The sequence below is a fragment of the uncultured Marivita sp. genome (assembly GCF_947488135.1).
Classification (GTDB): Bacteria; Pseudomonadota; Alphaproteobacteria; order Rhodobacterales; family Rhodobacteraceae; genus Marivita.
The window spans coordinates 783,521-1,014,206 of the sequence record NZ_CANKYW010000001.1; the positions used below are offsets into that span (position 1 = coordinate 783,521).

Sequence of the window (230,686 nt, forward strand, 5' to 3'; positions counted from 1 at the left end):
GGGGTTGCAAGTTCCAATGGCCGTGGCTGAGCGGATCAAGACCTTCCACGGAGGCGTCGTGGCCACCGGTATGGACGACCGCGACATGATCGAGATCGGCGGCGATACGGGCGACTGGCATCACGACCGGCGCTCGGTCAGCCGGGCCGAGCTGATCGGGATCATGCGCCCGCGCGTCGAGGAAATCCTCGAAGAGGTGCGCGCACGGCTCGACGCGGCCGGGTTCGAGCATCTGCCAAGCCAGCAGATCGTGCTGACGGGCGGGGCCAGCCAGATTCCAGGCCTGGATGGTTTGGCCACGAAGATCCTCGGGCAGCAGGTGCGCTTGGGTCGTCCCATGCGTGTCCACGGTCTGCCTCAAGCGGCGACCGGTCCGGGCTTTGCAAGTGCGGTCGGTTTGTGCCTTTTCGCCGCGCATCCACAGGACGAATGGTGGGATTTCGAGATCCCGGTGGATCGCTATCCGGCGCGGTCGCTCAAGCGGGCGGTCAAGTGGTTCCGGGACAATTGGTGACGCTGGAGGCCCGTTGGCCTCCGACGGCGCAATTCTTCCGCGATTGATGATGTCCAACGATGAAAAAGGCCGCCAACCGGCGGCCTTTTCACAATCATTCCACGATCAGTTCTGATCGGAGGTCACGGCTTGATGTAAGTGTATCCCTGCATTTGCAGATGCGACAGCTCTGCCACGCCGCTTGGCACGATGTCCTCTTCGAACACGTCGAAAAGATCGTTCTCGTAGGAAATCTCGCGACCTTGAAGCGTGTTGTTGCAGACATGGATCGCCACGTTCTGCCCTTTCAGTTCAAGAACCTGCCCTTGCAGCATCTGGTTCGTCTTGGCCGCTGCCAGAACACCCAACCCATCGCCGTGCAGGACCAGCTTGATGTCCATGTTCTCGGCGCCGACGGCGTTGATGTGGTTCTGCATGTTGCGCAGAGCGCCGCGGTAGGCGCGGTCGTCCTCTCCGCCGGAGTAGTTGATGTGGTACACGACCTTCTGCTTGCCATAGCGCTCTTGTGCTTCGGCGTCGGTGGTTGTCGCCGCGACGCCCAGAATGGCGATGGCGCAGGCCAGTACCAGTGATGTCAGATATTTCATGCTGTCCTCCCGTTTTCGTTGCCGGATCGCACGTGCGACCCGTATCCCAGCTTTGCACAGGAGGGGATGGGAAGCACCTCGGGTGAACCACGGGTTGGTCCGGAAATCATCCCCGGGAGATGCCTAGGGAACGATCGTCAACTGGCCAGCGCCACCAGTTGGGTAGAGGATCGCGCGTCGAACTTCTTGAGAAGATTGGCGCGGTGAAACTCCACCGTTTTGGGGCTGATTTCGAGACGCTGCGCGATCTCTTTCGAAGAATAACCTTGCGTGATGTAGTCGAGGATCTGACGTTCTCGCTTCGTCAGACTGGGCAGGTCCTTGTCCGGGGTCTGGTCGGACGAGCCCGACCGGAGCATCTGGTTTGACCGATCTCGAGTAAACCGAAACGCCAGCGCGGTCGCGGCGCCGAGCCCTGCCGCGATCACGAGGATAAGCGGCACCAGTCCGATCACTCGTTGCCACAAGGTGGGTTGTTCGACTCGCAGCGCGAAAGCGCGTTTGAGATCGATGGCGGCATTATAGGCGACGGGCGACGACCAATAATTGCGCAATCTCATGTCCTGGGCGACCGGGTTGTCCTTTGCGCTCAGAAGGGCGATCGCCACGGCGTCCCGCAGGCGTGGATCCACATTTGCAAGTGCCGCGAAGGGCCATTCCGGGTAAAGCCGGGTGCTGATCATGTCGGGATGCGCGTATGTGACGTTGGTGTTGAGATAGACGAAGTCATCCTTGGCATAGCTGCCCTCGGAAATCGCGCGCTCCATCAGCCCGCTGCGGATGATCCCGATATCGGCCTGTCCCGTGGCAACGCGCTTGATGACGCCATCCATCGGAAACCCGACGAAAACCAAGGCCTCGGTGTCTGTGAACAAATTGATCTGGGCATTGTCGAATTCGCGCCAGGCCAACTGAAAGCCACCGAACGCCATCTTGTCGATCGCGACCACAGTCTTGCCGCGCGCATCGACAAGTTCTTCGATGCCCGACCCCGCGCGCGCGATGATGAGGCTGCCGAATTCGGCGGAATAGGTGCCGTCGCTGCGTTGGAGATTGCGGGTCGCAATCACGCTCATGGCGTGATCTTGCGCAAGATCGACATAGTGCCCCGGGTTGGTGAGCACGAAATCAATCTGTCCGCTCGCGATCTGCGACGAGGCGGAGGCCAGTGTCATGGGAACAAGATCGAATTCATGGCTTGGTACCGTCGCATCGAGGTATCGTTTGAGCCCGTGCCACCGGACCAACGCATCCTCGTATCCAAGGTAGGCGAGCACACCGATGCGCGCCTGGGACACAGGCGTTTGCGCTTCGCTCTGACCCGGGCACAGCCCGGCCAGGCACACGGCGGTCATGAGTGCCCTGAACATCGTCTCCTCCTGACGTGATCATAGTCGGAGCGGTATCGCGCGCGCAATCACACACTGATGTCAGGGCGGGCGAGGTTTCGCGTTTTCGCCCGGGAATCAATCCGCGACATCGCAACTGCCGCTGGAGGTTTTCGGGGGATCATGCTATGATTTAAAAAAAATAAAGGCGGGCTCGAGCAGGCACCGATCCAGACAAAATTTCCAGAGCCGCTTCGGGCGGTATCTCTTCGATTGCCTAGTGGTTGGATGAGCTTTGGCCGCTATATATCGACAACTTGGCGAAATTCCGCGATCTTCGATAGGAAACAGGCCATATTTGGGGGCAAAACCGTGTTTTTTGCGTGACCTTCGCGCATCTGGACGATAATACTGCCACTGATAGGTGCAGAAAAAGCTCCGAATGGAGCGAAACTAGCAGGCGGATAGAGACATGACATTGAACCTTTCGGTGCCCGGACAAGACGAATTGAAACCCCGCATCACCGTGTTCGGTGTCGGCGGCGCTGGCGGCAACGCCGTGAACAACATGATCGACAAATCCCTTGAGGGTGTCGACTTCGTGGTTGCGAACACGGACGCGCAAGCCCTTCAGCAAAGCCGGTCGACCAGCCGGATCCAGCTTGGGGTGAAAGTCACCGAAGGTTTGGGTGCAGGCGCCCGCGCAACCGTCGGTGCCGCTGCTGCGGAAGAAAGCATCGAACAGATCGTCGATCACCTTGCGGGCGCGCATATGTGCTTCATCACCGCCGGGATGGGCGGCGGCACCGGAACGGGTGCTGCTCCGATCATCGCGCAAGCCGCACGTGAGCTTGGTGTTCTCACCGTTGGCGTCGTGACCAAGCCCTTCCAGTTCGAGGGCAACAAGCGGATGAAGCAGGCCGAGGATGGGGTCGACGCGCTTCAGAAGGTCGTCGATACGCTGATCATCATTCCGAACCAAAACCTGTTCCGGCTCGCCAACGAAAAGACAACCTTCACCGAAGCGTTCAGCATGGCGGATGACGTGCTGTACCAGGGTGTGAAAGGTGTGACCGACCTGATGGTGCGTCCGGGCCTCATCAACCTCGACTTTGCCGATGTCCGCGCCGTGATGGACGAGATGGGCAAGGCGATGATGGGCACCGGCGAGGCCGAGGGCGAAGACCGCGCCATTCAGGCCGCCGAGAAGGCCATCGCGAACCCGCTGCTGGACGAAATCAGCCTGCGCGGCGCGAAGGGCGTTCTCATCAACATCACCGGCGGTCACGACCTCACGCTGTTCGAGCTCGACGAGGCGGCCAACCGTATCCGCGAGGAAGTGGACACGGATGCCAACATCATCGTCGGCTCCACTCTGGATGACAACATGCAGGGCATGATGCGCGTCAGCGTTGTCGCCACCGGCATCGACGCCGTCGATGTGCACACCGACATTCCGGTGCCGCGCCGGTCGCTCGCCACGCCGCTGACCCAGACGACCCGTGTGGAAGAGGCGCAGCAGGCCGAAAAAGAACAGCCGATGCCCGAGCCGGTCGCGGCCCGTGTCGCCGAAGAGCCGTCGCTGTTCGGAAAGATGGAGACAGAGCGCGAAGCTGCCGAAGAGCAGATGGAAACGATCTTCGAAGAAGACGACACCCAGCACGAAGCGGTTGATGAAGACGGCCTTCCGGCGCCCGCCTATCGTCCGCAGGTGGCCGAATTCAATCCGCGCGATGACAGCATCGAGGCCGACCCGGAGCAATTCGTCGCTCCGCGCGCACCGGCACCGGGCACGCCAAGCGCAGAAGCCTTGGCCCGTCTGCAAGCCGCCGCATCGCGCGCGCGTCCTGCCGCTGGCACGCGTCCGAGCGCACCCGCCGAAGCGGAGCCCGCCGATGCGGAACGTCCGCGTTTCGGGATCAATTCGCTCATCAATCGCATGACGGGTCATGGCCAGCATCCGGAGACACCGGTGCGCCGCACGGCCCCGCCGCCGGTGCAATCCGGTGCCGCCGCACCCGCGCGCGCACCGTCGCCGGAAGCGGACGAAGACCAGGAGCGCATCGAAATCCCTGCGTTCCTGCGCCGCCAAGCCAACTGATTCCGCGAGAAATCGCGCGTCAAACGCCCCCGGAAACGGGGGCGTTTTTCTTTTGGAACAATGGCTTGCAGGGCTTGGCAAGAAACCGCCGATGGTCTCAGGGCCTCTGTTTCAGGCCGTTACAATCTTTGATTTGAGGCTGGATAGGTCAGAGCGTATCACCCATCCCAAAGCGCAGTGCTTCTGAAGGCGCGCGTAACGGATCGAGGATCACTTGCAGACGACCGTACAATCGACAGTTCGTTTTTCGGGCGTGGGCCTGCACACCGGTCGTCCGGTGCGCCTCTCCGTGTGCCCGGCCCCTGCCGATCATGGCATCGTGTTCGAGCGGACCGACATCCGGTTGGGCAACGCGCGGATCCCGGCGCGCTATGATTTCGCGGAACAATCGCCGCTGTGCACGCTGATCGTGAACGATGCGGGTGTGTCCGTCTCCACGATCGAGCATGTCATGGCGGCTCTGGCCGGATGCGGTGTGCATAACGCGCTTGTCAAGGTCGATGGACCCGAGGTCCCCGTGATGGATGGCAGCGCCGCGCCGTTTGTGCGGGCCATCCTGGCAGCGGGGGTCAAGCGCCTTGCGGCTCCGATCCGCGTGATCGAGGTGCTGAGCACGGTCGAAGTGCACACGGCACAGGGTTGGGCGCGACTAGGGCCGGGCACTGGTCTGACGATGGATTTCCACATCGATTTCTCGGACGCCGCCATCGGTCGTCAGAGCAAGTCGCTCGATCTCGCCAACGGCACTTTCGTGCGTGAATTGTGTGACAGCCGGACCTTCTGCCGCGCGGCGGATGTGGAAGCGATGCGCGCCGTGGGCAAAGCGCTTGGCGGGACGATGGACAACGCCGTTGTCGTCGATGGCGACACGGTGCTGACCCCTGGCGGTTTGCGCCACGAGGACGAAGCCGTGCGCCACAAGATGCTTGACGCCTTGGGCGATCTGGCTCTGGCGGGGGCGCCGTTGCTGGGGCACTACGAAGGCCACAAGGCAGGGCACACGCTGACCAACATGCTCCTCCACGCGCTTTTTGCGACACCGGATGGCTTCCGCGTGCGGGAATGCCCGGCGGCACTGGCCGCGCGTCTGCCCGGCACCGGCGTCGAGATGCACGAGATTCCCGCCGTTGCATAAGTCCCGTTTTTGGGTGAATGAATGGACCGGACCCTGGTGTCCGACCTGCGGTAAATCGCATGTGAGTCTAAAGGCGTTTTGCCTCGGGATTTAATGTGCTAGGACCGAATGCAGACAAGTGGCACATATAGCCACGGCGGTGAATCGAAGGTGACGGGCATGGCAGCGGGCAGATACGCAAGAGCTGTGATCGGAGCGGGGCTCTTGGTAGTGACGCTGAGCGCGTGCGGCAGTGGCGAACGCCCGGGGTTCGGTCCCGGCGGTGTGCCGATCGAGAATTTCACCGCAGAACAGATCTACGAGCGCGGTGAATTCGAACTGGACCGCAGCGATCCCGAAGATGCCGCTTTCTATTTTTCCGAAGTCGAACGTCTCTATCCCTATTCCGAATGGGCCAAGCGCGCTGTCATCATGCAGGCCTACGCCTATCATCAGAACAAGGATTACGAGAACAGCCGTGGTGCCGCGCAGCGCTATATCGATTTCTACCCGACGGACGAAGACGCTGCCTACGCGCAATACCTTCTCGCGCTCAGCTACTATGACCAGATCGAGGAAGTGGGCCGCGACCAGGGGCTGACCTTCCAGGCCCTGCAAGCCTTGCGCACCGTGATCGAACGCTATCCGGACAGCGAATATGCGCGGTCCGCGGTTCTGAAGTTCGACCTGGCCTTCGATCATCTGGCCGCGAAAGAGATGGAGATTGGGCGCTACTACCTGCGCCGGGATCACTACGCTGCGGCGATCAACCGCTTCCGTTCGGTCGTTGAGGATTTCCAGACCACCACGCATACTGCCGAAGCGCTACACCGCCTGGTCGAGGCGTATCTGTCGCTTGGCCTGACCGATGAGGCGCAGACCGCGGGGGCCATCCTTGGTTACAATTACCAGTCGACCGATTGGTACGAGGACAGCTTCAAACTGCTGAGGGGCCGGGGCCTTGAGTTGAAGGCAACCGGAGACAATTGGCTGCGGCAGGTGTACCGCCAGATGGTCCGCGGTCAGTGGCTTTGATCGGGGGGCGGTGCGTGTAATCACGCACCCGGTTGCACAGAATGCTGCGTGCGCTTGAAATACGGGACATGTTGATCATCGACCGGCTGGAGCTCGAATTCCAGCCGGGTTTGAACGTGTTGACCGGCGAAACCGGCGCAGGCAAATCCATCCTCCTCGACTCCTTGGGCTTCGTCCTTGGCTGGCGCGGCCGGGCAGAGCTGGTCCGCAGCGGGGCAGAGCAGGGCGAAGTGACGGCAGTCTTCGATCTGCCAAAAGAGCATCCCGCGCATGATGTTTTGGCCGAGGCCGGGTTTGAGGATGCGGATGAATTGATCTTGCGACGCGTGAACACGGCGGATGGCCGCAAGACCGGTTGGGTCAATGACCGCCGCGTCACCGGCGAGATGCTGCGGGCCCTGTCCGACACATTGGTCGAGCTGCACGGACAGCACGACGATCGCGGATTGCTGAACCCCAAGGGGCACCGCGCTTTGCTGGATCAGTTCGCCGGGCACGATGCACTGTTGGCCGAGGTAAAGTCGGCGTGGACCACCCTGTCGAAAGCGCGCAAGGCATTGACCGAGGCCGAAAAGGCCTATGCCGCCGCGCAGGCCGAAGAGGAATTCCTGCGCCACGCGGTTGATGAGTTGGACAAGCTGTCACCAGCGCCGGGCGAGGATGCCGATCTCGACGCGCGGAGACGGATGATGCAAGCCTCTGAACGCATCCGCGAGGACATCGCGCGTGCGGCGCAGGTGATGGGGCAGGACGGGGCCGAAGGCGCGATGGCGGATGCGCTGCGGTGGCTCGAAGGCGTCAGCGACGCGGCAGATGGACAACTGGACGAACCCCTGGCCGCCCTTGCCCGTGCAATGGCTGAATTGGACGATGCGGCGCGGGGCGTGTCGTCCTGCCTCGATGCTTTGGACTTCGATCCGCACGAACTGGACGCAACCGAAGAACGGCTTTTCGCCTTGCGCGCTTTAGCGCGAAAACACGCTGTCGCGCCGGATGACCTGCCCGGATTGGCGGACAACCTGCGCGATCGCCTCACGGCGCTGGATCAGGGGGCCGACCGATTGACTCGATTGCAAACAGAGTTGGACGAGGCAGAGCGCGCGTACGATGTTGCCGCCGCCGCCCTGCGTGACAGCCGTCACGCAGCGGCGAAACGGCTCGACCGCGCGGTCTGCGATGAGCTTGCGCCGCTCAAGATGGAGCGGGCGGTCTTCATCACCGACGTGTCAGAGACCTCCGCAGGTCCCGAGGGCAGCGACGCGGTGGCTTTCACCGTCGCGACAAACCCGGGTGCACCTGCCGGTCCGATCGGCAAGATCGCGTCCGGCGGTGAGTTGAGCCGCTTCCTTCTGGCGCTGAAGGTGTGCCTGTCGGAACAACGTGACGCGGGCCTGACGATGATCTTCGACGAGATCGATCGGGGCGTCGGAGGCGCGACCGCCGACGCCGTTGGCCGCCGCCTTTCCGCGTTGGCGGACGGTGGTCAGGTACTGGTGGTCACTCACTCACCACAGGTCGCTGCCTTGGGGGCACATCACTGGCGGGTGGAAAAACGGGTGGCCGATGACCAGACCACATCGACCGTGGTGCCGTTGGACACCCTCGCGCGCGAAGGGGAAATCGCGCGCATGCTCTCCGGTGACACGATCACGGACGAGGCCCGCGCGGCGGCACGGGCGCTCTTGGCTGGTTAAAGGCGGTTCGAAACGGGGGAGGTGTGTCCTGACGCCGACCTTTGCAGAGTTTATCATCGCAGGGGTGGACACGACAGGCGCATTGGATAAGCCTCGAAAACAAGAAGGTTTTTGGCGCAGTGCGCCCTTCCCGAAAGGACCGCTTGGCATGGCGCCAGCGTTGCGTGGTCAGATCAGCGACATGAAGCGGCAGTTCGCGCGCGGCTGGGATCTGCTGCGCCACAAGGGACCGTCGCAGTTCCAGTTCTGGCTGATCGCGCTTCTGATCGGCATTGCGGCTGGCTTGGCGGCGACCTTGTTCCGCCTCGCGATTTCGGCCCTGCAAACCACGGTCTATGGCACCCCAAGCGTGACCACGATCCACAGCTATGCCGAAACCCTGCCGTGGTGGATGCTTCTGGCCATACCGACCCTTGGCGGTTTGGTGGTTGGCATCATCGTCCACTACTTCACACCGGATGGGCGCGTCCGGTCCGTGGCCGACGTGATCGAGGGCGCCGCGCTGAACGATGGCCGGGTCGAAAAGAAGGCCGGGATCGCGTCGGCGATCTGTTCCTGGATCACGCTCTCAACGGGGGGAAGCACTGGGCGGGAAGGTCCGGTGGTTCACATCGCGGCAATGATCTCGTCCTGGGTGTCGAACACCATCCGCGCCGATGGCATCACCGGGCGCGATCTGTTGGGATGCGCGGTCGCCGCGGCCGTTTCGGCAAGCTTCAACGCCCCGATCGCCGGGGCGCTTTTCGCGCTCGAAGTGATCCTGAGGCATTTTGCCGTCCATGCCTTCGCCCCAATCGTGGTGGCGAGTGCGGCGGGCACAGTCATCAACCGCTTGGTGTTCGGAGATGTGACCGAGTTCAAACTGCCCGGCACAACCACGGTGGAGTTCTACCTCGAACTGCCCGCTTTCTTCATCTTGGGCCTCGTCTGCGGCCTTGTCGCCGTGTCGATGATGCGAGCGGTCTTCTTGGCGGACGATGTCGGGTCCCGGTTCCAACGCAAGCTTGGCCTGCCACATCTGTTGCGCCCGGCGGTGGCGGGGGTGATGCTTGGCGCACTGGCGATCTGGTTCCCGCACATCATTGGGGTCGGGTACGAGACCACGTCGCGGGCGCTCACCGGGGCGCTGCTCTGGCACGAGGCGATCGTGTTCGCCATGCTCAAGGTCGTCGCCGTCGCGATCACGATGGGAGGCCGGATGGGCGGCGGGGTGTTTTCACCGTCGCTGATGCTGGGCGCGCTGACGGGCCTGGCTTTCGGGCTGATCGCCACGGGTCTCTTCCCGGACCAATCCGGCACGGCCACGCTCTACGCGCTGGCTGGAATGGGCGCGGTCGCGGCAGCCGTACTGGGCGCACCGATTTCGACCACGCTGATCGTGTTCGAACTCACCGGGGACTGGCAGACGGGTCTTGCCGTGATGGTGTCCGTCTCCATGTCCACCGCGGTTTCCGCGCGCCTCGTAGATCGGTCGTTCTTCCTCACCCAGCTTGAGCGGCGCAACGTGCATTTGGCTGCCGGGCCGCAGGCCTATCTTCTGGCGATGTTCCGTGTTCAGGGCGTGATGCGCAAACCGACTGATGCAAACGCCGCCGACGAAGAGGCGTGCCTCGCGATGATCGAGCAGGGGCTTTACGTGCAGGTACAGGCGACGCTGGAAACCGCGCTTCCGCTCTTCGACAAGTCAGGCGTGGCGTTCCTGCCGGTGGTCCGGCTTGAGGGAGAAGACAACGCGCCCGTGTTGCAGGGCGCGCTGTTTCATGTCGATGCGCTCAAGGCCTATAACCGCGCCTTGGCGGCCACGGCTGAGGAAGAGCACAGCTAGCTGACAGGTCAGACCTGTTCGACCTGCACGCCGTCCTGAACGTAGAAGGCAAGGTGGTCCTTGATCTCGGACACTTCGTCTTTCGGGTTTTCATAGCTCCAGACCGCGTTCTTGTAGGTCATGCTTTTGGACATGATGTCGAAATAGGTGGCGGTTCCCTTGTGCGGGCAGGTCGTGCTGTGATCCGACGCATCCAGAAACGCCATCGCGATATCGCCACGGGGGAAATAGATCACGAAGGGCATGTCGCCTTCCGTCAGTTCGAGCGCATTGCTGCTCTCGCCGATCACCGCCCCCCCTGCGCGGACAACCCAGGTTCCTTCTGCCGGTCTGATCGTAATGTGTTTCTGCATGATCCATCCCTTTTGAGTGCGGTGTACCGGCGTTCCCGGGTCAATGTAAATGATCTTGGTCAGATCGGCGCGCAGGCCTGCGCCAGCCAGGTCGAGACGTCGCCATCGACCAAAGGTCCGATCCGTGCCAGCACATCGGCGTGGTAGGCATTGAGCCACTCTCGCTCCGCGGCGGTCAGCAAGCCGGTTTCCACCAGACGTGTGTCGATCGGTGCGTAGGTCAACGTTTCGAAGTGCAGCATCTCGGGCACGGTTTGCTCTGGCAGGGCGGGGGCCTCCTCCACGACGACGAGGTTCTCGATCCGAATGCCGAACGCCCCTTCCTTGTAGAAGCCCGGTTCGTTCGACAGGATCATTCCGGGCATGAACGGCACCGTGCCCGTGCGCGCAAGGCGCTGTGGTCCTTCATGCACGCTGAGATAGGATCCCACACCGTGTCCGGTGCCATGGCCGTAATCCAGACCATGCTCCCAGAGTGAGACACGCGCCAGCGCATCCAGATCGCGCCCGGCCAGCCCCTTGGGCCAGCGCAGCCGCGAGATCGCGATCATGCCCTTGAGCACCAGCGTGAAGGCGCGTTTTTCTTCCTCGCCCGCCGGGCCGATTGCAATGGTGCGGGTGATATCCGTTGTCCCGTCGACATATTGTCCGCCGCTGTCCACAAGCAAAAGCCCGTGCTCGACCTTTCGATTGGTCTTCTCGGTCACCCGGTAATGCACGATGGCCCCGTTCGGCCCCGCCCCGGAGATCGTGTCGAAACTGATGTTACGCAGCGCGTTGGTCGCGGCGCGTTCCGATTCGAGGTGCCTGACCACGTCGATCTCGGTCAGGCTGCCTACGGGTTGCCGATCCAGCCAGCACAGGAACCGCGCCATTGCCGCACCGTCGCGCAAATGCGCGGCGCGGGCACCGTCAAGCTCGGCTTGGGTCTTGCAGGCTTTGGGAAGCGCGCAGGGATCCTGCGCTTCGATCACCTCGGTCCCCGCCTCGCGCAATGTGTCCGCGACGATCACCGGGCAACTTGCCGGGTCGATCCGCACCGGACCTTCGATGGAGGCAAGAACGGGCAAAAACGCATCGACCGGCGCGATCCTGACCTTCGGCCCAAGGTGGTCGCCCAGATTGGCCAGCTTGGCCTCGTCCACGAAAAACGTGACCTCACCCTCCGCGTGCAACAGCGCGAACCCGTGTACAAACGGCACGCGCGGCAGGTCGTTGCCGCGGATGTTCAGCAGCCAGCAGATGCTGTCGGGCAAGGTGAGCACCGCGCAGGACGCCGGTGCAAGGGTCTCGGCCAACCGCGCGATCTTGGCATCATGTGTCTCGCCGGTCAGCTCGACAGGCTGCACGAAAGCGAGTGTGGCAGGCGGCGGGGGCTGGTCCTCCCAGATGCGATCCACAAGATTGGCCGAGCGCCGGAATTCGATGTTGCCCGGAGCGGGTTCGAGCTCTCGCACCTGCGACACCGTGTGCAGCCACGGATCGAACCCGATCACCGCGTCCGCATCGGCGTTCCGCGCGACCCACTCCGTCAGCGACACCTCTGGCCAGTCCACCGGCATGAACGCCTCGGCCACCTGCGCGCGCACCTGCACGCGGTACCGGCCATCGACAAAGACCCCGGCCTTGTCGTGCAAGGCGACACAGAACCCCGCCGACCCGGTGAACCCTGTCAGCCAGGCAAGACGGCTGTCACGCGCGGGCACATATTCGCCTTGGTGTGCGTCGGCCCGGGGGATGATGAACCCGTCCAGCTTTTCCCGTTTCAGCTCCTCGCGCAGTGCGGCAAGCCGGGGCGGGCCCTGTTCGGGGGACGAGGTCTCGGTGAAGCTTTGGAACATGGACGCATCTCTCTGAATTTTCTGTCAACCAAACCGGAAAGTTGAACCATGGCAAGCCCCCGTCGAACACGGCTTTGGGGCGCTTCCCGTGTTTCTTCTCTTTCCAATTACGCACAAAACGCGGCCCGCAGGGCCGCGTCTGTCGGACCGGCGCAGCCGGTCCGATCCGCCCGGTCAGCTCGCGCGCTTGATGCCCATGAACCGGGCGCGCGCCCGGGGATCGCTGTCGAACAGTGACGCCAACTGTTCCGTCATCGCTCCGGCCAGCTGTTCCACATCCGTGATCGTCACAGCGCGTTCGTAGTAACGGGTCACGTCATGGCCGATGCCGATGGCCAGCAATTCGACCTGACGGCGACGCTCGACCATGGCGATCACATCGCGGAGGTGCTTTTCAAGGTAGTTCGCCGGGTTCACCGACAATGTGCTGTCGTCCACCGGCGCACCGTCGGAAATCACCATGAGGATCTTGCGCGCCTCGGAGCGGTGCAGCATCCGCCGATGCGCCCATTCCAGTGCCTCGCCGTCGATGTTCTCCTTGAGCAACCCTTCCTTCATCATCAGGCCAAGGTTCGACCGCGTCCGACGCCAAGGCGCATCGGCGCTTTTGTAGATGATGTGGCGCAGGTCGTTCAGGCGGCCGGGTTGCTGTTCTCGCCCCTCGTTCAGCCACTTTTCACGGGCCTGTCCGCCTTTCCAAGCGCGCGTGGTGAAGCCAAGAATCTCCACCTTGACCGAACACCGCTCCAGCGTGCGCGCAAGAACATCGGCGCAGATCGCGGCAATGGAAATGGGTCGCCCGCGCATGGAGCCGGAATTGTCGAGCAGGAGCGTCACCACCGTGTCGCGGAACTCGGTGTCTTTTTCGACCTTGAAGGACAGCGGCGTCGTCGGGTTGGCCACCACGCGCGCAAGGCGTCCCGCGTCAAGGATGCCTTCCTCCAGATCGAACTCCCACGACCGGTTCTGTTGTGCCTGAAGGCGACGTTGCAGCTTGTTGGCCAGACGGCTGACGGCGCCTTTCAACGGCTCAAGCTGTTGATCCAGATAGGCACGCAGGCGTTCCAGCTCGACCGGCTCGGCCAGTTCTTCGGCCAGGATTTCCTCATCATGGGTCGAATCGAACACCTTGTAATCGGGATCGGCTTCCGAGATCGGGGCAGGGGGCGGCGGTTCGAGCGGCGCTTCGCCGTCGGGCATCTCGGCCTCGTCGCTCAGTTCCTGATCGGCCATCTCGTCCATCGAGACCTGCGCCTGGCTCGGGTCCTGCGTCTCGTCCTGGCTCGACTCGGGGCTGGCCTCGGTGTCCTGCTCCTGATCGTCGTCCTGGCCGGTGCTGTCGGGTTCCTGCTCGTCGTCGCTGCCTTCTTCGGCCTGATCCTGCGCTTCGTCGTCCACCTCGTCCGGGTCGTCGCCCAACTGGTCGCCATAGCCAAGATCGGTGATCACCGCGCGGGTGAACCTGGCGAATGCGGCCTGATCGTTGAGCACGTCTTGCAGGTTTTCCAGCGTGCCACCCGCCTGGTTCTCGATGAAGCCCCGCCATAGGTCCATGACGTTCTGGGCACCCTCCGGCAGCTCGCGCCCCGTCGCGAGATGGCGCACGAGATAGCCCGCCGCCGCTGGCAATGGCGCATCGGAGGCGTCGGTGATCTGGTCGTAGCCTCGGCGCATGGCGTCATTGCCGATCTTGGCGTCGATATTCCCGGCGGTGCCGGGCATGTCCCGCGCGCCCATCGCCTCGCAGCGCGCGGTTTCCATGGTTTCGTACAGCTCTCGGGCCAGATCGCCCTGCGGCGCATAGCGCGCGTGCGTTCCGGCATCGTGGTAGCGGCGATACATCGCCATCGCATCCGCTGTCCCGCGCGCCAGAAGCACCTCGTCGCGGGTCAACCGCCGGCTGATCTGCGGCAGCCGCATCGCGTCGCCGGAAATACCGGCGGGGTCCACTGAATAGCTGACCGTCAGATCCGGGTCGCGGGCCATGACCTTGGTCGCTTCTGCCAGGGCTTTCTTGAACGGATCGGCGGGGTTGTCGGTCGGTTTGCTCATGCGGCCAATCTATCGTTTCCACAGCGCGGGACAATCGCGAAAGCGCCGAAAGGTGGCCCGACGGAAAAAATTGAAACCAACTCCCCGACCCCGCGTTTTCTCTCATGACGGGGCCACGTCACGGAAACAGCAATGGAGGCGAAAATGACACCGAAGGTGATCACATCGACGGCGCTGTCCCTGATCGTGGCGATGGGCGCAACGACAGCAACAGCGCAGACCCAGTCTTCCGACACCAACGCGTCGGATCAGACGATGACGGAGAAGATCGAGGCAGCGGATGCGCCAGACACCGCAGAAACTGACCCGATGAATGAACGGGAACGCAGCAGCACGCAAATGGCGCAGTCGCAGGATCAGACGCAGGGCGCTGCGATCCTAGACTTGCAATCCCTGAGCCACGACATTTACGAGCGCGGCTACCGGCAAGGTTACATCCGTGGCGTGCAGGAAGCGCGTCAGGACTTCGCCATGCAGATGAGATATATGGCGAAACGCGACCAGTTGATGGAAAACTATCAGGATTGGGAAATGACCCAATCGGTTGGGTCAAATTCCGATGAGGCCCAGAACGATCAGACTGACATGATGAACAGTGGCAGCGCGACCGAGAACCAGCAGACCGCTGGGGCTGCGGGCAATTCCGAAGCGTCGAGCTCGGACATTGAAACCAACATGCGCAGCAACATGATGCGCGCCCGGCCCGGTGGGTCCATCGTCATTCTGCCCGCCGGTATCTCGCCCGAACGATTTATCGAAAACCTCGTCGACAGCCGTCGCGAGGCGCTCGGGGAAAATTCAGAAAACTGATTGGGCTTTGATCCGATTTGACCAAGACGCGGCTCAATTGGGCCGCGTTTTCGCATCTGCAACAACGTAACTAGACAATTGAGCCGTTAGCGCAGGTCCCGAGTTTCCGGATGGCGTGTTGCGAAGTCCTGGCATGTTTGGTTAAGCCGCTCGAAGATGTCCCGGCTTTGTGCGTCGCCATTGTAGATATAGCTTTCCATCAGACGCGCCATCAACGGACGCTGAGCGGCGATGTAGGTTTCGACCTCGGACTCCGTGCCGGCCAATCTCAGCGCCACCTCCCGAAAGGCCTCGGCCGCGCGAAGATCACTTGGGTCGAAGTCGAGATACGGTGAGACCTTGGCATAATCCGTATATCTGAACCAGAACGCCGCACATTGTGCTGCGGGGTAGATTGCGTCTTGCGCCGTGGCGACAGACCCCGCGCTCAGGAATGCCGCAAGGACCGCCGCATGTCCGCCGCGTTGCGCAGCGGACATCATCGCCGTCTGCTGCGCGCGATTACCCAATACTCAACGATGCCGCGCTTTCGGGCAGTTCTTCGTCAAAGCAGCGCTGATAGAATTCCGCCACGGTCTGCCGCTCCAGCTCATCGCATTTGTTGAGGAACGACACACGGAAGGCGTAGCCTACATCGCGGAAAATTTCGGCGTTTTGCGCCCAGGCGATCACGGTCCGGGGGCTCATCACTGTGGAGAGATCGCCCGACATGAACGCCGTCCGCGTGAGGTCCGCCACCGTCACCATCTGACGAACGGTCTTGCGGCCTTTCTCGGTATTGTAATGCGGCGCTTTGGACAGAACGATCGAGGTCTCTGCATCGATCGACAGATAGTTCAGCGTCGCCACAAGCGACCAACGGTCCATCTGGCCCTGATTGATCTGCTGCGTGCCGTGATAGAGGCCCGTCGTATCGCCGAGACCCACGGTGTTGGCCGTGGCGAAAATGCGGAAATACTTGTGCGGGGTGATGACTTCGTTCTGGTCAAGCAGCGTCAGCTTGCCGTCGGTTTCCAGAACCCGTTGAATCACGAACATCACGTCGGCGCGGCCCGCGTCGTATTCGTCGAACACGATGGCTGTCGGGTTGCGCAGCGCCCAAGGCAGGATGCCTTCCTGGAATTGCGTCACCTGCTTGCCGTCCACCAGCTTGATCGCGTCCTTGCCGATCAGGTCGATCCGGCTGATGTGGCTGTCGAGGTTGACGCGCACGCAGGGCCAGTTCAGCCGCGCGGCGATCTGCTCGATATGGGTCGATTTACCCGTGCCGTGATAGCCCTGGATCATCACACGGCGGTTGTTGCGGAAGCCCGCGAGAATCGCCAGCGTCGTATCCGGGTCGAACTTGTAGGTGCTGTCGATGTCCGGCACGCGGTCGGTCCGCTCCGGAAAACCGTGGACAATCATGTCCGTATCAATGCCAAACACCTCGCGCGCGGAAATTTCTTCTGTCGGTTTGGCGTTGATGTCGATCGTCCCGTCGGCCATGTTGCGGACATCCTTCTCAGCTTGGGGGTTTGCGCTCGTTTCGTGCAACATAATGGCGGGAGGGGCAAGGGAAAGGGCACGGAAATCCTGTGATGACGCCGCAAGAAGAGGTGGAACACCTGATTGCCCGTGTGGCGATGGGGGACCGCGCAGCCTTTACCAGCCTGTATGACAGGACCTCCGCGAAACTTTTTGGCGTCTGCCTGCGTGTGTTGAATGATCGCGCAGAAGCCGAGGAGGTTTTGCAGGAGGTATTCGTGACGGTGTGGAACAAGGCGGACAGCTACAAGGTGAACGGGTATTCCCCGATGACCTGGCTGATCACGATCACCCGCAACCGCGCGGTGGATCGGCGCCGCGTGCTCAAGCGCCCTCCGGCGCCGATCGAAACCGCCGACCTGATGCCCGACAGCAAACCAGGCCCTGAAGCCTCGGCCGTGGCTGCCTCCGATGCGCGTCACATTCGCGCGTGCATGGACGAGTTGCCCCGCGCCCGGGCACATCTGGTGCGCCGGGCATATCTGGATGGTGACAGCTATGCCGACCTGGCCGAAGCGACCGGAGTCAACCTGAACACGATACGGACATGGCTGCGTCGTAGCCTGATCGCCTTGCGTGAGTGTTTGAGCCGATGACGGATCTGACCACACCACCCCGCGGCCCGGAAGACGACGATCCGCGCGCCCTGGCGGCGGAATACGCGCTGGGCCTTCTCACCGAGGAAGAGCGCACGGCGTTCGAGGCGCGCATGGACGCGGAGCCCGACCTTCGAGCCGAGGTCGCGTCGTGGCAGGAGCATTTTGCCACTCTCGTCATTGACGATATCGAAGAGGTCGCACCCTCCGCCCAATTGAAGACCCGGTTGGACGCGAAACTCTTTTCCTCGCGCGAACCGTCCTTCTGGCAACAAATCTGGCCCTATGGCCTTGGCGGGATCGCGGCGGCGCTGGTGCTTTGGGCGGCGATCACCTTCGGTGTCGTCACTCCGGAAGAGGACGCGCTTCGGGCCGATCTGGTGGCCGAGCTTGCCCCCACGCCCGATGGTGATGGGTTGAGCCTGCGTGCGGAAGTCGACACGACACTTGGCGCGGTTCAGGTGATCCGCGCGACCGGCGCGCCGCCAGAGGGGCGGGTGTTCGAGCTTTGGCTGATCGCGGGCGACGCGGCCCCGGTGTCGCTGGGGCTTCTGGACGAGGACGCAAGCACGATCATTGACCTGCCGGAAAACCTTCTCGCACTTCTGCCCGGTGCATTATTGGCGATTTCCGACGAACCGCCGGGTGGGTCCCCGACGGGGGCGCCGACAGGTGCCGTCCGTGCAGCGGGTCCGCTCACGTCGACGTGATGAACCTGTGACCGGCTGATCTGAAACTTCGGGAATGTGGCCCCCGTGTCTTCGTTCGACCCGCTTGGAACCCCAGCGGGAAAACTGGAGGACGACATGACATTCAAGACCCTGATCACCACCACCCTTGCTGCCACGACCCTTGCCGGCGCTGCTCTCGCCGAAAGCCACGCGGGCACCGACAATCCGATGGTCGGGGGTGCGGCCATGTTCCCGGACAGAACCATCGTTGAAAACGCGGTGAACTCTGCCGATCACACCACCCTCGTCGCGGCGGTTCAGGCCGCCGATCTCGTGGATACGCTCAACAGCGAGGGGCCGTTCACCGTGTTCGCGCCCACGAACGCTGCCTTCGCGATGATTTCCGAGGACTCGCTGACTGCCCTGTTGCAGCCCGAAGCGAAGGCACAGCTTGCGCAAATTCTCACCTGTCACGTGGTGGCGGCCAATGCCATGTCCGACGCCATCGCGGGCATGATCGCCGATGACGGCGGTACGCATCCGGTCCAGACCGTCGGCGGCTGCACGCTTCAGGCCAAGATGGACGGATCGACCATCACGCTCACCGATGAAAACGGGCGCGAGGCCAATGTGACGATCGCCGATGTGCGTCAATCGAACGGTGTGATCCATGTGATCGACCGCGTGCTTTTGCCGGCTCAGTAAGCCCTCGACCCCCATCTCGGGGCGCAGGAGATCGCGCAAAAGTGTGTGCCCCGGCCTTGCGTGCGCGCAGGTCGGGGCACCATCTTTCAGGTAATTTAAGGAGGACATCATGTTGAGACGACATTTCCTGCAATCCGCAGCCGCCGTTTTAGGCTTTGGCGCGATGACGAAAACCGCAGGCGCGGCTGAAGGCACGTTCGAAGTGACCCGCAGCGAGGCCGAATGGAAAGCCATGCTCACGCCACTGGAATATCGCGTCATGCGAGAAGAGGGCACGGAACGCGCGTTCACCTCGCCACTCAACGACGAAAAGCGCGCGGGCATGTTCCACTGCAAGGGATGCGATCTGCCGCTTTATGCGTCCGAGCACAAATACGACAGCGGCACCGGCTGGCCGAGTTTCTGGCAGGCGCAAGCCAATGCCATCGAAACCAAGCCGGACCGCTCACTGTTCATCACCCGCACGGAATGCCACTGCCGCCGCTGCGGCAGCCACCTTGGCCATATTTTCGATGACGGTCCCCAGCCGACCGGCAAACGGCATTGCATCAACGGGGTAAGCCTGACCTTTCAAGCTGCGTGACGGGCGCGGGATTTTCGAAAATCCCGCGTAAACTCTTGCAAGAGTTTACCGCCTCACACGCCGCGCGCGCCCAATCCCAGTTGCATCAGGGTCGTTCGCACCGGTTTGAGCGTATAAAGCGCGTCCAGCCCCTTCGCGCGCATGTCACGCAACGGTTGGGCGCTGAGCATGGATGTCCGGTTCAAAAGCGTGATCCCCGCAACGCGCGCCCGGATGTCCGCGATCCGCTTTTGATGGTAGGCGTCCAACATGGCGCGGTTGCCAAGTTCCGTGCCTGACTGCCGCGCGAGATCGCGCAGGACGCTCAGGTCCTTGAGGCTCATGTTCAAACCCTGTGCCCCGATGGGCGGCACCACATGCGCCGCTTCAGCGACCAGCGCGATCCGTTCGCCACTCAGACGGTCTGCATGTTGGCTGATGATCGGCCAGATCGTCCGGCGTGACGCCAGCGTCAGTGGACCGAAGAGGCTACAGGAGCGCGTGGTCATCGCCGCCTCGAATTCCTCTGGACCGAGCGCCATCAGGGCTTCGGCCTTTGGCCCTTCTTCCATCCAGACAATGGCCGAAGAGGGACGGCCGTCCAGATCGGGCAAAGGCACAAATGTAAACGGCCCGCCGGTGCGGTGGATCTCGGTCGACACGTTGTCATGCGGGATCGGTTGCGTGACAGCAAAGGCCAAGGCCTTTTGTCCGAACCGCGTGGTCTGCACGTCGATACCGGCGGCGCGCCGCATGGGAGAGTTCCGTCCGTCAGCCGCGATCACCAGCTTGCAGCGCACCTTCGTGCCGTCGCTCAGCCCGACGCGCGCCTCGGCTTCGCGTGTGAAAAGCGACGTGGTCCCGATCCCTGCGCGGAACGCCACGGTGTCGAGGCCGTCGAGATGCGCGACGAATTCGCGGCGCAACAGCCAGTTCGGCAAGTTCCATCCGAAGGGCAAATCCGAGATGTCGGAGGCGTTGAATTCTTTGGTGACCCGCGCTTTCGGGACCTCGCCACCCGCATCGACGATCCGCATCACCTGAAGTGGCATGGCGTGAGCCTGCAAACGCGACCACAGGCCGATTTCGTCCAGAAACGCCTGCGCCGGTTGCAGGAAGGCCGTGGTGCGCAGGTCGGCCCCTTCTGCCTCGCGGTCGGTGACGGGCGGCGCGGGATCGAGGCACAAAACGGTGTAGCCTACCGCACCAAAAGCGGCCGCTGCGGCGAGACCGGCGATCCCGCCGCCCGAGACTACGATGTCGTATTCCATGCCAATCCCTTCGATCCCTTACGCTCTGCCCACATTAACGTGGCGCGTCGAAAACAGCGATGCGTCAGTGCGCCCGCATCATTTGCCGACGGTGATCAGGATCAGTGTCACCATCACGACAGGAACCATCGCCAGCGCAATCATGCTCAACGCCACGATGCCCCATTTCATCACCGCAAGAACAACGAGGGTGAACAGCGCGACCAGCAGATAATAGATCGTATCGGACGATCCTTCCTTCAGATCGCGCGCCACCCAGCCGATCACCGGAATGGAATAGAAGGGGTTGCGGCGGCATGACGGCAGCGGTTCGGAAACAGACATTTGAGACCTCTTTTTAATCTATCTGTCACTTAGGAACCCGGCAGCGATCTGAAACTGCCAAATTGCCGCAATGCAGAAGATTTAAGCTCAGGTGAGCCGGGCGAGGAATGCCGTGAGGTCAGAGGTATGGTGGTGGATATGCTCTGCCTCGATCGCGTCGGGGGCCACGTGGACCGTGCGCATACCCATCGCATGCGGTGCAGCCAGGTTGCGCGGGTCGTCTTCGAACATGGCTGCCGATCTGGTGTCGACCCCGTCACGCCCGAACACGCGCTCGAAGGCGCTGCGCTCGGGCTTCGGGTGGTAGTCGGCATGTTCCACGCCGTAGACCGCATCGAATATCCCGTTGAGCCCGCGCGCCCGCAGCACGTTCTCTGCATAGGGGGCCGAGCCGTTGGTGTAGACGATCTTGCGTCCGGGAAGGTTCTTGATCAGCGAGGCGAGATAGGGATCTGCGGACAGAACGGTGAAGTCGATATCGTGCACGTCGTGCAGATAGGGCGTCGGGTCCACGTCATGCTCGCGCATCAATCCCGCCAGCGTGGTGCCGTAGGTCTTCCAATAATCGACCCGAAGGGCGTTGGCGCGGTCCCGGTCCACACCGACAGCGTCCATAACGAACTTTGTCATCCGCACCTCGATCTGGTCGAACAGCCGAACGGCGGGCGAATAAAGGGTGTTGTCGAGATCGAACACCCAGTGACGCACATGAGAGAAAGCGGACTTGACCATGCCGCCGAACTTAGGCGGCCGCGAGGGGCGCGGCAATGGCTCAACTTGCGTCTTTTGGCAGACCGGCGCTATCGTGCGGAAACTTGAACAAGGACCGCGCGGTATGAAAGATGTGAAGCCTCCTCAGAAGGACGCGTATTCCTCCATCCTAGAAGCCATCGATGTCGGCATCTATCGACCGGGCGACCGGCTGGTGGAGAGCGATCTGGCCGAACGGTTCGGCATGTCGCGCACCCCGATCCGGGAAGCGTTGCAACGGCTCGAAACGCAATCGCTGCTCACGCGTGATGGGCGGTCGCTCATCGTGGCCTCTCTCGATCACAACCAGATGGCCGAGCTTTATGTCGTGCGCACCGAACTCGAAGGTCTGGCCGCGCGTCTTGCGGCGCGCCATGCGACCGAGGAAGAGGTGCAGGTTCTACAGGACATGGTCCACGACGACCGTGCGCTTCTGGATGATCCATCCGCATTGGCGCGCGCCAATCGTCGGTTTCACAAGCAGATCCACCTCGCATCCCACAACCGGTTTCTGGTTCAGCAACTCGACCTCGTGCATCGCTCGATGGCGCTCATGGCGACGACATCACTGGCCGCTCAGGGGCGGGGAGAGATCGCGTTGGCCGAGCATCAGGCCATCGTGGACGCGATCACCCAACGCGACGAGGACGCCGCCTACAAGGCGCTGCGCGACCACATCTCGGTGGCTTTCGTGACGCGGCTCAAGCTCGACTCCCTGTCCAAGGACTGAACAGCGTCACCGCCGCGTCGTGTGGATGTCGCCGCCGGGCACGTCCGGCGCGGCGATGCCGTGCTGGGTCTTGTCCCAGTAGAACGGTTTGAAGATCAGTTCGGACCACGCCTTGTAGACGGCGAACACCCCCATCGGGAAGTAAAGGAACATCATCGGGACCCATTGCATCAGCTGTTCGTGCTGCGTGCGTCCCACCGCTACAAAGCCGATGAGCAGCGAAATCAGCTCTGTCAAAAGAAAGAGGGCCAGAAGGCCCCCTGTCCATGCCGCCGGAAACATCTCCATGAACGGCGTCGAGAATCCGAATAAGACCAGCCAGAAAGACCAAAGCGCGGGCGCGAGCGTGAATTGCAGGATCGTCGTCAGAAAGAAGAACTGGAACCCGAGGAATTTGCGAAGCCCCAGATCGCGCAGGAGCCTGAAGGGCCGTTTCATATGCACCAGATAGGTGACGATGTACCCCTTGAGCCATCTTGACCGCTGCTTGATCCAGGAAATGAACCTGTGGTTCGCCTCTTCTCGGGTGACGGTCGGGATCAGGATGGTCCTGTAGCCGAAGCGCGACAGCCTGATCCCGAGATCCGCATCTTCGGTCACGTTATGGGCATCCCAACCGCCGACCTGTTGCAATGCGCTGCGTTTGAGATAGACCGTCGTGCCGCCCAAGGGGATCGGCAGACCCAGACGTGCGGCACCGGCCAGAACGATCCGGAACCAGGTCGCGTATTCGATGGTGAAACACCGCGAGATCCAGTTCGATCGCGTGTTGTAGAAATCGAGGATTCCCTGCACGCAGGCGACATCGTCGGGCGCCAGGTGAAACGCTTCGACCACGCGTTCGATCTGGTCGGTCGCGGGCGCATCCTCGGCATCGAGGATCCCGACGATATCGCCGCGGGTGTGACCCAGCGCATAGTTCAAGGCGCGGGGTTTGGTTTTCAGCTCTGCGTCGGGCACGACCACGACGCGCATCCATGCAGGGAGGGACAGGTCCCCGATCATATTGCGGGTCAGGTTGTCCTTTTCCTCAAGCACCAGAACCACATCGAGCAGCGATTTCGGATAGGTGAGGCGCGACAGGCGCTGCACCAGACTGTTGGCTATGCTTGCCTCGTTGAACAGCGGCACGATCAAGCTCACCACCGGTTTTTCGGCCAAGGGCACGTGAACCGGTTTGTCGGGTGGCTTCTTGTACCCGGCAAAGAAAACCGCGATCTTAAAGGTGACACAAGCCAGCAGGTTCGCCACAGCGACGAGGGTAATTCCCGCAAAAAACACGTTGGGAAAGAAAAATATGAGGGCAAGGCTGACCCCGAAGAACAGTGATGCGAGAATCCCGCGCCTCCAGGTCAGCTTGTTGATGTCGCGGCAGCTGTAATCGTCTGCCACAAGTGTTTCCGCCCGCTCGGCCAGGTAATCGCTGTGCTGGGCCATGATGACGGTGATCAGATCGTCTTCGGACGCTTCGGCAAACAGGACCGGCCCGATCTGGTGTTCGAGCATATCGCGCAATTGCGTCCGATCGCGGTTCGGTGTGACGCCGATCAGGGTCGCTTCGCCCACCATCCCCCAAGGGTAAACGCGGTGTTCGAGGCAGAATTTCGGTGGGAGGAGGTGCGCCAGCCTCTCGTCCGGCGGGTTGGTTTCAGGTTTGAGCCGTCGTCGACTGATCGCGAGGTTGCGCGCCTCGCGCAAGACGCTGTCTGAAAGCCGTTCGGACGCAATGGGCTGTGTGCGTGCCGATGGCGCCAGAACGAAGGGCGAGTCGGTCGCATCTTTGATTGAAAAGGACATCGTACCCCCGGTTCTGGCCGGGGGTCAGCTAATCGCGTGTCGGTTAACTTGCGGTTAACGCGGCCTAAACCTTTTCCGTTTTGTGCGCCGCCATCGAGTTCGCGAAGCGTTCGAACAGGTAAAAGCTGTCCTGCGGACCGGGGCTCGCCTCGGGGTGCTGCTGGACCGAGAATACAGGGCGATCCGCCATGCGGATCCCGCAATTCGATCCGTCGAACAGCGACACATGGGTTTCAAGCACACCCGTGGGAAGGCTCTGGCTGTCCACGGCAAAACCGTGGTTCATTGAGGTGATCTCGACCTTGCCGGTCTCGGTGTCCTTGACCGGGTGGTTCGCACCGTGATGGCCGTGGTTCATCTTGACGGTCTTCGCCCCAAGCGCGAGCGCCAGCATCTGATGGCCGAGGCAGATGCCGAACATCGGCAGGTCGGTGTCCTTGAGAATTGTCCGGATCATCGGCACGGCATATTCGCCGGTTGCCGCAGGATCGCCGGGTCCGTTGGATAGGAAGACCCCATCGGGATTATGCGCCAACACTTCTTCCGCGGTCGCCGTCGCGGGCAGAACGGTCACATCGCACCCGGCACTGGCAAGACAGCGCAGGATGTTCCGCTTTGCACCGTAGTCGATGGCCACGACCTTGTGCTTGGCATCGGTCTGGCGAACGTAGCCCTCGGGCCAGGCCCACCGCATCTCGTCCCAGCGATAGGATTGCGCGCAGGTGACGTTCTTGGCAAGGTCGAGCCCCTCCAGGCCGGGGAACGCGCGTGCCTTCTCGACCAATGCGGCAATGTCGAACGTGCCTTCGGGATTGTGCTCCAACGCGACATGCGGTGCGCCGAGCTGCCGGATGGCGCGGGTCAGCCGCCGCGTATCCACGCCGCCGATCGCAATCCGCCCACGCGCCGAGAGCCAGTCACCAAGCTCTTGCACCGCGCGCCAATTGGAGCTTTGCGTCGGCATCCATTTCACCACCATACCTTCGGCCACCGGATCGGCGGTTTCGTCGTCATCCGGGTTCACGCCGACATTGCCGATATGGGGAAAGGTGAAGGTCACGATCTGCCCGGCATAGGACGGATCGGTCATGATCTCCTGGTAGCCTGTCATGGCGGTGTTGAAGCACAGCTCGGCCACGGAGGTGCCGACAGCGCCAAAGCCCTGACCGTAAAAGATCGTCCCATCCGCAAGGGCAAGGCAGGCGGTCGGGGTGTCGTTGGTAAGCTGGGCCATGGCGCGACTCCGCAGGGGGTTAAATCTCCGGGAAACTACGGGTGCGGTGCCCTGCGGTCAAGGGAGGGTCGAAATTGTGATTAATAGCCTTTTCAATGACTTAGCCGAAATCACGCAGACTTGCGTCGAAACGGCTCCTCGCTTACTGTGCCCGCTCGTTCAACCATGGGATAGGAATTCATGGACCTTCGTACCCGGCTCAACACGTCGATCAAACAGGCGATGCGCGACAAGGACAGCGCGCGGCTGTCGACCCTTCGCCTGATCAATGCTGCGATCAAGGACCGCGATATTGCGGCGCGCGGCGAGGGCAACGAAGATGGGGTCGGAGACGACGAAGTTCTTGCGATCCTTGGGAAAATGGTCAAGCAACGCAGGGACACCGCCAAAACCTACGAAGAGGGTGGGCGGCTCGATCTGGCCGAACGCGAGCTCGCCGAGATCGAGGTGATCGAGGAATTCCTGCCGCGCAAGCTGTCGGATGACGAGGTTGCCAGCGCCGTGGATGCCGCCGTTGCCGAGACCGGAGCATCCTCGATCCGGGACATGGGCCGCGTCATGGGCGCGCTCAAGGCGAAATATACCGGCCAGATGGATTTCGGCGCAGTCGGCCCGATGGTCAAAGACCGTCTGTCCAACATCTGATTTTGCCGAAATAAGCGACCGTTTCTGTCAACGGAAACGGCGCGATGCGTCAACGCATCGTGGGCCCGACCGTCTCTAGACCGAAATCGCGCCTGATCTCTGCAAGAGTGGCATCGTCTGTGACCTTGAAACGCTGCACGAACCGCGTCTTGTACCCAATCCGCCCACGGCGCGCGCCGAAGTTTCCCCCGTGGTTTAGCATGTAAAGCACCGATGGTCGCGACAATGGTGCCAAGGGCTGACCGGCCAGTGCGGCGAGATAGGGAAACATCCGGTGCTCGTGCTGTGTCATCTCTGCGATGAAGGCCGTCGAGGCGGGTTCCGACGGATCATGATACACCGCCGCACAACTGCCGCAGAGTTTCCAGAACGGCTTGCGCATGGGGGCAGACCAACTGCGCGTGTCCGCCACTCCGATGTCGCCGGCACTGACGTCCATCACGTAGCCTGACTGCACCAGGTAGCCGCCCGGCTCCTGCCGCTCCAGCATCTCTCCCACCGCGCCCTGTCGCAGAAGGTCGTCCGCATCGAAGGACATCACGTAGCCCGGAGACGAGGTCAGATCGGGCAACGCCTTGCTCAACTGCCGCAGCTTGCGCCATTTGTCGTTGCCCGGGGTCGGGTCGGTGAAGGGCAGGTAGGTGATGCGCGGATCGTCGGGCAGATCAGGGCGCACCTGGCAGCAGATCGCGGCGGTCCAATCGGATCGGTCCTGCGCAAGAAAACCGTCAAGCGTGCTCCGCAACCGGGCCACCACCGCGTCCCAGTCACCAACGTGGTCCGGGCCAACGAGGGGCAGCAGGAAGGTCACTTGCTTGGGCGTCGCTTTCCGCACCGCAGCCCCGCGCAACGCCAACGCGGCGCGTTCTGACGGGACCATCTCAGAGGTTGGGTCTATCTTGCCAAGAAGCTGTGTCCGCAGCAGATGACGCGCGCGGATGTGTTTCGGGACGGCGGGAACCTGTGCCATGACGCCTCGGATCAGGGGGTGGCGATGCGCCGAACCTTTTCACTCAGCTCTGCGTACAGCTCTTTGCGTTCGTCTTCGCTCAGAAACGCGCCAATCTCAACCTCTCTTCCCGCACCGGAGAGCGTCACGTAATGCGGAACCGGGCCACCCTTGTGGTGCATGTTGACCTGCGTCCAGTAAGGGTTGCAGTGCCATTCCTGCGGCGCGCCCTTGAAGCTCTGCCGCGTCAGGTGCAAATCGTCGGGCGTCAGGGTCAGCACCTCGATGATCTGCAAATCCCGCTCGTTCCGGCGTAGCGCGTACCACATCGCACCAAGCGCCAGCAGCATGAACGGCAGGATGCCCCAGAGCAGCACTGTGCCGATCAGGCCGTAAAGCGGGATCGTGGACAGGGCGAAAATGCCAAGAATTGTCGCCGCAAACCCATGCGCGGGCAGCGATTGATGCGGCCAGAGGCGGAGTTCAGAGGTGTCTCCCGAGGTGTCGGTCCAAGTGTACGGCATCGTGGTTCAGTACCCCGTCAAAAGCATATCGCAGGCGCGGATGATGTCGTCCCGCTGATTGGCGGCAGAGCCGATATGTGTCTCCAGCTGCGGTAGTGTCAGGGTCGCAACTTGCAAAAGGTTCAAACGCAGTGACAGATCACCCAGCACGATACGCGGTGCAAGCCTGTCTATTGGCGTATCCGACCAATCCTCCGGCACCAAGCGAGCCACAACTCGAGTGGTGGCATCGGCGAGCAAGTCAGATTGGAGAACCAAGACATGGCTGCCGCTGTCAGCGCGGAAAACGTCAAACTGCTTCGCCATGTCTTACCACTGACGATATTTGGCGAGGGGCAGGCCTTCTTCTTCAACCCGTCGATTATATGCCTCGAACGCAGCCTTGTTCTCTTCCTTCCAGCGTTCGGCTTCCGCGCGGCGTACGTCTTCCTCAATTCCAGCTTCGGCCGCGCGTGAGATATTCACGCCAACGGCCTTCGCGCGGGCGATCAGGTCGGCATCGAGGCTGAGGCTGGTGGATTTGCGTGGCATGGGGCGTTCTCCTTTGCAGAAGATATACCGCAGAACCTACCCGCAAACAACGGTAGGTTCGATAGCAAAAGGCCCCGGCGTTTCCACCAGGGCCCTTGGTTCAGAAAACTCTTAGCTTAGTGCGCGTGGGTCTTTTCCCAGTCTTCCCGCTTCGGAAGCTGCTCGAACGTGTGTTCGGGCGGCGGGGAGGGCAGGGTCCATTCCAGCGTGTCCGCATATTCGTTCCACGGGTTCTTCGCGGTCTCGGCACGGCCCTTGGCAAGGCTCCATGCGATCACGCCGATGAAGAACAGGAACGAGGCGAAGGACAGGAACGCGCCCCAGCTCGAGATGTAGTTCCAGAAGGCAAAGGCTTCCGGATAATCGATGTAGCGACGGGGCATGCCCTGACGGCCCAGGAAGTGCTGCGGGAAGAACGTCAGGTTCGCACCGATGAAGAACGTCCAGAAGTGCAGCTTACCGGCCCATTCCGGGTACATCTTGCCGGTCATCTTCGGGAAATAGAAGTAGATGCCCGCGAAGATACCGAAGACGGCACCGAGGCTCATCACGTAGTGGAAGTGCGCAACCACATAGTAAGTGTCATGGTAGGCACGGTCCACGGCAGCCTGCGACAGGACGATGCCCGTCACACCACCCACGGTGAAGAGGAACAGGAAGCCGAACGCCCAGAGCATCGGCGTCTTGAACTCGATCGAGCCGCCCCACATGGTCGCGATCCACGAGAAGATCTTGACCCCTGTCGGAACCGCGATGACCATCGTCGCCAGCATGAAGTAGGACTGCTGGGTCAGCGACATGCCCACCGTGTACATGTGGTGCGCCCACACGACAAAGCCCAGTGCACCGATCGCGATGATCGCCCAGACCATCGGCAGGTAGCCGAAGACCGGCTTGCGGCTGAACGTGGCGACCACGTGGCTGATGATGCCGAAGGCCGGCAGGATCACGATGTAGACCTCGGGGTGACCGAAGAACCACAGGATGTGCTGGTAGAGAACCGGGTCGCCACCGCCTGCGGGATCGAAGAAGGTCGTCCCGAAGTTCCGGTCAGTGAGCAACATGGTGATCGCACCCGCCAGAACCGGCAGCGCCAGAAGGATCAGCCAGGCTGTGACGAAGATCGACCAGGCAAACAGCGGCACCTTGAAGAGCGTCATGCCAGGCGCGCGCATGTTCAGGAAGGTGGTGATCACGTTGATCGCACCCAGGATCGACGAGGCACCGGAAACGTGCACCGCGAAGATCGCGAGATCCATCGACATGCCGCCTTCATTGGTCGACAGCGGTGGATAGAGCACCCAACCCACACCCGAACCCAACTGACCGTTGCCGCCCGGTGCAAAGACCGAACAGATCGCCAGCGTCGTCCCGGCGACGAACAGCCAGAAGGACAGGTTGTTCAGACGCGGGAACGCCATGTCCGGCGCGCCGATCTGCAACGGCATGAAATAGTTGCCGAAACCGCCGAAAAGCGCCGGAATCACCACGAAGAACATCATCAGGATGCCGTGTCCGGTGATCAGAACGTTCCAAAGGTGTCCGTTCGGTGTACATTCGCCGACCGCTGCTGCGGTCAGGCGGGCGCCTTCCATACACATGTACTGAACCCCGGGGTTCATGAGCTCCATGCGCATGTAAACGGTAAAGGCCACCGAGATGAAGCCCGCGATACCGGCGGCGATCAGGTACAGAATCCCGATATCCTTGTGGTTCGTGGACATGAACCAGCGGGTGAAAAACCCGCGCTGGTCTTCATGCTCGTGGCCGTGAATGGCGGCGTCTGCCATATCTGCCTCCTGATGGTTCCCAATAAAAAAGCGCAAGGAATCTCCGTGCGCCATTTTTTCCATAGTCGTTTTAGAATGTGAGACCGGCGGCGGCAACGGATGTATTTGACGCAGATCAAACTTTATTGTCGCACTTTGATCTTGATGCGATGACCGCTTCTCAACGCATACCCTTAATAAATATACAATTTGTTCGAGATCGGGCGTTTTTGCCCGGTTTGCAGCCTCAAGAGCGACACGCCGCCGCGCTTGGAGCGTCGAAAACCACGTCAAAGCTCTGCTTCAACGCCACGTCCACATCGTCCATCGTCACCGGAAGACCAAGGTCGACGAGGGATGTCACACCATATTGCGTGATCCCGCAGGGCACGATGCCGTCGAAATGGCTCAGGTCTGGCTCCACATTGATGGAAATGCCATGAAAGCTCACCCATTTCCGCAAACGGATGCCGATGGCGGCGATCTTGTCTTCCGCGATTTTACCATCCGGTAAAAGTTTCTTGTCCGGCCGCTCGATCCAGACTCCGACGCGCCCGTCGCGGATATGCCCGGTCAGACCGAATTCGCCCAGTGTCGCGATCACCCAGCGTTCGAGATCCTGCACGAAACACCGCACATCCCGGCCACGCTTGCCGACATCGAGCATGACATAGACGACACGTTGGCCCGGTCCGTGATACGTGTACTGCCCCCCTCGCTTGGTGTCGTAGACCGGGAAGCGGTCCGGGTCCTTCAAATCCTCGATCCGCGCGCTGGTCCCGGCGGTGTAGAGCGGGGGATGCTCGAGCAACCAGATCAGCTCATCCGCAGAGCCATCCGCAATGGCCGAAGCCCGCGCCTCCATCACAGCGACCGCGTCATCGTAGTCGGTCAGGCCGTCCGAAATGATCCATTCGACACGTGTCGACATCACAGATTCCTTGACTCGCGAAACATTCTTTTCAGAATGGACGCAACTTTTATTCGAATTCCACTTGCACTGAACATTTTTTGAAAGGCTCCGCAATGATACCCCGCATATCCCTCAGCGCCATTCTCTCTCTTAGTCTTATCGCATCGCCTCTTCCGGCCATGGCCAACGACGCCTTGATCGGCGGGATCATTGGCGGCGTCATCGGTGGTGCGATCAGCAACAGCAACAAACGCGCGGCACCAAAGCGGACCTACACCAAGGCCGCCAAGCCGCGCTCGCCGGGAATCAGCAGCGCGCAACGCGAAGCGAACAGACAGACGCAAACGGCGTTGAATTACTTCGGGTTCAACTCAGGGACACCGGACGGGGTGCTGGGCCGTAACTCGCGGGCGGCGATCTCTGCCTACCAGGCCCATCTCGGATATTCGCCAACCGGGCAATTGACCAGCTTCGAACGCGATTTCCTGATTTCGTCGTTCCACCGGGCTCAGGCGGGGGGTGTGAACACGTCCCAGTTGATTGCAAGCAACCCGCAAGGGGTGCGCGGCTTGCTGGTCATGTATCGCGACGAACAGATGAACGGTACCGGAGGCAGTGCGACCTCGGCCATTGGCGGGCATTACGGTCTGCCGTCCATCGTCGCGGCGGCGGTGAACGAAGTGGCGAAAAGCTCCGACCCTTCTGCGGAACAGTTGGTCCAGCGGCATGGCTTCATTCAACTGGCGGATATCAACGGCGACGGTCAGACCGACTACATCATCGATACCTCGGTGACCGGCTCGGCCTTCTGGTGCAACGCGCAATCCTGCATGGTTCGCGTCTTCGCATCGACGCCCAATGGCTACGAACGCAACGACTTTCAGGCGTTCAACGTCACCCCGGCGATGTTCTCATGCGTTCGCGGCACCTGTTCCAAGACCAACGATGGCTCACAGCTCGCAACGGCAAAGCTGATCCCGCAAGCGGTTCAGCCCGATCTGCCCCAGACCCAACTGGCAGCGGTCGCAGAGCCCTCCACACCCGCCACCCCGGTCCCGTCTGCGCAGCCGGTGGTGAGCGGCGTCACGCAACCTTCTGCGCCCGCAATGTCCGGCCAATTGCCGTCCTTCATGGGAGGACAGAAAGCGGCGCAACCGTCCCTGGCATCGTTCTGCAACAAGGTGAGCCTCCTCACCAGTTCGAACGGTGGTTTCGTGACCGAGGCGTCGATGTCGGACGCCAACTTCGCGCTGGCCGAGCAGATGTGCCTGACTCGCACCTACGCGATGGCGCAAGGCGAGGACCTGATGGCCAAGGTGCAGGGCGCAACGCCTGAGCAGATCACCGAACAGTGCCGGAGCTTCGGGCCGTTCCTCAAGGATCATGTCATGGCGGTTTCGTTGAAATCCCGTGATGAGGTGCTTCAAGGGATTTCCTCGTTCATCCTGTCGAGCGGTATGGCACCGCAACAGCTTGCAGGCACGGCCAAGGTTTGCCTGTCGGTCGGATATCGCGTGGACGACATGGATGTCGCAATGGGCTCGGCCCTGCTTCTGACATCGCTTGGCGAAGCCGGGTATTCCGAACTTCTGGGCCATCACCTCAGCCAAGGCATCGGCGCCGCCGAGCGTTCGGACATGGCTCTGGAGTGGTACGAAACGGCTTTGGCGGAATTTACGGATACCGGCACCTCGGTCTTCGCACCCGGTCAGCCCGATCGCATGGCGCTCTTGCAGAAAGCGGCTTTCATGCTGAACGGCCAGTCCGATCTCGTGTCGGAGGATCCCAAGCCGCAACCGGCCGCGCTTCCTCTGTTGAACGTCGACTAACGACACTGTCCCCGAAGGTCCGGTCGCATCATCGTATTGCGATTCGAGCCTTCGGGATGTGTCGACGCGAAACCCGGCCTTCTACAAAGGCTGGGACACGGTAATCGGATACCGGAAAGCGCCTGACATGTGCTCACTTGGCCCGCGATCTGCGGACGTGACGGTTTGTCGAAATTTGCCCTTGCCCCCGATTGCGACCTTCGCTAATGAGCCGCCTACCAAGTCAAGACAGTGCGGTCGTGGCGGAATTGGTAGACGCGCAGCGTTGAGGTCGCTGTGGGGTAACTCCCGTGGAAGTTCGAGTCTTCTCGACCGCACCATTTTCCTGAAATTTAGGTAATGCGTGCGACTGCTTTAGGCGCACGAAAAAACGCGCCCGAGATGGGCGCGCTCTGTTTGAAATATGCGGAAATCAGTCCGCCGCGGAAAGTTGAAATTCCTCCGGTTCAGCGGCGTGCATGTTTGCATGCTCCAGCGCGCCAGCCTTCAGCAGGATGTCATGCACCAACAACACTTTCATGCCGTGGGCAAGATCGTCACGTGCGTGGACAGCCAGTATCTTCTCGCGATCGTCGGCTTGGATCGCAGGCATGTCGAAATCCGTCACGTAATCGTCGATCACCTCCGAGAGAGGCGACGCGCTCACAACGATAGGCAGGGTGATCGCGACGATCATGGGAAAGGCGTACTTGGCAAAAAAGCGGGTCATATCCTCGGTTTCCGTTGGCAGCTGTTCACGAGGACAACGCGAAAGACCGCCAGAGGTTCCGGAACGATGACCGCTGGTCACACAACGCTTGGTAATGGGGTGGCGCTGGAGCGCAACCTGTAGCGCGCCGCGCCGATGCTGCGATCAGGGCAAGGTGCCCAGCCAGAGCCACGTGGTCAGCACGGAAAGCGCGCTTGCCAACAGCACCGAGGACGCCGCCACGCGCCGGGCGCGCCCGTAGATATTGGCGAAGACATAGCAGTTCACCCCCGGCGCCATGGCGGCCGTGATCACTGCGCTGCGGAAGGCACTGTCCTCCAGCGCGAAGGCAGACCCGAGGCTCCAGGTGATTGCCGGATGCAGCAGGAGGCTCACCGCGCAGACGAAGAGGATGATCCGCATGTCGCCCTCGGGCCGGTAGCGGTAGAGCACGCCGCCCATCGCGAACAACGCGGCGGGCAGGGCGGTGCGCACCATCATGTCCAATGCGTCGGTGAACGGACCGGGCAGGGAGATGTTCAGCAGGTTGAACGCCGCCCCGAGCGCGATCCCGATCACCAGCGCATTGCGGAACATCGCCTTGGCGACGATCAGCGGCACATCGCGGTTCGGTTGTCTGGTTTCGCGGGCACGCACGAATTCCATCACGGTGATCCCGAGCCCGTAGCAGAACGGCGAATGAAACGCGATGATCGCGTAGTTTGCGGACAGCGCGTCAAGCCCGAAGGCGCGTTCCGTGATCGCAAGGCCCAGCAGGACGGAATTGGCAAAGAGGCAGGTGAACCCGATGACGACCGCATCCTGCCAGTCGCGTTTGAACAAAAAGCGCGCGCCGAACAGGCCGACGATGAAGCAGGTCAACGATCCGCTGTAAAAACTGATCAGCAGCGGCACTGAGAAGCTGTCGCCGATGTCCAACGTCCAGATCGCACGGAAGAGCAGGCAGGGGATCGCCACGTTCTGCGTGAAGGTCATCAGCCCGTCGATCGAACTTTCGCTCAGAAGCCCGCGCCAGGCGACGGCATAGCCGAACCCGACCACCAGAAAGACCGGGAGAATGATGTCGAGAAGCGCCTGCATGTCAGCGCGCCATGCGTACGGTTCGACCGTCGTATCGTACGGTCGGCGTCACCCCAGCGGCTGCGTGATCACCATGCCGTCAAAGGCCGGGGTGATATGGTCGGGCGTTTCGGCATCGACAGCGGCGTAGTCGAGGTCGATATGCATGTTCGTCAGAACCCCGCGCCGTGGCTTCGCACGCTCCATCCATTCCAGCGACTTGGCCAGATGCGCGTGGGTCGGATGCGGGTCACGCCGCAACGCGTCGAGGATCCAGACATCGAGACCCTGGAGATGATCGTTCCAGACATCCTCGGAAATGCTGGCGACGTCCGGCAGATAGACAAGATCGCCGATCCGAAACCCAAGCGCGTCGATGCTGCCGTGGTTCACCTTGAAGGGCGTCAGCGACACGCGGCCTCCGGCTCCGTTGACATGCACCGGACCGTCGATCGTGTTCATGTCGAGGATCGGCGGATAGGGGCTGTCGGAGGGTTGCACGAAGGCATAGCCGAACCGCGAGAAGAGGTCGTTCTGCGTGTCGCCATCGGCCCAGACGGCCAAGCGCTTGCGCATGTTGAACACGATCATCCGCAGATCGTCGAGCCCGTGCACGTGATCCGCGTGGCTGTGGGTGTAGACCACCGCATCAAGCTCTCCGACACCGGCGCCGAGCAGCTGCGCGCGCATGTCGGGGCTGGTGTCGATCAGCACGCGGGTGATCCCGCCATCGGTTTCCCGCTCGACCAGCAGGGAACAGCGGCGGCGCACGTTCTTGGGGTTCTCCGGATCACACGCGCCCCAATTGCCGCCAAGGCGCGGAACCCCACCGGACGAGCCGCAGCCAAGGATGGTGAAGCGCATCTCGCCCATCACGCGGCCGCCTCGTATTGCGCGGCCTTCCAGAACAGCCGTTCGAAATTCGCCTCGGTCTGCGCGGCGAAATCGGCGTAATCCATGCCGAATACATCAGCCCCGACGCGGGCGGTGTGTGCCGTATAGGCCGGCTCATTCCGCTTGCCGCGATGCGGGGGCGGGGCAAGGTAGGGGCTGTCGGTTTCCACCAGAATGCGGTCCACGGGTGCCGCTGCGAAGATGTCCCGCAATTCCTGGCTTTTGGGGAAGGCAGCGATGCCGGACATCGAGAGGTAGAAGCCCAGTTCCAGCGCCGCACGGGCCAGGTCGGCGGACGAAGAAAAGCAATGCATCACGCAGGTATAGGGCTTCGTCTTGAACCCTTCGGTGAGGATGCGCGCCATGTCGTCATCGGCGGCGCGCGCATGGATGATCAGCGGCAGCCCGGTTTCCTGCGCCGCCTCGATATGCACGCGGAGCGAGGCTTTCTGAATGTCGGCGCTTTCGGCGGTGTAATGGTAGTCCAGTCCCGACTCTCCGATGCCCACGAATTTCGGATGCTGCGCCAGCGCGACGAGGTCATCGACCGTGGCCAGCGGCTCATCGGCGGCGCTCATCGGATGGGTGCCCGCGGCATAGAACACCGGCTCATGCGCCTCGGCAATCGCCCGCACCTGCGGCTCAAGCCGCAGTTTGGTGCAGATCGTCACCATGCGACGCACACCGGCCTCCAGCGCGCGCGCGATCACGTCGGCGCGTTCGTCGTCGAAATCCGGGAAGTCCAGATGGCAATGGCTGTCGGTGATCTGTGGTGTAGACATGAGGGTGGTATCGGGGATGCGACCGGGGGCGTCAAGACGTGGCTTGCGGGCGCATCACGAGCGCGGACAGCCAGCCTGCAACGCCAGAAAACTCGACAGCAAGAGCGATCCCGCCTCCACGTTGACCGCCCGCCCGTGGCGCAGCCGTTCGCCCTGATCCTGCGCCAGTTGCGCCCATTGGCGCGCGGCTTTGGGCGACGGGCAGAGCCGCTGAAAGGTCTCAGCTTCCTGTGATGCAGCCTGCGGATCGGGCGGATGGCCGGTGGCCCCGGTCCGGGCAAGACGGGTCAGCGCCCGGTCGAACAGACCCATCAGCAGGTCAAGCCGCTCTTCCTTGCCGCGCCCTGCCGCGCTTTCGGACAGGGCGATGGCGTGAGGGCGGCTGAGATCGGGCAGGGTGGAGAGCAGTTTCACGAGATCAGAATAGAGCTTCAGCCCGTCCTGCTGCATCAGCCGCACGGCCTCACCAACCGATCCGCCGGACAGCGCGGCGAGCGCCGCCGGGTCGGTTACGCTCTGGTCGATCCCGGTGGCCGCAAGCGCCTGCGCCATATCCGCCGTTCCGAGAGGGGAAAGCCGCAATTCGCGGCAGCGCGACCTAATCGTCGGCAACAGCCGCGAGGGCTGGTGGCTGACCAAAAGCAGCGTCGTGCGTTCGGGCGGTTCTTCCAGCAGCTTGAGGATCGCGTTGGCGGCGTTCACGTTCATGTCGTCGGCGGCATCGACGATCACAACGCGCCGCCCGCCATCCACGGCGGAGAGCGAAAAGAAAGTCTTGAGCCGCCGCACCTCGTCCACGGTGATCTGCGCCTTCAGACGCTTTGCCTTTTCGTCATAGGGACGGCGCAGCGCGAACAGGCCCGGCTCCGACCCGGCCATGATCCGGTGCGAGACCGGGTGATCGGGCGCGATATGCAGATCCGTTGGTGGCGGCGGCGCACCGAAAAGGCCGTCGTCTTGCGCAGGCGGTGTCGCCAGCAGGAACCGCGCGATCCTCCAGGCCAGGGTGGCCTTGCCGACGCCGCGCGGGCCTGTGATCAGCCAGCCGTGATGCAGCCGGTCCGATCCGTAGACTTGCAGGAAATCCGCTTGCGCTGCGTCCTGACCGAACAGCGTGACGGTCTCGCGCGGATGCGGCGCGCCGTCGATGCGGTCGGGTTCTGGATGTGTGGCTTCACTCATGGCATGTGCGGGCTTACCGCAGCCCACACGTCGCCTGCAACGGTCTCTGCGTCCCGCGCGCCGTCGATCACGCGGAAGCGGTCGGCATATTCCGTGGCCAAGGCCAGGAACCCGGACCGCATCGCCTCTTGCAGCGACGCGCCGAAATCCTCGAACCGTTCTTCGACCGTGTTGCGCGCCTTGGCGCGACTGAGACCGGTTTCCGGGTCCATGTCGATCAGCAGGGTCAGGTCCGGCTCCACCCCGATCATCAGATCGTGCAACGCGTCCACCTTGGCCCGCAGGTTGCCCCGCGACAACCCCTGATACATGCGCGTGCTGTCGGCAAAGCGGTCGCAGATCACCACCTTGCCCGCGTCCAGCGCCGGCTGGATCGTGCGTTCCAGATGGTCGCGCCGGGCGGCGGTAAAGAGCAGGATCTCGGTCTCTGCCGACCAGCGGTCCGGATCACCCTGCAACACCAGCGCGCGAATTTCCTCTGCCCCCGGACTGCCGCCGGGTTCGCGGGTGTGGACCACGTCATGCCCTGCGGTGCGTACCCGGTCCGCGAGCATTTTCGCCTGTGTGGATTTTCCCGATCCGTCGATCCCCTCGAAGCTGAGAAACAGCCCGGATCGGCTCACATCGTTTCCTCGGCGGGGGTCTGCAAGCGGCCCAGCAGCACCTGCGACACGCTCATCATGCGTGCCACGAACCCGCTGGCCGGAACGGCGCTTGCCGCGTAAAGCGGGATGCGGTGCTCGGGCAGGCCCTCAGGGCTGATGATCAGCTCGGCCAGTTGGCGCCCCTCGGCGATCGGTGCCTCGATCGGCCCGGTATAGACGACCTCGGCAGTCACGGACGTGCCCGGGGTGTTCGGCAAGAGCAGCGTCACGTCTTCCTTGGCCATCAACCCGACCGACGCGCTCGCCCCCATCCAGACATCGGCCTCGGCAATCACCGCACCCGCCCGTGTCACGGTGCGTTCGGCGAATTGGCGAAAGGCCCAGTTGACGATGGCTTCGGATTCCTGCGCGCGCGCCTGTGCCGTATCGAGACCGGTGATGGTAAAGATCACCCGCCGGTCGCCCTGCTTGGCCGACCCGACCAGCCCATACCCGGCTTCCTGCGTGTGCCCGGTCTTGAGCCCGTCAGCGCCGATCCCCAGCGTCAACAGCGGGTTGCGGTTGAACCGGTTGGAGGACTCCGCTTCGTCGAACAGAAATTCCTCTTCGGCGAACATCGGGTAGAATTCCGGGAAATCTTCGATGATGCGCTGCGCAAGCAATGTGAGATCGCGCATCGACATGACATGCCCGTCCGCGGGCCAGCCGCTGGAATTCTTGAAAACGGAATTGGTCATCCCCATCTGCTGCGCGCGCTGGGTCATCATGCGGGCAAACCCAGCTTCGGTGCCATCGGGTGACAACGCCTCGGCCAGAACGACGCAGGCATCATTGCCGGACAGAACGATGATGCCGCGGATCAGGTCTTCCACGGATACCCGTTCTCCCTGCCGCAAAAACAGGGTCGATCCGCCAAAGGAATTGGCATGGGCCGACACCGGCAACTCTTCCTCAAGGCGCAAACGCCCGTCGCGCACGGCCTCGAACGCGATATAAAGCGTCATCAGTTTGGACATCGACGCAGGCGGCAGCGGTGTGTCGGCGTTCTTGGCCAGCAACACGGTGCCGGTTGTCTCGTCCAGCACGAAAGCGGCGCTCGCCTGCGTGTCGAACGCGGCCAAGGGGCTGGTCGACATCAGCAGCGCGGCGGCACCGGCGGCGATGAAACTGCGATATGTTCGGATCATGGCAGCTCTCCTGTGATACCCGGGAAGGCGCGCGATCAGTTGGTCACGGCGTAGGCGTCGGTAAAGCCCGATGCCTTGATCTTGGCAAGCAACGCGCTGCGCTCTGAGCGGGACTGTGCCGGTCCCACCAGCACGCGCCAGAACGTCTTTCCGCTCGAGCTTTGCTCCAGAACCGTCGGCACCATACCCGCCTGGCGCATGGCGGTCGCGGTGTTGTTGGCGTTCTGTTCGATGCTGAAAATGCCGATCTGGATGAAGGGCTTGTCCAGTGGCGACGCCGCAGGCCGGGGCGGGGCGGCCGGGGCCGCCGCCGCAGGTGCCGCCTCGATCGCGGCCGAAGCGCTTTCGGCGATCGGGTCGAGCGTCGTCTCGGCCACGTCGGTCGGCGCGCCCAGCGTGGCGTCGCCCACCGGGGCGTCCTGAATCGGGGCTGCCGAGGCGTCGTCCGGCACCTCCTCGCGCCGCAGGGCGACCACGTTCAATTGTGTCGGCGCGCCGGCCAGCACACCAAGCGCCGCCGCCGCGTCGGACGAGATCTGCAACCGCGGTCCGGGCGTTTCGCGCTCCTTGCGGAAAAGAGCGCCGATGACAAAATTGCCGTTCGCCTCGTTTCGGATGATCACCCGCTCCGGGTCCGACACATCCGGATGCGCCGCCCAGACCCCGCCAAGCGACGGGCGTCCGTCCCACAGACCGGGTTCGGACACCTGGAACACTTCGGGGGCTTCGACATCCCGTTCCACCAACCGCGTCGACCGCGTGCCCTCTGCCGCCGCGCCCTCTTGCGCCGGGGCCGCACCGCCCCCCTGAAGAAATGCCGGAACAGTGCCGTCCTCACATCCGGCCAGGGCCAGAATGCCGGCACCGCAGATCGTCGTGATCCGGGCGCTGCGCCAAAGCGGAGATTTCGGGACCGTGATGTTCATTGCCTGCTCGCCTTCTGCTATGCCAATCCGAGCGCAATTTGGGACTGACCGCCCAGCGCCGCTTTTGTTTTGCCGAAAGCTTACAGTCTTCATCGCGCCAAGAAAAGTCTGACGGTGCGGTTGTACAGATTTTCCCCAACCCCGCTTTCAGAATCGCAATCGGGCGGCTATGTCACCTGCCACCGGAGGTTTGGCAGAGTGGTCGAATGCGGCGGTCTTGAAAACCGTTGGGCGTGAGAGCGTCCCCAGGGTTCGAATCCCTGAGCCTCCGCCACCTTATCGAAATGGCACGAGACGCTGGATCGGACCGGCTTTCGACAATGAAGCCTCGGAACAGGCTGCGTGTCCGCAACATTTCCAAACACCGGCTTGCCTAGGCGATTCCAACGCATCCCTAGACGGGCGCGTCGTTCGTCTTAGCTTTCCGCAATGCACAAAGGATCACGCAGGACGGGGCTTGGAAAATGAAAATTGCGATCATCGGGTCGGGGATCACCGGGCTGTCCTGTGCGCGGCGATTGATCGAGGCGGGGATGGCGCCCGTCGTGTTCGACAAGGGCCGTGGCCTTGGCGGCCGCGTGGCGACGCGTCGTGCGGAGGGCAGGTTTCAGTTTGATCACGGGGCGCAGATGATCCCGTGTGAGACGCGCGGCTTTCGCACGCTCCTGGACGAGGCGATGTCTGAAGGCTGCGTCGCTCAATGGGACACCGACGCGGGCGAGCGGCACTATGTGGGCACGCCCGGCATGACCGGACTGGCGAAGTTCCTGGCGACAGGCGTCGATCTGCATCAGGCAACCGAAATCACCGCGCTGACGCAGCATGCCGATGGGTGGGAGCTCGAGGCGAGTGCGCCGCTTAGCCGGTTCGACCGCGTCGTTTGCACCGCGCCCGCACCGCAAACCACCAAGCTCGTCGGGCCCGCTCTGACGCAACCGCTCAACGGCGTGACATACGATCCCAGCCTGACCCTGATGGTCGCTCTCAAGCGGGACGCCAACGCGCCCGACACACAGTCCAACCCCACCGATGCCTTCGCCTGGGTGGCGCGTGACAGCGCCAAACCCGGCCGACCGACGCAGAACTGCTGGGTCGTGCAAGCCAATGCCGATTGGAGCGCGGCCCATCTCGAGCGTACCAAGGACGAGATCGCGACGCTGATGCTCGACCTTTTCCTGTCGCATTACGGGCTCGCGCCCACCGATGTGGCCTATGCCACCGCGCATCGCTGGCGCTATGCCTTTGTGTCTCGGCAGCTGGGACAGCCCTTCGTCACCTCGCGCGACGGCACGCTTCATGCGGGTGGCGACTGGTGTCTCGGACCGCGGGTCGAGCACGCGTGGCAAAGCGGCACCGCCATCGCCGATGACATCCTGGCCACTGCATGAGGCTGGACGATCCCCGCATCAAGCGGTTGGTCACGCTGATCACCGCCGCAGTGACGCCGCCGCCCGGCAAGGGCCGGATCGCGCTGGCGCTGGTCATGGGCACCATCTGCCACATGATCTTCGCCATCGCCGTCCTGTCGATGATGACCGCCATGTTCTTCGGAATGAGCGAAAGCTTCGGCACCGTCCCGTGGCCCTGGGCGGCGCTCGCCAACGCGGTGCTGATCCTGCAATTCCCGCTGCTGCACTCCTTCCTGCTCTCGAAACCGGGGATGCAGATTGTGGCCCGCCTGATCCCCGGCCCACACGGCGGCACGCTCTCGACCACCACTTACGCCATCATCGCATCGCTGCAACTGGCGGCACTTTTCCTTTTGTGGACGCCCAGCGGCATCATCTGGTACCGCGCCGACGGCTGGGCGTTGGTCGCCATCTGCGTCGCCTATGCCGCGACCTGGCTCTTGCTCATAAAGGCCAGCTTCGACGCCGGGGCCGAGGTGCAATCCGGCGCGCTGGGCTGGATGTCGCTCTTGGGCAAGATCAAACCGGTCTTCCCCGATATGCCGACCCGTGGCCTCTTTCGCCACATCCGCCAGCCGATCTATGTGGCCTTTGCGCTGACGCTCTGGGCCGTTCCCGTCTGGACACCGGATCAACTGGCGCTGGCGGTCAGCTATACCGCCTATTGCCTGCTGGCCCCGCGCCTGAAGGAACGACGCTTTGAACAGCGCTATGGCGCCGCATTCGATCGCTATCGGGATCGCGTGCCCTATGTCCTGCCCAAACTCACGTCCAAGGAGCGCAAGAATGGCGCAAACCCAGCGGAATAACCTGGCGATCTACGATGACGTCGCCGCGCATTGGTGGTCAGATGACATCCGCTGGGTGCGCACGCTCAGAAACATGGTGCCGGGTCGCTTGAGCTGGTTCGACACGCACATTGACTGGCACGGCAAGGAGGTGCTCGACCTCGGTTGCGCCGGGGGCTTCATGGCCGAGGCCCTTGATGATCGGGGCGCAAATGTCACCGGTATCGACCCCGCGAAAGACGCCATCGCCGCCGCCCGTCAACACGCAGAGGCCGCGGGCCGGACCATCGCCTATGATGTCGGCGTGGGCGAGGCGCTGCCCTACACGGATCAAAGCTTCGACGCGGTGGTCTGCGTCGATGTGCTGGAGCACGTTCAGGATCTCCCGCAGGTGATCGATGAGGTGTCCCGCGTCTTGCGCTCCGGCGGCATGTTCCTCTTCGACACGATCAACCGCAACCCGATCTCGCGCCTCGCCACGATCACGATGGCCGAGAACGTGCTCAAACTGCTGCCCAAGGGCACACATGACCCCGAGATGTTCATCAAACCGGCAGAGTTGCGCGCGCAGCTCGACCGCGCGGGGTTCACAATCGGCAAGATGACCGGCCTCGGCCCGCGCGGCCTGAACGCCAAGGGCGATTTCACCTTCGGACGGGTGCCTGGCACCATGATCATCTACATGGGCACCGCCCGCAAACCCGACCAACAAGGAGACTGACATGACGACACTCGCCCTGCTCTCGACCGCGCTCCTCTTCGGCGGCATGGTCCTTTATTCCTTCGGTTTCGCGGCGTTCCTGTTCACCGCGCTCCCGGCCGAGACCGCTGGCCCGACCATCCGCCGCGCCTTCCCACATTTCTATCTCTTCGTCATCGCCGGGGCAGGGCTGTCGGCCGTGTTCCTCGCGCTCTCCGATCCGCTGGGCGCGGCGATCATGGCCGCCATCGCGCTGACGACGATCCCGACCCGGCAACGGCTCATGCCCGCGATCAACGCCGCCACGGATGCGGGCAACAAGCGCCGCTTCGCCATGCTGCACGGCCTGTCGGTTGTGATCACTTTGATCCACATTGTCGCCGCGGCTTACGTGCTGCACCGCTTTATCGGTTGACTTGCCGGGCGTTAGGCCCCATGTCCTCCTCATCGCCGCGCAGCCGCGTGAGCTTGCCGCGCCCGTCATCTTGGGCGCACCGGCGATGAGCAATTCAGTTCCCCATCACGCAGGGTCCCTGACGCAGAACCAGACGGTGCGGGGCGCTCTCGTGATGTCTTAAGGTCCTGCGACACCCTCGTTGCCGCGATGATGCGGCAGAACTCCCTCCGTGCGCGAGATCGCGTGCGGACGCAAAGGATACCTTTTGTCTGATTTTGATACGCTGGGCCTCAAGCCCATTCTCCTCGCCGCTCTCAAGGAGGCCGGCCTCACCACACCCACCCCGATTCAGGACCAGGCGATCCCGCTTGCGATGGCGGGCCATGACATCCTGGGCCTTGCCCAGACTGGCACCGGCAAGACGATGGCCTTCGGCCTGCCGCTGGTCAGCCACCTGATGGACATGCCCGAACGACCCGCCGCGAAAACAGCGAAATCGCTGATCCTCGCGCCAACCCGCGAACTGGTCAACCAGATCGCCGAAGCGTTGCGCACGCTCACGAAAAAGACCCACCTCAAGGTGAACGTCGTCGTCGGTGGCCAGTCCATCAACAAGCAGATCCACCACCTGCTCAAGGGCACCGACATCCTCGTCGCCACGCCCGGTCGCCTCATCGACCTGATGGACCGCAAGGCCGTCGACCTACGCACCGTCAAGCACCTCGTGCTGGACGAAGCCGACCAGATGCTCGACATGGGCTTCATCCACGCCCTGCGCCGGATCGCGCCGAAACTGGGCACCCCGCGCCAGACCATGCTGTTCTCGGCCACCATGCCGAAACAGATGGAAGACCTGAGCAAGGCTTACCTCACCGACCCGAAAAAGGTGCAGGTCTCGCCTCCGGGCAAAGCCGCCGACAAGGTCACGCAATCGGTGCATCACCTGTCCAGCAAGGGCGAGAAACCGGCCAAGCTGCGCGAAATCCTGTCGCGTGACATGGATGCCCTTACGCTGGTCTTCTCGCGCACCAAACATGGCGCGGAAAAGCTGATGAAGGGCCTCGTGGCGGACGGCTATAACGCCGCGTCGATCCACGGCAACAAGAGCCAGGGCCAACGCGACCGCGCCATCAAGGCGTTCCGCGATGGCACGATCAAGGTGCTGGTGGCAACCGACGTGGCCGCCCGCGGCATCGACATTCCGGGCGTGGCTTACGTGGTCAACTACGATCTGCCCGACGTGCCGGACAACTACGTCCACCGCATCGGCCGCACGGCCCGCGCCGGTCGCGAAGGCGAAGCCATCGCCTTCTGCGCCCCGGACGATGCCGACCTGCTGCGCCAGATCGAAAAGCTGATGAAGATCGAGGTGCCCGTCGCCAGCGGCACCGCGCCGAAAGACCCGGTCGCCCGCAAACCCCAGACACGCGGTCAGGGACGCGGCGGCAAGGGCGGCCAAGGCCGACCCGCCGGTGCCACGGCAAAACCCAACGGCAACCGCCGCCGCCGCAACAGATCGCGCAAGGCCGCCTGATCTGACATAACCCCGGCTTCTTTGGGCTCCAAGTACCTCGGGGGGTGTGGGGGGCAGCGCCCCCCACCCGGTCGGAGCGGCCCCGCCGCTCCGAAACCCGAAACGCACAAACGCAAATTACCCCAGCGTCACCTCTCCCTCCCGCCGCGCATCCGCCTATGTTAGGTTGAATTAGCCGACGGAATGGAGCGCATGATGCAACTCAGGATCAACGGAACGCTGCACGAGGTCGATGTCGAAGACGACATGCCGCTCCTCTGGGTCCTGCGCGACGAGTTGGGGCTGACCGGCACCAAGTTCGGCTGCGGCATCGCGCAATGTGGCGCCTGTACCGTGCATCTCGATGGCGTCGCCGTGCGCTCCTGCCAGACATGGGCCGTCGACGCCGAAGGCGCGGACATCCGCACCATCGAAGGTCTCGGCACACCCGAGGCGCTGCACGCCGTGCAAGCCGCCTGGCTCACCGAACAGGTCGCGCAATGCGGCTACTGCCAGTCCGGGCAGATGATGCAGGCGGCGTCCCTGCTGGCCGAAAATCCCCGCCCGACGGATCAAGAGATCGACGACGCCATGTCGGGCAACCTGTGTCGCTGCGGCACCTATCCACGCATCCGCGCCGCCGTCAAACGCGCCGCCAACATGATGCAGGAGGGCTGAGCATGGGACGCGCCAGAACCATCGCCCGCCGCACGTTCCTGATCGGCTCTGCCGCCGTCGTCGGCGGCGTTGCCTTCGGCGTCTACACCGTGCGCAAACCGCATGAGAATCCGCTTACAGCTAATGCCGGAGAGGCGGTGCTGACGCCCTACGTCAAGATCACGCAGGACGGCATCACCCTCATCACGCCGCGCGCGGATTCGGGGCAGGGGGTCTACCACGTACAAGCCGCCCTCATCGCCGAGGAGCTGGATGTCGATCTCGATCAGATCACCCCCGATCCCGGACCGCCCAGCCCGGCCTATTGGAACACCGCCCTCGCCGCCGAAGCCGCCGATTTCATGGTCCCCGCCGCAGGAATGATGCACGACCTCGCCGAAGGCGCGGTGAACAGCGTGATGAAGGTGATGGGTCTTCAGATTACCGGCGGCTCGACCACCGTGCCGGACCAGTACGAAAAGCTGCGCCGCGCCGGGGCCTCGGCCCGCGAGACGATCAAGGCGCTCGTGGCCGACCGCGAAGGCGTGGCCATCGACGACCTGACCACCCGCGCCGGAGCCGTAATTTTACCGGATGGTCAAGAAATCCCGTATACCGCCCTCGCCGCCGATCTGGCGGACCGCGATGTGGTGCAGGACGTGCCGCTGCGCGCGCCGGATCAATGGCGCTATATCGGCAAGCCGATGCAGCGGATCGACATGCTCGCCAAAAGCACCGGCACGCAAGGCTACGGCATCGACGCCAGCGTGGACGGCATGGTGCACGCCACCGTGCTGATGAACCCCGCGCAGGGCGGCGGCATGGCCGATTACGACGCGTCCGAAGCCCTCGCCATGCGCGGCGTGCAGGCGGTCGTGCCGATCACCGGCGGGCTGGGCATCGTCGCCGACAACACCTGGCGGGCGTTCCGCGCCGCGCAGGCGATCGACGTGACGTGGGAAGACCCCGCATATCCTCTCGAACAAGCGGATCATTGGGCCGCGCTCGAGGCGTCCTTCACACCCGACGCGCAAGACAGCCAGAAGGGCGACGATGGCGATGTCGAGACCGCGCTGGGCGATGGCGACATCCTCACCGCCGAATACCGCGCGCCCTATCTGGCCCACGCGCCGCTCGAGCCGATCAACGCCATTGTCCGCGTCGATGACGACCGCGCCGAGGTCTGGACCGGCACGCAAATCCCGCGCTTTATCCAGGCCAATGTCAGCCGCATCACCGGAATCCCCGCCGATAATGTCACCGTCCACGTCCTGATGATGGGCGGCAGCTTCGGCCACCGGCTCGAGGACGAGGTGGTGAAACAGGCGACCGAGATCGCGATGCAGATGAAGGGCACGCCGGTCAAGCTGACGCTGTCGCGCGAAGAGGACATGCTGCACGATTTCCCGCGCCAGATCGCGATGGCACGCATGCGCGGCAAAGTGGCGAACGGTCGGGTCGAAGCGCTCGACCTCGGCATCGCCATGCCCTCGGTCATGGCCTCGCAGCTCAGCCGCCAGAACCAATCCGCCCCGGGTCCCGACAGCCAGATCGTCGCGGGCGCTTGGGAACAGCCCTTCGCCATCCCGCACCAGCGTGTCACTGGCTACCGCGCGCCCGAATTGGCCCCGATCAGCTCATGGCGTTCGGTCGGCGCGTCCTCCAACGGCTTTTTCTACAATGCCGCACTGGACGAATTGATCGCCGCCGCCGGGGCCGACCCACTGGAAGAACGCCTGCGCCTGTGCAGCGACCCGCTTGCGCGGCAAGTGTTGGAGGCCGTAGCCGAGATGTCCAACTGGTCCGGCACCGGCGGCCTTGCGAACGGATCGAAGACCGGGCGCGGCGTGGCGCTGACCAAATCCTTCGGCGTCCACTGCGCGCAGGTGATCGAGGTCACGGACACCGACAACGGGATCCGCATCGACACCGTCTGGGTCGCCGCCGAGGTGGGCCGCGTTGTCGATCCGGTGAATTTCGAAAACCTCGTGCAGGGCGGCGTGATCTACGGCCTCGGTCACGCGATGAACAGCGAGATCACCTATGCCGGTGGCGTGGCCGAGCAATCGAATTTCGACACCAACCCCGGCATGCGCCTGCACCAATGCCCCACGATCCATGTGCGCGGTCTGGAAAACGGCGACCGCGTGCTGGGAATCGGCGAACCCCCGGTGCCGCCAGCGGCTCCCGCATTGGCCGGTGCCATCTGGGCGGTGACGGGCACGCGGCTGCGCGAGATGCCGTTCAGCAAGAGCGTCGATTTCGTCTGATCCCCGCAAACCGAGCGGGGGGCGCCCATCGCGTTTGCCGAAAGTTGCACTGTAAGACATGCTTACGAATGAGGTTAATTTATTTGCCTTTTCGTTACCTGCGCTGACCGTTATTCTTTGACCATCAACAGGATCGAAGAAAGGCGGGCTCTCAGATGCCAGAGCGAGACCACTTGACTGTAACGGTGCAACGCGGAGGCCCGGATACGCCGCAAAGGCCGCAGACATTCGAGGTTCCGGCCTATGACAACCAGACCGTTCTCGACGTGGTGTCCTGGATCCAGCAGAACACCGACCCGACCCTGACCTACCGCTTCGCCTGCCGCGTCGGCATGTGCGGAAGCTGCGCGATGATGGTCAACGGCGTGCCGCGCTGGACCTGCCGCACCCATGTCAGCAAGGTCGTGAAGGGCGGTGCCATCGAGGTCGGTCCCCTGCGCAACCTGCCGGTCATCAAGGATCTGGCCGCCGACATGGACCCGTTCTTCGACAAATGGGTCGCCGCCGAAGGCATGCACCACCCGACCCGCACCCGCGAAGATGAAATCGAGGCGATTGATCCCGTCGCATCTGACCGGCAAGAGGCGAATGCCGGGATCGAATGCATCAATTGCTCGGTCTGCTATTCGGCCTGTGACACGGTGGCGGGCAATCCCGACTACCTTGGTCCGGCGGCCCTGCAACGGGCCTGGACGCTTTACAACGACGCCAAGGATGCCGACCGGGACGCGATCCTCGATGCGGTCTCCGGCAAGGGCGGATGCCATTCCTGTCATTCGATGGGGTCCTGCACCGCCTATTGCCCGAACGAGTTGGACCCCCTGTCGGCCATCGCGGGGCTGAAGCGCGCTACCACCAAGCGGTTCTTCGGAGGGCGCAAGGGATGAGCGAATTCCAGCTCTACATGGCGCAACGCCTCAGCGCGCTGGTGATGGCACCCTTCGTGATCGTCCATATCGGCGTGATGATCTACGCAATCCAGGGCGGGCTCACGGCGGCAGAGATCCTCGGCCGCACCCAAGGCTCGGTCTTCTGGTTGGCCTTCTACGTCATGTTCGTCATCGCCGTATCGATCCACGCAACCATCGGCCTGCGCACGATCCTCGGCGAATGGGTGGGGCTGCGCGGTGGCCTGCGCGACGGGCTGTCGGCGGTGATCGGGCTGGGATTGTTCCTGCTCGGCGCACAGGCGGTCTGGGCGGTGACGGCATGAGGGTCGATCGCGCGCATCCGCTTTGGCTGGCCTATATCCTGCACCGGCTGTCGGGGATTGGCCTCGCGCTTTTCCTTCCGCTGCATTTCTGGGTGTTGTCCTACGCCCTGAACGACGCCGCGCGGCTGGATGCTTTCCTGACCCTGACCGAGATGCCGCTGGTCAAACTGGCCGAGTTCGGTCTTGTCTTCCTGCTCGCCGTGCATTTCTTCGGCGGGCTGCGGCTCTTGGCGCTGGAATGGCTGCCGTGGAGCGCGCCGCAAAAGACATGGGCGGCGGCGGCGGTGGCCGGGTCGTTCCTTGTCTCGACAACCTTCCTCTTGCAGGCGATTTGATATGTTCAGCGTAAAAGACATCGACCCGCACGACACGGATATCCTGATCCTCGGCACCGGCGGCGCGGGCATGTTCGCCGCCCTTCACGCCCTGCAAACGGCACCTGAGGGCACCAAGGTGACGATCGCCGTCAAGGGCCTGATCGGCAAATGCGGCTGCACGCGGATGGTGCAGGGCGGCTATAACGTGGCACTCGGCGGCGGCGATTCCGTCGAACGGCACTTCATGGACACGATCGAGGGCGGCAAGTGGTTGCCCAATCAGGACATGGCCTGGCGGCTCTGCGAACAGGCCGTGGTGCGTATCCGCGAGTTGGAAAACGAGATCGGTTGCTTCTTCGACCGCAACCCGGACGGATCCCTGCACCAGAAGGCGTTTGCCGGTCAGACGGCGGATCGCACGGTGCACAAGGGCGACCTCACCGGCATCGAGATTATCAACCGCCTGATGGAGCAGGTGCTGTCCCGCAATGTGGAGAAATTGCAGGAACACCGCGCCATCGGGCTGATCCCGACGAAGGACGGCACCGCGCTCTCGGGTGTGCTGATGATCGACATGCGCACAGGCAAGTTCCGCTTCGTACGCGCCAAGACCGTGCTGATGGGCACGGGTGGCGGTCCGACCATGTACAAGTACCACACGCCCAGTGGCGACAAGACGATGGACGGGCTGGCGATGGCCCTGCGCGCCGGTCTGCCGCTGCGCGACATGGAGATGGTGCAGTTCCATCCCACCGGGCTGCTTGCGGGCGATCACACTCGGATGACCGGCACGGTGCTCGAGGAAGGTCTGCGCGGCGCGGGCGGGCAGCTTGTGAACCACGCGGGCCAGCGCTTCATGTTCGACTACGACGCCAAGGGCGAACGCGCCACGCGCGACGTGGTCAGCCGCGGCATCTATGCCGAGATGCGCAAGAACAACAATCCCGAGCAGGAGGGCGTGTTCATCTCGATGGCCCATCTCGGCCCCGACAACGTGCGCGAGAAGTTCAAGGGCATGGTCAAACGCTGCGCCGACAGCGGGTTCGATCTGGCCGCGGGCAAGGTCGAGGTGGTCCCCACCGCGCATTACTTCATGGGCGGCGTCGTTGTCGATATGGACACGCGCACCGCGATGGAGGGGCTTTATGTCGCCGGAGAGGACGCGGGCGGCGCGCATGGGTCGAACCGGCTGGGCGGCAATGGTGTCGCCAATTCCACCGTCTATGGCGGCATCGCGGGCGACGTGATGGGTGCCGATGTGCGCGGCTTCGGCCTGCGCGAACCGGACATGGACGTGATGGAGGCCGAGCTTGCCCGCGCCTGCCATCCCTTTACGCGCGAGCCTGGCCTCGTGCTGCCGCTGCGCAAGGAGTTGCAGAACGCGATGTGGGACGAGGTGGGCGTGATGCGCACCGAAACCGGCCTTACCAGAGGGTTAACGCGCATCGCCAAGGTCTCGGAATCGTTGATGGAAACCGGATTGTCAGCTGACAATCTGGCGTTCAATCTGACATGGCATGACTGGCTCAACCTGCGGTCGCTCTGCGATATTTCCGAGGTCATCACCAAGGCAGCCCTTGCCCGAGACAACTCCCGCGGCGCCCATTACCGCGAGGATTTCCCAGACCCGGGCGCGATGGAGGATAGCTATTTCACCGTCGCGCAGCAAAAGGGCGATACGGTCGAGGTCAGCCGCGAGGATGTGCAGTTCACCATCGTGCGGCCGGGAGAGACGGTGCTGCCCGAGGGCGAGCCGGAGACATTGGTGGCGGCGCAATGACGAGAGTCTTTGTCTTACTTCAAAGAAACAAGGTACATCGTTTGGTGCCGGACAGCCCGCGACCGCAGGTGGGGGTGAAGCCCCCGCCCGGGGGGGCGGTCGGGGGCTGTCCGGCTTACGCCGGACGAGGCAATGCCCAAACGGGAGTTTCAACATGATCCCCATATCCCTCATCCAATCCACCGCCGAAACCTTGATGGACAAGGCGGCCATCGATATCCCCGACGATTACCTCACCGGCCTCAAACGCGCCGCCGAAACCGAAGACGGGGATCTCTCGTCCTTCGTCCTCAAGGCCATGCTCGACAATTACGAGGCCGCCAAGGAGGACCGCCGGGCGATGTGCGGCGACACCGGTGTGCCGCGCTGGTTCGTCAAGATGGGCAACGAGGCCAGCGTCGAAGGCGGCATGTGCGCGCTTGAGACGGCGCTAAGACGCGCCACCGCCACCGCCACCAACGGCGTGCCCCTGCGCCCCAACCGGGTGCATCCGCTCTGGCGCACCGATCACAACAACAATGTCGGCATCGGCGCGCCCGAGATCGAATACGGGTTCGAGCCCGAGGGCGACTGGATCGACCTCATCACCGTGCACAAGGGCGGGCTCTTCGGCACCGATTACCGCATGTTGTTCCCGTCAGATGGCATCCAGGGGATCAAACGGTTCTACCTCGACAGCCTGATGGCCTTCGGCAAGCGCGGTCTGGCCTGCCAACCGGCAATCATCGGTATCGGGCTGGGCGGCTCCAAGGACATCTGCATGACGCTGGGCAAACGCGCCTCGGTGCTGCGCACCGTGGGCAGCCGCAATTCCGATCCGCGCATCGCCGAGATGGAGGAAGAGTTCAAGGAACTCGGCAACTCCATCGGCATGGGCGCGATGGGCTTTGTCGGCAAGAATATGGTGGTGCAGTGCAACATCGAGGTGGGGTACTGCCACACCGGCGGAATGCCGATGTCGGTGCATGCCTTCTGCCTCTCCTCCCGCCGCGCCGTGGCCCGGCTCTGGCCCGATGGCCGCGTCGAATACCGCACCGATCCCGACTGGTTCACGCCGTATCAACGCCGGGAAACCGTGGACTGGGAACCCATGCACGAGGCGGCGGAATGAGCGATGGCCCCCTCAGCGGCATTCGCATTCTCGACCTGACGCATGTTCTAGCGGGTCCCTATGCGACCGGTCAGCTTGCCCTCATGGGCGCGGACGTGATCCGGGTGGAACGTCCCGACAGCGACGATTTCGTGCGACGACACGGTGGCACTGAGGCGATGAAGGATGCAGGGTTCGGCGCATCCTTCCTCAGCCAGAACAGCGGCAAAAAGTCGGTTGTTCTTGATCTCAAGGACGAAAGTGATCACGAGATGTTTCTCCGTCTTGCCGAGACAGCCGATGTCTTGGTCGAGAATTTCCGTCCCGGTGTAGTCGATCGTCTGGGTGTAGGGTTCGATGCCATACGCTCAAAGCGAACCGACATCATCTATGCCAGCCTGAGCGGATACGGCCCAACCGGCCCGCTGTCGGACCGCCCGGCCTACGATCACATCCTGCAAGGCATGTCCGGCCTAATGGCAATGACTGGCGACACTGGCAGCGGCCCGATGCGCGTTGGTTTGCCCATTGTCGATTACGTTGCCGGTCAAGCGCTGGTTGCGGCAATCCTGGGGGCGCTGTTGAACCGGGCGCGCAAACCGGGCGAAGCGCAACGGCTGACCGTTTCCATGCTGGATGCGATGACGGCCTTCATGGGGGCCTATGCGATCCACCACGAAACGACCGGCCAGTTGCGCGGGTTGGAGGGCAATCGTGCCTTTGCCGATACGCCGTTTTCCGGCCGCTTCGAGACAGCCGATGGCGCGCTGGTGGTCACCGCGAATACTCCGGCTCAGGCAGCACGTCTTTGCGCCGCGCTGGACCGGCCGGATCTGGCCAAAGACACGGACGCCTCGAACGTGGCCGACGCGCTGCGCAGGGTTTTCCCCACGGCTACCGCAGAGGTTTGGGAGGACAGGTTGTCCGCAGCAAACGTGCCCGCAGCCCGCGTCCGCACCCTTGCCGAGGCGCTGTCGCATCCGCAGATGGCAGACAGCCCGGCATGGTTGCGATTGGACGTGCCGGAACTCGACATGACCGTTCGCGCACCGTCTTTGCCATTCAATGCGCCTTGGAGCCCAAAAACGTTGCTGCCAGTGCCCGCGCTGGGTGCGCACACCGCCGAGGTTCTGGCCACGTTAGCTTTGGAGACCAAACCATGAGCCCCCGTGAAATCCGCCTCTCCACCACGCCGACCGATGAGGACATCGCAAAGCTGCGGCTGGGCGACATCGTCTACCTCGACGGGCTGATGTATACGGCCCGCGAGGGCGTCTATATGCGCGCGCTGGAGGAGAAGGCGAACATTCCGATGGAGCTGCCGTCGCAAAGTGCGGCCAACTTCCACTGTTCGCCCGCCGCCCGCATCAATGCCGATGGCAGTTTCGACATGGGGGCGGTGACGGCCACGGCCTCGTTCCGCTTTGCCAAGTGGCTGCCGGAATGGATGGAAAAGACCGGCGCACGGCTCATCATCGGCAAGGGCGGCATGACCTCGAAGGATTACAAGAGCTACTTCGTTCCTAACGGTGCCATTTACCTCTCGACGGTCGGCTACGGCACCGGCGCGCTTCTGGGGCGGGGGGTCGAGAATGTGGAGGCGGTGCACTGGAACGAGGAACTGGGCCTTGCCCAAGCCATGTGGGTCATCAAATGCAATAAGATGGGGCCGTTCATCGTGGCCTCTGACCTCAACGGTGATTGCCTCTTCGAGCGCGAGAACGCCAAGATCGCGCAGAATATCGAACGTGTCTACGAAGGCACGAAACCCGCCGTCCTGAAACGCTACGGCGAAAGCGACGACCGTTCCGACGAGGTGATATGACGACCAATCCTTTCGCGCCCGACGCGAAGCGCCCGCCCGTGACCGAGGGCGTGTTTTCGCGCGAAGAGGTGGCGCTGGCCAACCGCAACTCCGGTGCCTTGCTGGAAACACTGGACTTGGACATCACGCCCACCGGCACGCATTACCTGCTCAACCATTTCGACGTTCCGATGCTGTCCGGGGCCGATCATGTGTTGCGCTTTGAAGGCGCGTTCGATGCGCCCTACAGCCTCACGATGGACGAGATCCGCGCGCTGCCAGAGGTCACGCGCCCGGTGACGCTGGAATGTGCGGGCAACGGGCGGATCGGGGTCAGCCCGCGCTGTTTCTCGATGCCTTGGGCTTACGAGGCGGTGGGCACGTCCGAATGGACCGGCACGCCGCTTGCGCCCTTGCTGGAGCGCGCAAAGCCGCAAGCGGGGGTGCAGGATTTCGCATTCCTCGGCGCAGATTACGGCTTCGACAAGGGACAGCCGCACTACTTCGGTCGGTCGCTGACGCCGCGCCAAGTCGCGGATCTCGACGTGATGCTGGTCTGGGGGATGAACGGACAACCGCTCTTGCCACAGCACGGCGCGCCGCTTCGGATCATCGTGCCGGGCTGGTACGGAATGGCGTCGGTCAAATGGCTCACGACAGTAGAGGCGCTGACGGAACGATATCAGGGCTTCCAGCAGGTGCAGACCTACCGCTTTCGCACCGACGAGAACGATCCCGGCACGCCGATCACCACGATCCGGGTCAAGTCGCTGATGATGCCGCCCGGCGTGCCCGATTGGGTGACGCGACAACGCTGGATGCAGGCGGGACGGAAGACGCTACGCGGTCGCGCGTGGTCCGGTGGTGGGGTGCCGATCAAACGGGTGGAGGTGCTGTTGAACGGCGAGTGGCAGGAGGCGGAATTGACAGGCCGGGCAGACACTTACGCATGGACCGGCTGGCAGGTCGATTGGGACGCCACACCGGGGGTCCACGAACTTGCCTGCCGTGCGACGGATGCCGAAGGCAACACGCAACCGCTCGACGCGCCGTTCGACATGGCGGGCTTCGCCAACAACGCGGTGCACCGCGTCACCGTGCACGTGGCGGAGGCATGATGCGCGGGGCGGATGCGGTGATGCGCACGCTGGCGGCGCATGGGGTCACAGACATCTTTGCGCTCTCGGGCAACCAGATCATGCCGCTTTTCGATGCGAGCCTCGACGCTGGGCTGCGGCTCTACCATACGCGGCACGAGGCGGCGGCGGTCTATATGGCCGAGGGCTATGCGCAGATCACCGGCAGTGTCGGTGTCGCGCTGGTGACGGCGGGCGCGGGGCTGGGTAACGCGCTTGGCCCGCTCCTGACCGCGCGGGCGTCGGATACGCCGATGCTTCTGTTGAGCGGCGACAGCCCGGTGGCGCGCGACGGGCAGGGGGCGTTTCAAGAGATGGATCAGGTTGGACTGACCCGATCTCTGACCAAGTGGTCGGTGCGCGTGACCCGCGCGGAGGACCTTTGCGGAACCATCGACAAGGCCGTGCGTATGGCGCTTTCGGGACGGCCGGGGCCGGTGCATGTGTCCTTGCCGGCGGACGTTCTGCTGGCTGAAACGGATGCTGTCGGTTTGACGCAGATCCCGGATGCGGCCGCGCCGGAGGTCAGCGCCCTGCGCCAGTGGATCGACGCGGCGGAGAGGCCGGTTCTTGTCCTCGGCCCCGCGCTGAACGCGACGCGCCAGCCGGGTCTGGCGGACAGGCTGGAGCAGGCGACCGGAGCGCCGGTGATCGTGATGGAAAGCCCGAGGGGGATGAAGGACCCGTCGCTGGGCGCGATAGCGGCGGTGTTCGCAGAGGCGGATCGCGTGGTGCTCCTGGGCAAGCCGCTGGACTTCACGCTGGGCTTTGGTGCTGCGGCACCGGAGGCCGGTTGGGCCGTGGTCAACGCCGATCCGGGTGAGCTGACACGCGCGCGTCTGAACGTCGGGGATCGCGTGGCATGGACGATCGAGGCCGATGCGGTCGCTGTGGCAGAGGCGCTGTGCAAGGGATCTGCTGCGGAGCGGGATCGCGATTGGACGGGCCGCGTCCATGATGCTTGCGCGCGTCGGGTGGAGCGGAGAGACGAGAAAACCGCGATCACATCCAACGGGTTATGCGCGGCGGTTCAAGCGGCACTTGAGGAGGTCGCATCCCCCGTTCTCATTTGCGATGGCGGAGAGTTCGGGCAATGGGCGCAGGCGGGCGTGTCCGCCCCGCGACGGATCATCAACGGTGTCTCGGGCGCGATCGGCGGTGGGCTGTGTTACGCGATGGCGGCGCGGGCGGCGGACCCACTGGCGACGGTGGTCGCGCTCATGGGGGACGGGACGGTCGGGTTCCACTTTGCCGAATTCGAAACCGCCGTCCGGGAAAACCTGCCCTTCGTCGCGGTGATCGGGAACGACCAGCGTTGGAACGCGGAGCATCAGATCCAGCTGCGCGACTTCGGCGCGGACCGCACGCATGGCTGCGACCTGAGCGGCGCGCGTTATGACGAGGCGGTGACGGCGCTGGGCGGGTTCGGCGTGTTGGTGACAGAGGCGAAAGACCTGCCTGATGCGCTGCGCCGCGCCATCGCGTCCGGCAAGCCCGCTTGCGTCAACGTCATGATCGAGGGCCAGCCCGCGCCGGTCGTGACCTGACGCGTCAGATGCCGTGAATGGCCATCACGGCGAGGGTCGCCGGGCGGTGCAGCAGCGCGTTGTGATGCGCTTCGAGCTTGGGGAAGTCCGACAGATCGACCCCCGCCTTGGCCAACCAGCGCGGCACGAGGAACAGGTAGGCGTCGCAGTGTGTATAGGTGTCGCCAAGCGCCCACGGCCCTTTGAGGTAGTGGTCCTCGATGACTTGCGCACAATCGGCCAAGTTCGCGGCGACCTTGTCTTTCATCGCGGCCTGCGCCTCGGCGCTGTCGGCCCAGCGGGCGCCGCGCAGCAGATGCGCAAAAGCAACGTGGACGGTCGCACAGAGATAGGCGTTCAGCGCATCTGCTTCGGCGCGGGCGAAGGGCGTGTCGGGCAACATTTCGGCCTGCGGGTGTGTGGCGGCGACGTAGTTCAGGATGGCCGGGTTTTCGGTGATGACCCCCTCGGGTGTTTTCAGCGCCGGAACGCGGCCCTTGGGATTGACCGCGAGATAGGCCGGTTCGTGATTGGCCCCGTGCGCGATGGGAACCTCGTGGACGGCATACTCCGCGCCCACTTCTTCGAGCAGGAGATGGGACGCCAAGGCAGACGAGCCTTTCGCATAGTAGAGTGTCAGCACAAGTGGTCCTCCGGTCAGGTGCGCCAGGTCAAAGCGCCGCGCGGATCAGGATGCCCAGCCCCAAAAGCAGGGACAGCCCGATCAGCAGGCGTCTGAAGATGTTGTCCGAGATCCGACGAAACACCGCAATGCCGATCTGCGCTGCCAGAAGCGACGTGGGCAGCGCGATTAGGAAGGCGGTGACGGTGGTCGACGTATAGGCCCCACGCCACCAGAGCATCACGGTCGTGGTAAACAGAACGCTGACGTTGAAGGGTTGCAGCACCGCGCGGGTTTCGGCCTTGGGCCAGGGGCGCATGGAGCACCAGATCACCGGCAGCGCGCCCGAGAGCGACGCCATCCCGCCCAGCACCCCGCCGGTCAATCCAACCATCGAATCGAGCACCGGGGTGCGGCGTTCGAATTTGGGCAGGTTCGCGCGGAAGCTGAAAAACCCGCCGTATACGATCAACAGCCCCCCGATCAACAGCTTGAGCGTGTCCGAGTCGATGAAAGTCAGCAGAGAAATCCCCACCGGAACGCCAAGCAATCCGGGGATGATGAACCGCATCAGGCGCGGGACATTGCGGGTCAGCGCCTCGCGCACGACCCATAATCCCTGAAGCCCGGTGACCACCGACATCAGCGACACGACCGCGACGGCACTGATTGGATCGAGCGCCACGAGGAAGAACCCAAGCGCGAAAAGTGCGGTGCCGGTGCCTGCGAGGCCGTTCACGAACCCTCCGGCGAAGGCCCCCAGAGTGATGAAGAGAATCGCTTCGGTGGTCATGGAGCCTCGGTCTTGGGGGTATCCTTGGGGGGTGCGTGGTCTTCGACGGCGCGCAAGAGGGCCGCGTGGATTTCCTCGATCACGCGCAGTTTGGGATGCTCCTTGCGGTAGGCCAGTCCAAGCACCCGCGACGGCGCGCCGTCAAGCGCCACGTGGTTCAGCGGAATGGCATAGGCACTGGTCACACAAGAGCGCGGCACGATGGAGACGCCGAGGTTGGAATGCACCATGCTCGAGATCGCTTCGAGATTGCCAAGCTCCATCGCCTCGCTCACCCGGATGTTGTTTTCCTGAATCCAGGTTTCGATCAAGGTGCCCACCACAGCGTCGCGATTGAAGCGAATAAAAGGTTGCGTTTCCAGTATCTTGACGGGATCACTTTCAGTGACTTCCGAACCCGTGATCAGGTGCAGCGGCTCGGTTGCGATTTCGAGAAACGCCATGCCGAGGGGCATCAGGACGGGCTTCGTGATGATTGCCACATCGTAGTTGCCCCGATCCAGCCCGGACAAAAGCGCGGCGGTGAGCGCAGGGGTGATCCGCACGCGCAGATCGGGGAACCGCGCGCGCAGGATCGACATGGAGAGTGGTGCGAGACCGATGAGCGTCGTTGGCACCGCGCCCAGGACGACATCGCCAGTCAGCCCGTCATCGCCCAGAACCGACGGAACGAGATTGTCATAGTCCATCACCAGCTTGCGCGCGCGGGCGACAACGGCCCGACCGAGCGGCGTGAGTTCGGGGGTGCGGTGGCTGCGATCGAAAAGCGGGATACCAAGGTCGGTCTCCAGCGTGCGCATCTGCTGGCTGACGGCGGCATGGGTGATGAACACCGCATCCGCAGCCGCGCTGAAGGTCTTGTGATCCGCGACCGCGACCAGTGTTTTGAGCAATCTGATAGACATTCGGGGGTTTATGTTGGTTTTGCTTACAGAACTTGTAATTTTTTATTTCTTCGTCAAAGCTCTACTTAAGGTTAACGTAAGTCAAGAGCCCTCGGGAGGGGTGAAATTCAAAACGGGAGGACAGTATGAAACTTCGGACACTCGGTTCGGCGATTGCGGTTGGTGTGGGTGTGATGGCCGGGGCCGCGATGGCGGAATACCCAGAACGCCCCATCAACATGATCATTCCTTACGGCGCGGGCGGGGCGACGGACATCTCCGCACGCACCATCGCAGAGCCTCTGGGCACGGCGGTCGGTCAGGCCCTTGTTATGGCCAACGTCACCGGTGCAGGCGGCGCGACTGGATCGGTGGCGGTGCAGAACGCCAAGCCAGACGGTTACACGATGCTGTTTGCACGGGTCGGATCGCATTCCGTGAACCCGGCGATGAAAGCGACCTTGCCCTACACGCTGGATGATTTCCGCTTCGTGACCGTCTACGAGATCAACCCCGTGGCCTGCGCCGTGCGCCCGGACAGCGGGATCGAGTCGATGGACGATCTGATCGCCAAGGTGAACGAGGGTGGAGTCAGCTATTCGTCCTCGGGTGTCGGATCATTGCTGCACCTTGCCGGTGCGATGGTGCTCAAGGAATTCGGAGTGGAAAACCCGCTCGAGCAGGCAACGCATATTCCGCAGAAGGGCGGCGGTGAAGCTGCAACCGCGGTTCTGAACGGAACGGCGACGTTCATCTGCACGAACTCCTCGGCGCTGGCCAATTTCGTGGCAAACAACCAGCTCAAGCCGCTCATGGTGACGACGCAGGACCCGGTCGAAGGCTTCGACGTGCCGACCGCGAACGATCTGGGCAAGCCGCGCCTGAACCAGCTTGTCGGCTGGACCGGCATCGCAGGGCCCGACGGGCTTCCCGATGATGTCGCGGCCATATGGGGTGAGTGGATGGCGACCGCCACGCAGGACGCCAAGTTCCGCGAGACGATGGAATCCGTGGGCTCGGTCATCACTTTGATGAGCCCGGACGAGGCCAACGCCTTCATCGAAGAGCAGTACAACACGTTCAAGGCTCTGGTGGACGAACTGGGGATGCGGGTCGAGGGGTGATCGCTGATCCCTTGATCTGAGCCTGACTTGCGCCGGGGCCCTTGGGTCTCGGCGTTTCCACCTGCGGAGCGTCCCTGTCCATGTCTGAGAAATCCTTGCACCTGCGCCTCGGGATCATCGTATCCCTGTTCGCGCTTTTCCTTGTTTTCTACGCCATTCCTTCCTTCGTGTTCGCCCCGTCGAACGTGCGCAACATCATCCTGTCACCGGTGTTCTGGCCCTACGTTCTGGCCGGTTTGACCGGGACCATCGGTCTTGGCTTGGTGTTCAACGCGCTTACCTCGGCACCGGACACTCCGTTCGACGATGAAGAAAGCGTGCATCCCGAAGGCAGCGCGCCCTGGATGCGGCTGGCCGCGTTGGCGGTCATCATGGTGCTGGTCATGTTCGGCTTACCGCGCCTTGGCATGGTCTGGACCGCGATGCTGGCCTTTGCGGCCTGCGCGTTCCTGTTCCGCACCCGCCATCCGATCGTCGCTGTGATCTGCGCGGTGGTGGTGCCGCTCTTGCTCTACGCCTTCTTCGCGCATGTCGCGGGTGTGGCGATCCCGCAGGGCAACTTCGTGAGGCTGCCATGAGCCTGTTGGACAGCCTTGCCGCGGGCTTTGCGCTTGTCGGGAATTTCGAAGCGTTTTTCATGCTGTTCTGCGGTCTGGTGATCGGCGTCGTGGCGGGCGCGATCCCGGGCCTGTCGGCCACGATGGCGGTGGCGCTGACGCTGCCGTTCACCTTTGCGATGACGCCGATCAACGCGATCCTGCTGTTGCTTGGGGTCTACAAGGGCGGCATCTTCGGCGGCTCGATCCCGGCAATTCTCATCAAGACGCCCGGAACACCCGCGTCGTCGGCGACGATCCTCGACGGGCACCCGATGGCCGAGCGGGGTGAGGCGGGCAGGGCGCTGGGCATGGCGCTTTATGCGTCCTGCACGGCGGATGCGGTGTCGAACCTTGCGCTGATCCTCTTTGCCGGATGGCTTGCGTCCTTTGCGCTCAACTTCGGGCCGCCCGAGTTCTTTGCGCTGATCCTGTTCTCGCTCACCATCATCGCGGGCGTGTCGGGCGAAAGCCTGCTGCGCGGCGCGTTGTCGGCTTTGGCCGGGCTGCTGCTGGCGACGGTAGGGCTTGATCTGGTCTACGGGACCAACCGCTTTACCTTCGGCGATCCGAACATGATGGGCGGGCTGAATTTCATCGCTGTTCTGATCGGTCTCTTCGCTATCCCCGAGATCATCGCGATGGCGTGGAACCCGGTCGCGCATCTGGGGCGCACGCGGGCCTTGGGCAAATCGCGCTGCACCTTTGCCGACTACGCGCGCAGCTTCAAAAGCATCATCCGGGGCAGCATGATCGGCGTGTTCCTGGGCTCCATCCCCGGGATCGGGGCGGCGCCTGCGGCCTTCCTCAGCTATTCCGAAGCGCGGCGCACGTCGAAGAACAAGGCGAATTTCGGCAAGGGCGAGATCGAGGGCGTCGCGGCATCCGAGGCGGGCAACAACGGCGTGGCGGGCGCCACGCTCATCCCGCTGCTGGCGCTGGGCGTGCCGGGGGACGTGATCACGGCCATCATCATCGGGGCCTTCATGGTGCATGGGCTGCAACCCGGTCCGATGATGTTTATCCTCAACGTGGATATCATCTACGGCCTCTTTATCGGCCTGATCGTGAGTTCGGTGTTCCTGCTCGTCGTCGGATCGGTGGCGATCCGGGGGTTCCGCTTCGTAGCGGATGTGCCCAAGCGGATCCTGATGCCGGGGGTTCTGATCCTGTGCATCTATGGTGTGTTCGCGGTGAACAACAACATCTTCGACGTGGGTGTGATGTTCGTCATGGGGTGGCTCGGCTACATCATGATGCGCAACCGCATCCCGGCGGCGCCATTCCTGATTGCCTTCATCCTTGGCCCGCTGCTGGAGGACAATTTCCGCCAGTCGATGCTGATGTCGGGCAGTGATCCAAGCATCCTCTTCCGGGGGCCGATCACCTGGTTCTTCTGGTTCCTGACTTGCCTGACCGTGTTCGCCATCACCCGCAGCACGCTGCGCAAGAAGGTGCCGCTCAGTTGAGATCTTCGAGGAGACGCCCGTGACGGCGCGTCTCTTCGATGACCTGACCGAAGGTGGTCAGCCCGCGCGCCTCGAGCATCGGCAGCATCCTGACCAGCACCTCGGCGGTGGCACGCGCATCCCCCAAGGCCGTGTGGCGCAGATCGTTCGGGATGGTGACGTTCAACCGCTCGCACAGCGCGTCCAGCGTGTGACGTTCGCTGGCCCCGAACAGCACGGCGGACAAGAGGACCGTATCGAGGATAGGGTGATCCCAAGTGACGCCGGTGTCCTTCGCCTGACGGTGCAGAAACGCCATGTCGAAGGGCGCGTTATGCGCGACGATCACCGCATCGCGGGAAAAGTCGTGGAACCGTTTTGCGACCACGCGGATGTCCGGCTTCCCGCGCACCATCGCATCCGTGACCTTGTGCACCTTGGTCGAGGCGGGCGGGATCGGGCGACCGGGATCGACGAGTTGGTTGATGACCTCGCCCTCGATGATGCGCCCGTTCAGAACGCGAACGGCGCCAAGCTGCACCACATCGTCCTTGTGCGGCAGAAGCCCGGTGGTTTCGGTGTCGAAGACCGAAAAGCAGAGCGAGCGTATCGGGCGGTCGAGGATGTGCATCTCGGCCGCGCCCCGATGCTGGTCCAGCAGGTCGAAATCATAGACAAGCGGTCGCGACGCGTCGGGTGAGATATCGAGCGTCTGGCTGTCGATGATCATCAGGTAGCCGCCGCCCTCCATCGGTTTCAGCTTGGTGTCGAAGCTCTGCGTGCCGTCATGGGATTGCGCGGTGAAGCTGACATCCTTGCCCGTCCGGCCAAGCTTGCTTACCGCCGCGCCAAGGCTTTTGGCGTCGAAATATTCGGTGATCGACGCGTTGAGCCGTGCGACGCCCAACTGGGCCAGCACCTCGGCGGCCTGTCCGTCGTAAAGCACGATCTGCCCCGTGGGGCCGACAAGGATCGTGGCCACCGGGATCTCGGTCAGAAGCGCGGTCAGGCGTGCCTTTTCTGCAGACAGGCGCGCGGTTTCGCTGGCAATCGCCTGTGCCGTGCTGACGGCGGTTTCGTTGAGTTGCCGCGTCACCGCCGACGCAGCGGGGGCCAGATCGCCAAGATACCGCGCCGCGGTCATGTCCAGCTCACCCGCGACCCCGGCATGGGCGCGCGAGCGCATCTGCGAGGCCAGCCGTTCGATGGGTTTGGCGACGTTTTCGTCAAAGAGCAGCCAGACCCCGGCGGTCAGCGCAAGGATCAGGAACGCGGCGAGGATCGCGGCGAAGGTGAAGCCGTTGGCCGCCGTGGTCTCGAGCGCGCGACCGTAGCCGAACCACAGCGCGAGGCCGACCGAGGCCAGACCGCCGAGGCCCAGCAGAACGAAAAACAGGAAGATGCGGGTGCGCAGGCTGAGGCTCGAAAACATCGCGTCACCCCCGGTCACAGACGCCGCTGACGATGGGATCGTCTGCGGTGGTGTCGCGCCATACCGGATCGCCGCCATCGCCGAAGGCAGGATCGGCCCTCTGGCCGGTCCGGCAGTTCACCATAAGCTCGACCGACTGAACGGTGCCCCAGCGACGGAAGAAATAGACGTCGGCCATGAAGAGGTTTTCGTCCTCGGAGTTGCTGCGCACATTGCCGGTATCCAGCGCGATGAAACGGTCGGTGTAGGGCGCGAGATAGGTCCACGGGCGATAGAAGGCGGTGCTGTCGGCGGTCTGCACCACCTGAAGACCCTCGGGCAGCGCCTCGGCCGTGCGGTCGAACCAGCTGTATTCGCTGCTGATCGTCACGGCCAGCATTGCCGCACCCGCCGCCACGGGGATGAGCCATTTGGGCACCCGACCGCCTGCCGCGCGCGAGACAAGCATCATCACACCGGCCCCGGCCACACCGGCCACGATCACCGCGATCAGTTCCAGAAACATCCAACGTCCTCCCAAACGATGCGGGTCAGCTTAACATGCCGCGCCCGTGTCCCACTGCCGATTGCAGCGACTTTATCACCACAAACGCATCCCGTAGATGACTTCGCTCAAAGTCCGACAGCGATGTCGGGCTCAGGAAGTTGTCCGGCACAACGCCCGCGCGGACCTGTTCGGCCTGATGCTCCAGCCGGGTCTCGGCGATGAGGTCATAGGCATCGCGCAGATCCTGTCCACCGGATTGGCTGAGCACGCCCGCCGCGATCGCCGCTTCGATCCGCGCCGCCGTGTTCACCGCGGTCAGCTTGCCCCGCAACGCGTAGATGCGGCCAAGGTCCACCACCGGCACCACGCCGTTGTGCTTGAGGTCGATCATGTTCTTGTGCTCGCCCGACCGGATCGTGGCGAAGCCGCGCAAGAGGCCCAGGGGCGGCGTGTGCTTGAGCGAGTTCGACACCATATGCGCGACGAAGATCGAATTGGCCGATGCGCGGCGCAGGGTTTCGGCCTGCAAATCCTCGAACAAAGCCTTCGTGCCGCCGATGGGGCGCAGGTCGAACATGACGCTGGCCAGCATCTGCGCCTCGGGCGACGGTGTCTTGATCCAGCCCGCGAAATAGTCGCGCCAGACGCGTACGGGCTGGCGCCATCGCGGGTTCGTGGCCATCATGTCGCCCGGGCAATAGACATAGCCGCAGGTATCCAGACCGTCGCAGACGAACCGGGCCAAGGCTTCGAAATAGGGCATGTCGGCGTCGGTCACGCTGTCGTCTAGGAAGAGGCAATTGTCCTGATCGCTGACGCCGGTCTGTTCCTGCCGCCCCTGGCTGCCGCAGGCGAGCCACAGATACGGCACCGGCGGTGCGCCAAGCTGCGCTTCGGCAAGGGCGAGAAGGCGGCGCGTCGCGGTGTCGGCGACGTCGGTGATGAGACGGGTGATGACCTCGTGCCGATTGCCGCCCGCCACGAGTTGCGCCAGCAGTTGCGGGATGCGGTGGGTGACTTTCGCCATCGCCTCGGCGCTGTCGGAATGCGCGATCTCGGACACCAGCTCGGCCGAGCTGACCGCCTGGAACCGCGTCAGATCGGTTTGCGTGACGATGCCCACAAGCTTGTCCGCCTGGCACACGGGGATATGCCCGATGCGGCGCTCCATCATCATGTGCAGAACGTCCGACCCGATGGCCGACGGGGGCAGGGTGACGGGATCGGGCGTCATCACGCGGGCGATGGGCGTGTCGAAGGGCAGGCCGTCCCCCACCACCTTGCCGGACAGATCGCGGATCGTGGCGATGCCCCGCAGCGCGTCGCCCTCGGCCACGCAGATCGACGACACATGCGCATCGCGCATCAGCCGTGCGGCGGTCTGAACATCGGTTTCGGGCGGGCAGGTCAGCGGCGATGTCGCCATCAGCGCCTCGACCCGGGTTGTGGCAAGGCTTGCCTTGTTCGGTTTTTCCATCCGGCTGCGGTTGAAAAAGCGCCGGAAGGCGGGGTCTTCGTTCATCGCCTGATGAAAGCGCGCAGCCGGAAGCAGCAGCAAGGTGCTGTCGGTTACGGCGCGGGCCGATGTCAGGCTGGCCCCGTCGCGCAAGAGACCCCGTTCCCCGAAGGAATTGCGCGGCCCCAGAAGCGAGATCGGAACATCGTGTTCGTCGCGGATCTCGACGTCGCCGGTGTAGACCACATACAGACCCGCAAGCGTGCTGCCGAGTTGATATACCTTGGCCCCCGCAGCGAAATCCTGCACGTCGATGGTTTCGATCAGCGTTTGCAGGGCGGCGGGTTCCATCGCGTCATAGGGATGGATCGCCGACAGGAACTGCGCAATCGACTGGGGATCAAGCGTCATTTCAGGGGTCCGTTCATCCAAGTAAAAAGTCCCGCCCCGGACAACCGGCGCGGGACCGCAGTGTCAGGTTGCGCCGCCGAAGCGACGCCTCCCGGTAGCTTAGTGGTCCTGAGCCGCGCCTGCACCCCGGGGGACGCGTACGCTTTCGACCAGCTCTTCGATTTCCTGCGGGATCGGCGATGTCATCTTCGACACGGTGAAGGCCACCGCGAAGTTGATGAGCGCGCCCACCGCGCCAAAGCTTGTCGACTGAACCGTGCCCAGAAGCGGGTTGGCATCGGTAAAGCTGTTGGTGTCGGGGATGAAGAACCAGCCCTTGTGCAGGAAGATGTAGATCAGCGTCACGATCAGACCGGAAAGCATCCCGGCCACGGCACCCTTGTTGTTCACCTTCGTGAAGATGCCCATCATCAGTGCCGGGAAGATCGACGCCGCCGCGAGACCAAAGGCCAAGGCCACGGTTTGCGCCGCAAAGCCCGGAGGGTTGAGACCCAGATAGGTCGCCACAGCGATTGCCACCGCCATCGCGATCCGCGCCGACAGAAGTTCGCCCTTCTCCGAGATGTTCGGGTTCAGCTGACCCTTGATCAGGTCGTGGCTCACTGCCGAAGAGATCGCGAGCAGAAGGCCCGCCGCCGTGGACAGGGCCGCCGCAAGGCCGCCTGCCGCCACGAGACCGATCACCCAACCGGGAAGGTTGGCAATCTCGGGGTTGGCCAGAACCAGGATGTCGCGGTTGAAGTTGGTCAGCTCGTTGCCTTCCCAGCCATTCGCCGCCGCGCGTTCCTGCATCGCCGGGTTCGCATCGTTGTAGTACTGGATGCGGCCGTCGCCGTTCTTGTCTTCCCAGCCCAGAAGGCCGGTCTGCTGCCACGTCGCCATCCAGTCATATGCCGGATCGGTTTCGATCTGCTCGACCGATACGGCCTCGCCGCCCGTGCCGTTGGGCCAGAACTGTTCGGTGATGTTGAGACGCGCCATCGCACCAACAGCCGGAGCCGTGAGGTAGAGCAGCGCGATGAAGACCAGCGCCCAGCCAGCGGACCAACGGGCGTCAGCCACGCGCGGCACGGTGAAGAAGCGCATGATCACGTGCGGCAGACCCGCCGTACCGATCATCAGCGACAGGGTGAAGAGCACCATGTTGAACGTGTCGCCGTGGTGGGCCGTGTACTCGTTAAAGCCAAGCTCGGCCACGATCTGGTCGAGCTTCGCCAGCAGCGGCTCACCGGATTCGACATTGCCGAAGAGACCCAGACCCGGGATCGGGTTGCCGGTCAGCTGGAGCGAGATGAAGACGGCCGGGATGGTGTAGGCCATGATCAGCACGACATATTGCGCCACCTGCGTGTAGGTCACGCCCTTCATGCCGCCGAACACCGCGTAGGCAAAGACCACACAGGCGCCGATCAGAAGACCTGCCGTGTTGCTGACTTCCAGGAAGCGGCCAAAGGCCACGCCCACGCCGGTCATCTGGCCGATGACGTAGGTGAGCGACGCCACCAGAAGGCTGATCACTGCGACCATGCGGGCGGTCGGGCTGTAGAACCGGTCGCCAATGAACTCGGAGACGGTGTATTTGCCGAACTTGCGCAGGTAGGGCGCCAGCAGCAGCGCCAGCAGCACGTAGCCACCGGTCCAGCCCATCAGGTAGGTGGAGTTGTCATAGCCGGTAAAGGCAATGAGACCCGCCATCGAGATGAAGCTTGCCGCCGACATCCAGTCGGCAGCGGTCGCCATGCCGTTGGTGACGGGGTGGATGCCGCGACCGGCGGCGTAGAATTCCGACGTGGAGCCCGCGCGGGCCCAGATCGCGATGCCGATATAGAGCGCGAAAGACGCGCCCACGAACAGCAGGTTGATGGTAAACTGATCCATGGCGCTTATTCCTCCTCGACGCCGTATTCACGGTCGAGCTTGTTCATCCGCCAGGCGTAGAAGAAGATCAGCGCCAGAAAGACGAGGATCGACCCCTGTTGGGCGAACCAGAACCCGATATCGGTGCCACCGACCTCGATGCCGGACAGCATGGGGCGCAGCAGGATGCCGAACCCGAATGAACAGATCGCCCAGATCACCAGGCTGATCAGAATGATGCGCACATTGGCCGACCAGTAGCCCGCATCGGACTTCTGACCAGCCTGCGCTGTTTGTGTGTGGTCCGCCATGGCGGCTCCTCCTCTTCCTCCGTTGGACGTGCCCCGGTCCGGGGGCACGAATTCCGTGTGGCGCGGCACCAGGGCCGCGATAGGCCACCGCTCAGGCGGTGGCGCGTCGAACGATGCCGCCGAGCGTTTCGGCGATCTCGTCAATGGCGCCCATCGCATCGACGCGGGCAAGCGCGCCCTGTGTGTCGTAGAATGCGATCAGCGGGGCTGTCTGGGCATGATATGCATCAAGCCGGGCTGCGACCGTTTCCGCGTTGTCATCCGCGCGGCGTTTGAAATCAGTGCCTTGGCACTTGTCGCATTGGCCTTTGGTCGTAGGCGCCTTGAACGTGTCGTGATAGCCTTCGCCGCAGGTGCCGCAAGTGAACCGGCCCGAAATCCGCTCCACCATCGCCGCATCGTCGACATCGAGGCTGATCGCCGCGTCGATCTTCTGGCCGGATTCGGCCAGCAGCGTATCGAGCGCCTCCGCCTGCACCGTGGTGCGCGGGAACCCGTCGAGGATCACGCCGCGCGCGCAATCGGGGTCGGCCAGCCGGTCGCGCAGGATCGCGATGACGATGTCGTCGCTGACCAGCTCACCGGCTTCCATGACCGCCTTGGCGGCATTGCCCGCATCGGTGCCTGCCGCCACGGCGGCGCGCAGCAGGTCGCCGGTGCTCAGTTGGACAAGGCCGAACTGCTCTTCCAGCATCCGGGCCTGCGTGCCTTTGCCGGCCCCCGGGGGGCCAAGCAGGATCAGGACAGGGGCGGTGGTGGGTGTCGTGCTTCCGTCCATCGTCATCACCCCTTGTTCATCCGGTTTTCGATGAGGTCATCGACGACGGAGGGGTCAGCGAGTGTGGATGTGTCGCCCAATGCGCCGTAGTCGTTTTCGGCGATCTTGCGCAGGATGCGGCGCATGATCTTGCCGGAGCGGGTTTTCGGCAGGCCAGGCGCCCATTGGATGAGGTCCGGCGACGCGATTGGGCCGATCTCGGTGCGGACCCAGGTGCGCAGCTCCTTGGTGAGCTCGTCGCTGGGCTCCACCCCGTTCATCAGGGTGACGTAGCAATAGATGCCCTGACCCTTGATGGCGTGCGGGTAGCCCACCACGGCGGCCTCGGCCACTTTGGCGTGCGCGACCAGCGCCGATTCCACCTCGGCCGTGCCCATGCGGTGGCCCGACACATTGATCACATCGTCCACACGGCCGGTGATCCAGTAATCCCCGTCGGCGTCGCGCTTGCAGCCGTCGCCCGAGAAGTAATAGCCCTTGTAGTCCGAGAAATAGGTCTTCTCGAACCGCTCGTGATCGCCCCAGACGGTGCGCATCTGTCCCGGCCAGCTGTCCTTGAGCGCCAGCACGCCCTCGGTCGGGGAGCTGTGGATCTCCTCGCCCGATTGCGGGTCGAGCACCACGGGCTGCACCCCGAAGAACGGCTTCATCGCAGCCCCCGGTTTGGTGGCATGCGCGCCCGGCAGCGGGGTCAGCAGGTGCCCGCCGGTTTCCGTCTGCCACCATGTATCGACGATCGGGCAGCGGCCCCCGCCCACCACGTCGTTGTACCAGTTCCACGCCTCGGGGTTGATCGGTTCGCCCACCGTGCCGAGGATTCGCAGGGAGCTTAGATCGCATTTCGTTACGAACTCGTTACCCTGGCCCATCAAGGCGCGGATGGCCGTCGGTGCGGTGTAGAACTGGTTAACGGAATGTTTCTCGCAGACCTGCCAGAAGCGCGACGCGTCCGGATAGGTCGGCACACCTTCAAACATCACGGTGGTCGCGCCATTGGCCAGCGGCCCGTAGACGATATAGCTGTGGCCGGTGACCCAGCCGACATCGGCGGTGCACCAGTAAACGTCGCCTTCATGATAATCGAAGGTAATTTCGTGGGTCAGGGCGGCGTAAACCAAATATCCACCACTTGAGTGCACAACCCCCTTGGGCTGACCGGTCGAGCCTGATGTGTAGAGGATGAAAAGGGGGTCTTCGGCATTCATTTCGGCAGGGGCGGAATAGTCATCCGCTTCCAGCGCCATCTCGTTGTAGTCGTAATCGCGGTCGGCGATCCAGGTGGTCTGGCCGCCGGTGCGCTTCACGACAAGGCATTTCACCGTGTCCTTGCAGTGCAGCAGGGCGGCATCGGCATTGGACTTGAGCGGCGTCTTGCGCCCGCCGCGCGGGGCTTCATCGGCGGTGATGACGACCTTGGCGTCGGACCCGTTGATGCGGGCGGACAGCGCGTCGGGCGAGAAGCCCGCGAAGACGATGGAGTGGATCGCCCCGATGCGGGCGCAGGCCAGCATGGCATAGGCGGCTTCGGGGATCATCGGCAGGTAGATCACCACGCGGTCGCCTTTGCGCACGCCCAGCGTTTCCAAGATATTGGCCATCTTGCAGACGCTGCGGTGCAGGTCGTTGTAGGTGATGTGCTTGGCCGGCTCGTTCGGATCGTCCGGCTCGAAGATGATCGCGGTCTGGTCGCCGCGCGTCTCAAGGTGCCGGTCGACGCAGTTCGCCGCCACGTTCAGCGTGCCATCGGCGAACCAGTTGATCTTGACCCGTCCGAGGGTGAAATCGACATCCTTCACCTGCGTCGGCGCCTTCATCCAGTCCAGACGCTCCGCAGCCTCCGCCCAGAACCCCTCCGGATCGGACACCGACCGCGCATACATCTCCTCGTAACGCGACGCATCGACATGGGCTTTCGCAACCAAATCCGCCGAAGGCGGGTACACAGCTGTGCCGTCATTGGTGGTGGTTTGATCGTTCATGGTGTTTGTCTCCCCTCACGCCACCCGATCCTCCTCGGGCGTTTCAGACTGCGATCACAGACGTGTTATCGCGACTTGGCGTGATCATACGCGAAGCTGAAAACAAATAAATAACTGAATAAAAAACAGTGAGTTAGTTGTAAATATTTTTCAAAGCGCAACGAAAATACGTAAATAAATTTACCCTACGTTACGTAACGTCCTCAAAAACAAGGCAAGTTCAAGGCACCGCTTTTGCCACCGTTTGCGGTAACCGCGGCAGGCGGACGCAGGTCATGCGGCCCCGCTCCGGGTGTGACATATTGATCCGGTATGCCGTTGTATGCCGTTTTGGTGCCCGCAATTTGGGCGGCGCGCATGTTTTGACGCCAAAAACCGTGCACTGAGTCGTTAGCGCTCACGAGACCGGGCTTGGTTGCCCCACCGCACATGGCATAGACTGAACCGAACCCGAAGGAGCGCCCCTCGCCATGTCCCACCAAAGCCCCCTGGACCGCCGGATCGCCGTAGGACGCGGTGATGCCCCCGCCGATCTCGTGTTGCGCGGGGCACAGGTGCTGGATCTCGTCACCGGCGACCTGCTGACCGGTGACGTCGCCATCTGCGACGGGGTGATCGCGGGCACGTGCGGGACGTATGACGGGGCCGAGGTTCGGGACATGACGGGCCTGATCCTCGTGCCCGGCTTCATCGACACCCATCTGCATATCGAAAGTTCGCTGGTCACGCCGTTCGAATTCGACCGCTGCGTCGCGCCGCACGGGATCACCACCGCCACCTGCGACCCGCACGAGATCGCCAACGTGATCGGCGCGGCGGGCATCCGGTACTTTCAGAAGGCAAGCGCGCACACGTTGATGGACATCCGCGTGCAATTGTCGTCCTGCGTGCCGTCGACGCACATGGAAACCGCCGGGGCCGAATTGCTGGCCGCCGATCTGGCCGCGCTGCGGGGGCACCCTTCGGGCATCGGGTTGGCGGAGTTCATGAACTATCCCGGTGTGATCCATCGCGATCCTCAGGTGATGGAGAAACTGCACCTCTTCGAGGGCGGCCATATCGACGGTCATTGTCCGCAGCTTCGGGGCATGGACCTCAACGCGTATGTCGCGGCGGGCATTTCCACGGAGCACGAGGCGACGACGGCGGAGGAGGCGCGCGAGAAGTTGCAGAAGGGAATGCGCGTACTGATCCGGGAAGGGTCGGTGTCGAAAGACCTGCACGCGCTGCAACCGCTGCTGACGGAACGCACGTCGCCGTATATGTGCTTGTGCACCGATGACCGAAACCCGCTCGATATCGCCGAGGAGGGGCATCTGGATCACATGATCCGCACGCTGATTTCGCTTGGCACACCGCCACTGGCCGCCTATCGCGCGGCGTCGCTGTCGGGGGCCGAGGCGTTCGGGCTGAAGGATCGGGGCCTCATCGCGCCGGGCAAGCGCGCCGATATCGTGGCGGTCGGATCGCTGGAGGCGTGTGACGTGCGCGCCGTGTTCTGCGCAGGGGTAGAAGCGACCGCAGAGAATTTTACCAAGCGATCAAAAATCGCGCCCGTGGGCAGAGGTTCGGTGCACGCGCCACATCTCACGCCCGAGGATTTCCGCGCCAAAGCCAACCGGGCCGAGACGGATGTGATCGGCATTGTCGAGGGCAAGATCATCACCGAACACCTGCACGAAGAGATCCCGGTCGAGGATGGCGACAAGCGCCCCGATCCCGCGCGCGATCTGGTCCGTATCGCGGTGGTCGAACGACATGGGCTGAACGGCAACATCGCGACGGGCTTCGTGCGCGGCTTCGGGTTGCAGCGGGGGGCCATCGCCTCGACCGTGTGCCACGACCACCACAACATCGCCTGCGTGGGGGTCGATTACGCCGACATGGCGCTGGCCGCGAACCGGCTGTCCGAGATCGAGGGCGGCTTCGTCGTGGCCGCCGGGGGCAAAGTGCTGGCGGAATTGGCGCTGCCGGTGGCCGGGCTGATGAGCCTTGAGCCGTTCGAGGAGGTGCATGACCGGTTGGTCGATCTACGCGCGGCCGCAAAGGGGCTGGGGGTGACGCTGAATGAGCCGTTCCTGCAACTGGCGTTTCTCGCCTTGCCGGTCATCCCGGCGCTCAAGATCACGGATCGGGGCATGGTCGATGTGACCAAGTTCGAGATCATTCCTTGAGTTACAGGATCGGCCCGAGACGCTTGCGTTTCGGGCATGTGCCCGCCCGCCCCAAGGCGGGCGCATTCGCGCCCACCCGGTCGGGCGCATGCCCTGTGTTGGCGCGCAGTTGAAGGTGACTACCTCCCAGCCGCCTCAAGCAACTCCTTGACCAGCGGGTTCGGATAGCGGCGGTCGAGCGTGACCGCGTAGAACAACTCGTGCAGGTCCAGCATCGCCGCCTGTACCAGCTCGCCGCGCGCCAGTTCGTCCTGCACCACGATGGGCGGCACCACGGCAAGCCCGGTTCCGCGCAGGGCCAGAAGGCGGATCATCGCCATGTCATCGACCTCGGCGGCGATGATCGGTTTGGCCTGAACGCGCGACAGCAGCGTGTCGAAGGCGTTGCGGATCTGGGTGTCGCGGGTGGGCAGGATCAGGGGTTGTTCCGCCACCAGCGCCTCGAACGGGCGGTTGCCCTGTACGCGGTCCGGGGTCCCGAACAAGCCCACGGTCTGGTCCGCGAGCTTTTGCGTCAGGTACGGGCTGATCGCGTCGCGCGCGGGGGGCGTGTTGGTCAGCACCACGTCGAGATTGAGCGCATCGAGCGCGGCATAAAGTTCCGCCGCGCTGCCCGAGCGCAGGATCACCTCGACATCCGGGCGGCCCAGTACCGGCTCAAGGAAGGTGATCTGAAAGTTGCGCGACAGGGTGGAGAGCGCGCCGACGCGGAGCGCGCGGGCCGGGCGGGCGGTTTCGCGCAGCGTGTCGAGCAGTTCTTCCCCGGCGGCAAAGATCGTGTCGGCATGATCCAGCGCGATGCGCCCCGCCTCGGTCAGATGCAGCGCGCGGCCCCGCCGTTCGAACAGGGCCTGGCCGATCCGTTCTTCCAACTGCTTGATCTGAGACGACAAAGCCGATTGCGACAGGTTCAGCCGCTCGGCCGCGCGGGTCAGGTTTCCGTCATGCGCGACGGCCCAGAAATATCGCAGGTGGTGATAATTCAAGTCCGACATTCGTTCTGTTTAATCGAACGATTATGCTCAAACAATGTATTTTTATTCACCAAAGCTGCGCGCTAGGTCCCCACGCAAGATCACCACCTGTTTGGAGACCGCATCATGATCACGAGTTTGCCGCTTCTGGCCCCGGCCATTTTTGCCCTCATCGGCCTCGTCTACATGCGTGGCGACATGGCGCGCGGATCGGGGCTGCTGCGTCTAGGCGAATATGCCGGGCTTGCGGCGATGGTCGTGTCGCTGGGGGCGCTGGGGCTTTTGATCCGTGACGGATCGGCCACCAGCCCGCTGATCGGTGCCGCCGAGATGGGGTTCGCCGCGCGCATCGACGCGGTGAGTGTGACGATGCTGATGCTCGTCAGCTTTATCGGCTGGGTCGTGATGCGCTTTGCGGTCACCTACACCGACGGCGAAGCCAACCAGACGCGGTTTCTGGGCTGGCTGAGCCTTGGCCTCGCGTCGGTTCTCCTGCTGGTGACCGCGGGCAACCTAATCCAGTTGATCCTCGGCTGGGGCGCGGTGGGGCTGTGCGTCAACCGGCTCTTGCTGACTTACCCGGAACGGGCGGCGGCGCAGCGGGCGGCGCGGAAGAAAGCGCTGTGCTCGGCGGCCTCGGATGCAGGGCTGATCCTTGGCGCCTTCGCGCTGGCCGTAGCGTATGGCACCGCAGATATCGCGACGATCATCGAAGCGGCACGTGCGGGCGAAGGCGGCGGGGCAGCGCTGTTCGCGGCTGGCCTGCTGGCGATTTCGGCGCTGTTCAAATCGGCGCAGGTGCCGACGCATGGCTGGCTGACCGAGGTGATGGAGGCACCGACGCCGGTATCGGCCCTGCTGCACGCAGGTGTGGTGAACGCGGGGGGTTTCCTTCTCATTCGCTTCGCGGACGTGTTGTTGCTGGCCCCCGGTGTGTTGTCGGTGCTGGTGATGGTCGGCGGGTTTTCGGCCATCTTCGGCGGGTTGGTGATGCTCACGCAGCCGTCGGTCAAGACGTCGCTCGCGTGGTCCACCGTGGCGCAGATGGGGTTCATGATCCTGCAATGCGGGCTTGCGTTGTTCCCGCTGGCGCTGCTGCACATCGTGGCGCATTCGCTTTACAAGGCGCACGCGTTCCTTGCCTCTGGTGGTGCCGTGGCACAAGTGGCGTCGATCCGGCGGCCCGGCCCGGTGGCGATCCCGAACGGCAAGGCGGTGCTCAAGGCCTTCGCGCTTGCACTGGCGATCTACGGAACCATCGGGCTGTTGCTGGGCATCGACGGGAAGTCGGCTCAGGCCATCGCGCTGGGTGCGGTGCTGGTGATGGGGGTGGCCTATCTCTTGGCGCAAGGTCTGGCGGATCACGCGCCAGAGGTTCTGACCCGGCGCATGGCGGTCTATTCGGTGGCCACCACGCTGAGCTATTTCGCGCTGCAATCCATCGCCATTTGGCTGACCACCGGTGCCTTACCCGCGACCCCGGCCCCCGGACCGCTGCAATGGGCGCTCATGGTGCTGACCATCCTCAGCTTCGGCACCGTGGCGCTGGCACAGGCGACCTTCCCCAACTGGGCGACCCATCCGGCGGCCCAGGGCCTTCGGGTGCATCTTTCGAACGGCTTTTACCTCAACGCGGTGTTTGACCGGCTGACAGGCGGCTGGGCCGCGCGGTCGCGGTGATGGACAGGACAGGAGATCAGGACATGCTGACAATGGTTGAACGGTTCTCTGGCCCCGCGCTCGAGATCATGGCGGGTGCCAAGAACGCCGCCGCGCATATCCCGCCGCTCTGGTCGCTTGAGGCGACGGTGGCGGTGAACCCCTATGTCGGGCAGGCGGGCGAGCCGTTGCAGATGGCTGCCGCCCGTTTGGCGCGGGTGGCGGGTGTGCGGACCGTGCCGGAGCGCGCGCATTTCAAGGCGAAGTTCGACGCTGGGGATCTAAGCGTGGCGGACCTTGAGGCAGGGCTGGCCGATGTGCCAGACCTGACGGCGACGGTCGAAGACCTGATCGCGGCGATGGATCGCGAGCCGCTCGCGCGGCAGACGCTGCCGACGCTGGCCGATCTGGCCGAAGAGGTGTCGGACATCAACTGGCCCGATTTCGTGGCCGAACGGATCGGTCATTGGGCGGGCGGACATTACGACACCGGGCAGGCGCTTTGGCCTGCGCCCAAGACACGGGCGTGGCTGTCGTGGCGGTCCTTTGCGCAGCGCGATCTGACACCCGAGATCTTCGGCCTGACCGGGTTTGCGAGCCGCGTTGCAGGAATGTCCATGTCGGCACGCGGTGCGCTGACCAAATGCGCCGAGGAGATGGGGATCACGGCGGATGCCTGCGAAAGCTATTTCCACACGCTCTTGATGCGCTTGGGCGGCTGGGCGCAGCTTGCCTCGGGCGAGGCGTTTCGTGCGAACCTCAAGGGCGAGGGCAACAACGACATCACCGATCTTCTGACGGCGAAGCTGGTGTTCGAGGCGGCGCTGTTGGCGCGCTATAAGGACAAGATCGGCGCGCGGTGGAAAGAGGTGCTCGAGGCGCACGCAAAGCCCATCGTGCCGAGTGAGGACGATCTGATCGACGCGGCCCTTCAGGCGGCGGCGGATCACGCTGCGGCACGCGCGCTGGACGAGACTTTGGCGCAGCCGGGGTCGGCCAAGCACGATGCGCCGAACGTGCAGGCCGCGTTCTGCATCGACGTGCGCTCCGAAGTGTTCCGCCGTGCGCTGGAAGCCTCTGGCGACGGGATCGAGACCATCGGCTTTGCCGGGTTCTTCGGCATCGCAGCGGCGCATCATGGCTTTGCCTCCGACGTGGAGGAAACGCGAGGTCCGGTGCTGATCAATCCGGGCGCCACATCCGCGGCCACCGATCCGCAGGACAGCGACATGCTGACCCGCGTCGCCAAACGGGTGACGCGGGCTTGGGGCCGGTTCCGGCTGGCGGCGGTGTCCAGCTTTGCCTTCGTCGAGGCGACGGGACCGCTTTACCTGGGCAAGCTGGTACGGGATTCACTGGCGCAAAGACATCCGAGCCTTGGCAATGATCCGGTGCCCGCCTTGTCTGACAACCTGTCGGTCGCGGATCGGGTGGGGATGGCGGCGGCGATCCTGTCGGGCATGTCGCTCAAGCATGGTTTCGGAAAAGTCGTTCTGCTCGCCGGTCACGGCGCGGGTGTGGTCAACAATCCGCATGCCAGCGCGCTGCAATGCGGCGCGTGTGGTGGGCATGCGGGCGATGTCAACGCACGGCTCGCGGCCAACCTGCTGAACGATCCAGAGGTGCGTGTGGGGCTTGTGGACAAGGGGATCGAGGTGCCTGCGGAGACCGTGTTCCTTGCCGGTCTGCACGACACGGTCACGGATGAGGTAAAGCTCTACGAGGACGACCTGCCCGCCGGGCATACGCAGGCGGCCACGATTGCGTCGCTCAAGCAGGCGTTGAAGCTGGCGGCAAAGGCGACGCGGAGCGAACGGTCGGCGCGCCTGCCACGCGCGACGGATGCGGCGGCGATGATCGAACGCGCCCGGGACTGGTCGGAAACCCGGCCCGAATGGGGGTTGGCCGGCTGTTCCGCCTTTATCGCGGCCCCCCGGTCACGGACAGCGGGGCGGAGCCTGAGCGGGCGGTCCTTCCTGCACACCTATGACTGGCGGCAGGACAGCAATTTCCAGGTGTTGGAGTTGATCCTGACCGCACCCGTGGTCGTGGCAAGCTGGATCAGCCTTCAGTATTACGGGTCCTCCGTTGCGCCGGATGCGTTCGGCGCGGGCAACAAGCTCTTGCACAACGTCACCGGCGGGATCGGCGTGGTTGAGGGCAATGGCGGCGTGCTGCGCGGCGGATTGCCGTGGCAGTCGGTGCATGACGGGGAAAAGTTCATGCATGATCCCCTGCGCCTGTCCGTTGCGGTGGAAGCCCCGCGCGAGGCGATCAGTGAGATCCTGAAACGGCACGAGGGTGTGGCGGCGTTGTTCGACAACGGCTGGCTGAAGCTTTTTGCGATGGATGATGAGGGCCGGTTGGGCTGGCGCTATACGGGAAAGGGCGATTGGGTCTCGCTTCGCGGGGGCGAAGCTGCGGCGCAGATCGCGGCCGAGTGACGATTTAGGAGCGAGGTTTTGCCCGGTGGGAAGCACCGGGCAGCGCCGACCCGCCCCCACGGGGCGGCGCTTTCAGCACCACCCCTCGGGCCGTCGCTGCCCTTATCTCTCTGATCAGCCTTCTTCGATCTCCACCTCAACCCCGAGCCCGCGCAGCACGTCCCAATAATTGGGGAACGTCTTGGACACGCAGTAGGGGTCTTCGATCCGCACGCCCTCGACCTTCATCGCGGCGAGGGCAAAGCACATGGCGATGCGGTGATCGGCATGGCTGTCGATGAGGCCGGTGCTGACGTGATCGGTCAGGGCGGGGTCTGCGTGGACGATGAGGTCATCGCCCTCGACCGTCGCCAGACCGGGGCGCACCTGTTCCAGCCCTTTATGCACCGCGTCGATCCTGTCGCATTCCTTGACGCGGAGGTTCTCGATCCCGGTGAAGCGCACGGGTGTCTCGTTGAACGCGGCCAGAACCGCCAGCGTCGGGATGGCGTCCTGCATTTGCGATCCGTCGATCTCGGCCGGCATGTGCGGGAAGGCGGCGATCATGTCATGGGCCTTGGCGTCGGGCTGGTTCATGTCGCCGGGGGCGGTGCCGATGTCGATGGCGCCACCGGTCAGCGCCTCGGCGGCCCAGAGATAGGTCGCGGCGCTGGCATCGGGTTCGACGTGATAATTGGTAGCGGTGTAGCCGCCGGGAGCCACGATGATCTGGTTTTCGGACGGGAACGACACCGACGCGCCGAAGGCGCGCATCACGGCGGCGGTGATGTGCAGGTATCCCACAGCGCCGATCTTGCCGCCGCCTATGGTGATGCGGGTCTCGCCGTCGCCCATCGCGGCGAGCATCATGATGGCCGAGATATACTGGCTCGACAGCTTGCCACTGACCTCGATCTTGCCGCTTTGGAACGTGCCGGTGCCCTTGACGGTCACGGGCGGGCAGCCTGTCTCGGACGTTGCCTGCACACCCATCGCCTGCAACGTGTCCAACAGGGGTGCGATGGGGCGCTTCTGCATGTGTTCGTCCCCGGTCACGATTGTGGTTCCGGGCGCGAGAGCCACAGCAGCGGTCAGGAAGCGGGTCGCCGTGCCTGCATTGCCGAGGAAAAGCGGTTCCCTGGCGGCGTGCAGCGTCCCTGAGCCGGTGACTTCGACCGTGGTTTCGTCCACCTCGGTGATGCCCACAGCCATCGCGCGCAGGGCTTCCATCATGTAATGCGTGTCGTCGCTGCGTAGGATGCCGGTGAGACGGCTGGTGCCGCGTGCCAGACCGGCCACCAGCAACGCCCGGTTCGTCACGGATTTAGAGCCGGGCAAAGTCACCCTGCCCACCAGAGGTTGGCTCACGGGGGTGATGCGGGCGATGGGCAGCGGCATGGCGGGTCCTCCGGTCGGGCGGTCAGATGCGGGTTTACGGGTTTTGCCGCGCGTCGCAATCCGAAACTCCGGTCAGCGGGGGCTCAGCCGAAGTCACGCTGCAAAGAACTCATTGACACACCAAATATTTCTATTATTCACGAATTATGGAAATAAGAATCGCCTCACAACTCTCGACCCTCGGCCATCCGCAACGGCTGGCCATCTTCCGGATGCTGATGCGCCGGATGCCCGATCATGTGCCAGCCGGGGAAATCTCGACCGCGCTGGATATCAAGCCGTCCACGCTGTCGGCCTATCTGTCGAACCTGCTGGATGCCGGATTGCTGAGCCAGACGCGGGTGGGGACATCTCTTCGTTACAGTGTGAACGTATCGAACGTGCAGGGGATGCTGGATTTTCTCCTGCTGGATTGTTGTCGTGGCAGGCCGGATATGTGCAGCCCGCTTGCCACCGCTTTTGCACAAGGAAAGCGTGATATGCCATTGGACAGGTTCAAGGTACTTTTCATCTGTACTGGTAATTCCGCACGGTCGATTTTCGCCGAGACGATCCTTCGGGATATGGCGGGCGATCGCTTCGAGGTCTACTCGGCTGGCACCAGACCGTATTCGGAATTGAACCCGTTGGCCGTGGAGGTGCTGCGCCAGAAGGGGCACGACGTGTCGGCGTTGCGGGCGAAGAACGTGCAGGAATTCATGCAACCGGACGCGCCGGTGTTCGATTTCGTCTTCACGGTGTGCGACCAGGCCGCCAACGAGGAGTGCCCGGCATGGTCCGGTCAGCCAGTGAGCGCGCATTGGGGCATGTCTGACCCGGTCAAGGCGACGGGGTCCGACGCGGAGCGCAGCCTGGCATTCCACGCCGCCTACGGTGCGCTGCGCAATAGGATCAGCGTGTTCACCGCGCTTCCGATGGCGACGCTCGACCGGATTTCGCTGCAAAAGGCCGTCGATACCATCGGACAGATGACAGAGGACCAAAACGCATGACCACTTACGCACTCAACGGGCTTGGCCGCATCGGCAAGCTGGCGCTGAAACCTTTGTTGGAGCGGGGCGCCAAGATCGCGTGGATCAACGACGCGGTGGGCGACCCGGCGATGCACGCGCATCTGTTCGAGTTCGACACGGTGCATGGCCGTTGGGATGCCGACTTCGCGCATGACGCGGACAGCATCACGGTTGACGGGGTGCGGTTGCCGTTTATCGGCACTTCGGAACTGTCGAAATTGCCGATGGACGGTGTGGATGTCGTGATCGACTGCACCGGCGTTTTCAAATCGGAGGCGAAGATCGCGCCCTATTTTCAAATGGGAGCGAAGAAAGTCGTGGTTTCGGCCCCGGTCAAGGAAGGGCCGACGGCGAATATCGTCTACGGGGTGAACGATGGCATTTACGATCCTGAGAAACATGACATCGTGACGGCAGCCAGTTGCACCACCAATTGCCTCGCCCCGGTTGTGAAGGTGTTGCACGAGGCCATCGGGATAAGCCACGGATCAATCACCACAATCCATGATGTGACGAACACACAAACCATCGTGGACCGCCCGGCCAAGGACCTGCGCCGCGCCCGGTCGGCGCTCAATTCGCTGATCCCGACGACCACAGGCAGCGCCACGGCAATCACCCTGATCTATCCCGAACTGAAGGGGCGCTTGAACGGCCACGCGGTGCGGGTACCGCTGCTCAACGCATCGCTGACCGATTGCGTGTTCGAGATGAACCGCGCCACGACCGTGGAAGAGGTCAACGCGCTGTTCAAGGCGGCGGCGGAGGGGCCTTTGAAGGGCATCCTCGGCTATGAAGAACGGCCTTTGGTGTCCACCGATTATACAAACGACACGCGGTCGAGCATTGTCGATGCGCCCTCCACGATGGTCGTCAACGGCACGCAGGTGAAGGTCTATGCCTGGTACGACAACGAGATGGGCTATGCGCACCGCTTGGTGGATGTGGCGCTGATGGTCGGGGAACGGTTGTGAGCAAACCCGAGGGTCTGTCCGCCTATATCGCCGTGACGGCCGCGTATTGGGCGTTCATGCTGACCGATGGCGCGCTGCGGATGTTGGTGCTGCTCCATTTTCACACGCTGGGATTTTCGCCGGTGCAACTGGCCTATCTCTTCGTGCTGTACGAGGTCGCGGGCATGGTGACGAATCTCAGCGCAGGCTGGATCGCGGCGCGGTTCGGGTTGACGGCGACGCTTTATGCGGGGCTTGGGTTGCAGGTGGTGGCCTTGCTGGCGCTGGCGCAACTGGATCCGACATGGGCCATTGCCAGTTCGGTTGCCTTTGTCATGTGCGTGCAGGGCGCGTCGGGGGTGGCGAAGGATTTGGCCAAGATGTCGTCGAAATCGGCGGTGAAGCTGTTGGCCCCGACCGAGGGCGGCGGGCTATTCCGCTGGGTCGCCGTTCTGACCGGGTCGAAAAACGCGGTGAAGGGTGTGGGCTTCCTGCTGGGCGCGGCTTTGCTCGCGACGCTGGGATTTGTCGCGGCGGTCTATGCGATGGCGGCGGTGCTCGCAGTGATCCTGCTGGCGATCGTGGTCTTCATGCCGTCTGGCCTGCCCAAGGGGCGCAAGGGCGCGAAATTCTCCGAGGTGTTCTCCAAATCCGCCAACGTGAACTGGCTGTCGGCGGCGCGGGTGTTCCTCTTCGGGGCGCGCGACGTGTGGTTCGTCGTGGGCATCCCGATCTATTTCTACGCCGTGCTGTCGGACGGCACGACCGAGGGCAACCGCGCGGCATTCTTCCTGATCGGGACGTTCATGGCGGTGTGGATCATCCTCTACGGGATCGTGCAGGCGAACACGCCACGGTTTTTGCAAGCGGCGACGCGTACCGAGGGTGCGTTGATCGCGGATGCAAGAAAATGGGCGCTGCTGCTGCTGGCGGTGCCGGTCGCTTTGACCGTCGCGGCGGTCCTGTCGCCTGAACCACAAGCTTGGCTGACCGTGACGCTGGTCGTCGGACTGCTCGTCTTCGGGGCGGTCTTCGCGGTCAACTCGGCGCTGCATTCCTACCTGATCCTGGCGTTCACACAGAATGAACGCGTGACGATGGATGTGGGGTTCTACTACATGGCCAACGCGGGCGGGCGGCTCTTGGGCACCGTTTTGTCGGGGCTCAGCTACCAGATCGGTGGTCTGCCGCTCGTCTTGGGCACGGCATCGGTGATGGTGGCGCTGTCGGCGCTGGCGGCGGGGCGGTTGCGCGCGGATGGCGTGGCGCAGGCTGTCTAGGCAGCCTCTCTCGACATGAGGGACAAAGACAGGCACATCTTTCGCTGACACCAGACGACAGGAGTGCCCATGACCGCCTTTGCCTTTGCCACCGTAGACATGATCCGATTTGGACGGGGAGAGGCGGCGCAGGCCGTGCCCGCGCTGGCAGCGCTGGGCCGATCGGCATTGCTCGTCACCGGCGCGACGCCGGGGCGAGTGGCGTGGCTGCAAGAGGCGTTGGAGGCGCAGGGCGTCTCGGTGACGATGTTCCCGGCCGCCAAGGAGCCCGATGTGGCTTTGATCGAAGCAGGCGTCGCCGCAGCGCGTGACGCGCGTGTTGAGGCGATCATCGCCATCGGCGGCGGGGCAGTGATCGACGCGGGCAAGGCGATTGCGGCGTTGGCGCCTGCGACGCGCCCGATGATGGACCACCTCGAAGTGGTGGGCAAAGGCCTGCCGTTGGACGTGGACCCGTTGCCCTTTGCCGCCTTGCCGACCACCTCGGGGACAGGGGCGGAAGTGACCAAGAACGCGGTGATCTCGGTGCCCGACGCGCAGCGCAAGGTGAGCCTGCGCGATGCGCGCATGTTGCCGACGCTGGCGATTGTCGATCCGGCGCTTGCGGACGGGTGTCCGCGCGGGGTCACGCTGGCCTCGGGGCTGGATGCGGTCACGCAGGTGATCGAGCCGTACTTGTCCTCCAAGGCCAATCCGTTGACCGATGCGATCTGTCGTGATGCGATCCCCAAAGGGTTGGCGGCGATCCGGCAGATCATGCAGGGCGAAGACCCACAGGCGCGCGATGCGCTGGCCTGGGTGAGCCTGTGCGGTGGCCTGGCGCTGGCCAATTCCGGCTTGGGTGTGGTGCACGGGTTGGCCGGCCCGTTGGGCGGGTTGTCCAATGCGGCGCATGGCGCGATCTGCGGCGCGCTGTTGCCGCATGGGATGCGGGCCAATGCGCAGGCAAGCGACGATCCGAGGCTGGCGGCGCGCATCGCCGAAGTGCAGGGCTGGATCGCGCAGGCCTTCGGTGGGACCCCCGAAGCGGCGTTCGACACGCTGCACACATGGTCGCGCGAGGCTGGACTGCCGGGGCTGGACGCGCAGGGGATCACGGACGCGGCGCGGGCCAAGGCGGCGCGGGACGCGGTGAGTTCCTCGTCCATGAAGGCGAACCCGGTGGCATTGAACGAAGAGCAGTTGCTGGACCTGATGGAGCGGGCGCGATGACCGACCATACCACCACGCATGACGCCGAAGAGGACGCGCGCAACCGGGACATCCTCGTCTACATCAACGGGCAGCTTTATCCGAGGGACGAGGCCAAGGTGTCGGTCTACGATTCCGGCTTCCTGCTGGGCGACGGCATGTGGGAAGGGATGCGGCTTTATGACGGGCATTGGGCCTTCTTCGACGATCATATGGACCGCTTTTTCGATTCTTGCTACGCGGTGGGCCTTGATGTCGGCATGGACCGCGCAGGCATTGCCGAGGCGCTGCGCATGACGGCCGAGGCGAACGACATGACCACGGATGTGCATTGCCGGTTGATGCTGACGCGCGGCACCAAGGTGAAGCCGTTTCAGCACCCGAGCCTGTCGCGGTCGGGGCCGACGTTGGTGATCATCATGGAACATTCCAGACCCGCCGAAGCCTTGCAGGCGAAGGGCATCCGCCTTGCTTCGGTCCCGCAGGTGCGGGGGCTGCCGCACAGCCAGGACGCCAAGTTCAACAGCCATTCCAAGCTGAACTGCGTGATCGCCTGTCTTCAGGCCGAAGCGGCGGGCGCGGACGAGGCGCTGATGCTCGACCCGCATGGGTTCGTGAACACGACCAACGCCTGCAACTTCTTCATCATCCGCAAGGGCGAGGTTTGGACCTCTACGGGTGATTACTGCATGAACGGGGTGACGCGTCAGAAGGTCATCGACCTGTGCCGCGACAACGGCATCCCGGTGTTCGAGAAGAACTATTCGCTCTACGAGGCCTATTCAGCGGACGAGGCGTTCCTGACAGGCACGTTCGGCGCGCAGACGCCGGTGGCGTCGATCGACGGCAAAACCATCGGCACGGGGGAGCGGCCCATGACGGCCCGGCTCCGCGCGCTCTACAAGGAGGCCATCGCCCGCGATATCGCGGCGCAGAGGGCGGGAGGATGAGCGTCGTGGTGTGCAGCAGGGGTACCCCATGAAAACGCAGGTCGCGATCATCGGCGGCGGTCCGTCCGGTCTGCTCTTGTCGCAACTGCTCAACCGGGCGGGTGTGGCGACCGTGGTTCTGGAACGCGCGTCGCGGGAGCATGTGCTGTCGCGCATCCGCGCGGGCGTGCTGGAGACGGGCACCGTCGAGATGCTGCGCGAGGCTGGTGTGGGCGACCGCATGGCGCGGGAAGGCATCCCGCATGAGGGGTGTTACCTGACCGACGATGACCTGATGGTGCGGATCAACTTCAAGGAGCTGACCGGGACATCGGTGATGGTCTACGGGCAGACCGAGGTGACGACCGATCTGTACGCAGCACAAGACGCCATCGGGGCGACGATCCTGCACGGGGTCGAGGACGTGGTGATCGGTGATGCGGACGGCGATGCACCCCATGTGATGTTCACGCATGGTGGTCAGCGCACGCGGCTCGACTGTGACTATGTGGTGGGCTGCGACGGCTTTCATGGCGTCAGCCGCGCCACGATCCCGCAGGACAAGCGCCGTGCGTTTGAACGGGTCTATCCGTTCGGCTGGCTGGGCGTCTTGTCGCGCACCCGTCCTGCGCATGAAGAGCTGATCTATGCCAATTCCTCCAACGGTTTCGCGCTGGCCTCGATGCGGTCCGAAACGCTCAGCCGCTATTACGTGCAGGTGCCGTTGACCGACAAGGTCGAGGAGTGGAGCGACGCGCGGTTCTGGGCCGTGCTGAAATCCTGCCTGCCTTCCGAGGTGGCCGACGCCATGCAGACCGGACCATCGATCGAGAAATCCATCGCGCCGCTGCGGTCCTTCGTCAATGAGCCGCTGCGCTGGGGCCGGTTGTTCCTTGTCGGGGACGCCGCGCATATCGTGCCGCCCACCGGGGCCAAGGGGCTGAACCTTGCGGTGTCGGATGTGCACTACCTGTATCAGGGCTTGATCGACGCGGTGACGCGGGGCGACACGCGGGGGATCGACGCCTATTCCGACCGCGCGCTTGTGCGGATCTGGAAAGCGATGCGCTTTAGCTGGCAGATGACGACGACGCTGCACCGCTTCGACGGTGAGGACAGTTTCGCGGCCCAGATGCGCAAGGCCACGCTGCGGCATCTGGCGCAGTCCGAAACCGCGCGGCGCGATCTGGCCGAGAATTACATCGGCTTGCCCTATTGATCCGGGCAGGCAGATGCGGTCAGTTCGCAATTTCAACCCGCTGCCAGACGTGCCAAGATTGCCCCCGAAACACGGCATCGCACGCGGTGTCCCGCGACTGAGCAAAGGAAACCGATCATGTCCAGCCGCCATGACCAAGGCATGAAAACCCGGCGCGCGGTGTTGGGCGATGCCCATGTCGACCGGGCCGAGGCCGCGAAGACCGAGATGGACGCAGCGTTTCAGACGCTTATCACCGAAGGCGCGTGGGGCACGGTCTGGGCGTCGGACGCGATCAGCCAACGGGAACGGTCGATGCTGACGCTGGCGCTGTTGGCGGCGCTGGGCAATTTCGACGAGATCCCCATGCATATCCGCGCCACGGCCCGCACCGGGGCCAGCAAACAGGACGTGATGGAGGCGTTCCAGCACGTCGCCATCTATGCCGGTGTGCCGCGTGCCAATCGTGCGATCCAGATCGCCAAGGACACCTATGCCGAGATGGAGCAGACCGATGACTGACCGCGCCGCCCTGATGCCCCGGCGCAGGGAGTTGCAGCCGGACCCGTATGTCCCGGACTACAAGACCTCGGTCACCCGGTCGCCTGCGCTGCCGCTTCTGTCTATGGAATCGACACCGAGCGAGGAAACCGGCCCTCGGTTCGGGCACAGCCTTCTGGGACCGCTCGACAACGACCTGATCCGCAACTTCAGCGAGGGCAAGGCGCTCGCCATCGGGGAGCGGATCCGTGTGCATGGCCGCGTGCTGGACGAGACCGGTCGCCCGGTGCCGCAGACCTTGGTGGAGATTTGGCAGGCCAATGCCGGTGGGCGCTATCGGCACATCAAGGACACGTATTTCGCGCCGCTCGACCCGAATTTCGGTGGCTGCGGGCGGACGATCACCGATGACGACGGGCGCTACGAGTTCATGACGATCCGGCCCGGTGCCTATCCCTGGCCGAACCGGGCGAATGACTGGCGGCCCATGCATATCCACTTTTCGGTCTTCGGCCATGCCTTCGGGCAGCGGCTCATCACGCAGATGTACTTTCAGGGCGACCCCCTCATCGACCTGTGCCCCATCGCCGCGACGATCCGCGACCGGAGCCAGCTTTACCGTCTGGTGGCCCCGCTCGATATGCAGCAGTCGCGCGGCATGGATTACCTCGCCTACAGGTTCGACATCGTGCTGCGCGGTCGGCGTCAGACCATGTTCGAGAACAAGCCGGAAGGGATGTAAGCGATGGTGCAACCGCTTGAAGCGCTGGTCGAAACGCCAAGCCAGACCGCCGGTCCCTACGTGCATATCGGGTGCATCCCAAGTTTCGCGGGGCTTGACGGCGTCTACCCCGAAGACCTTGGCAAAAGCCCAATTTCGGAGGGCGCGAAGGGCGAGATCATCAGCATCACCGGCGCGATCCTCGATGGGACGGGCTGGGCCTTGCGCGACGCGATGATCGAAAGCTGGCAGGCGGATGCGGCGGGGATCTCTCCCGGTGACGATGGGGCCGATCCCAAGGTGACGGGGTTCTGCCGCTTTGCGACCGACAAGGACAGCGGCGACTTCACCTTGCGCACGGTCAAACCCGGGCCGGTCAGGGGCCGGAACGGACAGGTCTTTGCGCCGCATATCTCGCTCTGGATCGTGGCGCGAGGGATCAATATCGGGCTGAACACGCGGATCTATTTCGACGACGAGGACAACAGCGCCGATCCGCTGCTCGCCCGCATTGAACAGCGCCCGCGTGTCGATACGTTGATCGCGAAGACGACCGGAGCGGGCAGTTATCGCTTCGATATCCGGCTTCAGGGCAAGGGCGAAACGGTGTTCTTGGACCTCTGATGACAGGCGTGTTCGATCATCCGTGGTTGTCCGGCCTGTTCGCGGATGAGGAAATCGCGGCGCTCTGGTCGGCAGACGCGCAGCTTGGTCATATGCTCGCCTTTGAGGCGGCGTGGTCGCGGCATGGGCATCTGGCCGGTTTGTGGAACAAGGACGAGGGCGCAAAGGCCGCTGTGGCCATCGCGGGGGCCGAGATCACACCGGATGACTTGCGCGACGGCACGGCGCGGGATGGTGTCTGTGTTCCTGCCTTGGTGCGGTTGCTGAAAGAGCGAACGGGCGCGACGGCTGTCCACACAGGGGCGACGTCGCAGGATGTGATCGACACCGCCACGGTTCTGTCGCTGGTCCGAAGCCTGGATGTCATTGACGTGCGGCTGGGTCAGGTTGCGGCGCGCTTGGGTGATCTCGAAGCCCGCTATGGTCAGCGCAGCCTCATGGGTCGGACGCGGATGCAGGCGGCGGTGCCGATGACGGTGGCCGACCGTGTCGCGACTTGGCGGTTGCCCTTGCACACCCATCGCGACCGGCTGACGCAGCTTCGCCCGCGCGTGGCGCTGGTGCAGATCGGCGGCGCGGTGGGAGATCGCGCGGCTTTGGGCGACGGGGCGGACACCCTCTGCGCGGCGGTTGCGCAAGAGTTGGGGCTGTCGCTAACGGACCGGAGCTGGCACAGTCAGAGGGACGGTATCGCAGAGGCGGCGTCGGTCCTGTCGCTGATCACCGGCAGTCTGGGCAAGATAGGTCAGGATATCTGCCTGATGGCGCAGCAAGGGATCGACGACATCACGCTTGCGGGCGGCGGGGCGTCATCGGCCATGCCGCACAAGCGGAACCCGATCGAGGCAGAGCTTCTGGTCACGCTGGCCCGGTTCAACGCGGTGCAATTGTCCGGGATGCATCAGGCGCTTGTGCATGAACAGGAACGCTCTGGTGCGGCATGGACGCTGGAATGGATGCTGTTGCCGCAAATGGTGGAGGCGGCGGGACGGGCGCTGACCGTCGCGGATGCGCTGGCTAACGCGGTGACCGGTATCGGCGGCACGGCCTCCGAGGCGGCACCATGACCGAAACACAGATGCGGCGCGACGTGCTCGAAATCCCTGCGGCGGTACAGCGCCTTCTGGACGCGGGCAGGGCCGATATCCAAGCGGCGGCAGAGGCGATCCGGGCCCTGTCTCCGGGCTACATGATCAGCGTCGCGCGCGGGTCGTCGGACCACGTCGCGACCTATCTGAAATACGCCACAACGGATCGCGTCCAGCGTGCGCAGGTCTCGCCCATCGCGCGCACGGGTCATCCCCTGACCGATCCGATGCTCAGCTCGGCAGCCCCGGACGCCCCGCGTCATTTGCAGAAAGTGACCGAGACGCGATGACACCTCCGACGAAAGCCTATGTCGGCGCGAAGATCCACGATGGCGTTACCCTTTTCGAGACGCATGCGCTGGTCGTGAGCGTTGATGGCGTTTCCATCCTGCCGGAAACGGACCTGCCTGACGCGTGCGAGGTCACGCGACTGGACGACGGCCTGATCGCGCCAGGTTTCGTGGACCTTCAGGTGAATGGCGGGGGTGGCGTGATGTTCAACGACGCCCCATCGGTCGAGACCTTGCGCCGGATCGCGTCGGCCCACGCCGCGGTGGGCACGACGGCGTTCTTGCCGACGCTGATCACCGACACACCAGAACAGACCCGCGCGGCGTTCGAGGCTGTCGAGGCCGCGATCCGCGAGGGGGTCGACGGGATCGTCGGGCTGCACCTGGAGGGGCCGCACTTGTCGGTGGCGCGCAAGGGCGCGCATGACCCGTCGCTCATCCGGCCGATGGAGGACGCGGATCTGGCGATGCTGTTCGACGCGTCCAATCGGCTGCCCAACCTCATGGTCACGGTCGCGCCGGAGAATACCAGCCTCGATCAGATCGCGGCGATGGCCGAAGCCGGGATCCTCGTGTCCCTGGGGCACACGGACGCGGATTACGCGACCTGTCACGCGGCCTTCGATGCCGGGGCGCGGTTTGTCACTCATCTTTTCAACGCGATGAGCCAGTTGACCAGCCGTGCGCCCGGCTTGGTCGGTGCGACGCTTGACCGGGAGGAGGTCTTCGCCGGGCTGATCGCCGATGGCATTCATGTCGATCCTGCGACGATCCGGGTGGCGCTTGCCGCAAAGCCCCGGTCTGACAGGATATTTCTTGTCACCGATGCAATGGCGGTCGCCGGGTCGTCCAGTGATCGGTTCACGCTGAACGGGCGCGAGGTGATCCGCCGGGATCATCGCCTGACGCTTGTCGATGGCACATTGGCCGGGGCCGATCTGAGTATGCCAAGGGCAGTTTCGGTGATGTCGGGTGCGGTTGGCGAAAGCTTGTCCCAGAGTATCGCGCGCGCGACGTCGACACCGGCGGCGCTCTTGCGCGGGGTTGACGGTCTTGGCCGCATCGGCAGGGACACACGTGTGGTCAACTATTTCCGCGATCTATCCCGGTTCGACACGAGCGACCGCATCTTGCTCGAGATACCGTCCTGACTGGCGACTTAAACGCGGTGCGGGGTCACGAGACCCGCCGCGCGAACACATCGCCGGAATTGGCGGCTTCCGGCAGGGCGGCGATCTCTTCGGTGATGTCCTTGGCGCTGATCCAATCCTCGCGCCTCAGTCGATGTTCTTCGCCAATGCTCCAATTGAACTCGTAACGCCCCAAGCCCGTCAGGCGCTCGATACAGGCCGACGCGATGGGCCTTTGGAGTGTCGTGAACTCGAAGGACAGCGCGGGCAAGGGTGTGCTGAGACCCGACAGAACGTCGAACTCGTGGCCCTCGACGTCGATCTTGACGAAATCAGGTGTTCCGTACTCCGAGACCAAAAGATCAAGGGTGGTCATCGGAACACGCGCGCGGCCGTCCCAAACCTGCCCCCTCCAGCCAGGCGCGGTGCGCGCTGCCGTGACGAGATCTCGCGATACGGTAGAGACCGTCGGGTTCGCCGTGTTCACAAACAGGTCGATGCTGCCCGGCGCGGCCCCCACCGCCTCGGCGCTCAGCGTGACCTTGGGGTTTCGACCATGGATGAGACGGAGCGCCCGGAACACGCGCGGTTGCGGTTCCAACGCGACGACCGACGCCCCAAGCTGAAGAAAACTCGCCGTCCGGTCGCCCACATGCGCCCCGAGGTCGAAGGCAAGACCACCCATAGGGACGAACCGGGCATTGAGCGCCGTCATGCGCGCCATGCGCGCGCGATCCCGGTAGTAGACGTCGAGCGACCGACCCACCCCTGTGCGCGCCGTGCCATGCCTGCCCTGCGCGTGATCCGGTATGTCGGCAGGGTGCATCGGAAGACCGTTCATCTTGTTGCGTTCGATAGAGGACCTAGCACCGAACTGCGGGCTGAACAGCTGTGAAATCGGGGCGATCCGAATTCATCGACTTGCCTCCGTACACGTGCGAAACACGTCAGGCGTATGCAGACAACATCCGATCTTTCTTTGGTCAGTTGGAACATCCACCGGGGTCGGGGGAACGATGGCGTCGTGGATGCGGGCCGCACGCTCGACGTGCTCAAGACGGAGGTGCTGCGCCCCGGCTGCGAGGCGCTGATCCTTCAGGAGGCCGACGAGGAAACACCTCCGCATGAGGGCTTTCTCGACATCCCGCGTCTCGAAGCGGACTCGGAGTTGCGGCATGTGCAGGGCGATGCCGCTGCGCGGTGGGGGCGCGACAGTCATGGATTCCTAGGTGTGATCCTGTTCCTTGCACCCTCGGTCGAGATCGAAGACATTGTCCTTCTGGACCTGCCCGGACACTGCCATCGCGGTGCGGTGATCGTCGATGCGCGGCGCGACGGGCATCGGTTTCGCCTGATCGGAACGCACCTGTCGCTGTGGCAGGGATTGCGCGTCGCCCAGATGCGCACTTTGGGCCAGCATCTGTTTCGTCGGGACGATCGTCAGACCATCCTGTGCGGTGATCTCAACGAATGGCGCCCGTGGGGTGGGCTCGCCTTGTCCTCGGCGGTTCTCGGGCAACGTTTCGAAGGTCCGGCGCGCGCGACCTTTCCGGTGCGCAGGCCGTTCTTGCCACTGGATCGAGTGCTGACCAGCGCGCCGGGCCGGGTGACGTCCGCGCGCGTGCTGGACGGACCGGGCATTCGCATGGCGTCCGATCACCGGCCCTTGGCAGCGACCGTCAGTCTGGGCGATCCGGGTTAGACGCCGCCGTCGCGGGCGCGGGTCCAGCGGTGCAGCCAGACCGGATGCGCCACGCTGCCATTGGCATCGCGTAGGGTCAGGCGCAGCTCGGCGCTGTCCGCATCGCCGGGTGTGAGCAGGAAGGTGACGCGCGTGCCGCGATCCTCGGGCAGGGCGAAGAGGCTCGTTCCCAAAACCTCGGCAATGCCCGTCGCTGTGACCTCCGGCTGGAGCCCCTCCGGGTCGCCTTGGAAATCGACGACGTAACGGCGTGTTCCCTGACGGTCATGCTCGCGTCCACTGCGGGACGTGATGTGAGACCGGGCGGGGTCCGCGCTGGGCGGGGTCGCTGTCCATGTGAGGCCATATTCGAACCGGTAGGTGCCCCCGGGCTGCAACGCCTCGCTGGGCCGCCAGAAGGCGACGATATTGTCCATGAACTCGTCCCCCGTCGGGATCTCGACAAGCATGACCGACCCGTCGCCCCAATCGCCCTTGGGCCGAACGCGGGCCGATGGCCGGTCGTGATACCGCGCCTCGGTGTCCTGGTAGTCGTCGAACGCCCGTGCGGTCTGGTAGAGGCCGAAGCTGACCGGACCCCTGTCGGAAAAGGCCGAGGTCTGAAGCTGTGCCGGGTTCGCGATAGGCCGCCAGAGAAACTCGCCAGCGCCGTTTTCGATGACCAGCAGGTCACTGTCATGCACGCGTGGTCGGAAATCGTCGGAGACGGCCGCGTGAAGCGGTCCCTTGAGATACATCGACGTCAGCGGCGCGACGCCGATATCGGCGATCTCGACACGCGGGAACAGCGTGACGGCCACATCCATCGCCGTTTCGCTGCCGGGCGCGAGGGTGAGGTCAAGATGACCCGCAAGCGACGGGCTGTCGATCACCCCTTCGACGCGGATCGACGTCGCGGTGCCGGGATAGACCCGCAGCCGTGTGAAGCGGGGAAATTCCTCGGGCGCGGCGCCTCCTGTGCCGATGGCAACCGCCCGCGCAGAAAGGCCGTAGACCATCGCTTCACCGATGGCGCGGAAATAGCTGGCGCCCTGCATCACCAACACTTCGTCCATCCGGTCCGCCGCGTTCAGCGGATGGCGCACGCGCAGGCCGGAAAAGCCTGCACCCGGTGATTGGTCCGGGATCTGATCGAAGTAGCGGTCGTCGAAACTGAACAGGTCGGTGGAAAACGGCACGGTGCGCGGGCCACCCTCATCCACCAGTTCAATCTGAACCGGGTCGGGAAAGAAGAGGCCCGGCGGCAGCAGGTCGACCGCCCAGGATGGACCGTGGTCAAGCAGCGCCGCTTTTCCGGGAATGGGTCGAATGCCGCGATAGGCGTCGTAGCTCAGGTCGGAAAAGGGCGCCGGTAGCGGTGTTTTGTTCGGCGAATACGGTGTATGCGCAAGGGCTTGGGCGGCATCGTAAAGGCTTTCGGCCTTCCGGCTGTCCGCGAAAAGCGTGGTCGGTCGGACAGCCGTCGTCGCACCGAGCCCAGCCAGAACCGTCCGCCGATCCATCATGCCGGAGCGTCGAGATAGTGGATCAACAGCGGAGCGGCCAGAAGCGGCAGGACCAGCGGTGTGAGCCAGAGAACGGCTGTTGCCGTGCCCGCCAATAGGGTCAGCGACAAGATCAGCGCGCCGAATGCCATTTCGAGCACGCCTTTCGGCAGGGTGAAGCGTGCCGCGCGGCCCGATTTCCAACCGCAATCGCGCCCGACAAGAACCGCCAGGACGGACACGGACTGGCGCACCATCACCAGCGGCGCGATCAATGCCGACATCATTGCCTCGGCCAGTGCGGCCCGCAGAATTGTCATCCGTCGGCCAAAGGTACGCGCGCGGCTGATCAAATCCGGCAGGGCGGAGGCTTTGGGCAGCAAGAGCAGCGCAATGATCAGGACGAAGGGCAGCGCGCCCGCGACCTCGACCGCGCCAGAGGCGATCATCGCGACAAGCGCCAACCAGATCGGTGCGGACAGATAGCTGAAAACGCCGGATGCCAGATGAAACCGGCTGATCGGATGCAGCCCGGGTGCACTAAGCAGGCGCATGTGTTGCAGGTTGCCCTGGCACCAACGGCGGTCCCGGCGGTGAAACTCCTCAAGCGTCTGCGGCGCGTGTTCAGCGCTGCCCGCAAGCTCGGCATCCAGTTCGACGGCCCATCCGTTCTTGCGCATATGGGCCGCTTCGATGAAATCATGGCTCAGCACCGGTCCACCCAAGGGCGCTGACCCCGAAAGCGCGGGAAGCCGTGCGACCGAGCGGAACGCATCGACCCGGATGAGCGCATTGTGCCCCCAGTAATTTCCCGTCTCGCCGGTCCAGGCGGCAAAGCCTTGTACGAAATTCGGGGACAGAAACCGCGCCGAGATGCGCTGGTGGCGGTCGAAACGCGTGGCGCCCGGCGCGAGGGTAATCGCGGCCTGCAACAAGCCCGTTTGCGGACGGGTTTCGAGCGTTCGGATCATCCGGTGGATCCGCGCGGCGCTCATCCGGCTATCGGCATCCAAGACCAGCATGAAATCGAACCCGGCGCCCTGCGTGTCGACCCACTCCGCGATATTGCCCGGTTTGCGCCCGGTGTTCACCTCACGGCGTCGGTAGCTGATGGCACCGTCTGAGCGAAGGACCGAAAGGGCCGTCTCCTCGGCTTCGATGTTTTCGGGGCCCGACGTGTCTGACAGGACGAAGATCTGCGTGCTGTCCGGGCGGGGCAGGTGATCGAGCTGTCGTCTCAGGTCCGCAAGATAACGCGCCACCGGGGCCGGGTCTTCGCCACAGAGTGTGACGAGGATCGCGGTTCGCGTCGTCGGCTGCCAGAACGCGTGCGGCGTTGGCGCGCCTGGCTGGCGGGGCAGCATGGCTCCGATCACTGCGGTCGCAGCGCCTCCGGCGATCCAGACCGCGCTTGCGCCGACGAGAACCAGCGCCAGAAAGGCCATCGGGGTCCATACCGAAACCGAAACCGCGAAGGCGGCGATGCACGCGACCGAGAAAAGCGCGGTCAGGCCGATGAACGCCACCCGTGGGGCAGCGTGTCGGGAGGACGATCCCGCAGTGGCGTGAAGAAGTATCTCGGCTTGTGACATGGGTTGAGGTGGCCAGGTATCAGAGTCAACTGCCGCGCCGCCTCATGCGGAACAGCGACCCGTTACGTATGACATCCATTCCCAGCGACAAGAGACCTTAGCTGGAGCGGCTCCCGAACGGGGGCCACATGCGCGAAAAAATGCCGTCGCGTTTGAGAACGCCGTGATAAAGAGCAGCGCCGATATGCATGGCCACGATTGCCCCGATTGCCAGGCCGCCGTAATAGTGCGCCGCCTTCGCGGTTTCCGCCAATGCGTCCGACCGGGGCACGAGCGATGGCACGCCAAGCGCGTCGAGCGTTTCGATGGGAAACCCACCCGCCCTGACGCGGATATACCCGGCCATGGGCATCGCGAACAAAAGGACATAGAGCGCGGCATGGGTGGCGCCCGCGATCCTGGTTTGCCATGCAGGCAGGCTATTCGGCAAAGGCGCGGGCGGCCTTAGCCAGCGATAGATCAGGCGGACCGTCACCAGCAGAAGAATCAGAACACCGACATTCTTGTGAAAGATGAAAAGCGTGTTTTGAAGCGGCCGTTCGATCCAGTCCTGAACCATCAAAAGCCCCGCAGGGATCATCAGCAACACGAGCAGCGCCATGATCCAATGCAGGGCGCGCGCCGGGGCGCGGTATTGGAACGTCGAATTTGCCATCTTTTCCTCCGGCTGTCCTGACGGTAAGCGAAGCGGTGATCAATTCAAGCTGTTTGGCCGCGCTCTTGACCAAAGTCGCGGCGCGCTAATTCAACTGCATGGCATTTTGGCACCTGGATATGACCCGCCACGCGCGACGCAAGCTTTTCGACCTCGGCCTTGTCGGCCCGCACCGTCAGTTTTTCGGTGTGGCTGGTGCAGGGTTTTCGGCATTGCTCGTGCTTGGGCCGGTACTGGTGTCCGGCGTAACGCCGGTTTCGCTTCTGGCGACAACGGTGTTCTACGCCATCGGGGTCGCCCTTGCGGGCCTCGGGCTGTACCGCACCTTCCCGCATAGCAGTCTTGGAATGTGCAACGCGGTGACATTGTTCCGCTTGTTGCTTGTGTCCATCCTCGTCCTGTCGCTTCTGTCCGTAAGCGGCGACGCGGTGACGATATTTGCCGTGGCGGTGCTGGCCCTGGCGCTGGACGGGGTCGATGGCTGGTTCGCCCGGCGCGAAGGGCGGGTCTCGGATTTCGGCGCGCGGTTCGACATGGAGGTGGATTCGGCCCTGGCGCTGGTGCTGGCCTGTCTCGCCTTCCAGAATGAAACCGCCGGCCCGTTGGTCCTGCTGCTCGCTCTGCCGCGCTATCTCTTTGCCGCCGCGACGCTGGTTTTTCCCTGGCTCGACGGCCCGCTACCCGAGCGCTTCAGCCGCAAGGTCGTGTGCGTGCTCCAGCTTGGCACGCTGATCGTCGTGCAGGTGCCGTTTGTCCCACCGATGATCTCGGGCGGTCTCGTGGCGGTCTCTGCCCTGGCGCTGATCTGGTCGTTCGAACGCGACGTGGTCTGGCTGTGGCGCGCAAGAGCGGCTGCGCGCGTTTGATGACGTCTCGAATGCGGGCCTGTTTGCGTCTGGGTGCAGCGGCGGCTGTGCTGTACCTCGTGCTCATTCAACCCAACCACCCCGCCGCGATGACCTGGTGGGCGCTTTTGGTCTTCCCGCTCGAATTGCCGGTGATCCTGTTCGGTTTGCTCGTGATCGACACCGCGCGACTCCGCCTGACGGTCCGGATCGTCATCACCGCCGCGTTGTCCGTGATCGCTCTGCTCAAAACCGCCGATTACGCCATGTTCACGGCGCTCACACGCGGCTTCAATCCGGTGGCCGACCTGCCGTTGATCGAGGCCGGGCTGCGCCTTCTGGTCGGGGCAATCGGGCCACTGCTGGCGACCGGGGCGCTTTTGATGGCCTTGGCGGCCGTCGCCTTTGTCATCAGCGCGATCTGGTGGGCCACGGGCGTCTGGGCCAAGACCTCTGCTCCGATGCCTGTCGCACGCGCAAGCGCCGGGGTGGCGGCCCTTTCCGGCGCGCTGGCCGTCGCCGAGATCGGTCAGGCGATGGGGCGGTGGAGCGTCCCGGGTTCGATCCCCGGCGCGGCCTTCACGGCGCGGGTCGGCATCGAGCGGGTCGATATGGTGGTCCGCACGATCGACGAATTGCGCAGCTTCAACGCACTCGCCCGGCAGGATCCTTATGTCGATGCAGACGGGCTTTTCGCAGCGATTGATCGCGATGTGCTGATCGTCTTCGTCGAAAGCTATGGGCGCACCAGCCTCGACACCCCGTTCTTCGCAGAGATGCACCGCGCGACGCTGGCGCGCTCATCGGAAAGGCTGGCCGATCTGGGCCTGTCGATGCGGTCGGGCATCCTGTCCGCGCCGACGCGCGGCGGGCAAAGCTGGCTGTCCCATGCGACCTTCGCCAACGGACTGTGGATCAGCGACCAGACGCGCTACGGGGCCGCCCTGGCCAGCGGTCGGGCGACTTTGTTCCACCTTGCCGAGCGGGCGGGGTTTCGGACCGCCGCTGTCATGCCCCAGATCACCCTGGAATGGCCGGAAGCCGATTTCATGGGCTTCGAGACCGTGCTGGCCGCCGACGATCTGGACTACCGGGGGTTGCCGTTCAACTGGGTGACGATGCCGGATCAGTACACGCTGTCGGCGATGGATCGGCTGCTTCGTGCCGAGACAGGGGATGACACCCGGCCGCTCTTCGCGCAGGTTGCGTTGAGTTCGTCGCACGCGCCCTGGGTGCCCGTGCCCGAGTTGATCGATTGGGATACGGTAGGCAATGGCCGGATCTTCGATGTCATGGCGACACAGGGCGATCCGCCGGACGTGGTTTGGCGCGACCGTGACCGGGTGCGGGCGCAATATCGTCTGGCCATCGACTACGCTTTGCAGACGGTGTTCGACTACGCCGCGCGTCATGCGGCAGAGCCTCCATTGATGATCGTCGTGGGCGACCACCAGGCGGCGGGTTTCGTCGCCCTCGACGAACGGCCGGACGTTCCCGTTCATGTCATCGGCCCCGAGCATCTCGTGTCGCTTGTGGCGGAGTGGGGGTTTGCACCGGGATTGGTCCCCGGCGATCAGATACCGGCGATCCCGATGGATCAGATGCGGAATATGATCCTCGACACGTTTTCGCGGGACAAAGAACGAGACACCGCAGGATGAGCGTGCTGGGTTGGACCGTCCCGCCGATACTTCTGCGCATCGTCCAGATCGCCGTCGCGCTGGGGCTCTTGGCGATCATCTGGTCCGCCGCAGACGGCCCCGAAGCGGCGCGCGCTCTGGCGGATGCCGATATCGCGTTCCTCGCCGCTGCCTTCGCGGCACTGACGCTCCAGACGGTGCTGTCTGCCTTGCGCTGGAGGCTGACGGCGGCGCAGTTGGGTATCCAATTGGGCCCCATCTGGGCGATCCGCGAATACTACATGGCGCAGATCATCAACCAATCGCTTCCCGGCGGGATGATCGGGGACGCGGGCCGTGCGGTGCGCGCACGGGAACAGGCCGGTCTGCTGGCATCGGGGCAGGCGGTGGTGTTCGAAAGGCTGGCGGGTCAGGTCGGCATGTTCACCGTCATGGCGCCCGCCTTCTTCATCACGCTCGCCATGCCGGGGGGAGTCGACTGGCCGTCATGGCTGGTTGTCCCGGTCACGGCTCTGATTGCAGGTCTCGCGCTTCTGCCGGTTCTGACGCTATTGGCCACGCGTTTGCCCGGAGCGGTTGGCCGGAAAACGCTGTCCTTCTGCCGAACGACCGCCACCGCGCTCTTGGCGAAAGAGGTTCTGCCGCGTCAGGTCGTCTTGAGCATCGGCACAACTCTGTGCAACCTCGCCGCCTTCGGCTTCTGCGCGATGGCCGTGGGCGCGGATTTGTCTCTGGTCGCGACACTCGCGCTTGTTCCATTGATCCTCTTCACCATGCTGATCCCGATCTCGGTCAGCGGTTGGGGCCTGCGCGAAGGTGCGGCGTCGATCCTCTTTCCACTGGCCGGCGCCGCCGCCAGTCAGGGCCTCGCGGCCAGTGTCGCCTTCGGATTGATCTTCCTTCTGTCCGTTTTGCCGGGACTGATCCCACTGTTTTTGCGTCCGAATGCGCGGGCGGAGAAAATTTGAGCACAACAAAAAGTTGATAGGCAAGCAACCGCCACAGCCCGGCGCACACTTGCCATTCGCAAAAGCAAAGTTAGCCTTATGACCAAAGAAGAGGTGTATCCCATGAAAAACGTGTTTTCCCGACGCAGTTTCCTGTCAACCGGCGCTGCGGGCCTTGGCCTTGGCGCCTCGGGTCTCTGGCCGAAGCTCGCGCACGCGCAGACGACGGCGAACCTGCAACTGTCCTGGCTGCATTCCGCTCAATTCGCGGGCAGTTACATCGCCATGGATCGCGGCTTCTGGTCTGATGCCGGGCTCGAGGTCGGCTTGCTTCAGGGCGGACCCAATGCGCCCGTTGAACCGCCGGTGGTCTCCGGCACGGCCTTGGTTGGCATCTCGGCCGCCGATTACACCGCTGCGGCGGTCGAGCAGGGGGCACCCTTCAAGATCCTCGGCGTCGCGATGCAGAAGAACCCGTTTGTCGTGGCCTCCCTGCCGGACAATCCGGTCAACGCACCCGCAGACCTCGTGGGCAAGCGGATCGGGATGGCTCTGGCCAATACGCCGGTCCTGCAAGCCCTGTGCAGCCTGAACGGCGTTGATATCAACGGCATCGAAATCGTCCCGACCCAGTATTCAGCCCAACCGCTTCTGGCGGGTGAAGTGGACTGCCTGCTGTGCTGGGAAACTGATCTGCCGGTGGCGATGGCGATGCAGGGCGTCGAAAGCGTGACGATGCTGATGGCGGATCATGGCTATGCGGTCCATTCCCAGACCTACATCGCCACCGAGGACAGCCTCGCCACTCGGCGTGCGGACCTTGTCGCTTTGATGTCGGGCGAGGTCCGGGGCTGGGAAGCCTATCGCGAAGACACCGCCGCCGCTGCAGCCCTGACGGTCGAGATGTTCCCGGATGCAGGTCTCGATCTTGCCACGCAGGAATTGCAGGCGGAGCGTCAGGTGCCGTTGATGTTCTCGGACCTCACCGACGAAAACGGTTTTGGCTCCTGGACGGACGAGGCCGTGGCCGCGAATATCGAAACCCTTGCGCTTCTGGGTCGGACCGTCACGCCCGACCTTTGGGATCGCTCAATCCTAGACGAGGTTCATGGCGCTTGATCCCACATCGCCGCCCGAGGTGATCTGCACCGGGCTGGCCAAGACCTTCGATGGCGGGCTCGACGCGGTCTCACCGACCACGTTGCGCTTTGCCGCCGGGCAGACAACGGCCTTGGTCGGCCCCTCAGGCTGTGGGAAATCGACGATCCTTCGAATGATCGCCGGGCTCGAGACACCGAGCGCGGGCAGCATCTCGATCGGCGGCGCGCCACCCGCCGAAACGTTGCAGAAAGCCGATCTGGCGGTCGCATTCCAGGACCCGTCGCTTCTACCGTGGCGCAGCGTCCGGGGGAACATCGAACTGGCGCTGGGGCTGGCCCGGCGTCCGATTGTGCCGGAGGAGGTGGATCAACTGATCCGCATGGTCGGCCTCGATGGCTTTGCCGAGACCCGTCCGGCGGAGCTCTCGGGCGGGATGCGCCAGCGCGCGGCCATCGCCCGTGCCTTAGCGACGCAACCGAAACTGCTGCTGCTCGACGAACCATTCGGAGCCGTCGACGAACTGACGCGCCAGCAACTGGCGCAGGATCTCCCTCGGCTCTGGGAAGCACGGGGCACGACCACGCTTCTGGTCACGCATTCCGTGCAGGAGGCGGTGATGCTTTCGGATCGCATCCTCGTTCTGTCGCCGCGCCCGGCGGCTGTCGTGGCGGATATCTCGGTCGATCTGCCACGGCCCCGCGACCCCGAATTGGCGCGGGACGCCGCCTTCACCACGCTGGTGGACGACGTGTTCTCCGCCCTGTCACACGGCATGGCGCAGAGCCACCCTCCGCTCGTCGCGCAATGACCGCGCTTCAGGCGACACTGTCGGCACCCGGATCACAGGCGAGACGGTCGCTGCCCGCCATTCTTGGCCTCGTGGGTGTGTTCCTGATCTGGGAGCTTGCGGCGCGCGCCTTCGAGGACGCGTTCGTTCTTGCCGGTCCGTCGGATGTATTGGCCTATCTGATGGCCAATCAGGCGCTCATGGGGCGCGCATTGATGGTCACTCTGTCGAACGCGGCCATCGGCTTTGTTCTGGGCAACCTGGCGGCTGTGCTGCTCGCGCTGATCGCATTGCTCTGGCCGCGCAGCGAGAGCGTTGTCACGGGACTTGCGCTTTTCGTGTTCTGCCTTCCGCTTGTGGCGACGGGGCCGATCCTGCGGGTGTTTTTCGGGCCGGGAGAATGGCCGCAAATCCTGCTCGCGGCCCTGGCGGTCTATTACACGACGCTGATCCCGCTCCTCGTCGGTCTGCGTGCGGCGCCTGCCACGTGGTTCGATCTCGTGCGCAGCTACGGGCGCGGGCGTTTCGCGGCGCTGTTTCACGTGCGAATGATGGCCTCGCTCCCCTATTTCGTCGCGGGGCTTCAGATCGCGGCACCCGCCGCGTTTCTGGGCGCGATGGTCGGAGAGTTCACCGGCGCAGAACGCGGCATGGGCGTTCTGACGATCCGCGCGATGCGGGCGCTCGATGTCGATATGACCTGGGCGCTGGCGAGCGTCGCGACGGCGGTGGCGATCCTTGTCTACCTCGTCATCGGATGGCTGGCCCGCCTTGTCCTGAGCGACGCGCCGCCGGTGATCCTCGCAGCGCCACGCGCGTCGGTTTCGGGCCGCGCGGCGGTCTGGAAATCCACGGTCAACATCGCGCTGACCGTCGGCGTCGTTCTGGGGGTCTGGTGGGGCGCTCTGGCGGTGCTCGATGTCAGTCCCTTCTTCGCCAAAGGCCCGGCCGACGTGTTCGACGCGCTGTTCCTGGCGCCCGACGCGGCAACGACCCGCGCCACGCTCGGATCCGCGCTGATCGACACGTCGGTGCTTTTGCTGCCGGGATATTTCGCCGGGCTGCTGGCTGGGGCGGGGCTGGCGATGCTGGTCGTGCTCGTTCCGGCGCTGACCGGGATCGCGATGACCCTGTCGATTGCCCTGCGCTCGGTTCCCATCGTCACCACGGCACCGCTTGTCGTGCTGCTGGCCGGTCGCGGAGCGGTGGGCACCATCGTTCTGGTCGCCGTCATGGTGTTCTTCCCCACCTTCGTCGCCTGTCTGCACGGCTTGCGGCAAGCGCCGGGGCAGGTCATGGACGTGCTGCACTCCTACGCGGCAGGACCGATCCTGCAACTGATCCGCGTACGTATCCCGGCCATGCTCCCGGCCTTCTTCGCCGCCGCCCGGATGAGCGTGCCTGCCTCGGTTCTGGCGGTCACCGTGGTCGAGTGGCTGGCGACCGGCAACGGGATCGGCAGCCTGATGGCGGTCTCGGCCTCGCTGTCGGATTACGACATGCTGTGGAGCTCGGTCGTGCTGGTCTCGCTTCTGTCCTCGCTGGGCTACGCCGCCGTGGGCGCGATCGAATCCCGCGTTCTGCGCATCTACGCGCCGGAGCAGCTTGCATGACACACTGTCCTGCCGCCTTTGCCATCCCCGGCGATCTGGACACGATCACCGGAGGCTACATCTACGAAAAGCACCTGCTGGAAGGTTTGCGCGCCGAAGGGCATGACGTGCACTACATCCGACTTGGTGCGTCTTATCCCGATCCGACACCGACCGACCTCACGCACGCCATCGACGCGCTTTGCGCTGTTAACCCGGAGCGCGTACTGATCCTCGACGGCTTTGTGTCGGGCGCCACCGAAACCGAAGGGTTGGCGCAGGTCCGCGCGCTCATGGTGGCGATGGTGCATCATCCTCTGGCTCTGGAAAGCGGTCTGTCCGACGCCCGCAAGGCGCATCTCTACAAGACGGAGCGGGACAATCTGGCCCTGATGGAACACGTCCTCGTGCCAAGCCCGCACACGGCGGCGCTTTTGACCGAGCAATACAACGTTGCCCCAGAACGCATCACAATCGCCCGCCCGGGGACACGCCGCCCGCTCGGTCAGTCAAAGCGCATCGACCCACCGCTGATTCTGTCGGTCGGGCTGCTGCACCCGCGCAAGGGGCACGATGTCCTGTTGCAGGCGCTGGCCCGGATCAAGGGGCAGGAGTGGAAGGCCGTGATCGTCGGCGCGCCGCATGATCCAGACCACGCGCGGGCGCTGGCGGACCTTCGAAACACGCTCGGTTTGCAAGACCGCGTCCACTTCGCAGGCCGCATCCCGCAAGACGAACTGGACGCGCTTTACCGCCAGGCGTCCATCTTCGCGCTGGCCACGCGCTTCGAAGGCTACGGGATCGTCTTCGATGAAGCGCTCGCCTGCGGCCTGCCGATTGTCACTTGCCGGACCGGGGCCGTGCCGGACACGGTGCCGCCAGAGGCGGGACGCCTCGTACCGCCGGGTGAGGCAGAGCCCTTCGCCGCCGCCTTGTCCGACCTCTTGACCGATGACATCACGCGCACGCGTATGGCTGCGGCGTCGCAACGGGCGGCGGATCGACTAGCCACATGGGCCGACACCGCGCGCATCGCAAGCGCTGTCCTGAACGACATCGCGAAGCGTCGCACATCCGGCTGATCGGTCGTCAGACCGATTCCGGCGTGTAAAGCAGTGGCTCAAACAGTCTCGGTTGCGCTTGCGCGGGTGGGCCGTCCACCGCCGCTCGGACCATCCGATCCACCAGCGCACGACACAAATCGCTCAGCGGCGTGGCGCTGACCAGAATGGCATAGTGATCTGCCAGCGCGGCACGGCTCTCTGACGTGAGTTCGTTGACGATCAGGGCGACCTTGCCCGGAGGACGCGCTTCGCGCAGCGCGGCGATTGCGCCTTCCATGCCGCCCCCGGCCACATACAACCCGGCGAGGTCCGCATGGCGCTCCAACAGGTCCAGCGTCGCCTCGTACGTCACTTGCCGCGTTTCGAGGTTCACGGCGGTGTCGGTCACGGTGATCTGCGGAGCGTATTCCCGAAGGGCAGTCCGGAACCCGGCTTCGCGAAGCCCGTGGCCATGCCACCGCGCGCCGCCGACGAACACGGCAACCCGGCAGGGACGCTGGAGATGGGTGGCCATCATCCAGCCCGCGATGCGACCGGCCTTCATGTTGTCGAGACCGAAATACCCGGCTCCGGCTTGCCCGGCAAAATCGTTGAGAAGCGAAAACACCGGCCTGCCGCGCGCCTTCAGGGTTTCAATGAGCCGGGACAGGGATGGGTGGTTGATCGCGGTCGCTGCCACCACCTGACCATCCGCCGCCGCGGCCTCGATCGCCTCGGTGAAATCACCGGGCGATTGCGATGGAGAGAAGTTGATGAAGGGCGTGACAGTGGCATCCGGCACGGCGCGGCAGGCGCGGGTGATCTCTTGCGCGAAGCGTTGGTAGAACTCCTGCGAGGGTTTGTGGAGCACGAATCCCAGATCCAATCGCGGCTTGCTGGCATCGCTCAGCGACGCGACCGCGCCGGGCATCGGATAGCCGATCCGCAAGGCCGCCTCGGCAATCGCCTTCGCGGTGCGCGCCGACACGTTGCCCCGGTCGTTCAGCGCCCGATCCACGGTTGCGGTCCCGACACCGGCGGCCCGTGCAAGATCCTGAATGGTGGGCCTGCGGGCCATCGCTCCTCCGGATTGATGTAATTTGCATCAAACGCCGTCTTCTGAATGATGTAATCTGATGTGATCCGATGAGCAATCTGTTTCCGAGCCGGTACAGCCCCCCTATGCTCTCACAAACTCGGATCCATTGCCGGAGGGGGCATCATGGCGACACGCGATTATTCTCTGCTCGGGCCGAACGCCCGACAGGCCGTGGACACCGGCCTCGCCGCGGCGGAGTGGTATCACACCGACATCCCCCGCGCCCGGATGAAGGATCTGATGAAACGCACCGACCAGCCCGCCATCCGCGACACGGCAATCCTCTTTGCGTGCATGGCTCTGTTCGCCGGCATCGGCATCGCGCTTTGGCCGTCGTGGTGGAGCGCACCGTTCTGGCTGGCCTATGGCATGCTCTACGGGTCCGCGATGGATTCCCGCTGGCACGAATGCTCCCACGGCACGGCCTTCAAGACACGGCCCTACAACGACTGGCTCTACCAGGTCGCGAGCTTTTGCATGGTGCGCAATCCGGTCTCCTGGCGCTGGAGCCACGCGCGTCATCACACCGACACGATCATCGTCGGTCGCGACCCCGAGATCGTCGCCATGCGGCCCCCGGCCTTGTTCCGGATCGTGATGAATGTCTTTGGCATCTTCGACGCCTGGCACGGCTGGACGCGGATGCTCTACAACGCGTCGGGTCGTATCCACCCCGAAGAGGCGGCGTATATCCCCGAACAGGAACAACCCAAGGTGATCCGTGTCGCGCGCATCTGGGTGGCGATCTATGCCGCGACCATCGCCCTTGCGCTGGCTCTGGGGTCGATGCTGCCCCTGATGGTGATCGGACTGCCCCGGCTCTACGGCGCATGGCACCATGTCCTGACCGGTCTCATGCAGCACGCCGGTCTGGCGGAAAACGTCACCGACCACCGGCTGAACTCGCGCACCGTCTACATCAACCCGATCTCGCGCTTCATCTACTGGAACATGAACTACCACGTAGAGCATCACATGTTCCCGATGGTGCCCTATCACCGCCTGCCTGATCTGCACGACGCGATCAAACACGATCTGCCCCCGGCCAATACCTCCATGTGGGAGGCCTATGCCGAGATCATTCCCGTTCTGCGCCGCCAACTGGCCTATGAGGACGTGTTCCTGAAACGCGACCTGCCTGCGACGGCCAAACCCTACCGCGAAGATTTCCACAGCGCGGCCCTTGGCACCGCTGCCGAGTGACCGACCGCAAACCTGCCCAATAGAAAGGACCCGGCATGCCCTGGATCGACGCCTGCGCGACCGACGATATCGACCAAGAAGACCTCATCCGCTTCGACCATGACGGCCGCACCTTTGCGATCTACCACAGCCCGGACGGCACCTTTTTCTGCACCGACGGCCTGTGTACCCACGAACAGGTGCATCTCGAGGACGGGCTGGTGATGGACTACGAGATCGAATGTCCCAAGCACAACGCGACCTTCGATTACCGCACCGGCGAAGCCAAGCGCGCTCCGGCCTGCGTGAACCTGAACACCTACGAAACGAAGGTAGAAGGCGGTCGGGTTTTCATCGCTGTTTGACGGGCGGGGCGGCGCCACGCTTGCCCAAATCCGCGCCGATCACCTCAACCCCCCGATCACCTCGCGGGCCTTTTGTGTCAAAGGGTCTTCGACCGCCGACAGGATCGCGATGCGGTCGAAGGCATCCGGCTTTGCGTCCAATGTCTGACGCAAGGCGGTGCCGAAGGCCATGCGCAGCTCGGTGCCGATATTGAACTTGCAGATCGCGCTCGTCCCGGCAAGCGAACGGCGCAAGGCGTGGGACAGGCCCGAGCCGCCGTGGATCACCAGGGGCACGTCCGTGGCGGCCTCGATCCGGGAGAGCCGTCCGCGGTCGATCTGCGCGGAGTGGTCGGTTTGCTGATGCACATTGCCGACAGAGACCGCCATCGCGTCGACGCCGGTGTCTCGTGCGAACCGTGCGGCCTCGTTCGGGTCCGTGCCCTCAGAGGCTGCACCTTCACTGTAGCCGACAAAGCCGATCTCGCCTTCGCAGGACACGCCTGCCGCATGGGCCATCTCGACGATCGCGCGGGTTTGGCGGATATTCTCGTCCAGTGGCAAACGTGACCCGTCGAACATGACCGACGTGAATCCCAGCGCGATGGCCTCTTCGCACTCGGCCACACTGGTCCCGTGGTCCAGATGCGACACGACCGGAACCGATGCCGCATCCGCCAGCGCGTGAAACATCGCCGCCCAGACGGGCAGGGGCATATGCGCCCGCGCGCCCGGACCGGCTTGCAGGATCACCGGCGCGCCTTCGGCCTCGGCGGCGGCCACATAGGCGCGGGCGTCCTCCCAGCCAAGACAGACCAACCCGGCAACGGCGTACCCCTCCCGCAACGCGGGGCGCAGAACCTCGGCCAGCGTCGCGCGGGTCATTTGAACTTGGCCACCATGTCCATGATGCCGGGGATCGTGTGCAGCTGTTCCGCGTGGGTCGGTTGGAAATACTGCTTGAGCGACCGCTGCGACAACCCGCCGAGGATGGTGAAGTAATACATCTCGTACCCCGGCAGAACGCAGCAGGGGTGATAGCCCTTGTCGATCAGAACCGTCGATCCGTTCATCACGTGATAGGCGTCGCCCGGTTCGTTGTCCTCGCGCTGGAGCATCTGGAGGCCCGAGCCGTAATCCGGCTTGAACCGGAAGTTGTAGGTCTCGTCATGCCGCGTCTCGTCCGGCAGGCGATCCGTGTCGTGCTTGTGCGACGGAAACCCGGACCAGCCGCCCGCGCCGACGGTGAACAACTCCGACACCAGCAGGCGGCCCACCCGGTCATGATGGTTCGCGCCGAGGATGTGCTTGATCTTGCGATGGGTCTTGGTGTCGTCGCTGCCGTATTGCACCAGGTCCAGATCGTCCTTGCGGACCGCAAAGGGCGTCAGGGTGGTGTCGAACTTTGCACCGGCGATGAACACTTCAGTGTCCGTCCGCGCCGTGATCCGCGCGCCTGTCCCCGTGGGGACATAGACGCCCTCGGGGTCGCCATCCCACACATCCGCGCCGCGATGGCCGATATCGGCAAAGGTCTCGCCGCCAGTTTCCACGGTCACGGTCCCGGTCGCGGGCACGATGCAGGTCTCGTAGCCGTCAAGCTGGTACGCGTAGCTTTCACCCGCCGTCAGCTTTACGATGTTGAAGTAATTGAGCGGCACCAGCGGGTGATCGACATCGACGATGGGCTGATTGGCGTTGTCATAGGGGGGGATGTGCATGGGGCCTCCTGTCAGGCTGGGCGCATTTTGGCATGCGCCATGAAATCGGTCAGGGCATCTTGGGTCGGCATGGCCGGGGCGCAGCCGACACGGGCCACCACCATTGCAGCCGCAGCGGACCCCTGGCGCACCGCGTCCGCGACGGGCTGGCCGTCCGACAGGGCGGCAAGGAACCCTGCCATGAAACTGTCCCCGGCACCCGTGGGCTTCAGGGCGTCGGTCTCGAAGATACCGGTGCGCGTTTCGCCCTCGGGGGTAATGGTGATCGCGCCCTTTTCGCCCATCTTGTAGATGACGATCTGCGCACCCTCGGCCAGCAGGGCTCGCGCTTTATCGAGGCCCTGGCCCTTGGCGCCCGCCATGAAGTCGAACTCCACATCGTTGCCGATCACGATGTCACAGAGAGCCGCCGCGCGGGAATAGACCTTCGAGGCTTCCTCTGCAGAGGTCCAGGAATAGGGGCGGTAATCGACGTCGAAGATGATCGGCAGTCCCGCTTTCTGCGCGCGGTCAAAGGCATGGAACGTGGCGCTGCGCGACGGCTCTGCGGCCAGAACCGTGCCGGTTGTGACGAGCGCGGAGAACCCGTGATAGGGCAGCGCCTCGACGTCCTGCGTGGTCATGGCGAAATCGGCGGCATTGTTGCGGTAGATGACCGATTGGGTGTCTTCGAGCCTTGTTTCCACAACTGCCAGCGAATTGCGGGCCTCGCCCGCGACCGACCGGACGAAGCGCCGGTCGATCCCGTAAAGGTCGAGCTGTTTCAGGCAAAAGCGCCCCACCGCGTCGTCGGACACGCATGTGACCAGCGCCGCGTCGCACCCCAGACGGCACAGACCGGCGGCAATATTGGCCGACGATCCCCCCAGCGCGGCGGTGAACTCCGTGGCCTCCTCCAACCGGGTTCCCGGTGGATGCGCATAAAGGTCCATCCCGGCACGGCCGATGACGAGGAACCCTTTGCCTTTGAGACGGTCCAGATTTTTCATGTGCGCCTTCATTTTGAGTTGCACGGGTTTTGCGCTGACGATACAGATTTTGCAACCGGTTGCAAGATGCGGGGAGGAACCACATGGCCGAGATCGGAATCGGGATCGTCGGGGGCGGCTACATGGGCAAGGCACATGCCGTTGCCATGGCCTCGGTCGCGACGGTGTTCGACACGCCCCTGCGCCCGCGCCTCGAGATGATCGCGGCCTCCAGCGCCGAAAGCGCCGAGCGGTATCGCAAATCCTTCGGCTTCAACCGCGCCGCACCCGACTGGCAGGCTCTGGTGGAAGATCCCAAGGTCGAGGCGGTGGTGATTGCCTCACCGCAGGACACACACCGCCCCATCGCCGAAGCCGCCATCGCGCTGGGCAAACCGGTGCTCTGTGAAAAGCCGCTTGCCGACTCGCTCGAGGACTCGCGCGCGATGGTGGCGGCGGCAGAGGCGGAGGGCGTGGTGAACATGGTCGGCTTCAACTACATCCGCACCCCCGCCAGCCAGTTCGTCCGGCACCTGCTGGCCGAGGGCACCATCGGCGATGTCACCTGGTTCCGCTGCGAGCATACCGAGGATTTCCTCTCCGACCCCGCGACCCCGTTCAACTGGCGCTGTACCGGACAGGCCAATGGCAACATGGGCGATCTGGCCCCGCACCCGATCAACGCGGCGCTGGCGATGATGGGGCCGATCGCCAAGGTCTGTGCCGATCTCGAAACCGTACATCTCGACCGTACGGGCGGTACGGTCGACAATGATGATCACGCCCAGATCATGTGCCGCTTTTCCTCCGGCGTCATGGGCCACATCTATTCAAGTCGCATCGCGACAGGTCGCAAGATGGGCTACGCCTATGAAATCACGGGCACAAAGGGCGCGATCCGCTTCGATCAGGAGGATCAGAACGCGGTCTGGCTCTACCTCGCCGAAGGGCCCGAGGCGACCCGCGGCTTTCGCAAAATCCTCACCGGCCCCGCCCACCCCGACTACCTGCCGTTTTGCCAGGGGCCGGGGCATGGCACGGGCTACCAGGACCAGATCATCATAGAGGCCAAGGATTTCCTCACCGCGATCCATACCGGCAAGGCGCTCTGGCCGACCTTCCGCGACGGGCTCGAGGTGGCCGAGGTGATCGAGGCCATCCACGCCTCAGCCGCGCGCGGCGGTTGGGTGCCCGTCAGCGAGTTTCAGGAGACCACAGCATGACCATTCGCATCGGCAATGCCCCCTGTTCCTGGGGCGTGGAATTCGCGGCCGATCCCCGCAACCCGCCCTGGCGGCAGGTGCTCAAGGAGTGCGCCGAGGCGGGCTATACGGGGATCGAGTTGGGACCGGTCGGGTTCATGCCCGAAGACCCGGCGGAGCTGGGCGAGGCGCTGTCCGAACACGGGCTGGAGCTGATCGGAGGGGTGGTGTTCCGGCCCTTTCACGACGCGTCCAAATGGGACGACGTTCTCGATGGGGCGACCCGCACGGCGAAGGCGCTTGCCGCACATGGGGCGGAACATTTCGTTCTGATCGACTCGATTTCGCCCCGCCGCGCACCGACCGCAGGCCGCGCCGACGAGGCCGAGCAGATGGACGCGGACGAGTGGCGCGCCTTCGTGCAGCGCATTGAAACCGCGGCAAAAATCGGCGCTGAGGAGTACGGGCTGACGGCCTCCATCCATGCCCATGCAGGTGGGTTCGTGGACTTTGAGCCGGAGCTGGAGCGGCTCTTAAACGAGGTCGATCCGGCGCTCCTGAAGATCTGTTTCGACACCGGGCACCATTCCTATGCCGGGTTCGATCCGGTGGCGTTCATGCAGCGCCACATGGACCGGATCTCCTACATGCATTTCAAGGACATCGACCCGGCGGTCAAAGCGCAGGTCGTCGCCAACCGCACCGATTTCTATGAGGCGTGCGGACAAGGTATCTTCTGCAATCTGGGGCAGGGCGATGTCGATTTTCCGGCGGTGCGGCACGTGCTTGTTGAGTCGGGTTTCGAAGGCTGGTGCACGGTCGAGCAGGATTGCGATCCAACGTTGGACGTGCGGCCCATCGACGACGCGCGCGCCAATCGGGCGTATCTTGGGTCCATCGGCTTCTGACCGACGGGGTCAGACGACGGCACAGGTTTTTCACGAAAGGACAAGCAGAATGGCAAAGCTTCGGTGGGGCATGATCGGCGGCGGCGAAGGCAGCCAGATCGGCCCGGCGCACCGTTTGGGCGCGGGGCTCGACGGGCATTTCGAGTTCACGGCCGGTGCGCTGGATCACCGCCCGGAGGCCGGGCGCGACTATGGCACGCGGCTCGGGCTGGCGGCGGATCGCGCCTATGGCGACTGGCGCGAGATGCTCGAGGGCGAGCGGGGGCGCGACGACCGGATCGAGCTGGTGACCGTTGCCACACCGAACGCCACCCATTTCGAGATCACCAAGGCGTTTCTCGAAGCCGGGTTCCACGTGCTCTGCGAAAAGCCGATGACCATGACCGTGGATGAGGGCGAAGAGATCGTGCGCCTGTCGAAGTCTACCGGGCGCATCTGCGCGGTGAATTATGGCTATACCGGCTACAGCCTTGTCCGTCACATGCGGGCGATGGTGGCGCGCGGCGATCTCGGGCGCATCCGGGTGGTGAAGGCCGAATTCGCCCACGGGCACCACGCCAACGCCGCCGATGCCGACAATCCCCGTGTGCGCTGGCGCTACGATCCGGCGCAGGCCGGGGTCAGCGCGCAATTCGCCGATTGCGGGATCCATGCCCTGCACATGGCAAGCTTCGTTATCGGCCAAGAGGTCGAACGGCTGAGCGCCGACACGGTCAGCTGCATCGAAAGCCGGGTTCTGGAAGACGACGCGATGCTGAACCTGCGCTTCGATGGTGGGACGGTCGGGCGGCTCTGGACGTCTTCGATCGCGGTTGGCAACCAGCATGGCCTGACGCTTCAGGTTTTCGGGGAAAAGGGCGGTTTGCGCTGGGCGCAGGAACAGCCGAACCAATTGTACTGGATGCCGCTGGGCGAACGTTTGCAGGTGATCGAACGGGGCGAGGCGAACCTGTCGCCCGAAGCGGACCGCACCAGCCGCGTCACCATCGGCCATGCCGAAGGGATGCCGCTGGCTTTTGCGAACATCTACGCCGATCTGGCCGAAGCGATCCGCGCCGAGAAAGAGGGCCGCGCCATGGACCCGGCGGCGAACCTTTATCCCCGTGCTGAGGACGGGCTGCGGTCGATGGCCGCGGTGTTTGCGGTGGCCGAAAGCGGTAAGTCCTATGGTGCCTGGGTCGAGGCGCGCCCGCCGATGTTCCGAGGATAAACCGGATCGCGCGTCAGAGCCGCGCGCGCAATGTTTTGCGCTCCACCAATGTGCAGGGCAGCAGCACCATTTGTGGCGGCGTCGAGGGCGTCTCGATTCCCTGTCGGATCAGGTCGACGGAGGTGGCCACGATCTGACGCACGGGCTGGCGGATCGTGGTCAGGCTGATGCGGTCCCACCCGGCCATTTCCATGTCGTTCAGACCGATCAGCCCCAAATCGTCGGGAATGGACCGCCCGGCAGCCCGTGCTGCGTCCATCGCGCCGATGGCAATGACGTCGTCGCCGCAGAACCACGCCTCGACCTCTGGCGCCGTGGCAAGCGCGCGGCTCATGGCGACACGCCCGGCCTCGTAGGAATAGGCTGCGGCGAACTGGACCTCGGGCGCGATCCCGTGTGTGGTCAACTCGGCCTGAAAGCCGGTCAGCCGGTCGCTTGTCGTCGACGCGCTTTGCGGCCCGCCCAGAAAGCCGACCCGCCGATAGCCGCGTTCCATCAGGGTGAGTGCCGCGAGATGGCCCGCCTCGCGGTTGTCGATGCTGACCCGCGCGGTTTGCGGTGTGTCTGATGACCAGCCAAAGGCGTGAACCACCGGGAGGCCCGCGTCGTGGAACACCTTGGCAAAGCCGGGGGGCAGGGTCGATGAGGCGACGATCACCCCGTCCACGTTGTATTGCCGGAGCATCGCCAGGGACTTGGCTGCATCCTCCTCGGCGCTCAGGTTGATCAGAAGTGGCCGCAGCGCCGCCTTTTGCAGCGCGCGGGTGAAGTGGTCGAAAATTTCAAGAAAATAGGGGTTGGTGAAATTGTTGGAGATCAGCCCGACCAAGGTCGTGCGTCCCGTCGTCAGGCTGGAGGCCAGAACGTTCGGATAATAGCCCAGTTCCTGTGCCGCGGCTTCGACCTTGGCACGGGTCTTGGCCGACACGGACGCGCCGGGTGTGAAGGTGCGGGACACGGCGGATTTCGACACGCCTGCGCGGGCTGCGACGTCCTGAAGGGTGATGGGCATCGGTTTCGTTTCCTTTTCGTTGCACCTATCTGTTCCCGGAACTGCAACTTTTGCAACAGGTTGCAAAATTTGCAGTCCAAAACTGTGGCCTTGCCGAAAAGCCATCATTCGTGATGATGCTTACAGATGGATATCCGGAGGTCGCAGTATGGCGCGCAGAGCAACGATCAAGGACGTGGCCCTTGTGTCCGGCTTGAGCACGGCGACGATTGACCGGGCATTGAACGGCCGGGCCAAGGTCCGCGAAGAAACCTTGCGCAAGATCGCCGATGCGGCGCGGGAGGTCGGCTACCACGCGCGCGGATTGCTGGAGCACCGGCTGGATGCGTCTGTGCCCGAACTCAAAATCGGGGTGCTGCTCCTGAAAGAAAAGCAACCGTTCTACCAGGCCTTTCGAAGCGAGATCGAACGCGCCATCGCAGCGCGGACCGACATTCGCGGCAAGGTCACGATCCGGTTTGCAAACTCGCAATCCCCCACGGAATTTGCCGACCTTTTGCAACGGTTGGGAGAGGTGTCGGACGCGGTCGCCGCCGTCGCCGTCAATCACCAAAGCCTTGATAAGGTGGTGTCTGACCTCAAGGCGAAGGATGTGCCGGTGTTTTCCCTTCTCAATGACTTCGCGCAGGGAATTCGGCGCAGTTACATAGGGTTGAACAACATGAAGGTCGGCCGGCAGGCGGCCTGGATGCTCACGCAGACGGCGACGCCGGGGCGCCTGGCGATTTTTGTCGGCGGCAATCGATGGCATGGTCACGACCTGCGCGAAGTCGGCTTCCGGGCTTTCATGCGAGAGAACGGCCCGGGGTTCGAAACACTGGAAACCCTGGTGAATCTCGAGACACGGCAGGTCACTTACGAGGCGACGTTGAGCCTGTTGGAGCGGTATCCCGATCTGCGCGGCATCTACGTGGCCGGAGGCGGTATGGAAGGTGCGATAACTGCTCTGCGAGAGGTGCGCCCACCGGGCAAAGTCCGTCTGATCGTCAACGAAGTAACGGCCGACAGCCGAGCCGGGCTTTTGGATGGATATGTCCAGATGGCCATTGTCACGCCGCTTGCGGAGGTGTGCCAAAGCTTGATCACGCTTGCGATCAAGGCGTGCTCTGATCCGGCGTCTTCGTCGGTCGAGCAGCATTTTCTCGACCCACGGATCATCCTTCCGGAAATTCTATGATGAGGTAAAAGCATCATTGTGAGGCGAGATAAAGCATCATTGATGATGTGAAATGCGCCGCTTGCTGTTGACGGAATCACTCCACCCGGACACTTCTTACGCTACGTTAAGATTGGCGAAGCATTTGGGAGGATGTGATCGTGATGAAACGTGCGCTCAATCACATGACCGTGCCCACGCTTGGCTACGAGGCGTTTCTCGATCTGGCGGCATCTTTGGACTGCGTTGGTGTGGAAGTCCGCAACGATCTGACGCGTTCCTTGTTCGATGGTATGACGGCGCAGGCGGCAGGAGAGATGGCCCGGGACAAGGGTCTCCGGCTGGTCGGGCTAAGCCAGGTCTACCCGTTCAACAGCTGGTCCGACGATATCCTTAAGGAGGTCCGCGATCTCATCACCACTGCGAAATCTTCTGGGGCCGAGACCATCAGTCTGATCCCGCGCAATGACGGCACGCAAACCGGCAATGGCGAACGGCACGCCAACCTGCGGATCGCGCTCAAGAATATCAAGCCGATGGTCGAAGACGCGGGTTTGGTCGCGCTGATCGAACCCTTGGGCTTCGCCCGCTCGTCCCTGCGATCAAAGCTGGAAACGGTGGAGACCATCGCGGCGCTGGATGCGAAGCATGTGTTCAAGATCGTGCACGACACGTTTCATCACACGCTCGCGGGGGGCGGGGCGATGTTTCCGGCGCAGACGGGCATCGTGCATATCTCGGGTGTCACCGATCCGACGCTGGGCATCGACCAGATGGAGGACGCGGATCGCGTTCTGGTCGATGAGCGGGATCGGCTTGGGAATGTCGATCAAATCCGTGCCTTGCTGAAAGCAGGATATGATGGGCCGATTTCCTACGAGTGCTTTTCGCCCGAAATCCACGCCTTGGCGGAACCGCAAGCGGCGATCCGCAAATCGTTCGAATTCATTTCTTCGCAGCTTGCGGCGGAAGCCGCCTGAGTGAAGGGCAACGCCCCTTGGGGGCTCCGGCGAAAAACGGGTGTGCCGGCACCAATTTGGGAGGACTAAACCAATGAAAAAAACCTTGATCGCAGCCGGGCTCGCCGCCCTCATGTCGACGACCGCGATGGCCGAAACCATCGGCGCGTCGATCGCACGCTTCGACGACAATTTCCTGACCGTCATGCGCAACGGCATGGTGGAATATGCCGAAGGGATCGACGGCGTCGATCTACAGGTCGAAGATGCACAGGACGATGTGGCCAAGCAGCTTGACCAGATCAACAACTTCATCGCATCCGGCGTGGACGCGATCATCGTGAACGCGGTGGACACTTCGGCGACCGACGCGATGTCACAGGCCGCCGCCGATGCCGGAATCCCCTTGGTCTATGTCAATCGCCAACCGATCAACGTGGACAACCTGCCGGACAACCAGGCGTTCGTGGCATCGAACGAGATCGAATCCGGCACTCTCGCGGCGTTCGAGGCCTGCAAGATGCTGCGCGCGATGGGTCACGCAGGGGGTGCGCAGGGCTATCTTATGATGGGCCAGCTGTCGAACCAGGCCGCCGTTCAGCGGACCAAGGATGTCGATGATGTGCTGGGCATGGATATGTGCAACTTCATCACGATCGTTGACCGTCAGACTGCGAACTGGTCGCGCGATGAGGCGCAGGATCTGATGACCAACTGGCTGTCTTCCGGCGAAGAGTTCCAGGTCGTGTTCGCGAACAACGACGAAATGGCCATCGGTGCGATCCAGGCGATGAAGGCCAACGGGATCTCGATGGAAGACGTTGTCGTGGTGGGTGTTGATGCCACCCAAGACGCGCTGGTCGCGATGCAGGCTGGCGATCTCGATGCCACGGTGTTCCAGGATGCCTTCGGTCAGGGCGAAGGCTCGGTCGATGCGGCGCTGGCGCTCGCTCGTGGAGAGGACGTCGATCAGAAGGTCTACATTCCGTTCAAGCTGGTCACTCCCGCCAACCTGGACGACTTCATCGACCGCAACTGATTGCGGTTCGAAGAAGCGGGTAGGGCGCGATGCGTGCCCTGCCCGAAACCACGTATCCTGCCCGCAACGGGCGCAGATCAGATCGATCAGGAGTGTCACAGATGGCGGAGATAACGCACGGGACCGGCGGGCTGAAATACGACAACTCGAAGCGCAGCTGGCCGAACGAAGTCAACATTTTCATCGCGCTGGTGATCATCGTCGCGATCTTCGAAATCCTGGGGCAAGTCCTGCCCTACATGAACGGGCAGAGTTTCCTGTTCGACACGAACGACCGGTTCGATTCCATATTCAATGAAGCGCGACTGCGGATCATCATCCTTCAAGTCGCGATCATCGGGATCATCTCGCTTGGCGTGACGCAGGTGATCATCTCGGGCGGGATCGACCTGTCCTCGGGTCCGCTGGTGGCGGCGACGGCGATGATCGTCATGTCCTTCGCGCAGACGGAGTTGGTCAACGGCAACCCGAACCCGAAAGCGGTGTTCGGTCCCTGGGCCTTTGATCTGCCGGTCATCATTCCGATCCTCGTGGGGCTGGCTTTTGGTGCTTTCATTGGGTCGATTAACGGGATGTTCATCGCCTTCACCCGCATCCCGCCTTTCATCGCGACGCTGGGCATGTTCCTGATCTGCCGCGGCATCGCGCAGTGGTGGACTCGGGGGCAGCCGGTGTCCTTTCCGACCGAAAGCTACGCCGCTCTGGGCGCGGGTATGATGCCGGTGGTGTGGTTCGTTCTGCTGGCCATCCTGTGCCACGTGCTTCTGCGCTACACAGTCTATGGCAAGCACACCTATGCCATCGGATCGAACGAGGACGCGGCGCGCATGTCGGGGATCAACGTGAAGCGGCACAAGGTCATGGTCTACATGATCGCGTCGATGTTGGCGGCGTTCGCGGCCATCATCCTGAGCTCCAAAAACCTGACGGCGCAATCCGGTATGGGGCTGTTCTACGAGCTTTACGCCATCGCCATGGCCGTGATCGGCGGGGTCAGCCTGACCGGCGGGCGTGGGTCGATCATCGGGACGGTGCTGGGAGCGATGGTCTTCGGCGTGATCCAATCCGGGTTCACCTATGTGAAGCTCGATGCGTATTTTCAGATCATGGCCATGGGCGCGATTATCATCAGCGCGGTCGTTCTCGACAAATGGCGTCAGCAACGCGCCATGATGCGGTCATAGGGAGGGGCGATCATGTCGGATATCATTCTGGAAACACGGAACCTGACCAAACATTACGGCGGGGTGCACGCCCTTCAGGACGCAACCTTCACCTTGCGCAAGGGCGAACACGTGGCGATCATGGGGGACAACGGCGCGGGGAAATCCACCTTTGTCCGGCAGATCACCGGGGTCGAACAGCCCACGCGCGGAGAGATATACTTCGACGGTAAACCGGTGCATTTCGCGGGCCCGCTCGATGCGCGAGAGGCCGGGATCGAAGCGGTGTTCCAAACCCTTGCGCTGGCCGATGACCTCGACGTGTCGGACAACCTGTTTCTCGGGCGCGAGAAAACGAAGTTCGATTGGCTTGGCCCGTTTCGGTTGCTCGATTACAAGGCGATGCGGCAGGACACGATCGCCGCGTTGGAGAAGACGGCGGTCAAGATCCCCAACATCCGCAACACGATCCAGAACATGTCCGGGGGTCAGCGCCAATGTGTGGCCATCGCGCGCACGGCGACGTTCCACTCCAAGCTGACGATCATGGACGAACCCACGGCGGCGTTGGGTGTGCAGGAAACGGCGCAGGTCGAGAACATCATCCGAACGCTGAAAGAGCAGGGAGAGCCTTTGATCCTGATCAGCCACAACATGCGGCAGGTGATGGATCTTGTGGATCGGATCGTCGTGTTCCGCCGGGGCCGGATCTGCGCCAACCTGCGCAAGGAAGACACGGATGGGCAGGACGTCGTGGCCTATATCACAGGGGCGAAGACCCAGCCGGAATACGATGTCGAGGATGTTGCCTAATCCAACGGCCCCGCGCATAGCGGTGCCATTGCAGGAGCCGCATTGTCGGCTTCGCTGACCATCACACTCAAAGACCCGCGCGGGAAGGCGCGGGCGCGAAAAGGAAGTCCCATGACTGTCAGATTTGCCATTCTTGGCGCGGGCCGGATCGGCCAGGTGCATGCCAAGGCGGTCACCTCCACCGAAGGCGCGACGCTTGTCGCCATCGCCGATCCGGTAGCGGAGGCGGCCAGATCGGTCGCGGATCGCTATGGCTGCGACATTCGCAGCATCGACGATATCGCGGACTCCGATGATGTGGACGCGGTTGCGATCTGCACACCGACGAACACCCATGCCGATCTGATCGAGCGGTTCGCCAAGGCGGGCAAGGCGATGTTCTGCGAAAAGCCCATCGATCTGAGTCTCACCCGCGTGCGGGAATGTCTTGAGACCGTGAAGGCCGAAGGCGCGACGCTGATGGTCGGGTTCAACCGTCGGTTCGATCCGGATTTCATTGCGCTGAAATCCGCGATCGACGGGGGCCGTGTGGGCGAGGTCGAGATGATCACCATCACCTCGCGCGATCCAGGGACACCGCCCATCGACTACATTAAGGTCTCGGGCGGCATCTTTCGGGACATGACGATTCACGATTTCGACATGGCCCGCTGGCTGCTGGGCGAGGAGGTGGAAACCGTGATGGCGCAGGCGTCGGTCCTGACCGACCCGGAGATCGGCAAGGCTGGGGATTACGACAGCGTCAACGTGATGTTGCGCACGGCCTCGGGCAAGCAGGCGGTCATCACCAATTCGCGCCGCGCAACCTATGGCTATGACCAGCGGATCGAAGTGCTGGGATCGGCGGGCATGGTGAGCGCGCGCAATATGGCAGAGGCGAATATCGAGCTTGCAACCAAGGACGGGTTCGGAACGCCGCCGCTGCTCAATTTCTTCATGACGCGCTATGTCGCGGCCTATGCCAATGAGATCGCCGCCTTCGTCGCCGCCGTGGCCGACAATGCACCGATGCCCACAACCGGGCAGGACGGATTGATGGCGCTGGCCCTGGCCGATGCGGCGGTGAAGTCGGTTGAAGAGGGCCGGGCCGTCAAGGTCTCGGAAATCACAGGCTGAGCCATGACCAAGACACGCGATCTGATCACGATTGGACGGTCCTCGGTCGACCTTTACGGCGCGCAAATCGGCGGTCGGCTCGAGGATATGGGCTCGTTCGACAAATATATCGGCGGATCGCCCACGAATATCGCCTGCGGAACGGCGCGGCTCGGGATGAAATCGGCGGTCATCACTGCTGTGGGCGACGAACATATGGGCCGCTTCATTCGCGAACAATTGGCGCGTGAAGGGGTGGATACGACCGGCGTCAAGACCGACCCCGAGCGCCTGACCGCGCTGGTCTTGCTGGGCATTCGCGATCAGGAACAGTTCCCGCTGATCTTCTACCGCGAGAATTGTGCCGACATGGGTCTGACAGAGGATGACATCGACCCGGAGTTCATCCGCTCCGCCCGCGCCGTTGTGGCGACGGGCACGCATCTCAGCCATCCGAGGGTCGAGGCGGCGACGCTCAAGGCGCTGACCATCGCGCGCGAGGCGGGCATGCAGACCGCGCTGGATATCGACTACCGGCCCAACCTTTGGGGCGTGGCCGGACATGGCGACGGCGAGAGCCGGTTCGTTGAGTCCGCAGCTGTCACGGCCAAGCTTCAAAGCACGTTGCATTACTTCGATCTGATCGTCGGCACGGAAGAAGAGTTCCACATCGCCGGTGGCACCACAGACACCCTTGAGGCGCTGCGCGCGGTCCGGGCCGTGTCGGACGCGACCCTCGTTTGCAAGCGCGGCGCGGCGGGGGCGGTTGCCTTCACCGGCGATATTCCCGCCAGTCTGGACGACGGTGATGCGGGGCCGGGCTTCCCGATCGAGGTGTTCAACGTGCTCGGGGCCGGGGATGGCTTCATGTCGGGCCTGCTCAAGGGGTGGCTGGATGGCGAAGACTGGCCCACCTCCCTGAAATACGCCAATGCCTGCGGCGCGTTCGCGGTCAGCCGCCACGGCTGCACCCCGGCTTATCCAAGCTGGGAAGAGCTTCAGTTCTTCTTCGACCGCGGCATCATCCGCCCCGATCTGCGCAACGACGCAGAGCTGGAACAGGTGCATTGGGCGACAAACCGTGCGGGGGATTGGCCCAGCCTCAGGACCTTTGCCTTCGATCACCGGCTGCAACTGGAAGAGATGGCGGGCCATACGCCCGAAAAGGGCGCGGTGTTCAAGGAACTGTGCCTTGATGCCGCCTTGCAAGTCGCAGGCGGGCAGAGCGGTTACGGAATCCTCTGCGACAACCGGATCGGACGGTCCGCCCTGCACCGTGCGAGCGGCAGCGGTTTGTGGATCGGACGGCCCACGGAACTGCCGGGATCGCGCCCGATCGAATTTGAGCCGGAGCTGGGCGACGACCTCGGCGGCCTGCGCGAATGGGCGCGCGAGAACGTGGTCAAGCTCTTGGTGTTCTGCCACCCCGAGGATGACGACAAGACGGCCAAGATGCAGGTGGCACGGGTCAAGCGCCTCTTTGCCGCCGCGCGACGCAACGGTCTCGAATTCCTGCTCGAAGTGATCCCGTCCAAGGTCGGGCCGGTGGATGACAGCACCACGGCGACGTTGATCCAGACGTTCTACGACGCCGGGGTCTACCCTGACTGGTGGAAGCTGGAGCCCTTCACGACCGAAGGGGCCTGGGAAAACGCGGTCGCCGCAATCACCCGCAACGATCCGCGCACACGGGGAATCGTGGTTCTGGGTCTCGATGCGCCGGAAGAGGACTTGGCCGCAAGTTTTGCCCTGGCGGCGAAACAGCCCTTGGTTAAGGGCTTTGCCGTGGGGCGCACGATTTTCGGGGATGCCGCGCGAAAATGGCTGGCAGGCCAGATGAGCGATGCCGAAGCAGTAACGCAGATGGCCGACCGCTACGCGCGGCTTTGCAATATTTGGGATGAGGCGCGCGCAGGCGCGCAGGAGGACGCAGCATGAGCAAGACAATTCGACTGACCGCCGCGCAGGCGCTGGTGCGCTACCTGACAGCGCAGCTGAACGAGGATGGCGACACCTTCATCGCGGGCTGCTGGGCCATTTTCGGGCATGGCAATGTCGCCGGTCTGGGCGAGGCGCTGTACGGCGTGCGGGACGCCCTTCCCACCTATCGCGGTCACAACGAACAGACGATGGCCCACGCGGCGATCGCCTATGCCAAGCAGCTACGCCGTACCCGCGCGATGGCGGTCACGTCCTCCATCGGGCCCGGGGCCACCAATATGGTCACGGCTGCCGCGCTGGCGCATGTGAACCGTCTGCCGGTGCTCTTTCTGCCGGGCGATGTGTTCGCCAACCGTGGTCCCGACCCGGTTCTTCAACAGCCCGAAGTCTTTACCGATGGCACCGTCACTGCCAATGATTGCTTCCGCCCGGTGAGCCGCTATTTCGACCGCATCACCCGGCCCGAGCATCTACTGACCGCCCTGCCGCGCGCCTTTCGGACGATGACCGACCCGGCGGATTGCGGCCCTGCGACACTGGCCTTCTGTCAGGACGTGCAGGCCGAAGCCTATGATTACCCCGAAAGCTTTTTCGAGCCGCGCGTCTGGCACCGCCGCCGCATCCATCCCGACCCCCACGAACTGCACCGCGCGGTCAAGGTGATCCGCGCCGCCAAGCGCCCGGTGATCCTGGCCGGGGGCGGCGTGCACTACTCGGATGCGACGGGCGATCTGAAATCCTTTGCCGAGGCGCACAACATCCCCGTGGTCGAAACGCAGGCGGGCAAGTCGGCGCTGCGGTGGGATCACCCGCTGAACCTTGGTCCCGTGGGGGTCACGGGGGGTGAACCCGCGAACACGGTCTGCGCCGAGGCGGATGTGGTGATCGGTGTCGGCACCCGTTTTCAGGACTTCACCACCGGGTCCTGGGGGCTATTCGCGAACCCGAACCGGACACTCATCAGCCTGAACGTGCAGGCTTATGACGCGATGAAGCACGGTGCTTTGCCGATCCAGGCGGATGCGCGGGCGGGACTGACCGAATTGGCCATCGAACTGGCGGGGTACGCCCCGGACGCCCCGACGGCGTCGCTCAAGGACGGCTGGTTCGCCAAGGTCGATCCGCTGACCGACGCGCCTGAGGGCAACGCGCTTCCGACCGACATGCAAGTGGTCGGCGCGGTGCAACGCGCTGCGACCGATGAAACCGTTGTCATGTGCGCCGCTGGCACGATGCCGGGCGAGCTGCACAAGCTGTGGAAGGCGGGCAAGCCGGGCAGCTACCACATGGAGTACGGCTTTTCCTGCATGGGCTACGAGATCGCGGGCGCCATGGGTATAAAGATGGCCCAGCCCGAAGCGGACGTGATCTGCTTTGCCGGCGACGGCACCTACATGATGGCGAATTCCGAAATGGCCACCGCCGCGATGATGGGCATTCCCTTCACCGTGGTCGTGACCGACAATCGGGGCTTCGGCTGCATCAACCGGCTGCAAATGGGCACCGGCGGGGCGGAGTTCAACAATCTGCTGGATCACGCGGTTCACGCGAACCCCAGCGCCATCGACTTTGCCAAACACGCCGAAGCCATGGGTGCGACAAGCGTCAAGGTCGGCTCCATCGCGGAGCTGGAAGAGGCGCTTTCCAAGAGGCACGACAAGACAGGCCCCTACGTGGTGGTCATCGACACCGACCCGTACCCGTCCACCGAACATGGCGGCACGTGGTGGGAAGTGGGCGTGCCCGAAGTGTCCGACCGCGCCGAAGTGCGCGCGGCGCATGAGGCCTATGTCGCCAACAAGAAACTGCAAAGGGCCGATTGATGGCTGTCAAACTGGGGATTTCCCTGATCGCGTGGCAGAATGACGACCTGCCGGAGCTGACCGCCGCCTTCACCACCGAAGGTGCGATGGAGGATGCCGCGCGCATCGGCTACCACGGGGTCGAACGCGGACGCCGTATGCCTGCCGATACCGAGGGGCTGCGTACCTATCTTGACCGCTACGGCGTCGCGCTGTGCGGTGGCTGGTGCTCCGGCAATCTGATGGTCAACGACCTAGAAACTGAGAAAGCCGCCATCCGCCAGCAGGTCGAGCAATTCGCCGCGTTGAATGCGCCCTGCATCGTTTATGCCGAATGCTCGAACACCATTCAGGGCGACATGGCACGACCTGTGAGCCAGCGCCCTAAACTGACCCGTGACGAGGTCATGGGCTATGCCGCCAAACTGGGCGAGCTGGCGAAATGGTCGGCGGATCAGGGCTGCGTGCTGTCCTACCACCACCACATGGGAGCGATGGTGCAGGATGCCGACGATATCGACTGGCTGATGGAGGGAAGCGACCCCGCGCTGACCCTGCTTTACGACACGGGCCACCTGCATTTCGCCGGGGCCGATCCTCTGGCGGTGCTCGATAAGTGGGGCGACCGGGTGCATCACGTGCATTTCAAGGACGTGCGCCAACCGGTTCTGGACTGGGTTCGCGCCGAGGATCGCAGCTTTCTCGATGGTGTCGCCGCTGGCGTCTACACGGTGCCCGGCGACCCGGATGGCTGTATCGACTTTCAGGCGATCACCGACCGGCTCAATGCGATGGGCTATGACGGCTGGATCGTGGTCGAGGCGGAACAGGACCCCGCCAAGGCACCGCCCTTTGACTATTCCGAGATGGGCTACGACCACATCCGCGCTATTTCCGGCGCCTCGGGTCTGGAGATTGCGCCCTAAGGGTTCACAGGCCCCGGATCGGGGTCCGCACCGCACGCCATGTAAAGGAGGACGACATGGGAGATCAGGCATTCGGCTATATCGGTTACTTCGATCGGGAGTCCTGCGATCTGGATGAATTCAAGATGCTGACCTCGCAACAGCTCGATCCGGCGGAGGTGCCCCATGCCGCCGGGATCGAAAAGAATGTTCCGATCTATGACATGGCGGAATTGCGGCCTGTGCTGGACAATGCCGACAAGCGCCGTGCGTTGATGGCGGAATGGGCGCGGGTCTTCCGCCAATCCGCAGGCGTGATTGCCTTGAAACGCGCCTATAGCGACATGGATGTGATTGACCGCGCGTCCGGAGTGTTCGACGCGATCATTGCCGAGGAAAAGGCCAGTTCCGCAGGCAAGGGCGACCATTTCGCCGCATCGGGAGCCAATGACCGGGTCTGGAATTCCCTCCAAAAGCAATGCCTGCGCGACCCCGAAGGATTTGCGCTCTACTACGGCAACACGTCCATCGCGGCAGCCTGCGAGGCGTGGCTCGGACCGAACTACCAGGTGACTGCGCAGGTCAACCAGGTGCGGCCCGGCGGCAAGGCGCAATCGGCGCACAGAGATTATCATTTGGGCTTCCAAGGCGCGGAGCAAGCCGCGCGGTTTCCGGCGCACGCGCATGAGCTCTCTGCGGCGCTCACGCTTCAGGGGGCCGTCGCGCATTGCGACATGCCGATCGAAAGCGGGCCGACCAAGCTGCTGCCGTTTTCGCAGCTTTATCCGGCGGGCTATCTCGCATGTCACGACGCCGACCACCGCGCTCATTTCGAAGAAGCCCACATCCAGTTGCCGCTGGAAAAGGGCGACGCGGTGTTCTTTAACCCGGCGCTGTTCCACGCGGCTGGCGAGAACCGCAGCGCCGATATCAACCGATTGGTGAACCTGCTTCAGGTGTCGTCAGCGTTTGGACGCGCGACCGAGGCGGTGGACCGCCGCACCATGAGCGCCACGGTGTTCCCGGCGCTGATCGCTCTGAAGCAGGGCGGACGATTGTCGGCGGCTGAGCTCGACGCCGCGATTGCGGCCTGTGCGGAAGGCTATAGTTTCCCGACCAACCTCGACACCGATCCACCGGTCGGAGGCCTTGCGCCGGAAAGCCAAGCCGACCTTTTGCGTCGCGCGGTGGCAGAGGGCTGGACCGATGCGCAACTTGCCGACGCGCTCGGCCAGATGGCGACCCGGCAGGCGGCGTGATCCGCGCTTTCCCTCAAACAAGGCCGGGGCAACCCTGTGGCTGCCTCGGCTTCGAACAAGGACGGACATAATGGCTGATCTGCTTCGCAAACCTGTTGGAACTCACGGCAAGGTGCATGACATCACTCCGGCTTTGGCCGGGTGGCGCTATGTCGGGTTTACGCTCTACCGCCTGCGCGCGGGCGAAACCGTGACCGAAGCCACCGGCGACCGCGAGGTGATCCTCGTCATGGTCGAGGGCAAGGCAGCGATCACGGGCGCAGGGCAGGATTGGGGCGTGCTGGGCGACCGCATGGACGTGTTCGAAAAGACGCCGCCGCATTGCCTTTACCTGCCGAACGACAGCGACTGGACGGCAACGGCGGAAACCGACTGCACGATTGCGGTCTGTTCGGCCCCTGGCAAAGGCGGTCACACGGCGCGCCGGATCGGGCCGGATGGCATCACGCTCACCGAACGCGGCAAGGGGGTGAACACCCGCTATATCAACAACATCGCGATGGAGAACGAGGATTACGCGGACAGTTTGCTCGTGACCGAAGTGTTCACGCCGAACGGCCACTGGTCGAGCTATCCCAGCCACCGGCACGACGAGGACGACTTTCCACGCATCACCTATCTCGAAGAGACTTATTACCACCGCCTAAATCCCGCCGACGGTTTCGGCATCCAGCGGGTCTACACCGATGACGGCCAGTTGGATGAGACGATGGCCGTGAAGGATGGTGATGTCGTTCTGGTCCCGCGCGGGCACCATCCCTGTGGCGCGCCTTACGGGTTCGAAATGTATTACCTCAATGTCATGGCCGGGCCGCTGCGCAAATGGCGGTTCGTTCCGGCGCCCGAGCTCGCATGGATCATGGACCGCGACGCCTGACGATCCGATGCAACGGACAGGCTGGCGTGGTCCGGCAAGCTGTGGTTCAAAACCGTGGCTGCACGACGCAGGCACACTGGACGGGACCGCTTGAATGGCCAAGGCAAAGAACATCCTTTTCATCATGTTCGATCAGCTTCGCTGGGATTACCTGAGCTGCTATGGCCATCCGCATCTCGACACGCCGAATATCGACCGGCTCGCGGCCAAGGGCGTCCGGTTCGACAAGGCGTATGTCCAGGCGCCGCTGTGCGGTCCGTCCCGGATGTCGACCTACACGGGGCGCTATGTCCAAAGCCACGGGGCCAGTTCGAACAACGTGCCTTTGAAGATCGGCGAACGGACGATGGGCGATCACCTGCGCGATGCGGGGATGGGCTGTTGGCTGGTCGGCAAGACCCATATGCAGGCGGATGCCGAAGGCATGGCGCGCCTTGGGCTCGAACCCGACAGCGTGATCGGCGCGCGGGTGTCGGAATGCGGCTTCGACATCTTCGAACGCGACGACGGGATGCGCCCGGAAGGGCCGGGTGGGTTCTATGACGAAGGCGGCGCGCTGAAATACAACGCCTACCTGCGCGGCAAGGGTTACGAGAGTGACAACCCTTGGCACGACTACGCCAACTCCGCCAATGACGGAGAAGGCAACGTGCTGTCCGGCTGGTTCCTCAAGAACAGCGACCAGCCCGCGAATATCGACGAAGAGGACAGCGAAACGCCATACCTCACCCGTAGAGGCATGGAGTTCATCGCGGCGCAGGGCGACACGCCCTGGTGTTGCCATCTGTCCTACATCAAGCCGCATTGGCCCTATATCGTGCCCGCGCCCTATCACGACATGTATGGGCCCGAGCAATTCCTGCCGGTGGTGCGGAGCGATGCCGAACGGGACGCGGCGCACCCGGTGTTCAAGGGCATGATGGGCGCGCCCGTGTCCAAGGCGTTTGCGCGCGATGACGTGCGCGAGAAGGTGTTGCGCGCCTATATGGGGCTTATCAAGCAGTGCGACGACCAAATGGGCGTGTTGCTGGATTGGCTCGAGGCGACAGGCCGGATGAAGGACACGATGATCGTCGTCACCTCCGACCACGGCGATTACCTTGGCGATCACTGGATGGGTGAAAAGACGTTCTTCCACGACACGGCGGTCAAGGTGCCACTCATCATCTACGATCCGTCGCCAGAGGCGGACGCAACGCGCGGCACCGTCTGCGATGCGCTGGTTCAGGCGATCGACCTTGTGCCGACATTTGTCGACATCGCCGGTGGCGACGCGGCGGCCCTCGATCATGTCTTCGAAGGGCAATCGCTTCTGCCGCTGCTTTTCGGATCACAAGACGGGCCGTTCCGGGAGTATGTCATTTCCGAACTGGATTATTCCATGCGCCCCTTGGCCGATGCGCTGGGCCTTAACACGAGTGAGGCGCGGATTTTCATGATTGCCGATGCGCGCTGGAAGATGATCCATTTCGAAGGCGGGTTTCGCCCGATGCTGTTCGACCTGCAAACCGATCCTGACGAACTGACCGACCTTGGTGGGGACGCGCGATATTCCGGCGTCATTGGCAGGCTGCGCAACGCGCTTGACCTGTGGGCGCGGCGACCGTCGCAGCGAACCACCATCTCCACCCAGACCCTGCTGGGCAATCGGCGCAAACCGAACACGACCGGCGTCTTGCTGGGTGTGGTTGATGAGGACGATGCGCCGGAAAAGGTGACGATGAAGTATCGCGGGCGGAAGGCGCCCAACTGGGATGAACGCTGATACCCCTTAGGTGCGCACGGACCGCGCTGGAAGAACCTTACCAGAGCATTCGCCGAACCCGATCCGATACCCGACGCCCTGTGCATGGCCGCGCAGCGTGATCGTGTCCCCGTCTTCGATAAAGCTGCGCGTGTCGCCGGTGTCCAGCGTCAGCGGCTCTTTGCCGCCCCAGCTTAGCTCCAGCAGCGACCCGCGTGCATGGGGATCAGGGCCAGAGATCGTCCCTGACCCCAAAAGGTCGCCAACCCGCATCGGGCATCCGCTTGAGCTGTGATGGGCGAGTTGCTGGGCCGAAGAATAATACATCTCGCGGTAATTGGTCCGCGCGATCACGGTTTCCGCGCGGCCTTCGGGGGCTAGCCCGACGCTCAGCGCGATGTCGTAGAGCATTGGCCCGGTATCGGCCAGATGCGGGAGTAACGGCGCTTTGCGCTCGGGCGTTAAGACGCGGAATGGCTCCAACGCCGCGGCGGTGACGATCCACGGGCTGATGGTTGTGGCCGTCGCCTTTGCCTGAAACGGTCCGAGCGGTTGGTATTCCCACGCCTGAATGTCCCGCGCCGACCAATCGTTGAGCAGGACGTAGCCGAAGATATTGTCAAACGCCTCGTCCACCGTCAGCGGCCCGTCCGAGGCAACGCCGACAACCGCCCCGAGTTCGAGCTCCAGATCGAAGCGGCGCGAGGGTTGGAAGGACGGCGTGTCGTGGTCCGGTCCCTTGACCTGACCGAGGGGCCGCGTGACCGGTGTGCCGGATACGACCACGGACGATGCACGCCCGTTATAGCCGATGGGCATGTGCAGCCAGTTCGGGGGCAAGGCGTTCTCCGGCCCCCGGAACATCGTACCGACATTGGTGGCATGGTGCAGGCTGGCGTAGAAATCGGTGAACTCCGTCACTGCGAAGGGCATATGCAGGCGCGCGTCGGCCATCGGGGTGAGCAAGGGCCGTAGCCTGTCCTGATCCGCGCTATCTTCGCGCAGAAGGTCCCGCAGCGTGCGACGCAAATCCGCCCACGCTGCGGGACCCAGCGCCATAAAGGCGTTCCAATTGGTGCCTTGCAACGTGCCGCCGAAATCGACGATGCCGTTCGCCTCGAGCGCGTGGAGATCGAGAATCCGGTCCCCCACTGCCGTCCCGAGGCGAGGCTGACTGCCGGGTGTCGAGAACACGCCGTAGGGCAGGTTGTTGACCGGAAATCCCGTATCCGGCGCGTTTGCGCTGTCGATCCACGACCGTATCAGGGGCATCCGCCGCTCCGGGGTGCTTGTCGGTGACGCCTCATTTCTTGCCCGGCGCTCCGTCGAACTTCTTTTCCAGCGATGTCCAGCAGTCGATGTAATCGTCCTGCATCGGGGCCTCTTTCCCGGCAAATTCGGTCAGATGCTGTGGGAAGCGGGTTTCGAACATGAAGCTCATCGTCTGGTCCAGCTTGTCGGGGCCGAGATTGGCGTTGGAGGCCCGTTCGAACGCATCGCGGTCCGGCCCGTGCGGCAGCATCATGTTGTGAAGCGATACACCGCCCGGCACGAACCCCTGCGGTTTTGCGTCGTACTGGCCATAGATGTTGCCCATCAGCTCGGACATGACGTTCTTGTGGTACCACGGCGGGCGGAACGTGTCCTCGGCCACGAGCCAGCGTTCGCGGAACAGCACGAAGTCGATATTCGCGACCCCCGGATGCCCCGATGGCGCGGTCAGCACGGTGAAGATGGACGGATCGGGATGATCGAAGAGGATCGCACCCACCGGGCAATAGCTGCGCAGATCGTATTTGCAGGGGGCGTAATTTCCGTGCCACGCCACGATATCGAGCGGCGAATGTCCGATCTGTGTCTCATGGAACTGGCCGCACCATTTGACGGTGACGGTCGACGGTGTTTCGCGGTCCTCGAACGCGGCGACGGGCGTCTTGAAGTCGCGCGGATTGGCAAGGCAATTGGCCCCGATCGGCCCCCGGTCGGGCAGGTTGAATTTCGCACCGTAGTTTTCGCAGACAAAGCCCCGGCAGGGGCCATCGAGCACCTCGACGCGGTAGACAAGACCGCGCGGCAGGATGGCGATTTCCTTGGGTTCGATGTCGATGATCCCAAGCTCTGTCGCAAAGCGCAGCCGCCCTTCTTGCGGCACGACAAGCAATTCGCTGTCGGCCGAGTAGAAATAGGCATCTTCCATGCTTTGCGTGACAAGGTAGACATGCGCCGCCATGCCGACCTGCGTGTTCACATCGCCCGCCGTGGTCATGGTGCGCATCCCCGTCAGCCACGTCAGCGGTTCATCGGAATGCGGAACCGGATCCCAACGGTACTGGCCCAGAGACGTCACATCCTCGACCACATGCGGCGCGGTTTTCCAATAGGGCAGTTGGGTCCGTTTGAAGCGGGTGGTGTGTTTGACCGAAGGCCGGATGCGATAGCACCAGGTGCGTTCAGGGCCGGGCTGAGTAAAGGCGGTGCCGGACAATTGCTCGCCATAAAGCCCGTAATTCACCTTCTGCGGAGAGTTCATGCCCTGCGGCAAGGCCCCCGGCAAAGCCTCTGTTTCGAAATCGTTTCCCCAGCCCGGCATATAGCCCGGGGTCAGGGCATTCCCGGTGGCCTGAATCATTGGGCTGATATCCTGAGACGTCATGGGCGATCTCCCTTTGCGGCTGTCAGGGCGTCGCGCAGGACAGCGCGGTCGCCGATGTGATTGGCAAGGATCAGAATGAGGCGCGCGTTCAACGCGGCGCTTTCGTCATCCGATAGGCCCTCGTGCGCGGCAAGCAGATCGGCGTAGAAGCCGTCGGGGTCCGGGATGTTCGGCTCCAGGATCAGGTCGCTCATGCCGCCCCCATCGCCCGGCGCAGGGCTGCTTCGATGTCGTTTGCCGACGCCGACCCCCATCGCGCCGCGATGTGCTGATCGGGTCGCACGAGGTAGTGGGCCTGTGGTGCGGGGCCAAGGTATCTGTCGGCAAGCTCCGGGCCAAGCGCGTCACCTGTCAGGGAGAGCGTCGTTACCCCGTCGATCTGGGGTCCAACCGCTCCAAGCGACAGCAGCGTGAAACGCCCGCCAAGGTGATCCAGAAGAAACCCGTTGCCCACCGGCGCGTCCGGGCAACAGGCCCCTGGCCGCGTGCGGGCGGGTCCGCCCTCCAGCGCGTCGGGCGTGTTCAGCGGTGAGCCGTCATACACGCACGGCGTGCTCAGCCGCCCGGAATTGATCAGGGGCCGCGCGAATGCGTGTTCGCGGGCAAGGGTCAGGACGGCATCGCGGAACAGCTTGGATGTTCTGGACTTGGGCGTCAGGAAATCGGTGGAGCGGGTGGAGTTCAGGATATTCTCGTCCGCCGCTTGCAGGCGTTCGTGGTCGTAGCTGTCGAGCAACGTCTCGGGCGCGTGACCGTTCAGAACCGCACTTAGCTTCCAGCCCAGATTGTCGGCATCCTGAACGCCCGAGTTGGCCCCGCGCGCGCCGAAGGGCGACACCTGGTGCGCGCTGTCGCCGGCGAAAAGCACCCGCCCGTGGCGGAACCGTTCCATCCGGCGGCATTGGAACGTGTAAATCGACACCCAGTCCAGTTCATACTCCACATCCGGCCCCAGCATCTGGTCCACCCGCGCGCGGACTTTCTCGGGGCGCAGCTCGGTGTTCCGGTCGATATCCCAACCAAGCTGGAAGTCGATGCGCCAGATATCGTCGGGCTGTTTGTGCAAGAGCGCGGAAGACCCGGATTTGAACCACGGCTCGAACCAGAACCAGCGTTCGGTCGGAAAGTCGGCGGTCATCTTGACGTCGGCGATCAGGAAATTGTCCTCGAACACGCGCCCGTCGAAACCAAGGCCCAGCCTCTCGCGGATCGGAGACTTCGCACCGTCACAGGCGACGACGTAATCCGCCGCGATCCGGTAGGGGCCATCCGGCGTCATGATGTCGAGCAGGACATGATCGCCCATGTCCGTCAGCGCATCGACGCGGTTCTTGCCGCGCACGTCAATCGGAGCTCCGGCGGTTTGGGCACGGGTGACGGCCTCCATCTGGAACCGTTCGAAATGGGGCTGTTGCAGGTTGATGAAGGCGGGGCAGCGGTGGCCTTCCTCGGGGAGCAGGTCGAAGGCGAACACCTCGTCCCGGTCGCGGAAGACGCGGCCCTTCTGCCAGACCACACCCTTGTCGACCATCTCGGCCCCGGCACCAACGCGGTGCATGATTTCAAGCGTGCGCTTGGCGAAACAGATCGCGCGACTGCCAAGGCCCACGCCCTCGTGATCGTCCAGAACAATCACGGGCGTACCCTTCTGTCCGAGGTCAAGCGCCAGCGCCAGACCGACCGGTCCGGCACCCACGATCACGACCGAGTGTCGCGCCGGGGTGCTGGCGTCCTGATCCGCCGACCGCCGGTAGGGGTACAGGCGAAACGCAAGCGGATATCGGTCGCGCAGCGGTGCGTTCATTTCTGAAGCGCCTCCCACATCTCCAGATCGCGCTGCGCCGTCCAGATGCGCGGCGTGTCGATATCGCGGGCCTCGTCAAAGGCGCGGGCGACGTTGAAGGGCAGGCAGTGTTCGTAGATCGCGTAATCCTTGAACTTCGGATCGCACACCTCGCGCACCGCATCCCACGCCTCTTTCAGCGTGCCGCCCCGCAGGGCGACTTTGGCAGCCGGGGCATAGGTGGAGCGCACGAAATCGGCGGTGGAATCCAGCGCGGCATTGACCATGTCGCGCCCGACCAACGCATCGCCCCGTCCGGGTGCGATGGCGTCCAGATCGAACCTGCGGATCCGGTCCAGTGTCCCGGTCCAATCGTGGAAATGGCCGTCGCCGCAATAACAGGCGGAATGATATTCGACGATATCGCCGGTGAACATAACGTTTTGATCCGGCACGAAGATCACCGCGTCGCCTGCCGTGTGCGCGCGGCCCAGATGCATGATGTCGACCCGCCGCTGTCCAAGATAGACGGTCATGCGGTCGTTGAACGTCGTCGTCGGCCAGGTGAGGCCGGGGATTTCCTCGTGCCCCTGGAACAGCCTTGGGAAACGGGCGAATTCGCTGTCCCAGTCCTCTTGACCGCGTTCGACCACCATCGACCGGGCCTTCTCCGACATGACGATCTGCGGCGCATTGAAGGCCGAAGCCCCCAGCACGCGGACGGCATGGTAGTGCGTCAAAACTACATGGCTGATCGGTTTGTCCGTCACCGACCGCACGCAGTCGATGACCTTGCGGGCCAGACGCGGCGTTGCCTGTGCCTCTACGATCATGACGCTGTCGTCGCCGATGATGACGCCCGTGTTCGGATCGCCCTCGGCGGTAAACGCGTAGAGCCCGTCCCCGATCTCGGTGAAGGAAATTTCCTTTTCCGCCATGTCTCCCTGCGAGGCGAACGACTTGGTCATGCGGTGTCCTATCTATCGTTGGTTTTGGCGTGAACCGTTGGCCTCAAAATTCGTAGCAATTGCTACGAATGTCAACGTACGCTGTCTTTGCCAAGCCCCCCTGAAATGCGCGACCGGCCTATGCTTCTGACAAGACCGCTCCGACCGTCTCATCATATCACACGCGCCGCCTTTCGCCCAAGCAAGGCATCCAGCCGCCGATCATCGCCCCTTGCGATGGCGACCGGTGGCTTGCATGATCGCGCTCACGGCGGTGGCTTCGCCATCGCGACCTGACTATCGAAGAGATTTCTCATGAGCCGCAATGACTTGGTTGTCCGTCTTGAACGCCGCGACGGTTTCGGCATCGTGACGATCGACAATCCGCCGGTGAATGCCGGGTCGACGCCAGTGCGGACGGAGTTGTTGGCCTGTCTGACAGAGGCCGCAACGCTTGACCTGCGCGGCATCGTGATCATCGGAGCGGGGCGCAGTTTCATCGCGGGATCGGACATCCGGGAATTCGGTGCTCCGTTGCAGGCTCCGGAACTGCCCGAGGTGATTGCGGCAATCGAAGACAGCCCCCATGTTGTTTGCGCTGCGATCCATGGGGCAGCACTGGGCGGAGGCTTCGAACTCGCGCTTGGCTGCGACCTGCGCGTCGCAGCGCGGGATGCGGTCGTGGGCTTGCCGGAGGTGACGCTGGGTATTCTGCCCGGCGCGGGTGGCACGCAACGCCTGCCGCGCCTGACGGGCATTCCCGAGGCGATCAGCCTCATCTGCTCCGGTCGCCGCGTGCCCGCGCCGGACGCGCTAGAGCTTGGGTTGATCGACGCGCTGGCCGACACGTCTGGTCCCGAGGATATGGCCGCAACCGCAATGCGCGCGATCGAAGCGGCCCCGACCAAGCGCCGCCTGCGCGACATGGCCATTCCCGTCCCGAACCCTTCGGCTCTGACAGCAGCGGAAACCGCCGCGCTGCGGCGCGGGAAGGGACGCCCGAACGTTGTCGAGGCGGTTTCCTTGATCAAGCTCTCCGGCGAAACAACGGTGGAGGACGGCTTGAAACGGGAACGCGCCGCGTTTCAGTCGCTCAGGTTGCAGGAGGACGCGTTCGCATTGCGCCATCTGTTCTTCGCCGAACGCGCGGCTGCGCGGGTCGACGGACTGACCGAACCGGCGTCAACTTTAGAGAGGGTCGGGATCGTCGGCGGCGGAACGATGGGACTGGGCATCTGTCGCGCGGTCCTTGCGGCGGGTCTTCCCGTCACATTGATCGAGCGGGACGCGGCGTCGCGCGACGCTGTCAGGGCTGCGTTGGAGGACGCCTTGCACGCCGCCGTTTCCAAGGGGCGCGTGACGGACGCCGAAGCTGAACGCCGGATGCAACTGCTGACCGTGAGCGATCAGATTGCGGACCTCTCTGACTGTGACCTTGTGATTGAAGCGGTGTTCGAGGACATGGCGCTCAAGACACGCGTCTTTCAGGACCTCGACCGCATTCTTAAACCGCAGGCGGTGCTGGCCACCAACACATCCTATCTCGACATCGACGACATGGCCGCTGCCACCTCACGCGCGCAGGACGTGATCGGCCTGCATTTCTTCAGCCCCGCAGACGTGATGAAGCTTCTCGAAGTGGTACTCGCGGCGAAAACGTCCGACCGGGCGCTTGCCACAGGACTGGCTTTTGCGAAGAAGCTGGGCAAGCACCCCGTCGTGGCGCGGGTGGCCGAGGGGTTTATCGGCAATCGCATCTACGCCGCCTATCGTCGGCACGCGGAATTCATGATTGAGGACGGGGCGTCGCCGCAGGACGTGGATATGGCGGCGACCGCCTTTGGATTTGCCATGGGTCCCTGCGCGGTGGGCGATCTCTCCGGGTTCGATATCGCCTGGGCGATGCGCAAGCGACAGGCGGTGACCCGGGATCCCGACATGCGATACGTGGATATCCCCGACCGCTTGTGCGAGGCCGGGCGCTTTGGTCGAAAGACCGGGGGCGGGTGGTATGACTATACCGACGGCAAGCCAGTGGCGTCGGATACGGTCGCGAGGATCATTGCAGAGGCGCAAAAGGTGAAATCGGTCACACCGCGTGGTGTTTCCGCCGAAGAGATCCAGGACAGGTTGCTTGGCGCGATCCTGACCGAGGCCGCGCATGTCCTGTCCGAAGAGATCGCGCAGCGCCCCGGGGACATCGATGTGACACTGGTTCACGGCTATGGTTTCCCGCGTTGGACGGGCGGTCCGCTGTGGTGGGCGTCGAACCAGACACCGGACCGGATCGCGCGTATGGTGAAAGCCGTCGCGCAGGCCGAGGGACGACCCGCAGATGCAGAGCACGTCGAGGCCATGCTCGCCCCATTACGGACCCAGCGTGTCGAGATCGAAAGAAGGAAACTGGGCCATGCGTGACGCTTTTATCTGCGACTACATCCGGACGCCGATCGGCCGCTACGCAGGTGCGCTTTCGTCGGTTCGGACGGACGATCTTGCCGCCGTGCCTCTGCGGGCGCTGATGGCCCGCAACAGCCGTGTGGACTGGGCCGCGATCGACGAAGTAATACTTGGATGTGCCAACCAGGCGGGCGAAGACAACCGCAACGTGGCGCGCATGGCGGTCTTGCTGGCGGGGCTGCCGGAAACGGTGCCGGGCGTCACTCTGAACCGGTTGTGCGGGTCGGGGATGGACGCGGTGATCGCCGCGTCTCGGGCAATCCGGGCCGGGGAAGCGGACATCATGATCGCCGGAGGTGTCGAAAGCATGTCACGAGCGCCGTTCGTCATGCCGAAAGCCGACAGCGCCTTTTCCCGCACCGCAGTGATCGAGGACACCACCATCGGCTGGCGCTTCATCAACCCGATCATAAAAGCGCAATACGGCGTGGAGTCGATGCCGGAAACCGCCGAGAACGTTGCCGAGGCGTTTGAGATCAGCCGCGAGGATCAGGACGCCTTCGCGATCCGATCACAGCAGAAGGCCGGTGCGGCGATGGCCGACGGACGCCTGGCACCCGAGATCACCTCGGTCTCCATCCCGCAGCGTCGCGGCGATCCGCATGCGGTCGATATGGATGAACACCCGCGTCCGGACACCACTCTGGAGGCATTGGGCAAACTCCGCGCGCCGTTCCGCGATGGTGGGTCGGTCACGGCAGGCAACGCCTCTGGTGTGAACGATGGTGCAGCGGCGCTGATCCTCGCCTCGGAAGAGGCCGCAAAGGCGCATGGTCTTACGCCGATCGCCCGCGTTCTGGGGGGATGTGCGGTCGGCGTTCCGCCGCGTATCATGGGCATCGGCCCGGCCCCCGCATCGAAGAAGCTGATGGCGCGCTTTGGTCTTTCGCCGTCGGATTTCGATGTGATCGAACTCAACGAGGCCTTCGCAAGCCAGAGCCTCGCGACATTGCGCGATCTCGGCCTTGCCGATGACGACCCAAGAGTGAATCCGAATGGCGGGGCGATCGCCTTGGGCCATCCTTTGGGAATGTCCGGTGCGCGGATCGTGGGCACCGCCGCCTTGCAGTTGCAGATCACCGGAGGCACCCGCGCCCTGTCCACGATGTGCGTCGGCGTCGGGCAGGGCGTTGCCGTGGCGATCGAACGGGTGTGATCCGGCGGGAGCGTTCGTAGGGCGCGGAGGATACGCGGGCTCGCCGACCGCAAATCGCGTCCAAGCGAAGCGTCGGTGCGTATTCAACGATCATGGGTACGCTCAGGAGGCTAGCGTTCCACATCGCTGACGAAGAGCCGCTGGCCGTGGCAATATTTCTGCCAGATGCACACGGCTTCTCAATTCCCTCTGTCTGAAATTCCCGCTACTTCAGCCAGGTGGATATCGTACTCGTCACAACGATCATTGCGTCGCTCTTCCTCGTGATCGGGGTCGCCGAGCCTTTGGCGGCGCGGTTGCGGCTGCCGTATAGCGTGATCCTGGCGGTGCTCGGCGTTCTGATCGGGGCAGGGGCGATCTTTTTCCTGCGCACCGATCTGACGGATGCGCTGAACCCGGTGGCCGAAGCGATCCTCGGGTTACCCATCCGGTCCAACGTTTTCCTTTACGTTTTCCTGCCGACATTGCTGTTCCAGGCGACACTGGGCATGAACCTGCGCAGGATGCTCGACGATTGGGTGCCGATCCTGATGCTCGCCATCGTCGCGGTCGTCGTGGCAACCCTGAGCGTCGGATACGCGCTTTTCTGGGTCAGTGCCTTGCCGCTTGCCGCCTGTCTGTTGATCGGTGCCATCGTTTCGACCACCGATCCATCTGCCGTGGTCTCGATCTTCCGGTCGATCTCGGCCCCGCGTCGCCTTGCGCGCATCATCGAGGGCGAAAGCCTTTTGAACGACGCCGCCGCGATCGCGCTGTTTGGCCTCTTCATGGGCTTCGTGATGCTCGGCGTTCCGGATCCGAAACTGGCAGACGCGCTGACCCGGTTTCCGGTCCTGATCGCCGGTGGCGCGCTGACAGGGTGGTTCGCGGCGCGGATTGCGGTCTGGTTGATGGCGCTGTTCCGGCGGCACGAACTGGCGCAAATCTCGATCTCGGTGGCATTGCCCTACCTCGCCTATATCGGGGCCGAGCAAAGCATCGGGGCGTCTGGCGTGATCGCCGTGGTCGCGTCGGGCCTGACCCTGAACCTGACCGCTCCGGGTCGCCTGCCGCCACAGGCTTGGGTCAATCTGCGCGAAGTGTGGGACGTTCTCGCGCATTGGGCGGGGGCGCTCATCTTTATCCTTGCTGCGCTTCTGATCCCTCGCCTGCTGGAAGAGGTCCGGGTCGAGGACTTCCTGCTGGTGGGGGTCGTCGTGCTGGCAGCGATCGCCGCGCGGGTGGTGATCCTCTTCGGTCTGTTGCCGCTTCTGACGGTGCTCAAACTCTCCCCTCCGGTCGAGCGACCTTATCGGGCGGCAATCCTCTGGGGCGGTCTTCGGGGAGCGGTGACGTTGGCGCTGGCATTGGCGGTGACCGAAAGCTTCCGGGTACCCGACGGCATCCAGCGCGTTGTCGGCATCCTAGCTACGGGCTTCACGCTGTTCACGCTCATCGTTCAGGGTACAACCCTGCGCTGGGTCATCGGGCGGCTGGGCCTCGACCGGTTGTCGCCCATCGACGAGGCGCTGTCGCGGCAGGTGGTCGCGGTCTCTTTGCAGACTGTGCGCGAGGACGTGGCCGAGACGACCAGGAATTACGACCTGAACCGCGACACCGTGCGGTCCGAAGCCAAGTACTTTGCGGAGCGGCTGGACGAAGCCGTCAAATCCGCCGAGGACAGCGCCGACATCCTCGACCGTGACCGGATTACGCTCGGCTTGATTGCGCTCGCGGGGCAGGAGCGCGACACGATCCTCGCACGGATGCGCGAACGGACGATTTCGGCGCGGATGGCCGAACAGGTGTTGTCGGATGCGGACCGGCTGATCGAAGGCGCGCGGTCGCAAGGTCGCAGTGGATACCAGCGTGCCGCGCGTCGCAGCGTGGCCTACGGAAAATCCTTTCGCGCTGCGGTGATCCTGAACAACCGTATCGGTGTCTCCTGGCCTCTGGCCCGCATGACCGCCGACCGGTTCGAGCTTTTGCTGTCCCAACGCCTGATCCTGCGCGACCTCGGCGCCTTTATCGACGGGCGAATTTTGCGCATCCACGGGCGTCGTGTCGCCGATCTGCTTCAGGAACTGTTGTCCCGGCGGATCGAGGCGGTGGACACGGCGCTTGAGGGGCTACGCCTGCAATACCCGGGCTATGCCGAGGAACTGGAACGGCGCTTCATCCGACGCACCGCTCTGCGACTGGAGGAGCGGGAATATACCGCGATGCGCGAGGACGGTTTGATCGGGGCCGAAGTATACGCGTCGCTTATGCGGGATCTCGACACGCGGCGCGCGGCGGCTGAAGATCGACCAAGCCTCGATATCGCACTACGATGGGCGGAACTGGTGCGGCAATTCCCGCTTTTCGCCGATCTCGACGATGCCGCGCTCAACCGGCTTGGCCGGGCGCTCAAGACGCGTTACGTCAATGCGGGCGACCTGATCATGCGCAAGAACACTGCGGCGAAGAACGTGTTTTTCATCGCCTCCGGCGCGGTCGAGCTCGAAACCGCAGGTCAGACCTGGCGTCTGGGGCGCGGCGAGATGTTCGGACAGCTCTCGATCCTCGTGAACAAGGCGCGCCGGGCCGAGGTTCGGGCCATCGCACCATCGACATTGCTGGTTCTGGATGAGGCCCGGTTCCGCCGTCTTCTGGGCCGCAGCACGGCTTTGCAGGAGGCGGTTCGGGAAAGCGCCATCAAGCGTGGCGTGGAGCCGGGCGAGATTCTGCGTCCCGGCGCGGTTTGAAAGGAGGGCCGTCCTGAAACGCGTGTTCAGGACGACCTCTAGGAGGTTTCTTCAGCCTTTCGCGGCCAGGACCGGGGAGGCTTGTTCACCCAGACCCGCGATGCCCAGCGTCACGACTTCGCCGCCCTTGAGGTAGCGCGGTGGCTTCTTGCCCATGCCCACACCCGGAGGCGTACCGGTCGAGATGATGTCGCCGGGTTGCATGCTCATGAACTGGCTGCAATACGAGATCAGATGCGGCACCTTGAAGATCAGGGTCGCCGTGCTGCCGGATTGCATACGCTCCCCGTCGACGTCCAACCACATCTCGAGATTGTCGACATCGCCCACCTCGTCGGGGGTGACGAGCCACGGACCGGTCGGCCCGAACGTGTCGCAGCCCTTGCCCTTGTCCCATGTTCCGGCCCGGTCCAGCTGGTATTCGCGTTCGGATACGTCGTTGATGACGCAAAAACCCGCGACGTGGTTCATCGCATCCGCTTCGTCGATATAGACCCCGGGTTCGCCGATCACGACGCCCAGCTCGACCTCCCAATCGGTTTTCTCTGATCCGCGCGGGACCTGGATTGGGTCGTTCGGACCGCAGATGGCCGAGGTCCATTTGTTGAAGATGATCGGTTCGGGCGGGATTGGCATACCGGCCTCTTCGGCGTGATCGGCATAGTTGAGACCAATGCAGACGAATTTGCCAACGCTCCCGACGCAGGGCCCGAGACGCAGGTCGTCTTGCGGAGTACCATCGACAACCGGCAACGTGTCCGGGTCCAGACTTTGCAGTGCTTTCAACCCGGACGGGCGCAGTGCGTCGCCACCGATATCGGCGACAACGCCCGACAGATCGCGGACACGGCCGGACGCATCGAGCAGGCCCGGTTTCTCGGCACCCGGGGCACCATAGCGCAGAAGTTTCATTGGTTCTCCTTATCGTTCCGTTATGTGGTCGGTGCAGGCAGGCGGCGCTGCATCACCGGGATTTTCCCGCAGCGGCCCAAAGGCTGCCGCGCCGGATGATCTCAGTTACCTGCGGGACTTTCAAATCATCAAGTTCGTGCCCGATCGAGCAGTAGAAAACGCGTCCCTTGTCCCAGCGACGTTTCCAGACCACCGGGATCACCGTGCCTTCAATCCACCACAGGTGATCGCCCGAAAAGGTCGTGGTGGCCAGAACCTCGTTCGAAGGATCGACCAGCATGTAGTATTGTTCCGAGGTCAGCCGGAAGCTGCGGATCCCCTCAACGATGGGATCGTCCGGTTTGCAGATCGTCACATCGTAGTCGATGTAATCCTCGCGCGGTTGCAGATTGTCCGGCCAGCCCGGGGGGTGGGCAACGAACTGCCCGCCGATCAGGAAGTGATAGGTGGGCCGGTCGCGAAACGCGTCGCCCATGTGACCGTGCCAGCCCGCAATGCCGCAGCCATCGCCGATCAGCTTGAGCAACCCGTCTTCCTGCGGTTTGGTCATGTTGCCGAATTCCGTGCGGTGGCCGGATCGGGCCGAGGACCAGATCGGTGTGATCAGGTCCACATCTGCCAGGGTCTCGGGACGCTCCAAAGGCTCCATCGTGTCGTAGACATCGACATCGAAACCGTTGTCTTCCAGCAGCGCCTTGTACCAGTCCGCAAACTCGGTCGGCGCATGGCCTTCCCAGCCGCCGACAAACAGAACCGCTTTCATGGGCTTTCCTTTCGCATGTAATCGCGCATCGCCGCCATGTCCCGGTCGCCATATCCCTGCGCTTCGGCGTCCTTCAAACGCGCGAGGGTTTCGCGCCCTTGCGGAAAGGATACGCCCAGGTCGTGCGCCAGGGCTGCCGTGATTTCCATGTCCTTGCGCGCCAGCGAGACGGTGAAGGTCACGTCATGCGCGCGGTCATCAAGGTAAAGCGGGCGGCGGTAGGACAGCATCGGTGCCGCCGCCGCGCTGGCTTCGATCACGTCGAACGCGAGGTCCGGTGCGATGCCGGCCTTGTCCGTCAGGCTCAGCGCCTCGGACACGGTCTGGTTCATGCCGTGGATCAGGGCGTTCACCGCCAGCTTCATGATCGCGCCCGCACCCGGACGGCCAAGATAGACGGTCCGCTTGCCCATTGCCTCGAAGAGCGGCGCCAGTGTTGCCCCGTCCTGTTCCGTACACCCGGCCATGATCAGCAGCTGCGCATCGCTTGCCGCCTGCGTCGCGCCGGAGACTGGGGCGTCGATGACCGTGGTTCCGTCTGGCGCGGCCGCGACGAGCGCAGCAATGTGTTCCGGACTCATTGTACCCATCACCACCACGAAAGACGGCGCTGTGGACGCAAATACGCCTTTGTCCCCAAGGTGAAACGCTTCCGAGGAGGTATCGTCCGCCAACATGCTGATCACGACATCGCAGGTCTCGGCCAGATCGCGTGGTGTCTCCGCGACCGCGCACCCAATCTCGTCCGCAAACGCCAGCGCCTTTGAGGTGGTACGGTTCCAGACGGTCAGGTCGAAGCCCGCACGCGCGAGGTTTCGCGCCATCGGCACACCCATCCGGCCCAATCCTGCAAAGCCGATCCGCATCACGCGGCCTCGTTCGATTTGATCCCGGAAATGGCTTGAATGAGATTATCTTCGCTGACCTCTTCCGAAGTGAAGGTCCGCATGATCCGGCCCGAATACATGGCGACGATCCGGTCGGAGACGTGCAGCACCTCGGGCATTTCCGAGCTGATGACCATGACCGCATAACCCTGCGCGGCAAGTTCTCGTAGCAGCTTGTGAATTTCCGATTTGCTGCCCACGTCGATACCGCGCGTGGGTTCGTCCACGATCAGCACATTGGGATGCATAGAGAGCCATTTGCCAATGACGATTTTCTGCTGGTTGCCGCCCGACAGGTTGCCGACCTGCTGTTTCCACCCCGGCGTGCGAATATCCAGCCGGTCGCGGTACTGGTCGAAGATCGCAATTTCGGCCCCTTCGGCCACGAACGGCCCGGCCTTGAGGTCATCGACCTGCGGCAGGGTCATGTTGTCCCGGCAATTCATGCCCAGCACGAGCCCTTGCCCCTTGCGGTCTTCGGGAACGAGGCTGATACCTCGCGCAATCGCGTCGGCGGGGGAGTGAATGCGCACCTCTTCGCCGTCGAGAAGGATCTTACCGGCGGAGGGGTCGCGCAGACCGAACAGCGTTTCGGCGATCTCGGTTCGGCCTGCACCGACGAGACCGTAAAAGCCCACGACCTCACCCCGGCGAACCTCGAAGCTCACGTCCTGATAGAGTTTGCCGCAGCTCAGACCGCGCACTTCTAGTGCAACATCGCCCAGTTCGTGGTGCGATGCGTTTCGGCTGAGGTCCAGCGTGCGACCGATCATCATCTGAGTCACGGCTTCTTCGTCGGTGTCCGCCGTGGCCACGGTGCCTTGGTATTGCCCGTCCCGCAGGATCGAGATGCGGTCGGTGATCTTGAAGATCTCCTCCATCCGGTGCGAGATATAGATGATCCCCACGCCTTCGGATTTGAGATCAGCGATAACGTCGAACAACACGGACTTTTCCGCATCCGTCAACGAGGCGGTGGGTTCGTCGAAGATCACCGCCTTGGCGTCCACGGTGAGAGCGCGGGCAATCTCGACCATCTGCTGATTGGCAATGGACAGGTCGCCTACGCGGGTTTTTGCGTCGAACCCGACATTGAGCTTCTTCAGGATCGCATTTGTGCGCTCCGCAAGTGTCGCCCAATCGACGCGACCAAAGCTCTTTCGCGGCAGTTCCCCGAGGTAGATGTTTTCCGCGACAGTCAGTTCTTCGGCAAGGCTGAGTTCCTGGTGAATGAACACGATGCCTTTGGCCTTGGCTTCGAGCGGACCTGCCATGACCACCTTGTGGTCGCCCATATAGATCGCGCCGCCGTCGGGTTGGTAGATGCCGCCAAGCACCTTCATGAGCGTCGACTTGCCAGCGCCGTTTTCGCCCATCAAGGCATGTACCTCGCCCGGCATGACCGAGAAGGAAACTCCGTCGAGCGCGCGCACACCGGGGAAAGTCTTGACGATGTCGTCGAGGTGGAGAACGGGTTTCGCGTCGGTCATACCTTCAACTCCTCTTTGCCTTTGACGTTCAGTTGCCGTTCGAGGAACAGCACCGCGATAAGGATCAGGCCGATCACGAGGTTCACAGTCGAGGTATCGGCCCCGATATGGCCCAGCCCCTTGCGCAGAAGCTGAATGGCGATGACGCCACCGAAGGTGCCCATGACGCTGCCTGCGCCGCCGGTGATTTTGGTGCCGCCCAGAACAACCGCCGTGATGACCCACAGCTCGTAAAGTTGCCCGTCATTGGGATTTACCGACCCGGACTCCGAATAGAAGACCACTGCGGAGAGTGCTGCGAGGAAACCGATGATGGCGAAGTTGATCATCATATGTGGCCCGACGCGGATCCCTGCGTTGACAGCCGCCTCGCGATTGTCACCGATGGCATAGGCATTGCGGCCGTGCACGGTCTTGGTCATCACGAACCAGATCACCAAAGTGACCGCCAGCAGGAACCACGACGCCGTGGCAAGCCCCAGAAACTCGGCTTCGGCGATATCGACCAGAGTCCAGTTGAGGTGGCTCGTGGGGTTTTCGCCGTTGAACATGAAGACGATGCCCCGGAAGCCGAGCATGGAGCCCAGTGTCACGATGAACGCATCCACCCCGGTTTTCCACACGATCAAACCGTTCAGCGCCCCCAGGAGGGTTCCAACCGCAAGCGCCAGCAGGCAGGCCACCGGGATCACCCAATCGCCAAGGCCCGCGAAGATCGGCCAGGTCATGCTGTCCAGCAGGATGATCGCGGCGATGGCATAGGTGGCCCCGACACTCAGGTCGATATTGCCGTTCACCATCACGATCGTCATGCCCATGGCGATGATGCCGATGGGAGCCGACTGCTTGAGCAGCAACAGCATGTTGTCGTAATCCATGAAGGCTTTGTCGGACAGCGAGAGATATTCGCCTGCGACGCTGAAGAAGATCAGCTCAAGCACGATAAAGCCCCAGATCGCGCCGTTCTTCAGCGCTTTGGACAGTGCACCCGGTTGCATGGTTCTGCTCTCCCTTACGCGATTGGCGACAAAAGCTTGCCGCGCTTGGCCGCGATATCGAGCCAGACAGCAAGGATGATGATGACCCAGGTCACGATGAACTGGACGTAGAATTGCAGACCCAGAAGCAGCAGGCCGTTCTGGATAAAACCAAGGATGAGCACGCCGATGACGGTCTTGAAGATCGTCCCTGAGCCACCAAGAAGCGACGCGCCCCCCAGAATGACTGCGGCCAGCACTTCAAGCTCCAGCCCTTGGCCAACAGTGTTCTGCGACCCCAGCGACCGGCTTGCCTGGATCAGCCCCGCTGTTGCCACACAGGCGGCGGATATGATGTAACAGGTGAACACGGTGCGCGCGCGTTTGATGCCCGAGAAAGTGGCGGCCGTGCCATTGCCGCCCACCGCGTAGACCTTCCGTCCGAAGGCCGTTTTGGCAAGCACGATGCCAAGCAATGCCGCAAGTGCTGCGAAGATCAGGATAGGGACGGGAATACCAAGCGCGGTCCCCTGTCCAAACACGCTGAACCAAGTGCCTTCCTTGTCGGCGATATCCATGTTCTGACCGCCCGAATAGGTCAGCGTCAACCCGTGGATCGCGGATAACATGCCAAGGGTGACGATCAGAGAATTGAGCCTGAGATAGCCGACCAAGAACCCGATGAAGGCGCCAAGGCACAATGTCATCCCGAACATGGCCGGAATGGCAAGGAACGGGCCGATCTTGTCGTGCAGGTCCAACACCACGATGGTCGAGAATGACATCATCGACCCCACCGACAGATCAAGGTTGCCGCTGATCACAACAAACGTGACCCCAAGTGCCATGACCCCCAGTATGGCCGACGACCGCACGACGCTGAACACGTTGTCGACCGACAGGAATTTCGGATTGGCGATGGTGAACGCGATGATGAACACGGCAAAGGCAATCAGGATACCCTGCTTTGCCAGCACGCTGCCGATCTGTTGTTTGGTCAGTGTGGCCATGATCCCCTCCCTAAGGTCGCTGGCGTTCTGTTTCGTCTCCGTCATGTCTCCCTCCCCATCACGTGCGGTCAGACCAAGGTCATCCCCCCGTCGATCATGACAATCTGGCCTGTCATGTAGTCACTGTCGCGCGAGGCCAGGTACGTCGTGGTGCCAGTAATATCCTGCGGCAACGCCACGCGTCCCTTCAGGATTTCCGCCGAAAACTCTTCCATTGCCTGTCCGGGTCGTTCAGCGGCGCCGATGTCGAGAAGGTCCTGATCGACCTGTTCCCACATTTCGGTGGCGACGACCCCGGGGGCAAAGCCCGTGACGGTGATATCATGTTTCGCCAGATCGCGCGCACCCGATTGGGTCAGCGACACGACCGCGAATTTCGACGCGCAGTAGGGGGCGACATTGTCAAAGCCCTGCCTGCTGGCGATCGAGGCAGTGTTGATGATCTTGCCACCGGTGCCCTGCGCGATCATCTGGCGTGCCGCTTCCTGCATGCCGATCATGCAGCCCAGGCCGTTGACGCCCATGATGAAATTCCAGTTGTCCTCGGTCACGTCCATGAAGTTCATAGGCTTGTTGACGCCTGCATTGTTGAACTTCACGTCCAGCCTGCCGAAGGTCTCGACCGTGTGCGCCACCATGGCCCGGACCTGATCGCGATCGGTAACGTCGACCTGCGCCGAGGTGACGGCATCGGCGTGTCCGTTCATCCGGCTGCGATTGGCGTCGGCGACCTCGGCCACCTTGTCGCCATTGATATCGGCGAAACAGACCTTTGCCCCTTCGTCGAGCAGGGCTTCTCCGATGGCACGACCAATGCCCTGTGCGGCGCCTGTCACGATACAGACACGGTCAGAAACACGTCCCATGCCGCGCCCCCCTGAAAACTGATTTGGAAAACAAACATGCGGGGCGCAGACGATGCCGCGCCCCGCACGCGGGAGGAACCTTAGAACACCGGCTTGGTGAACTCGTCCATGTTGTCCTGCGTGATCTTCGGCGTGTCGAAGTAGTTGAGGAACGGCACGTCTTCACCGCTCAGGACGTCGATCGCCGTTTTCAGGGCCGCTTCGGCGTCATCGACCGGGGACTGGTAGATCGACCCCCAGTATTCGCCCGCGGCCATTGCCTCATAGCCCACGGCAAAGTTCGTGGCGCCGACGAAGATGATCCCGTCACGACCCGCAGCTTTGGCCGCGTTCAGTGCGCCGACGCCCATGTTGTCGTCGCCTGCATAGACACCATCGATATCGTCATACTTGACCAGGAAGGCTTCCATGACCTGCTGCGACTTCTCGCGGTTCCAATCACCCGGCTGGGTGTCGACCACGGTGACGTTCGGGCAAACCTCGGGCAGGCGGTCTTCGAACCCCTTGGCACGTTCGATGGCCGTGGTGTAGCCCGGCTGGCCGGTGATGTGCACGACCTGCGCTTCATCGGCGATGCCCATCTCCTTGAACTTGTCGCACATGATCTCGGCCGAGCGGGCGCCTTGGGTGATGTTGTCCGGACCAGAGAACGACTTGACGAAGTCAAAGCCAGCTTCGGCGATGTTCGAGTTGGTGACGATGACCGGGATACCGGCCTGATGCGCCTTGCGGACAGCGGGGATCACCGCTTCACCATTGGTCGGCCAGATGATGATGGCATCGACTTCCTGCTGGATCAGGTCTTCCATCTGCGCGATCTGGCGCGCCACGTCGCCGCCAGCATCCAGGACGACCGCTTCGACCGCGTCGTTTTCCTCGGCGGCAGCGATAAAGGCCTTTTCATAGGTGGTCTGGTAGCTGTCCACGCCGACATTGTTCTGCGTGATGCCGATCTTCATGGTCTCGTGGCCTGCTGCATAGGCAGTGCCTGCCAGCGCGACGACGGCGGTGGATGCTGCAAGAATATTGCGAATTTTCATGTGGGTCTCCTCCCGGGTGATGATGATAGCTCTTTTTTGTCCGGACGCCCCTCCCGGGCGCCCACCACCACTCGGATCACCGAGCGACTGGACGCCACTGTGCAAGGGTTGCCGCAGCGGCAACGCATCAATGATATCCACTCTGGATAATAAATTATCCACTTTGAACATATCTGCGATACGCTTCATGGGTCACTTTGAACATTTTCGGGAGTGCGGTTCATGCGCCGTCAGAAATCATCCAAACCGGATAATGCTGTCAAGACAAGCCAGCCGAACGCAGGGAAAAGGCGTAACGCCAAGATGAATGCCATGGGAGGACATAGACAAGCCAACCCGGTTTCGCCACAGGCGCAAACCGAGACGCTTGAGGTTTTGTCCTTTCTGGAGGAATTTAGCGACGAGCTGGAAGGGGCGCTCGACATCATAGCGCCGAACGCGCACCTGCGTATGGCCTTGCACCTTTTGCAGGGGCATTTCGAAGCCAAGACCATTACCCCGACATCCCTGATCAGCGCCAGCCGCGTGCCCTATGCGACCGCCAATCGCCGCATGAAGGAGATGGTCGAGGACGGGTTGATCGAACAACGACCGCGCACAAAGACGGGCAAGAGCTTTTCCATGCATCCCAGCGAGCGGCTGTTGGCGCAGTGGATGCAGCTGTCCGGCCGCGTGCGTCGACTTGCCGAAACGCGGTTTGGCGGCGGCACCGACGATCAGGGCACGCGGGATTATTATTTCGGCGGAAGCTACGCCGCCGCACAATCCATCCCGCCGCTACGCGTACGCAAAGACCCTTTGAAGGTGCCGGGCGGTATCCGCGTACTGGTGCACGGCGACCCGACTTTCATGGTGATGGACACGCTCAAACGCCAGTTCGAACAGGTTATCGGTGCGGACATCAGTCAGCGCGCCTTTTCCATCGACCGCTTGCGCGAAGAGGCGCTTCGCAATGCACAAAGAGCCTCAAGCCGGTACGACATCATCGCGGTCGATCTGCCGTGGATCGGGGAATTCGCCGAGAAACAGGTCTTGATGCCGTTGGACGAGATCATGGATTTGAACCGCCTCGACCCGGCGGATTTCCACACGGCAGGCTGGATGGCCGCGCACTGGGGCGGGCGGGCCTATGGTGTACCGGCACAGACGACGCCCGAGCTTCTTTTTTATCGCCGGGACCTCTTTGCCGAAGCAGGGCTCGAGCCGCCTGCCACCACGAACGCCTTGCTCGATGCCGCCCGCGTGCTCCACGAACCGCGACGCGGGCGCTATGGCATCGCCTGGAACGCGGCGCGCGGCACGGCGCTTGGGCACACGGTGCTGATGACGATTGCGGATTTCGGTCAACCCATTCTCGATCTGCCGGAAATGGCCGGCGGCTTCGATACCAGCCGACTTGCCGAAAGAACCTATCGCGCCACGATCGACACCGAGGCGGGTCTGGAAGCTGCGGAATTCCTGATGGAACTTCTGAGCTATTCGCCACCCGATATCCTGTCGATGTCCTGGTACGAACGCGTGCGCCCTTACGCGGCGGGCAACATTGCGATGGCTTATGGCTATACGTTGCTCGCGCCGTATTTCGAAGGGGACGAAACTTCGCCGGCCTATGGTCAGACTGGATATTTGCCGCATCCGGCCGGACCCGGAGCGAGCCCTGTGGCACCCGTGGGTGGTTATGTCATGGGCATCCCGGCGAACCTGTCGCCCGACCGCGTGCCTGCTGCGGTCGAGGCGCTGACCGTTTTCACCTCGCCCGAGGCGCAGAAGCTCTACGTGCAAAACGGCAGCCGCACCAATCCGCGCTATTCGGTCGCCTCCGATCCCGATGTCCGGCGTTCCTCGTCGATATTCGAGGCCGTGGACGCGATGTCCTGGCGCGATGAATTGCAATTCTGGCCGCGCCCGCCAGTGCCGGAAATCGGCGGCATCATCCAGATCTGCGGCGAAGAATTTCACGACATGCTGCGCGGGATCATCTCTCCGCGCGATGCTTTGCGCACAGCCCAGTCCCGGGCCGATGCGCTGATCCAATCACACGGGACGTCATAATTTCTGGGAGGAGACATCATGGACCCCAATCGACTGAAAGGTAAGAACATTCTGATCACCGGTGCCGCACGTGGCATGGGTGCGGCCAACGCCGAAGCTTTCGCCGCGCAGGGTGCCAATGTCTGTGTTGGGGACCTTGATCTCGACGAGGCGCAAAAGGTTGCCGACGCGATCAACGGCGCGGGCAACGGCCGCGCCATCGCGGTCAAGATGGACGTGACGAAGCGCGAGGACAACGCCGCCGCCGTGGCCGCGACCGTCGATGCATTCGGGTCGATCAACGTGGGTCTTTTCAACGCGGGCCTGAACAAGCCGCGGTTCTTCATGGATATCGATGAAGACAACTGGGACATGATCATGAACGTCAACACCAAGGCGATGTGGCTCGGCATGCAGGAAACCGCGCGTCAGATGATCAAGCAGGGTCCGATGGAGGATCATCCCTACAAGCTCATCAATGTGGGCTCCATCGCGTCGCGTAAGCCGCTGGTCGATGTAACTGTCTATTGTACCTCGAAATACGGCTGTCTGGCCTTGACCCATTGCGGTGCGATCGGTCTGTCAGAACACAACATCACCGTGAATGGCTATGCGCCGGGCGTGGTGGTGACACCGCTTTGGGAACAACTCGACAAGGACCTCGTCGACATCGGTTTCAAAGAGCGCGAAGGTCAGGCCTATGACGACATCGTCCGCGACGCGCTACAGATCAAGCGTGTGTCCTATCCCAAGGATATCGTCGGCACCGCGTCTTTCCTCGCCAGCGACGACAGCGATTACATGACGGGCCAGATGGTCCATATCGATGGCGGCTGGTGCATCCAGTAACTCGCTAAATTACTGTTTTTCAATAAAAACGGGCGCGCCTTGTCGCACCCGAAGGAGCCTATCATGTCTCGCGCACTTATGCCCAACCTGCTCACCCCTCAGGATCTTGAACCCAACTGGGAATGGCGGGAACGCCTGCCCGCATGGGGCCACACCTCGGTCGATTTCGAACGCCGGATCGACCATGACCGTCTGCGCCGCTACCGTCTGGCCCGCACGCGGCAATCCTTGCAGAACTCTCAGGCAGGCTCGCTGCTGTTGTTCGACGTGAACAACATCCGCTATGTCACCGCCACCAAGATCGGCGAATGGGAACGGGACAAGATGTGCCGCTTCTGCCTGCTAACGGGTGACGATAGCCCCTATGTCTGGGATTTTGGCTCGGCTGCTGTCCACCACAAGCGTCACTCCGACTGGTTGGAACCCGATCACTGCCTCGCCGGTGTTGTCGGCATGCGCGGGACCATCCCGCCCGAGTTTGGCCTGATGCAGAAATATGCCAAGATGATCGCTCAACTGATCAAGGATGCCGGCATGGCCGACATGCCGGTGGGCGTGGATTACGCCGAAACCGCGATGTTTCATGCGCTCAAGGCTGAGGGCATCAACGTTGTAGACGGCCAGCAGATCATGCTTGCGGCGCGCGAGATCAAGAACTGGGACGAAATCCAGCTGCTCACGCAGGCCGCCGCGATGGTCGATGGCGTTTACCACATGATCTACGAAGAACTGAAACCCGGTGTGCGCGAGAACGACATCGTGGCAATGTCGAACAAGCTGCTTTACGAGATGGGGTCTGACGACGTGGAGGCGATAAATGCCATCTCCGGCGAACGCTGCAACCCGCATCCGCATAACTTTACCGACCGGTTGATCCGCCCCGGCGACCAGGCCTTCTTTGACATCCTGCAAAGCTATCAGGGCTATCGCACCTGTTACTACCGCACGTTCAACGTGGGCCGCGCGACGCCGGCGCAAAACGACGCCTATGTAAAGGCCCGCGAGTGGATCGACGCGTCGATTGCGATGATCAAGCCGGGGGTGACCACCGATAAGGTGGCCGAGGTCTGGCCGACCGCCGAAAGCCTTGGTTTCCCCAACGAGGACGCCGCCTTCGGTCTGCAATTCGGCCATGGACTTGGCCTTGCGCTGCACGAACGCCCGATCATCAGCCGTGCTGTGAGCCTCGATCACCCGATGGAGATCCAGACCGGCATGGTTTTCGCGCTGGAAACCTACTGCCCGGCGACCGACGGCTACTCTGCCGCGCGGATCGAGGAAGAGGTCGTCGTGACCGAAACCGGCTGCGAAGTCATCAGCCTGTTTCCCGCCGAAGAACTGCCCATCGCGAACCGGTACTGATCATGGCACATCTGTTTGACCTGACAGGCCGCAAGGCGCTGGTCACCGGTGGCGCAACAGGCATTGGCGAGGGCATCGCCCTTGCCCTTGCCGACGCCGGGGCCGACGTGGCGCTGAGCTATCGCAGTCACCAACCCGATGCGACACTTGCGGCGATCGAATCCAAAGGCCGGAAGGCCGCGGCCGTAAAAGCCGATTTCACCGGAATGGATGAAGCCGCTGCCGAAGAGGTCACGCGCTTTGCCGCCGACGCCCTGGGGGGGCTCGATATCCTTGTGAACAACGCCGGGATCATCCACCGGGAGGAGTCGGTGGACATGCCTCTGGAAGAGTGGCGGCGCGTGCTGTCCGTCAACCTCGACTCCGTCTGGTTGCTGTCGCAAGCCGCCGGTCGTCGCATGACCAAACAGGGATCGGGCAAGATCGTGATCGTGTCGTCCGTTCTCGGCACGCAGGGCGGTCTGCGTGTTCCCGCCTACGCGTCCAGCAAACACGCGGTGCTCGGTCTGACCAAGGCGCTGTGCAACGAATGGGCAGGGCAGGGCGTGAATGTGAACGCCATCGCCCCAGGCTACACCGCGACCGACAACACACAGGCGCTCCGGGACGATCCTGAACGATCGAAAGCCCTGCTCGAACGCATCCCCGCCGGACGCTTTGCCGAACCCTCTGAAATCGCCGGTGCGGCTGTTTTCCTCGCCTCCGATGCTGCTGCCTATTGCCATGGCAGCACGGTGACCGTGGATGGCGGCTGGCTGGCCCGCTGAAAGTGACACCATGACCCAATCACTGACCGGAAAAACCGCCCTCGTGACCGCCGCCGGAAACGGCATCGGACGGGCGTCCGCCGAAGCGATGGCTCGGCTTGGGGCGACCGTCATCGCCACCGATATCGACGGGGCCGCTGTTGAAACTGTCGCCGCCGGGTCCGACCGGATCACGGCGCATCAGCTGGACGTCCTCGACGCCGATGCGGTCGCAGGGCTGATCGCGGATCACCCCAAGATCGACATCCTCGTGAACTGCGCGGGCTGGGTGCATGACGGCACGATTCTGGATTGTGACGAGACGGTCTGGGATCGGTCCTTCGATCTCAATGCCAAGGCGCTGTTCCGCATGACGAAATCCGTCCTGCCCGGCATGCTCGACCGCAAGTCGGGATCAATCGTCAATATCGCGTCCATCGTTTCGAGCGAGAAGGGCGCGCCGCGCCGCTTTGCCTATGGATCGTCCAAAGCGGCGATCATCGGCATGACGAAATCCATCGCCGCCGATTTCGTCAAGGACGGCATCCGGTGCAACGCGATCTGTCCCGGTACGGTGCAAAGCCCGTCCCTGAACGACAGGCTTGCCGCGACGGGCGATTTCGACAAGGCACTGGCCGCCTTCAAGGAACGTCAACCGATGGGTCGTTTGGGGACACCCGAAGAGATTGCCGAAATGGTCTGCTATCTGGCGGGCGATCTGTCGGCCTTCACCACCGGACAGGCATTCGCTGTCGACGGCGGTTGGTCGATCTGATGGGACTGGACCGCGCTGCCTCGATTGATGACCTGCGAACGCTCGCACGTCGGCGGATTCCCCGCTTCGCTTTCGATCTGGTGGATGGCGGAGCGGAATCCGAACGCAACCTGCGCCGCAATTCAGAGGCGTTTGAAGAGGTTGAACTCACTCCGCGCTACATGCGCAATGTCGCTTTGATAGACACCAGCGCGACCTTGTTCGGGCAAACCTTCGACCTACCGTTCGGCATGGCCCCCATCGGGATGCTCAATGCGTTCTGGCCCAATGCCGACCTCATCATAGCCCGGATGTGCAAGCGCGAGAACATCCCCTATGTCGCCAGTTCGGCGGCCTCCACGACACTCGAAGACCTGGCACAGGCCGCGGATGGGAATGGCTGGTTCCAGCTATATGTCTCCAGCGATGACACCGTAACCGACGGTCTGATTTCACGGGCCGAGGCCGCTGGCTATCCGGTGATGATGGTCACGGCTGACGTGCCCGCGGCGGGCAAACGCGACCGCGATATCCGCAACCAACTTGCGGTGCCTTTCAAGATCACGCCCGAAGTGGTGATCCAGCTTGCGCTCAATCCGCGCTGGTCGCTGGAAACGTTGCGCCACGGCAAGCCCAACATCGCCAACTATGCCGACCTTCTGCAAAGCGCGACCTCCTACGCGGATGTCCAGAAGACCCTGATCACGCCGGGCTTCACATGGGACGCCTTGCGCAGATTGCGCGACCGTTGGAAGGGAACGCTTCTGGTCAAGGGCATCCTGCATCCCCAAGACGCTGTTCAATGCGCCGAGATCGGCTGTGACGGCATCGTCGTGTCGAACCACGGCGGGCGACAGGTGGCGTTCGGCCCGCCGACCGTCGAAGCTTTGCCCGCGATTGCCGAGGCCGTTGGCGAACGGATGACCGTGATCCTCGACAGCGGGGTCCGTCGCGGTGCCGATATCTTGCGGGCCAAGGCCCTTGGTGCGGATTTCGTGCTCTCGGGTCGCGCGCTGGCCTATGGGGTCGGGGCAGGCGGCAGCGCGGGCGCACAGCGCGCAATGGACATTCTGAAGCTCGAGCTTGAACGCGCATTGGGACAACTCGGAGCCTCGAGCTTCGAAGAGGTCGGCCCCGCGCAGCTTTCGAAAGCGCTTATCGCAGGCTGATACTCAGCGCGCAGGTTGGGCTTTAACAGGCGTCGGTGGTGAAATCGGCGAGCGGGCGATGCGAAATCATCGCCTTTGGACCTGTGCGTTCAGCACGCGTGTCCCGGCGTGAGAACTTCAGAAATCATGAGACTCAGAGCGATTTTGTCCCTACGCTATCCTCATATTTTAGCGCGAGGAATTTTGTTTTGACGCAGAGGGATCATCGAAGTCATCACCACGCTCACGAAGCACGCTGGAAGACCTTCAAGAAAAAGGAAACCGGGCTTCCTTCGTACAAACCCAAGCATTTTGCCAAGTTGCAGCAGAGACTGAGCGGCCGTGTTCAGGTGGCCGGGGCGCCTGGATACAATGATGATCGCATGGTATTCATGCACACCTACCAGCAATATCCGCAGGTCATCGTCTTTTGTGAATGCGAGACCGATGTCGTCGCTGCATTGAAATTCGCGAAGAAATCGAAACTTCAGGTAACGGCCCGGTCGGGGGGACATTGCACCGCCGGCTATTCGGTCAACGATCAGGTGGTGATCGACACGTCCGGCCTGAACCACGTGATCGTCGACGCGGACACTCCAAGCGTGCGTTGTGGCCCCGGCGTGACCTTTCGCAAGTTGAACCGGGTTTTGGAGTACCACAAGCTGCATCTGCCCGGCGGCGGCTGCGAAACGGTCAATGTCGCGGGCTACATGATGGGCGGGGGCTATGGCTTCACCTCGAGGCTCTTCGGCATGAATTGCGACCGGGTGACGGGGGTGCGCATGGCGCTGTCAAATGGCAGCATTGTCACGGCGAACGCTAAGGAGAACGAAGACCTGTTCTGGGCCGTGCGCGGGGGTACCGGCAACCAGTTCGGTATGCTGCTCGAAATCGAATACGACCCGGTGCCGCTGAACCGAAAGTTCTTCGGCTTCGGGCTGCGCTGGAACATGCGTCACAAGCACGAGGCCGATATCGATAGGGTTTGCCGGGTGCTGGAGCACTTGCAGGCGGAATATTCGAATTCCGGGCCGCCCAAGATGGGCCATCAGGCGCTCTTGATGTATCTGCCGGACGCCGACCACCCGGATGGGCAAATCCCCTGCCTGTCGCTGCGCGGGCTCTATGACGGCTCGCGCGATGAAGCGAAACCCGCGCTTGGCCCTTTGCTCGATACACTCGAAGACCCACGCAAGGACGTCGAGATCTGGACGCGCAAGCATCGGTACACGCGGCTGAACGAAATGCTGCTTCAAACCGTGAACCCGCCCGGAATGGACATGCCGAACGTATCGATGAACACCAAGCCGCTGGTCGAAGGGTGGCTGATCGACGAACATCATGCGGCGGATCGGTGGCGCGACGTGGTGGAACATTTTCTGAACGCGCCCGACAAGACCTGTTTTATCGCGTTGGAGTTTTACGGAGGGGCGATTGCCGAACCGAAACCCACCGACATGGCCTTTGTCCACCGCGACCCGTCCGTCGATATGTTCAGCTGGGCGTTCTGGACCTTTGACAGCCACAAACAGGCGAGCATCGACTGGCTCGACGGTCTTGGCGAGATCGCCAAAGGCATGGGGAGCGGGCGGCGCTACCAGAACTACCCGCGGCGCGGGACCAAGGATTTCCTGACCGCCTATTTCGGGGAAAACCTTCCGCGCCTGCAAGAGATCAAGGCCAAATATGATCCGGACAACATGTTCTGGTTCGAACAAAGCCTCGGGCCCGAACCTCTCCCGCGTGACAAAAGCGCAGAGAAGAAAGCCAAGAACGCGGAGCCTGCCTGATGATCGATGACACCCCTCCCATCTGCACTCATGCCGACAGCGACACCTGCGCCTCTTGGTGCGGGCGCGATCCGAAACAGGGTCGTCTGCTGGGCATCTTCTTCGACCCACCCATGGCCATAGCCCGCGTCGGCGGATCGAAAGAGCCGATGCCCGCCTACCGCTGGAAACTCGACGAGAACCCGGCGCGCGGTGTGCAAACGATGATCGAGCCCGCACCGAACCTGATCGAGACCTCGGTCAAGGGCCACGGCCACCACCCCTTTACGCTAAAGGTCGAAACCCCGGATCAGGTCACGTTCAAGGACCGTCACGGCAAGATCAAACCCGTCGCCCCGTTCTTCGAGCTTTGGGCGCGGGTGCAGGACGGCGTCGGGACCGTGGTTAAGGTACCGGTCACTGAGGCGTTCCTGAAGGCGCGGGGGACGTCGCTGAAACACCTGCGTTTCACGGTGATCGCGGCCAACCGCAAGGCCGAGGCGCGCACCAAGCTGGCCTCGTGCGCGGCCATCGCGCGCAAGGTGTTTTCGGCCGACAGCTACAAGACCCACCATCTCGACGCGATCAGCCCGCATACCGAAGGGCAGGTGCCGCTGGTGCGCGAGGATGCCCCTCTTCCGCTGGGCAAGATCCGGACGTACAAGCCGAACCTCGACGATCCCGATTGCCAGACGCGGCTCGATCAGATCCGCCTGCGCTTCATTCCCGGCAAGGGCGATGCCTACGGTCCGCCCGAGGCATCCAAAGCTCCGGCTTCGCCTCTGCCGCCCGGAGCCTTTGCGCCAGCGGTCACGGAATACGGGCGCATCCACAAGATGACCCGAAAGGAGAACCGCATCCTGAGTTCCGACACACCGTGGTCGGGCTACAATTTCCGCACCGACAACGCACCCAAATGGCCAACCCCGATGGACAGCTACGACGGCGCACGGGTTGGGTCAGGCAACAGCTGGGGGCTGATCGACGACACCTGCGATCTGGTGCTGACGGCCGAGCTCGCCATCGATGGCGTGTCCCATACGGCGCAAGCGCGGTCGATGGCAGGGCCGCCGGATTTCGCGCCGGACAAGCGCCCGATGTATTCGATCAAGGACGAACTCGAGGACCGCGACTTGCCGCCAGCAGAGCTGGATATCGACAGGACGCCGGTAGAGATCCTCGACCTGTTCCGCCGGATTTTCGAAACCGCGAGCCTCGTGAACCTCGACCAGCGGCGATCCTGGGCACTGGACGGCAACGCGCAACTGTTGGCCGAACCGGACGAGAACGATCCCGATTGGGACGCTGGCCTGACCCCTCGGCTAGGCCCGAAATCCATGCGCGAGGATGATGCGCCCTTTGCGAGCCTCGTGCCGGAATACACGCCGGGGCAGGGCGATACGATCGAGCCGCGGTCGGACGCGCATGACCGCTTGCCCTACACGCAAGTGGTGCAGCAGGTCCATGCGCGCATGTGCGACAGCCCGATCCTTCGCGCCTTTCTGGTTCGTGACCCCGACCGCGTGCGACGCATCATTCGACCCCCCTTTGCGCATGTCGGCGAACTGCCGAAGATCCCGGGCGTGCAGCCCGATCCGGCGGTCGATTTCGGCGGACAGGACGGTCTCGACGATATCACCTACCGCGACCCGCGCGCGATCAAGGCTCAGACATATGACATGCGGATGCCCCCCTACATGCGCCATTCGATGGGCGTACCGCTGTCGGTCACGCGTCGGCAGTACGATTTGCTGATGGCCTATCTCAACAAGCTGGAGGGTGATTGGAAACAGACCGTCCAGCCCGAACTGGACACCAAGGAAACGGAGGCCGGGACATGAGTGTCGAAGCAAAACCCACCGGTCCGAAGCAGATGAACCTCGCGCCCGCACCCGATCCGCGCGGCAATCCTGCCTATCCCGAACCGGTGCTGGGCAATCCGGTGTCGACCTTGATGGAATCCGGGGTCGGCAATTGCTTTCCGGGGCTGGAATTCGACGTTCGGCAACTCGACGTGCGGTTCTTTCCGGGACTGGTTTTCGAGTTCCTGGGCGTCACCCCGGCAGGGCCGGACGGCACGCAGGGCGCACGGCTGGTCTATTCCGATCCGGCGGGTGATCCGATCATCGCCGATCACTTCACCGCTGATGGGCCACAGTGGATCACGGACCTGAAAAAGCAGTTTGCAGGGCCCGAAGGATCGGCGCTGGGCGATGGCACGTGGTATCTGCATTTCGTCGAACAGGACGGCAAGCGGATCATGATGTACGATTACGCGCTCTACCAGAACGCGGCGGGTCTGACCCCGTACGAAGGCGAAACCGTCTGGTGGATCATCCGTCTGATCGAACCGGACAAGCCGCTGACCATCGCCCTGACCCAGCGCGCGGCGGATGGCTCCCCCAGCGGCGTTCCGGTGGTCCTGACCGGGCGCCGTCGGCAGTTTCTCAACGATGAAGGGATGATCGACCCGGTTTATCATCCTGGTGAGCTCACCTCATCGATGTGCAGCCCGTGGACCCATGATTTCCGCGACTGCGCCTGTCACTACTGGGCCTCGAACCACCCCGATGTGGTGCTGGGCGAGGTGGACGACCCGCAGCAGCAACTGGACAACCGCACTGACGAGAACGACGCGGCGCAGGCCGTGACCTTCATCGATTGGATGCGTCGGCGGCACGAACCGCTCAAGGATGTGTCCGCGCAGACGACTTTGCCCAAAGCAAGGCCGGACCGCTATGATCCGTACGAAATCAACCTGCACTGGCAACAGCTCGATTTTGTGTTGCAGGGACAGGAGGCCGAGGCGACGCCGCCCGTGCCGCAGATGCTGAAGCTGATCAAGTACGAGACGCTGGAAAAGATGGTCGCCGACCTGAGCGAGAAATTGGCCGGGATGGAGCTGACGCTGGCGATGGAATATCTCTACGCGTATTTCAGCCTGCGAGAGCCGGACGAGGTCACGGCCGAGGAAGAAACCAAATGGCCAGGCCTGCGCGAGGACCTGCACGCGGCCCGCCAACTGATCCTGTCCGTCGCGCTGAGCGAGATGACCCATCTGCGCTGGGTCAACCAGACGCTCTGGTTGATCCATAAGGCCTATCCCCGTTTAGGGCCGTATAAACCCTGCCTCACGGCGGCCAAAACGATCTCAGAACCGGACCCCGCCACGCCCGACATCGAAAAGACCCGCGATCGGCGACTGTGCCGCGCAACGCAGGTCGTGCTGCAAGGCTTTGTCGATGTGGAACGGCCGGACGGGCCTCTTGATACCGAGTACGTCAACCTCGTCGGCCTGTTGCGCGAGTCGAAAGAACCCTTCCCCGAAGGTCTGTACCAACTGGCCGTCCGCATCGACAGCGACGGGATGCAACACTACCAGAAGTTCCGCGATGTAATGCGCTTCCTCGCGCCCTACGCGGAGCAGGAGGCGCTGTATCTGCGTCCGATCAAGGAAGGCAACGCGACGTCGCCCGAGGTCAAACCCGCATTGGACCAGATCAGAACGGCGCTGGACGGCCTTGCCGAAGCATACGCAATCGAGGCCGAACTTGGCGACATGCCAAAAGCCAACGCCAAGATCAAAGAGGCACGGGACGCGATGCACAGGCTCAACGACATCGCACTCGGCTTGGCGCGCAAGAACATCGGCGTTCCGTTCTTCGCGGTGTTCGAATGACCTCGGTCTTTCCCAAGCCGGAATCACGGCCGAGTGCGCTGGCCCATGTCGCGGGAGACGTGCTTCTGATGGCCGACACCGCCGCGATCTTCGGTCTGTCCGAGGCTGATGCGCGCCGGTTGCGCCACGCCTTGCAGACCGGTGATACAGCGGCGAGGGCAGAGCTGGCGCGGCTTAGGCTTGACACTCCGATGCAGGCGCGCCCGCCGCGCGTCACTGTCCATCCCGTGCGGGCGCTGGCGCTGACCGTGTCGCAGACCTGCAACCTCGCTTGTGGCTATTGCTACGCCGCCGGTGGAAGTTTCGGCGGGGCGGACACGCGGATGAATTGGGATGTGGCCAAGCGCGCCATCGACCAGCTGATCGTCGGAACCGTGCCCGGAGGCGGGGTCAAGATCGCCTTCATGGGGGGCGAGCCAATGGTTGTCCGTGACCTGATCCGCAAGTCGGTTGCCTATGCCAACGAACGTGGGGCCGCGCGTGCCGTGCAGGTGGGCTATTCGCTTACGACCAACGGAACGCTGATCACACCCGAGGATGCCGCCTTCTTCGCCCGTCACCGTTTTGCCGTCACGGTCAGTCTGGACGGAGGACGCGAGGTGAATGACCGTCTTCGCCCCGACAAGGCTGGAAAGGGCAGTTTCGACCGTGTCGCACACCGGATTGCGTCCTTGCTCAAGCAGCGCGAGCGGGTTCAGCTGAGCGCGCGGGTGACGGTGACACCGCTCAATCTGGATGTGCGCCGCGTGGTCGAGGATATCGGCGCGCTTGGCTTCACCTCGGTCGGCGTGGCCCCGATGATCTCATCCCCCACTGGCAAGGGCGCTCTGGTCGGTGAGGATTTCGCGATGCTGCTGGACGCGATGAAAGCCTGCGGCGATGCGTGGTTCGATGCGGTGAGTGGGGGTGGCGATCACGCCTTCGCCAACCTGGCCACCGTTCTGGGCGAGTTGCACCGCGGTCAGCCGCGCAGCCACGGCTGCGGTGCCGCGCGCGACTATCTGGCGGTAGATGCCGATGGCGCCTATTCGGCCTGTCACCGTTTCGTCAAGGATCCGCTTGGCGCCATGGGCACGCTCGAGTCGGGACCCGACGATGAGGCCCGCGGCGCTTTTCTGGACGCGCGGACAGTCGAACGGCAAAGCCCGTGCCAAACCTGCTGGGCACGCAGGCTCTGTGGCGGCGGGTGCCATCAGGAAGTCCTGCACGCCGGTCGTCCCGCCTGCGATTTTGTGCGCGGGTGGCTCGATTATGGATTGCGAACCTACAAGCGGATGCAGGTCGCGCGCCCGGACTGGTTCGATGCACACTCATAGAGCCGACGTCGCGGTGCTGGGCGCTGGTCCAGCGGGCTGCGTCGCTGCGCGTCATTTGGGTCAGGCCGGTGTCGACGTGATATTGGTCGATGGTGCGATTTCGACCGGCAGTCACCACGTCGAGAGTTTCCCGCCGTCGGGTGCGCCCCTGGCCGAAGATATCGGCCTGCTTTCCACAATCTGCGCCGCCAGCGACGGTCCGGCTTCAGCCATGATGATGAACTGGCGCGATATGTCCGAGATCCGAGCATTTGAGGGAGATGGCCCCCTGCTGCTGCGACGTGAGGCCTTGCACAGTGCTCTCCGTGCGGAAGCCGGCATGCACGCGCGCATGTTGCAAACGCAGGTGCGCAAGATCGTGACGAGTGACGATGCCGCCGAAATGACGACGGATGAAGGGGCGATCATCTGCCGAATGATCGTCGATGCGCGTGGGCGTCGCGCGCTTAAACGGCAAGGCTCCGATCTTGTCGCGCTTCCTTTCGATGCGCGCGGCGATGTTCCGGACTACACAATGTGGCTCGACGCTTTGCACAACGGGTGGCTGTGGGCCGCCAGTCTGGGGGGTGGTGAAATCCACGGGGCGATCTTTCAAAAAGCATCTGCTTTGGCCGGGTTGTCCTCTCAAGGCAGGCGAGCCCTCGCGCGGCACCAGCTTCTTCATGCGTCGGCTTTTTCGAATGCCTGCGATTTGTCCGTCGGCCCCCCTGCCGCGGCAGGACTTTCGGCCATGCGTGACCCTGTCCAGTCGCCTCGCCATGTGCTTATCGGGGATGCCGCGCTCGCGCGCGATCCGATCGCGTCGCACGGTTTGGTTCATGCACTGCGGAGCGGTGTGCAGGCGGCGGTTGCTGTGCGTACGATCCTCGATCCAACGGGGGATACGCAAGCAGCCCTCGCGTTTCTGCGCCAAAAACACGTCGAAGCCGTATCAAGCGCGCGTGAGGCGACGGCACGGGCCTATCGCGATCAATCCCGGTTCACCGGGCCATTTTGGGCAGAGCGCAGCGAAAGCATTGATGCGAAAACCGCTCCGCAGATCGGGTCTGGGCCTGTCACTCTGGCTGACCCATTGACCCGGGCGCCGGTCCTCGAAACCGACAGGATTCGATGGGCACCCGCGATCGCTCTTCCCGCGCAAAACAGCTTTTTCACCCAGCACGGAACCGTCACCGCCCGCGACATCGCCGTCGCCTGCCGACCGGCGGCCCCGTTGCAAGAGATTGCAACGCGTCTGGGGCGGGTGCACGCGATGCCAATTGTGTTCGATGTCTTGCAACATCTCACGCTCGGCGGCGCCTTCGCTCAGGCCGTGCCGTTGCCGTCCAACAAGCCGTGCGCGCGAGTCACGTCCCATCCATCATCAAGGGAAATCATGCGGGACAACGTATCCTGAACCGCTTGTAGTGTTTCGCGGCACCGATCATCCTCTGCGATATCGCAGGTGATCCGGAGTAGGATGGACGTCGCATCCGTGGCCTCGGCACGCGCAAGCGCATCGCGCCTAAGCCGGTCCGCTGTATCTGCATCCCCGCGCGTGGCCGCGACGCGGGCCTGCATGCGCATGAGCTCAGATGACGTCCAGGTCTCGCCGGTTCGGGTTTCGGTGCTCGCCCCTTCCGCCAAAACGCCATCTGCGGCTTCGATATCGCCTGCGCGCAGGTAAATCTCGGCCAGAACGGTGGCCAGCAAGGGGCCATAGTTGAAGGGGTTTGCGGCACGAAACTCGGCGACGCGTTGTTCGAGATCCGCCATCTCGACCGGCGAAGGCGGCTGTGGCTGACGGCACAGGGCGGAAGCGAAGGGGAACAGCCGTGCCGCCGCCCGCATCACGCTGATACCGTGCTTTTCCGCAACGACCAGCCCCTCAGCCGCCATCTCGGCCAGTTCCGGCCCGTGCCGCGCAAGCGCCCCCCACATCACGCGGAACGACACTGCTTGAGCAAGCGAATGCGCGTGGTCGATCTTCCGCGAATGGTCGATGGAAAACGCTCCGATTTGCCGCGCGCGATCAAGATCGCCGCTGATCCAGAGCGACATCGACAACAGCGCCGCGGTGATCTCGGCGTGATCGTAACCCTGGGCATGGGCAAACGACAAATGCGCGTCCTGATCGTATTGTCCTAGCGACTCTTCGAGCCTTTGCGTCGCGGTGATCTGGTCGCCCGTGTGCAGGGCCACGGCTCCGATAGCGCGGGTGGCGATCATGACGAAGGTTTCGTTCTGGGCCAGTTCCGCCGCCGCCAGAAGCGCCTTGGCGTGCTGCTCGGCCTTGGGGTAATTCGCGCGGACCAGCGCGTGAGAGTAGAGACCGTTGATCGCCAGCAACTCTGCCTTGCGGTCGCCGATGGCGCGCGCCAAGTCGACAGCCATCTGACCCAGTTCGGCGCTCCGGTCGGTCGCGATCCCAAACCGCGACCGTTCGACCGAGGCGAGCCCGGTTACGGCACGCAATCGCTGTGCGTTGACCTTGGCGCTTGGTGCCAGCCGCGCCAGCGCGCCGTCGGCCATCTCGAAGTAATGCCCAGCTTCGACCAAGGCCGAACGCTTGAGAAACGCGTCACCCGCGCTTAGCGCGAATTCCGCCGTGCTTTCCCAATCATGGGCGGCTTGCGCGTGTTTGGCGAGTATCTCGGGCCGAATGTCGAGCAAATCATGCAAGACACGGAACGCGGATGCATGAAGGGTTCTGCGCACGCGCCCGTCAATCTGTTCGTAGATCACGTCCCGGTAGGCCTTGTGACGGATACCGATGGTTTCGGTTCCGTGCAGATTTCGTTTTTCGATCAATCCGCCGGATTCCAGTGCATCGAGCGTCGGTTCCATGCGGTGTGCATCCAACGGGTATAGTCCGGTCAGCACATCGAGTGGTACGTGCGAACCAAGAACGGCAAGCGCTTCGATCAGGCCGCGACCGGATTGGATTTTGTCCAACCGTTTGGACACGGTTTCGTAGATCGTGTGGGGAACCACGACGGCATCGGCAACTTCCGGCAGTTCCTGTCGCGCTTGTGCCTGCGCCAGCGTGTTGAGCATCAGCGGGTTGCCGTCCGCGTGGTAGAGGATGTTGTCCCGTACCGCGTCGGGAATGGGCGCCCCGGCAAGAATTCGGTTGAGAAGCCGGGTCGCATCGGCCTTGGACAAAGGCGGCAAGGTGATCTGTCGATGGGCCGCGGCGTCTTGCCAGATGTCGTTCGCATCGTCCCGCGTCACCGCGATCATCAAAAGCGGCGCGCTGGCGGCACGCGCGGTTTCTGCGGTCTGCGCCATCAGAGCACGGGTCGAGTCGTCCGCCCATTGCGCGTTTTCGAGCACCACGACGCCGGGGGTCTTGCCGTCCCCGACGAACCAACCACTGAGCAGCTCGAGGACCGCGTCGCGATCGTTTTTCGAGATCGCGGCAGTACCTTCGGATGTTTCACCGAGGTCCAGAAATTGGGCTACCTGGTCAGCCATCTCAGCCGTGGGAGCGGTCAGAACACTGGCGAGCGATGGAGCCGCGTCCTTGGATGCCGTCAATTGCGCCAACGCATTTGCAACCGGCTGCAAGGGCGATTGCGCGGACATTGCACTGCATTGCAGATGGATCGCCCGGGCCGGGGCTGTTACCGCGTCTGCGAGAAAACTTTGAACCAAAGTCGATTTTCCGAGGCCCGCATCCCCGGAGACGGTCACTGTTTTGGCCCGTCCTGTTTTCACGCTTTCCCAAGCATGGACCAGCGCTTCAATCTCTGTGGCACGTCCCACGAATTGCGCCGGTTTGAGCGGGGCTTGCATGGCATTTCGCAGGCCGACCAGATGGTAAACCTCGACCGGATCGGACAGCCCTTTCAGGGCGTGGCGTTCGGCATCCGTGTAATGCACGGACGCCTGTGTCAGGTCTCGCGTTTTGAAGTCTACCGCGCAGGATTGCGGCTGTGCGATGGTCTGAAGCCGGGCCGCGCGGTTCACGACCGGCCCGACCAGATGCATCTGATCCCCGGATCCGTCGCTGTGCTTCAGTCCGACGGCTGCCTGGCCGGATGCGATACCGATCCGGGTGACGATGTGGATGGGGTCATGGCTTTCGATCGTCACTGGTGTTTTGGCCAGCGTGGTTTGCAAATCCCGGGCCGCCAGCACGCATCGTTCGGCGAACCCGTCCAGGACCTTCGGATAGCCGAACAGAATGACAAGCCCGTCGCCCTGCGGTGTAGCCAAATGGCCGTTGTGCCGACGGGCCACGGTTTCCGCGACAGTGTAATAATGCTGAAGAACGATCTGCATTTCGTCGATATCGAGCCGTTCCCCAAGCTCGGTCGACCCAACCATGTCGCAGAAAAGCACGCTCAGTCGGCGCAACTGAACCGGGTTTGTGCCGGGCAGAACAGTGGAGGTGGCACTCGGGCCTGCGTCGCCGTTCAGGGATTGAAGCCCTTTCAGCAGTTTCCGCCGCTGGCCAAGACTGAGTCCAAGCTCCTTGAGATCGCCGTCATCCAGCAGCGGCAGCACCGTCATGTCGATATCTTCCGCGGTCAGCCGCTCCTGCAAGTGCAGCAGATCGACTTGCGCCAGAAAGTCAGACAACTCCAGTGATGTGGCAGCCATGCAGGAGGTCGTCTCCACGTCATAGTCAGGGGGTCAAGCGTGTGACCTGACAGGAAAAATCTACACCAAGACAGGTACGTGTTGCAAACGCCGTGATGTCGAGTTTCATCTTGTCCGCTGATTTTGGAACCGGTCACATCCCGGCGCCGGAGGACCGTCCACTCATCCGCGCGTTTGCGGCCACCAGTTTGATCCCGGTGTCCTTGCGGATCGCGCGTTCGATGTCGACGCGCAGTTCGGGGTTCCGGTTGCAGAGTTTGAGAAGCTCTTTGGACGTGACCTTGAAAACCCGCGCCGGGCTGGCAAGCGTCACGGTCGCAGTGGCGCGGCCCCCGTCAAAACAGGTCAGTTCACCGACGAAAGCGTCCGAGTCCAGCATGCCAACCTTGTGTCCGCCATGACTGACCTCCGCTTCACCAAGCAATATGTAGACCAGAGCGCCAAGCTCCTCGTCCTCTTCCGCGATAACGGTGCCCGGGGGCAGGTCTTCCCAGGATCCGGACAGAAAGAAACGACGCACAAGCGGTTTGGGGATCGTCGGCAGTGTGGATCGGGCGAAAGCGGCTTCCTCCGGTGTGAGCCTGGTCGAATGATGCAGGATAAAATACCGGGCAAGGCCGAATACGCTGATCGCAATCCATGTGGTCTGGATGATGGCCGACGAAAGATTGAAATTGTTGGTCAGGGATACAAGCACAAGGGCGGCGGCGATCAGGTTCATCATCGTGTAGGTATAGCCGTTTCCACGAAGCAACCCGGCTTGAAGGGCGGCATAGGCGCTGATGTAGAAGACGACACCGGCGAGACCGATGGCGTCGAAGATCACGGTCTGTGGGATATCCATCGTGTTGCGCCTCGGTCTTTATTCATGAACTTGTATTTGGCGCCATTACCGAGTCCCGTCGAACGGATATCGAGTTTGCGCTGGCACTCTCTTTTGAGCCGAAGTCGGAAACCTACCCGAAAAATACATCTAATTCAAAGACGGGGTGATACCACGTCTTCTTTGCGCAAAGCCGGTCAATTCGGAAAACGAACCATTACGACCACTGAATGAGCACACGGTCATGGGTGGTCCCTAGCGAACCCGCTAGGCCCCCAAATCGCGCAGCAGCCGCGTCGTGCGGGTCAGGCGTCGTGCCATGCCGCCGGCGATGGCCTTGTGGAACGCCAGGGGCCGCAGTTGGGTTGGACCTCTCCAACGCATCTATGCGCTCCATGTCGATCCGCAGCACGATCGACGGAACACTCGCCACGATATCCGCAGAGCGGGCGTTCCCGGAGTAATACGCCATTTCCCCGATGATCGCCTTGGGCCGCACCTTGGCCACCACGGCCATCGCGCCATCGCTGTCCGGCGCCCAGACCGCCAACTCACCGGTCCAGAGGTAATAGATCTCGTCGGATTTCGCCCCTTGCTGCACCAGCACGTCACCGGCTGCGAGCTCGACGCGTTCGAGAAACCCGTCCTGCGGCATCTCGGAGAGAAACCCGTCGATCTCAGCGAATGCGCCGCCCTGTGTCGAGGCATCTTCGGTCCGGTGATGGGTGATCACGATGTCTTCCACATGCTCAAGCGCGTCATTCAGGCCACCGTAGAAATCCACGTCCTGCGCGGTCAAGGCGGAGGCCAACTCCAACTGGGCCTTCTCCCCAAGACCCGAGAGCACCAGTTTGACATCGCGATCCGCGCAATCCGAGGCCATGCGCGACAGCACCCGGATCGTTGAGACGTCGATCCCGGATGCGTGACCGAAGTCGAGAACCAGACATTCGACCCGTGTGCCCCGAGCCGAGATCAGGGCCTGCATCTTGTCCCGCAAGCTGTTGGCCGAGCCGAAGAACAGAAAGCCGGAAAGCTCCACGATTTTCACCGCGCGTCCGGCGTCGGTCAGGATGCGCAGATCGGTGTCGGGCCGTTCCACCGGGGACCTGCGCGTGCCAAGATCGCTCTCGGATCGGATCAGGTCGAGCTTCGCGTAGGACACGATGAAGAGCGCGCAGGCGACGAGCAGACCAATTCCGATCGCGGTGAGAAAGCTGAAGCCGATGGCCACGACGGGGATCAGGAGTACGATCGCATAATCGAGACGGCCCAGACGCCGCCGCTCTTCCCAGACCCAGGTGTAAAGCAGATCGAGCCCCAGAAAGATCAGGACGGCCGCGAACAGGCCGACCGGCAGGCCCGAGAGCACGTTGGCCCCGAAAAGGAGGATCGCAAGGCACCCCATGCCGCTGCTGATCCCGGCAAGCCGCCCGACAAGGCCAAGCCTGTTGGCCAGAATGGTCTCGGGCACGATGTGATAGCCGGGAATGCCCCCGGCAAAACCGCCAAGGATATTTGCGATCCCGGCGCCTTTGACTTCGGTGCTGATGTCGAAATCCCGCCGCAGCGCCAGTTCGAGCCCGGATGCGTTCAATGTCGCGCCCAACATACAGGACGCGATGATCGTCACCAGAACAGGCGCTTGGGCAAGGATGGCGCCCCAATCCGCTTTCGTCAGCAGATCGGGCCCGATCCCGTCAAGAAGCCTGCCGTCGGTGAAGGGGCCAAGCAGAAGGCCATCCGCCCGGGCTTGGTCCAGGGACAGCCCCAACAGCCAAAGCATGGCATAGAACCCGGCGGCCGTCAGGGTAAGAGCCAGCGGCAGGGTCATCGTGCTGTGGACCACGCGCGTCAACAGCACGATCCCAAAGGCGGCAATCAGCGGCGGCCCCCATTTGAACGCGACATCCGACGCCAGATAACCGCTCCAACCGGCGTCCACGACGGTATCGCCAAGAGCCACGCCGACACCGCCGATCAACAGCAACAACCCGGTCGCAGCGAGAAACCCGGCGAGGACGGGGTAGGGGACGAAGCGTGCAAGATAAGCCAGTCTGAGCTGTCCAACCAGAACACCCGTCACTCCGGTCAGGACCGATGACAGCGCAACCAGACAGGCGACGGTCGCGAAGAGCGCTTCACCGGTCAACTGCCCCTGCGCGACAATCGAGGCGGCTGCACCGGCAAGCAGGATGGCCGGGATGTCCTGTGGGGCAAGGATCGTGCCCTTGTAGGAAAGCGAAAAGGCTCCGGTGAACGCGATGACGACGCTGCCCAAGAGGACCAGACCTATACCGCGATCGAGAAACGGACCAAGCGCGCCTTGGTAGATGATCGCTGCGAAGGAAATCGCGAAGACGGCCGATATCACGGCGGTGAAGACAGCACCGAACAGGCTTCTCGTGAGTGGCAGCACTGACATTCCTTCCGTGCACGGCGCTGCACTTGGACGCGGCCGCGCTTAACTCTGCGTCAGCCTTCGTAACCCTTTGATCCCGTTGCGACAATGAAAAGGAACGCGAAACGTCGACGAGGACGAGGACAGAAGAACTCGCGCGACACACGCACCTTGTGTGGGTCGAGGGGTCAGGAGTCCGTCACGGTTGACTCGTGCGGCGTTGATGGCGCACCGTCCGAAGCAAGCTCGATCGGCGCACCCGCACGCGCGACTTTCCCGGCCAGATCAAGAGAGATCATCGTATCCATCGCCAGGCCGAACCGAGGATCGCGCTTCACACGTTTCTTGAGCGTGGTGACGTCCCATTCGAGCAGCTCGCTCTCATCCGCCAGAAAGGTGGATGCCGACGCCGGATTTCCGGTCAGGTATCCGACCTCGCCCACGAAAGCACCGTTGGGAATGGAAAACCGCGCTCCGTTTTTCTCGACCTCGACGATGCCATCTATGACGTAATACAGGGTTTCGACCGGCGCGTTCTCGCGGGTCAAGCGATGCCCCGTCGGCCGCGTCACGCGCTGCGCCGCCGTCATCAACCTGCGGAAATCGCCCGGTGGCAAAGCTTTGAAATCCTCGTAGAGATCCCGGTATTGCCGTGGAATGGCCCAAGCCGATCTGCGGTATAACAAGCTTGCCAGACCGATGAGGTTTGCCGTTCCGGTCGCGCAGCTGGCCCAAATCGCGGGCCACAGGGGCGAAGTATCGACGACGGCATAGTACCAGATGTAAAGTGCGGTTCCGATCAAAAGCATGATCCGCAGCAGGATCTGATTCAGGATCAGATACCCCAGCACGAACATCCCGGCGGCGGCCAGCACCAGCAAATCGGATAATGTCAGGTCTTCCAATCCAGCCACCATGCGTCTCGGTGCTTCCCTATCCGGGTCTTGTTCGGATGCCGACCCTTCCAGCAAAGTGACGCGATGGCAACCTCTTGCCTGGGCTGGCAAGACCTTCGGCAAGATCGTCATGTCCCCCGATCAGCAGGGGGCAGGCGGTGACCATCAGGTTCCGGACGGCACGGATGATGAGTGTTCCACAAGGCAAGATCGAGTCGTGAAGACGACAACCGCATCGAACCACGGCAAAAGTCATCACTGACCCCGCCACCTGATCCAGATCAAGGCGATGGATCGCTGCATATGCGTAAATGCGCATAAGCAGAAGGAAGTCCCACATGATTCTCCCGGTTCTGACGGCCCTTGCCGAACCCACGCGCCTCGCGGCGATGCGCCTTCTCTATGACGGCACAGAGCACTGCGTCTGCGAATTGATGGTCAAGCTGGACGCGAGTCAAAGCCGGATGTCGCGCCACATGAAGGTGCTTCGGGACGCTGGGCTGGTGTTGGACCGGCGTGACGCGCAATGGGTTCGATACCGTCGAAACCCTGACCTTGCACCGGAACTCGTTACTGCGGTGGACGCAATCCTGACGGCCGACCGCGAATTGGAAAGGGATGTCGCATGACGACGGGAACGCATGGGGCCGACGCGCGCGAACACACGTCGGATTGGCTTTGGTATGCCGGTGTCGCGATCGCGGCAGGGATCTGGTGGCTGATCTACGGTCAGTTGATCCCGTTTTCCGAATGGGCGACGGGGCTCTTCCCCGTAGACCGTCACAGCCACACCGGCGAGGCCATCGCCTTTTTCATCTATGACGTGCCCAAGGTTCTTCTGCTTCTGACGGGCATCGTTTTCGTCACCGGCGTGCTGCGCAGCTGGTTCAGCCCCGAAAAAACCCGCGCGATCCTGGCGGGCAAACGGCAAATCTGGGGATATCCGCTGGCGGCCTTGCTGGGTGTGCTGACGCCATTTTGCTCGTGCTCTTCTGTGCCGCTCTTCATCGGCTTCGTCTCGGCGGGCATCCCGTTGGGGGTGACATTTTCCTTCCTGATCGCGGGGCCGATGGTGGGTCCGGTGGGCCTTGGTCTGCTCTACGGTCTCGTCGGCTGGCAGATCGCCACGGTCTATCTGGTCTTCGGCTTCACCATCGCCACGGTTGCAGGGGTCGTTCTTGGCCGGATGGGGTTGGAGCGTTACTTGCAGGACTGGGTGCGCGAGCTGAACGCCGGTCCTCTCGGTGACCTGCCCGAGGAACGTCTGACCATGGTGGACCGTCTGAAGACGGGTGCCGAGCAGGTCCGGGAGATCGTCGGCAAGGTCTGGATTTGGGTCCTGATCGGTATCGGCCTCGGCGCGGCCATTCACGGATACGTTCCGGAAGAGATGATGCTGCGGATCATGGGGGGCGAAGCCTGGTGGTCAGTGCCTGCCGCTGTTGTCGTCGGGGTTCCGATGTACACCAATGCCGCCGGGGTCATCCCGATTGTCGAGGCGCTTTTGGGCAAGGGCGCCGCTCTGGGGACGACACTGGCCTTCATGATGTCGGTGATCGCGCTGTCGCTGCCGGAGATGATCATCCTCAAGCAGGTGCTGACCCTTCGCCTGATCGCCATCTTCATCACAGTCGTCGCGACGGGCATTCTCGCCACCGGCTTTCTCTTCAATTTCCTGCTCTGAACGACCTTCTGCGTCGTCGCCCTCTTCTGAAAGGACACACTCATGAAAACCGTCAAAGTCTATGGCCCCGGCTGTAAACGATGCGAGGCCACCGAGACCATGATCAAGGACGCCGCGACAAAACTCGGCATCGAGGTCGATGTGACCAAAGTGACCGACCCGCGCGAGATCGCGATGGCGGGTGTGATGTCCACGCCGGGCGTGTCGGTCGATGGCAAGCTTGTCCACACCGGCGGTCTGCCGGATGCGGCGAAGCTCGAAGGATGGTTGGCCTCGTGATCCGCGCCATCGTTTTCTCTGTCGCTCTGTTCGGTCCGACCCTTGCAGCTGCGCAAACGCTCGAAATCCAGACCGTCACCGATGGCGTTTGGGCGATCGTGGGCGAGAAAGAACAGCGCAGCCCCGAGAACCTCGCGAACAACGCGACATTCGGGCTTGTCCTGACCGATAATGGCGCGGTCCTGATCGATCCGGGCGGGTCGTGGAAGGGGGCCGAGGCGTTGCACGCGGCGATCCGCGGCGTGACCGATCAACCCGTGACTCATGTCATCAACACCGGCGGTCAGGATCACCGCTGGCTTGGCAATGGCTATTGGCAGGCGCAAGGGGCCAGCCTGATCGCGTCCGAGGACGCCGTCGCCGATCACCGCGCGCGTGGCTCCATGCAGATGACGGCGCTTTCGCAATTGCTAGGGGCGGCACTGGAGGGCACGGAGCCATCTTACGCGGACGTGACCTTCTCCGACAGCTATACGCTGGACCTGGGTGGTTTGACCTTCGAAATCATGCACCCCGGCGCTGCCCACACGCCCGGTGACAGCTTTGTCTGGGTTGCGGATCGTCACGTCGTCTTCACCGGTGACATTGTCTATGTCGAGCGGATCCTCGGCGTCGGTGATCAGAGTTCGATCACCGAATGGCCCGCAGCCTTCGAGGCGGTCGCGGCCACCGGTGCCACCCATGTCGTCCCCGGCCACGGCCACGCAACGACACTGGAACAGGCGCGCGCGGATACCTACGACTATCTCATGAACCTGCGTGCCCAGATCGGCGCGCTATTGGACGAGGGCGGTGACATCATGGACGCGCCCGCAGTCGATCAATCGGCGTTCAGCTATCTTGAACAATTCGATGCGCTGGCCGCTCGCAACGCCCAGACGGCGTTCCAGCAGATGGAATGGGAGTGACGCAGGTGCAACGCCGGGTTCGAAGGCCAATCGTCAAGAACCGCGCGTCCTCGGTTGCTGATCTGCATCAAGGCGGTTGTGCCAATTTCTTGCGAAGTACGGCATGTCTATCTCGCTGGTCTTGCCAGCGCCCTCATGCAGATCGCGACCTGAGATCAGACACAGCAGCATTGGAAAGACCCGGATGACCAAGAAGAGACAGAAATCCAAGATACCTGTCCCGAAAGCCGAACGGGTTTCGCTTCCCGATGTGGTCGCGACACCGCCATCCCCGCAGGTGACGCAGAAAGACGCGCACCCGCACGAAAATCTGGATCGCGCCTCCCGCGCGGCAGTGGCTTATATGTCCGCTGGCGTCTCGCCTCATGCCTTCATCGCAGCATGGAGCGATTGGGCGGTGCATCTCGCCCGGTCTCCGGGACGCCAGCTTGAATTGGCCGAACGCGCGCATGAGAACATGGCCAAGCTTGTCGGGCAGGCCATTGCCCCCAAATCGGAAACGGCCCCCGCGTTCGCGCCGAAGCCCTATGACCACCGCTTCCGCCATCCGGGGTGGAAGACACCGCCGTTCAAGGCCATGCAGCAGGGCTTCCTCGCGGTTCAGGACTGGTGGGATTACGCCACGGACCACATGCGTGGCTTGCGCGCCGAAGATGCAGACAGGACGCGTTTCATGGCGCGCCAGTTCCTCGATCTCTGGTCACCATCGAATTTCCCTGCGCTCAACCCCGAGATCATCGAAGAAACCCGCAAGTCGCGCGGCCGGAACCTCGTCGACGGCGCGCGCAATTTCACGCATGACGTCGTGACCACCGTCGCGCAGATCCACGAACCCGCCCCGGACGGCTACAAGGTGGGCGAAGATCTTGCCTGTACACCGGGCGAAGTGGTGTTTCGCAACGACCTGTTCGAACTGATTCAATACGCGCCAAAGACCGAGAACGTACAATCGGAACCGGTCCTGATCGTTCCGGCGTGGATCATGAAATACTACATTCTCGATCTCTCGCCGCAGAACTCCATGGTCAAGTATCTGGTGGAGCAGGGCTTTACCGTCTTCATGATTTCGTGGTGCAACCCGACCGCCAGTCAGGCCGATCTGTCGCTTGAGGATTACCGCAAGCGCGGAGTGATCGCGGCGCTCGATGCGGTGAATGCCATCGTGCCGGAACGCAAGGTTCATGCGGTTGGATACTGCCTCGGCGGGACGATCCTTGCCATTGCGGCAGCCACGATGGCCCGCGACAAGGATGACCGGCTCGCCTCGATCTCGCTCATGGCGACCCAAGTGGATTTCGCTGAAGCGGGCGAGCTTCTGTTGTTTCTCGATGAAAGCCAGATCGCGTTTCTCGAGGACATGATGTGGGAAAAGGGCTATCTCGACCGCCCGCAAATGGCGCGCGCCTTTTCCACGATCCGGTCCGAGGACCTGATCTATTCCCGCGCGGTCCGGCGCTATTTCCTCGGTAAGCAGGATGTCCCCACAGATATGGGGGTCTGGGTGTCCGACACGACCCGGATGCCCGCGCGGATGCATTCCGAGTACCTGCGTGGACTGTTCCTCGAAAACCGCCTCACGGCAGGCAGGTTCGCGGTCGAGGGACGGGTGATCGCGCTGAAGGATATCTCGGCCCCGATCTTCGCCGTCGGCACGGAAACCGATCACATTGCGCCGTGGAAATCGATCTACAAGACCCAGCTGTTCACCGACAGCGACCTCACCTTCGTCCTGACCAGCGGCGGTCATAACAGTGGCATCGTCAACCCGCCTGAGCCAGAGCGCGGGCATCACCGTGTCTCGCACCGTCCTGCCGGGGCGCTCTATATCGGACCGGATGCGTGGTTCGCACAAAATGCGCCGCAACCGGGATCGTGGTGGCCGGCCTGGAAAGCCTGGCTTGGTGAGAGAAGCAGCGGACGCTCCGCCCCTCCACCTATGGGGGCGCCGAAGTCCGGGTTGGTGCCACTCGTCCCGGCTCCCGGAACCTACGTTCACCAGATATGACCCTGCGAAGCTCCTTAGCGTGCGTGGCTCATTATCCTTGGGCGCTCGCGGCGTAGACGGGAGGCTCTAACCCGTCACGACACCATCTCCAACGACGATCTGCCGTCGACAGACAGCGGCGATCTTCTCGTCATGGGTCGAGATGAGGAAAGTCGTCCCTTCCTCCCGGTTGATCTCCGAAATCAGGTCCATCACTTGCATCGCCGAGGCGCGGTCGAGGTTGCCCGTCGGTTCATCCGCCAACACAAGCTCGGGGCTGTTCATCAGGGCACGGGCCACCGCGACCCGTTGCTTCTGCCCGCCCGACAGTTTGGCCGTGGGGAAATCGATCCGCTCCGCCAGCCCCATGCGCGTCAGCAAAACCCGCCCCCGGTCGCGCGCCTGAGGCGTTTCGCGGCCCTCGCGCACGGCCGTAGGGAAGATCACGTTTTCCAGCGCGGTGAAGTCGGGCAGCAAATTGTGGAATTGGAACACGAACCCGATATGGGCGTTGCGAAAGTCGGTGAGTGCGGTGTCATCCGCGGCGATCATGTCCTGACCCAACATGATATAGCTGCCGGAAGTGGGTTTCATCAAAGTGCCGAGAATGGTCAGAAGCGTGCTCTTGCCCGACCCGGACGGCCCCAGAAGCGCCGCCATTTCGCCCGTGTCGAGGTGCAGGGACAACCCGCGCAACACCCGCGTCGCGGCCTCGCCCGTGCCGTAGGTCTTGACCAGATCGCGGACCTCCAGAAGCGTGCTCATTGACCGATCGCCGTGACAGGATCGACCCGGGCGGCCGATCGGGCGGGCAGGATCGAGGCGAGGATCGCACCGATCACCGTCAGAGTGACTGCCAGACCATAGGACCCCTGTGTGATGTCCAGCGGCAGCATGCCCGGTCGGAACGCCTCTCGCGGCGGAAAGGGCAAGAGCGCGAGGTATCCCAGAGCGGCGCCCGTGATGCCGCCCATCAATCCGATCAAGGCGCCTTGCGTGACAAATACGAACAGAACGAAACCGCGTCCGGCACCCATCGCGCGCATGATCCCGATCTCCGGGCGGCGGCGATACGTGGACAGCAACAGCGCCGAGGCGACACCGATCACGATGGTGATCAGCGCGAAGGTCTTGAGGAAATACCCGGTCTGGGCCTGTGCGTTCAGCGCCTCCATGAGTTGCTCTGCGCCGTCCGTCCAGGGCACCGCGTCAAGCCCCGTCAAAGCCCGGATCCGAAGGGCGGTGGCATCGGCGGCATTCAGATCGTTGAGCTTGATTTCGATCTGAGACACCCCCTGTGGCATCTCGAACAATGTCCGGGCGGTCGACAGGCTGACGAAGGCGCGTGCGCCGTCCATCGCACCATTGCCGGTCTCGAAGATGCCGCTCAGCGTCAGGATCGCCGCAACACCCTTGGAGCTTTCCAGCCGCACCGTCTGCCCCAGGGACAAGGCAAGGTCATCGACAAGATCACGCCCGAGGGAGATCAAGCCAGGACCCACCCGCACATCGCCGTCGACCATGTATCCTGCCAGATCGAGGATGGCGGATTCGCGCCCCAGCTCGAGCCCGGTAACGCTCACCTGTGCCACCTGCGCCCCGCGTGTCAGGAACCCGGCGCCGGTGATCTGTGGCGACACGGCCCGCACGCCGCTCACCTCCTCGATCAGCGGCAGCCATGTCGCGGCCTCGGCCAACGTGGCTGTACGGGTCCGCCCGCGTTCGGCCACGACCAGCACATGACCTTCGGGCGAGATCAGCAGGGCAGGATCATCCGTCTCGGCCTCGATGGTGATGTGCGACAGGTCCCCGACGGTCCGCGACAGAATGAATTCGGCCAAGCCCCCGATCAGCGCCGACATGAAGATGAAGATGAACACACCCACGGCCACGCCCGCCACGAGCAAGGCGGTCTGCGCCTTGTTCGCGGTCAGATAGCGTGTCGCGATCTTCAAACCGTAAAGCATCAGGGCCGCTCCACCGAGACAACCTGACCGTCAGCGACCCCCGCCGCGTCGACGATCACCACGTCCCCTTCGACAAGCCCGTCCGTCGCGATCAGACGGGCGGCGGGCCAATCCACGACGCCCACGGATCGTGCTTCGGCCACGCCGTCCACCACCACGAAGACCGCGTTTCCGTTCACCAAAGCGGTGCGCGGAACGGTGAGCGCCGCGTCGCGCTCTTCGACGATGATATTCGTCGCGACGGTCAAGCCGACCGGGGCCCTGACGGCTTCGTCGAAGCTGATCTCGATGGCCAGCCCTCCGGTCGCGGCGTTCACGCGGTTCGACACGTAGCTGACGTGACCGTCATGGGTTCCGGTCTGCCCTGCCAGTTGCAGGGCCGCAGCCTGACCGGTTTCGATCTGCGTCGCATACGCCTCGTCGACATCCGCTTCGACCACCAGCTCGCTCAGATCGGCCAAGGTCAACAGCCGGGTGGAGGGGCTGACAGCCTGCCCCATTTCGACATCGAGTTCGAGCACCGTGCCCGCCGCGGGGGCCCGGAGGGTATAGGTGTCGAGCGCAATTCGCGCCTGATCCAAAAACGCGGTCAGCCGCGCCACCTCCTGCGTCGCCGCTTGCAAGGCAAAGGCGTTGGCCTCCAGCGTCGTTCGGGCGATCGTGCCGCCAAGCGACAACGCGCGGTCGTAATCCTCGGACGCCTGCTGCTGCGCCACGATGGCAGCATCCAGCGCCGCCATCGCCTGCCGGACCGCCGCGTTCTGTGCCGCCGCATCAACCTGCGCCAGAACCTGATCGGTCTCCACCACATCGCCTTCCGCGACGGGAAGCTCCACCAGCGTTCCTGACACTGTGGGGCTGACGTCGACCGAATGCACGGCGGCGATCCGGCCGTTGACCGCAAGAACGCGTGTCACTGGCGCGCGCTCGGCGATTTCGACGATCACGGGCGTCGGGCGCGGCGCCCAGAACTGCGACGTCGCAATCGCAGCAATGACCAGCCCGATCAGCGCGACTGCTGCCCAGACCCAGAATCGTGATGTGCGGGCAGGCGCTGGTTGAGCGGGACGCAACGCGGGAACGCGCGCGCCCGGTGATGCCTCGGACTGTGGCGAAAACCCGTTGTTATTCCTCGTTTTTTCATCTTCCGCAGCGGCCACGGTCGGTCCTTCCCAATCACCAGTACAGGATCGGAGCAATCGCTCCAGTCAGACCCTCCCACCGGCAGAATAGGCTCGAACGCCTTTCCCGCATTGACTTGGATCAGCGACGGGTCGGTTGTGGTCGTGGCAGTTTGCGCGGATAGTATCCGCTTTCGCACCGTCCGCCCGATAAAGCGCCGGTTTTCGAAAACAGGGAGCCCGGATGTCCAACGACCCTTACAAAGCACTTGGTCTGACCAAGGACGCCACTGCCGATGAGATCAAGAAGGCATATCGCAAGCTGGTTCGCACCAGCCACCCCGATCTGCATCCCGACGATGCCGGGGCCGAAGCCCGGTTCAAGGCGATCTCGGCCGCCTACGAGATCCTGAAAGACCCCGAAACCCGCGCGCGCTACGATGCCGGCGAAATCGACGGCCTAGGCGCAGAGCGTCCGCAACGGCAATATTACCGGGATTTCGCCGACGCCTCCGACAACACCTACCAGCAAGGGCACGGGTTCGGCCCCGATGTCGATCCGGCGGATATCTTCGCGGAAATCCTGCGCAACCGGGGTCGCACCTCTGGTGCCGATTTCGGCGATCGCGGGTTTTCGGCGCGCGGTGCCGATGCACGCTATTCGCTCAACGTGCCGTTTTTGGATGCCGCCCGCGGTGCTGAGACGCGGATCACGCTCCCCGATGGCCAGAGCCTTGCCGTCAAGATCCCGAAAGGGACCGAGGATGGCCAGACCCTGCGGCTCCGCGGCAAGGGTGCGCCGGGATACGGCGGCGGTGCTGCCGGGGATGCGCTCATCACCGTTTTTGTGCAGCCGCATTCGGTTTTCCGCCGCGAGGGCGACGATATTCTGCTGACGCTGCCCATCACGCTCGATGAGGCGGTGCTCGGCGGCAAGGTCACGACACCGACCATCGACGGACCCGTCGGTCTGACGATCCCGGCAGGCGCGAATTCCGGTCAGATCTTGCGACTGCGCGGTCGCGGGATCGAGCGGGCGGGCCGCAAGACGAAGGGCGATCAGCGCGTCGAGCTCAAGATCGTCACGCCGCCGACCATCGACGCGGGCCTGCGCGATTTTCTCGAGGAATGGCGCAAGACGCACAGCCATGATCCGCGTGTTGATCTGATGAAAAGGGCCAGCGCATGACCGACAGATTTTCCGAAGACGATGTCGTCACCACCGTAACCCGCCTCACGCGAAGCCAACTCGTGAGCTTTGTCGAGGGCGAACTCGTCCGTCCCGAACGCGAGAGCAGCGGCTATATCTACCGCCGCGTCGATATCGCGCGATTGGAGTTGTTGTGTGATCTGTCCCATGACCTTGATCTCGACGAGACGGCTTTGGGCATCGTGATCTCGCTCATCGACCAATTGCACGCGGCTCGGCAAGACCTAGCCACCATGGCGCGCGCGATAGACTCGCTTCCGGCTGACACGCAGGCACAGATCATGGCAGCCATGAAGAAGACCTGAGAACCGCTCGGGGGGTCACAAATGGTCCGCAAGCTGAGCTATCGGTTCAGCGCGGCAGCACGCGCTCTGTAGCAGCACCTCATCGCGCCGAAAACGCGATGAGCACCTGCCCGAAGATCAGCGGCACCACGCTCATCCCAGCCGCGACCGCAAGACCCGCGAGGTTTGGCGGTGGCAGATCGAGCACCAGTGAGAGCCCCGGTATCCAGACGGCACCGGCGATCAACACGAGGCACAGAGCGATCGCGAGCCAGACGAAGATGTTTCGCGTGATCTCGTTCAGGAACAACCCGTCGTTCGGTTTGCGAACGTTAAAGACGTTCCAAAGCTGCGCCAGGGCAATCGTCAGAAAAGCCACCGTGATCGCTTCGCTCTGCCCAAGCTGGAGATGGAACTGGGCAAGGGCGTAGGCCCCAAGCGTTGAACACGCGATCACAAGGCCAAGCACCGAAATCCTGACCCAGGTTTTCCTGTCCACGATGGGTTCGCTGGCATCGCGCGGTGGTTCCTTCATGACCGTCGCATTGCCCTGACCCAGACCAAGCGCGAACGCCGGGAACACATCCGTCACGAGATTGAGAAACAGGATCTGCAACGGCAGCAAGGGCGCCGCCATCCCCAACCCGAGGGCAAACGCCACGACAAGAACTTCGCTCACGTTGCAGGACATGAGGTAGACGACGAATTTCCGGATATTGGCAAAGATGATGCGGCCCTGCATGACCGCGTCCGCAATCGTGCCGAACGCATCGTCCAGAAGGATGATATCCGACGCTTCCCGCGCGACCTGGGTGCCGCGCTCGCCCATGGCGATGCCGATATCCGCCTTCTTGAGCGCGGGGGCATCATTCACCCCGTCCCCTGTCATCGCGATGATCCTGCCCTGCGATTGGTGAAACGCGACAAGGGCCAGTTTGTTCGCCGGAGCAAAGCGCGCGAAGACCCGTGCGGTGTTGAGGCGCTCCGAGAGGGCGGAATCCGGGTGTTTCGGATCGAAATCCTGTAGCAGCTGGCCTTCCACCACGTCAGGATCGGCGTCCACGATCCCGGCCTCCACAGCGATGGCGGCAGCGGTTTCCGCGTGATCCCCGGTGATCATGACGACGTCGATCCCGGCACCCCGGCAGGCCGCGATGGCGGCAGGCACGTCCTCCCTCAAAGGATCGGCAAGACACACGAGACCGATCCACTCGAGGTTTTCGAACGGATCGCTGTCCGAGGCGTCAACGCCGCGCTTGGCAAGCCCCAGACATCGCAGACCTCGCGCCGTTTCGGTCCTTGTCTTGGCCAGCCAGAGCGCCTTTGCTGCATCATCCATCGCCGTCGAACCGGATGGCGTGAAGATCGACGCGCATTGCGCGATCACAGCCTCCGGTGCACCTTTGACGAGCCGGATGCCGCCGTCGCCGCCGTGGTGATCGGTCGCCATCATGAGCCGGTCGGGATCGAACGGGTAGGTTTTCGTCACGTCGCCGACGTCACAATCCACCAGCGCGTCGAACCCCGCGATCTGTGCCGCCCGCAAGAGGGCAAGCTCCATCGGGTCCGCCGATGTCGCGGTACTGTTTTCAGCCCCCGCCGGGACGGAATTGCAAAGCGATCCGACGCAAAGCGCCCATCTCAGCGATGCGTCGTCCAACCGGGCAGGGGCGCCTTTGCCCGACATCTCGACCGGGCCGTCCGGCAGGACGTAGCGCTCGACCTCCATCCGGTTCTCGGTCAGCGTCCCGGTCTTGTCGGTCAGGATCATGTTGGTCGATCCCAGCGTTTCGACCGACGAGAGCCGGTTCACCAGCGCGTTGCGCCGCGCCATGCGCAACATGCCCCGCGCAAGGCAGAGCGTTGCGACGATCGGCAAGCCTTCGGGGATGGCGGCCACGGCAAGCGCCACACCGGTCTGGATCATGTCGGCAAGGGGCTGCTGCCTCAGCACCCCGAGCGAAACCGTCAGGACCACCAGTACCAATGTGAGACCGATCAGCCGATGGCCCAAGCGGTCAAGGCGCTTTTCAAGGGGCGAGGCCTCGTCATCGACGCTTTCGATCAGCCGTGCGATCTGCCCTATTTCGGTGTCCATGCCGGTGGCGACGACCACCGCCTCCGCCGCCCCCTGCGTCACCGCCGTGCCTTTGTAGGCCATCGACGTCCGGTCGTTCAGCACCGTTTCCTTGGCGACCGGTTTCACGGTTTTCGGAACGGGTACGGATTCCCCCGTCAACGTGGATTCGTCACAATGCAGGTTCGAGGACGAGACCAGTCGAAGATCGGCCGACACGAGGTCGCCTGCCTCGAGCAGCACAATGTCACCGGGCACCAGATCCTGGATCGGGATGTCGAAGACCTTGCCCGACCGGCGCACCCGAGCGACGACCTCGGCAATCGCGTAGAGAGCCTCCATGGACCGTGCGGCCCGGAGTTCGGTGACAAAGCCGATGGTCGCGTTGATCAGAAGCACGAGGATGACGGCCACTGCCTCGACATAATCGCCGAACATGATCGACAGCACGGCCGCAGCGGCAAGAAGCCAGACCACGATGCTGTTGAACTGATGCACGAGAATGCGGAACGGGCTTTTCGCCCGCGTACGCCCCAGCAGGTTCGGGCCGTACCGGACGCGCCGCGCAGCCGCGTCTGCGTCGCTCAAGCCTTGCTCCGGATCCACCTTAAGCCTCGCCGCGACATCGGCCGCGGGAAGAGCAAAGGCGTGGCTCAAATGTGTTTCGATCGGATCACTCACACCGCAACATCATCGTTCACGTTCTGCATCCGCGACGTGCGTCTTGACCTTCAGGAAACTGTCCGGAGTCACCGATATGGAGTCGATGCCGAACTCCACCAGCGTGCGGGCAAACGCCGGGTAATTCGACGGCGCCTGACCACACAGCCCGACCTTCGCCCCGGCGCCATGGGCCTTTTCGATGACGGTTCGGATCATCCACTGAACGGCGGCATGGCGCTCGTCGAAAAGCGGCGCAAGCCTGTCGCTGTCCCGGTCGATGCCAAGGGTCAGCTGGGTCAGATCGTTCGATCCTATCGAAAACCCGTCGAACCGTTTGGCAAAGTCTTCGGCAAGAATGACGTTCGACGGAACCTCGCACATCACGTAGATCTGCAATCCGTTTGCCCCGCGCACCAGCCCTTCCTCGGCCATCACCGCCAGAACGCGGTCCGCTTCTTCGGGGGTGCGACAGAACGGAACCATCACCAGCACATTGTCGAACCCCGCTTGTTCGCGCAGCCGGTGGATGGCCCGGCATTCAAGACGGAACCCATCGACATAGGCCGGGTCATAATACCGCGACGCGCCGCGCCACCCGATCATCGGGTTGGACTCGACCGGCTCGAATTGCCGCCCGCCCAGAAGGTCGGCATATTCGTTCGTCTTGAAGTCGCTCAGCCGAAGGATCATCGGGTTCGGGTAGGCGACGGCGGCAATCCGGGACAGTCCCAGCGCCAGTTGGTCCACGAAGTACTCGGCCTTGTCGTCGTATCCCCGGGTCAGGGTTTCGATCTCGTGCCGTATGTCCGCATCGCGGATGTCGTCGAAATGCAGCAGCGCCATCGGATGCACGCGGATCGTGTTCGAGATCACGAATTCCATCCGCGCCAGTCCGACCCCGTCCATCGGAAGCCGCCACCAGCGCGCGGCTATCGCCGGGTTGGCGAGATTGAGCATGACCTTCGTCTTGGTGTCCGGCACCGCATCGAGGTTCAAATCCTCGATCGTGAATTCGGCATGGCCTTCATAGACCTGACCTTCATCGCCCTCGGCGCAGGATACGGTCACTTCCTGCTGGTCGTGCAGGACATGCGTCGCATCCCCGCAGCCGACGATGGCGGGAACCCCCAGTTCGCGGCTGACGATGGCCGCGTGGCTGGTTCTGCCGCCGTGATCGGTAATGATCGCCGAGGCCCGCTTCATGACGGGCACCCAATCGGGGTCCGTGGTCGACGTGACAAGGACCGAGCCGTCCACGAAATCGTCGATGTCCTTCACGTCCTCGATCAGACAAACCCGCCCCGTCGCGACCTGTTCGCCCACGGACAAACCGGTGGTCACGACCGGGCCGTGGGCTCCGATCGTGTAGCGTCTCAATGTTCCGGCAGCGACCCGCGACTGCACCGTCTCGGGGCGCGCCTGCACGATGAAGAGCTGGCCTGTGTTCCCATCCTTGGCCCATTCCATATCCATCGGCTGCCCGTAATGGTCTTCGATGGTGGCGGCTTGCCGCGCAAGATCGAGCACCTCATCGTCCGAAAGAACGAACCGACCGCGTTCGGCCTTCGAGGTGGGCACGTTGCGGACCGGGCTCGGGGCGTCCTTTCCGGCATAGATCATCTTGATCTCTTTCGCCCCGAGCTTCTTTTCGATGATCGGCGTGACGCCCGCCCTGGCAAGGAAGGGCTTGTAGACCTGAAATTCGTCCGGCGTGACCGCGCCCTGAACGACGTTTTCGCCCAAGCCCCAGGCCGCGCTGATCAGGATGATCTTGTCGAAACCGGTTTCCGTGTCGATCGAGAACATGACACCTGACCCGCCGATATCGGAGCGCACCATCTGCTGAACCCCGACGGAAAGCGCGACATCAAGATGATTGAACCCGCGCAGCTTGCGGTAGGTGATCGCGCGATCCGTGAACAACGAAGCATAACACTTGCGACACGCCGTCAGCAGATCGTCTTCGCCTGACACGTTGAGATAGGTTTCCTGCTGCCCGGCAAAGCTGGCATCCGGCAGATCCTCGGCAGTGGCGCTGGAGCGGACCGCGACAGACACGTTTTGCACACCCGCCCGTTTGGACAGATCCTGATAGGCGGCCCGGATCGCAGCCTCGGTCGATGCGGGCCAATCGCCGGTGATGATTGTGTCCCGGATCCTCTGACCCGCGACGTGCAGGCTGATCTTGCCCGCGTCGTAATCCGCGAGGAAGGCCGCGATGGCCTCGGTCAGATTGTTCGCTTCGAGAAACATCCGGTACGCGTCGGACGTGGTCGCGAATCCGGGCGGCACCTGAATGCCCTTCGCTCCCAGTTCCTGCACCATTTCGCCCAGCGATGAATTCTTGCCACCGACCAGAGCGACGTCTTCGCGGCGCAAATTGTCGAAGGAAATGACCTCTTTCGTCGGTGTCATGGACTCACCTCGCGTGCCTGGATCTGGAGACAGTTTATCCGGGGCACGCTTTGGAACATTGATCTCTGTCAACGCTCACCGTCGCGCAACCCTGCATCGTGATCCCAAGCCATGGAAGGAGAACGTCATGAACATGGAACTCGCAACACTGGCGGAAGACGTTGAGGCGGCGCTCGTCCTCGAGGAGGATCTGGCCGACCGCGTCCTGTCGGTAATCAACGGACTCAGCTCCGAGCTTGACATCACGCGCGCCGATCTGGACTCCACCGATCAGGTGCTGGCCCTGATCTACGCCGCGCGGCCCGGATGGAGCGTGTCCATCAAGGGCACGGCAACGTTGCCGAACGGCCATTGGCGCTGCACGCTCCGAAAATCGGCCTCGCGGGACAATGATGAATATCTCGGCATCGGACGCGGACCGACTTTGCCGCATTCCTTGCTTGCCGCGCTCATCAAGGCCCTCAGCTTCAGCGCATGAGGCGGGCAGGGGGGAAAGGGGTCTGCGATGGAAAACAGGACAAACCAGTCTGCGGAACGTCGCACCCTTAGCTGCTCTCTGGTTTCATGCTAGAGGGGTGACATGAACCGCGTCCTGACCATCACCACGAACCCGGCGGTCGATATGGCCACGACGGTCGCGCAGGTGATCGCCGGTCCCAAGCTTCGCTGCAAGGCGCCCCGATGGGATGCTGGCGGCGGCGGCGTCAATGTCGCGCGCGCGATCAGGAAGCTGGGCGGGGACAGCCTTGCCCTTGTAGCCGTCGGCGGCGCGCTGGGCGAGAAACTGCTCGCGCTCCTTGCTGCGGAAGAGGTCGCCGTTGAGCCCGTGCCCGTCTCCGCCGAGACGCGCATCAGCTTCGCGGTCACCGACGAGGCGTCGAACGACCAGTTTCGGTTCGGCGTTCCGGGTGACAGGCTCAGCGCGCAAGACGCTGATCTGCTCCTGACCCGGATTTCCGAGGCCGCAAAGGGGCACACTCTCGCGGTGTTCAGCGGCAGCGTGGCACCGGGCCTTCCCGATGACTTCGTCGGACGGATCAACACCGCACTTGCCGCAGGGGCTACGCGCCTCGTGGTCGACACATCGGCGGCCGCATTGACGCACCTGCTCGACCACCCCGAACGCGTCCACGTCCTGCGCCTCGACGGGGCCGAAGCCGAAGCCGCCGCAGGGCACCCGCTGACCAGCATCGAGGAAAGTCGACGCTTCGCGAAATCCCTTGTCGAAAAGGGCGTCGCCGAAATTGTCGTGATGGGGCGGGGTGCTGACGGGTCCGTCCTAGTATCGCACGATGCGCAAATCCACGCTTGGGGCCCACACGTCGAGGTCCGCAGCAAGATCGGCGCCGGAGACACCTTTGTCGGTGCCTTCTCATTGGCCTTGTCACAGAACGAACCTGTGCAGACCGCGCTCATGCGCGGCGTCGCCGGAGCCGCCGCAACGGTCCAGACCGAAGGCACGGCCCTGTGCGACCGACAAGAGGCCGAAGCCCTTTTCGCCCAGTGCCAATGGGTCGAGATCTGAGGGTGAGCCAAAGAGGGAACCGCGCCGGATCATCGCCCCAGGCGCTTTAGTAAGGCACGTTTCGCCGCAGCCAGTCGTTGATCAAGTCGGCGATCTTACCCGGCCCGTCGCCCGACACGCCCCAACCGGACAGCGGAATGCGTGTCGCGGGCCGGGTATTGCGGAAGACCAGCATGACCTTCGCGGTTGCGCGCTCTTCGGCGGACGTGTGGCTGCGCTCCAGTTCGGCGCTGTCGAGCGCATCCAGCGGATAGTCGTCGGTCCGCGCGCGAAAGCGCGACTCGCGGTGAACGGTGGCACGGTTGGTCTGCTTGTCGAGCGTCAGGATCGTGCGTTCCGACAGGGCGACGTATCCCAGCAGGAAAGCCCCGTTGAGACCGACCAGCAAGACCAGCCCCGTCACGATCTCGCCCCCAAGCAGATGCGCCAGTCCGAACAGCGTGATGGGTATGACGGGAAGCATCACGAACCACAGAATGAATCGTGGGATCGCCAGTTCGATCTCGAACCGTTCGGGCGTATCGGTCCGGGCGATCATGTCAGGCTGTCCTTCCGCATGGATGACAACCAGGACGTGATAAGGGCGGCCATGCGGTTCACATCCTCGGGATTGGAGCGGGCCATCGGGATAAGCGTGTCGTGCTGTCCGTCGTCCGTCTTCTGCACGAGGTACAGTTCCACACTGCTTCTGCCGTTACGCGGCGCGTAGCGCATGCGCGGCTCCACGCGCTCCAAAGCGGCAAGGGCCAGCGTCTCTTCCGTCTGTCCGCGCAGCGAGGTCTGGCGCAGCCGCGTGCCGCGAGCAAAGCGAAGCTCGATCTCGAACACAGTGTCGCTGTCCTCAATCACACGCAAAGGCTCGGCAATAAGCGCGCCGGGCATCATGGCACACCCAAATTCGTGTCGATCCGGCCTTCGACGGTTTCGCAGGTCGCGGGGGCGTCGCCGCGGCACAGGATGGCGGTGAAACTTGCCTCCATCCGTCCCGCGCCGTCCAGATCCAGCCGCTCGAACCGGACCTGCGGCGGCTGTGCCGCGCCCTCGCTTTTCCACGCCGGGCCGGCCGCGCCTTCGGGCCTCATGTCGATGGTGAGTCCTGAGGGCGCCACCCCTGCCGAAGGGTCGCCCGTAAAGATGAGCCCGACATAGACATCGCCGTCTCCCGCCGCGTGCAGATCGATCATGGTCAGCGGACCGATATCGTTCACTTGCACCGTGGATGCACCGTCGTCGGTCCGCAGCACCTGCCAGGTCAGGTCGGCGCCGCCAAGCCGCGCGGTCACAGTTCCGATTGCATCGAGGGCAAATACCGGCTGGGCAACGCTTCCCACCGCGATCAAAGACGCCGTTGCCACATGGTATATCTCTCTCATCCGTCCCGCGCGCATCACTGAACGCTCCCGTCAAGACCCAGCGATGCCAGCGACGCGTCCGGCACGTAGCGTGCGGGCGCGCATTGACCCTCGGAACAGGCGCCGATGGTCAGGCTGCGCCGGGTCAGGTCCGGATCGCAATCGACGATAGTGGCATTGCCCAACCCGGTGTAGGTGATCATGCCGTTCTGCCGCACAAATGCAGTCGACGGACCAAGCGCCGGGATCGGCAAGTCATAGCTGTTGGACGTGCCGAGCGCGGGCTCGGTGACGGTGATGCGCCGTTTGTGCGGCGCGATGCCTTCGGGGTAGGTGACGCTGAAGCCGACGATGCAAAACCCCGCGCGGTCCTGCTTGACCGGGGCAAAACTCACGACCCCGGCGGGCGGCGCGGAGGCGCTGCTTTGGTCGTTTGGAACGCAGGCGGCCAGCAGGATAGCGGCCATCAGGAACGGGACGATGCGGGTCATTCGGGTGCTCCAATGGTGACGTGCAAAAGCGCGATCTCGATCCGGCTCTCTGTGGAGTTCGAAGCGTCGAAGAAAAGGGTCGTGGCGCGCATCATTCGACCTCTGGTTCAAGGCCGGGGCAGGGAGAATAGCGTTCGGCCCAGCCATTGCCGATAACGATCAGATCTCCGCCCATGCGGGTCATGAGCAAGGTGCGTTCCCGCCAATCCTGCCCTTCGCCGCGGCAATCGGCCCAATAGAGAGTCGCGTTCTCCCAGCCCTCGACGGAGCGCGGATCGCTCAGGCGGCAGCTCGACTCGTAGTAGACAATTTGGTCGCCCTGTAGCGTGACACGCTGATCGCTGACCGGGGCGGCGCAGTCGAAACCGTCGTAAACGCCCTCGGGCGGCATTGCGCCAACAGGGCCGGAGACAAGGATCGCGGCAAGAGCGGCGCAACGCATGTCAATCCAACTGCTCAAGCTGCGCATTGAAGCTGAGGGTGACGGGCCGGGTCGCTTGTTCGGGCCCGCCGGTGATCTCTCCGGTGACGGTGCCTGCAACGGCAACAAGCTCGCCTGAAAGCTCGAAGGTATCGAGTTCTAGCGTGAGGCTACTCTCATCACCTGCCCAGTTGCGCCCCATGTCGCGTGCGAAAACGATGTCGAGTGTCACTTCACCCGGGTCCGGCAGTTCGCCGTTGAACGAAAGCGTCAGCATGATCGGGCCCTGTTCGCTCTCCATCTGCGTGGCCGCCAGCGAGACATCGGCATATGTGCCGATGATCGTGGCACCCGAAAGATCGGCGGAGACCGGAAGTTCGACCGGTACGTCCCCGAAGCTGCCGGTGACGAGCCCGCCAGGGTCCTGTGCCACGGCGCTTCCTGCCAGAAGGCCGACCGAAAGACACAGGACGTGCGAAAATCGTGGCATGTGAATCATTGGACCTATCCGGTTGGTTGCAGGCAAAGATTAGACGCGAAATCGACATCTCGCCAAGTTCATTTGACGTGGGCGCATTGTATTTTGGCGTGCCACCTGAGAGTGGACGCGCAGATCGCGAAGCGATGCGTGGCACGAGATCGCCACAGCGATCACTGTCACCGAGGGGCAGCCGCAATTCCGGAACGTGTTGATGCGCGATCGGGCTCACAAGAGCCTATCGTCGTACCCCGCGCCAGTTGCCAAGTCAGGATGGCTCATCGCGCGGAACGACCCCGGTCACCGCACCCTCGCGCGTGAACATTGTCTTGCGGTTCAGCCACACCACGACGACCGCCACCACGACGAGGATGCGCGTGTCCCAAGGCTGTGCGTCGGGCCAGAACGGTATGATCAATTGCCAGTGAAATAGCATCGGCAAAAGCAGACTTCCCCGCGCGCTATTGAAGATCGGCGTCACCAGGATCGCAAGGGTGACGTTGCCGATGAAAAAGGGCAGGAACGACCAGTTCTCATAGACGACGCCAGCTAGGTAGAAGGCGGGCAGATGCCAGACGCCCCACGTCGCCCCAAGGATAGCCCCGGCCCAGAAGGGGGCCACATGGCGTTGCAAGAGAGGCTGCGCGACGCCGCGCCAGCCGAACTCCTCCATCGGGCCGAGAAACAGCATCATGAACATCAGTGCGACCATGGCACCCAAGCCCTCGGGCGGAATCGGGGCCAGCAGCGGTCCGCCCTTGATCACCGACCCAGCCATGAAGACGACCGGGATGCCCACGAGGATGAAGGCCCACCAACCGGGGGCGCAGCGCCAATAAAGGAGTCGCGACAGGAAAGCACGCAGGCCCGTCATTCCGCCAAACGCGAGAACGAGCAGAATGCCCGTAATGCCGGGCGCCCATGTGGCGAGGAAGTACAGTGGGTGGCTGCCGCTCATCTCGCCGAAGGTCGCTGTCGCCTGGTCAGGAAAATAGATGTAGCTACCGATCACGCTCCATGTGACGCCGAATGTCAGAACGACGAAAATCGAGAGAGCGTAGGACGGCAAGCTCGGTTTCGGACTGTTTGCAACAATAGGCACAGGCGAATCCTCCAGACGTCAACTGTAGTCTGAAATTGACCACAGTGTGATCGAACCCGCCTGGATTTTCACTGATCGCTCGAAGGCCCCATCCTCGCGTCATACGGCTTTTCTCCCGCCAAATGGCGATCTGGGCAAGCCAAGTGAATGCGCCGTCTTTGCGCTTTTGCATGTTAATTTAGATGGTGGGTATTCAGGTTATATTTCAGGAGCTTGCATTATCCCGTGTGCAGACTGTGTTTACGTTTCGATAGCTTGGTTTCGCACCGCGTCGCACGCATTTCGGTTTCCCTCAGGTGGATCATCGATGCCATTCTGGCTGGCGACAGCCGGATGGCTCTTGTTTCGACTTTAAATTGATCTCTCGGGAATTAAGCGCGCAGTATCTGCGCCAACGATCGCTTGTTCGTTACACAATTGCGGCCCCGGACGGATGCCGGGGCCGGTCAATTCGCTTGCGTCGTCAGTCCCAGGCGTCAGGCCAGTAGTCGAGGTCCGAACGCAGGGCGGCATCCGCTACCGCGATGACGATCCGGTCCATCAGGTCCGACGCGCGTGCACCGGCGTCTTCCGGCAGATCGCTGGTGTTCGTGGCCAGCGCGATGTGGATCCCCTTGAGATTGCGGCCGCTTGCAGAGGAATAACTCGGCGGAAAGACGTTCACCCGGGCAAATCCGCCGCCGATGGATCCGGTGTGCCAGAGCTTGCCGTAGCTGTTCTTGAACGCCATCTTGTCCATCTCAGAGGAGGTGTATCGATTTGCGAGCTCTGTAGTAATCGCGAGAATACCTTGCGCCGAACTTGTCCAGCCCCCGGCCGCCAGACCGGTCGTGGACTGCTGGAACGGCAGCTTTGTGTGGCTTGATCCTGTGCGTCTGTAGGCAAAACTGTCATTTGCGTCGGGCGTCGCCTTCTGGGCGCGGACCTTGCCCTTCAACCCCATCGGTCGCAGGTACTGGTTGACGGTATAGTCTTCATAAAATGTGCCCGTCAGTTCTTCGATCAGAAGCGTGGTCAGCCCCATGCCATGGTTCGAGTACTTGTAATCATGACCCGGATCCCAGAGCAGCGGCCGGGTGCTCAGGAAATGTCGATGGATAAGGTCATAGGTGACTTCGCCGCCTTCCAGAAGGGCCGGGAAGGTGCGCTTCGTCGCCTCTTCGTCGCCGCTGCCGGCGAAGCCGCTGGTGTGATCCATCAGGTGCTGGACGGTTATGTCATGATAGCGGTTGCGGAAACGTCCCTCGTAGGGGTGACTGTAATCATAGGGTGCGCGGCGGGCACCGAGGTCGCGCCGATGACCTGAGAAGGCCTTGCCGGTCGAGGCCCAGGCATAGACCGAGCCGTCGCGCGACATGCCCAGCCCCCGGATTCTGTAGCGTGTTTCGGCACCGCCGGGGATGGCGTAATGCTGGTACCGGAAATGCTTGCCCAGACTGTGCGAAATCCCCGCGCTCACCGTGCCATCGTCATAGAAAGCATAGGTCCGGCTGTCTGATTTGGAGATCGTGATGTCCAGCACGTCGTGAATGGATTTTCGGTCGCCGTCGAGGCCGGTCGGAAACGTCACATCGATGTCTTCGCGATGTGCGGCGAGATTTCGGGAGGCCCCGATGCTCAGGGTCCCGTCCATCCAGTAGGCATAGACCTTGCTGTCCGGCGCAATGGCCACCGCCCTGAGATCCCGTGGCCTCTTGTCTTCCGGACCGCGAAAACTGCGCGGTGGGAGGTGCGCATCGAGATCGTCCGAGGTGCCGACGCTTACCATTCCGTTATCGTACCATGTATAGACCTTGTCGTCCGGACCGATTGCCATGGCAAGGATCGGCTGAAACCGGTCGATGGAGACGCGCTGGTAGCTGTTGTATCTCTTGCCCAGAATGCCGCTTGCGCTGTAGACCTTGGCGCTCGTGGTCTTTCCGTTTTCGGCAAGCGCCTGCCATGTCGCGGGTCCGGAGATCACCGCCTTCGAGACCGAACCGATGCGGGTGCGAAAGTCATGGCGCATCGGGTGCGTCGCCGAACTGTCGCCCGCCTTGCGCGCGAGACCGAAGCCCTTGGAATAGAGCAGCCGTCCGTCGCGTGTCACCGCCACGGTCAGGCCGACGATGCCTTCGTTCTGTCGGAATGCCTCGATTTGGCTGTCGATCGCGTTCGAGAGATTGGCCGGCCCGAAACCGGACTGGGCCCAAACAGTACCCGGTGACAGAAGCGCCAGCGAGACCGCGATATGATGCAGAGGTTTGAACATTCTGAAAATCCTTCAAATCAATAGGTGTCGGCCTCTCCGGCCAGAGTGCCGCAGAGTTTTTACGTGCGTGGTGCTTTGACCTGTCAGCCCCTTTTCAGTCGTAGGCCGACCATCAGTCCGAGACCGCTCAGAAGCATCAGCAAAGGTGAGGGCAACGGAACCACCGGCACCGCGATCCCACTCACATCGAAGCGATAGGTGTTGAAATCGTCACCCTGGGCCCGTGCGAAAATACTGATCTGCCCGCTGTTCTCGAAGGCTGTCGCATCGGTCTTGAGCGCGATGGGATAGCTTTCCTCCCTCACGCCGCTGAACAGATTGTTGATCACAAGCGGAAAACCGAAGCCAAAATCAAGCGTTTCGCCGTCCGCAGAGCGCGACGCGGTGGTCGGTCCTCGGTCCCCGGGGGCGTCTGTAAGGTAGTTGGCGTCGATAGCGAAATTTCCTAAGCCGAACATCTCGACCCGATCCACCAGCAGGTTTCCCGCGGTCACGTTAGCCCCGAAAAGAATACGCGGCATGAAAACCATCGTGCCATCCACCGCCGACCTGACCACCCGGTTCTGCACTTCGAAGCGGGCAAACAGAAATGGAAGGTCCGGAACGCCGACGTTGGGTGTCGAGACAATCGTATCCTGTATGACGACACCGGCAAGTTCCGGGTTGGCAGCGGCAGTTGTGCCGGTGACAAGAATACTGTCTCCAGGGGCCAGTGTGGCTGCGCCCACCGCGCTCGCGGACAGGATCGCAGCGAGAGTGGACAGGGCTGAAAACCTGAAATGAAATGACATATGTGCACCTCCGAAGTCTCAATCATGAAAAACACGCGCCGTCCGGCGTGCTGGTCAACTGTAGAGGGTGGAGGCGTGCGACACATGAGTACGAATACTCATTTTTCGCTCCAGCGGGACACTCGGGGGCGTGTCCGCGAATTGTCGCCGGTTCGGAAACCTTGTCTACGTGGGCAGGATCCAGGGTTCGCTCTGGCAACGCAGCACCACATCGACGCGATTGCGACACCGGAGTTTCGACAGGATCGACGCCACGTGGTTTTCCACCGTGCGACGCGAGCGGCCGAGATCACCCGCGATGGCGCTGTTGCTCTTGCCGTCCACAACGTGGCGCAGCACCTTCAGTTCTGCTCTGGTCAATCCATAGGGATGGGGTTTGGAGTCGCGCTTTACGGTCTGTCGTAGGGGACCCAGCACACCGTCGAAATGTCGGCGCAGCGCGGCCCGGGCGGCACGGACGCCCATATCGCGGAAGGCCGCGTCGGCGTCAGCGATGGCCTTCCGGGACCCGGTGAAGGCCCGCGACCAGAGGGCGAGGTAACGCGACTGTTCTGCATCAAAGGCGGACTGCGCGTTGCCGAAGTCTCCCTTCGCCATCAAGCGGAACCCGGCAGGCAGAATATCGCAATCGAGACCGGCTATGTCTTCCCCCGCCAGTCGCGACCAGAAGAGAGCCTCGCCCCGTTTGCGCGGGCTGATCTGGTCAGGATCCAGCTTCCGCAGCCAATCCAGCGCGTCGCGGGCAACCGTCGGGTCGAGGTGCAGCACGGCAACTTCGATCAACGCCACATTGACGGTGGTGAGGTATTGTGGCTCGTTGATCTTTCGCGCGTCCGCGAGCGCGTCTTGCAGGTGCTGCACGGCGTCTGGATGGCCCGTCCTGAGATGCGCGCGGGCCCGGATGATGATCGCGGGCATGCGCATCAGCAAGGTCTGGTTGTCCCGGCCGAGCACATCCTCCGCAACGGTGATCGCCTCGGAGTAGCGGTCCATCTCGAAGAGGAGATGCGCCTTGCGCCCGATCAGGTAGTAGGTCCAGGAATCGAGGTCATGCGCGGTGTCGAAGGCGATGCCTTCCTCAAGCAGCTCTGATGCCGCTTCAAGAGCGCGCGCTTCCACGAGGCATTCGGACAGGTTGGTGTAGACCCGGGCCGCCTGCTCGTGAAACCCGTGCGCGCGCGAGATGTCGAGGCTCTCGCGCAGTTGCGCTTCACCCATGGCGTCGCCCCTGAACATGCGCGCGGATCCGATGGTGTTCAGCGCATGTGCCGTGATCTCGCGCTCGCCGACTTCGGCGGCCAGAGCCAGCGCCTTCTCGCCCCATTCGATGGCCTCCGCCATCTGGTCCTGCAACATGTGGAACTGGGCGCGCAGCGCAAAGGCTTTCGCCTTCGCTGGCGAGGCGTCCTGGTTGTCGAGTACCGCGATGGCTTCGTGGATGTATCGCGTCGCGGTTTCCGCTTCTCCGCGGTACCAGTGCAGCCGCGACAGCCAGCGCAAGTTCTCGCCCACCCGCTCCGCGTCACCGACCTCGCGCCACAGCGCGACGGCCTGGCTGCGCGCCGCGATGACCTCGTCGTTAATGCTCAGCGCGAGCCCAGCCTCGTAGGCCCAGGTCTCGTACATTTCCGCGGCAAAGGCCTTGGGCTGTCCGTCCAGATTGGGGAGCACGAGTGCAAGGTATTCCGCCGCCTCTCGGTGTGCCCCGAGGTTGGCGGCCTCGGTTGCAGCCCTCGGCGCATACGACAGCAGCAGATCGGTCCGATGTGCACCCAAGGCATGATGGATGATCCGGTCAATGCTGGCGTCCTCCGGCGATTGTGCCGTCAGGTTATCGAGGAAGAACGCGTGCGCGTCCCGCCGTGCAGCGGGCTGCATCCGGTCGTAGACCGCAAGCCTTGCCAACTCATGTCGAAACTTGACATTCGACCCGACCGGCACGAGCAGCTTGCGCGCGACGGCACTGTCGCAATGCTGGGGGCCGTCCTCCATCTTGCGCAACTGATCGAAGGGGATGGTGCCGGGGCAGCAGGAGACGGTCTCCAGAAACCGGCAAAGTGGCGCAGGAAGGGCGTTCAGCCTCGCGTTGACCGCGTCCGCGACCGAGGCGGGAACGATCCGGTCATCCGCTGGGTGGTTCAGCACTTCGGTCAGGTAAAACGGGTTGCCGCCGGTGATGTCCCGCAACGCCTCTGCCGACAGCCTATTATGCGTGCCCAGCCTTCGAACCGCGTCAAGTGACAGGGGTGCCAACGTGATCTGGGTTTTGCGCGATGCCGGAATTGCTCCGAGCGCGGAGCGTAGCGGGTGGTCGGGCCTTGCTTCATCGTCCCGGTAGCTGCCGATCAGCAGGACCTGCAATTGCGACAGCCGTCTTGCGATGTACTGTATCCAGTCGAGTGAGCGTTGGTCGACCCAGTGCAGGTCCTCGATCACCAGAACAATGGGATGATCCCTCTGCTGCAACCGATGGAGAAATCCCTCGAAGAGTTCAGCGTCGTCCAGCAACGGTCGGCTGCGATGGCTCAACGCGGTGTCCAGGTCCCGCACCGCCCCAAGTGGGCGTGGGGTCTGCAAGGGATCGCACAAGGCCAAGGCTGTGCGTGTCTCGTCAGGCAACGACGCGATAAAACTCTCGATTACGGTGGACTTACCAATCCCAGCTTCGCCGCGAATGAGAACGGCCTGCCCGCCGGTGACGCGCACCTTTGCAAACACCGTTTCGAGGGCGGAGATGCATCCATCGCGTTCGAGCATGGGAACAGTGCCCAGAGCCGTCCGGTTGCCGATCATGGGCCGACTCCGGTAGTCGCTGCAACATCGCAGAAAGCTATCGAACCGATCTCCCTTGGCACCACAAGTCTGATCTTGGCCTTTTCCTAATTTCGTATCAGAACCGGACATTCTTTACAACGGCAGCTTTGTTCCCCCGGGCTCGAGCCGACTCTTCGCTGCATGCCGTGACAGTGTCGGCTTGTCAGATTTCATGGGCGATGAGGATCGTTCAGCTTTGGGACCCTTCCGACTTGAGGTCTGAGGTGGGGCAGGTGTCAGACCCACCCGACAACCGGCGCCTGCTCATCTCTGTGCGGGGCAGGCTGGCGAATTGGATACCGTTTCGACAGGGCAAAACCCACATTCGCCTGAAGACAATCAAAATGGGCTGACTCCGTACTTGGGAGATGCAGCGCAAAAATTTTAGGCGGGATCAGGGCCGACTTGGGGGTAGTGGTGGTCAGGAAACCGATCCTCCAAGGCACAAAAGCGCGCCGATGCCAATTTTTTTGCAGCTTCTTCTTTGAGATATTCTGCTTTCCGTTGATCTCATCAATGGTACCAGCGTTCTTTGCCCGGCTTCCATAACGCCCGGAAATCAAGCGCAATGTATAGCCCGCTACATGCCAATTTCCGGTGAAATTCTGGAGGCATTAATCGCTGGAGTAAGACTCTAACAGGGTCATGAAAATCAATCGTTCTCATTCAAAAGTGTCATGGATAAAGGACCGTTTATAAACGAATGCAAGCAAGTGTTCTCTCGTTGAGCTGGCGTACAATGCCTTGGTTTTCTTGCGCAGAGCGCGATCTGAGAGGTTCCGCCGGCAGTCGCGCGCGCGTACTATATAAAGGGCGCAAGCAACGGCCACAAAAACGCTTGGGTAATGGGCAAAAAATCAGTTGTCGCGTTTAGCTCCCGATTTCAATTGAAGCAGTAAGCTGAAACTGAAGCGCTGGAATTTCACCTTAGCGCTTCACCAACGCCTCAAGATTCCTGGTCTTCACAGCCCTGCCGCTTTGGTCAGGTTCACCCGGAACCTGTCGCGCCTGCGCTGGTAGCGCCGGGTCATCTCGGCCGACGCATGTCCTAGGTGCTTTTGAAAATAGCGCTCATCAACCTCTGCCGACGAGGCGAGCCCGGCACGCAAGGAATGCCCTGAGAACATTGCCAACCGTTTGGCTTCCGGCAAATCGGATCTGACACCACTCTTAAGAACGGTTGCCTTGATCAGTCTTGCGACGTGCTTGTCGGAAAGGCGCGCCTCGAGGGCGCTTTTGCCGTCCCGCGAGGTGCGCACGAAGACTGGGCCAAAGCCTGGCGTGCCCCACCTCGTTGCCGTAGTCGCGCGCAGGTATGACTGTGATCTCGGACGCAGACTGGTTCACATCATTTCGCGGCGCAAAGGAGCATTTCGGCGTTTCGACAGAGCCGTATAACCAAGAGTGGTGATGGTCGCTTCAGAAATGTGTTCCTCGCCGTTCCTTATCGCCTTGATAGCCGCGTTGCTCACGATATCGACGACCTCTCCGATCAAGCCCTCTGACAAATCATGGATGATCTCGGCCAGTGACGGTCGCGACAGGTCCGAGGCTCGGGCGAGAGGCATGCTGGTCTCAAGACTATCGAGGAGCGTCGCGAAATCCTCGTCATACGCCCATCTGGGAACAGGGATCGTATCGAACCGCGATCCCATTTCCTCGGTGTCGTGTACCGCGTCATAGACCGCAACCTCGCCAACCAGTACGGGCGAAATGTCGTGGACACGTGCGATACGGCGCAGGAACGAAAAGATAGCCTTCACGTCCTGTCGGCGCCCTCGAAGGGCGCTGTGAAACTCATCGAAGATGAGCAGGCGGGGTTTCAAGCTGTCCAGCAAATGATCCACCTGCTCGCCCGCGCGCGACAGGCTCCGCCAACCAGATGCCTGAGGCGCGCGCAACCCGGCAAGAATGCTGGCATAGAAGTGAGACAGTCCGGCACCTTCTCGGGTCTGGATCACCCAGATCCTTTGACGTTCTGACTGCCGCAAATGTTCAATCGCAAAGCGTTCGGCGATCATCGTCTTGCCGTTGTGATAGGGGCCTGTCAGCAAGAGCCGTCTGGGACGCAAGGTTACTGGCCGATCGAGTAGCAGACTCATGGCGTTATGGGCGCGACTTGCCACCGGATGGCTGATCCAACGGGCCGTCCGGATATGGGCGATGCGGCACGCGTCACCGGCATCAAGAAGTGATGCGGCGGAGTCCAGGAGGTGATCAGTCATTTCACCAATCCTCAACCGGAAAGACGCGGCGCGGGCGCTCAGGGTCAGGCGTTTCGCGGATTGGTGTCGGGGAAGAAGTGAGGCTCTGGTAGGGTTTCGGCGCATGAGCCGCATGCCTGGCCCGTGCGACTTCCTTCAGCCTTTGCTTCTTCGATGCCGAGGCATCTACGGTCGCCGCGATTTCGCGGCGGATCGCGGTCTTCTCCTCGATCGGGCGTCGGCCGGTTTCGCGCGCTCGGCTTCTCTCGGCCCTGTGCTGCCAGAGGGTGACCGCCTCAAGCAGTCCATCCCGCCGCTCCACAGGGCGCCAGGCTCCTGTATCGGGATCCTTGATGTAGATGTGACTAATGTCCCGAGGATCATAACGAACATCGAGAGCACCCAATCGATCACGGCGGGCGACCAACGGGCCCAACCATGGATCGAAATAGTCGTTGGCAAACAGGCTGACACCCTGAGGTGAAATCCTGCGTGTCTTGTTCGGGAGAAAGCTGAGCAGAACGTCGAAAGGGTTGTCTTCCGGGCCGTCCGGCTGACGGCATTTTCGTTCCCATTCATTGGTCGGGACTGTCAGCTTGCGTTCATTCTGGCTAAGATTGTGATCGATAATCGCCAGCGCGATACAGCGTTCGAGGTCTGCAAAGTTGAGCCTCGCACGGTCTTCGGACAGATACTCACCCCGATCCGCGATGGAACGCCCGGTCTTGCCAGGCAGGGAGCGCAGCACCGTATTCACCTTGCCTAGAAGCCGTTCGACAACCCCGCCACGATGGACGGTCCCCTTGTTCCGGCTTTGAATTGCAATGCCGTACTCGGCACAACCCCGGATGAAACTGGTGCTTCTGAATTCCATGCCGGAATCCACGACGACCTTGGTAGTGCCCCATGAGGTGGTGTAGGAACTGGCGTCCACCTGCTTCCTCATAGCTGGTGCTGCTCGTTCACTGTGCGGCGATCATCGTCGCCGTATCGGGATCGTCGCACATGGCCGTCAGTTTTTCCACCGGCATGTAGCGGCGCGAGACGGCCCACTCGTCATTTTGCTCCAGCATGAGCGCGCCGACCAGTCGGACGACAGCCTCGCGGTTGGGGAAGATGCCCACGACATTGGTGCGCCGCTTGATCTCCTTGTTGACGCGCTCCAGCGGATTGGTGCTGTGCAGCTTCGAGCGCAGGCTTTCGTCGAAAGCCATGTAGGCCAGCACGTCGTGCTCGGCTTCGTTCATGAGCTCGGCGACATCCCGGAACCGGTCGCGCAGGCTGTCAGCGACCTCGCGCCAGCGGGCATGAGCCCGATCGCGGTCTTTCTCGGCGAAGGCGGTCTTCACCACGGCGCTGACCACGGGCTTGTGGGTCTTGCCCACGCGGGCCAGCAGGTTGCGCTGGAAATGCACACGGCAGCGCTGCCAGCCGGCGCCCAGAACCTTGCGTGCGGCGGCCTTCAGGCCCTCGTGGGCATCGCTGACCACCATCTGCACGCCACGCAGCCCGCGGCGGGTCAGCGAGCGGAGAAAGTCGGCCCAGAACGTCTCGGCTTCGGAGGGCAGGACCGTGATGCCAAGGATCTCGCGCCGCCCATCGGTGTTGACCGCGACCGCCACTATCACCGCCATCGAGACGATGCGTCCGCCCTCGCGCAGCTTCACGTAGGTCGCGTCGAGCCACAAAAACGGCCAGTCGCCTTCGAGTGGCCGGTTCAGGAACGCCTGCACCCGCTCGTCGATCTCCTCGCACAGCCGCGACACCTGGCTCTTTGAGGTCCCCGTCAGACCCATGGCGCGCACTAGATCGTCGACGGCGCGGGTCGAAACGCCGTGGATGTAGGCTTCCTGTATCACGGCCATCAGCGCCTTCTCGGCTGTCCGTCGCGGTTCCAGGAAGGTCGGAAAGTAGCTGCCCTTGCGCAGCTTCGGGATGTTCAGGCCGATGGTGCCCGCGCGGGTATCCCACTGACGCGGTCGGTAGCCGTTACGCTGGTTCTCGCGGTCCGGGCTGCGCTCGCCATGCCCCGCGCCGCATACGGCGGCCACCTCGATGTCCATCAGCCGCTGCGCGGCATCTTGGATCAGTTCGCGCAGGAAATCCGCATCATCGCTCTTGGCGATCACGCCCGGAAGGTCGATTATCGTCTCGGTCATCGTGCTCTCCTTCGTTGTCATCGGCTTCAACAACCTCAGACTACGAAGAAGCGCGGTGGCCGCCAGACCCGGCCGCGCGCTGCGCTACGCCAAAAGGCTCCGCGCGCGGCCTCTTACACCACCTCATGGGGCACTACCACGACCTTCTTCGGGCGGCCAAACATCGGCCAGGAATGATTGATGTCGCGCGCTGCCAGCCAGTCCTCCTTGCGGCACATCGCCTGCGCCAGACAGAGGGCGACCGACAGGCGTGAAGGCTGCTCAAGGGTCAGGCAGAAGCCGATAATCGCGCTTGTTGCAACATCGGCTGCGATAGTGAGATAGGGGCGTCCGATATAGATGCCCTGACCATCGATGACTTCCACAAACTGGATGTCGGCGGGGGTATGGTCTATCTGGACGACATCGAGTGCGTGGTTGGCCCGGATATAGCCTGGGCGGGGTTTCAGGCGCCGTAGGTTTTTTCCTCCTGAATGTCGCCGTCGTGCAATCTCCTCGGGCGTGAACAGTCGTGGGATACGCTTGGAAACGGTGACATAGGCAGGCGGATCAAGACCCTCGCTGTCACAACGGGTGCGGATTTCATCGACAATCGGCGCAAGGTCCGGTTGCTCGGGCTGAAGCCAGATCTCCCGAAGTGTTGCCGAAATGATTTCCTCAACAGCCGGGCTGATCCTTGCGCGCCTAGCTCCACCTGTCTTTGGCAACAGCGAAGACACCCGACGTTCGGTACGATATCGGCGCAGGTGGTTGTAGACTTGGCGCGTCGAGAGACGCAATTCGGATGCGGCCCGAGAAACTGCGGTGCGCATAGGCTCTTGCCCGTCCAAAATGCGATCCAGCTCTCGCGCGATACGCGTTGCCTTGGCCCAAGCCTCGTCAGACGCTTCGTTTTCGCGCAGCGTCATGAACCCGCCGCTCCACGGTTTCTAAACCCCATCTTCTGCCCCATGTTCTCGCTTATTGAAACGCGAGCTAAAAATTGAAATCGAAACGTAAAATACCACGTCGGACTACGCTTCATCCTACTGGAATCCTGTAAGAACTTTTTGATGAAACGGCAAAGCAATTGCGACAGGTGCTATCTTTGCACCGCTGGCCATGGGTGGGGCAGGGGGGCTGCGTGCCTCCGGCTTGCCGTTAGAGCGGTTGGACCGCTGGCTGGATGGCATGGACAGCGCCATTTTGACTGCGATGCGTCATCTGGATGGTATTGAAGAATGGGGCGTTCGCGCGAAGAGTGCGATGGCGCAACTGTCGGGTCGTACACCTGTAGCGTTGCGCAAAGTCCTCACGGAATGGCCTTTGACCTCGGCTCCTATGGCCGAGGCCTTGACCCGTGCGAGCCGGGCTGCTGTGCAACGCAATCTGGTCAGGCTGGAAGAAAGGGGCTTGATCCGTGAGATGACAGGGCAGGGGCGCTTTAGAATGTGGCGGATCGACATCTAGGTGCTTTGAGAGACCCTGCGCCAACCAGGCCTTGCGGGAAAGCAGCCATTCGTTCTGAGCAGAGAACGACGGCAGAGAGCCCAAGCTTGTCATTGAGATTTTCCGCTGGACGCGCATGCAGCGTAAGAAATGCGGCACAGCTCAGCAGTGCTGTCTTCGTCCTTCAGCCCGTCCAGAACGATCCTGATCTTCACTTCAGCTGATGGGGTTCTCCGCATTAGCAGCCTGACAACCGCGACGGCGTAAATGGTCAATAGCGGTCCGCACGGAACCAAGCATGCCCCTAACTTGTTTGGTCACCAGAGCTACAAGCGTCAAGCCCCCCAAAAAGAGGAGTGCCCAATGCATAACGTATTTTATCTCATCGGACTGATCGTCGTCGTTTTGGCCATCATCAGTTTTGTATTCTGAACCTGAATTGGAGCGAAACATGTCGACACAGAAATCACCCAACCCCACGTCACCCCAGTCCGCTGGCTCAGAAGCCAAGCAAAAGGCGGGTGCCCTCGCGGAACAAGCAAAGTCTGCAGCCGGCGATGTTGCGCAGAATGCAGCATCTGCGGCAAAGGATCAGGCGGATGCCGCTAAGTCATCCGTCGCGGATGAGGTGTCCGGCGTTGCCTCCGCCCTGCGAACGGCTGCCGAGGAAATGCGCAGCGGATCGCCGCAAGAGCGTACATTCGGCCAGATTGCCGAAGGTCTGGCGGACGCGTCTGAGGCCATGCGGAACAAGGATCTGAGCGAAATGGTCCAGGACGTCAGCGCATTCGCACGCAAGAACCCGCTGGTGTTCCTTGGTGGCGCGGCTCTGATCGGTTTTGCGGCCACCCGGTTCGCCAAAGCATCCAGCTCGAACGATCCGCAAACTGTAATCGCCACTCCCGGCACGAAGCGGCATGGAGATTTCTCATGAGCGATGACAACACGAATAAAAGCGCCGGCAATTTGCTGACGGATGCTATGAGCAATGTCAGTGGTCTCGTCCGCAGCGAAGTTGATCTCGCCCGCGCAGAAATAAGTGAAAACGTCAACCAGGCTGGTGTCGCCATCGGGATGATCGCCGGGGCGGCCATCATTGCATTGGTCGCATTGAACGTATTGGCAGCCGCTCTCGTCGCTGCCCTGACCGGGGCCGGGCTTGATGCTGGATGGTCGGCGCTGATCGTCGGTGCTGCTCTTGGCGTCATCGCCTTTGTGTTGATCAACAAGGGTACAAACGACCTCAAACTCTCCAGCCTTGCACCGACGCGGACCGTGAAGAACGTCCAGCGCGATGCCGCAGCCGTGAAGGAAGCCTACGATGACAAATGAAACCCGAAGCCCCAAAGAGATCGAGCGCGAAATCGAAGAGCAGCGATCCGACCTGACCGCGAACCTGGAGGACCTGCAGAACAAGTTTTCCATCGACACGGTCGTGCGCCAGATCGGAGATCAGTTCCGCGAGCATGGTAGCGATATGGGTCGGTCGATCACCAATCAGGTCAAGGCCAATCCGATCCCGCTGGCGCTGACTGGCATCGGTCTGGCTTGGCTGATGTTCGGCAATTCCCAGCAGCCGCAGCGACGTCAGCGTGTCTCGGATGACTTTGACGATGACCGCTATAGTTCGTCAGAGCGTGAGTTCCGTCGCAGCCGAGAAGAGCGTGGCTTGCCCTATACACCGCCGACGACCTACACCGCAAACCGAGCCGCGACCGAGCCGTCATGGGCACGCGACGATTATGACGACGACCCCTCTGTTGGGGACCGTCTGGCACAGGGCGCTGAATCTATGAAGCGAACGGCGGCGGATGGTGCGCAATCTGTAAAACAGACAGCGGAATCCGGCGCGCAATCGGTAAAGGACGGTCTCGCAAGTGCGGGATCGACCGTTACCGATACGGCGTCTGCAGCCAGCTCGAGGGTCGGCGATGCAGCGCAATTAGCAAAGCAGGGCCTTTCTAACGCGGGCAGCCGCATTGCCGAGGGTACCGAGACGCTCACCGAGGAAGGGCGCAAGCGGGTGATTGCAGCACGACAGAAGGCGGTCGAGATGCGCCGCTCTGCCATGCGCTCGATGAATCAGGGCACTGACGCGGCGGCCGATTTCTATGATCAGCAGCCGCTGGTCGTGGGCGCGCTTGCACTTGCTGTCGGGGCCGCATTGGGTGGCGCATTGCCGCGCACCAAGACCGAAGACGATCTGATGGGGGCGCAAAGCGATGACCTCTTCGATCAGGCCGAGCGCATCTTCGAAGAAGAAAAGGCCAAGGCCCTGTCGGTGGCTGACACCGTAAAGGAAGAGGTCAAGGACGTCGCGGCCGAGACGAAGGCCGATTTGGACAGCGGTGCGCCGGGAGACAAGTCCGCCGTCGATGCGATTGGGGACAAGGCCAAGAGCGCGGCGGAGCGGGTCGCGGACAAGGCAAAGTCCGAAGCGCAGGCCAAGGATCTTGGCAAACCCAAAACCTGACACATTTGGGAGAGGGCCGTCCGGCCCTTTCCCGCTCTTTAAATTTCCAAACTTAAGGTTCAGCCATGTCGCGCGGACGCACCGCCGAGACCCCGACGGATATTCCGCCCCTTGGCTGGAAGGACATCGCCTTTCGCGTGAAGGACGAGATCGCAGTTGACCGGGTAGGTCTGATTGCCGCCGGCGTGGCGTTCTACGGTCTGCTGGCGCTCTTTCCTGCGATCACCGCACTTATTGCGATCAGCGGGCTGTTGGTCGAGCCGAGCCAGATCGTCGAGCAGCTTGAGAGCCTTTCGGGCCTTATGCCGGAAGAGGTCATTGCTATCGTGACGAAACAGGCTTCAGCCGTTGCCGGTTCGCGGGAAGGGGGGCTGGGCCTAGCCGCCATCGCTGGGGTCTTGATCGCGCTCTATTCGGCCTCAAAAGGCATGGCGAGCCTGATGGAAGGCATCAACGTTGCCTACGACGAAGAAGAAGGACGTGGCTTCATCCATCTCAAACTGGTCACATTCGCGCTTACGCTCTTTTTGATGATCGGGCTTCTGATCGCCCTCATGGCCACGCTTGGGCTGCCCGCTGTTCTGGCAGTCCTTGATTTTGGCACGGTGTTCGAATTTCTCATGACAGCTGGCCTCTGGATCGGGCTGTTCTGCCTGACCGTCTTTGGCCTGTCCGTCCTGTACCGCTATGCGCCGTCCCGCGATGAACCGGAATGGGAATGGGCCTCTCCAGGTGCGGTTGTTTCCTGCATGATCTGGGTCGTCGCCTCAGCAGGCTTTGCGTTCTACGTCGGCAATTTCGGGTCCTACAACGAGAGCTTTGGCACGCTGGCCGGGGTGATCGTTTTGCTGATGTGGTTCTGGATTTCCGCGTTTATCATTCTGCTCGGTGCAGAGCTGAACGCCGAGATGGAGGCGCAGACGCGCACGGATACGACAAAGGGCCCGGATGAACCCATGGGGTCACGCAACGCGGTTAAAGCGGATAGGTTAGGGGAGTCTGCGAGTTCGTGATGGTTTAAGTCAACCATCGGTGAAGTGGGAAGCCAGGCTTGGCCTAGCTTCCCCAAACAAGCTGATCTTACCCGTCGTACTCTGGCTGCTGCTCGAGCGCTTCCTGAGTGCTATCGATGTAAATCCGCAGATCGCCGCCGTCGTCGGCTCTCACAATCTGCAGCTCATCAAATGTCACTGCAACATGCCGCTCACCGATGCCCAGAAACCCACCGAGGTCGATCACTGCGCGGTCGATCTGACCATCATTAGTCATCAGCAACTCGCCGATTTCACCGACATCCTCATCGTCAGGTCCATAGACTCGTGCACCGGTCAGCTCCTCTGCCGTCAGTTCGTCGACTGCGACGACAGAGTAGCCGTCACGCTCGACTGTCGGTTGTGTCAGCATCGGTCGATCTGCTGTGGTTCCCATCGCGGCACCTGTCTCAGCGTCTGCGTCAGTTTCCATTGCAGTCTCGCTGTCGGACGCCATTGTGTCGTCTGCTCCTCGATTACGCGAGTACTCCGGCGCTTCTTCCACGCCAGCGGCGCTTGCATTGATCACGAGGAAAAAATCGTCGCTGTCACCCTCTTCGCTCACAAATTTGAGCTGAGACATATCAACGGCGACATCCCTCTCGCCGACTCCGATGAATCCACCAACGCCAACGATCACGGATTGGACAGTTCCGTCGCGCGTCAAGATGATCTCATTGATCTCGCCAATGTCATCCCAATCCGTCTCACCGTCAGCGGCAATTGTGGTCTCACTGCTGATGTCGGCCTCGGTTGCGTAAACGCGCATGCCGATGAGCTCAGAGGCATTCAAGTTCACGGCCTCGTCAAAAGTCATGTCCGCGAACGCGGCGGTATGACCATCGGCGTAAGCTGCTGTCCCAAGGACGAGTGCAGTTGCTGTGGTTGCTAGAAAACGTTTCATGGTAATTCTCCCATCATTTCGACGCCGCCCGAAGACGGCGCTATGTGTGGACTAACAAATGCGGTGCTCGAAAGTTCCCTGCTGTCTGACAAACGCGATATATGATGACAGTAGCGAAGTGCTCTAGGTATTGATGTGGTCCTTACGTTGCCACTCTACACCTTCTGTGAGATGGAAGGAACGAAGGTTCGATAATCCAGGTGGATAGCTCGGCTCGGTACGCCTTTTCTCTCAACGATCAGATGGATGAGCGCTTGAAGATCCCGACCTAAACGAGCGGCGGGAACAGAGTGAATGTCTGAAGGGGATATGACATGGACGAGACCCAAAAAATCAAAAACCTGTTGGTCTTTGTGTCAGTCATCCTTGCGTTCGCAGCAGTGTATTTCGCCCGCGACATGTTCTTGCCGATCGTGATCGGTGTCATCGTTGCGCTGACCTTGAGCCCCGTCGTGCGGAGTTTAGCAAGGCTCGGCGTCCCGGAGCCACTATCGGCGGTCGTTTTGATCTTTGGCGCAGTCCTCACGCTTGCAGGTGTCTCGTACCTGCTCAGCGGTCCCATAGCCGAGATTCTATCGGATGCACCGGCTATGGGTGACGAACTCAGGCGAAAGCTACGCGGCCTTCTGGCTGCCGTTGAGGAAGCGCAGGATGCCAGTGACCAGGTTCAGGAACTTGCGACGAGTGGAGACAGCAACCCTGTTGTCGCGGTAGAGCAGCCAGGTTTGTTGGCATTTGCCGCTGGAAGTATCGCGAATTTCATGGCGTTGACCGTTGTCGGATTGATCTTTGCCCTGTTCATTCTTGCGTCCGGAAATCTCTTCTACATCAAACTTCTCGAGGCTTTTCCGAACTTCTCTGACAAACGTCGAGCTATCAAAACAGCCCGCGCTATTGAGCAACAAATTTCGCGCTACTTCTTGACCATCACGATTATCAATGGTGGGCTGGGGCTAGGGTCAGGACCCATTGATTTGCGCGAGGTGGCGTGATTCACGGTTCGAAAAACGAGCGGTGAACATGTCTGACCTTTTCTGGTTGAGCGACGCGCAGATGGCGCGTCTTGAGCCCTTCTTCCCAAAGTCGCATGGCAAACCCCGCGTCGATGATCGGCGGGTGTTGAGCGGGATTATCTTCATCAACCGCAATGGGTTAAGATGGCGCGACGCGCCTGCGGAATACGGTCCGCACAAGACCCTTTACAACCGCTGGAAACGGTGGAGTGACAAGGGCATCTTCGCTCGGATGATGACCGGTCTGGCTGCCGAACACGGCGAACAGAAGACGGTCATGATCGACGCGACCTATCTCAAGGCCCACCGGACAGCGACCAGCATGGGCGTGAAAAAGGGGGGCGCGGACGCCTGATTGGCCGAACCAAGGGCGGCATGAACACCAAACTCCATGCCATCTGCGACAGCCAGGGACGTCCGCTCAACCTGTTCGTCACAGCCGGGCAAGTCAGCGATTACATCGGAGCGCGGGCCTTACTGAGCAGCCTGCCGGATGTCGATTGGCTGCTCGGGGATCGCGGCTATGACGCCGATTGGTTCCGGGAAGCGTTGAAAGACAAAGGGATACGCGCCTGCATCCTTGGCCGGAAACAGCGCAACAAACCGGTGAAGTACGACAAGCGCCGATACAAACGGCGTAACCGGATTGAGATCATGTTCGGCAGGCTGAAGGATTGGCGCCGCGTTGCGACCCGCTACGACAGATGCCCGAAAGTCTTCCTGTCAGCCATCGCCCTCGCAGCAACCGTCATTTACTGGCTATGAGATGCTGTAACGGGGCCTGCGTCACGCACGACCGTTGCCACTTGTCAGATCAGCACCGCGCTGTCGCCATTCCCGTATTGAACCCAGACGGAGGATGACGGGATGAAGTTGTTTGTTGGATTGGATGTATCGCTTTCGAAGACCTCGGTTTGCGTGGTCAGCGAGCATGGCCAGATCGTCAAAGAAGCGGAGACTGAAAGCGAACCCGAATCTCTGGCACGATGGTTAGACGAACTTGACGGCAGCATCGCAGCGATTGGCCTGGAAGCTGGACCGCTGTCGCAATGGCTACACCGAGGGCTGACTGAAGCTAGCCTGGATGCGGTGCTGATGGAAACACGCCAGGTGAAAGGAGCGCTGAAGGCAATGCCGATCAAGACGGATCGGCGCGATGCAGAAGGGATTGCACGCCTTCTGCATCTTGGCTGGTTCCGCCCGGTCCACTGTAAATCCATCTCTGCTCAGGAAACCCGGGCGGTTCTTGGCGCTCGAAAGGCTATCCAGCAGAACATGATCGCTCTGGAAATGTCGTTGCGTGGACTGCTGCGGAATTTTGGTCTCAAAGTCGGTGCGATCTCTCGCGGCAGGTTCGAGGCACGCGTTCGGGAACTGGCGGACGGTAATCCGATGCTGGAAACTGCGACAGCACCTATGTTGCGAGCCAGAGCATCCCTGCGACAGGAACTGGCCGGTCTCGAAAAGCGTGTACGTCAGCTGGCCTCGGATGATCCGGTTTGCCAACGCCTTATGTCGATGCCGGGAATCGGTGCAGTCGTCGGACTGACCTTCCGCGCGGCTATCGATGATCCGAGGCGCTTCCGATCGTCGAAAAGGGTTGGCCCTTGGGTCGGGCTGACGCCTTCGCGCAACCAGTCTGGTGAACGGGACGTGTCGGGTGGGATCACCAAAGCTGGTGATGTCAATCTGAGAAGGGCGTTGTGCCAAGCCGCAACCGTCATGATAAACCGTGGCCGATCGACATGGCTCAGAACGTGGGGAGCCCAGCTAGCGCAGCGGCGCGGGCGCAAAATTGCCATGGTCGCCCTCGCACGCCGTATCGCTGTCATTCTGCATCGGATTTGGGTCGATGGCACAACCTTCCGATCAGATGCTGCACCGAACCCTGTCTGATAGAATGATATCTCGCCCGTTGCCTGCCTAATTGCAGGCTTTCGAGGTCCCGCAGGGACGTGGTTCCGATGATGCCGAGGTCTGGACAGTCGCCGACATCCGTCAAGCACGCCTATGAGATGGGCACATCGGAATTACATCGAACCAGCATCATGTTGGCAGCCGCCGCGCTGACCACGAACCGAAGCAAGTACCCCAAGGATCTCAGCCGAAAGCCGCGACAGCACTCAGGGCGGACAACAAAAGTTACAACTCAACCGCTCTGGCGGACCAATCATTCTGCGCAGAAAAACTTGACTGGGACGACCCCGTTACCGAAGTCCTGACCCTAAGCATAGGTGTAGCCATGTATTTGGTTGGGCTGCCCAACCCTGTACTCTGGGGGGTACTGGCCTTTGCACTAAATTTCTTGCCGTTCATTGGCGCGGTCGTCGGCGCATTTCTGGTCGCAGCCTTTGGGATCCTTAGCTTCGACACACTTGGCTTGGGTCTGCTCCCGGCTGGGCTCTACCTCACCCTCACGTCGGTTGAGGGACAATTCATTACCCCGAGTGTTCTCGGCAGGCGCTTGGAAATGAACACCGTTTCAGTTTTTCTCACCGTGATCGTATGGAGCTGGCTTTGGAGTGTACCAGGGGCGTTGATGGCAGTTCCCTTTCTGTTGCTGCTAAAGGTCATTTGCAACAATGTGCCCGGGTTAGCCACGTTGGGCAATTTTCTTGGACCGCGACAATCGAGCGACGCTGGATAACGTTGAGTGGCCAATATAATCAAATTGAGATCGGCTTGAACAACGACTGGTGCCGATCTGGATAGTATTCATTTCAGTTGCCAAGAAGTGATGGCGAGCCGCCGCTTACTGCGAAGCCAGCAGCCAACCGGTCAATAGAGCACACCGTAGACGGCAAAAGGATCGTCGCGCACATTTGGCAGAAAGGCGCGCTTACGTATAAATTATCAGGCGCGACAAAAAATTAATAGACCGTCGATGGACGCGCGCCGACGAAAGACCAAGCTTTGTCAGTTTCGTTTGTATCAAAAGCTCTTGCATCCACAGGAATGATCTTGTCCATATAAGAGATCATGGTCGCCGCTTTCTCCGGCGCGCCGACAACCGCATACTTTTTTACGTGTGTCAGCGCGCGAAAACGAGAGGCGATGACATCTCCGTCGAGCATGCTATCCCAATCGCTGCCGGTGAAGTTCGACAAGTCGAGCAGCATATTCACCCCGTCCTGGGTATCGAAGACACCATTCATGAATTCCGCCATCGCTTCAGAAGTATCATCGTCGATGTGGCCGTCTACCCGAAAGGCGTAGACATCCGGATTATTGGTTTCAATCTGGCGGACTGGCCCATGGGAAAAGGCACTCATAGGTTTTCTCCTTGGTGTGTGGATACAAACTGGCTCTACCGCGGACGCTGCGTTTAGCGCTTAGCCGCGACATTGTTTGGATCAGTGATTTCGGGATCTGGTTGAAGGTTCGGATCGGGCTTGTCACGCGCGAGCGAAGACTTCGGCGCGTTCGGCTTGTCCATTTTCTTTTCAGTCCGGGATTTACTCCAGAGCGCGAAGGCTATCACGATGATGAACGTGGTCAGTGCAAGTACTACAAGTAGGTCCATGATGGATCCTCCCAATCTGGAAAAACACTTCTGATGACAGAACTGATGTTGGAGCAGATGGTTCCAAAATTGCTCCCTAAGTCAATTTCCGGGGGACCCTGGTGGCGATCATTCCTTTAACGAATGGCGATGCGTACCGGCGCAGATCTAGAGTTTCGTGCACCCCAGTGATCTGCTCTCCATCCACTTGGGTTTGCACGATACTGCGGTTGTAAAAGGGGCCTCCCAACAACGGCATCACTTGTCGGGGACGTGTCCCGACGTCCGCACCGACGGCGCGTCTCAGACCCCACTTCGTTGTCGGGAGCGGCGATTGCGAGAGCCCCGTTTTGTGTTCGCTATCCCCTCCTCGCGCCGTAATCACACGGCCGCTGACTTCCGAACCATCCGACCGGCTGAGGCTATACATGCACAGAGCGCCTGTATTCGTGGGAAAGCGAGCCCAGGTCCATCGCTCGAAATCGTCTTCCAACGGGCGGGTTCCTGCGTTTGAGTCGCTGTACCCGTTGCCAGACCACCGCCAGCCTGGCGCTTCGAGATCGACCTCAATTCGAGCACTTGGTGCATATGGCCGCCATATGTGAGCGCCATCGACGTTGAGCGACAGCGCGATGCTGGAATATGAGCTTGGCGTGACACTAAGGCGTCCTCTTATCCTACTGACCAAAGGCCACGAAGACACCTCGTCAATGTCTATCGTCAGACACTGGCCGTCCCACGTCATGGTAGATGGACCAATCGTGAGTTTGTCCGCCCGTTGGATCAGAGCCCCTGATCTACGATCCGTCATGGCAAAGCGGCCGCCTCGACCGTATGTAACCACATTGAGACTGCAATGGTTTGCCGGATCTAAGCGCCCGGACCAATGGTACCAAGGAGAGAAGACGGCTCCAATGAAACCGATCACCGAGATCGCCTTCTTTCCGTCGCAACTGATACCGTCAACATACCACCAAGCATAACCACCGGCCGGTACCTTTATGCCGAAGTTTGGAGCTGTAGCTTGTCCGAGAGGAAGACGGTGTGGTGCGGGTTCCATGGGGGTCAGCGCCACAAAACCCAAGGCGGAGGCACCAAGTATTCAAAGGATTGGAATCGAAATAGCGACATGGCTAGGACCTTCTATCTTAAGTCGACCCCGAAACATCTAAATCCAATGGTGCCCTAAGCCTTCGAACCAAATTGAATCGCCATCAGAAATCACGACATTTTCAATAAACTCTCAAGCATTTTACTCTTGAAATTGCATAAGGAGCCAAACACCCGCCCAAGCGGAAAATCCTGTTAGAATCGCGCCCCACACTGTGTCCGTGGCCACCATGGACCATGACCAATCCTTCATGATTGACATTGAGGTAAATTCGTAAGTGCCATATGCCATCGCTCCGATGATCGCTCCGTGTAGGGCGGCACGCGTGGGGTCGGCGTCGCCCAAAGCAGGTAGGGAGACAAGAAAGACCACCCCGGCCACGTAGGCGAGATAAAACAATCCAGCTGGCGCGATCATCGGACTGTCCCGCATAGCATCTCCGAGATGCCGCGAGAAAAGGGGCTTCATCACAAAGCGGAGCATGGCAGCGTCAAGTGCAAGAAAAACTATAGCGGTAATCAAATATAAGATCATTTGGCGAATCCAGTTGGCTGAGAGGAGCGAGGATAGCAGTTCGAACAGCGCAGTCCTACCGATCGAGCGGTCGGTCCGCGTTAACCTATAAGTTGGATAATTCAGTCCAGTGCCCGGGGGTAAATTCCAAACGTGTGGGTGAATTTCAATTGTCATGTTCTGGGATTGCCGGACAAGTCCTAGCGGAGCGCCCGGAAATAGCGAAACTGTCAGCGGCTTTCTCAGATAAAACCGCTGACAGTACTTGTGGCGCTGTCTTCACAGCCAGTAGTGGGGAACACCATAATGATCATAGGTTCGCCGCTCCCAGTCACGATCCGTATACCAATTTTCCTCGCGGGTAGGCGCGCCCTTGACTTCCTGTTCAGTGATGTCGGTCGAGTAGCCATCCTTGGTCGTATCGTACCGTAGCTTGCCCCATGGCACCGGGTGATGATCTTCACCGATACCCAGAAAACCGCCGAAGCCCATTACGGCATAGGCAACCTTGCCGGATTCCTTGTCGATAATGAGATGATCGATCGTACCGATATGGGTGCCGTCATTGGCGTAGACATCGGTTCCGTTCACATCGTTCGATGAGACGAGTGTTGCTTGTGTGGTATTGTCCATTAGAATTTCCTCCTTCTATTGACCAGAAAACGGTGACATGCGCCAAGTGGTTCCCCGAGGGATGTGTAGGTGGCGATATGATGCCGAAGGGGAGGGGGACCTCTTGGTAACCCGATCTGCGGACATCGTCAGGAGGGATTGTCATGTGCAACAAGGTGATCACCCCTTGCTATGGTAAAGTGAAGGTCAGCGGGAGCGTAGCACTATTCCGTCATATCAGGATCGGAATGAACGACGTTGCCGCAATGGTGGCATACTATGACAGGGTCCTCACCTGCGTCGGTGTGGATCGCACAACACCGCTCAATACATCGGCCCGGCGGGTGTTAACTGCCAGGTATTAAAGTACCGATGGCCGCAGCTTGCATTAAGAGCATCACTACGGTGAGCCAGCTACAGCAGGCAATGGGGTTCAGATCAGCTTCAGATGTGGTTCCCGCGCCGCTGTGGAGATGTCCTGGAAGGAGGCTGTCCACGAGGGTGGCAGCGATGAACGTCCTTCTGGAGACCGACCCATCTACCACGAATACTTCTATGCGGCCTTTGCTCGTGACCCCGAAGGAAACGGGATTCGCTTCCTGTTCTGCGAATGGAGTCCCACCAACACCACCCTGGCGTTCGGAGTGAGAGGAACTTTGCCAACCGGCAGAGTTCCAGAACTTGCATTGCGGCCCAAAGCCCTCTATATCATCCAAGTGGATGGTAAGGAGGCTACGTTGCCAAGACAAGTCAAAGCGAGTGATACCGAAAAAGTGACGATCAACCTCGGCTATGTCGATCTTGGTCGCATAGACCTGCTGGTGGAGGAAGGTTTCTACACCAACCGAACGGATTTTATCCGCGCTGCTATTCGGGCGCAGCTTGGGTCGCACAGTGGTGACATGACCGCGCTGATCGAACGACGCGTTCTCGACATCGGTTTGCGGGACTTCACCCGCGCCGATCTCGAAGCTGCCCGCGATGCGGGAGAGCTTCTGCATATCAAGGTCGTGGGGCTGGCTCGGCTGGCCTCCGATATCGACGCCGAACTGGCCCTTGCAACCATTGGTTCCATCAATGTGCTGGGCGCGCTTCAGGCCTCTCCCGAGGTCAAGGACGCGCTTGGTACGCGTATCAGCTAGGGTGTAAGCCCTTCAGAAAGGATGAAGAGATGAAGGACAATTTCGCGACGGCCATGCGCCGGTCGCTCGACCTCGTGCGCGCGGGTGATCCGCATGGGGCGACGGAGAAAATACAGGAAGCATTGCGAGGTAGAACGGCAGTGCCTATTCCGCAACATCGGGTGCGACAGCCGTTGTCAAAAGTGCTGGAGCATGTTCCCGCAAGGAGGGCGAAGACGCAGCCCGACGATACGATGCAGGATCGTCATTTTCGGTGTGGTTCGGGATCGCGGGACTATCGGCTGTTCGTCCCATCCCCGCCGCTCGACGACCTGCGAGGGCTGGTGATCATGCTGCATGGCTGCACCCAGAACCCGGACGACTTTGCGACAGGAACGTCGATGAACCGGCACGCGGAACGGCACGGCTTTGTCGTTGCCTACCCATCACAGCCGCGCAGTTGTAATATGAACGGCTGTTGGAACTGGTTCGAACCAGCTCACCAGGACGCGCAAACGGGCGAGCCGGCGATCTTGTCGGGACTGACGCGATCGCTTCAAGTGGAATTCTCACTTCTTCCGCGCGAAACCTTCGTGGCTGGCCTGTCGGCAGGCGGTGCGATGGCGGCGATCCTGGCTGAGCAGCGACCGGATGTTTTTGCCGGTGCGGGTGTGCATTCGGGTCTGCCTACAGGGTCCGCGCACGACGTCACGTCGGCATTTGCTGCGATGCGAGGTCAAGGTGCGCCCGGCAGAGCGATGGAGCGTCCGGCCATTGTATTTCAAGGGCTGGCCGATCCCACCGTCGCGGCTGTCAACGCCAGCAGGCTTGTCGGCGTGCTGCGAGCGCCCGAGCGGCAGCGCATCGAGATCAATCAGCTCCCTTGCCAAGTGACAAAAGGTTGGACCGGCGACGGTCATCCGATGGAACTTTGGCTAATTGAGGGGGCCGCACATGCGTGGTTGGGCGGAAATGACTCCGGCAGCCATACCGATGCTAAGGGACCAGATGCCTCAGCCGAAATGTTGCGATTTTTCAATTCCGTGATGGAGAAAAAACAATGACGATGACCATGCAGTTCGACGCCATATCCGAAAGCAGACCGGGGCCGAAATGGCACGCCCGCTGGCGGCGCAGCTGGCCAGCCTACGAGGCATGGTTCGCCGCGCGCCGTGGCGACCTCGGCCCTGACCGCGCCGCTTGCCTCGCCGCCATGCAGCGGCACATGCCGGAGCTGATACCGACTTATCAGCGACTTGTTGATGTGGTTGGTGGCGGCGGCAGAGAGGCGCGTTTTCTATCGGGTTGGTGCCCCCCGTCATACTTGGGGGGATGTTCGCTGGCGGCGGTGGCGGACGACGATAGCGTGCGGCTGGTCCGCAATTACGATCTGTCACCGGACCTTAATGAAGGTCTGCTGCTACGGACCGAATGGGTCCGCCCCGTCATGGGGATGGTGGAATTCCTCTGGGGATTATCCGATGGCATCAACGATAGTGGGCTGTCGGTCGCACTGGCCTTTGGTGGGGGAAGCCACACGGGCAGGGGCTTCGGCATCACCCATATCGTCCGCTACGTCCTGGAGACCTGCGGTGATGTCGGGGAGGCAATCGCCGCACTGCGGCGGGTTCCCTCGCACATGGATTATAATCTTGTCCTGGCAGATCCATCGGGACGTACAGCATCGGTCGAGTTGATCGCAGGCGGCGGCATACGTCTGCGGGAGCGGGCCATTGCGACCAACCACCAGCACGGGGACCGTGCGCCCGAACGGCCGGCGTTTACGCGTACGCGGGAACGCTATGGCCACCTTGAAGCCCTGCTTGATGGCGCGCCGGAACCCTCGGCGTTGCCAGACGCGTTCCGCGCCGACCCACTGTATCAGACGGGACATGCCGAGGGATTCGGCACGTTGTTCACGGCGGAGTACGATCCGGGGGCGGCAACAATGGCGTTGCACTGGCCGAGGGACAAGTGGGTGCAGACGTTGCAGGATTTCAAGGAGGGAACACGGCACGTCAGCTTTGACGTTGCCCAGCCGACCAACCCGGACTGGATCGCCGCCATCACGCCCTGGATCGGGGGCGGGGCTGCGGATATGCTGGACCGCCCTTGGGAGGATGTCGATTGGCAGGCCTTCGCCCGCTCGTTCGCAGCTTGAGCGACTGTTCAGGCACTCGCGCGAAGGGTTGATAGGAACGCTCTTACGGCTGTGCCTGACGTTAGCCGAGAATGGCAATTCAATCTGCGATACGTGATCGCCTAGGTCACGCACTCATAAAACGGTAGCGTCTTTTCGGGATTGCTGGTTCACTTCGGAAAAGAGGAGAGCAGTATGGCGCAACGTCGTTACGAACTCACTGACTTCGAATGGTCGATCCATCGAACCGCTTTTGCCGAACAAGCCGCGCGGTGTGCCGCGGGTGGATGACAGGCGGGTGCTGAATGGTATCTACTGGCGTCTCAGGACCGGATCGCCCTGGTCCGACATCCCCGAACGCTATGGCCCCTACACGACCTGCTACAACCGCTTCGTGCGATGGGCGAAGCTGGGTGTATAGGACAGGATATTCGACGCGGTATCAGCGGCTTACGAAGGATCGGAACAGTCCGTCGACAGCTCGTCCATCCGAGTGCATCAGCATGGAGCCAACGCTAAAAGGGGGGTGTCGACGCCGCCGGTCTGGCTGACCTTCGAGCCGTCTGCATGGGGCGCTCGCGGGGCGGCCTGACCACCAAGATCCATGCCGTCACGGATGTCAACGGTCTGCCGATCACGCTGAAACTGACCGCCGGACAGGCCCATGACGGCCGCTCTGCGGACGACATGCTGGGCACGCTCAGGCGGGGTCAGGCCCTGCTGGCGGACGCGGCCTACGACAGCAATCGCCTGCGCGATCATCTCGACAGCATCGGCGCGAAGGCCGTTATTCGCCCGATCCCACGACGATCAGCACCGCCGCCGCTGGATCGCGACGCCTACCGGCGCTGCAACCGGATCGAACGCTTCTTCTCAAAGCTCAAGCATTACAGGGCCATCGCAACCCGATACGAGAAGCACGACGCCAACTTCCTCGCCCTCATCAAACTCGCAGCAACACGCATCTGGTTGCGCGTTTATGAGTCGGTGACCTAGTTTGGGCGTTCCAGCAATTCCCATGTGCAAAGGAACCCATCAGTCCGCAAATGAGTTTTGCGGGTAGACTTCTGGAGGCACCGACATGGCAGAAAATGACTTTAAACCAATGGACAGCCCGCAGCGCCAGCCCGGGCTTGAACACGAGATGGATCCGGAGCCGGACTATATGCCGCGTTTTTCCGGGTCGCAGCGGCTCGCGGGAAAGGTCGCGTTGATAACCGGGGGCGACTCCGGGATCGGTCGCGCAACGGCGATACTTTATGCGCGCGAAGGTGCCAAGGTGGCCATCGTCTACCTTGACGAGGACCGCGATGCCGAGAAAACCAAAGAACTGATCGAAGACGAGAAGGGGGAGGCCCTTCTTCTCCGCGGTGACGTAGGCGAAAAATCGTTCTGCGCCGATGCAGTGAGTAAGACTGTCGAGAAATTCGGCAAGCTTGATATCCTGGTCAACAACGCAGGCGAGCAACACGCGCAGGACGATCCCCAAGATATCGAAGAGGCCCAGATCGAGCGGACATTCCGGACCAACATCTTCGGAATGATGTTCATGACGCAGGCAGCGTTGCCTCATCTAGAGAAGGGGGCCCGCATCATCTGCCTGACCTCGATTACTGCCTACAAAGGGCAGGATCTGCTGATTGACTACGCGTCGACAAAGGGGGCGATCCTCGCGTTCCTGAGGGCCATGTCGAGCAAGCTGGCGCCGAAAGGCATTCTGGTCAACGGGGTGGCTCCTGGTCCGATCTGGACACCTCTGATTCCGGCGTCCTTTCCAAAAGAGGCGGTCGATGATTTCGGTCAGGACTCGCCTCTCGGCCGGCCGGGCCAGCCGAACGAGGTCGCACCATCCCTGCTGTTTCTCGCGTGCGAGGACTCTTCCTATATGACAGGTCAGGTGCTGCACCCGAACGGCGGGACGCTAGTCGGGGGCTGACGGCAGAAACGCGCCGCTGTGCTATCATTCCTTCAACTTTGCCCACAATTGCCGCTTGAGGCGATACCGGCCCCACCAGGACCGAATCTGCGTGGCGTAAAGAGTTCGCGGACGTAGCCGACACCCGTCTTCGCCGCTTTCAACGTCAAACTGCCTTTTAGAGGCCACCACGGCGGAACTGGCGGCAGAAATAGCCGCGACCTTCATTTCCACCCTTTCGATTGCACTGGGGTCAAGTTTCTTCGAGATATTCCAGCGCGCGCGCTCGAGGAGATTGTCAAAGCTGCCTATGTCAATGTACTCGCCACTGTCCAACGGACCCTGAAAGGTGGAAGCGCTAGCGCTGGAGAGATCTTTCTTCGCAGTCTCGGAGCGGTCTACAACAGAAGTTTCGCGTTCGCCGTCCTTCGTCCAGGTGGTTAGGAGGATCTCGAGGATGTAGATCGGCTCAAAACCGAGATTGCTAATGAACGTTCTGGCATCTGAACTCCTACTTCCGCCAAGATGGATCAGGATTTCCGTGCGGCGCTGTCGGCGCAAACCTGAAACGAGGATCTGCAAATAGATGATCCACACCACTGCGGTCACGATACCTACGATTGCCTGTAAGGGTGACGCATTTTCGACCAGCCAATCCCACATGGTTCCCCGCCTCCGTTTACAATCTGGCACCCCCTTGACAGCTTCTTCGGTGATGTCCGTGATAAAACCGTTTCTGGTCGTGTCGAAGCTCAGTCTTCCCAACGGGACGGGGTGATGGTCATCGCCCATTCCGAGAAAGTTGCCAAAGCCCAGAACGGCGTAAATCACCTTGCGAGATTGCTTGTCGATCATCAGATGATCAATCGTGCCGATATGAACTCCGTCATGCGGATTGGTTCCTCTGCGCCGAACCCGAAAGCATTATAGTCTAAGATCTGTACTTTTAGGATGCACGCTTCTCACTCCTTCGAAAGTGTCTCAAGCGCGTCGATCACGCTGTCGCTGAGGGTCTGCAGGTTGTCCTGGACCTGCAAGGCCGGGCAGTCTTTTTCCAATCGCGCCGCCATGTCTTCCATTGAGAATTCACTTGGGCTGGCCAACGTGTGCAACTCGTCCCACGTCACGGGCACGGCCACCGGGGCACCGGGGCGGGCGCGCAGGGAATAGGGCGCAATCGCTGTCGCACCCCTTTCGTTGCGCAGCCAGTCAATGAAAATGCGGCCCCTGCGTTTGGATTTCGACATCGTTGCCGTGTAGCGGCCCGCGTCGCGCGCCGCCATTACATGGGCAAATGTCTTGGCGAACAGCTTGATCGTGTCCCAGCCACGGGTGCGCCGCAGCGCCAGCCAGACATGCACGCCCTTGCCGCCGGTCACGATGGCGCCGCTGTCCAGCCCGATGTCCGAAAGAGTGTCGCGCACATCGAATGCCGCATCGCGCACATCGGCCCAGTCTAAGCCCTCGTCCGGATCGAGGTCGAACACCAGCCGGTCGGGACGTTCAAGCCGGTCGGTCCGTGCCCCCCAGATGTGGAACTCGATGCTGCCCATCTGAGCCGCCGCGGCCAAGCTTTCGGCGCGGGTGGCATAGAGATAATCGTCAATGTCGCCATCGCTTTCCTTGATGCTGACACGCGACAGTTCATCCGGCATGCCGCCGTTGTGGTGTTTCTGAAAGAAACACGGATTGTCGATGCCTGACGGGCAGCGATAAAGCGAAAGGGGCCGGTGGCCCGCCAGCGCAATCAGCCGCTCGCCGACGCGCGCGTAGTGGCGCGCCACATCGCCTTTGGTGCAGCCCGCATCGGGAAAGACCGGGCGGTTAGCGTTGCTGATGCGGATGCCCTGAACGGGAATCTCATGACCCTCTTCCATCGGTTTCTCCAATCGCACCTCAGCGGCCTTCTTGTCATTGCGCAATCCTAGAAAACTGCCGTGGCGGACATATCCATCATCGGTAAATTCGCTGAACTCGACCTCGGCCACCAGATCGGCGCACACCCATTGGGCGTCCTTTGCGATGTCGTCCGGAACGCCTTCGCAGGGCGGTGTCTTGCGCGGTGTCATCGCCTGGCTCAGATCGGCCATCGCCGCATCCGAAAACCCGGTTCCGACCCGGCCCTTGTACCGCAGCGCGTCGCCATCATGCGTGCCCAGCAGAAGCGAGGCAAAGGGCCGTCCCGCCTTGTCCGACGGGGAATAGCCGATAATGACAAATTCCTGCCTGCGGGTGCATTTGACCTTGCGCCAGGCCTTGCTGCGGGTGCCGCGATAGGGCACGTCGATGCGTTTGCTGATGATCCCCTCTGCGCCCGCCTTGCAGGCGCTGGCGAAAACCTCGTCGCCGTTGCCGACGATATGCTCGCTCAGCCGCAGGGGCCCGCTGGAGGGCACGCCGGACAGCAGCTGTGCCAGACGTTCGCGCCGCTCGATCTGAGGCTCCTTGCGCAGATCCTGCCCGTCGATTTGCAGCAGATCGAAGGCGAAGTAGACCAGCGCGTTGCCCTGTTTCAGTGCCTTTTGCAGCGATGAAAATGCCGAACCGACGATGCGCGCGGCCATCACCTCGCCGTCGATCAGGGCGGCATCGCATGGCAGGCGAGCGAACGCGCCGTCGAGCGCCTGGAACCTGTCGGTCCAGTCCTTGCCCGACCTTGTGTAGAGCCGAGTGCCGCCCTTGCCGAGCGCGGCAAGGCAGCGATAGCCGTCGAACTTGGTCTCGTGCAGCCAGTCATCGCCCTCGGGCGCGTCTGATACCAGCGTCGCAAGCTGTGGTTTGACGAACGCGGGGCGCTTGCGGCTGCGGTCGGGGGCCGGATCAGGCAGGACTTTGGCGGGAGCACCGTCGCCGATCTGCGCCATGGTGCGACCCGTCTTGACCGAAATCGCCTTGCCTTTGGTAAAGGCGTCCGGATCGTCGTCGGAGTAATCGTCACGCTCCTTGATCAAGAGCCAGTTTTCGCGTTTATCCTTCGGTTTGCCGCGCATCCGCACTAGCGTCCAGCCGCCCTTCATCCGCTGACCTTGCAGGGTGAATTTCAGCTTGCCCTCACTCAGGCCCTGTTCAAAGTCCTCTTGCGGCACCCAGCCGCCGGTATCCCACAGCATCACCGTGCCGCCGCCATATTCGCCCTTGGGAATGGTGCCTTCAAAATCGCCGTAATCCAGCGGATGACCCTCGGTGCGCACCGCCAGACGCTTTTCGCCCGGATCGGGCGATGGCCCCTTAGTGACGGCCCAGCTGAGTAAGACGCCGTTCCATTCCAGTCGAAAATCGTAATGCAGTCGACTGGCAGCGTGCTTCTGGACCACGAAACGCCGCTTTGATCTCCGTTCACCCACTTGACCGCGCGGTTCGCTGGTGCGGGAAAAATTGCGCTTGGTGTTATAGTGCGCCAGAGGGTCGGGAGGTTTGGCCATCAGGATGCCTTCTTCGAAGGTCTCTTCCTCTTCTTGCCATCGGCGTCCTTGAGGCTCTGTTTCAACGCGCTCATCAGATCGACTACGTTGTCTCCGCCAGCACTTTCGTCGTCGTCGGCCCGTACGCGCGGGGTCTTTTTGTTCTTGATCTTGGCGTCCAGCAACGCCTGCATCGCCTCGGCATATTTGTCGTGATATGCGCCGGCATCGAAGGGGGCGCTCTTGCGGTCGATCAGCGAGGTCGCAACCTCCAGCAAGTCCTTGTCGGACGTGTCGTCCTCAATATCGGTAAAGATCGCGTCGGCCTCGCGCAGCTCGTCCTCGTAATGCAGGGTCTCCATTAACAGCCCGTCGCCGCAGGGTTTGACGGCGGCCAGATATTCCTTGCCCCGCATTGTGACCTGTCCCAGGCCTACCATGCCCGCCTGCCGCAGCGCATCGCGCACCACGCGGTAGGCATCCTGCGCCAGGTCGTCCGAGGCGGTGATGTAATAGGGCTTGTCGAAATAAAGCGGAGAGATCTCGCAAGCATCGACGAACTGAACCAATTCAAAGGTCTTTTTCGTCTCCAACTTGATCGCGTCGATCTCGTCAGGATCCAGTAGGATATACTCGTCGTCGTCTACCTCATAGCCCTTGACGATGTCCTCGGTCTTGACTGGGCCGATACCGGGGACGGATTTTTCATAGCGGATGCGTTTTCCGGACGGTTTGTGGATCTGACGGAACGAAACCCGCGCCCCGGATTTCGTGGCAGAGAAGATTTCCACTGGGATCGAAACCAGCGACAGGCGAAGCTGTCCTTTCCAAAGTGCGCGCGGTGCCATTCAAGTCCTTTCTCGGCGGGAGTTGAGACTAGGTAAACAGGTGGTTCCATACATAAAGCATGTCGGCGGAAGAATGGTTCCCTTCGGTGTTCGACCGCGGTAGACAGTTTCTACGTAGAGCTTCTTCATCAGAGAAGTCATACCAAATGGCACAACCGACCACTCCCAATTAGGTTGCTGCCGTCGCACCTTTGGTGTTCCATGGCAGGACGTCGATTGGCGGGCCTTCACCCGGCCCTCGTGGCTCGAGTGATAACTGACTATGCGTTCTCTCAGTCGCGGCCCTATGCCGGCGGCGCGGGGGACCTTTCGACAAGGTCAGCCACCAATCGCGACCTCAATCCGCGATGCGTGACCGCTCGGTCGGATTGGGGCCGCCTGCAGGTGCTTCGCCCACCGTGTCCCGGGTCGATGAAGGTCCTCTTGCGGCTCTTTCGGCGGCTTCTTGCTATTCTTATCATCCTTTTCTTGGGGTTTGGTCATCGAAACATCCTCCATTTTTGATTACTGTCCTGACAACGGTGGAGGTCGTCATTGCGTTCCAAATAGTCACCAATTGCGCTCGGGTATCTCCTGCTATTGACGTATCAATTTGAGGTGCAGCGCTTTACCGCTCTGCGCTTCAATCTAGATACATCTCCAGTTGTAGTTTTTGGCCTAGGTTGTCCCGACTGCGCGTTGGACCCTATTAGATTTGTCGGAGAATGAGAGAATGTCAGATAAACCGTTCCAATATGAACCTTCGATCCGCACCCAGAAATCCAACGATACGATTGAGCGCTCACAAGACATCGGCGAGGGCGGTGAAACGCACCAGGACGTCGGCGACGGTGCACGGCTGACCACGGCGCAAGGCATCGCGGTGTCCGACAACCAGAACGCACTCAAGGCAGGAGCACGCGGGCCAACCCTTCTGGAAGACTTCCACTTCCGTGAGAAAATGTTTCATTTCGACCATGAGCGCATTCCGGAACGTGTCGTACATGCGCGCGGCTATGGCGCGCGAGGGTATTTCGAGACGACGGAGGCGATCCCCGAACTGACCTCAGCTCACCTGTTGCAGGAAAAGGGCCGCAAGGTGCCCGCCTTCGTGCGCTTCTCGACCGTGGCGGGCAACAAGGGGTCGATGGACCTGGCGCGTGACGTGCGCGGGTTCGCGGTGAAGCTCTATACCGACGAGGGCAATTGGGACATCGTGGGCAACAACATTCCCGTCTTCTTCATACAGGACGCGATGAAGTTTCCCGATCTGGTGCATTCGGTAAAGGAAGCGCCGGACCGCGCGTTTCCGCAGGCGCAATCGGCGCATGACAACTTCTGGGATTTCATATCGCTGATGCCCGAAGCGATGCACATGATCATGTGGACCATGTCTGATCGTGCGATCCCACGGTCGTTCCGGTTCATGGAAGGGTTCGGGGTGCATACCTTCCGGTTCGTGAACGCGGACGGGGAAGCCAAATTCGTAAAGTTTCACTGGAAACCCAAGCAAGGCCTGCAATCGGTGGTCTGGGACGAGGCGGTCAAGATCAACGGCGCAGACCCCGATTTTCACCGGCGTGACCTATGGGCCGCGATCCAGAGCGGGGACTATCCCGAGTGGGAGCTGGGCGTGCAGGTCTTCGATGACGATTTCGCCGACAGTTTCCCTTTCGATATCCTCGACGCGACCAAGCTGATCCCGGAGGAGGATGTGCCGGTGCGCATCATCGGCCGACTGGTGCTCGACAGCGTCGTGGACAACTTCTTCGCCGAAACAGAACAGGTTGCGTTTTGCACCCAGAACATTGTCCCGGGCATCGATTTCACCAATGACCCTCTGCTGCAGGGTCGGAATTTTTCCTATCTTGACACGCAGATCAAACGCTTGGGCGGGCCGAATTTTACCCATATCCCGGTAAACGCGCCAAAATGCCCCTTTGCGCATTTCCAGCAGGATGGCCATATGGCGATGCACAATCCGTCGGGCCGGGCAAATTACGAGCCGAACAGCTGGAAGGATGGGGGACCACGTGCAGACACCAACGCCGGATTCCGATCCTACGCGGAAGAGGTTTCGGGCGAGAAGCGCAGAGTGCGCGCGGACCTGTTCGCAGACCATTACAGCCAGGCGCGCCAGTTCTACCGCAGTCAGACGGAGGTGGAGCAAACCCATATCGCCGATGCCCTCGTATTCGAGTTGTCTAAATGCGAAGTGCTGGAGATACGGGAACGCGTCGTCGCGCATCTGCCGAACATAGACGATGGTCTGGCGAAAGCTGTTGCTGACGGGCTGGGGCTGGAAGAAGTGCCGCAGGCACACGAACCGCGGCGCGAGATTGTCGCTGACCTCAAAATGTCGAAGGCGCTGTCGATCTTGAAAAACGGTCCCAACAGCTTCAAGGGGCGTAAACTGGGGATTCTGGCAACGGACGGAATTGATGGTGGCTTGCTCCAGTCACTGATGGATGCGGTGAAGGATGTCGGCGGTATGGCGGAAATTGTCGCTCCGACCATTGGTGGAATCACGACCGCAAGAGGCAAGAAGTACGCCGCGGACGAGAAGGTCGATGGCGGCCCGTCGGTCCTCTATGACGCGGTAGCGGTCCTTGCGTCCGAGGAAGGTGTGCAGAAATTGAAAACCATGCACCCCGCCAAAGATTTCGTGACGGACGCCTTTTCCCATGCAAAGTTTATTGCTGTTTCCGGAGAAGCGGTCGCCTTGTTCCAGGCAGCCGGAGTGACGGAATTCGACGATGGTGTGATCGAAATTTCCGAAGCCGATGACTGCACGGCATTTGTCGAGAGATGCGGGAAGCTCAGGTACTGGGACCGCACTCCATAGGGTCGGGCACGGGGCGACCCACCGGGCCGCCCCTATTCGCGACACTCAGCGTCCGATCTTGTCCATCGCCCACCCGACGGTAAATCCATGCAAGATGGTCGAGGCCAAAATCGTCACTGCGACGATGATCCAAAGATCCGACCCATTCGCCAGATCGACATGGGTCGCCGCGTAAGCCAAATAGTAGATCGAGCCGATGCCGCGCACCCCATATACCGAAACCACCAAACGGTCGGAGTGGTTTAGCGGTGATCGCCAAAGCGACAAGCATCCTGCAACTGGTCGTATGATCAGCAACAGAAAGGCTGCCACCATCAGATGCCACCATTCTAGATCAGTTAACAGTAGGGGAAGCGCACCACCTAGCGCGATCAGCAATAGCGCGGTCAATGCATGTTCGATGGCTTCGGAGAAGTCGTGCAGGTTGCGATGGTATTCATGCTCGCTCTCGACACGGCGCAGTGTGAGGCCCATGACCGCGACAGCAATGAACCCATACCCCTCAACCAATTCGGTCGAGCCATAGCAGAGAAACACGCCTGCAATCGCAATGACCCCCGATCCGGTGTTGGCCAGCTTGCTCCGCTTGGGAAAATTGAAAAGCACCTGACCTAATGCCCAGCCGCCTGCCCAACCGACCAGTGCGCCGACACCGATCCGATAGAAGACATCCTCAAGCAGCCACCGTAGCCCCCATTCATCGAACGCCAGACCCTGCGTGGCGATGAAAAGGCCCAGATAGACGAATGGAAACGCAAGCCCATCGTTCAGCGTGGCTTCGGTCGTAAGTGCGAACCTGACGGGGTGTTCCTGACCTTCCAGGGGCGGCGCGATTTGTACATCGGCAGCCAGCACCGGGTCCGTCGGAGCCAGTACCGCGGCCAGGATGACCGCACCCGCGACTGTCATACCGCCGATGAACAACCCAAAGGCGGCGACGGCCAGAATTGTCAGCGGCATCGCGATCGCAAGCAACCGGATTGTCGGAAACCACTTCTCAAGCGGACCAATGCTGTCCACACGCATCCCTGCGCCAAAAAGCGCGATAATCACGGTCACCTCTGCCACAAACTCCCAAAGCTTTGGCAACTCGCGTGGATCGGGCACAGAAGGAAGGCTGGAAAATAGAAATGCGACCAGCGCGCCAAGTAATATCATCAACGGGGCTGCCGCCGGTTCGCGCGAGGAAATCAGCCGCGGCACCCAGCGGGCAAGGATCACGATTATGCCCACGATGGCAAGTACCGCATGATACGGGTCGAGCGAAAAAAACCCGTCCTCAGACATCAGTGTTGTTCACGCTCAGATAGTCGCTTGACACCCTTGAATAGGGTCTCATCTACGGGATCGCCGTGCAGAACCGATACATCGCCAGTCGTCTCAAGAACCACCGCGCGTACCGATGACATATCCAAAGCGTTGGCTTCGCGCAGCTTTGCGATCAGGTCCTCTTCGGCCACTCGGGTCGCGCGAAGAGCGTCATGGAGGATGACACCATCTTTCATAAGCAAGGTCGGGGTATTTTGAACCAACGTATCAAGTGGCTGAGACCATCGGCGCAAACGTGAAACGAAATACTGGACGGCAAACAGGCTGGCCATTGCCGTCAACGTCTGAAAGAATCCGGTCCACTGCTCAGATTGCGATGCACCAGCCAGTAATGATCCCATGGCCACCGTCATAACAAAATCGAAGTTGGTCATTTTCGAAAACGACCGCAGCCCAACGATACGGACCAGCAAAATAATCCAGAAGAGCCCGACCGCGCTCAGGACAAAACCTTTGGCGAAGGCGTCAACAACAGGTCCGTCAAAAAACATCCGCCCCTCCTTCTTCCCATCTGATTTACCGGCGCAACGCGCTTGTAAGGTTCGACGTTCCACCATAGGCAGCCCAGGTCAGTTGCGTGTCAATCTAGATTTAGCCGCAGTGAGTTACTGTGCGTTAGACCATGGTGATGCTTTTTTCGTATTGAGATGTGAGGTATTTAAGTCATGATCGACTTCAGCGAATTCGTCCTGCGCGTGCTGTTCTCGGGCGCGTGCGGATTGGTGGTCGGACTTGATCGCGAGATTAAAGGCAAACCTTTGGGCGCAGGCGCCTACGTGCTGGTCGCAATCGGTTCTGCTGCGCTGATGACGGTCACACTCAACTTTGCCTTGAGCAGCATGGCTGAGGATGAGGCCATGTCCATCGACCCCACCCGCCTTATCCAAGGCATTGTTGGAGGGATCGGTTTCCTCGGGGCGGGGGCCATCATGTCACCCAGCGATAATGGGCGGCTGAAAGGCGTCCGCAGCGGTGCGGCGATTTGGGCAGTGGGGTCTATCGGCGTCGCCTGCGGCCTCGGATTCTTGAAAGAGGCCGCTTTCATTTCGGTGCTGATCTTCGTGGTTCTTAACATTTTCGATTGGCTGCACCTACGAAACGACAAATAGGAAGAGATTTATGACCAGCGCCTCCAGTTGCCTCGTGGCCAAGCTATCGCATTACGTCCCTCTTTCGGAAGCCGATTGCGAACGGCTGGCCACGCTTGAAAAAACGGAGCGGGTTTTTGAGACCGGACAGGAGGTCTATCAAGGTGGCGACGAGAACAAGGACCTTCATGTCGTCAAATATGGCTGGGCCTTCAGCTATACCGATCTGCCTGATGGTCGTCGTTAAATCGTCAAGATCCATCACCCCGGCGACATCATCGGTTTTCCTGACGTGGCCCTCAAACACGCCACGACTACACTGCGCACTGCCGAAGAAGTGTGCCTATGTCCATTTCCAAAGGCGTCCCTCGACGAGATACTGCGTAAATCACCGAGGCTTTCGGCGCTCCTTCTCTCCATCGCCTTGCGGGAACAGGTCGTGCTGATTGATGTACTGCGGGCGATGGGTCGGATGAGTGCGCAAGAGCGTGTCTCCTATATGCTGCTGGATCTGATCGCGCGTCTGCGCATTACCAACTCGCAGATGACCGATACCTTCCGCCTGCCAATGACTCAGAGCCAGATAGCCGACTATCTGGGACTGACCAATGTCTACATCAGCAAGACGCTGATCCGCATGGAAGAGACCGGCTACATTTACCGTGAAGAAGATCGCCTGCGAATTCTGAACGAAATTGCGATGATCGAACTAACGGATTTCCATGATCGCTATGCCGACATGGATACGTCCTGGTTTCCGCAAGACTGATCGCGTCAGACGGATTCAATCTAGTTGAAAGATCTGCACGTCGCAGTCTTGCACTCTTATCGCTCCGCAATGGTCTGGATTCGTCTTTCGAGGGAACCAAACGGCGACAAAGATCGTTAAAGCATCAATGGTGTCGTCGACTGACAAGCCACTGTTTAAAAACGTTATTCTTGAACAATCAACGCCCGGGGGCGAATGTGAAACTGCGAGCTGCTGCCATCTGGGGAACATTGATTTTATCCGCTGTGATTCCTGCGATTGGCATTGTCGTGTGCGCACTAATCATCGTTTTTCAGCTCGCTCTGCTGGGCCTTCGGCCAATTATCGCCTGTCTGCCTGCACGATTGGCGGATGGTCAGCAAGATGTCGCCGCCCCAATGTTCTCAGTCCACGTTGCGACGCATTCGGAACCACCCGAGATGGTGATCCGCACGCTGCAAGCCTTGCTGGATCAGGATTGGCCCAACGAGCGCTATGAGATCATCGTGATGGATAATAATACGGCCGATCCCGATCTGTGGAAACCAGTCGAACGGTTCTGCGCGGCTTGGCCTGACCGCATCAGGTTCCTACACCGGATGGGCGTCAACGGTGCAAAAGCTGGTGCGCTCAACTTCGCGCTTGAGCACACGCACCCCGATGCCACCCATGTCGTCACGGTTGATGCGGACTACGTCGTTCATCGCGATTTTCTGAGCCGCGCGAGCCTGGCGCTGCACCGGACCGGGGCGGATTTCGTACAATTCCCGCAATCCTACATTGCGACGTCGGCTACCGCGCCCGGGGTCGACGCCGAGTTGGATGAGTATTTTCGCACCAATGCCGCCGTCGCGGACGAGGCTGAGGCAGTCCTGCTGACCGGTACGCTCTGCGTGATTTCCAAAGCAGCTCTGAATGACGTGGGAGGATGGTCTGGTGCCACCACGACGGAAGATGCCGAACTTGGTGTGCGGCTTTGTCATATGGGCTATTCGGGACGCTTCATAAATCAGGTCGTGGGTAAGGGCCTGCTGCCACTATCGCTGCAGGACCTGGAAAAGCAGCGCTATCGTTGGTGCAGCGGGAACCTCCAGACGCTGTTGCGACACGGCCGGATGATCGTCACTTCGCATGGCACGCTTAACATCCACAAGCGGCTGGTGATCTTGTCCCAACTGACCGCATGGCTCAATTTGGCACTTCTTCCGTTTACCCTGCTAGTTGTATGGGTCTTGACCGGGCAGGGCCAGACGACTGGCGCGATGCTCGCTGCGGTCGCGATGATCCTCAGCCTGTGCGATATAGCGCTACGTCTTGCAGCACGTGGCTGGCGAGACCGCTCGCCGCTGCGAGTTATCCTTCATGCGCTGGCCTGTCGTATCGCATTGGCACCGCAATCGGCCAAAGCGACTTTCGATGTGCTGACAGGCAGCCGTTTCAACTTCGTGGTGACAGATAAGTCTGGCGACAACGGAAGGGCGGGATATTCCCTGCCTGTCTCCCAACTGCTGATGTTTGTCATTTCGATCCTGCTGATCAACATGCAGCCTTTCAACCCTCTGGTCCTTACCGGACTCTCGACACTTCTTCTCCCGCTGCCTGCCGCAATTCTGACCGACCAAAGACTGCGCGCGTATCGAGCCCGTATCGCGACCCCATCGTTAACGGAGGTTTATTCATGAAATCTGACCCGCTCGCGCCTCTGGTCGACATCATCATCCCGACCTATAACCGCGCGCATCTGATTGCTGGTGCTATCCGTGCCGCACTCGAACAAAGCTGGTGGAATATCCGCGTTACTGCGATCGACGACGCCAGTACCGACGCCACCGAAGATGCAGTTCGTCCCTTTCTCGACGACCGGCGTTTCAACTATGTTCGCCTATCCAACAATGTCGGGACGGCCAACGCAAAAAACGCAGGCCTTTTGTTGACGGCTGGAGATGCGGTCACCTTTCACGACTCCGACGATATTCCGCACCGCGATAAAGTTCTGCAGCAGGTGCGCGTACTGACAGCGCAAGACATTGGTGCCGACGAATGTCTGAATTGGAAGCTTGCGAACAAGGAAGCAGGGCAGCGGCTGGAGGTCAGCGCCGCGCTGACCCACCATGAATTAATCCTCCCGGACGGACGCCGCGAGGTGATCCGGCGAGACATATCTCTGTTGGACGATGTGTTTCCGAACCTTCAGATGGGCGCGCGCGTTCCGGGTGAATGGACGCATATCAACTCTGGTCTGTTCCGCGCCGATGTGTTCCATCGGCTCGGTGGGTTCGAAAATTGTATCGAGGAGGACCGCGAGTTCCGCAATCGGCTGATACTCAACGGAGAAGTTATCTGGATCGTGCCCGAGCTGCTGCTGACCAAGATCGAAACTCCGGATAGCCTGACGCAATCGGCGGTCTCGGATTACGACAGCGCGAAGCGCAAGGCTG

Annotated in this window: 208 protein-coding genes, 2 tRNA genes and 3 pseudogenes (2 of these 213 cut by a window edge); 118 read left to right on the forward strand and 95 right to left on the reverse strand. The window is 62.4% G+C overall.

Annotated features, from left to right (window positions below; all coding sequences use genetic code 11):
* Positions 1-514 carry the end of a cell division protein FtsA gene (ftsA, locus tag Q1B16_RS03970; RefSeq protein ID WP_299784920.1) on the forward strand. Its footprint begins 821 nt before the window's first position, so only the last 514 of its 1,335 coding nucleotides appear in the window; the start codon falls outside the window, past its left edge; its stop codon occupies positions 512-514.
* Between the two features lie 122 nt (positions 515-636).
* Here ftsA and Q1B16_RS03975 read toward each other — a convergent pair whose 3' ends face one another.
* Together Q1B16_RS03975 and Q1B16_RS03980 are read right to left on the reverse strand one after the other, a co-directional pair.
* Complete coding sequence (locus Q1B16_RS03975; protein ID WP_299784921.1) at positions 637-1,101, reverse strand: DsrE family protein; 465 nt, start codon at positions 1,099-1,101, stop codon at positions 637-639.
* Between the two features lie 137 nt (positions 1,102-1,238).
* On the reverse strand, positions 1,239-2,471 hold the full coding sequence (locus Q1B16_RS03980; RefSeq protein WP_299784922.1) for a PhnD/SsuA/transferrin family substrate-binding protein: 1,233 nt from the start codon (positions 2,469-2,471) through the stop codon (positions 1,239-1,241).
* 430 nt (positions 2,472-2,901) lie between these two features.
* Here Q1B16_RS03980 and ftsZ point away from each other — a divergent pair, with 430 nt between their 5' ends.
* The 5 genes from ftsZ to Q1B16_RS04005 all read left to right on the forward strand — a co-directional run bounded on the left by ftsZ (position 2,902) and on the right by Q1B16_RS04005 (position 10,198).
* Positions 2,902-4,530, forward strand: coding sequence for a cell division protein FtsZ (gene ftsZ, locus Q1B16_RS03985; protein ID WP_299784923.1), 1,629 nt, complete (start codon positions 2,902-2,904; stop codon positions 4,528-4,530).
* A gap of 214 nt (positions 4,531-4,744) precedes the next feature.
* On the forward strand, positions 4,745-5,665 hold the full coding sequence (lpxC, locus tag Q1B16_RS03990; protein ID WP_299784924.1) for a UDP-3-O-acyl-N-acetylglucosamine deacetylase: 921 nt from the start codon (positions 4,745-4,747) through the stop codon (positions 5,663-5,665).
* 159 nt (positions 5,666-5,824) lie between these two features.
* On the forward strand, positions 5,825-6,679 hold the full coding sequence (locus Q1B16_RS03995) for an outer membrane protein assembly factor BamD (RefSeq protein ID WP_299784925.1): 855 nt from the start codon (positions 5,825-5,827) through the stop codon (positions 6,677-6,679).
* 41 nt (positions 6,680-6,720) lie between these two features.
* Complete coding sequence (gene recN / locus Q1B16_RS04000; protein ID WP_299784926.1) at positions 6,721-8,373, forward strand: DNA repair protein RecN; 1,653 nt, start codon at positions 6,721-6,723, stop codon at positions 8,371-8,373.
* Between the two features lie 181 nt (positions 8,374-8,554).
* The gene (locus tag Q1B16_RS04005) at positions 8,555-10,198 is read left to right on the forward strand and encodes a chloride channel protein (protein WP_299785984.1); all 1,644 of its coding nucleotides are present in this window, start codon (positions 8,555-8,557) and stop codon (positions 10,196-10,198) included.
* A gap of 8 nt (positions 10,199-10,206) precedes the next feature.
* On the opposite strand, the gene Q1B16_RS04010 is transcribed toward Q1B16_RS04005, so the two are convergent.
* From Q1B16_RS04010 to cobT, 3 genes are all read right to left on the reverse strand, one after another.
* On the reverse strand, positions 10,207-10,551 hold the full coding sequence (locus tag Q1B16_RS04010; protein WP_299784927.1) for a DUF427 domain-containing protein: 345 nt from the start codon (positions 10,549-10,551) through the stop codon (positions 10,207-10,209).
* 59 nt (positions 10,552-10,610) lie between these two features.
* The gene (locus Q1B16_RS04015; RefSeq protein WP_299784928.1) at positions 10,611-12,392 is read right to left on the reverse strand and encodes an aminopeptidase P family protein; all 1,782 of its coding nucleotides are present in this window, start codon (positions 12,390-12,392) and stop codon (positions 10,611-10,613) included.
* 174 nt (positions 12,393-12,566) lie between these two features.
* Positions 12,567-14,444, reverse strand: coding sequence for a cobaltochelatase subunit CobT (gene cobT, locus Q1B16_RS04020; RefSeq protein ID WP_299784929.1), 1,878 nt, complete (start codon positions 14,442-14,444; stop codon positions 12,567-12,569).
* 144 nt (positions 14,445-14,588) lie between these two features.
* On the opposite strand from cobT, the gene Q1B16_RS04025 reads away from it, so the two are divergent.
* Complete coding sequence (locus Q1B16_RS04025; RefSeq protein WP_299784930.1) at positions 14,589-15,254, forward strand: hypothetical protein; 666 nt, start codon at positions 14,589-14,591, stop codon at positions 15,252-15,254.
* Positions 15,255-15,340: 86 nt separating this feature from the next.
* On the opposite strand, the gene Q1B16_RS04030 is transcribed toward Q1B16_RS04025, so the two are convergent.
* Together Q1B16_RS04030 and cobS are read right to left on the reverse strand one after the other, a co-directional pair.
* Positions 15,341-15,736 carry a hypothetical protein gene (locus tag Q1B16_RS04030; RefSeq protein ID WP_299784931.1) on the reverse strand — a complete coding sequence of 132 codons (396 nt, stop codon included), beginning with the start codon at positions 15,734-15,736 and terminating at the stop codon, positions 15,341-15,343.
* A gap of 19 nt (positions 15,737-15,755) precedes the next feature.
* Positions 15,756-16,742, reverse strand: a complete 987-nt coding sequence (gene cobS, locus Q1B16_RS04035) for a cobaltochelatase subunit CobS (protein ID WP_299784932.1) — start codon at positions 16,740-16,742, stop codon at positions 15,756-15,758.
* Positions 16,743-16,834: 92 nt separating this feature from the next.
* Here cobS and Q1B16_RS04040 point away from each other — a divergent pair, with 92 nt between their 5' ends.
* The 4 genes from Q1B16_RS04040 (at position 16,835) to msrB (ending at position 19,336) form a co-directional block, all read left to right on the forward strand.
* Complete coding sequence (locus Q1B16_RS04040; protein WP_299784933.1) at positions 16,835-17,377, forward strand: sigma-70 family RNA polymerase sigma factor; 543 nt, start codon at positions 16,835-16,837, stop codon at positions 17,375-17,377.
* Positions 17,374-18,087, forward strand: coding sequence for an anti-sigma factor (locus Q1B16_RS04045; RefSeq protein WP_299784934.1), 714 nt, complete (start codon positions 17,374-17,376; stop codon positions 18,085-18,087). The genes Q1B16_RS04040 and Q1B16_RS04045 overlap by 4 nt, the downstream gene beginning before the upstream one ends.
* 96 nt (positions 18,088-18,183) lie before the next feature.
* Positions 18,184-18,753: a fasciclin domain-containing protein gene (locus Q1B16_RS04050; RefSeq protein WP_299784935.1), complete on the forward strand. Its 570-nt coding sequence runs from the start codon at positions 18,184-18,186 to the stop codon at positions 18,751-18,753.
* A 109-nt stretch (positions 18,754-18,862) separates the two neighbouring features.
* Complete coding sequence (msrB, locus tag Q1B16_RS04055; protein WP_299784936.1) at positions 18,863-19,336, forward strand: peptide-methionine (R)-S-oxide reductase MsrB; 474 nt, start codon at positions 18,863-18,865, stop codon at positions 19,334-19,336.
* A 53-nt stretch (positions 19,337-19,389) separates the two neighbouring features.
* On the opposite strand, the gene Q1B16_RS04060 is transcribed toward msrB, so the two are convergent.
* From Q1B16_RS04060 to Q1B16_RS04070, 3 genes are all read right to left on the reverse strand, one after another.
* Positions 19,390-20,586 (reverse strand): UbiH/UbiF family hydroxylase, encoded by a 1,197-nt coding sequence (locus tag Q1B16_RS04060; protein WP_299784937.1) that lies wholly within the window; start codon positions 20,584-20,586, stop codon positions 19,390-19,392.
* 78 nt (positions 20,587-20,664) lie between these two features.
* Positions 20,665-20,910 carry a hypothetical protein gene (locus tag Q1B16_RS04065; RefSeq protein ID WP_299784938.1) on the reverse strand — a complete coding sequence of 82 codons (246 nt, stop codon included), beginning with the start codon at positions 20,908-20,910 and terminating at the stop codon, positions 20,665-20,667.
* Positions 20,911-20,997: 87 nt separating this feature from the next.
* On the reverse strand, positions 20,998-21,642 hold the full coding sequence (locus Q1B16_RS04070) for a pyrimidine 5'-nucleotidase (RefSeq protein WP_299784939.1): 645 nt from the start codon (positions 21,640-21,642) through the stop codon (positions 20,998-21,000).
* A gap of 103 nt (positions 21,643-21,745) precedes the next feature.
* Between Q1B16_RS04070 and Q1B16_RS04075 the strand changes: the two genes are divergently transcribed.
* Complete coding sequence (locus tag Q1B16_RS04075; protein WP_299784940.1) at positions 21,746-22,390, forward strand: GntR family transcriptional regulator; 645 nt, start codon at positions 21,746-21,748, stop codon at positions 22,388-22,390.
* Positions 22,391-22,396: 6 nt separating this feature from the next.
* Here Q1B16_RS04075 and Q1B16_RS04080 read toward each other — a convergent pair whose 3' ends face one another.
* Complete coding sequence (locus tag Q1B16_RS04080; RefSeq protein WP_299784941.1) at positions 22,397-24,187, reverse strand: glycosyltransferase family 2 protein; 1,791 nt, start codon at positions 24,185-24,187, stop codon at positions 22,397-22,399.
* Between the two features lie 64 nt (positions 24,188-24,251).
* On the reverse strand, positions 24,252-25,421 hold the full coding sequence (carA, locus tag Q1B16_RS04085; RefSeq protein ID WP_299784942.1) for a glutamine-hydrolyzing carbamoyl-phosphate synthase small subunit: 1,170 nt from the start codon (positions 25,419-25,421) through the stop codon (positions 24,252-24,254).
* A gap of 180 nt (positions 25,422-25,601) precedes the next feature.
* On the opposite strand from carA, the gene Q1B16_RS04090 reads away from it, so the two are divergent.
* On the forward strand, positions 25,602-26,066 hold the full coding sequence (locus Q1B16_RS04090; RefSeq protein WP_299784943.1) for a GatB/YqeY domain-containing protein: 465 nt from the start codon (positions 25,602-25,604) through the stop codon (positions 26,064-26,066).
* A 49-nt stretch (positions 26,067-26,115) separates the two neighbouring features.
* On the opposite strand, the gene Q1B16_RS04095 is transcribed toward Q1B16_RS04090, so the two are convergent.
* The 6 genes from Q1B16_RS04095 to lipB all read right to left on the reverse strand — a co-directional run bounded on the left by Q1B16_RS04095 (position 26,116) and on the right by lipB (position 30,866).
* Positions 26,116-27,036, reverse strand: coding sequence for a hypothetical protein (locus tag Q1B16_RS04095; protein WP_299784944.1), 921 nt, complete (start codon positions 27,034-27,036; stop codon positions 26,116-26,118).
* An 11-nt stretch (positions 27,037-27,047) separates the two neighbouring features.
* The gene (locus Q1B16_RS04100) at positions 27,048-27,539 is read right to left on the reverse strand and encodes a DUF2244 domain-containing protein (RefSeq protein WP_299784945.1); all 492 of its coding nucleotides are present in this window, start codon (positions 27,537-27,539) and stop codon (positions 27,048-27,050) included.
* A gap of 6 nt (positions 27,540-27,545) precedes the next feature.
* Entirely contained in the window at positions 27,546-27,845 is a 300-nt protein-coding gene (locus Q1B16_RS04105) for a CcdB family protein (RefSeq protein WP_299784946.1), read from the reverse strand.
* A 3-nt stretch (positions 27,846-27,848) separates the two neighbouring features.
* Complete coding sequence (locus tag Q1B16_RS04110; protein WP_299784947.1) at positions 27,849-28,070, reverse strand: type II toxin-antitoxin system CcdA family antitoxin; 222 nt, start codon at positions 28,068-28,070, stop codon at positions 27,849-27,851.
* A 116-nt stretch (positions 28,071-28,186) separates the two neighbouring features.
* Positions 28,187-29,860, reverse strand: coding sequence for a cytochrome c oxidase subunit I (gene ctaD, locus Q1B16_RS04115; RefSeq protein ID WP_299784948.1), 1,674 nt, complete (start codon positions 29,858-29,860; stop codon positions 28,187-28,189).
* A 226-nt stretch (positions 29,861-30,086) separates the two neighbouring features.
* Entirely contained in the window at positions 30,087-30,866 is a 780-nt protein-coding gene (lipB, locus tag Q1B16_RS04120; protein ID WP_299784949.1) for a lipoyl(octanoyl) transferase LipB, read from the reverse strand.
* Between the two features lie 65 nt (positions 30,867-30,931).
* Between lipB and Q1B16_RS04125 the strand changes: the two genes are divergently transcribed.
* Positions 30,932-32,581 carry a peptidoglycan-binding protein gene (locus tag Q1B16_RS04125; protein ID WP_299784950.1) on the forward strand — a complete coding sequence of 550 codons (1,650 nt, stop codon included), beginning with the start codon at positions 30,932-30,934 and terminating at the stop codon, positions 32,579-32,581.
* Positions 32,582-32,814: 233 nt separating this feature from the next.
* Positions 32,815-32,901, forward strand: a tRNA-Leu gene (locus Q1B16_RS04130).
* A gap of 92 nt (positions 32,902-32,993) precedes the next feature.
* Here the strand turns inward: Q1B16_RS04130 and Q1B16_RS04135 are convergent.
* The 8 genes from Q1B16_RS04135 to Q1B16_RS04170 all read right to left on the reverse strand — a co-directional run bounded on the left by Q1B16_RS04135 (position 32,994) and on the right by Q1B16_RS04170 (position 39,925).
* Positions 32,994-33,290 carry a hypothetical protein gene (locus tag Q1B16_RS04135; protein WP_299784951.1) on the reverse strand — a complete coding sequence of 99 codons (297 nt, stop codon included), beginning with the start codon at positions 33,288-33,290 and terminating at the stop codon, positions 32,994-32,996.
* Between the two features lie 144 nt (positions 33,291-33,434).
* Positions 33,435-34,370: an AEC family transporter gene (locus Q1B16_RS04140; protein ID WP_299784952.1), complete on the reverse strand. Its 936-nt coding sequence runs from the start codon at positions 34,368-34,370 to the stop codon at positions 33,435-33,437.
* Between the two features lie 48 nt (positions 34,371-34,418).
* Positions 34,419-35,222, reverse strand: a complete 804-nt coding sequence (locus Q1B16_RS04145; RefSeq protein WP_299784953.1) for an MBL fold metallo-hydrolase — start codon at positions 35,220-35,222, stop codon at positions 34,419-34,421.
* Positions 35,222-36,025 (reverse strand): TatD family hydrolase, encoded by an 804-nt coding sequence (locus Q1B16_RS04150; RefSeq protein ID WP_299784954.1) that lies wholly within the window; start codon positions 36,023-36,025, stop codon positions 35,222-35,224. Before Q1B16_RS04150 ends, Q1B16_RS04145 begins: the two co-directional genes overlap by 1 nt.
* Positions 36,026-36,079: 54 nt before the next feature.
* Positions 36,080-37,207, reverse strand: coding sequence for a DNA polymerase III subunit delta' (locus Q1B16_RS04155; RefSeq protein WP_299784955.1), 1,128 nt, complete (start codon positions 37,205-37,207; stop codon positions 36,080-36,082).
* Positions 37,204-37,830 (reverse strand): dTMP kinase, encoded by a 627-nt coding sequence (gene tmk / locus Q1B16_RS04160; protein ID WP_299784956.1) that lies wholly within the window; start codon positions 37,828-37,830, stop codon positions 37,204-37,206. Before tmk ends, Q1B16_RS04155 begins: the two co-directional genes overlap by 4 nt.
* The gene (locus Q1B16_RS04165) at positions 37,827-38,999 is read right to left on the reverse strand and encodes a D-alanyl-D-alanine carboxypeptidase family protein (protein WP_299784957.1); all 1,173 of its coding nucleotides are present in this window, start codon (positions 38,997-38,999) and stop codon (positions 37,827-37,829) included. The genes tmk and Q1B16_RS04165 overlap by 4 nt, the downstream gene beginning before the upstream one ends.
* A gap of 35 nt (positions 39,000-39,034) precedes the next feature.
* Positions 39,035-39,925, reverse strand: coding sequence for an SPOR domain-containing protein (locus Q1B16_RS04170; protein ID WP_299784958.1), 891 nt, complete (start codon positions 39,923-39,925; stop codon positions 39,035-39,037).
* Between the two features lie 184 nt (positions 39,926-40,109).
* Between Q1B16_RS04170 and Q1B16_RS04175 the strand changes: the two genes are divergently transcribed.
* From Q1B16_RS04175 to Q1B16_RS04255, 17 genes are all read left to right on the forward strand, one after another.
* Positions 40,110-40,199 (forward strand) — tRNA-Ser (locus Q1B16_RS04175).
* Positions 40,200-40,389: 190 nt separating this feature from the next.
* Positions 40,390-41,313 (forward strand): FAD-dependent oxidoreductase, encoded by a 924-nt coding sequence (locus Q1B16_RS04180; RefSeq protein WP_299784959.1) that lies wholly within the window; start codon positions 40,390-40,392, stop codon positions 41,311-41,313.
* Positions 41,310-42,143, forward strand: a complete 834-nt coding sequence (locus Q1B16_RS04185; protein WP_299784960.1) for an isoprenylcysteine carboxylmethyltransferase family protein — start codon at positions 41,310-41,312, stop codon at positions 42,141-42,143. Before Q1B16_RS04180 ends, Q1B16_RS04185 begins: the two co-directional genes overlap by 4 nt.
* Complete coding sequence (gene ubiG, locus Q1B16_RS04190) at positions 42,121-42,843, forward strand: bifunctional 2-polyprenyl-6-hydroxyphenol methylase/3-demethylubiquinol 3-O-methyltransferase UbiG (RefSeq protein ID WP_299784961.1); 723 nt, start codon at positions 42,121-42,123, stop codon at positions 42,841-42,843. The genes Q1B16_RS04185 and ubiG overlap by 23 nt, the downstream gene beginning before the upstream one ends.
* A gap of 1 nt (position 42,844) precedes the next feature.
* Positions 42,845-43,237: a DUF4149 domain-containing protein gene (locus tag Q1B16_RS04195; RefSeq protein ID WP_299784962.1), complete on the forward strand. Its 393-nt coding sequence runs from the start codon at positions 42,845-42,847 to the stop codon at positions 43,235-43,237.
* Positions 43,238-43,484: 247 nt separating this feature from the next.
* On the forward strand, positions 43,485-44,753 hold the full coding sequence (locus Q1B16_RS04200) for a DEAD/DEAH box helicase (protein ID WP_299784963.1): 1,269 nt from the start codon (positions 43,485-43,487) through the stop codon (positions 44,751-44,753).
* Between the two features lie 195 nt (positions 44,754-44,948).
* On the forward strand, positions 44,949-45,410 hold the full coding sequence (locus tag Q1B16_RS04205) for a (2Fe-2S)-binding protein (RefSeq protein WP_299785986.1): 462 nt from the start codon (positions 44,949-44,951) through the stop codon (positions 45,408-45,410).
* A gap of 2 nt (positions 45,411-45,412) precedes the next feature.
* Positions 45,413-47,659, forward strand: a complete 2,247-nt coding sequence (locus tag Q1B16_RS04210; protein WP_299784964.1) for a molybdopterin cofactor-binding domain-containing protein — start codon at positions 45,413-45,415, stop codon at positions 47,657-47,659.
* Positions 47,660-47,814: 155 nt separating this feature from the next.
* On the forward strand, positions 47,815-48,546 hold the full coding sequence (locus Q1B16_RS04215) for a 2Fe-2S iron-sulfur cluster-binding protein (RefSeq protein WP_299784965.1): 732 nt from the start codon (positions 47,815-47,817) through the stop codon (positions 48,544-48,546).
* On the forward strand, positions 48,543-48,872 hold the full coding sequence (locus Q1B16_RS04220; protein ID WP_299784966.1) for a succinate dehydrogenase: 330 nt from the start codon (positions 48,543-48,545) through the stop codon (positions 48,870-48,872). The genes Q1B16_RS04215 and Q1B16_RS04220 overlap by 4 nt, the downstream gene beginning before the upstream one ends.
* Positions 48,869-49,207, forward strand: coding sequence for a succinate dehydrogenase, cytochrome b556 subunit (gene sdhC, locus Q1B16_RS04225; RefSeq protein WP_299784967.1), 339 nt, complete (start codon positions 48,869-48,871; stop codon positions 49,205-49,207). Before Q1B16_RS04220 ends, sdhC begins: the two co-directional genes overlap by 4 nt.
* 1 nt (position 49,208) lies before the next feature.
* Positions 49,209-50,969: an FAD-binding protein gene (locus tag Q1B16_RS04230; RefSeq protein WP_299784968.1), complete on the forward strand. Its 1,761-nt coding sequence runs from the start codon at positions 49,209-49,211 to the stop codon at positions 50,967-50,969.
* 154 nt (positions 50,970-51,123) lie between these two features.
* Positions 51,124-52,080 carry a fumarate hydratase gene (locus tag Q1B16_RS04235; protein ID WP_299784969.1) on the forward strand — a complete coding sequence of 319 codons (957 nt, stop codon included), beginning with the start codon at positions 51,124-51,126 and terminating at the stop codon, positions 52,078-52,080.
* On the forward strand, positions 52,077-53,222 hold the full coding sequence (locus Q1B16_RS04240; RefSeq protein WP_299784970.1) for a CoA transferase: 1,146 nt from the start codon (positions 52,077-52,079) through the stop codon (positions 53,220-53,222). Before Q1B16_RS04235 ends, Q1B16_RS04240 begins: the two co-directional genes overlap by 4 nt.
* The gene (locus Q1B16_RS04245; protein ID WP_299784972.1) at positions 53,219-53,884 is read left to right on the forward strand and encodes a fumarate hydratase C-terminal domain-containing protein; all 666 of its coding nucleotides are present in this window, start codon (positions 53,219-53,221) and stop codon (positions 53,882-53,884) included. Before Q1B16_RS04240 ends, Q1B16_RS04245 begins: the two co-directional genes overlap by 4 nt.
* A complete protein-coding gene (locus tag Q1B16_RS04250; RefSeq protein WP_299784973.1) occupies positions 53,881-54,981 on the forward strand; it encodes a sulfite oxidase in 1,101 nt (366 codons plus the stop codon). Before Q1B16_RS04245 ends, Q1B16_RS04250 begins: the two co-directional genes overlap by 4 nt.
* Positions 54,978-56,546, forward strand: a complete 1,569-nt coding sequence (locus Q1B16_RS04255; protein ID WP_299784974.1) for a thiamine pyrophosphate-binding protein — start codon at positions 54,978-54,980, stop codon at positions 56,544-56,546. Before Q1B16_RS04250 ends, Q1B16_RS04255 begins: the two co-directional genes overlap by 4 nt.
* A 4-nt stretch (positions 56,547-56,550) precedes the next feature.
* Here the strand turns inward: Q1B16_RS04255 and Q1B16_RS04260 are convergent, their stop codons facing one another.
* From Q1B16_RS04260 to Q1B16_RS04270, 3 genes are read right to left on the reverse strand one after another with little or no spacing between them, the layout of a single operon-like run.
* Entirely contained in the window at positions 56,551-57,168 is a 618-nt protein-coding gene (locus Q1B16_RS04260; protein ID WP_299784975.1) for a glutathione S-transferase family protein, read from the reverse strand.
* A 28-nt stretch (positions 57,169-57,196) separates the two neighbouring features.
* On the reverse strand, positions 57,197-57,940 hold the full coding sequence (locus Q1B16_RS04265; protein WP_299784976.1) for a sulfite exporter TauE/SafE family protein: 744 nt from the start codon (positions 57,938-57,940) through the stop codon (positions 57,197-57,199).
* Complete coding sequence (locus Q1B16_RS04270) at positions 57,937-58,845, reverse strand: LysR family transcriptional regulator (RefSeq protein ID WP_299784977.1); 909 nt, start codon at positions 58,843-58,845, stop codon at positions 57,937-57,939. The genes Q1B16_RS04265 and Q1B16_RS04270 overlap by 4 nt, the downstream gene beginning before the upstream one ends.
* 125 nt (positions 58,846-58,970) lie before the next feature.
* On the opposite strand from Q1B16_RS04270, the gene Q1B16_RS04275 reads away from it, so the two are divergent.
* From Q1B16_RS04275 to Q1B16_RS04285, 3 genes are all read left to right on the forward strand, one after another.
* Positions 58,971-59,948, forward strand: coding sequence for a tripartite tricarboxylate transporter substrate binding protein (locus tag Q1B16_RS04275; RefSeq protein WP_299784978.1), 978 nt, complete (start codon positions 58,971-58,973; stop codon positions 59,946-59,948).
* Between the two features lie 80 nt (positions 59,949-60,028).
* Positions 60,029-60,526, forward strand: coding sequence for a tripartite tricarboxylate transporter TctB family protein (locus Q1B16_RS04280; RefSeq protein WP_299784979.1), 498 nt, complete (start codon positions 60,029-60,031; stop codon positions 60,524-60,526).
* The gene (locus Q1B16_RS04285; protein ID WP_299784980.1) at positions 60,523-62,013 is read left to right on the forward strand and encodes a tripartite tricarboxylate transporter permease; all 1,491 of its coding nucleotides are present in this window, start codon (positions 60,523-60,525) and stop codon (positions 62,011-62,013) included. Before Q1B16_RS04280 ends, Q1B16_RS04285 begins: the two co-directional genes overlap by 4 nt.
* Here the strand turns inward: Q1B16_RS04285 and Q1B16_RS04290 are convergent.
* The 7 genes from Q1B16_RS04290 to acs form a co-directional block, all read right to left on the reverse strand.
* Positions 62,006-63,424: an exonuclease domain-containing protein gene (locus Q1B16_RS04290; protein WP_299784981.1), complete on the reverse strand. Its 1,419-nt coding sequence runs from the start codon at positions 63,422-63,424 to the stop codon at positions 62,006-62,008. The genes Q1B16_RS04285 and Q1B16_RS04290 overlap by 8 nt on opposite strands.
* 4 nt (positions 63,425-63,428) lie before the next feature.
* Entirely contained in the window at positions 63,429-63,929 is a 501-nt protein-coding gene (locus tag Q1B16_RS04295) for a hypothetical protein (protein ID WP_299784982.1), read from the reverse strand.
* A gap of 25 nt (positions 63,930-63,954) precedes the next feature.
* On the reverse strand, positions 63,955-65,778 hold the full coding sequence (locus tag Q1B16_RS04300) for a DUF294 nucleotidyltransferase-like domain-containing protein (RefSeq protein WP_299784983.1): 1,824 nt from the start codon (positions 65,776-65,778) through the stop codon (positions 63,955-63,957).
* 99 nt (positions 65,779-65,877) lie between these two features.
* Complete coding sequence (locus Q1B16_RS04305; RefSeq protein ID WP_299784984.1) at positions 65,878-67,656, reverse strand: sodium:solute symporter family protein; 1,779 nt, start codon at positions 67,654-67,656, stop codon at positions 65,878-65,880.
* A 5-nt stretch (positions 67,657-67,661) separates the two neighbouring features.
* Positions 67,662-67,946, reverse strand: coding sequence for a DUF4212 domain-containing protein (locus Q1B16_RS04310; RefSeq protein ID WP_299784985.1), 285 nt, complete (start codon positions 67,944-67,946; stop codon positions 67,662-67,664).
* A gap of 91 nt (positions 67,947-68,037) precedes the next feature.
* Complete coding sequence (locus Q1B16_RS04315; RefSeq protein ID WP_299784987.1) at positions 68,038-68,724, reverse strand: adenylate kinase; 687 nt, start codon at positions 68,722-68,724, stop codon at positions 68,038-68,040.
* A 5-nt stretch (positions 68,725-68,729) separates the two neighbouring features.
* Positions 68,730-70,703, reverse strand: a complete 1,974-nt coding sequence (acs, locus tag Q1B16_RS04320; RefSeq protein WP_299784988.1) for an acetate--CoA ligase — start codon at positions 70,701-70,703, stop codon at positions 68,730-68,732.
* Positions 70,704-71,173: 470 nt separating this feature from the next.
* Here acs and ade point away from each other — a divergent pair, with 470 nt between their 5' ends.
* The gene (ade, locus tag Q1B16_RS04325; RefSeq protein WP_299784989.1) at positions 71,174-72,877 is read left to right on the forward strand and encodes an adenine deaminase; all 1,704 of its coding nucleotides are present in this window, start codon (positions 71,174-71,176) and stop codon (positions 72,875-72,877) included.
* Between the two features lie 119 nt (positions 72,878-72,996).
* On the opposite strand, the gene Q1B16_RS04330 is transcribed toward ade, so the two are convergent.
* Positions 72,997-73,872 (reverse strand): LysR family transcriptional regulator, encoded by an 876-nt coding sequence (locus Q1B16_RS04330; RefSeq protein ID WP_299784990.1) that lies wholly within the window; start codon positions 73,870-73,872, stop codon positions 72,997-72,999.
* Positions 73,873-73,977: 105 nt separating this feature from the next.
* Here Q1B16_RS04330 and Q1B16_RS04335 point away from each other — a divergent pair, with 105 nt between their 5' ends.
* Both Q1B16_RS04335 and Q1B16_RS04340 read left to right on the forward strand, forming a co-directional pair.
* Positions 73,978-75,531: a proton-conducting transporter membrane subunit gene (locus tag Q1B16_RS04335; protein ID WP_299784991.1), complete on the forward strand. Its 1,554-nt coding sequence runs from the start codon at positions 73,978-73,980 to the stop codon at positions 75,529-75,531.
* Positions 75,532-75,563: 32 nt separating this feature from the next.
* Positions 75,564-77,954, forward strand: a complete 2,391-nt coding sequence (locus tag Q1B16_RS04340) for a DUF2309 domain-containing protein (RefSeq protein ID WP_299785988.1) — start codon at positions 75,564-75,566, stop codon at positions 77,952-77,954.
* 114 nt (positions 77,955-78,068) lie between these two features.
* Here the strand turns inward: Q1B16_RS04340 and aroA are convergent, their stop codons facing one another.
* Positions 78,069-79,331 (reverse strand): 3-phosphoshikimate 1-carboxyvinyltransferase, encoded by a 1,263-nt coding sequence (gene aroA / locus Q1B16_RS04345; protein ID WP_299784992.1) that lies wholly within the window; start codon positions 79,329-79,331, stop codon positions 78,069-78,071.
* A 146-nt stretch (positions 79,332-79,477) separates the two neighbouring features.
* Here aroA and Q1B16_RS04350 point away from each other — a divergent pair, with 146 nt between their 5' ends.
* The 12 genes from Q1B16_RS04350 to nagA all read left to right on the forward strand — a co-directional run bounded on the left by Q1B16_RS04350 (position 79,478) and on the right by nagA (position 90,270).
* A complete protein-coding gene (locus Q1B16_RS04350) occupies positions 79,478-80,323 on the forward strand; it encodes a helix-turn-helix domain-containing protein (RefSeq protein ID WP_299784993.1) in 846 nt (281 codons plus the stop codon).
* A complete protein-coding gene (locus Q1B16_RS04355; protein WP_299784994.1) occupies positions 80,320-81,318 on the forward strand; it encodes an ArsJ-associated glyceraldehyde-3-phosphate dehydrogenase in 999 nt (332 codons plus the stop codon). The genes Q1B16_RS04350 and Q1B16_RS04355 overlap by 4 nt, the downstream gene beginning before the upstream one ends.
* Positions 81,315-82,577 carry an organoarsenical effux MFS transporter ArsJ gene (gene arsJ, locus Q1B16_RS04360; protein WP_299784995.1) on the forward strand — a complete coding sequence of 421 codons (1,263 nt, stop codon included), beginning with the start codon at positions 81,315-81,317 and terminating at the stop codon, positions 82,575-82,577. Before Q1B16_RS04355 ends, arsJ begins: the two co-directional genes overlap by 4 nt.
* A gap of 69 nt (positions 82,578-82,646) precedes the next feature.
* The gene (locus tag Q1B16_RS04365; RefSeq protein WP_299784996.1) at positions 82,647-83,789 is read left to right on the forward strand and encodes an iron-containing alcohol dehydrogenase; all 1,143 of its coding nucleotides are present in this window, start codon (positions 82,647-82,649) and stop codon (positions 83,787-83,789) included.
* Complete coding sequence (locus Q1B16_RS04370; protein WP_299784997.1) at positions 83,786-84,718, forward strand: aminotransferase class IV; 933 nt, start codon at positions 83,786-83,788, stop codon at positions 84,716-84,718. The genes Q1B16_RS04365 and Q1B16_RS04370 overlap by 4 nt, the downstream gene beginning before the upstream one ends.
* A gap of 28 nt (positions 84,719-84,746) precedes the next feature.
* Positions 84,747-85,916, forward strand: coding sequence for a 4-hydroxybenzoate 3-monooxygenase (gene pobA / locus Q1B16_RS04375; protein WP_299784998.1), 1,170 nt, complete (start codon positions 84,747-84,749; stop codon positions 85,914-85,916).
* A gap of 117 nt (positions 85,917-86,033) precedes the next feature.
* Positions 86,034-86,417, forward strand: a complete 384-nt coding sequence (pcaC, locus tag Q1B16_RS04380; RefSeq protein WP_299784999.1) for a 4-carboxymuconolactone decarboxylase — start codon at positions 86,034-86,036, stop codon at positions 86,415-86,417.
* The gene (gene pcaH, locus Q1B16_RS04385; protein WP_299785000.1) at positions 86,410-87,138 is read left to right on the forward strand and encodes a protocatechuate 3,4-dioxygenase subunit beta; all 729 of its coding nucleotides are present in this window, start codon (positions 86,410-86,412) and stop codon (positions 87,136-87,138) included. The genes pcaC and pcaH overlap by 8 nt, the downstream gene beginning before the upstream one ends.
* Positions 87,139-87,141: 3 nt before the next feature.
* On the forward strand, positions 87,142-87,741 hold the full coding sequence (gene pcaG, locus Q1B16_RS04390; protein WP_299785001.1) for a protocatechuate 3,4-dioxygenase subunit alpha: 600 nt from the start codon (positions 87,142-87,144) through the stop codon (positions 87,739-87,741).
* A complete protein-coding gene (locus Q1B16_RS04395; RefSeq protein ID WP_299785002.1) occupies positions 87,741-88,808 on the forward strand; it encodes a 3-carboxy-cis,cis-muconate cycloisomerase in 1,068 nt (355 codons plus the stop codon). The genes pcaG and Q1B16_RS04395 overlap by 1 nt, the downstream gene beginning before the upstream one ends.
* Positions 88,805-89,119: a hypothetical protein gene (locus Q1B16_RS04400; protein WP_299785003.1), complete on the forward strand. Its 315-nt coding sequence runs from the start codon at positions 88,805-88,807 to the stop codon at positions 89,117-89,119. The genes Q1B16_RS04395 and Q1B16_RS04400 overlap by 4 nt, the downstream gene beginning before the upstream one ends.
* The gene (gene nagA, locus Q1B16_RS04405; RefSeq protein WP_299785004.1) at positions 89,116-90,270 is read left to right on the forward strand and encodes an N-acetylglucosamine-6-phosphate deacetylase; all 1,155 of its coding nucleotides are present in this window, start codon (positions 89,116-89,118) and stop codon (positions 90,268-90,270) included. The genes Q1B16_RS04400 and nagA overlap by 4 nt, the downstream gene beginning before the upstream one ends.
* A 25-nt stretch (positions 90,271-90,295) precedes the next feature.
* Here nagA and Q1B16_RS04410 read toward each other — a convergent pair whose 3' ends face one another.
* Positions 90,296-91,090, reverse strand: a complete 795-nt coding sequence (locus Q1B16_RS04410) for an FkbM family methyltransferase (RefSeq protein WP_299785005.1) — start codon at positions 91,088-91,090, stop codon at positions 90,296-90,298.
* 114 nt (positions 91,091-91,204) lie between these two features.
* Here Q1B16_RS04410 and Q1B16_RS04415 point away from each other — a divergent pair, with 114 nt between their 5' ends.
* Positions 91,205-91,951, forward strand: a complete 747-nt coding sequence (locus Q1B16_RS04415) for an endonuclease/exonuclease/phosphatase family protein (RefSeq protein ID WP_299785006.1) — start codon at positions 91,205-91,207, stop codon at positions 91,949-91,951.
* Here the strand turns inward: Q1B16_RS04415 and Q1B16_RS04420 are convergent.
* The 3 genes from Q1B16_RS04420 to Q1B16_RS04430 form a co-directional block, all read right to left on the reverse strand.
* Positions 91,948-93,456: a glucan biosynthesis protein gene (locus Q1B16_RS04420; protein ID WP_299785007.1), complete on the reverse strand. Its 1,509-nt coding sequence runs from the start codon at positions 93,454-93,456 to the stop codon at positions 91,948-91,950. The two genes, Q1B16_RS04415 and Q1B16_RS04420, sit on opposite strands and share 4 nt — an antisense overlap.
* Positions 93,453-95,027 (reverse strand): glucans biosynthesis glucosyltransferase MdoH, encoded by a 1,575-nt coding sequence (gene mdoH / locus Q1B16_RS04425; RefSeq protein WP_299785008.1) that lies wholly within the window; start codon positions 95,025-95,027, stop codon positions 93,453-93,455. The genes Q1B16_RS04420 and mdoH overlap by 4 nt, the downstream gene beginning before the upstream one ends.
* 97 nt (positions 95,028-95,124) lie before the next feature.
* Positions 95,125-95,682, reverse strand: a complete 558-nt coding sequence (locus tag Q1B16_RS04430; RefSeq protein WP_299785009.1) for a cytochrome b — start codon at positions 95,680-95,682, stop codon at positions 95,125-95,127.
* A gap of 98 nt (positions 95,683-95,780) precedes the next feature.
* On the opposite strand from Q1B16_RS04430, the gene Q1B16_RS04435 reads away from it, so the two are divergent.
* The 7 genes from Q1B16_RS04435 to Q1B16_RS04465 all read left to right on the forward strand — a co-directional run bounded on the left by Q1B16_RS04435 (position 95,781) and on the right by Q1B16_RS04465 (position 103,676).
* Positions 95,781-96,548 (forward strand): CDP-alcohol phosphatidyltransferase family protein, encoded by a 768-nt coding sequence (locus tag Q1B16_RS04435; protein ID WP_299785010.1) that lies wholly within the window; start codon positions 95,781-95,783, stop codon positions 96,546-96,548.
* Between the two features lie 11 nt (positions 96,549-96,559).
* Complete coding sequence (locus Q1B16_RS04440; RefSeq protein WP_299785011.1) at positions 96,560-98,188, forward strand: sulfatase-like hydrolase/transferase; 1,629 nt, start codon at positions 96,560-96,562, stop codon at positions 98,186-98,188.
* Positions 98,185-99,135, forward strand: a complete 951-nt coding sequence (locus Q1B16_RS04445; protein WP_299785012.1) for a lysylphosphatidylglycerol synthase transmembrane domain-containing protein — start codon at positions 98,185-98,187, stop codon at positions 99,133-99,135. The genes Q1B16_RS04440 and Q1B16_RS04445 overlap by 4 nt, the downstream gene beginning before the upstream one ends.
* Before the next feature lie 102 nt (positions 99,136-99,237).
* Complete coding sequence (locus tag Q1B16_RS04450) at positions 99,238-100,233, forward strand: ABC transporter substrate-binding protein (RefSeq protein WP_299785013.1); 996 nt, start codon at positions 99,238-99,240, stop codon at positions 100,231-100,233.
* Positions 100,223-101,023 (forward strand): ABC transporter ATP-binding protein, encoded by an 801-nt coding sequence (locus tag Q1B16_RS04455; RefSeq protein WP_299785014.1) that lies wholly within the window; start codon positions 100,223-100,225, stop codon positions 101,021-101,023. Before Q1B16_RS04450 ends, Q1B16_RS04455 begins: the two co-directional genes overlap by 11 nt.
* Positions 101,020-102,615: an ABC transporter permease subunit gene (locus Q1B16_RS04460; protein WP_299785015.1), complete on the forward strand. Its 1,596-nt coding sequence runs from the start codon at positions 101,020-101,022 to the stop codon at positions 102,613-102,615. Before Q1B16_RS04455 ends, Q1B16_RS04460 begins: the two co-directional genes overlap by 4 nt.
* Complete coding sequence (locus Q1B16_RS04465) at positions 102,612-103,676, forward strand: glycosyltransferase family 4 protein (protein WP_299785016.1); 1,065 nt, start codon at positions 102,612-102,614, stop codon at positions 103,674-103,676. The genes Q1B16_RS04460 and Q1B16_RS04465 overlap by 4 nt, the downstream gene beginning before the upstream one ends.
* Before the next feature lie 7 nt (positions 103,677-103,683).
* Here Q1B16_RS04465 and Q1B16_RS04470 read toward each other — a convergent pair whose 3' ends face one another.
* Positions 103,684-104,715 (reverse strand): LacI family DNA-binding transcriptional regulator, encoded by a 1,032-nt coding sequence (locus tag Q1B16_RS04470; protein ID WP_299785017.1) that lies wholly within the window; start codon positions 104,713-104,715, stop codon positions 103,684-103,686.
* 144 nt (positions 104,716-104,859) lie between these two features.
* Here Q1B16_RS04470 and Q1B16_RS04475 point away from each other — a divergent pair, with 144 nt between their 5' ends.
* Together Q1B16_RS04475 and Q1B16_RS04480 are read left to right on the forward strand one after the other, a co-directional pair.
* Positions 104,860-105,939, forward strand: coding sequence for a fatty acid desaturase (locus Q1B16_RS04475; RefSeq protein ID WP_299785018.1), 1,080 nt, complete (start codon positions 104,860-104,862; stop codon positions 105,937-105,939).
* A gap of 35 nt (positions 105,940-105,974) precedes the next feature.
* Complete coding sequence (locus tag Q1B16_RS04480; RefSeq protein WP_299785019.1) at positions 105,975-106,283, forward strand: MocE family 2Fe-2S type ferredoxin; 309 nt, start codon at positions 105,975-105,977, stop codon at positions 106,281-106,283.
* Positions 106,284-106,322: 39 nt separating this feature from the next.
* On the opposite strand, the gene Q1B16_RS04485 is transcribed toward Q1B16_RS04480, so the two are convergent.
* Genes Q1B16_RS04485 through iolC (Q1B16_RS04495) form a run of 3 tightly spaced genes read right to left on the reverse strand, consistent with a single transcriptional unit; the run spans position 106,323 to position 108,972 of the window.
* Entirely contained in the window at positions 106,323-107,147 is an 825-nt protein-coding gene (locus Q1B16_RS04485; RefSeq protein WP_299785020.1) for a class II fructose-bisphosphate aldolase, read from the reverse strand.
* Positions 107,144-107,983 carry a 5-deoxy-glucuronate isomerase gene (locus Q1B16_RS04490; protein WP_299785021.1) on the reverse strand — a complete coding sequence of 280 codons (840 nt, stop codon included), beginning with the start codon at positions 107,981-107,983 and terminating at the stop codon, positions 107,144-107,146. The genes Q1B16_RS04485 and Q1B16_RS04490 overlap by 4 nt, the downstream gene beginning before the upstream one ends.
* Before the next feature lie 11 nt (positions 107,984-107,994).
* Positions 107,995-108,972, reverse strand: coding sequence for a 5-dehydro-2-deoxygluconokinase (gene iolC / locus Q1B16_RS04495; protein WP_299785022.1), 978 nt, complete (start codon positions 108,970-108,972; stop codon positions 107,995-107,997).
* Positions 108,973-109,055: 83 nt separating this feature from the next.
* Between iolC (Q1B16_RS04495) and Q1B16_RS04500 the strand changes: the two genes are divergently transcribed.
* Genes Q1B16_RS04500 through Q1B16_RS04510 form a run of 3 tightly spaced genes read left to right on the forward strand, consistent with a single transcriptional unit; the run spans position 109,056 to position 112,271 of the window.
* The gene (locus tag Q1B16_RS04500; protein ID WP_299785023.1) at positions 109,056-110,174 is read left to right on the forward strand and encodes a Gfo/Idh/MocA family oxidoreductase; all 1,119 of its coding nucleotides are present in this window, start codon (positions 109,056-109,058) and stop codon (positions 110,172-110,174) included.
* Positions 110,171-111,061 carry a TIM barrel protein gene (locus Q1B16_RS04505; RefSeq protein ID WP_299785024.1) on the forward strand — a complete coding sequence of 297 codons (891 nt, stop codon included), beginning with the start codon at positions 110,171-110,173 and terminating at the stop codon, positions 111,059-111,061. Before Q1B16_RS04500 ends, Q1B16_RS04505 begins: the two co-directional genes overlap by 4 nt.
* Before the next feature lie 49 nt (positions 111,062-111,110).
* Positions 111,111-112,271: a Gfo/Idh/MocA family oxidoreductase gene (locus Q1B16_RS04510; protein WP_299785025.1), complete on the forward strand. Its 1,161-nt coding sequence runs from the start codon at positions 111,111-111,113 to the stop codon at positions 112,269-112,271.
* Between the two features lie 13 nt (positions 112,272-112,284).
* On the opposite strand, the gene Q1B16_RS04515 is transcribed toward Q1B16_RS04510, so the two are convergent.
* Complete coding sequence (locus Q1B16_RS04515) at positions 112,285-113,283, reverse strand: LacI family DNA-binding transcriptional regulator (protein ID WP_299785026.1); 999 nt, start codon at positions 113,281-113,283, stop codon at positions 112,285-112,287.
* 148 nt (positions 113,284-113,431) lie between these two features.
* Here Q1B16_RS04515 and Q1B16_RS04520 point away from each other — a divergent pair, with 148 nt between their 5' ends.
* From Q1B16_RS04520 to Q1B16_RS04575, 12 genes are all read left to right on the forward strand, one after another.
* Positions 113,432-114,460: a LacI family DNA-binding transcriptional regulator gene (locus tag Q1B16_RS04520; RefSeq protein ID WP_299785027.1), complete on the forward strand. Its 1,029-nt coding sequence runs from the start codon at positions 113,432-113,434 to the stop codon at positions 114,458-114,460.
* A 143-nt stretch (positions 114,461-114,603) separates the two neighbouring features.
* Positions 114,604-115,419: a TIM barrel protein gene (locus Q1B16_RS04525; RefSeq protein ID WP_299785028.1), complete on the forward strand. Its 816-nt coding sequence runs from the start codon at positions 114,604-114,606 to the stop codon at positions 115,417-115,419.
* 73 nt (positions 115,420-115,492) lie between these two features.
* Positions 115,493-116,437: a sugar ABC transporter substrate-binding protein gene (locus Q1B16_RS04530; RefSeq protein WP_299785029.1), complete on the forward strand. Its 945-nt coding sequence runs from the start codon at positions 115,493-115,495 to the stop codon at positions 116,435-116,437.
* 101 nt (positions 116,438-116,538) lie between these two features.
* Entirely contained in the window at positions 116,539-117,621 is a 1,083-nt protein-coding gene (locus tag Q1B16_RS04535; RefSeq protein ID WP_299785030.1) for an ABC transporter permease, read from the forward strand.
* Between the two features lie 9 nt (positions 117,622-117,630).
* Entirely contained in the window at positions 117,631-118,413 is a 783-nt protein-coding gene (locus Q1B16_RS04540) for an ATP-binding cassette domain-containing protein (protein WP_366140140.1), read from the forward strand.
* 111 nt (positions 118,414-118,524) lie between these two features.
* A complete protein-coding gene (gene iolG, locus Q1B16_RS04545; RefSeq protein ID WP_299785032.1) occupies positions 118,525-119,529 on the forward strand; it encodes an inositol 2-dehydrogenase in 1,005 nt (334 codons plus the stop codon).
* Between the two features lie 3 nt (positions 119,530-119,532).
* A complete protein-coding gene (gene iolC / locus Q1B16_RS04550; RefSeq protein ID WP_299785033.1) occupies positions 119,533-121,446 on the forward strand; it encodes a 5-dehydro-2-deoxygluconokinase in 1,914 nt (637 codons plus the stop codon).
* The gene (gene iolD, locus Q1B16_RS04555; RefSeq protein WP_299785034.1) at positions 121,443-123,272 is read left to right on the forward strand and encodes a 3D-(3,5/4)-trihydroxycyclohexane-1,2-dione acylhydrolase (decyclizing); all 1,830 of its coding nucleotides are present in this window, start codon (positions 121,443-121,445) and stop codon (positions 123,270-123,272) included. Before iolC (Q1B16_RS04550) ends, iolD begins: the two co-directional genes overlap by 4 nt.
* On the forward strand, positions 123,272-124,177 hold the full coding sequence (iolE, locus tag Q1B16_RS04560; RefSeq protein WP_299785035.1) for a myo-inosose-2 dehydratase: 906 nt from the start codon (positions 123,272-123,274) through the stop codon (positions 124,175-124,177). Before iolD ends, iolE begins: the two co-directional genes overlap by 1 nt.
* A gap of 56 nt (positions 124,178-124,233) precedes the next feature.
* Positions 124,234-125,415 carry a phytanoyl-CoA dioxygenase family protein gene (locus tag Q1B16_RS04565; protein ID WP_299785036.1) on the forward strand — a complete coding sequence of 394 codons (1,182 nt, stop codon included), beginning with the start codon at positions 124,234-124,236 and terminating at the stop codon, positions 125,413-125,415.
* 70 nt (positions 125,416-125,485) lie between these two features.
* Positions 125,486-126,292, forward strand: coding sequence for a 5-deoxy-glucuronate isomerase (iolB, locus tag Q1B16_RS04570; protein ID WP_299785037.1), 807 nt, complete (start codon positions 125,486-125,488; stop codon positions 126,290-126,292).
* A 94-nt stretch (positions 126,293-126,386) separates the two neighbouring features.
* Positions 126,387-128,057 carry a sulfatase-like hydrolase/transferase gene (locus tag Q1B16_RS04575; RefSeq protein WP_299785038.1) on the forward strand — a complete coding sequence of 557 codons (1,671 nt, stop codon included), beginning with the start codon at positions 126,387-126,389 and terminating at the stop codon, positions 128,055-128,057.
* A 6-nt stretch (positions 128,058-128,063) separates the two neighbouring features.
* On the opposite strand, the gene fahA is transcribed toward Q1B16_RS04575, so the two are convergent.
* Genes fahA through Q1B16_RS04600 form a run of 5 tightly spaced genes read right to left on the reverse strand, consistent with a single transcriptional unit; the run spans position 128,064 to position 133,440 of the window.
* Positions 128,064-129,308, reverse strand: a complete 1,245-nt coding sequence (gene fahA / locus Q1B16_RS04580) for a fumarylacetoacetase (protein WP_299785039.1) — start codon at positions 129,306-129,308, stop codon at positions 128,064-128,066.
* 31 nt (positions 129,309-129,339) lie between these two features.
* Positions 129,340-130,689 (reverse strand): homogentisate 1,2-dioxygenase, encoded by a 1,350-nt coding sequence (gene hmgA, locus Q1B16_RS04585; RefSeq protein ID WP_299785040.1) that lies wholly within the window; start codon positions 130,687-130,689, stop codon positions 129,340-129,342.
* On the reverse strand, positions 130,686-130,883 hold the full coding sequence (locus Q1B16_RS04590; RefSeq protein ID WP_299785041.1) for a DUF2783 domain-containing protein: 198 nt from the start codon (positions 130,881-130,883) through the stop codon (positions 130,686-130,688). The genes hmgA and Q1B16_RS04590 overlap by 4 nt, the downstream gene beginning before the upstream one ends.
* Positions 130,880-132,493 carry an FAD-dependent oxidoreductase gene (locus Q1B16_RS04595; protein WP_299785042.1) on the reverse strand — a complete coding sequence of 538 codons (1,614 nt, stop codon included), beginning with the start codon at positions 132,491-132,493 and terminating at the stop codon, positions 130,880-130,882. Before Q1B16_RS04595 ends, Q1B16_RS04590 begins: the two co-directional genes overlap by 4 nt.
* Positions 132,490-133,440: an MBL fold metallo-hydrolase gene (locus Q1B16_RS04600; protein ID WP_299785043.1), complete on the reverse strand. Its 951-nt coding sequence runs from the start codon at positions 133,438-133,440 to the stop codon at positions 132,490-132,492. The genes Q1B16_RS04595 and Q1B16_RS04600 overlap by 4 nt, the downstream gene beginning before the upstream one ends.
* Before the next feature lie 294 nt (positions 133,441-133,734).
* Between Q1B16_RS04600 and Q1B16_RS04605 the strand changes: the two genes are divergently transcribed.
* From Q1B16_RS04605 to Q1B16_RS04615, 3 genes are all read left to right on the forward strand, one after another.
* Positions 133,735-135,837, forward strand: coding sequence for a 3-hydroxyacyl-CoA dehydrogenase NAD-binding domain-containing protein (locus Q1B16_RS04605; RefSeq protein WP_299785044.1), 2,103 nt, complete (start codon positions 133,735-133,737; stop codon positions 135,835-135,837).
* Positions 135,830-137,035 (forward strand): 3-oxoadipyl-CoA thiolase, encoded by a 1,206-nt coding sequence (gene pcaF / locus Q1B16_RS04610; protein ID WP_299785045.1) that lies wholly within the window; start codon positions 135,830-135,832, stop codon positions 137,033-137,035. Before Q1B16_RS04605 ends, pcaF begins: the two co-directional genes overlap by 8 nt.
* Before the next feature lie 218 nt (positions 137,036-137,253).
* Positions 137,254-139,761 carry a cation:proton antiporter gene (locus tag Q1B16_RS04615; protein ID WP_299785046.1) on the forward strand — a complete coding sequence of 836 codons (2,508 nt, stop codon included), beginning with the start codon at positions 137,254-137,256 and terminating at the stop codon, positions 139,759-139,761.
* Positions 139,762-139,812: 51 nt separating this feature from the next.
* On the opposite strand, the gene Q1B16_RS04620 is transcribed toward Q1B16_RS04615, so the two are convergent.
* From Q1B16_RS04620 to Q1B16_RS04655, 8 genes are all read right to left on the reverse strand, one after another.
* Positions 139,813-140,673, reverse strand: a complete 861-nt coding sequence (locus Q1B16_RS04620; RefSeq protein ID WP_299785047.1) for a fumarylacetoacetate hydrolase family protein — start codon at positions 140,671-140,673, stop codon at positions 139,813-139,815.
* A 52-nt stretch (positions 140,674-140,725) separates the two neighbouring features.
* A complete protein-coding gene (locus Q1B16_RS04625; protein WP_299785048.1) occupies positions 140,726-141,436 on the reverse strand; it encodes a ThuA domain-containing protein in 711 nt (236 codons plus the stop codon).
* Positions 141,433-142,302, reverse strand: coding sequence for an NAD(P)-dependent oxidoreductase (locus Q1B16_RS04630; RefSeq protein WP_299785049.1), 870 nt, complete (start codon positions 142,300-142,302; stop codon positions 141,433-141,435). The genes Q1B16_RS04625 and Q1B16_RS04630 overlap by 4 nt, the downstream gene beginning before the upstream one ends.
* The gene (locus Q1B16_RS04635) at positions 142,302-143,813 is read right to left on the reverse strand and encodes a sugar ABC transporter ATP-binding protein (protein WP_299785050.1); all 1,512 of its coding nucleotides are present in this window, start codon (positions 143,811-143,813) and stop codon (positions 142,302-142,304) included. The genes Q1B16_RS04630 and Q1B16_RS04635 overlap by 1 nt, the downstream gene beginning before the upstream one ends.
* Positions 143,810-144,811, reverse strand: a complete 1,002-nt coding sequence (locus Q1B16_RS04640) for an ABC transporter permease (protein ID WP_299785051.1) — start codon at positions 144,809-144,811, stop codon at positions 143,810-143,812. Before Q1B16_RS04640 ends, Q1B16_RS04635 begins: the two co-directional genes overlap by 4 nt.
* A 14-nt stretch (positions 144,812-144,825) precedes the next feature.
* Complete coding sequence (locus Q1B16_RS04645) at positions 144,826-145,800, reverse strand: ABC transporter permease (RefSeq protein WP_299785990.1); 975 nt, start codon at positions 145,798-145,800, stop codon at positions 144,826-144,828.
* A gap of 68 nt (positions 145,801-145,868) precedes the next feature.
* Positions 145,869-146,666, reverse strand: a complete 798-nt coding sequence (locus tag Q1B16_RS04650; protein ID WP_299785053.1) for an SDR family oxidoreductase — start codon at positions 146,664-146,666, stop codon at positions 145,869-145,871.
* Positions 146,667-146,746: 80 nt separating this feature from the next.
* Positions 146,747-147,706, reverse strand: coding sequence for a sugar ABC transporter substrate-binding protein (locus Q1B16_RS04655; RefSeq protein WP_299785054.1), 960 nt, complete (start codon positions 147,704-147,706; stop codon positions 146,747-146,749).
* A 303-nt stretch (positions 147,707-148,009) separates the two neighbouring features.
* Here Q1B16_RS04655 and Q1B16_RS04660 point away from each other — a divergent pair, with 303 nt between their 5' ends.
* The 11 genes from Q1B16_RS04660 (at position 148,010) to Q1B16_RS04710 (ending at position 162,756) form a co-directional block, all read left to right on the forward strand.
* Positions 148,010-149,758, forward strand: a complete 1,749-nt coding sequence (locus Q1B16_RS04660; protein WP_299785992.1) for an extracellular solute-binding protein — start codon at positions 148,010-148,012, stop codon at positions 149,756-149,758.
* An 18-nt stretch (positions 149,759-149,776) separates the two neighbouring features.
* On the forward strand, positions 149,777-150,586 hold the full coding sequence (locus Q1B16_RS04665) for an SDR family oxidoreductase (protein ID WP_299785055.1): 810 nt from the start codon (positions 149,777-149,779) through the stop codon (positions 150,584-150,586).
* Between the two features lie 63 nt (positions 150,587-150,649).
* Complete coding sequence (locus Q1B16_RS04670; protein ID WP_299785056.1) at positions 150,650-151,948, forward strand: Xaa-Pro peptidase family protein; 1,299 nt, start codon at positions 150,650-150,652, stop codon at positions 151,946-151,948.
* 2 nt (positions 151,949-151,950) lie between these two features.
* The gene (locus Q1B16_RS04675) at positions 151,951-152,715 is read left to right on the forward strand and encodes a glucose 1-dehydrogenase (RefSeq protein WP_299785057.1); all 765 of its coding nucleotides are present in this window, start codon (positions 151,951-151,953) and stop codon (positions 152,713-152,715) included.
* Between the two features lie 10 nt (positions 152,716-152,725).
* Complete coding sequence (locus Q1B16_RS04680; RefSeq protein WP_299785058.1) at positions 152,726-153,469, forward strand: SDR family oxidoreductase; 744 nt, start codon at positions 152,726-152,728, stop codon at positions 153,467-153,469.
* Positions 153,469-154,617: an alpha-hydroxy acid oxidase gene (locus tag Q1B16_RS04685; RefSeq protein ID WP_299785059.1), complete on the forward strand. Its 1,149-nt coding sequence runs from the start codon at positions 153,469-153,471 to the stop codon at positions 154,615-154,617. Before Q1B16_RS04680 ends, Q1B16_RS04685 begins: the two co-directional genes overlap by 1 nt.
* A gap of 362 nt (positions 154,618-154,979) precedes the next feature.
* The gene (locus Q1B16_RS04690; protein ID WP_299785060.1) at positions 154,980-156,386 is read left to right on the forward strand and encodes an FAD-binding oxidoreductase; all 1,407 of its coding nucleotides are present in this window, start codon (positions 154,980-154,982) and stop codon (positions 156,384-156,386) included.
* Complete coding sequence (locus Q1B16_RS04695) at positions 156,386-158,206, forward strand: hypothetical protein (protein ID WP_299785061.1); 1,821 nt, start codon at positions 156,386-156,388, stop codon at positions 158,204-158,206. The genes Q1B16_RS04690 and Q1B16_RS04695 overlap by 1 nt, the downstream gene beginning before the upstream one ends.
* On the forward strand, positions 158,203-160,044 hold the full coding sequence (locus tag Q1B16_RS04700) for a ferritin-like domain-containing protein (protein ID WP_299785062.1): 1,842 nt from the start codon (positions 158,203-158,205) through the stop codon (positions 160,042-160,044). Before Q1B16_RS04695 ends, Q1B16_RS04700 begins: the two co-directional genes overlap by 4 nt.
* A complete protein-coding gene (locus Q1B16_RS04705; RefSeq protein WP_299785063.1) occupies positions 160,041-161,360 on the forward strand; it encodes a radical SAM protein in 1,320 nt (439 codons plus the stop codon). Before Q1B16_RS04700 ends, Q1B16_RS04705 begins: the two co-directional genes overlap by 4 nt.
* Positions 161,347-162,756, forward strand: a complete 1,410-nt coding sequence (locus Q1B16_RS04710) for an FAD-dependent monooxygenase (RefSeq protein WP_299785064.1) — start codon at positions 161,347-161,349, stop codon at positions 162,754-162,756. The genes Q1B16_RS04705 and Q1B16_RS04710 overlap by 14 nt, the downstream gene beginning before the upstream one ends.
* Here the strand turns inward: Q1B16_RS04710 and Q1B16_RS04715 are convergent.
* The 4 genes from Q1B16_RS04715 to Q1B16_RS04730 all read right to left on the reverse strand — a co-directional run bounded on the left by Q1B16_RS04715 (position 162,666) and on the right by Q1B16_RS04730 (position 170,088).
* On the reverse strand, positions 162,666-165,947 hold the full coding sequence (locus Q1B16_RS04715) for an AAA family ATPase (protein WP_299785065.1): 3,282 nt from the start codon (positions 165,945-165,947) through the stop codon (positions 162,666-162,668). The genes Q1B16_RS04710 and Q1B16_RS04715 overlap by 91 nt on opposite strands.
* 133 nt (positions 165,948-166,080) lie before the next feature.
* Entirely contained in the window at positions 166,081-166,791 is a 711-nt protein-coding gene (locus Q1B16_RS04720; protein WP_299785066.1) for a cyclic nucleotide-binding domain-containing protein, read from the reverse strand.
* Between the two features lie 196 nt (positions 166,792-166,987).
* Complete coding sequence (locus tag Q1B16_RS04725; protein ID WP_299785067.1) at positions 166,988-169,189, reverse strand: SulP family inorganic anion transporter; 2,202 nt, start codon at positions 169,187-169,189, stop codon at positions 166,988-166,990.
* Positions 169,190-169,359: 170 nt separating this feature from the next.
* Positions 169,360-170,088, reverse strand: coding sequence for a cyclic nucleotide-binding domain-containing protein (locus tag Q1B16_RS04730; protein ID WP_299785068.1), 729 nt, complete (start codon positions 170,086-170,088; stop codon positions 169,360-169,362).
* Positions 170,089-170,405: 317 nt separating this feature from the next.
* On the opposite strand from Q1B16_RS04730, the gene Q1B16_RS04735 reads away from it, so the two are divergent.
* From Q1B16_RS04735 to Q1B16_RS04755, 5 genes are all read left to right on the forward strand, one after another.
* Positions 170,406-170,696, forward strand: coding sequence for a metalloregulator ArsR/SmtB family transcription factor (locus Q1B16_RS04735; RefSeq protein WP_299785069.1), 291 nt, complete (start codon positions 170,406-170,408; stop codon positions 170,694-170,696).
* Positions 170,693-171,751 (forward strand): permease, encoded by a 1,059-nt coding sequence (locus Q1B16_RS04740; RefSeq protein WP_299785070.1) that lies wholly within the window; start codon positions 170,693-170,695, stop codon positions 171,749-171,751. The genes Q1B16_RS04735 and Q1B16_RS04740 overlap by 4 nt, the downstream gene beginning before the upstream one ends.
* 42 nt (positions 171,752-171,793) lie before the next feature.
* Positions 171,794-172,030, forward strand: a complete 237-nt coding sequence (locus Q1B16_RS04745) for a thioredoxin family protein (protein WP_299785071.1) — start codon at positions 171,794-171,796, stop codon at positions 172,028-172,030.
* Positions 172,027-172,938, forward strand: a complete 912-nt coding sequence (locus Q1B16_RS04750) for an MBL fold metallo-hydrolase (protein WP_299785072.1) — start codon at positions 172,027-172,029, stop codon at positions 172,936-172,938. The genes Q1B16_RS04745 and Q1B16_RS04750 overlap by 4 nt, the downstream gene beginning before the upstream one ends.
* Positions 172,939-173,122: 184 nt before the next feature.
* The gene (locus tag Q1B16_RS04755) at positions 173,123-174,943 is read left to right on the forward strand and encodes an alpha/beta fold hydrolase (RefSeq protein WP_299785073.1); all 1,821 of its coding nucleotides are present in this window, start codon (positions 173,123-173,125) and stop codon (positions 174,941-174,943) included.
* A 66-nt stretch (positions 174,944-175,009) separates the two neighbouring features.
* On the opposite strand, the gene Q1B16_RS04760 is transcribed toward Q1B16_RS04755, so the two are convergent.
* From Q1B16_RS04760 to Q1B16_RS04770, 3 genes are read right to left on the reverse strand one after another with little or no spacing between them, the layout of a single operon-like run.
* Positions 175,010-175,687, reverse strand: coding sequence for an ABC transporter ATP-binding protein (locus Q1B16_RS04760; RefSeq protein ID WP_299785074.1), 678 nt, complete (start codon positions 175,685-175,687; stop codon positions 175,010-175,012).
* Positions 175,684-176,889, reverse strand: a complete 1,206-nt coding sequence (locus Q1B16_RS04765; protein WP_299785075.1) for an ABC transporter permease — start codon at positions 176,887-176,889, stop codon at positions 175,684-175,686. Before Q1B16_RS04765 ends, Q1B16_RS04760 begins: the two co-directional genes overlap by 4 nt.
* The gene (locus Q1B16_RS04770) at positions 176,889-178,049 is read right to left on the reverse strand and encodes an efflux RND transporter periplasmic adaptor subunit (RefSeq protein WP_299785076.1); all 1,161 of its coding nucleotides are present in this window, start codon (positions 178,047-178,049) and stop codon (positions 176,889-176,891) included. Before Q1B16_RS04770 ends, Q1B16_RS04765 begins: the two co-directional genes overlap by 1 nt.
* A gap of 205 nt (positions 178,050-178,254) precedes the next feature.
* Between Q1B16_RS04770 and Q1B16_RS04775 the strand changes: the two genes are divergently transcribed.
* Positions 178,255-179,199, forward strand: a complete 945-nt coding sequence (locus tag Q1B16_RS04775; RefSeq protein ID WP_299785077.1) for a DnaJ C-terminal domain-containing protein — start codon at positions 178,255-178,257, stop codon at positions 179,197-179,199.
* The gene (locus Q1B16_RS04780; protein ID WP_299785078.1) at positions 179,196-179,525 is read left to right on the forward strand and encodes a chaperone modulator CbpM; all 330 of its coding nucleotides are present in this window, start codon (positions 179,196-179,198) and stop codon (positions 179,523-179,525) included. The genes Q1B16_RS04775 and Q1B16_RS04780 overlap by 4 nt, the downstream gene beginning before the upstream one ends.
* Positions 179,526-179,604: 79 nt before the next feature.
* Here Q1B16_RS04780 and Q1B16_RS04785 read toward each other — a convergent pair whose 3' ends face one another.
* Complete coding sequence (locus Q1B16_RS04785; RefSeq protein WP_299785079.1) at positions 179,605-182,262, reverse strand: cation-transporting P-type ATPase; 2,658 nt, start codon at positions 182,260-182,262, stop codon at positions 179,605-179,607.
* Between the two features lie 9 nt (positions 182,263-182,271).
* Positions 182,272-184,659, reverse strand: a complete 2,388-nt coding sequence (gene ppsA / locus Q1B16_RS04790) for a phosphoenolpyruvate synthase (RefSeq protein ID WP_299785080.1) — start codon at positions 184,657-184,659, stop codon at positions 182,272-182,274.
* A gap of 127 nt (positions 184,660-184,786) precedes the next feature.
* Here ppsA and Q1B16_RS04795 point away from each other — a divergent pair, with 127 nt between their 5' ends.
* Together Q1B16_RS04795 and Q1B16_RS04800 are read left to right on the forward strand one after the other, a co-directional pair.
* Complete coding sequence (locus tag Q1B16_RS04795; protein WP_299785081.1) at positions 184,787-185,137, forward strand: hypothetical protein; 351 nt, start codon at positions 184,787-184,789, stop codon at positions 185,135-185,137.
* Positions 185,138-185,239: 102 nt separating this feature from the next.
* Complete coding sequence (locus Q1B16_RS04800; RefSeq protein WP_299785082.1) at positions 185,240-186,184, forward strand: 1-phosphofructokinase family hexose kinase; 945 nt, start codon at positions 185,240-185,242, stop codon at positions 186,182-186,184.
* Between the two features lie 46 nt (positions 186,185-186,230).
* On the opposite strand, the gene Q1B16_RS04805 is transcribed toward Q1B16_RS04800, so the two are convergent.
* From Q1B16_RS04805 to Q1B16_RS04880, 16 genes and pseudogenes are all read right to left on the reverse strand, one after another.
* Complete coding sequence (locus Q1B16_RS04805; RefSeq protein WP_299785083.1) at positions 186,231-186,722, reverse strand: hypothetical protein; 492 nt, start codon at positions 186,720-186,722, stop codon at positions 186,231-186,233.
* Entirely contained in the window at positions 186,719-187,066 is a 348-nt protein-coding gene (locus tag Q1B16_RS04810) for a hypothetical protein (protein ID WP_299785084.1), read from the reverse strand. The genes Q1B16_RS04805 and Q1B16_RS04810 overlap by 4 nt, the downstream gene beginning before the upstream one ends.
* Positions 187,066-187,557, reverse strand: a complete 492-nt coding sequence (locus tag Q1B16_RS04815) for a hypothetical protein (RefSeq protein WP_299785085.1) — start codon at positions 187,555-187,557, stop codon at positions 187,066-187,068. The genes Q1B16_RS04810 and Q1B16_RS04815 overlap by 1 nt, the downstream gene beginning before the upstream one ends.
* A 14-nt stretch (positions 187,558-187,571) precedes the next feature.
* The gene (locus Q1B16_RS04820; protein ID WP_299785086.1) at positions 187,572-188,027 is read right to left on the reverse strand and encodes a hypothetical protein; all 456 of its coding nucleotides are present in this window, start codon (positions 188,025-188,027) and stop codon (positions 187,572-187,574) included.
* A gap of 91 nt (positions 188,028-188,118) precedes the next feature.
* Positions 188,119-188,469, reverse strand: a complete 351-nt coding sequence (locus Q1B16_RS04825) for a hypothetical protein (protein ID WP_299785087.1) — start codon at positions 188,467-188,469, stop codon at positions 188,119-188,121.
* Between the two features lies 1 nt (position 188,470).
* On the reverse strand, positions 188,471-188,881 hold the full coding sequence (locus tag Q1B16_RS04830) for a hypothetical protein (protein WP_299785088.1): 411 nt from the start codon (positions 188,879-188,881) through the stop codon (positions 188,471-188,473).
* Positions 188,882-189,194: 313 nt separating this feature from the next.
* Complete coding sequence (locus Q1B16_RS04835; RefSeq protein ID WP_299785089.1) at positions 189,195-190,028, reverse strand: CPBP family intramembrane glutamic endopeptidase; 834 nt, start codon at positions 190,026-190,028, stop codon at positions 189,195-189,197.
* A gap of 463 nt (positions 190,029-190,491) precedes the next feature.
* Positions 190,492-192,279, reverse strand: coding sequence for a serine hydrolase domain-containing protein (locus Q1B16_RS04840; RefSeq protein ID WP_299785090.1), 1,788 nt, complete (start codon positions 192,277-192,279; stop codon positions 190,492-190,494).
* Positions 192,280-192,362: 83 nt separating this feature from the next.
* Positions 192,363-193,070: a hypothetical protein gene (locus tag Q1B16_RS04845; protein WP_299785091.1), complete on the reverse strand. Its 708-nt coding sequence runs from the start codon at positions 193,068-193,070 to the stop codon at positions 192,363-192,365.
* Between the two features lie 165 nt (positions 193,071-193,235).
* Positions 193,236-195,863, reverse strand: a complete 2,628-nt coding sequence (locus Q1B16_RS04850; protein WP_299785092.1) for a LuxR family transcriptional regulator — start codon at positions 195,861-195,863, stop codon at positions 193,236-193,238.
* Between the two features lie 257 nt (positions 195,864-196,120).
* Positions 196,121-196,453 carry a hypothetical protein gene (locus tag Q1B16_RS04855; RefSeq protein WP_299785093.1) on the reverse strand — a complete coding sequence of 111 codons (333 nt, stop codon included), beginning with the start codon at positions 196,451-196,453 and terminating at the stop codon, positions 196,121-196,123.
* Between the two features lie 393 nt (positions 196,454-196,846).
* Positions 196,847-197,158, reverse strand: a pseudogene (locus Q1B16_RS04860) (tyrosine-type recombinase/integrase); the annotation flags it as partial.
* 69 nt (positions 197,159-197,227) lie between these two features.
* Positions 197,228-198,109 carry a TniB family NTP-binding protein gene (locus Q1B16_RS04865; protein ID WP_299785094.1) on the reverse strand — a complete coding sequence of 294 codons (882 nt, stop codon included), beginning with the start codon at positions 198,107-198,109 and terminating at the stop codon, positions 197,228-197,230.
* A gap of 1 nt (position 198,110) precedes the next feature.
* A complete protein-coding gene (locus tag Q1B16_RS04870) occupies positions 198,111-199,022 on the reverse strand; it encodes a Mu transposase C-terminal domain-containing protein (RefSeq protein ID WP_299785095.1) in 912 nt (303 codons plus the stop codon).
* Between the two features lie 28 nt (positions 199,023-199,050).
* Complete coding sequence (locus tag Q1B16_RS04875) at positions 199,051-200,268, reverse strand: IS256 family transposase (RefSeq protein WP_299785096.1); 1,218 nt, start codon at positions 200,266-200,268, stop codon at positions 199,051-199,053.
* A gap of 92 nt (positions 200,269-200,360) precedes the next feature.
* The gene (locus Q1B16_RS04880; protein WP_299785097.1) at positions 200,361-201,155 is read right to left on the reverse strand and encodes a helix-turn-helix domain-containing protein; all 795 of its coding nucleotides are present in this window, start codon (positions 201,153-201,155) and stop codon (positions 200,361-200,363) included.
* Between the two features lie 169 nt (positions 201,156-201,324).
* On the opposite strand from Q1B16_RS04880, the pseudogene Q1B16_RS04885 reads away from it, so the two are divergent.
* The 5 genes and pseudogenes from Q1B16_RS04885 to Q1B16_RS04905 all read left to right on the forward strand — a co-directional run.
* Positions 201,325-201,696, forward strand: a pseudogene (locus tag Q1B16_RS04885) (hypothetical protein); the annotation flags it as partial.
* A gap of 430 nt (positions 201,697-202,126) precedes the next feature.
* The gene (locus tag Q1B16_RS04890; protein WP_299785098.1) at positions 202,127-202,609 is read left to right on the forward strand and encodes a hypothetical protein; all 483 of its coding nucleotides are present in this window, start codon (positions 202,127-202,129) and stop codon (positions 202,607-202,609) included.
* Positions 202,606-203,007 (forward strand): phage holin family protein, encoded by a 402-nt coding sequence (locus tag Q1B16_RS04895; RefSeq protein ID WP_299785099.1) that lies wholly within the window; start codon positions 202,606-202,608, stop codon positions 203,005-203,007. Before Q1B16_RS04890 ends, Q1B16_RS04895 begins: the two co-directional genes overlap by 4 nt.
* Positions 202,997-204,148, forward strand: a complete 1,152-nt coding sequence (locus tag Q1B16_RS04900) for a DUF3618 domain-containing protein (protein ID WP_299785100.1) — start codon at positions 202,997-202,999, stop codon at positions 204,146-204,148. The genes Q1B16_RS04895 and Q1B16_RS04900 overlap by 11 nt, the downstream gene beginning before the upstream one ends.
* Before the next feature lie 65 nt (positions 204,149-204,213).
* Positions 204,214-205,161 carry a YihY/virulence factor BrkB family protein gene (locus Q1B16_RS04905; protein ID WP_299785101.1) on the forward strand — a complete coding sequence of 316 codons (948 nt, stop codon included), beginning with the start codon at positions 204,214-204,216 and terminating at the stop codon, positions 205,159-205,161.
* Positions 205,162-205,228: 67 nt separating this feature from the next.
* On the opposite strand, the gene Q1B16_RS04910 is transcribed toward Q1B16_RS04905, so the two are convergent.
* Positions 205,229-206,083, reverse strand: a complete 855-nt coding sequence (locus Q1B16_RS04910) for a PRC-barrel domain-containing protein (RefSeq protein WP_299785102.1) — start codon at positions 206,081-206,083, stop codon at positions 205,229-205,231.
* Positions 206,084-206,397: 314 nt separating this feature from the next.
* Here Q1B16_RS04910 and Q1B16_RS04915 point away from each other — a divergent pair, with 314 nt between their 5' ends.
* From Q1B16_RS04915 to Q1B16_RS04930, 4 genes are all read left to right on the forward strand, one after another.
* Positions 206,398-207,075 (forward strand): AI-2E family transporter, encoded by a 678-nt coding sequence (locus tag Q1B16_RS04915; protein ID WP_299785104.1) that lies wholly within the window; start codon positions 206,398-206,400, stop codon positions 207,073-207,075.
* Positions 207,076-207,103: 28 nt separating this feature from the next.
* A protein-coding gene (locus Q1B16_RS04920) for an IS5 family transposase (protein WP_299785105.1) occupies positions 207,104-207,861 on the forward strand; the annotation gives its coding sequence in 2 pieces (ribosomal slippage) (positions 207,104-207,425 and positions 207,425-207,861; 759 coding nt in all).
* Between the two features lie 102 nt (positions 207,862-207,963).
* Positions 207,964-208,992 carry an IS110 family transposase gene (locus Q1B16_RS04925; protein WP_299785106.1) on the forward strand — a complete coding sequence of 343 codons (1,029 nt, stop codon included), beginning with the start codon at positions 207,964-207,966 and terminating at the stop codon, positions 208,990-208,992.
* 334 nt (positions 208,993-209,326) lie between these two features.
* Positions 209,327-209,743: an AI-2E family transporter gene (locus Q1B16_RS04930; RefSeq protein WP_299785994.1), complete on the forward strand. Its 417-nt coding sequence runs from the start codon at positions 209,327-209,329 to the stop codon at positions 209,741-209,743.
* A 223-nt stretch (positions 209,744-209,966) separates the two neighbouring features.
* Here Q1B16_RS04930 and Q1B16_RS04935 read toward each other — a convergent pair whose 3' ends face one another.
* The 4 genes from Q1B16_RS04935 to Q1B16_RS04955 form a co-directional block, all read right to left on the reverse strand.
* Positions 209,967-210,368 carry an STAS/SEC14 domain-containing protein gene (locus tag Q1B16_RS04935; RefSeq protein WP_299785107.1) on the reverse strand — a complete coding sequence of 134 codons (402 nt, stop codon included), beginning with the start codon at positions 210,366-210,368 and terminating at the stop codon, positions 209,967-209,969.
* 53 nt (positions 210,369-210,421) lie between these two features.
* Positions 210,422-210,619, reverse strand: a complete 198-nt coding sequence (locus Q1B16_RS04940; RefSeq protein ID WP_299785108.1) for a hypothetical protein — start codon at positions 210,617-210,619, stop codon at positions 210,422-210,424.
* A gap of 1,231 nt (positions 210,620-211,850) precedes the next feature.
* Positions 211,851-212,252 (reverse strand): DUF2177 family protein, encoded by a 402-nt coding sequence (locus tag Q1B16_RS04950; RefSeq protein WP_299785998.1) that lies wholly within the window; start codon positions 212,250-212,252, stop codon positions 211,851-211,853.
* A gap of 249 nt (positions 212,253-212,501) precedes the next feature.
* On the reverse strand, positions 212,502-212,855 hold the full coding sequence (locus Q1B16_RS04955) for a PRC-barrel domain-containing protein (RefSeq protein ID WP_299785109.1): 354 nt from the start codon (positions 212,853-212,855) through the stop codon (positions 212,502-212,504).
* A gap of 716 nt (positions 212,856-213,571) precedes the next feature.
* Between Q1B16_RS04955 and Q1B16_RS04960 the strand changes: the two genes are divergently transcribed.
* From Q1B16_RS04960 to Q1B16_RS04980, 5 genes and pseudogenes are all read left to right on the forward strand, one after another.
* A complete protein-coding gene (locus tag Q1B16_RS04960) occupies positions 213,572-213,976 on the forward strand; it encodes a CopG family transcriptional regulator (RefSeq protein WP_299785110.1) in 405 nt (134 codons plus the stop codon).
* A 29-nt stretch (positions 213,977-214,005) separates the two neighbouring features.
* Entirely contained in the window at positions 214,006-215,019 is a 1,014-nt protein-coding gene (locus Q1B16_RS04965) for a PHB depolymerase family esterase (RefSeq protein WP_299785111.1), read from the forward strand.
* On the forward strand, positions 215,016-216,116 hold the full coding sequence (locus Q1B16_RS04970; protein ID WP_299785112.1) for a C45 family peptidase: 1,101 nt from the start codon (positions 215,016-215,018) through the stop codon (positions 216,114-216,116). Before Q1B16_RS04965 ends, Q1B16_RS04970 begins: the two co-directional genes overlap by 4 nt.
* Before the next feature lie 174 nt (positions 216,117-216,290).
* Positions 216,291-217,091: pseudogene (locus Q1B16_RS04975) on the forward strand (IS5 family transposase).
* Between the two features lie 85 nt (positions 217,092-217,176).
* Positions 217,177-218,031 (forward strand): SDR family oxidoreductase, encoded by an 855-nt coding sequence (locus Q1B16_RS04980; protein ID WP_299785113.1) that lies wholly within the window; start codon positions 217,177-217,179, stop codon positions 218,029-218,031.
* A 24-nt stretch (positions 218,032-218,055) separates the two neighbouring features.
* Here the strand turns inward: Q1B16_RS04980 and Q1B16_RS04985 are convergent, their stop codons facing one another.
* From Q1B16_RS04985 to Q1B16_RS04995, 3 genes are all read right to left on the reverse strand, one after another.
* Positions 218,056-218,886 (reverse strand): PRC-barrel domain-containing protein, encoded by an 831-nt coding sequence (locus tag Q1B16_RS04985; RefSeq protein ID WP_299786000.1) that lies wholly within the window; start codon positions 218,884-218,886, stop codon positions 218,056-218,058.
* 86 nt (positions 218,887-218,972) lie between these two features.
* A complete protein-coding gene (gene ligD / locus Q1B16_RS04990) occupies positions 218,973-221,432 on the reverse strand; it encodes a DNA ligase D (protein ID WP_299785114.1) in 2,460 nt (819 codons plus the stop codon).
* Positions 221,432-222,259, reverse strand: coding sequence for a Ku protein (locus Q1B16_RS04995; protein WP_299785115.1), 828 nt, complete (start codon positions 222,257-222,259; stop codon positions 221,432-221,434). Before Q1B16_RS04995 ends, ligD begins: the two co-directional genes overlap by 1 nt.
* Before the next feature lie 712 nt (positions 222,260-222,971).
* Between Q1B16_RS04995 and Q1B16_RS05000 the strand changes: the two genes are divergently transcribed.
* The gene (locus Q1B16_RS05000) at positions 222,972-225,083 is read left to right on the forward strand and encodes a catalase (protein ID WP_299785116.1); all 2,112 of its coding nucleotides are present in this window, start codon (positions 222,972-222,974) and stop codon (positions 225,081-225,083) included.
* 45 nt (positions 225,084-225,128) lie between these two features.
* Here Q1B16_RS05000 and Q1B16_RS05005 read toward each other — a convergent pair whose 3' ends face one another.
* Positions 225,129-226,370 carry a cation:proton antiporter gene (locus Q1B16_RS05005; RefSeq protein ID WP_299785117.1) on the reverse strand — a complete coding sequence of 414 codons (1,242 nt, stop codon included), beginning with the start codon at positions 226,368-226,370 and terminating at the stop codon, positions 225,129-225,131.
* Positions 226,370-226,903 carry a YetF domain-containing protein gene (locus Q1B16_RS05010; protein ID WP_299785118.1) on the reverse strand — a complete coding sequence of 178 codons (534 nt, stop codon included), beginning with the start codon at positions 226,901-226,903 and terminating at the stop codon, positions 226,370-226,372. Before Q1B16_RS05010 ends, Q1B16_RS05005 begins: the two co-directional genes overlap by 1 nt.
* A 174-nt stretch (positions 226,904-227,077) precedes the next feature.
* Here Q1B16_RS05010 and Q1B16_RS05015 point away from each other — a divergent pair, with 174 nt between their 5' ends.
* The 5 genes from Q1B16_RS05015 to Q1B16_RS05035 all read left to right on the forward strand — a co-directional run.
* A complete protein-coding gene (locus Q1B16_RS05015) occupies positions 227,078-227,521 on the forward strand; it encodes an MgtC/SapB family protein (protein ID WP_299785119.1) in 444 nt (147 codons plus the stop codon).
* Positions 227,522-227,531: 10 nt separating this feature from the next.
* The gene (locus tag Q1B16_RS05020) at positions 227,532-227,747 is read left to right on the forward strand and encodes a hypothetical protein (protein WP_299785120.1); all 216 of its coding nucleotides are present in this window, start codon (positions 227,532-227,534) and stop codon (positions 227,745-227,747) included.
* A 45-nt stretch (positions 227,748-227,792) separates the two neighbouring features.
* Positions 227,793-228,269 carry a Crp/Fnr family transcriptional regulator gene (locus tag Q1B16_RS05025; protein ID WP_299785121.1) on the forward strand — a complete coding sequence of 159 codons (477 nt, stop codon included), beginning with the start codon at positions 227,793-227,795 and terminating at the stop codon, positions 228,267-228,269.
* A 197-nt stretch (positions 228,270-228,466) separates the two neighbouring features.
* The gene (locus Q1B16_RS05030) at positions 228,467-229,930 is read left to right on the forward strand and encodes a glycosyltransferase family 2 protein (protein WP_299785122.1); all 1,464 of its coding nucleotides are present in this window, start codon (positions 228,467-228,469) and stop codon (positions 229,928-229,930) included.
* Positions 229,927-230,686, forward strand: partial view of a glycosyltransferase family 2 protein gene (locus tag Q1B16_RS05035; protein ID WP_299785123.1) — the 5' portion only. Its footprint extends 209 nt past the window's final position; the window shows 760 of its 969 coding nt (coding positions 1-760); it begins with the start codon at positions 229,927-229,929; its stop codon lies off the right edge, out of view. Before Q1B16_RS05030 ends, Q1B16_RS05035 begins: the two co-directional genes overlap by 4 nt.

Coding starts and splice junctions, on each gene's coding strand:
- Q1B16_RS03975 (WP_299784921.1), bottom strand. CDS start 1,101: ATGAAATATCTGACATCACTGGTACTGGCCTGCGCCATCGCCATTCTG.
- Q1B16_RS03980 (WP_299784922.1), bottom strand. CDS start 2,471: ATGTTCAGGGCACTCATGACCGCCGTGTGCCTGGCCGGGCTGTGCCCG.
- ftsZ (WP_299784923.1), top strand. CDS start 2,902: ATGACATTGAACCTTTCGGTGCCCGGACAAGACGAATTGAAACCCCGC.
- Q1B16_RS03995 (WP_299784925.1), top strand. CDS start 5,825: ATGGCAGCGGGCAGATACGCAAGAGCTGTGATCGGAGCGGGGCTCTTG.
- recN (WP_299784926.1), top strand. CDS start 6,721: ATGCTGCGTGCGCTTGAAATACGGGACATGTTGATCATCGACCGGCTG.
- Q1B16_RS04005 (WP_299785984.1), top strand. CDS start 8,555: ATGAAGCGGCAGTTCGCGCGCGGCTGGGATCTGCTGCGCCACAAGGGA.
- Q1B16_RS04010 (WP_299784927.1), bottom strand. CDS start 10,551: ATGCAGAAACACATTACGATCAGACCGGCAGAAGGAACCTGGGTTGTC.
- Q1B16_RS04015 (WP_299784928.1), bottom strand. CDS start 12,392: ATGTTCCAAAGCTTCACCGAGACCTCGTCCCCCGAACAGGGCCCGCCC.
- cobT (WP_299784929.1), bottom strand. CDS start 14,444: ATGAGCAAACCGACCGACAACCCCGCCGATCCGTTCAAGAAAGCCCTG.
- Q1B16_RS04025 (WP_299784930.1), top strand. CDS start 14,589: ATGACACCGAAGGTGATCACATCGACGGCGCTGTCCCTGATCGTGGCG.
- Q1B16_RS04030 (WP_299784931.1), bottom strand. CDS start 15,736: ATGATGTCCGCTGCGCAACGCGGCGGACATGCGGCGGTCCTTGCGGCA.
- cobS (WP_299784932.1), bottom strand. CDS start 16,742: ATGGCCGACGGGACGATCGACATCAACGCCAAACCGACAGAAGAAATT.
- Q1B16_RS04040 (WP_299784933.1), top strand. CDS start 16,835: ATGACGCCGCAAGAAGAGGTGGAACACCTGATTGCCCGTGTGGCGATG.
- Q1B16_RS04045 (WP_299784934.1), top strand. CDS start 17,374: ATGACGGATCTGACCACACCACCCCGCGGCCCGGAAGACGACGATCCG.
- Q1B16_RS04050 (WP_299784935.1), top strand. CDS start 18,184: ATGACATTCAAGACCCTGATCACCACCACCCTTGCTGCCACGACCCTT.
- msrB (WP_299784936.1), top strand. CDS start 18,863: ATGTTGAGACGACATTTCCTGCAATCCGCAGCCGCCGTTTTAGGCTTT.
- Q1B16_RS04060 (WP_299784937.1), bottom strand. CDS start 20,586: ATGGAATACGACATCGTAGTCTCGGGCGGCGGGATCGCCGGTCTCGCC.
- Q1B16_RS04065 (WP_299784938.1), bottom strand. CDS start 20,910: ATGTCTGTTTCCGAACCGCTGCCGTCATGCCGCCGCAACCCCTTCTAT.
- Q1B16_RS04070 (WP_299784939.1), bottom strand. CDS start 21,642: ATGGTCAAGTCCGCTTTCTCTCATGTGCGTCACTGGGTGTTCGATCTC.
- Q1B16_RS04075 (WP_299784940.1), top strand. CDS start 21,746: ATGAAAGATGTGAAGCCTCCTCAGAAGGACGCGTATTCCTCCATCCTA.
- Q1B16_RS04080 (WP_299784941.1), bottom strand. CDS start 24,187: ATGTCCTTTTCAATCAAAGATGCGACCGACTCGCCCTTCGTTCTGGCG.
- carA (WP_299784942.1), bottom strand. CDS start 25,421: ATGGCCCAGCTTACCAACGACACCCCGACCGCCTGCCTTGCCCTTGCG.
- Q1B16_RS04090 (WP_299784943.1), top strand. CDS start 25,602: ATGGACCTTCGTACCCGGCTCAACACGTCGATCAAACAGGCGATGCGC.
- Q1B16_RS04095 (WP_299784944.1), bottom strand. CDS start 27,036: ATGGCACAGGTTCCCGCCGTCCCGAAACACATCCGCGCGCGTCATCTG.
- Q1B16_RS04100 (WP_299784945.1), bottom strand. CDS start 27,539: ATGCCGTACACTTGGACCGACACCTCGGGAGACACCTCTGAACTCCGC.
- Q1B16_RS04105 (WP_299784946.1), bottom strand. CDS start 27,845: ATGGCGAAGCAGTTTGACGTTTTCCGCGCTGACAGCGGCAGCCATGTC.
- Q1B16_RS04110 (WP_299784947.1), bottom strand. CDS start 28,070: ATGCCACGCAAATCCACCAGCCTCAGCCTCGATGCCGACCTGATCGCC.
- ctaD (WP_299784948.1), bottom strand. CDS start 29,860: ATGGCAGACGCCGCCATTCACGGCCACGAGCATGAAGACCAGCGCGGG.
- Q1B16_RS04125 (WP_299784950.1), top strand. CDS start 30,932: ATGGCCAACGACGCCTTGATCGGCGGGATCATTGGCGGCGTCATCGGT.
- Q1B16_RS04135 (WP_299784951.1), bottom strand. CDS start 33,290: ATGACCCGCTTTTTTGCCAAGTACGCCTTTCCCATGATCGTCGCGATC.
- Q1B16_RS04140 (WP_299784952.1), bottom strand. CDS start 34,370: ATGCAGGCGCTTCTCGACATCATTCTCCCGGTCTTTCTGGTGGTCGGG.
- Q1B16_RS04145 (WP_299784953.1), bottom strand. CDS start 35,222: ATGGGCGAGATGCGCTTCACCATCCTTGGCTGCGGCTCGTCCGGTGGG.
- Q1B16_RS04150 (WP_299784954.1), bottom strand. CDS start 36,025: ATGTCTACACCACAGATCACCGACAGCCATTGCCATCTGGACTTCCCG.
- Q1B16_RS04155 (WP_299784955.1), bottom strand. CDS start 37,207: ATGAGTGAAGCCACACATCCAGAACCCGACCGCATCGACGGCGCGCCG.
- Q1B16_RS04165 (WP_299784957.1), bottom strand. CDS start 38,999: ATGATCCGAACATATCGCAGTTTCATCGCCGCCGGTGCCGCCGCGCTG.
- Q1B16_RS04170 (WP_299784958.1), bottom strand. CDS start 39,925: ATGAACATCACGGTCCCGAAATCTCCGCTTTGGCGCAGCGCCCGGATC.
- Q1B16_RS04180 (WP_299784959.1), top strand. CDS start 40,390: ATGAAAATTGCGATCATCGGGTCGGGGATCACCGGGCTGTCCTGTGCG.
- Q1B16_RS04185 (WP_299784960.1), top strand. CDS start 41,310: ATGAGGCTGGACGATCCCCGCATCAAGCGGTTGGTCACGCTGATCACC.
- ubiG (WP_299784961.1), top strand. CDS start 42,121: ATGGCGCAAACCCAGCGGAATAACCTGGCGATCTACGATGACGTCGCC.
- Q1B16_RS04195 (WP_299784962.1), top strand. CDS start 42,845: ATGACGACACTCGCCCTGCTCTCGACCGCGCTCCTCTTCGGCGGCATG.
- Q1B16_RS04205 (WP_299785986.1), top strand. CDS start 44,949: ATGCAACTCAGGATCAACGGAACGCTGCACGAGGTCGATGTCGAAGAC.
- Q1B16_RS04210 (WP_299784964.1), top strand. CDS start 45,413: ATGGGACGCGCCAGAACCATCGCCCGCCGCACGTTCCTGATCGGCTCT.
- Q1B16_RS04215 (WP_299784965.1), top strand. CDS start 47,815: ATGCCAGAGCGAGACCACTTGACTGTAACGGTGCAACGCGGAGGCCCG.
- Q1B16_RS04220 (WP_299784966.1), top strand. CDS start 48,543: ATGAGCGAATTCCAGCTCTACATGGCGCAACGCCTCAGCGCGCTGGTG.
- sdhC (WP_299784967.1), top strand. CDS start 48,869: ATGAGGGTCGATCGCGCGCATCCGCTTTGGCTGGCCTATATCCTGCAC.
- Q1B16_RS04230 (WP_299784968.1), top strand. CDS start 49,209: ATGTTCAGCGTAAAAGACATCGACCCGCACGACACGGATATCCTGATC.
- Q1B16_RS04235 (WP_299784969.1), top strand. CDS start 51,124: ATGATCCCCATATCCCTCATCCAATCCACCGCCGAAACCTTGATGGAC.
- Q1B16_RS04240 (WP_299784970.1), top strand. CDS start 52,077: ATGAGCGATGGCCCCCTCAGCGGCATTCGCATTCTCGACCTGACGCAT.
- Q1B16_RS04245 (WP_299784972.1), top strand. CDS start 53,219: ATGAGCCCCCGTGAAATCCGCCTCTCCACCACGCCGACCGATGAGGAC.
- Q1B16_RS04250 (WP_299784973.1), top strand. CDS start 53,881: ATGACGACCAATCCTTTCGCGCCCGACGCGAAGCGCCCGCCCGTGACC.
- Q1B16_RS04255 (WP_299784974.1), top strand. CDS start 54,978: ATGATGCGCGGGGCGGATGCGGTGATGCGCACGCTGGCGGCGCATGGG.
- Q1B16_RS04265 (WP_299784976.1), bottom strand. CDS start 57,940: ATGACCACCGAAGCGATTCTCTTCATCACTCTGGGGGCCTTCGCCGGA.
- Q1B16_RS04270 (WP_299784977.1), bottom strand. CDS start 58,845: ATGTCTATCAGATTGCTCAAAACACTGGTCGCGGTCGCGGATCACAAG.
- Q1B16_RS04275 (WP_299784978.1), top strand. CDS start 58,971: ATGAAACTTCGGACACTCGGTTCGGCGATTGCGGTTGGTGTGGGTGTG.
- Q1B16_RS04280 (WP_299784979.1), top strand. CDS start 60,029: ATGTCTGAGAAATCCTTGCACCTGCGCCTCGGGATCATCGTATCCCTG.
- Q1B16_RS04285 (WP_299784980.1), top strand. CDS start 60,523: ATGAGCCTGTTGGACAGCCTTGCCGCGGGCTTTGCGCTTGTCGGGAAT.
- Q1B16_RS04290 (WP_299784981.1), bottom strand. CDS start 63,424: ATGTTTTCGAGCCTCAGCCTGCGCACCCGCATCTTCCTGTTTTTCGTT.
- Q1B16_RS04295 (WP_299784982.1), bottom strand. CDS start 63,929: ATGTTTCTGGAACTGATCGCGGTGATCGTGGCCGGTGTGGCCGGGGCC.
- Q1B16_RS04300 (WP_299784983.1), bottom strand. CDS start 65,778: ATGACGCTTGATCCCCAGTCGATTGCGCAGTTCCTGTCGGCGATCCAT.
- Q1B16_RS04305 (WP_299784984.1), bottom strand. CDS start 67,656: ATGGATCAGTTTACCATCAACCTGCTGTTCGTGGGCGCGTCTTTCGCG.
- Q1B16_RS04310 (WP_299784985.1), bottom strand. CDS start 67,946: ATGGCGGACCACACACAAACAGCGCAGGCTGGTCAGAAGTCCGATGCG.
- Q1B16_RS04315 (WP_299784987.1), bottom strand. CDS start 68,724: ATGGACGGAAGCACGACACCCACCACCGCCCCTGTCCTGATCCTGCTT.
- acs (WP_299784988.1), bottom strand. CDS start 70,703: ATGAACGATCAAACCACCACCAATGACGGCACAGCTGTGTACCCGCCT.
- ade (WP_299784989.1), top strand. CDS start 71,174: ATGTCCCACCAAAGCCCCCTGGACCGCCGGATCGCCGTAGGACGCGGT.
- Q1B16_RS04330 (WP_299784990.1), bottom strand. CDS start 73,872: ATGTCGGACTTGAATTATCACCACCTGCGATATTTCTGGGCCGTCGCG.
- Q1B16_RS04335 (WP_299784991.1), top strand. CDS start 73,978: ATGATCACGAGTTTGCCGCTTCTGGCCCCGGCCATTTTTGCCCTCATC.
- Q1B16_RS04340 (WP_299785988.1), top strand. CDS start 75,564: ATGGTTGAACGGTTCTCTGGCCCCGCGCTCGAGATCATGGCGGGTGCC.
- aroA (WP_299784992.1), bottom strand. CDS start 79,331: ATGCCGCTGCCCATCGCCCGCATCACCCCCGTGAGCCAACCTCTGGTG.
- Q1B16_RS04350 (WP_299784993.1), top strand. CDS start 79,478: ATGGAAATAAGAATCGCCTCACAACTCTCGACCCTCGGCCATCCGCAA.
- Q1B16_RS04355 (WP_299784994.1), top strand. CDS start 80,320: ATGACCACTTACGCACTCAACGGGCTTGGCCGCATCGGCAAGCTGGCG.
- Q1B16_RS04365 (WP_299784996.1), top strand. CDS start 82,647: ATGACCGCCTTTGCCTTTGCCACCGTAGACATGATCCGATTTGGACGG.
- Q1B16_RS04370 (WP_299784997.1), top strand. CDS start 83,786: ATGACCGACCATACCACCACGCATGACGCCGAAGAGGACGCGCGCAAC.
- pobA (WP_299784998.1), top strand. CDS start 84,747: ATGAAAACGCAGGTCGCGATCATCGGCGGCGGTCCGTCCGGTCTGCTC.
- pcaC (WP_299784999.1), top strand. CDS start 86,034: ATGTCCAGCCGCCATGACCAAGGCATGAAAACCCGGCGCGCGGTGTTG.
- pcaH (WP_299785000.1), top strand. CDS start 86,410: ATGACTGACCGCGCCGCCCTGATGCCCCGGCGCAGGGAGTTGCAGCCG.
- pcaG (WP_299785001.1), top strand. CDS start 87,142: ATGGTGCAACCGCTTGAAGCGCTGGTCGAAACGCCAAGCCAGACCGCC.
- Q1B16_RS04395 (WP_299785002.1), top strand. CDS start 87,741: ATGACAGGCGTGTTCGATCATCCGTGGTTGTCCGGCCTGTTCGCGGAT.
- Q1B16_RS04400 (WP_299785003.1), top strand. CDS start 88,805: ATGACCGAAACACAGATGCGGCGCGACGTGCTCGAAATCCCTGCGGCG.
- nagA (WP_299785004.1), top strand. CDS start 89,116: ATGACACCTCCGACGAAAGCCTATGTCGGCGCGAAGATCCACGATGGC.
- Q1B16_RS04410 (WP_299785005.1), bottom strand. CDS start 91,090: ATGAACGGTCTTCCGATGCACCCTGCCGACATACCGGATCACGCGCAG.
- Q1B16_RS04415 (WP_299785006.1), top strand. CDS start 91,205: ATGCAGACAACATCCGATCTTTCTTTGGTCAGTTGGAACATCCACCGG.
- Q1B16_RS04420 (WP_299785007.1), bottom strand. CDS start 93,456: ATGATGGATCGGCGGACGGTTCTGGCTGGGCTCGGTGCGACGACGGCT.
- mdoH (WP_299785008.1), bottom strand. CDS start 95,027: ATGTCACAAGCCGAGATACTTCTTCACGCCACTGCGGGATCGTCCTCC.
- Q1B16_RS04430 (WP_299785009.1), bottom strand. CDS start 95,682: ATGGCAAATTCGACGTTCCAATACCGCGCCCCGGCGCGCGCCCTGCAT.
- Q1B16_RS04435 (WP_299785010.1), top strand. CDS start 95,781: ATGGCATTTTGGCACCTGGATATGACCCGCCACGCGCGACGCAAGCTT.
- Q1B16_RS04440 (WP_299785011.1), top strand. CDS start 96,560: ATGCGGGCCTGTTTGCGTCTGGGTGCAGCGGCGGCTGTGCTGTACCTC.
- Q1B16_RS04445 (WP_299785012.1), top strand. CDS start 98,185: ATGAGCGTGCTGGGTTGGACCGTCCCGCCGATACTTCTGCGCATCGTC.
- Q1B16_RS04450 (WP_299785013.1), top strand. CDS start 99,238: ATGAAAAACGTGTTTTCCCGACGCAGTTTCCTGTCAACCGGCGCTGCG.
- Q1B16_RS04455 (WP_299785014.1), top strand. CDS start 100,223: ATGGCGCTTGATCCCACATCGCCGCCCGAGGTGATCTGCACCGGGCTG.
- Q1B16_RS04460 (WP_299785015.1), top strand. CDS start 101,020: ATGACCGCGCTTCAGGCGACACTGTCGGCACCCGGATCACAGGCGAGA.
- Q1B16_RS04465 (WP_299785016.1), top strand. CDS start 102,612: ATGACACACTGTCCTGCCGCCTTTGCCATCCCCGGCGATCTGGACACG.
- Q1B16_RS04470 (WP_299785017.1), bottom strand. CDS start 104,715: ATGGCCCGCAGGCCCACCATTCAGGATCTTGCACGGGCCGCCGGTGTC.
- Q1B16_RS04475 (WP_299785018.1), top strand. CDS start 104,860: ATGGCGACACGCGATTATTCTCTGCTCGGGCCGAACGCCCGACAGGCC.
- Q1B16_RS04480 (WP_299785019.1), top strand. CDS start 105,975: ATGCCCTGGATCGACGCCTGCGCGACCGACGATATCGACCAAGAAGAC.
- Q1B16_RS04485 (WP_299785020.1), bottom strand. CDS start 107,147: ATGACCCGCGCGACGCTGGCCGAGGTTCTGCGCCCCGCGTTGCGGGAG.
- Q1B16_RS04490 (WP_299785021.1), bottom strand. CDS start 107,983: ATGCACATCCCCCCCTATGACAACGCCAATCAGCCCATCGTCGATGTC.
- iolC (WP_299785022.1), bottom strand. CDS start 108,972: ATGAAAAATCTGGACCGTCTCAAAGGCAAAGGGTTCCTCGTCATCGGC.
- Q1B16_RS04500 (WP_299785023.1), top strand. CDS start 109,056: ATGGCCGAGATCGGAATCGGGATCGTCGGGGGCGGCTACATGGGCAAG.
- Q1B16_RS04505 (WP_299785024.1), top strand. CDS start 110,171: ATGACCATTCGCATCGGCAATGCCCCCTGTTCCTGGGGCGTGGAATTC.
- Q1B16_RS04510 (WP_299785025.1), top strand. CDS start 111,111: ATGGCAAAGCTTCGGTGGGGCATGATCGGCGGCGGCGAAGGCAGCCAG.
- Q1B16_RS04515 (WP_299785026.1), bottom strand. CDS start 113,283: ATGCCCATCACCCTTCAGGACGTCGCAGCCCGCGCAGGCGTGTCGAAA.
- Q1B16_RS04520 (WP_299785027.1), top strand. CDS start 113,432: ATGGCGCGCAGAGCAACGATCAAGGACGTGGCCCTTGTGTCCGGCTTG.
- Q1B16_RS04525 (WP_299785028.1), top strand. CDS start 114,604: ATGAAACGTGCGCTCAATCACATGACCGTGCCCACGCTTGGCTACGAG.
- Q1B16_RS04530 (WP_299785029.1), top strand. CDS start 115,493: ATGAAAAAAACCTTGATCGCAGCCGGGCTCGCCGCCCTCATGTCGACG.
- Q1B16_RS04535 (WP_299785030.1), top strand. CDS start 116,539: ATGGCGGAGATAACGCACGGGACCGGCGGGCTGAAATACGACAACTCG.
- iolG (WP_299785032.1), top strand. CDS start 118,525: ATGACTGTCAGATTTGCCATTCTTGGCGCGGGCCGGATCGGCCAGGTG.
- iolC (WP_299785033.1), top strand. CDS start 119,533: ATGACCAAGACACGCGATCTGATCACGATTGGACGGTCCTCGGTCGAC.
- iolD (WP_299785034.1), top strand. CDS start 121,443: ATGAGCAAGACAATTCGACTGACCGCCGCGCAGGCGCTGGTGCGCTAC.
- iolE (WP_299785035.1), top strand. CDS start 123,272: ATGGCTGTCAAACTGGGGATTTCCCTGATCGCGTGGCAGAATGACGAC.
- Q1B16_RS04565 (WP_299785036.1), top strand. CDS start 124,234: ATGGGAGATCAGGCATTCGGCTATATCGGTTACTTCGATCGGGAGTCC.
- iolB (WP_299785037.1), top strand. CDS start 125,486: ATGGCTGATCTGCTTCGCAAACCTGTTGGAACTCACGGCAAGGTGCAT.
- Q1B16_RS04575 (WP_299785038.1), top strand. CDS start 126,387: ATGGCCAAGGCAAAGAACATCCTTTTCATCATGTTCGATCAGCTTCGC.
- fahA (WP_299785039.1), bottom strand. CDS start 129,308: ATGCCCCTGATACGGTCGTGGATCGACAGCGCAAACGCGCCGGATACG.
- hmgA (WP_299785040.1), bottom strand. CDS start 130,689: ATGACGTCTCAGGATATCAGCCCAATGATTCAGGCCACCGGGAATGCC.
- Q1B16_RS04590 (WP_299785041.1), bottom strand. CDS start 130,883: ATGAGCGACCTGATCCTGGAGCCGAACATCCCGGACCCCGACGGCTTC.
- Q1B16_RS04595 (WP_299785042.1), bottom strand. CDS start 132,493: ATGAACGCACCGCTGCGCGACCGATATCCGCTTGCGTTTCGCCTGTAC.
- Q1B16_RS04600 (WP_299785043.1), bottom strand. CDS start 133,440: ATGACCAAGTCGTTCGCCTCGCAGGGAGACATGGCGGAAAAGGAAATT.
- Q1B16_RS04605 (WP_299785044.1), top strand. CDS start 133,735: ATGAGCCGCAATGACTTGGTTGTCCGTCTTGAACGCCGCGACGGTTTC.
- pcaF (WP_299785045.1), top strand. CDS start 135,830: ATGCGTGACGCTTTTATCTGCGACTACATCCGGACGCCGATCGGCCGC.
- Q1B16_RS04620 (WP_299785047.1), bottom strand. CDS start 140,673: ATGAAACTTCTGCGCTATGGTGCCCCGGGTGCCGAGAAACCGGGCCTG.
- Q1B16_RS04625 (WP_299785048.1), bottom strand. CDS start 141,436: ATGAAAGCGGTTCTGTTTGTCGGCGGCTGGGAAGGCCATGCGCCGACC.
- Q1B16_RS04630 (WP_299785049.1), bottom strand. CDS start 142,302: ATGCGGATCGGCTTTGCAGGATTGGGCCGGATGGGTGTGCCGATGGCG.
- Q1B16_RS04635 (WP_299785050.1), bottom strand. CDS start 143,813: ATGACCGACGCGAAACCCGTTCTCCACCTCGACGACATCGTCAAGACT.
- Q1B16_RS04640 (WP_299785051.1), bottom strand. CDS start 144,811: ATGCAACCGGGTGCACTGTCCAAAGCGCTGAAGAACGGCGCGATCTGG.
- Q1B16_RS04645 (WP_299785990.1), bottom strand. CDS start 145,800: ATGGCCACACTGACCAAACAACAGATCGGCAGCGTGCTGGCAAAGCAG.
- Q1B16_RS04650 (WP_299785053.1), bottom strand. CDS start 146,666: ATGGGACGTGTTTCTGACCGTGTCTGTATCGTGACAGGCGCCGCACAG.
- Q1B16_RS04655 (WP_299785054.1), bottom strand. CDS start 147,706: ATGAAAATTCGCAATATTCTTGCAGCATCCACCGCCGTCGTCGCGCTG.
- Q1B16_RS04660 (WP_299785992.1), top strand. CDS start 148,010: ATGAATGCCATGGGAGGACATAGACAAGCCAACCCGGTTTCGCCACAG.
- Q1B16_RS04665 (WP_299785055.1), top strand. CDS start 149,777: ATGGACCCCAATCGACTGAAAGGTAAGAACATTCTGATCACCGGTGCC.
- Q1B16_RS04670 (WP_299785056.1), top strand. CDS start 150,650: ATGTCTCGCGCACTTATGCCCAACCTGCTCACCCCTCAGGATCTTGAA.
- Q1B16_RS04675 (WP_299785057.1), top strand. CDS start 151,951: ATGGCACATCTGTTTGACCTGACAGGCCGCAAGGCGCTGGTCACCGGT.
- Q1B16_RS04680 (WP_299785058.1), top strand. CDS start 152,726: ATGACCCAATCACTGACCGGAAAAACCGCCCTCGTGACCGCCGCCGGA.
- Q1B16_RS04685 (WP_299785059.1), top strand. CDS start 153,469: ATGGGACTGGACCGCGCTGCCTCGATTGATGACCTGCGAACGCTCGCA.
- Q1B16_RS04690 (WP_299785060.1), top strand. CDS start 154,980: ATGGTATTCATGCACACCTACCAGCAATATCCGCAGGTCATCGTCTTT.
- Q1B16_RS04695 (WP_299785061.1), top strand. CDS start 156,386: ATGATCGATGACACCCCTCCCATCTGCACTCATGCCGACAGCGACACC.
- Q1B16_RS04700 (WP_299785062.1), top strand. CDS start 158,203: ATGAGTGTCGAAGCAAAACCCACCGGTCCGAAGCAGATGAACCTCGCG.
- Q1B16_RS04705 (WP_299785063.1), top strand. CDS start 160,041: ATGACCTCGGTCTTTCCCAAGCCGGAATCACGGCCGAGTGCGCTGGCC.
- Q1B16_RS04710 (WP_299785064.1), top strand. CDS start 161,347: ATGCACACTCATAGAGCCGACGTCGCGGTGCTGGGCGCTGGTCCAGCG.
- Q1B16_RS04715 (WP_299785065.1), bottom strand. CDS start 165,947: ATGGCTGCCACATCACTGGAGTTGTCTGACTTTCTGGCGCAAGTCGAT.
- Q1B16_RS04720 (WP_299785066.1), bottom strand. CDS start 166,791: ATGGATATCCCACAGACCGTGATCTTCGACGCCATCGGTCTCGCCGGT.
- Q1B16_RS04730 (WP_299785068.1), bottom strand. CDS start 170,088: ATGGTGGCTGGATTGGAAGACCTGACATTATCCGATTTGCTGGTGCTG.
- Q1B16_RS04735 (WP_299785069.1), top strand. CDS start 170,406: ATGATTCTCCCGGTTCTGACGGCCCTTGCCGAACCCACGCGCCTCGCG.
- Q1B16_RS04740 (WP_299785070.1), top strand. CDS start 170,693: ATGACGACGGGAACGCATGGGGCCGACGCGCGCGAACACACGTCGGAT.
- Q1B16_RS04745 (WP_299785071.1), top strand. CDS start 171,794: ATGAAAACCGTCAAAGTCTATGGCCCCGGCTGTAAACGATGCGAGGCC.
- Q1B16_RS04755 (WP_299785073.1), top strand. CDS start 173,123: ATGACCAAGAAGAGACAGAAATCCAAGATACCTGTCCCGAAAGCCGAA.
- Q1B16_RS04760 (WP_299785074.1), bottom strand. CDS start 175,687: ATGAGCACGCTTCTGGAGGTCCGCGATCTGGTCAAGACCTACGGCACG.
- Q1B16_RS04765 (WP_299785075.1), bottom strand. CDS start 176,889: ATGCTTTACGGTTTGAAGATCGCGACACGCTATCTGACCGCGAACAAG.
- Q1B16_RS04775 (WP_299785077.1), top strand. CDS start 178,255: ATGTCCAACGACCCTTACAAAGCACTTGGTCTGACCAAGGACGCCACT.
- Q1B16_RS04780 (WP_299785078.1), top strand. CDS start 179,196: ATGACCGACAGATTTTCCGAAGACGATGTCGTCACCACCGTAACCCGC.
- ppsA (WP_299785080.1), bottom strand. CDS start 184,659: ATGACACCGACGAAAGAGGTCATTTCCTTCGACAATTTGCGCCGCGAA.
- Q1B16_RS04795 (WP_299785081.1), top strand. CDS start 184,787: ATGAACATGGAACTCGCAACACTGGCGGAAGACGTTGAGGCGGCGCTC.
- Q1B16_RS04800 (WP_299785082.1), top strand. CDS start 185,240: ATGAACCGCGTCCTGACCATCACCACGAACCCGGCGGTCGATATGGCC.
- Q1B16_RS04805 (WP_299785083.1), bottom strand. CDS start 186,722: ATGATCGCCCGGACCGATACGCCCGAACGGTTCGAGATCGAACTGGCG.
- Q1B16_RS04810 (WP_299785084.1), bottom strand. CDS start 187,066: ATGCCCGGCGCGCTTATTGCCGAGCCTTTGCGTGTGATTGAGGACAGC.
- Q1B16_RS04815 (WP_299785085.1), bottom strand. CDS start 187,557: ATGAGAGAGATATACCATGTGGCAACGGCGTCTTTGATCGCGGTGGGA.
- Q1B16_RS04820 (WP_299785086.1), bottom strand. CDS start 188,027: ATGACCCGCATCGTCCCGTTCCTGATGGCCGCTATCCTGCTGGCCGCC.
- Q1B16_RS04825 (WP_299785087.1), bottom strand. CDS start 188,469: ATGCGTTGCGCCGCTCTTGCCGCGATCCTTGTCTCCGGCCCTGTTGGC.
- Q1B16_RS04840 (WP_299785090.1), bottom strand. CDS start 192,279: ATGTTCAAACCTCTGCATCATATCGCGGTCTCGCTGGCGCTTCTGTCA.
- Q1B16_RS04845 (WP_299785091.1), bottom strand. CDS start 193,070: ATGTCATTTCATTTCAGGTTTTCAGCCCTGTCCACTCTCGCTGCGATC.
- Q1B16_RS04850 (WP_299785092.1), bottom strand. CDS start 195,863: ATGATCGGCAACCGGACGGCTCTGGGCACTGTTCCCATGCTCGAACGC.
- Q1B16_RS04865 (WP_299785094.1), bottom strand. CDS start 198,109: ATGACTGATCACCTCCTGGACTCCGCCGCATCACTTCTTGATGCCGGT.
- Q1B16_RS04875 (WP_299785096.1), bottom strand. CDS start 200,268: ATGACAACGAAGGAGAGCACGATGACCGAGACGATAATCGACCTTCCG.
- Q1B16_RS04880 (WP_299785097.1), bottom strand. CDS start 201,155: ATGACGCTGCGCGAAAACGAAGCGTCTGACGAGGCTTGGGCCAAGGCA.
- Q1B16_RS04890 (WP_299785098.1), top strand. CDS start 202,127: ATGTCGACACAGAAATCACCCAACCCCACGTCACCCCAGTCCGCTGGC.
- Q1B16_RS04895 (WP_299785099.1), top strand. CDS start 202,606: ATGAGCGATGACAACACGAATAAAAGCGCCGGCAATTTGCTGACGGAT.
- Q1B16_RS04900 (WP_299785100.1), top strand. CDS start 202,997: ATGACAAATGAAACCCGAAGCCCCAAAGAGATCGAGCGCGAAATCGAA.
- Q1B16_RS04905 (WP_299785101.1), top strand. CDS start 204,214: ATGTCGCGCGGACGCACCGCCGAGACCCCGACGGATATTCCGCCCCTT.
- Q1B16_RS04910 (WP_299785102.1), bottom strand. CDS start 206,083: ATGAAACGTTTTCTAGCAACCACAGCAACTGCACTCGTCCTTGGGACA.
- Q1B16_RS04915 (WP_299785104.1), top strand. CDS start 206,398: ATGGACGAGACCCAAAAAATCAAAAACCTGTTGGTCTTTGTGTCAGTC.
- Q1B16_RS04925 (WP_299785106.1), top strand. CDS start 207,964: ATGAAGTTGTTTGTTGGATTGGATGTATCGCTTTCGAAGACCTCGGTT.
- Q1B16_RS04935 (WP_299785107.1), bottom strand. CDS start 210,368: ATGAGTGCCTTTTCCCATGGGCCAGTCCGCCAGATTGAAACCAATAAT.
- Q1B16_RS04940 (WP_299785108.1), bottom strand. CDS start 210,619: ATGGACCTACTTGTAGTACTTGCACTGACCACGTTCATCATCGTGATA.
- Q1B16_RS04955 (WP_299785109.1), bottom strand. CDS start 212,855: ATGGACAATACCACACAAGCAACACTCGTCTCATCGAACGATGTGAAC.
- Q1B16_RS04965 (WP_299785111.1), top strand. CDS start 214,006: ATGAAGGACAATTTCGCGACGGCCATGCGCCGGTCGCTCGACCTCGTG.
- Q1B16_RS04970 (WP_299785112.1), top strand. CDS start 215,016: ATGACGATGACCATGCAGTTCGACGCCATATCCGAAAGCAGACCGGGG.
- Q1B16_RS04980 (WP_299785113.1), top strand. CDS start 217,177: ATGGCAGAAAATGACTTTAAACCAATGGACAGCCCGCAGCGCCAGCCC.
- ligD (WP_299785114.1), bottom strand. CDS start 221,432: ATGGCCAAACCTCCCGACCCTCTGGCGCACTATAACACCAAGCGCAAT.
- Q1B16_RS04995 (WP_299785115.1), bottom strand. CDS start 222,259: ATGGCACCGCGCGCACTTTGGAAAGGACAGCTTCGCCTGTCGCTGGTT.
- Q1B16_RS05000 (WP_299785116.1), top strand. CDS start 222,972: ATGTCAGATAAACCGTTCCAATATGAACCTTCGATCCGCACCCAGAAA.
- Q1B16_RS05005 (WP_299785117.1), bottom strand. CDS start 226,370: ATGTCTGAGGACGGGTTTTTTTCGCTCGACCCGTATCATGCGGTACTT.
- Q1B16_RS05010 (WP_299785118.1), bottom strand. CDS start 226,903: ATGTTTTTTGACGGACCTGTTGTTGACGCCTTCGCCAAAGGTTTTGTC.
- Q1B16_RS05015 (WP_299785119.1), top strand. CDS start 227,078: ATGATCGACTTCAGCGAATTCGTCCTGCGCGTGCTGTTCTCGGGCGCG.
- Q1B16_RS05020 (WP_299785120.1), top strand. CDS start 227,532: ATGACCAGCGCCTCCAGTTGCCTCGTGGCCAAGCTATCGCATTACGTC.